General features: G+C 62.9%; 207 protein-coding genes, 1 tRNA gene and 1 pseudogene (1 of these 209 running past the window's edge). 132 read left to right on the forward strand and 77 right to left on the reverse strand.

Going from position 1 to position 228,506, the window contains the following annotated elements:
- The coding region (locus tag AC1RDJ_RS00005) for a hypothetical protein (protein WP_493026163.1) at window positions 1-192 on the reverse strand (192 nt) is incomplete at its 3' end.
- 12 nt (window positions 193-204) lie between these two features.
- Window positions 205-777, reverse strand: a complete 573-nt coding sequence (locus AC1RDJ_RS00010) for an acyloxyacyl hydrolase (protein ID WP_232251014.1) — start codon at window positions 775-777, stop codon at window positions 205-207.
- Between the two features lie 93 nt (window positions 778-870).
- On the opposite strand from AC1RDJ_RS00010, the gene AC1RDJ_RS00015 reads away from it, so the two are divergent.
- Entirely contained in the window at window positions 871-1,773 is a 903-nt protein-coding gene (locus AC1RDJ_RS00015; protein ID WP_493026164.1) for an NAD(P)-dependent oxidoreductase, read from the forward strand.
- A 1-nt stretch (window position 1,774) separates the two neighbouring features.
- Here the strand turns inward: AC1RDJ_RS00015 and AC1RDJ_RS00020 are convergent, their stop codons facing one another.
- On the reverse strand, window positions 1,775-2,968 hold the full coding sequence (locus AC1RDJ_RS00020) for a M20 aminoacylase family protein (RefSeq protein ID WP_071321659.1): 1,194 nt from the start codon (window positions 2,966-2,968) through the stop codon (window positions 1,775-1,777).
- Between the two features lie 206 nt (window positions 2,969-3,174).
- Between AC1RDJ_RS00020 and AC1RDJ_RS00025 the strand changes: the two genes are divergently transcribed.
- The 4 genes from AC1RDJ_RS00025 (at window position 3,175) to AC1RDJ_RS00040 (ending at window position 10,002) form a co-directional block, all read left to right on the forward strand.
- Complete coding sequence (locus AC1RDJ_RS00025) at window positions 3,175-5,250, forward strand: molybdopterin-containing oxidoreductase family protein (protein WP_493026165.1); 2,076 nt, start codon at window positions 3,175-3,177, stop codon at window positions 5,248-5,250.
- A 1-nt stretch (window position 5,251) separates the two neighbouring features.
- On the forward strand, window positions 5,252-6,301 hold the full coding sequence (locus AC1RDJ_RS00030; RefSeq protein ID WP_493026166.1) for an aminopeptidase: 1,050 nt from the start codon (window positions 5,252-5,254) through the stop codon (window positions 6,299-6,301).
- A 275-nt stretch (window positions 6,302-6,576) separates the two neighbouring features.
- Entirely contained in the window at window positions 6,577-8,259 is a 1,683-nt protein-coding gene (locus AC1RDJ_RS00035) for a long-chain fatty acid--CoA ligase (protein ID WP_071321661.1), read from the forward strand.
- A 60-nt stretch (window positions 8,260-8,319) separates the two neighbouring features.
- Entirely contained in the window at window positions 8,320-10,002 is a 1,683-nt protein-coding gene (locus AC1RDJ_RS00040) for a long-chain-fatty-acid--CoA ligase (protein ID WP_071321662.1), read from the forward strand.
- Here AC1RDJ_RS00040 and AC1RDJ_RS00045 read toward each other — a convergent pair.
- Complete coding sequence (locus AC1RDJ_RS00045) at window positions 9,999-11,171, reverse strand: acyltransferase family protein (RefSeq protein ID WP_493026167.1); 1,173 nt, start codon at window positions 11,169-11,171, stop codon at window positions 9,999-10,001. The two genes, AC1RDJ_RS00040 and AC1RDJ_RS00045, sit on opposite strands and share 4 nt — an antisense overlap.
- A 161-nt stretch (window positions 11,172-11,332) precedes the next feature.
- Between AC1RDJ_RS00045 and AC1RDJ_RS00050 the strand changes: the two genes are divergently transcribed.
- Window positions 11,333-12,205 carry a LytR/AlgR family response regulator transcription factor gene (locus AC1RDJ_RS00050; RefSeq protein ID WP_493026168.1) on the forward strand — a complete coding sequence of 291 codons (873 nt, stop codon included), beginning with the start codon at window positions 11,333-11,335 and terminating at the stop codon, window positions 12,203-12,205.
- A 1-nt stretch (window position 12,206) separates the two neighbouring features.
- Here AC1RDJ_RS00050 and AC1RDJ_RS00055 read toward each other — a convergent pair whose 3' ends face one another.
- Window positions 12,207-13,799, reverse strand: a complete 1,593-nt coding sequence (locus AC1RDJ_RS00055) for an alkaline phosphatase D family protein (protein ID WP_493026169.1) — start codon at window positions 13,797-13,799, stop codon at window positions 12,207-12,209.
- A 24-nt stretch (window positions 13,800-13,823) separates the two neighbouring features.
- Entirely contained in the window at window positions 13,824-14,264 is a 441-nt protein-coding gene (locus tag AC1RDJ_RS00060; RefSeq protein ID WP_071321665.1) for an acyl-CoA thioesterase, read from the reverse strand.
- Between the two features lie 61 nt (window positions 14,265-14,325).
- On the opposite strand from AC1RDJ_RS00060, the gene AC1RDJ_RS00065 reads away from it, so the two are divergent.
- The 12 genes from AC1RDJ_RS00065 (at window position 14,326) to AC1RDJ_RS00120 (ending at window position 26,352) form a co-directional block, all read left to right on the forward strand.
- Complete coding sequence (locus AC1RDJ_RS00065; RefSeq protein WP_289884388.1) at window positions 14,326-16,179, forward strand: ABCB family ABC transporter ATP-binding protein/permease; 1,854 nt, start codon at window positions 14,326-14,328, stop codon at window positions 16,177-16,179.
- Window positions 16,180-16,375: 196 nt separating this feature from the next.
- Window positions 16,376-17,332 (forward strand): amino acid ABC transporter substrate-binding protein, encoded by a 957-nt coding sequence (locus tag AC1RDJ_RS00070; RefSeq protein ID WP_071321666.1) that lies wholly within the window; start codon window positions 16,376-16,378, stop codon window positions 17,330-17,332.
- Window positions 17,333-17,431: 99 nt separating this feature from the next.
- Entirely contained in the window at window positions 17,432-18,181 is a 750-nt protein-coding gene (locus AC1RDJ_RS00075; protein WP_071326160.1) for an amino acid ABC transporter permease, read from the forward strand.
- A 1-nt stretch (window position 18,182) separates the two neighbouring features.
- Complete coding sequence (locus tag AC1RDJ_RS00080; RefSeq protein WP_071321667.1) at window positions 18,183-18,875, forward strand: amino acid ABC transporter permease; 693 nt, start codon at window positions 18,183-18,185, stop codon at window positions 18,873-18,875.
- A 41-nt stretch (window positions 18,876-18,916) separates the two neighbouring features.
- Entirely contained in the window at window positions 18,917-19,642 is a 726-nt protein-coding gene (locus AC1RDJ_RS00085; RefSeq protein ID WP_071321668.1) for an amino acid ABC transporter ATP-binding protein, read from the forward strand.
- A gap of 39 nt (window positions 19,643-19,681) precedes the next feature.
- Window positions 19,682-21,142, forward strand: a complete 1,461-nt coding sequence (locus AC1RDJ_RS00090) for an amidohydrolase family protein (RefSeq protein WP_493026170.1) — start codon at window positions 19,682-19,684, stop codon at window positions 21,140-21,142.
- 151 nt (window positions 21,143-21,293) lie between these two features.
- Complete coding sequence (gene pyrC, locus AC1RDJ_RS00095) at window positions 21,294-22,358, forward strand: dihydroorotase (RefSeq protein ID WP_071321670.1); 1,065 nt, start codon at window positions 21,294-21,296, stop codon at window positions 22,356-22,358.
- Window positions 22,359-22,365: 7 nt separating this feature from the next.
- Window positions 22,366-23,169: a DUF3025 domain-containing protein gene (locus AC1RDJ_RS00100; RefSeq protein WP_493026171.1), complete on the forward strand. Its 804-nt coding sequence runs from the start codon at window positions 22,366-22,368 to the stop codon at window positions 23,167-23,169.
- 34 nt (window positions 23,170-23,203) lie between these two features.
- Window positions 23,204-24,193, forward strand: coding sequence for a Gfo/Idh/MocA family protein (locus AC1RDJ_RS00105; protein WP_071321672.1), 990 nt, complete (start codon window positions 23,204-23,206; stop codon window positions 24,191-24,193).
- Between the two features lie 11 nt (window positions 24,194-24,204).
- A complete protein-coding gene (locus tag AC1RDJ_RS00110) occupies window positions 24,205-25,419 on the forward strand; it encodes an MFS transporter (RefSeq protein ID WP_083411566.1) in 1,215 nt (404 codons plus the stop codon).
- Entirely contained in the window at window positions 25,419-25,544 is a 126-nt protein-coding gene (locus tag AC1RDJ_RS00115) for a hypothetical protein (RefSeq protein WP_493026172.1), read from the forward strand. Before AC1RDJ_RS00110 ends, AC1RDJ_RS00115 begins: the two co-directional genes overlap by 1 nt.
- 316 nt (window positions 25,545-25,860) lie before the next feature.
- On the forward strand, window positions 25,861-26,352 hold the full coding sequence (locus tag AC1RDJ_RS00120; protein WP_493026173.1) for an REP-associated tyrosine transposase: 492 nt from the start codon (window positions 25,861-25,863) through the stop codon (window positions 26,350-26,352).
- Window positions 26,353-26,648: 296 nt separating this feature from the next.
- Here the strand turns inward: AC1RDJ_RS00120 and recG are convergent, their stop codons facing one another.
- Window positions 26,649-28,751 carry an ATP-dependent DNA helicase RecG gene (gene recG / locus AC1RDJ_RS00125; protein ID WP_493026174.1) on the reverse strand — a complete coding sequence of 701 codons (2,103 nt, stop codon included), beginning with the start codon at window positions 28,749-28,751 and terminating at the stop codon, window positions 26,649-26,651.
- 199 nt (window positions 28,752-28,950) lie between these two features.
- Here recG and queA point away from each other — a divergent pair, with 199 nt between their 5' ends.
- The 9 genes from queA to AC1RDJ_RS00170 all read left to right on the forward strand — a co-directional run bounded on the left by queA (window position 28,951) and on the right by AC1RDJ_RS00170 (window position 37,353).
- Complete coding sequence (gene queA, locus AC1RDJ_RS00130) at window positions 28,951-30,006, forward strand: tRNA preQ1(34) S-adenosylmethionine ribosyltransferase-isomerase QueA (RefSeq protein ID WP_493026175.1); 1,056 nt, start codon at window positions 28,951-28,953, stop codon at window positions 30,004-30,006.
- Between the two features lie 2 nt (window positions 30,007-30,008).
- Entirely contained in the window at window positions 30,009-31,148 is a 1,140-nt protein-coding gene (gene tgt, locus AC1RDJ_RS00135) for a tRNA guanosine(34) transglycosylase Tgt (RefSeq protein ID WP_493026176.1), read from the forward strand.
- A gap of 195 nt (window positions 31,149-31,343) precedes the next feature.
- Window positions 31,344-31,676 (forward strand): preprotein translocase subunit YajC, encoded by a 333-nt coding sequence (yajC, locus tag AC1RDJ_RS00140; protein WP_071321676.1) that lies wholly within the window; start codon window positions 31,344-31,346, stop codon window positions 31,674-31,676.
- Between the two features lie 96 nt (window positions 31,677-31,772).
- Window positions 31,773-33,638, forward strand: coding sequence for a protein translocase subunit SecD (gene secD / locus AC1RDJ_RS00145; RefSeq protein ID WP_071321677.1), 1,866 nt, complete (start codon window positions 31,773-31,775; stop codon window positions 33,636-33,638).
- Between the two features lie 90 nt (window positions 33,639-33,728).
- Complete coding sequence (secF, locus tag AC1RDJ_RS00150) at window positions 33,729-34,751, forward strand: protein translocase subunit SecF (protein WP_071321678.1); 1,023 nt, start codon at window positions 33,729-33,731, stop codon at window positions 34,749-34,751.
- A 73-nt stretch (window positions 34,752-34,824) separates the two neighbouring features.
- The gene (locus tag AC1RDJ_RS00155; protein ID WP_493026177.1) at window positions 34,825-35,574 is read left to right on the forward strand and encodes a hypothetical protein; all 750 of its coding nucleotides are present in this window, start codon (window positions 34,825-34,827) and stop codon (window positions 35,572-35,574) included.
- Window positions 35,571-36,272, forward strand: coding sequence for a helix-turn-helix transcriptional regulator (locus AC1RDJ_RS00160; protein WP_071321680.1), 702 nt, complete (start codon window positions 35,571-35,573; stop codon window positions 36,270-36,272). Before AC1RDJ_RS00155 ends, AC1RDJ_RS00160 begins: the two co-directional genes overlap by 4 nt.
- Window positions 36,273-36,346: 74 nt before the next feature.
- Window positions 36,347-36,973, forward strand: coding sequence for a glutathione S-transferase family protein (locus AC1RDJ_RS00165; protein ID WP_493026178.1), 627 nt, complete (start codon window positions 36,347-36,349; stop codon window positions 36,971-36,973).
- A gap of 203 nt (window positions 36,974-37,176) precedes the next feature.
- Entirely contained in the window at window positions 37,177-37,353 is a 177-nt protein-coding gene (locus AC1RDJ_RS00170; RefSeq protein ID WP_493026179.1) for a hypothetical protein, read from the forward strand.
- Here the strand turns inward: AC1RDJ_RS00170 and AC1RDJ_RS00175 are convergent.
- The 3 genes from AC1RDJ_RS00175 to AC1RDJ_RS00185 all read right to left on the reverse strand — a co-directional run bounded on the left by AC1RDJ_RS00175 (window position 37,350) and on the right by AC1RDJ_RS00185 (window position 39,194).
- Window positions 37,350-38,198 (reverse strand): HDOD domain-containing protein, encoded by an 849-nt coding sequence (locus AC1RDJ_RS00175; protein ID WP_493026180.1) that lies wholly within the window; start codon window positions 38,196-38,198, stop codon window positions 37,350-37,352. The genes AC1RDJ_RS00170 and AC1RDJ_RS00175 overlap by 4 nt on opposite strands.
- A gap of 232 nt (window positions 38,199-38,430) precedes the next feature.
- Window positions 38,431-38,715 carry a hypothetical protein gene (locus AC1RDJ_RS00180; protein WP_070290811.1) on the reverse strand — a complete coding sequence of 95 codons (285 nt, stop codon included), beginning with the start codon at window positions 38,713-38,715 and terminating at the stop codon, window positions 38,431-38,433.
- A gap of 44 nt (window positions 38,716-38,759) precedes the next feature.
- On the reverse strand, window positions 38,760-39,194 hold the full coding sequence (locus tag AC1RDJ_RS00185; RefSeq protein ID WP_071321683.1) for a MarR family winged helix-turn-helix transcriptional regulator: 435 nt from the start codon (window positions 39,192-39,194) through the stop codon (window positions 38,760-38,762).
- Between the two features lie 132 nt (window positions 39,195-39,326).
- Here AC1RDJ_RS00185 and AC1RDJ_RS00190 point away from each other — a divergent pair, with 132 nt between their 5' ends.
- The 10 genes from AC1RDJ_RS00190 (at window position 39,327) to AC1RDJ_RS00235 (ending at window position 54,316) form a co-directional block, all read left to right on the forward strand.
- Complete coding sequence (locus AC1RDJ_RS00190) at window positions 39,327-40,271, forward strand: GlxA family transcriptional regulator (RefSeq protein ID WP_493026181.1); 945 nt, start codon at window positions 39,327-39,329, stop codon at window positions 40,269-40,271.
- 140 nt (window positions 40,272-40,411) lie between these two features.
- Window positions 40,412-41,653: an acetylornithine/succinylornithine family transaminase gene (astC, locus tag AC1RDJ_RS00195; RefSeq protein ID WP_071321685.1), complete on the forward strand. Its 1,242-nt coding sequence runs from the start codon at window positions 40,412-40,414 to the stop codon at window positions 41,651-41,653.
- Window positions 41,654-41,747: 94 nt separating this feature from the next.
- The gene (locus AC1RDJ_RS00200; RefSeq protein WP_071321686.1) at window positions 41,748-42,779 is read left to right on the forward strand and encodes an arginine N-succinyltransferase; all 1,032 of its coding nucleotides are present in this window, start codon (window positions 41,748-41,750) and stop codon (window positions 42,777-42,779) included.
- A gap of 13 nt (window positions 42,780-42,792) precedes the next feature.
- On the forward strand, window positions 42,793-43,845 hold the full coding sequence (gene astA, locus AC1RDJ_RS00205; protein WP_071321687.1) for an arginine N-succinyltransferase: 1,053 nt from the start codon (window positions 42,793-42,795) through the stop codon (window positions 43,843-43,845).
- Window positions 43,838-45,319 (forward strand): succinylglutamate-semialdehyde dehydrogenase, encoded by a 1,482-nt coding sequence (gene astD, locus AC1RDJ_RS00210; RefSeq protein WP_289884414.1) that lies wholly within the window; start codon window positions 43,838-43,840, stop codon window positions 45,317-45,319. Before astA ends, astD begins: the two co-directional genes overlap by 8 nt.
- A gap of 24 nt (window positions 45,320-45,343) precedes the next feature.
- A complete protein-coding gene (astB, locus tag AC1RDJ_RS00215; RefSeq protein ID WP_493026182.1) occupies window positions 45,344-46,684 on the forward strand; it encodes an N-succinylarginine dihydrolase in 1,341 nt (446 codons plus the stop codon).
- A gap of 148 nt (window positions 46,685-46,832) precedes the next feature.
- Window positions 46,833-51,560, forward strand: a complete 4,728-nt coding sequence (locus AC1RDJ_RS00220; RefSeq protein WP_493026183.1) for an NAD-glutamate dehydrogenase domain-containing protein — start codon at window positions 46,833-46,835, stop codon at window positions 51,558-51,560.
- Window positions 51,560-52,585 (forward strand): succinylglutamate desuccinylase, encoded by a 1,026-nt coding sequence (locus AC1RDJ_RS00225; RefSeq protein ID WP_493026184.1) that lies wholly within the window; start codon window positions 51,560-51,562, stop codon window positions 52,583-52,585. Before AC1RDJ_RS00220 ends, AC1RDJ_RS00225 begins: the two co-directional genes overlap by 1 nt.
- 148 nt (window positions 52,586-52,733) lie before the next feature.
- Entirely contained in the window at window positions 52,734-53,705 is a 972-nt protein-coding gene (locus AC1RDJ_RS00230) for a DUF2167 domain-containing protein (protein ID WP_493026185.1), read from the forward strand.
- A gap of 101 nt (window positions 53,706-53,806) precedes the next feature.
- Window positions 53,807-54,316, forward strand: coding sequence for a DUF1993 domain-containing protein (locus tag AC1RDJ_RS00235; RefSeq protein ID WP_071321692.1), 510 nt, complete (start codon window positions 53,807-53,809; stop codon window positions 54,314-54,316).
- Here AC1RDJ_RS00235 and AC1RDJ_RS00240 read toward each other — a convergent pair.
- The gene (locus AC1RDJ_RS00240) at window positions 54,313-54,879 is read right to left on the reverse strand and encodes a glycine zipper 2TM domain-containing protein (protein ID WP_493026186.1); all 567 of its coding nucleotides are present in this window, start codon (window positions 54,877-54,879) and stop codon (window positions 54,313-54,315) included. The two genes, AC1RDJ_RS00235 and AC1RDJ_RS00240, sit on opposite strands and share 4 nt — an antisense overlap.
- Before the next feature lie 161 nt (window positions 54,880-55,040).
- On the opposite strand from AC1RDJ_RS00240, the gene AC1RDJ_RS00245 reads away from it, so the two are divergent.
- From AC1RDJ_RS00245 to AC1RDJ_RS00270, 6 genes are all read left to right on the forward strand, one after another.
- Window positions 55,041-56,153, forward strand: coding sequence for an NADH:flavin oxidoreductase/NADH oxidase (locus tag AC1RDJ_RS00245; protein WP_493026187.1), 1,113 nt, complete (start codon window positions 55,041-55,043; stop codon window positions 56,151-56,153).
- Between the two features lie 186 nt (window positions 56,154-56,339).
- Window positions 56,340-57,923, forward strand: a complete 1,584-nt coding sequence (locus tag AC1RDJ_RS00250; RefSeq protein WP_493026188.1) for an ATP-binding cassette domain-containing protein — start codon at window positions 56,340-56,342, stop codon at window positions 57,921-57,923.
- 255 nt (window positions 57,924-58,178) lie between these two features.
- A complete protein-coding gene (locus tag AC1RDJ_RS00255) occupies window positions 58,179-58,637 on the forward strand; it encodes a RidA family protein (RefSeq protein ID WP_071321696.1) in 459 nt (152 codons plus the stop codon).
- Window positions 58,638-58,753: 116 nt separating this feature from the next.
- The gene (locus AC1RDJ_RS00260) at window positions 58,754-60,184 is read left to right on the forward strand and encodes an amino acid permease (RefSeq protein WP_071321697.1); all 1,431 of its coding nucleotides are present in this window, start codon (window positions 58,754-58,756) and stop codon (window positions 60,182-60,184) included.
- A gap of 418 nt (window positions 60,185-60,602) precedes the next feature.
- Entirely contained in the window at window positions 60,603-62,075 is a 1,473-nt protein-coding gene (locus tag AC1RDJ_RS00265) for an amino acid permease (RefSeq protein ID WP_289884425.1), read from the forward strand.
- A 67-nt stretch (window positions 62,076-62,142) separates the two neighbouring features.
- Entirely contained in the window at window positions 62,143-64,104 is a 1,962-nt protein-coding gene (locus tag AC1RDJ_RS00270; protein ID WP_493026189.1) for a S9 family peptidase, read from the forward strand.
- A gap of 11 nt (window positions 64,105-64,115) precedes the next feature.
- On the opposite strand, the gene AC1RDJ_RS00275 is transcribed toward AC1RDJ_RS00270, so the two are convergent.
- The gene (locus AC1RDJ_RS00275) at window positions 64,116-66,266 is read right to left on the reverse strand and encodes an FUSC family protein (RefSeq protein WP_493026190.1); all 2,151 of its coding nucleotides are present in this window, start codon (window positions 66,264-66,266) and stop codon (window positions 64,116-64,118) included.
- Window positions 66,267-66,356: 90 nt separating this feature from the next.
- Window positions 66,357-68,045, reverse strand: a complete 1,689-nt coding sequence (locus tag AC1RDJ_RS00280; RefSeq protein ID WP_493026191.1) for a M14 family zinc carboxypeptidase — start codon at window positions 68,043-68,045, stop codon at window positions 66,357-66,359.
- Between the two features lie 154 nt (window positions 68,046-68,199).
- On the opposite strand from AC1RDJ_RS00280, the gene AC1RDJ_RS00285 reads away from it, so the two are divergent.
- Window positions 68,200-68,775, forward strand: a complete 576-nt coding sequence (locus AC1RDJ_RS00285; RefSeq protein WP_493026192.1) for a hypothetical protein — start codon at window positions 68,200-68,202, stop codon at window positions 68,773-68,775.
- A gap of 81 nt (window positions 68,776-68,856) precedes the next feature.
- Here AC1RDJ_RS00285 and AC1RDJ_RS00290 read toward each other — a convergent pair whose 3' ends face one another.
- From AC1RDJ_RS00290 to purB, 6 genes are all read right to left on the reverse strand, one after another.
- A complete protein-coding gene (locus AC1RDJ_RS00290; protein WP_493026193.1) occupies window positions 68,857-71,010 on the reverse strand; it encodes a S46 family peptidase in 2,154 nt (717 codons plus the stop codon).
- A gap of 306 nt (window positions 71,011-71,316) precedes the next feature.
- Window positions 71,317-71,586, reverse strand: a complete 270-nt coding sequence (locus AC1RDJ_RS00295) for a GlsB/YeaQ/YmgE family stress response membrane protein (protein ID WP_071321703.1) — start codon at window positions 71,584-71,586, stop codon at window positions 71,317-71,319.
- A 175-nt stretch (window positions 71,587-71,761) separates the two neighbouring features.
- On the reverse strand, window positions 71,762-72,337 hold the full coding sequence (locus tag AC1RDJ_RS00300) for a YceI family protein (protein ID WP_071321704.1): 576 nt from the start codon (window positions 72,335-72,337) through the stop codon (window positions 71,762-71,764).
- A gap of 135 nt (window positions 72,338-72,472) precedes the next feature.
- A complete protein-coding gene (locus AC1RDJ_RS00305; RefSeq protein WP_071321705.1) occupies window positions 72,473-73,027 on the reverse strand; it encodes a YceI family protein in 555 nt (184 codons plus the stop codon).
- A gap of 42 nt (window positions 73,028-73,069) precedes the next feature.
- Window positions 73,070-73,594: a cytochrome b gene (locus AC1RDJ_RS00310; RefSeq protein WP_493026194.1), complete on the reverse strand. Its 525-nt coding sequence runs from the start codon at window positions 73,592-73,594 to the stop codon at window positions 73,070-73,072.
- A gap of 184 nt (window positions 73,595-73,778) precedes the next feature.
- The gene (gene purB, locus AC1RDJ_RS00315; RefSeq protein ID WP_071321706.1) at window positions 73,779-75,158 is read right to left on the reverse strand and encodes an adenylosuccinate lyase; all 1,380 of its coding nucleotides are present in this window, start codon (window positions 75,156-75,158) and stop codon (window positions 73,779-73,781) included.
- 278 nt (window positions 75,159-75,436) lie between these two features.
- Here purB and AC1RDJ_RS00320 point away from each other — a divergent pair, with 278 nt between their 5' ends.
- Entirely contained in the window at window positions 75,437-76,051 is a 615-nt protein-coding gene (locus AC1RDJ_RS00320; RefSeq protein WP_071326164.1) for a glutathione S-transferase N-terminal domain-containing protein, read from the forward strand.
- Between the two features lie 180 nt (window positions 76,052-76,231).
- Here AC1RDJ_RS00320 and bfr read toward each other — a convergent pair whose 3' ends face one another.
- The gene (gene bfr / locus AC1RDJ_RS00325) at window positions 76,232-76,708 is read right to left on the reverse strand and encodes a bacterioferritin (RefSeq protein ID WP_071321707.1); all 477 of its coding nucleotides are present in this window, start codon (window positions 76,706-76,708) and stop codon (window positions 76,232-76,234) included.
- A 421-nt stretch (window positions 76,709-77,129) separates the two neighbouring features.
- Here bfr and AC1RDJ_RS00330 point away from each other — a divergent pair, with 421 nt between their 5' ends.
- Window positions 77,130-77,810: a Fe2+-dependent dioxygenase gene (locus AC1RDJ_RS00330; RefSeq protein ID WP_071321708.1), complete on the forward strand. Its 681-nt coding sequence runs from the start codon at window positions 77,130-77,132 to the stop codon at window positions 77,808-77,810.
- A gap of 202 nt (window positions 77,811-78,012) precedes the next feature.
- Here AC1RDJ_RS00330 and AC1RDJ_RS00335 read toward each other — a convergent pair whose 3' ends face one another.
- Window positions 78,013-78,714 carry an energy transducer TonB gene (locus tag AC1RDJ_RS00335; RefSeq protein ID WP_071321709.1) on the reverse strand — a complete coding sequence of 234 codons (702 nt, stop codon included), beginning with the start codon at window positions 78,712-78,714 and terminating at the stop codon, window positions 78,013-78,015.
- Window positions 78,715-78,730: 16 nt separating this feature from the next.
- The gene (locus tag AC1RDJ_RS00340; protein ID WP_071075208.1) at window positions 78,731-78,946 is read right to left on the reverse strand and encodes a (2Fe-2S)-binding protein; all 216 of its coding nucleotides are present in this window, start codon (window positions 78,944-78,946) and stop codon (window positions 78,731-78,733) included.
- Window positions 78,947-79,358: 412 nt separating this feature from the next.
- On the opposite strand from AC1RDJ_RS00340, the gene AC1RDJ_RS00345 reads away from it, so the two are divergent.
- From AC1RDJ_RS00345 to AC1RDJ_RS00360, 4 genes are all read left to right on the forward strand, one after another.
- Window positions 79,359-79,643 (forward strand): FeoA family protein, encoded by a 285-nt coding sequence (locus tag AC1RDJ_RS00345; protein WP_071321711.1) that lies wholly within the window; start codon window positions 79,359-79,361, stop codon window positions 79,641-79,643.
- Between the two features lie 2 nt (window positions 79,644-79,645).
- Window positions 79,646-81,547, forward strand: a complete 1,902-nt coding sequence (gene feoB / locus AC1RDJ_RS00350) for a ferrous iron transporter B (RefSeq protein WP_493026195.1) — start codon at window positions 79,646-79,648, stop codon at window positions 81,545-81,547.
- Window positions 81,548-81,556: 9 nt separating this feature from the next.
- Window positions 81,557-81,838, forward strand: coding sequence for a DUF6587 family protein (locus AC1RDJ_RS00355; RefSeq protein ID WP_493026196.1), 282 nt, complete (start codon window positions 81,557-81,559; stop codon window positions 81,836-81,838).
- A 64-nt stretch (window positions 81,839-81,902) separates the two neighbouring features.
- The gene (locus tag AC1RDJ_RS00360) at window positions 81,903-82,064 is read left to right on the forward strand and encodes a hypothetical protein (protein WP_161784184.1); all 162 of its coding nucleotides are present in this window, start codon (window positions 81,903-81,905) and stop codon (window positions 82,062-82,064) included.
- A 35-nt stretch (window positions 82,065-82,099) separates the two neighbouring features.
- Here AC1RDJ_RS00360 and AC1RDJ_RS00365 read toward each other — a convergent pair whose 3' ends face one another.
- Window positions 82,100-83,020, reverse strand: coding sequence for an AraC family transcriptional regulator (locus AC1RDJ_RS00365; RefSeq protein ID WP_493026197.1), 921 nt, complete (start codon window positions 83,018-83,020; stop codon window positions 82,100-82,102).
- Window positions 83,021-83,148: 128 nt separating this feature from the next.
- Here AC1RDJ_RS00365 and AC1RDJ_RS00370 point away from each other — a divergent pair, with 128 nt between their 5' ends.
- Complete coding sequence (locus tag AC1RDJ_RS00370; RefSeq protein ID WP_493026198.1) at window positions 83,149-84,138, forward strand: oxidoreductase; 990 nt, start codon at window positions 83,149-83,151, stop codon at window positions 84,136-84,138.
- Window positions 84,139-84,184: 46 nt separating this feature from the next.
- Here AC1RDJ_RS00370 and nagZ read toward each other — a convergent pair whose 3' ends face one another.
- The 4 genes from nagZ to AC1RDJ_RS00390 all read right to left on the reverse strand — a co-directional run bounded on the left by nagZ (window position 84,185) and on the right by AC1RDJ_RS00390 (window position 89,806).
- Window positions 84,185-85,726: a beta-N-acetylhexosaminidase gene (gene nagZ, locus AC1RDJ_RS00375; protein ID WP_493026199.1), complete on the reverse strand. Its 1,542-nt coding sequence runs from the start codon at window positions 85,724-85,726 to the stop codon at window positions 84,185-84,187.
- A gap of 181 nt (window positions 85,727-85,907) precedes the next feature.
- A complete protein-coding gene (locus tag AC1RDJ_RS00380; protein ID WP_071321717.1) occupies window positions 85,908-87,518 on the reverse strand; it encodes an FMN-binding glutamate synthase family protein in 1,611 nt (536 codons plus the stop codon).
- A gap of 223 nt (window positions 87,519-87,741) precedes the next feature.
- On the reverse strand, window positions 87,742-88,752 hold the full coding sequence (locus tag AC1RDJ_RS00385) for a M48 family metallopeptidase (RefSeq protein WP_493026200.1): 1,011 nt from the start codon (window positions 88,750-88,752) through the stop codon (window positions 87,742-87,744).
- Between the two features lies 1 nt (window position 88,753).
- Window positions 88,754-89,806 (reverse strand): YjgN family protein, encoded by a 1,053-nt coding sequence (locus tag AC1RDJ_RS00390; RefSeq protein WP_232251017.1) that lies wholly within the window; start codon window positions 89,804-89,806, stop codon window positions 88,754-88,756.
- Between the two features lie 164 nt (window positions 89,807-89,970).
- Between AC1RDJ_RS00390 and AC1RDJ_RS00395 the strand changes: the two genes are divergently transcribed.
- The 4 genes from AC1RDJ_RS00395 (at window position 89,971) to AC1RDJ_RS00410 (ending at window position 92,591) form a co-directional block, all read left to right on the forward strand.
- Window positions 89,971-90,642, forward strand: coding sequence for a glutathione S-transferase (locus tag AC1RDJ_RS00395; RefSeq protein ID WP_071321720.1), 672 nt, complete (start codon window positions 89,971-89,973; stop codon window positions 90,640-90,642).
- A gap of 118 nt (window positions 90,643-90,760) precedes the next feature.
- Window positions 90,761-91,195: an Sbal_3080 family lipoprotein gene (locus AC1RDJ_RS00400; protein WP_493026201.1), complete on the forward strand. Its 435-nt coding sequence runs from the start codon at window positions 90,761-90,763 to the stop codon at window positions 91,193-91,195.
- A gap of 69 nt (window positions 91,196-91,264) precedes the next feature.
- Window positions 91,265-92,038, forward strand: coding sequence for a 5'-3' exonuclease (locus tag AC1RDJ_RS00405; protein WP_071321722.1), 774 nt, complete (start codon window positions 91,265-91,267; stop codon window positions 92,036-92,038).
- Window positions 92,039-92,183: 145 nt separating this feature from the next.
- The gene (locus tag AC1RDJ_RS00410; protein WP_071326165.1) at window positions 92,184-92,591 is read left to right on the forward strand and encodes a response regulator; all 408 of its coding nucleotides are present in this window, start codon (window positions 92,184-92,186) and stop codon (window positions 92,589-92,591) included.
- 4 nt (window positions 92,592-92,595) lie between these two features.
- On the opposite strand, the gene mnmA is transcribed toward AC1RDJ_RS00410, so the two are convergent.
- Both mnmA and AC1RDJ_RS00420 read right to left on the reverse strand, forming a co-directional pair.
- Window positions 92,596-93,711, reverse strand: coding sequence for a tRNA 2-thiouridine(34) synthase MnmA (mnmA, locus tag AC1RDJ_RS00415; protein ID WP_493026202.1), 1,116 nt, complete (start codon window positions 93,709-93,711; stop codon window positions 92,596-92,598).
- A gap of 31 nt (window positions 93,712-93,742) precedes the next feature.
- Window positions 93,743-94,222 (reverse strand): NUDIX hydrolase, encoded by a 480-nt coding sequence (locus tag AC1RDJ_RS00420; RefSeq protein ID WP_071321724.1) that lies wholly within the window; start codon window positions 94,220-94,222, stop codon window positions 93,743-93,745.
- A gap of 413 nt (window positions 94,223-94,635) precedes the next feature.
- Between AC1RDJ_RS00420 and AC1RDJ_RS00425 the strand changes: the two genes are divergently transcribed.
- From AC1RDJ_RS00425 to AC1RDJ_RS00435, 3 genes are read left to right on the forward strand one after another with little or no spacing between them, the layout of a single operon-like run.
- A complete protein-coding gene (locus AC1RDJ_RS00425; protein ID WP_493026203.1) occupies window positions 94,636-95,748 on the forward strand; it encodes a Re/Si-specific NAD(P)(+) transhydrogenase subunit alpha in 1,113 nt (370 codons plus the stop codon).
- Between the two features lie 24 nt (window positions 95,749-95,772).
- Window positions 95,773-96,087: an NAD(P) transhydrogenase subunit alpha part 2 gene (locus AC1RDJ_RS00430; RefSeq protein ID WP_071321726.1), complete on the forward strand. Its 315-nt coding sequence runs from the start codon at window positions 95,773-95,775 to the stop codon at window positions 96,085-96,087.
- 8 nt (window positions 96,088-96,095) lie between these two features.
- Entirely contained in the window at window positions 96,096-97,550 is a 1,455-nt protein-coding gene (locus tag AC1RDJ_RS00435; RefSeq protein ID WP_071321727.1) for an NAD(P)(+) transhydrogenase (Re/Si-specific) subunit beta, read from the forward strand.
- Window positions 97,551-97,598: 48 nt separating this feature from the next.
- On the opposite strand, the gene AC1RDJ_RS00440 is transcribed toward AC1RDJ_RS00435, so the two are convergent.
- The 5 genes from AC1RDJ_RS00440 to AC1RDJ_RS00460 all read right to left on the reverse strand — a co-directional run bounded on the left by AC1RDJ_RS00440 (window position 97,599) and on the right by AC1RDJ_RS00460 (window position 103,139).
- On the reverse strand, window positions 97,599-98,543 hold the full coding sequence (locus AC1RDJ_RS00440; protein WP_071321728.1) for a GGDEF domain-containing protein: 945 nt from the start codon (window positions 98,541-98,543) through the stop codon (window positions 97,599-97,601).
- A gap of 115 nt (window positions 98,544-98,658) precedes the next feature.
- Window positions 98,659-99,801, reverse strand: a complete 1,143-nt coding sequence (locus tag AC1RDJ_RS00445) for a UbiH/UbiF/VisC/COQ6 family ubiquinone biosynthesis hydroxylase (protein WP_493026204.1) — start codon at window positions 99,799-99,801, stop codon at window positions 98,659-98,661.
- 9 nt (window positions 99,802-99,810) lie between these two features.
- Entirely contained in the window at window positions 99,811-101,133 is a 1,323-nt protein-coding gene (locus AC1RDJ_RS00450; RefSeq protein ID WP_493026552.1) for an aminopeptidase P N-terminal domain-containing protein, read from the reverse strand.
- Complete coding sequence (gene murU / locus AC1RDJ_RS00455) at window positions 101,133-101,861, reverse strand: N-acetylmuramate alpha-1-phosphate uridylyltransferase MurU (protein WP_493026205.1); 729 nt, start codon at window positions 101,859-101,861, stop codon at window positions 101,133-101,135. Before murU ends, AC1RDJ_RS00450 begins: the two co-directional genes overlap by 1 nt.
- 210 nt (window positions 101,862-102,071) lie before the next feature.
- Window positions 102,072-103,139, reverse strand: coding sequence for an aminoglycoside phosphotransferase family protein (locus AC1RDJ_RS00460; protein ID WP_493026206.1), 1,068 nt, complete (start codon window positions 103,137-103,139; stop codon window positions 102,072-102,074).
- Window positions 103,140-103,238: 99 nt separating this feature from the next.
- Between AC1RDJ_RS00460 and AC1RDJ_RS00465 the strand changes: the two genes are divergently transcribed.
- From AC1RDJ_RS00465 to rsmA, 4 genes are all read left to right on the forward strand, one after another.
- Window positions 103,239-105,491, forward strand: a complete 2,253-nt coding sequence (locus AC1RDJ_RS00465) for an LPS-assembly protein LptD (protein ID WP_071321732.1) — start codon at window positions 103,239-103,241, stop codon at window positions 105,489-105,491.
- An 88-nt stretch (window positions 105,492-105,579) separates the two neighbouring features.
- Window positions 105,580-106,983, forward strand: a complete 1,404-nt coding sequence (locus AC1RDJ_RS00470) for a peptidylprolyl isomerase (protein WP_493026207.1) — start codon at window positions 105,580-105,582, stop codon at window positions 106,981-106,983.
- A 16-nt stretch (window positions 106,984-106,999) separates the two neighbouring features.
- Window positions 107,000-108,049, forward strand: coding sequence for a 4-hydroxythreonine-4-phosphate dehydrogenase PdxA (gene pdxA / locus AC1RDJ_RS00475; protein WP_493026208.1), 1,050 nt, complete (start codon window positions 107,000-107,002; stop codon window positions 108,047-108,049).
- A gap of 51 nt (window positions 108,050-108,100) precedes the next feature.
- The gene (rsmA, locus tag AC1RDJ_RS00480) at window positions 108,101-108,880 is read left to right on the forward strand and encodes a 16S rRNA (adenine(1518)-N(6)/adenine(1519)-N(6))-dimethyltransferase RsmA (protein ID WP_493026209.1); all 780 of its coding nucleotides are present in this window, start codon (window positions 108,101-108,103) and stop codon (window positions 108,878-108,880) included.
- A gap of 14 nt (window positions 108,881-108,894) precedes the next feature.
- Here the strand turns inward: rsmA and AC1RDJ_RS00485 are convergent, their stop codons facing one another.
- Complete coding sequence (locus AC1RDJ_RS00485) at window positions 108,895-109,812, reverse strand: LysR family transcriptional regulator (RefSeq protein WP_071321736.1); 918 nt, start codon at window positions 109,810-109,812, stop codon at window positions 108,895-108,897.
- A 228-nt stretch (window positions 109,813-110,040) separates the two neighbouring features.
- On the opposite strand from AC1RDJ_RS00485, the gene AC1RDJ_RS00490 reads away from it, so the two are divergent.
- Genes AC1RDJ_RS00490 through AC1RDJ_RS00520 form a run of 7 tightly spaced genes read left to right on the forward strand, consistent with a single transcriptional unit; the run spans window position 110,041 to window position 116,987 of the window.
- Complete coding sequence (locus tag AC1RDJ_RS00490) at window positions 110,041-111,156, forward strand: porin (protein ID WP_232251018.1); 1,116 nt, start codon at window positions 110,041-110,043, stop codon at window positions 111,154-111,156.
- A gap of 58 nt (window positions 111,157-111,214) precedes the next feature.
- On the forward strand, window positions 111,215-112,237 hold the full coding sequence (locus AC1RDJ_RS00495; protein ID WP_289884469.1) for an ABC transporter substrate-binding protein: 1,023 nt from the start codon (window positions 111,215-111,217) through the stop codon (window positions 112,235-112,237).
- A 21-nt stretch (window positions 112,238-112,258) separates the two neighbouring features.
- A complete protein-coding gene (locus AC1RDJ_RS00500; protein WP_071321739.1) occupies window positions 112,259-113,098 on the forward strand; it encodes an ABC transporter permease in 840 nt (279 codons plus the stop codon).
- Window positions 113,095-113,874 carry an ABC transporter permease gene (locus tag AC1RDJ_RS00505; protein ID WP_070290842.1) on the forward strand — a complete coding sequence of 260 codons (780 nt, stop codon included), beginning with the start codon at window positions 113,095-113,097 and terminating at the stop codon, window positions 113,872-113,874. Before AC1RDJ_RS00500 ends, AC1RDJ_RS00505 begins: the two co-directional genes overlap by 4 nt.
- Window positions 113,875-113,887: 13 nt before the next feature.
- Entirely contained in the window at window positions 113,888-114,919 is a 1,032-nt protein-coding gene (locus AC1RDJ_RS00510; protein ID WP_493026210.1) for an ABC transporter ATP-binding protein, read from the forward strand.
- 17 nt (window positions 114,920-114,936) lie between these two features.
- On the forward strand, window positions 114,937-115,881 hold the full coding sequence (locus tag AC1RDJ_RS00515) for a nucleoside hydrolase (RefSeq protein WP_493026211.1): 945 nt from the start codon (window positions 114,937-114,939) through the stop codon (window positions 115,879-115,881).
- 35 nt (window positions 115,882-115,916) lie between these two features.
- On the forward strand, window positions 115,917-116,987 hold the full coding sequence (locus AC1RDJ_RS00520) for an adenosine deaminase family protein (RefSeq protein WP_493026212.1): 1,071 nt from the start codon (window positions 115,917-115,919) through the stop codon (window positions 116,985-116,987).
- Between the two features lies 1 nt (window position 116,988).
- Here the strand turns inward: AC1RDJ_RS00520 and AC1RDJ_RS00525 are convergent, their stop codons facing one another.
- Window positions 116,989-118,371, reverse strand: coding sequence for a short-chain fatty acyl-CoA regulator family protein (locus AC1RDJ_RS00525; protein WP_071321742.1), 1,383 nt, complete (start codon window positions 118,369-118,371; stop codon window positions 116,989-116,991).
- A gap of 157 nt (window positions 118,372-118,528) precedes the next feature.
- On the opposite strand from AC1RDJ_RS00525, the gene AC1RDJ_RS00530 reads away from it, so the two are divergent.
- From AC1RDJ_RS00530 to mmsB, 5 genes are read left to right on the forward strand one after another with little or no spacing between them, the layout of a single operon-like run.
- Window positions 118,529-120,037 carry a CoA-acylating methylmalonate-semialdehyde dehydrogenase gene (locus AC1RDJ_RS00530; protein WP_071321743.1) on the forward strand — a complete coding sequence of 503 codons (1,509 nt, stop codon included), beginning with the start codon at window positions 118,529-118,531 and terminating at the stop codon, window positions 120,035-120,037.
- Window positions 120,038-120,046: 9 nt separating this feature from the next.
- A complete protein-coding gene (locus AC1RDJ_RS00535) occupies window positions 120,047-121,207 on the forward strand; it encodes an acyl-CoA dehydrogenase family protein (RefSeq protein ID WP_493026213.1) in 1,161 nt (386 codons plus the stop codon).
- The gene (locus AC1RDJ_RS00540; RefSeq protein WP_493026215.1) at window positions 121,204-121,989 is read left to right on the forward strand and encodes an enoyl-CoA hydratase; all 786 of its coding nucleotides are present in this window, start codon (window positions 121,204-121,206) and stop codon (window positions 121,987-121,989) included. The genes AC1RDJ_RS00535 and AC1RDJ_RS00540 overlap by 4 nt, the downstream gene beginning before the upstream one ends.
- Window positions 121,982-123,115: an enoyl-CoA hydratase/isomerase family protein gene (locus tag AC1RDJ_RS00545; protein WP_493026216.1), complete on the forward strand. Its 1,134-nt coding sequence runs from the start codon at window positions 121,982-121,984 to the stop codon at window positions 123,113-123,115. The genes AC1RDJ_RS00540 and AC1RDJ_RS00545 overlap by 8 nt, the downstream gene beginning before the upstream one ends.
- Before the next feature lie 21 nt (window positions 123,116-123,136).
- A complete protein-coding gene (mmsB, locus tag AC1RDJ_RS00550) occupies window positions 123,137-124,141 on the forward strand; it encodes a 3-hydroxyisobutyrate dehydrogenase (protein ID WP_493026553.1) in 1,005 nt (334 codons plus the stop codon).
- A gap of 186 nt (window positions 124,142-124,327) precedes the next feature.
- Here the strand turns inward: mmsB and AC1RDJ_RS00555 are convergent, their stop codons facing one another.
- Together AC1RDJ_RS00555 and AC1RDJ_RS00560 are read right to left on the reverse strand one after the other, a co-directional pair.
- Entirely contained in the window at window positions 124,328-124,909 is a 582-nt protein-coding gene (locus tag AC1RDJ_RS00555) for a hypothetical protein (protein ID WP_071321748.1), read from the reverse strand.
- A gap of 36 nt (window positions 124,910-124,945) precedes the next feature.
- On the reverse strand, window positions 124,946-125,545 hold the full coding sequence (locus tag AC1RDJ_RS00560; RefSeq protein WP_071321749.1) for a hypothetical protein: 600 nt from the start codon (window positions 125,543-125,545) through the stop codon (window positions 124,946-124,948).
- 245 nt (window positions 125,546-125,790) lie between these two features.
- On the opposite strand from AC1RDJ_RS00560, the gene AC1RDJ_RS00565 reads away from it, so the two are divergent.
- Together AC1RDJ_RS00565 and hrcA are read left to right on the forward strand one after the other, a co-directional pair.
- Entirely contained in the window at window positions 125,791-126,516 is a 726-nt protein-coding gene (locus AC1RDJ_RS00565; RefSeq protein ID WP_071321750.1) for an HAD family hydrolase, read from the forward strand.
- 102 nt (window positions 126,517-126,618) lie between these two features.
- Entirely contained in the window at window positions 126,619-127,635 is a 1,017-nt protein-coding gene (hrcA, locus tag AC1RDJ_RS00570) for a heat-inducible transcriptional repressor HrcA (protein ID WP_071326168.1), read from the forward strand.
- A 94-nt stretch (window positions 127,636-127,729) separates the two neighbouring features.
- Here the strand turns inward: hrcA and fur are convergent, their stop codons facing one another.
- Window positions 127,730-128,161 (reverse strand): ferric iron uptake transcriptional regulator, encoded by a 432-nt coding sequence (fur, locus tag AC1RDJ_RS00575; RefSeq protein WP_071321751.1) that lies wholly within the window; start codon window positions 128,159-128,161, stop codon window positions 127,730-127,732.
- Window positions 128,162-129,256: 1,095 nt separating this feature from the next.
- On the opposite strand from fur, the gene ltrA reads away from it, so the two are divergent.
- From ltrA to AC1RDJ_RS00595, 4 genes are all read left to right on the forward strand, one after another.
- A complete protein-coding gene (gene ltrA, locus AC1RDJ_RS00580) occupies window positions 129,257-130,987 on the forward strand; it encodes a group II intron reverse transcriptase/maturase (RefSeq protein WP_493026218.1) in 1,731 nt (576 codons plus the stop codon).
- 242 nt (window positions 130,988-131,229) lie between these two features.
- Window positions 131,230-131,853: an outer membrane protein assembly factor BamE gene (locus AC1RDJ_RS00585; protein ID WP_493026554.1), complete on the forward strand. Its 624-nt coding sequence runs from the start codon at window positions 131,230-131,232 to the stop codon at window positions 131,851-131,853.
- Between the two features lie 19 nt (window positions 131,854-131,872).
- Window positions 131,873-132,682: a 4-hydroxy-tetrahydrodipicolinate reductase gene (dapB, locus tag AC1RDJ_RS00590; RefSeq protein WP_071321753.1), complete on the forward strand. Its 810-nt coding sequence runs from the start codon at window positions 131,873-131,875 to the stop codon at window positions 132,680-132,682.
- A gap of 8 nt (window positions 132,683-132,690) precedes the next feature.
- Complete coding sequence (locus AC1RDJ_RS00595; protein ID WP_071321754.1) at window positions 132,691-133,017, forward strand: barstar family protein; 327 nt, start codon at window positions 132,691-132,693, stop codon at window positions 133,015-133,017.
- 94 nt (window positions 133,018-133,111) lie between these two features.
- On the opposite strand, the gene AC1RDJ_RS00600 is transcribed toward AC1RDJ_RS00595, so the two are convergent.
- Window positions 133,112-134,359, reverse strand: coding sequence for a CaiB/BaiF CoA transferase family protein (locus tag AC1RDJ_RS00600; protein WP_493026219.1), 1,248 nt, complete (start codon window positions 134,357-134,359; stop codon window positions 133,112-133,114).
- On the reverse strand, window positions 134,359-135,537 hold the full coding sequence (locus AC1RDJ_RS00605; RefSeq protein WP_289884512.1) for an acyl-CoA dehydrogenase: 1,179 nt from the start codon (window positions 135,535-135,537) through the stop codon (window positions 134,359-134,361). The genes AC1RDJ_RS00600 and AC1RDJ_RS00605 overlap by 1 nt, the downstream gene beginning before the upstream one ends.
- Window positions 135,538-135,698: 161 nt before the next feature.
- Here AC1RDJ_RS00605 and AC1RDJ_RS00610 point away from each other — a divergent pair, with 161 nt between their 5' ends.
- Window positions 135,699-136,595 (forward strand): LysR substrate-binding domain-containing protein, encoded by an 897-nt coding sequence (locus tag AC1RDJ_RS00610; protein ID WP_493026220.1) that lies wholly within the window; start codon window positions 135,699-135,701, stop codon window positions 136,593-136,595.
- On the opposite strand, the gene AC1RDJ_RS00615 is transcribed toward AC1RDJ_RS00610, so the two are convergent.
- A complete protein-coding gene (locus AC1RDJ_RS00615; protein ID WP_071326169.1) occupies window positions 136,592-136,957 on the reverse strand; it encodes a VOC family protein in 366 nt (121 codons plus the stop codon). The genes AC1RDJ_RS00610 and AC1RDJ_RS00615 overlap by 4 nt on opposite strands.
- Before the next feature lie 76 nt (window positions 136,958-137,033).
- Window positions 137,034-137,798 carry an AraC family transcriptional regulator gene (locus tag AC1RDJ_RS00620; protein WP_493026221.1) on the reverse strand — a complete coding sequence of 255 codons (765 nt, stop codon included), beginning with the start codon at window positions 137,796-137,798 and terminating at the stop codon, window positions 137,034-137,036.
- Window positions 137,799-137,975: 177 nt separating this feature from the next.
- Here AC1RDJ_RS00620 and leuS point away from each other — a divergent pair, with 177 nt between their 5' ends.
- The 14 genes from leuS to AC1RDJ_RS00690 all read left to right on the forward strand — a co-directional run bounded on the left by leuS (window position 137,976) and on the right by AC1RDJ_RS00690 (window position 155,278).
- Window positions 137,976-140,615 (forward strand): leucine--tRNA ligase, encoded by a 2,640-nt coding sequence (leuS, locus tag AC1RDJ_RS00625; RefSeq protein ID WP_493026223.1) that lies wholly within the window; start codon window positions 137,976-137,978, stop codon window positions 140,613-140,615.
- Window positions 140,616-140,617: 2 nt separating this feature from the next.
- A complete protein-coding gene (locus AC1RDJ_RS00630; protein ID WP_493026225.1) occupies window positions 140,618-141,223 on the forward strand; it encodes an LPS-assembly lipoprotein LptE in 606 nt (201 codons plus the stop codon).
- 10 nt (window positions 141,224-141,233) lie between these two features.
- Complete coding sequence (gene holA, locus AC1RDJ_RS00635) at window positions 141,234-142,250, forward strand: DNA polymerase III subunit delta (protein WP_071321760.1); 1,017 nt, start codon at window positions 141,234-141,236, stop codon at window positions 142,248-142,250.
- 23 nt (window positions 142,251-142,273) lie between these two features.
- Entirely contained in the window at window positions 142,274-143,539 is a 1,266-nt protein-coding gene (locus AC1RDJ_RS00640; protein ID WP_493026227.1) for a glutamate-5-semialdehyde dehydrogenase, read from the forward strand.
- A 71-nt stretch (window positions 143,540-143,610) separates the two neighbouring features.
- The gene (locus AC1RDJ_RS00645) at window positions 143,611-144,048 is read left to right on the forward strand and encodes a CopD family protein (protein ID WP_034745744.1); all 438 of its coding nucleotides are present in this window, start codon (window positions 143,611-143,613) and stop codon (window positions 144,046-144,048) included.
- A gap of 10 nt (window positions 144,049-144,058) precedes the next feature.
- A complete protein-coding gene (locus AC1RDJ_RS00650) occupies window positions 144,059-144,676 on the forward strand; it encodes a 2-hydroxychromene-2-carboxylate isomerase (protein ID WP_493026228.1) in 618 nt (205 codons plus the stop codon).
- A 109-nt stretch (window positions 144,677-144,785) separates the two neighbouring features.
- Window positions 144,786-145,988, forward strand: a complete 1,203-nt coding sequence (locus tag AC1RDJ_RS00655; RefSeq protein WP_493026229.1) for a THUMP domain-containing class I SAM-dependent RNA methyltransferase — start codon at window positions 144,786-144,788, stop codon at window positions 145,986-145,988.
- A gap of 189 nt (window positions 145,989-146,177) precedes the next feature.
- Window positions 146,178-147,458, forward strand: a complete 1,281-nt coding sequence (locus AC1RDJ_RS00660; protein ID WP_198043851.1) for a multidrug effflux MFS transporter — start codon at window positions 146,178-146,180, stop codon at window positions 147,456-147,458.
- A gap of 259 nt (window positions 147,459-147,717) precedes the next feature.
- Window positions 147,718-149,823: an HDOD domain-containing protein gene (locus AC1RDJ_RS00665; RefSeq protein WP_232251022.1), complete on the forward strand. Its 2,106-nt coding sequence runs from the start codon at window positions 147,718-147,720 to the stop codon at window positions 149,821-149,823.
- A gap of 5 nt (window positions 149,824-149,828) precedes the next feature.
- A complete protein-coding gene (locus AC1RDJ_RS00670) occupies window positions 149,829-152,033 on the forward strand; it encodes an EAL domain-containing response regulator (protein WP_071321765.1) in 2,205 nt (734 codons plus the stop codon).
- 3 nt (window positions 152,034-152,036) lie between these two features.
- Complete coding sequence (locus AC1RDJ_RS00675; RefSeq protein WP_493026230.1) at window positions 152,037-153,596, forward strand: tetratricopeptide repeat protein; 1,560 nt, start codon at window positions 152,037-152,039, stop codon at window positions 153,594-153,596.
- Window positions 153,597-153,771: 175 nt separating this feature from the next.
- The gene (locus AC1RDJ_RS00680) at window positions 153,772-154,476 is read left to right on the forward strand and encodes a DUF4197 domain-containing protein (RefSeq protein ID WP_493026231.1); all 705 of its coding nucleotides are present in this window, start codon (window positions 153,772-153,774) and stop codon (window positions 154,474-154,476) included.
- Window positions 154,477-154,534: 58 nt separating this feature from the next.
- Window positions 154,535-154,608: transfer RNA gene (locus tag AC1RDJ_RS00685), tRNA-Gly, on the forward strand.
- A gap of 274 nt (window positions 154,609-154,882) precedes the next feature.
- On the forward strand, window positions 154,883-155,278 hold the full coding sequence (locus AC1RDJ_RS00690; protein ID WP_071321775.1) for a hypothetical protein: 396 nt from the start codon (window positions 154,883-154,885) through the stop codon (window positions 155,276-155,278).
- Window positions 155,279-155,593: 315 nt separating this feature from the next.
- Here the strand turns inward: AC1RDJ_RS00690 and AC1RDJ_RS00695 are convergent, their stop codons facing one another.
- From AC1RDJ_RS00695 to AC1RDJ_RS00705, 3 genes are all read right to left on the reverse strand, one after another.
- Window positions 155,594-156,187, reverse strand: a complete 594-nt coding sequence (locus tag AC1RDJ_RS00695) for a hypothetical protein (RefSeq protein WP_493026232.1) — start codon at window positions 156,185-156,187, stop codon at window positions 155,594-155,596.
- Between the two features lie 21 nt (window positions 156,188-156,208).
- Window positions 156,209-157,156, reverse strand: coding sequence for a hypothetical protein (locus AC1RDJ_RS00700; RefSeq protein ID WP_493026233.1), 948 nt, complete (start codon window positions 157,154-157,156; stop codon window positions 156,209-156,211).
- 282 nt (window positions 157,157-157,438) lie between these two features.
- Entirely contained in the window at window positions 157,439-157,747 is a 309-nt protein-coding gene (locus AC1RDJ_RS00705) for a hypothetical protein (RefSeq protein ID WP_493026234.1), read from the reverse strand.
- A gap of 71 nt (window positions 157,748-157,818) precedes the next feature.
- Between AC1RDJ_RS00705 and AC1RDJ_RS00710 the strand changes: the two are divergent.
- The 6 genes and pseudogenes from AC1RDJ_RS00710 to galE form a co-directional block, all read left to right on the forward strand.
- Window positions 157,819-158,082, forward strand: a pseudogene (locus AC1RDJ_RS00710) (phage terminase large subunit family protein); the annotation flags it as partial.
- A complete protein-coding gene (locus tag AC1RDJ_RS00715) occupies window positions 158,079-159,134 on the forward strand; it encodes a phage portal protein (RefSeq protein ID WP_493026235.1) in 1,056 nt (351 codons plus the stop codon). The pseudogene AC1RDJ_RS00710 and the gene AC1RDJ_RS00715, both read left to right, overlap by 4 nt.
- Window positions 159,131-159,346, forward strand: a complete 216-nt coding sequence (locus AC1RDJ_RS00720) for a hypothetical protein (RefSeq protein ID WP_493026236.1) — start codon at window positions 159,131-159,133, stop codon at window positions 159,344-159,346. The genes AC1RDJ_RS00715 and AC1RDJ_RS00720 overlap by 4 nt, the downstream gene beginning before the upstream one ends.
- A 589-nt stretch (window positions 159,347-159,935) precedes the next feature.
- Window positions 159,936-160,259, forward strand: coding sequence for a hypothetical protein (locus AC1RDJ_RS00725; protein ID WP_493026237.1), 324 nt, complete (start codon window positions 159,936-159,938; stop codon window positions 160,257-160,259).
- A 390-nt stretch (window positions 160,260-160,649) separates the two neighbouring features.
- Entirely contained in the window at window positions 160,650-161,330 is a 681-nt protein-coding gene (gene trmB / locus AC1RDJ_RS00730) for a tRNA (guanosine(46)-N7)-methyltransferase TrmB (RefSeq protein ID WP_493026238.1), read from the forward strand.
- 173 nt (window positions 161,331-161,503) lie between these two features.
- Entirely contained in the window at window positions 161,504-162,523 is a 1,020-nt protein-coding gene (gene galE, locus AC1RDJ_RS00735; protein ID WP_493026239.1) for a UDP-glucose 4-epimerase GalE, read from the forward strand.
- Between the two features lie 112 nt (window positions 162,524-162,635).
- Here the strand turns inward: galE and rfbD are convergent, their stop codons facing one another.
- From rfbD to AC1RDJ_RS00790, 11 genes are all read right to left on the reverse strand, one after another.
- On the reverse strand, window positions 162,636-163,520 hold the full coding sequence (gene rfbD, locus AC1RDJ_RS00740) for a dTDP-4-dehydrorhamnose reductase (protein ID WP_493026240.1): 885 nt from the start codon (window positions 163,518-163,520) through the stop codon (window positions 162,636-162,638).
- Window positions 163,521-163,573: 53 nt separating this feature from the next.
- The gene (rfbC, locus tag AC1RDJ_RS00745; protein ID WP_289884590.1) at window positions 163,574-164,119 is read right to left on the reverse strand and encodes a dTDP-4-dehydrorhamnose 3,5-epimerase; all 546 of its coding nucleotides are present in this window, start codon (window positions 164,117-164,119) and stop codon (window positions 163,574-163,576) included.
- A 37-nt stretch (window positions 164,120-164,156) separates the two neighbouring features.
- Window positions 164,157-165,050, reverse strand: coding sequence for a glucose-1-phosphate thymidylyltransferase RfbA (gene rfbA / locus AC1RDJ_RS00750; protein WP_289884591.1), 894 nt, complete (start codon window positions 165,048-165,050; stop codon window positions 164,157-164,159).
- On the reverse strand, window positions 165,047-166,129 hold the full coding sequence (gene rfbB / locus AC1RDJ_RS00755; RefSeq protein ID WP_493026241.1) for a dTDP-glucose 4,6-dehydratase: 1,083 nt from the start codon (window positions 166,127-166,129) through the stop codon (window positions 165,047-165,049). Before rfbB ends, rfbA begins: the two co-directional genes overlap by 4 nt.
- A 914-nt stretch (window positions 166,130-167,043) precedes the next feature.
- Window positions 167,044-168,330: a Glu/Leu/Phe/Val family dehydrogenase gene (locus AC1RDJ_RS00760; protein ID WP_034785857.1), complete on the reverse strand. Its 1,287-nt coding sequence runs from the start codon at window positions 168,328-168,330 to the stop codon at window positions 167,044-167,046.
- A 214-nt stretch (window positions 168,331-168,544) separates the two neighbouring features.
- Window positions 168,545-169,522 (reverse strand): LysR family transcriptional regulator, encoded by a 978-nt coding sequence (locus AC1RDJ_RS00765; RefSeq protein WP_493026242.1) that lies wholly within the window; start codon window positions 169,520-169,522, stop codon window positions 168,545-168,547.
- Between the two features lie 44 nt (window positions 169,523-169,566).
- A complete protein-coding gene (locus tag AC1RDJ_RS00770; protein WP_493026243.1) occupies window positions 169,567-170,061 on the reverse strand; it encodes a hypothetical protein in 495 nt (164 codons plus the stop codon).
- Window positions 170,061-171,884: a DNA helicase RecQ gene (gene recQ / locus AC1RDJ_RS00775; protein ID WP_493026244.1), complete on the reverse strand. Its 1,824-nt coding sequence runs from the start codon at window positions 171,882-171,884 to the stop codon at window positions 170,061-170,063. Before recQ ends, AC1RDJ_RS00770 begins: the two co-directional genes overlap by 1 nt.
- A 6-nt stretch (window positions 171,885-171,890) precedes the next feature.
- Window positions 171,891-172,736 (reverse strand): undecaprenyl-diphosphate phosphatase, encoded by an 846-nt coding sequence (locus AC1RDJ_RS00780; RefSeq protein ID WP_071321789.1) that lies wholly within the window; start codon window positions 172,734-172,736, stop codon window positions 171,891-171,893.
- Between the two features lie 155 nt (window positions 172,737-172,891).
- Window positions 172,892-174,040: an MFS transporter gene (locus AC1RDJ_RS00785; RefSeq protein WP_493026245.1), complete on the reverse strand. Its 1,149-nt coding sequence runs from the start codon at window positions 174,038-174,040 to the stop codon at window positions 172,892-172,894.
- Between the two features lie 33 nt (window positions 174,041-174,073).
- Window positions 174,074-174,844, reverse strand: coding sequence for a DeoR/GlpR family DNA-binding transcription regulator (locus AC1RDJ_RS00790; RefSeq protein ID WP_493026246.1), 771 nt, complete (start codon window positions 174,842-174,844; stop codon window positions 174,074-174,076).
- Between the two features lie 240 nt (window positions 174,845-175,084).
- Between AC1RDJ_RS00790 and AC1RDJ_RS00795 the strand changes: the two genes are divergently transcribed.
- Window positions 175,085-176,062 (forward strand): DUF5655 domain-containing protein, encoded by a 978-nt coding sequence (locus tag AC1RDJ_RS00795; protein ID WP_493026247.1) that lies wholly within the window; start codon window positions 175,085-175,087, stop codon window positions 176,060-176,062.
- Here AC1RDJ_RS00795 and AC1RDJ_RS00800 read toward each other — a convergent pair.
- Entirely contained in the window at window positions 176,059-176,340 is a 282-nt protein-coding gene (locus AC1RDJ_RS00800) for a YkgJ family cysteine cluster protein (protein ID WP_493026248.1), read from the reverse strand. The two genes, AC1RDJ_RS00795 and AC1RDJ_RS00800, sit on opposite strands and share 4 nt — an antisense overlap.
- Window positions 176,341-176,411: 71 nt before the next feature.
- Window positions 176,412-177,281, reverse strand: coding sequence for a head GIN domain-containing protein (locus tag AC1RDJ_RS00805; protein ID WP_493026249.1), 870 nt, complete (start codon window positions 177,279-177,281; stop codon window positions 176,412-176,414).
- A 347-nt stretch (window positions 177,282-177,628) separates the two neighbouring features.
- Here AC1RDJ_RS00805 and AC1RDJ_RS00810 point away from each other — a divergent pair, with 347 nt between their 5' ends.
- From AC1RDJ_RS00810 to AC1RDJ_RS00825, 4 genes are all read left to right on the forward strand, one after another.
- Window positions 177,629-178,279 carry a TetR/AcrR family transcriptional regulator gene (locus AC1RDJ_RS00810; protein WP_071321795.1) on the forward strand — a complete coding sequence of 217 codons (651 nt, stop codon included), beginning with the start codon at window positions 177,629-177,631 and terminating at the stop codon, window positions 178,277-178,279.
- A gap of 168 nt (window positions 178,280-178,447) precedes the next feature.
- Window positions 178,448-179,098, forward strand: a complete 651-nt coding sequence (locus tag AC1RDJ_RS00815; RefSeq protein WP_071321796.1) for a protein-L-isoaspartate O-methyltransferase family protein — start codon at window positions 178,448-178,450, stop codon at window positions 179,096-179,098.
- Window positions 179,099-179,113: 15 nt separating this feature from the next.
- Window positions 179,114-179,437 (forward strand): rhodanese-like domain-containing protein, encoded by a 324-nt coding sequence (locus tag AC1RDJ_RS00820; protein WP_071321797.1) that lies wholly within the window; start codon window positions 179,114-179,116, stop codon window positions 179,435-179,437.
- Between the two features lie 144 nt (window positions 179,438-179,581).
- Window positions 179,582-180,901 carry a TolC family outer membrane protein gene (locus AC1RDJ_RS00825; protein ID WP_071321798.1) on the forward strand — a complete coding sequence of 440 codons (1,320 nt, stop codon included), beginning with the start codon at window positions 179,582-179,584 and terminating at the stop codon, window positions 180,899-180,901.
- 73 nt (window positions 180,902-180,974) lie between these two features.
- Here AC1RDJ_RS00825 and AC1RDJ_RS00830 read toward each other — a convergent pair whose 3' ends face one another.
- Window positions 180,975-181,442: a DMT family transporter gene (locus AC1RDJ_RS00830; protein ID WP_493026250.1), complete on the reverse strand. Its 468-nt coding sequence runs from the start codon at window positions 181,440-181,442 to the stop codon at window positions 180,975-180,977.
- Window positions 181,443-181,535: 93 nt separating this feature from the next.
- On the opposite strand from AC1RDJ_RS00830, the gene AC1RDJ_RS00835 reads away from it, so the two are divergent.
- A complete protein-coding gene (locus AC1RDJ_RS00835) occupies window positions 181,536-182,435 on the forward strand; it encodes a LysR substrate-binding domain-containing protein (protein ID WP_493026251.1) in 900 nt (299 codons plus the stop codon).
- Between the two features lie 6 nt (window positions 182,436-182,441).
- Here AC1RDJ_RS00835 and gloA read toward each other — a convergent pair whose 3' ends face one another.
- The 4 genes from gloA to AC1RDJ_RS00855 form a co-directional block, all read right to left on the reverse strand.
- Complete coding sequence (gene gloA / locus AC1RDJ_RS00840) at window positions 182,442-182,849, reverse strand: lactoylglutathione lyase (RefSeq protein ID WP_493026252.1); 408 nt, start codon at window positions 182,847-182,849, stop codon at window positions 182,442-182,444.
- Between the two features lie 113 nt (window positions 182,850-182,962).
- Window positions 182,963-183,385 (reverse strand): OsmC family protein, encoded by a 423-nt coding sequence (locus tag AC1RDJ_RS00845; RefSeq protein ID WP_071321801.1) that lies wholly within the window; start codon window positions 183,383-183,385, stop codon window positions 182,963-182,965.
- A 102-nt stretch (window positions 183,386-183,487) separates the two neighbouring features.
- Window positions 183,488-184,798, reverse strand: a complete 1,311-nt coding sequence (locus AC1RDJ_RS00850; RefSeq protein ID WP_493026253.1) for a PQQ-dependent sugar dehydrogenase — start codon at window positions 184,796-184,798, stop codon at window positions 183,488-183,490.
- A gap of 39 nt (window positions 184,799-184,837) precedes the next feature.
- On the reverse strand, window positions 184,838-185,104 hold the full coding sequence (locus AC1RDJ_RS00855) for a hypothetical protein (RefSeq protein ID WP_493026254.1): 267 nt from the start codon (window positions 185,102-185,104) through the stop codon (window positions 184,838-184,840).
- Window positions 185,105-185,368: 264 nt separating this feature from the next.
- Between AC1RDJ_RS00855 and AC1RDJ_RS00860 the strand changes: the two genes are divergently transcribed.
- From AC1RDJ_RS00860 to can, 7 genes are all read left to right on the forward strand, one after another.
- Window positions 185,369-186,328 (forward strand): NAD kinase, encoded by a 960-nt coding sequence (locus AC1RDJ_RS00860; RefSeq protein ID WP_232251024.1) that lies wholly within the window; start codon window positions 185,369-185,371, stop codon window positions 186,326-186,328.
- A gap of 48 nt (window positions 186,329-186,376) precedes the next feature.
- Window positions 186,377-188,044 (forward strand): DNA repair protein RecN, encoded by a 1,668-nt coding sequence (recN, locus tag AC1RDJ_RS00865; RefSeq protein ID WP_071321804.1) that lies wholly within the window; start codon window positions 186,377-186,379, stop codon window positions 188,042-188,044.
- 270 nt (window positions 188,045-188,314) lie between these two features.
- Window positions 188,315-189,424, forward strand: coding sequence for a ferrochelatase (gene hemH, locus AC1RDJ_RS00870; RefSeq protein ID WP_493026255.1), 1,110 nt, complete (start codon window positions 188,315-188,317; stop codon window positions 189,422-189,424).
- A gap of 480 nt (window positions 189,425-189,904) precedes the next feature.
- Window positions 189,905-190,441, forward strand: coding sequence for a nucleotide exchange factor GrpE (gene grpE, locus AC1RDJ_RS00875; protein ID WP_071321806.1), 537 nt, complete (start codon window positions 189,905-189,907; stop codon window positions 190,439-190,441).
- A 91-nt stretch (window positions 190,442-190,532) separates the two neighbouring features.
- On the forward strand, window positions 190,533-192,476 hold the full coding sequence (dnaK, locus tag AC1RDJ_RS00880) for a molecular chaperone DnaK (RefSeq protein WP_071321807.1): 1,944 nt from the start codon (window positions 190,533-190,535) through the stop codon (window positions 192,474-192,476).
- Between the two features lie 161 nt (window positions 192,477-192,637).
- Window positions 192,638-193,771, forward strand: coding sequence for a molecular chaperone DnaJ (gene dnaJ / locus AC1RDJ_RS00885; RefSeq protein WP_034745985.1), 1,134 nt, complete (start codon window positions 192,638-192,640; stop codon window positions 193,769-193,771).
- A 138-nt stretch (window positions 193,772-193,909) separates the two neighbouring features.
- Window positions 193,910-194,581 (forward strand): carbonate dehydratase, encoded by a 672-nt coding sequence (can, locus tag AC1RDJ_RS00890; RefSeq protein ID WP_071321808.1) that lies wholly within the window; start codon window positions 193,910-193,912, stop codon window positions 194,579-194,581.
- 18 nt (window positions 194,582-194,599) lie between these two features.
- Here can and AC1RDJ_RS00895 read toward each other — a convergent pair whose 3' ends face one another.
- Window positions 194,600-195,085, reverse strand: a complete 486-nt coding sequence (locus AC1RDJ_RS00895; RefSeq protein ID WP_493026256.1) for a tetratricopeptide repeat protein — start codon at window positions 195,083-195,085, stop codon at window positions 194,600-194,602.
- A 224-nt stretch (window positions 195,086-195,309) separates the two neighbouring features.
- On the opposite strand from AC1RDJ_RS00895, the gene AC1RDJ_RS00900 reads away from it, so the two are divergent.
- From AC1RDJ_RS00900 to AC1RDJ_RS00915, 4 genes are read left to right on the forward strand one after another with little or no spacing between them, the layout of a single operon-like run.
- Window positions 195,310-196,194 carry a TauD/TfdA dioxygenase family protein gene (locus AC1RDJ_RS00900; RefSeq protein ID WP_071326177.1) on the forward strand — a complete coding sequence of 295 codons (885 nt, stop codon included), beginning with the start codon at window positions 195,310-195,312 and terminating at the stop codon, window positions 196,192-196,194.
- A 32-nt stretch (window positions 196,195-196,226) separates the two neighbouring features.
- Entirely contained in the window at window positions 196,227-197,255 is a 1,029-nt protein-coding gene (locus AC1RDJ_RS00905; RefSeq protein WP_493026257.1) for an ABC transporter substrate-binding protein, read from the forward strand.
- Between the two features lies 1 nt (window position 197,256).
- Entirely contained in the window at window positions 197,257-198,102 is an 846-nt protein-coding gene (locus tag AC1RDJ_RS00910; protein WP_493026258.1) for an ABC transporter ATP-binding protein, read from the forward strand.
- Window positions 198,099-198,971 carry an ABC transporter permease gene (locus tag AC1RDJ_RS00915; protein WP_493026259.1) on the forward strand — a complete coding sequence of 291 codons (873 nt, stop codon included), beginning with the start codon at window positions 198,099-198,101 and terminating at the stop codon, window positions 198,969-198,971. The genes AC1RDJ_RS00910 and AC1RDJ_RS00915 overlap by 4 nt, the downstream gene beginning before the upstream one ends.
- Here the strand turns inward: AC1RDJ_RS00915 and AC1RDJ_RS00920 are convergent, their stop codons facing one another.
- Window positions 198,972-199,859, reverse strand: coding sequence for an HTH-type transcriptional regulator ArgP (locus tag AC1RDJ_RS00920; RefSeq protein WP_071321812.1), 888 nt, complete (start codon window positions 199,857-199,859; stop codon window positions 198,972-198,974).
- Window positions 199,860-200,003: 144 nt separating this feature from the next.
- Here AC1RDJ_RS00920 and AC1RDJ_RS00925 point away from each other — a divergent pair, with 144 nt between their 5' ends.
- The 5 genes from AC1RDJ_RS00925 to AC1RDJ_RS00945 all read left to right on the forward strand — a co-directional run bounded on the left by AC1RDJ_RS00925 (window position 200,004) and on the right by AC1RDJ_RS00945 (window position 206,568).
- Window positions 200,004-202,475, forward strand: a complete 2,472-nt coding sequence (locus AC1RDJ_RS00925; RefSeq protein WP_493026260.1) for a penicillin-binding protein 1A — start codon at window positions 200,004-200,006, stop codon at window positions 202,473-202,475.
- A gap of 4 nt (window positions 202,476-202,479) precedes the next feature.
- Window positions 202,480-203,103, forward strand: a complete 624-nt coding sequence (locus AC1RDJ_RS00930; RefSeq protein ID WP_071321814.1) for a trimeric intracellular cation channel family protein — start codon at window positions 202,480-202,482, stop codon at window positions 203,101-203,103.
- A 96-nt stretch (window positions 203,104-203,199) separates the two neighbouring features.
- Window positions 203,200-205,077, forward strand: coding sequence for a beta-propeller domain-containing protein (locus AC1RDJ_RS00935; RefSeq protein ID WP_493026261.1), 1,878 nt, complete (start codon window positions 203,200-203,202; stop codon window positions 205,075-205,077).
- A 61-nt stretch (window positions 205,078-205,138) separates the two neighbouring features.
- Window positions 205,139-205,711: a sigma-70 family RNA polymerase sigma factor gene (locus tag AC1RDJ_RS00940; RefSeq protein WP_493026262.1), complete on the forward strand. Its 573-nt coding sequence runs from the start codon at window positions 205,139-205,141 to the stop codon at window positions 205,709-205,711.
- A complete protein-coding gene (locus tag AC1RDJ_RS00945; RefSeq protein ID WP_493026263.1) occupies window positions 205,708-206,568 on the forward strand; it encodes a hypothetical protein in 861 nt (286 codons plus the stop codon). The genes AC1RDJ_RS00940 and AC1RDJ_RS00945 overlap by 4 nt, the downstream gene beginning before the upstream one ends.
- Window positions 206,569-206,574: 6 nt before the next feature.
- Here AC1RDJ_RS00945 and AC1RDJ_RS00950 read toward each other — a convergent pair whose 3' ends face one another.
- Window positions 206,575-207,720 carry an MFS transporter gene (locus AC1RDJ_RS00950; protein ID WP_289884615.1) on the reverse strand — a complete coding sequence of 382 codons (1,146 nt, stop codon included), beginning with the start codon at window positions 207,718-207,720 and terminating at the stop codon, window positions 206,575-206,577.
- 283 nt (window positions 207,721-208,003) lie between these two features.
- On the opposite strand from AC1RDJ_RS00950, the gene AC1RDJ_RS00955 reads away from it, so the two are divergent.
- From AC1RDJ_RS00955 to AC1RDJ_RS00985, 7 genes are all read left to right on the forward strand, one after another.
- Complete coding sequence (locus AC1RDJ_RS00955; RefSeq protein ID WP_493026264.1) at window positions 208,004-208,780, forward strand: gamma-glutamyl-gamma-aminobutyrate hydrolase family protein; 777 nt, start codon at window positions 208,004-208,006, stop codon at window positions 208,778-208,780.
- Between the two features lie 58 nt (window positions 208,781-208,838).
- Window positions 208,839-210,209 carry a glutamine synthetase family protein gene (locus tag AC1RDJ_RS00960; protein WP_034788700.1) on the forward strand — a complete coding sequence of 457 codons (1,371 nt, stop codon included), beginning with the start codon at window positions 208,839-208,841 and terminating at the stop codon, window positions 210,207-210,209.
- Window positions 210,210-210,220: 11 nt separating this feature from the next.
- Window positions 210,221-211,681, forward strand: a complete 1,461-nt coding sequence (locus AC1RDJ_RS00965) for an aspartate aminotransferase family protein (RefSeq protein WP_493026265.1) — start codon at window positions 210,221-210,223, stop codon at window positions 211,679-211,681.
- Between the two features lie 137 nt (window positions 211,682-211,818).
- Window positions 211,819-212,967 (forward strand): ABC transporter ATP-binding protein, encoded by a 1,149-nt coding sequence (locus tag AC1RDJ_RS00970; RefSeq protein ID WP_071321821.1) that lies wholly within the window; start codon window positions 211,819-211,821, stop codon window positions 212,965-212,967.
- A 7-nt stretch (window positions 212,968-212,974) separates the two neighbouring features.
- Window positions 212,975-213,916 (forward strand): ABC transporter permease subunit, encoded by a 942-nt coding sequence (locus tag AC1RDJ_RS00975; protein ID WP_493026266.1) that lies wholly within the window; start codon window positions 212,975-212,977, stop codon window positions 213,914-213,916.
- Window positions 213,913-214,770, forward strand: a complete 858-nt coding sequence (locus AC1RDJ_RS00980; RefSeq protein ID WP_493026267.1) for an ABC transporter permease — start codon at window positions 213,913-213,915, stop codon at window positions 214,768-214,770. Before AC1RDJ_RS00975 ends, AC1RDJ_RS00980 begins: the two co-directional genes overlap by 4 nt.
- Window positions 214,771-214,806: 36 nt before the next feature.
- Window positions 214,807-216,297: an aldehyde dehydrogenase gene (locus AC1RDJ_RS00985; protein WP_493026268.1), complete on the forward strand. Its 1,491-nt coding sequence runs from the start codon at window positions 214,807-214,809 to the stop codon at window positions 216,295-216,297.
- A 116-nt stretch (window positions 216,298-216,413) separates the two neighbouring features.
- On the opposite strand, the gene panB is transcribed toward AC1RDJ_RS00985, so the two are convergent.
- From panB to AC1RDJ_RS01015, 6 genes are all read right to left on the reverse strand, one after another.
- Window positions 216,414-217,289, reverse strand: coding sequence for a 3-methyl-2-oxobutanoate hydroxymethyltransferase (gene panB, locus AC1RDJ_RS00990; protein ID WP_493026269.1), 876 nt, complete (start codon window positions 217,287-217,289; stop codon window positions 216,414-216,416).
- A gap of 98 nt (window positions 217,290-217,387) precedes the next feature.
- Window positions 217,388-217,867: a 2-amino-4-hydroxy-6-hydroxymethyldihydropteridine diphosphokinase gene (folK, locus tag AC1RDJ_RS00995; RefSeq protein WP_071321825.1), complete on the reverse strand. Its 480-nt coding sequence runs from the start codon at window positions 217,865-217,867 to the stop codon at window positions 217,388-217,390.
- Between the two features lie 8 nt (window positions 217,868-217,875).
- Window positions 217,876-219,249: a polynucleotide adenylyltransferase PcnB gene (pcnB, locus tag AC1RDJ_RS01000; protein WP_289884621.1), complete on the reverse strand. Its 1,374-nt coding sequence runs from the start codon at window positions 219,247-219,249 to the stop codon at window positions 217,876-217,878.
- Entirely contained in the window at window positions 219,242-219,913 is a 672-nt protein-coding gene (locus tag AC1RDJ_RS01005; protein ID WP_071326180.1) for a histidinol-phosphatase, read from the reverse strand. The genes pcnB and AC1RDJ_RS01005 overlap by 8 nt, the downstream gene beginning before the upstream one ends.
- Window positions 219,913-220,581 (reverse strand): DnaA regulatory inactivator Hda, encoded by a 669-nt coding sequence (gene hda / locus AC1RDJ_RS01010; protein WP_071321827.1) that lies wholly within the window; start codon window positions 220,579-220,581, stop codon window positions 219,913-219,915. Before hda ends, AC1RDJ_RS01005 begins: the two co-directional genes overlap by 1 nt.
- Before the next feature lie 76 nt (window positions 220,582-220,657).
- Entirely contained in the window at window positions 220,658-221,740 is a 1,083-nt protein-coding gene (locus AC1RDJ_RS01015; RefSeq protein WP_493026270.1) for an AI-2E family transporter, read from the reverse strand.
- Window positions 221,741-221,929: 189 nt separating this feature from the next.
- Between AC1RDJ_RS01015 and purM the strand changes: the two genes are divergently transcribed.
- On the forward strand, window positions 221,930-222,973 hold the full coding sequence (gene purM / locus AC1RDJ_RS01020) for a phosphoribosylformylglycinamidine cyclo-ligase (RefSeq protein ID WP_034788683.1): 1,044 nt from the start codon (window positions 221,930-221,932) through the stop codon (window positions 222,971-222,973).
- Window positions 222,974-223,038: 65 nt separating this feature from the next.
- Here purM and AC1RDJ_RS01025 read toward each other — a convergent pair whose 3' ends face one another.
- Together AC1RDJ_RS01025 and AC1RDJ_RS01030 are read right to left on the reverse strand one after the other, a co-directional pair.
- Window positions 223,039-224,361 carry an MFS transporter gene (locus tag AC1RDJ_RS01025; RefSeq protein WP_071321829.1) on the reverse strand — a complete coding sequence of 441 codons (1,323 nt, stop codon included), beginning with the start codon at window positions 224,359-224,361 and terminating at the stop codon, window positions 223,039-223,041.
- A 166-nt stretch (window positions 224,362-224,527) separates the two neighbouring features.
- Window positions 224,528-226,144 (reverse strand): GMC family oxidoreductase, encoded by a 1,617-nt coding sequence (locus AC1RDJ_RS01030; protein WP_071321830.1) that lies wholly within the window; start codon window positions 226,142-226,144, stop codon window positions 224,528-224,530.
- 163 nt (window positions 226,145-226,307) lie between these two features.
- Between AC1RDJ_RS01030 and AC1RDJ_RS01035 the strand changes: the two genes are divergently transcribed.
- On the forward strand, window positions 226,308-227,141 hold the full coding sequence (locus AC1RDJ_RS01035) for an IclR family transcriptional regulator (RefSeq protein WP_083411584.1): 834 nt from the start codon (window positions 226,308-226,310) through the stop codon (window positions 227,139-227,141).
- On the opposite strand, the gene AC1RDJ_RS01040 is transcribed toward AC1RDJ_RS01035, so the two are convergent.
- Window positions 227,138-228,364, reverse strand: a complete 1,227-nt coding sequence (locus AC1RDJ_RS01040) for a 6-phosphofructokinase (protein WP_071321831.1) — start codon at window positions 228,362-228,364, stop codon at window positions 227,138-227,140. The two genes, AC1RDJ_RS01035 and AC1RDJ_RS01040, sit on opposite strands and share 4 nt — an antisense overlap.
- 128 nt (window positions 228,365-228,492) lie before the next feature.
- On the reverse strand, window positions 228,493-228,506 hold the final stretch of the coding sequence (locus AC1RDJ_RS01045; RefSeq protein ID WP_071321832.1) for a sodium:solute symporter family protein. Its footprint extends 2,035 nt past the window's final position; the window shows 14 of its 2,049 coding nt (coding positions 2,036-2,049); the start codon falls outside the window, past its right edge; the stop codon is at window positions 228,493-228,495.

The following is a 228,506-nucleotide window of genomic DNA, read 5'->3' on the forward strand; positions in this document are numbered from 1 at the left end:
GGACCGTGAAACAACTTTGCGCCGATGATAGTGCTGCAACCAGTGTGAAAGTAGGTTATCGTCAGGCTTGTTATACGCAGTAGAAGAAAACCCCGCCAGTGATGGTGGGGTTTTTTTTCGTCTGGCGCTGTTGTTTGACGCCATCGAATGGCAGGCATAAAAAAAGGCACCGCTACGCGGTGCCTTTGTCATTTATCACGCCCATTAAAAATGGTAAGCGACTTTGATGTTCATGTAATTGACGCCGCTATTCGGTTTCTTGTAGCCGCCGTTCGAGAAATGCTGGATCTTTGCAGCGACTTCCCATTTGTTATTGAAGATATAGCCGACGCCGATATGGTCGCCGAACTGGAAGTGGGTCGACAGGCGGTTATCGTCGTTATCGTACAGCTTGGACAGCATATGCACGCCTATGCCGCCTTCAGCATAGAAGCCCAGTTTATTCGTGTTTTCAAAGCGGAACACGGGGGTAAAACCCAGATCCCACAGTTTTTGATGCTGGCCAGGGACATTGCGATAGCTCTTGCCATCCCAACCGCCGATGCTGGCATCCCAGTAGCCGCTCAATTGCGTGCCATTCGATACGAACCAGGCCTTATCCCAGTTCGAGGTCACGCCAGCGCGCACCATTTGCACCTTTACGCCCTTGGCGTATTCACCGTAGACGGAGTCGATCAGTTTGTCGTCGGCGGCAAAGCCGGCATTGGCCGCCATCAGCGCGGTAATGGCGGCGATGGATTTGAGGAGATTCTTCTTGAAGAACATAGAGGCTTTCATCGTAAAATTGGCCGATAGGCTGCTGTCTTGTTTGCGCAGGCGCAAGCTTGCTTTGCATGCCGCTTTCGCCACTTGTTGATCTCAGGGGTTCAATTGACATTCTCTACAAAAATCGCGTTTCTCGGTATCGGTCTGATGGGGGATCCGATGGTCCGGCGCCTGCTGCACGCTGGATATTTTGTCACAATTTGGAATCGCACGCACAGCAAGGCCCAAGTCCTGCGTGCGGCAGGGGCGCAGCCTGTCGTTTCCATCGCCGAGGCGGTCAATGGTGCGGACGTGATCATCTCGATGCTGGAGGCGGGTCCCATCGTGGCGCAGGTGTTGCAAGATGCGTTGCCGGCCCTGCCGGCTGGCGCGATCTGGATCGATATGAGTTCCACCAAGCAAGCCGAAGCCCAGCAATTTCATGCCACCTTGCAAGCAGCTGGCCATGCCTTTGTCGATGCACCCGTTTCGGGGGGCGTCGGCGGCGCCCAGGCTGGCAGCCTGGCCATCATGGCCGGCGCCAGCGCCAGCGATTATGCGCGCGTGGAGCATATTTTGACGGCAATGGGGCGGCCGACCCTGGTGGGGCCGGCCGGCAGCGGCCAAGTGGCCAAGTTATGCAATCAGCTGATCGTCGGCGCGACCCTGAATATCGTGGCAGAAGCGTTGCTGCTGGCCCAGGCGGCCGGCGCCGATGCGAGTGCCGTGCGGGCCGCGATCCGTGGCGGCTTCGCCGAAAGCAAGATTCTGGATGTGCATGGTCAACGCATGCTTGAACGTAATTTCGTTGCCGGTGGCCAGGTGAAAAGCCAGATCAAGGACATGCACAATATCCTTGCGGCGGCCGAGGCGGCCCATGTCACCTTGCCGGTGACGCAACTGGTGACGCAACGCTATGACAGCATCGCCGCCACCTATCCGACGGCGGACCATGCGGCCGCCTTGCTGGCCCTGGAAGCGCTGAATCCGGGCCAGCGCCTGGGCGGCGGTCCGGACAAGTTGAGCTGATTCAAGTGACGGGCAGGCTCGCTTCGGCCAGCTTGACCCAGAAACTGGCGCCGATCGGCAGCAGATGGTCGTTGAAGTCGTAGCTGCCATTGTGCAGGACGCACGGTCCCAGGCCGTGGCCGCCATCGCGGTGCTCGCCATCGCCATTGCCGATGAAAATGTAGCAGCCGGCTTTTTCCTGCAGGAAAAACGCAAAGTCCTCGGCACCCATGGTGGGTTCGACATTGGCGTTGACCTTGTCCGCTCCCACCACGCTCTGCATCACTTCGACGGCAAACGCCGTTTCTTTCGCATGGTTGACCAGCGGCGGGTAGTTGCGCTTGAAGTGGAAATCGACTTCGGCGCCAAAGGCGGCGGCCGTGTGCACGGCGATATCGCGCATGCGCTCTTCGATCAAGTCCAGCACGGGCGTGGTGAAGGTGCGTACCGTGCCGACCAGGCTGGCGTCATCGGGGATCACATTGGTGGCGCTGCCCGCATGGATTTGCGTGATCGACAGCACGGCCGTGTCGAGCGGGCTCTTGTTGCGGGTAATCACGGTTTGCCAGCTTTGCGCGATTTGCACGGCCACCATCACGGGATCGATGCCCTTGTGCGGCTGGGCCGCATGCGCTCCCTTGCCTTTCACGGTGACGTGGAATTCATTGCTGGAAGCCATCATCGGTCCTGGCACCACGCTCAGGGTGCCCGTTTCTGCGCCCGGCCAGTTGTGCATGCCGTAGATGGCATCCATGGGAAAGCGGGTAAACAAGCCGTCTTCGATCATTTCGCGCGCGCCGGCGCCGCCTTCTTCGGCCGGCTGGAAGACCAGGTATACGGTGCCGTCGAAATGGCGGTGCTGCGCCAGGTGATGGGCGGCGCCGAGCAGCATGGCCGTGTGGCCGTCATGGCCGCAGGCGTGCATCTTGCCCGGATGGCGCGAAGCATGCTCGAAGGTATTCATTTCCTGCATGGGAAGAGCATCCATGTCGGCACGCAAGCCGATGGCGCGCTTGGACGTGCCATTCTGGATGATGCCGACCACGCCCGTGCGGCCCAGGCCGCGTACCACGGGAATGCCCCATTCCGTCAGTTTGGCGGCGACGACGTCCGAGGTGCGCTGTTCTTCATAGCACAGCTCGGGATGGGCGTGCAGGTCGCGGCGGATAGCTTGCAGCTCGGATTGAAACGCCAAGATGGGATCAACTAGTTTCATGGGACTCTCCTGTGGATGCTGGCGCGCAGCCATGTAGGGCGCGCCGGACCGCGTTTGTCTGATCAAAAACAGGCGCGGCTAATAATGCATTGTAGCCCTTGTTTGCCGGGGAAATCCAGCGCACGGCCGAGCTTGCCATGGCGCCAACAGCAAGCGTGCGGAATGGTTTACAGTATCGCCTTCCGCCAACGTTTTTGGATTGCACCATGACCACGACCCAAGTGCGCGCCGCCTGCCCGCTCGACTGCCCCGATACCTGCGCCCTCCTGGTCACGGTGACCGACGGCATCGCCACGGCCGTCAAGGGCGATCCCGACCACCCGACCACGGCTGGCGTGCTGTGCACGAAGGTGTCGCGCTTCACGGAGCGCACCTACCATGCGGACCGCCTGTTGACGCCGCTGCGCCGCGTGGGCAAGAAAGGCGAGGGCAAGTTCGAGCCCATCAGCTGGGACGAGGCATTGCAGACCATCGCGGCCCGATTGAAACCGATCGCCGCGCGCGATCCGCAAGCGATCTTGCCGTATAGCTACTGCGGCACCATGGGCCTGGTGCAGGGCGAGTCGATGTCGTCGCGCTTTTTCAACCAGCTGGGCGCTTCCCTGCTGGACCGCACCATCTGCGCCTCGGCCGGCGCCACCGGATACCGCTATACGGTGGGCGCCAGCATCGGCACGGACCTGGAACAGTTTCAGAATGCCAAGCTGATCATCATCTGGGGCGGCAATCCGATCGCCTCGAACCTGCATTTCTGGATGCGCGCGCAGGAAGCCAAGCGCCATGGCGCCACCCTGATCGCCATCGACCCCTACCGTTCGCTGACGGCCGAGAAATGCCACCAGCATATCGCCCTGCTGCCCGGCACCGACGCGGCCCTGGCGCTGGGCTTGATGCATGTCTTGATCACGGAAGACTGGCTCGATCATGACTATATCGAACGCTACACTGTTGGCTATGACGCGTTGCAACAGCGCGCGTTGGAATGGCCGCCCGAGCGCGCGGCCGAGGTGTGCGGCATCACCGCCACGGAAGTGGTGGAACTGGCACGCCTGTACGGCCAGACTTGCCGTAACGGTGACGGTGCCGCCATCCGCGCCAACTACGGCGTGCAGCGCGTGCACGGGGGCGGCATGGCGGTGCGCAATATCGCCTGCCTGCCCGCGCTGACGGGTGCCTGGCGCCATGCTGCCGGCGGCATGCAGCTGTCGAGTTCGGGTTCCTTCCCCGTCAACCGCAAGGCCTTGCAGCGTCCCGATTTATTGAAGGGAAGCCCGCGCACCATCAACATGAGCACCATCGGCGACGATCTGTTGAAGGAAAGCTCGCCCGAATTCGGCCCGCAAGTCGAAGCCGTGATCGTCTACAACTCGAATCCGCTGGCCGTGGCGCCCGACTCCTCGAAAGTGGCGCAGGGTTTTGCCCGCGAGGATTTATTTACGGTCGTGCTCGAGCACTTCCAGACCGATACCGTCGACTACGCCGACATCGTGCTGCCCGCCACGACGCAGCTGGAACATGTCGACGCGCACGCCACGTATGGCCATTTGTACATGATGGCGAACAACGCGGCCGTGGCGCCGCTGGGCGAGGCGAAGGCGAATACGGAGATTTTCCGCCTGCTGGCGCAGCACATGGGCTTTGATGACCCGTGCTTCCAGGAAAGCGACGATGCGCTGGCCGCGCAGGCGTTTGACGCGACCCATGCGCGGGCCGTGCATTTCGATTGGGAATCGCTGAAACGCACGGGCTGGCAAAAACTGGCCATGCCCGAGGCGCCGTTCGCCGACGGCGACTTCCCCACGCCATCGGGCAAGTGCGAGTTCTACTCCGATGCCATGGCGCAAGCAGGACTCGATCCCTTGCCCACGTATATCGCGCCGTACGAATCGCTGGCCAGCAATCCCGCGCTGGCAGCCCGTTATCCGCTGGCGATGATTTCCCCGCCGGCCCGCAATTTTTTGAATTCCACTTTCGTCAACGTGACCAGCCTGCGCGCGGCCGAAGGCGAGCCGCACCTCGATATCCATCCCGAGGATGGCGCCGCGCGCGGCATCGCGGCCGGCGACATGGTGCGCATCTTCAATGACCGCGGCAGTTTTGTGGCCAAGGCCAGGGTGACGGACAAGGCAAGAAAAGGCCTGGTGGTGGGCCTGTCCGTGTGGTGGAAGAAACTGGCCAGCGATGGCAAGAACGCCAATGAAGTGACGAGCCAGCGCCTGACGGACATGGGCCGCGCTCCCACCTTCTACGACACGCTGGTCGAAGTGGAAAAGGCCGGCTGACATGGCGCGCTGGCCGGCCCGGCTGCTGGCAGGCATGCTGTGCCTGTCGCTGGGCGGCTGCACGCAGCTGCGCTATTACGCGCAGGCGGCGCAGGGACAGTATGCGTTGTGGTCCGGCGCGCGTCCCGTCGACGACTGGATGAACGACCCTGCCACCGAGCCGCGCCTGAAGGCCCGCCTGCTCAAGGCGCAGCAGATCCGTCGCTTTGCCGTCAGCGAACTGGACTTGCCGGACAATGGCAGCTACACGCAATACGCCGCCTTGTCGCGGCCGTTCGTGCTGTGGAATGTGGTGGCCACGCCGGAACTGTCGCTGCAGCCGCTGCAATGGTGTTTTCCCGTCGCCGGCTGCGTCAGCTACCGCGGCTATTACAGCAAGGACGAGGCCCTGGCCTACGCCGATGAACTGCGGGCCCAGCATTACGACGTGCAGGTGGGCGGCGTGCCCGCGTATTCCACGCTGGGCTGGTTCGACGACCCGCTGCTGTCGACCTTTATCCATTACAACGATGCGGAGCTGGCGCGTCTGGTCTTCCACGAACTGGCGCACCAGGTGGTGTACGTGCCCGGCGATTCCTCCTTCAACGAATCGTTTGCCGGCGCCGTGGAAGAAGCGGGCGTGCAGCGCTGGCTGGCGCGCGAGGGCAATGACGCCATGCGCGACGCCTATGCCCGGTATGCGGCGCGGCGCCAGGATTTCCTCGCCCTGCTGCTGCACTACCGGGGCGAACTGGAAGCCGTGTATGCGGGCGACGCCAGCGATGCGCAGAAGCGGGCGCGCAAGGCGCAGCTATTTGCCGAGTTGAAAGAGGCGTATCAGGTGCAGCGGCAAAACTGGGGCGGTTTTGCCGGTTATGACCGCTGGTTCGAGCAGCCATTGAGCAATGCGCACCTGGCTTCCGTGTCCACCTACAATGAATTTTTGCCTGCCTTCAAAAAATTGCTGGAAGAAAAAAAGAACTTTCGTGCTTTTTATGCTGCAGTGCACACAATGTCTCAGATCAAGAAGCCTGAGCGCAGGCGTGCGCTGGAACAATTGTCCAGCCCCTGACCCGTAAAGATTGCCCCGCACGCCGAGGCGAACGATCCTGCAACGGCGTATTTATCATGCTGCAATGCAGCACAAAACTGCCCTAGAGTTGCTGCTCGAATACTGTTGAAAGCGCTTGCATGGAAGCGCGGCGACCGATAGCATCGCGTTAGTAGCATAGAGCAATTGCTCGTCAGAATGCTCAAACTGACTGCAGGACGACAGAATCCGCAGCAATGATCCGCGCCGGCAAGGTGCGCCGGCTCCCCACGATTATTCGAGACAAGAGGCACAGGATGGAAAAAATTTGGCTGAAGTCGTACCCTCCCGGCGTACCTGCCGACATTAATCCTGATCAATATCGTTCGCTGGTGCATGTGCTGGAAGAAGCGTTTCAAAAATATGCGGACCGCAATGCCTATGTCTGCATGGACAAATTTCTCACCTATGCCGAACTCGATACCTATTCGCGCCAGCTGGGCGCCTGGCTGCAAAGCCGGGGCTTGAAAAAAGGGGCCAGAGTCGCCCTGATGATGCCGAACGTGCTCCAGTATCCGGTGGCGATTGCCGCCGTGCTGCGCGCCGGCTACACGGTGGTCAACGTCAATCCGCTGTACACGCCGCGCGAACTCGAGCACCAGCTCAACGATTCGGGCAGCGAAGCCATCATCGTGCTGGAAAACTTCGCCCATACGCTCGAACAGGTGTTGAGCAAGACAGCCGTCAAGCACATCATCGTTGCCAGCATGGGCGAGATGCTCGGCGGCTTGAAGGGCATGATCGTCAATTTTGTCGTGCGCAACGTCAAGAAGATGGTGCCCGCGTATTCCCTGCCGAACGCCATGCGTTTCAAGCAGGCGCTGGCGCTGGGCAGCCGCATGAAACTCACGCCGGTCGAGCTGAGCATCAACGACGCCGCCTTCCTGCAATACACCGGCGGCACGACGGGCGTGTCGAAAGGCGCGACCTTGAGCCACCGCAATGTGATCGCGAATGTGCTGCAGAGCGAAGCGTGGTCGGGCGCGGCGCTCGACCAGAACAGCAAGGAGCAGCTGATCATCGTCTGCGCCTTGCCGCTGTACCATATCTTCGCGCTGACGGCGTGCGCGATGTGGGGCACGCGCGTGGGCGCGCTGAATATCCTGATTCCGAATCCGCGCGATATCCCGGGCCTGATCAAGGAACTGGGCAAGTACAAATTCAACTTGTTGCCGGCAGTTAATACGCTGTACAACGCGCTGGTGAATCACCCCGACTTTGCCCGGCTCGACTTCTCGGGCTTGAAGATCGCCAATGGCGGCGGCATGGCGGTGCAGCAATCCGTCAACGACAAATGGCTGCAGGCGACGGGCGTCTCCATCATCGAAGGCTATGGTTTGTCGGAAACATCACCGGTTGCTACCTGTAACCGCGCCGACACCACGGTGTTTTCCGGCACCATCGGCTTGCCCGTGCCGTCGACCGACATCGCCATCCTCGACGATGACGGCAAGGAAGTGCCGCTGGGCCAGACGGGCGAGATCGCCATCCGCGGCCCGCAAGTGATGACGGGCTACTGGAACCGCCCCGACGAGACGGCCAAGGTGATGACACAAGACGGTTACTTCAAATCGGGCGACGTGGGCATCATGGACGAGCGCGGTTACGTGAAGATCGTGGATCGCAAGAAAGACATGATCCTCGTCTCCGGCTTCAATGTGTATCCGAACGAGGTCGAAGCCGTCATCGCGGCCCATCCGGGCGTGCTCGAGTGCGCCTGCGTGGGCGTGCCGGACGAACATTCTGGCGAGGCCGTGAAAGTGTTCGTCGTGCGCAAGGACCCGAACCTGACCCAGGAAGTGCTGGCCGCATATTGCAAGGAACAGTTCACGGGCTACAAGCGGCCGAAATACATCGAATTCCGCGATGAACTGCCGAAGACCAACGTTGGCAAGATTTTGCGTCGCGCCTTGCGCGACGAGAAGAAGATAGCAGCATAAACAGTGCCGGGGGCGCCCAAGGCTGCGCCCCCTTTAATACAGATAAAGATGAGGCAATTGATGGACAAGATTTGGTTGAAGTCGTACCCGGACAGCGTTCCCGCAGAGATCGACTGCACGCAGTATCGTTCCGTCACGCATTTGCTGGAAGAATCGTTCCAGAAATACGCGGACCGCAACGCTTTCGTGTGCATGGATAAATTCCTCACCTACCGCGAACTCGACAAGCTGTCGCTGCAGATGGGCGCCTGGCTGCAAAGCAAGGGCCTGAAGACGGGCGCGCGCGTGGCGATCATGTTGCCGAACGTGCTCCAGTATCCGGTGGCGATGGCGGCAATCTTGCGCGCCGGCTACACAGTCGTCAACGTCAATCCGCTGTACACGCCGCGCGAATTGCAGCACCAGCTGATCGATTCGGGCAGTGAAGCGATCATCGTGCTGGAAAACTTTGCCACCACGGTCGAGCAGGTATTGCCGCATACCCAGGTCAAGCATGTGATCGTTGCCACCATGGGCGACTTGCTGGGCGGACTGAAAGGCACAATTGTCAACTTCGTCGTGCGCAAGATCAAGAAAATGGTGCCCGCGTTTTCCTTGCCTGGCGCCATCAGCTTCAACAAGATGCTGGCCGAGGGAGCGCGCCTGACCTTGACGCCCGTGCAGCAGGGCCATGACGATATCGTCTTCCTGCAATACACGGGCGGCACGACGGGCGTGTCGAAGGGCGCCATGCTGCTGCACCGTAACGTGATCGCCAACGTGCTGCAAAACGAGGCGTGGATTTCGCCCGTGATGACCAAGGAAATGCGCGCCACCTCGATGGGCTTCATGTGCGCCTTGCCCCTGTATCACATCTATTCGCTGACGGTCAGCGCCCTGATGGGCATGCGCGTGGGTGGCTTGAACGTGCTGATCCCGAACCCGCGCGACATTCCCGGTTTCGTCAAGGAATTGTCCAAGCACAAGATCGTCGTCTTCCCGGCCGTCAATACGCTGTACAACGCGCTGCTGAACAATGCCGAGTTTGCCAAGCTCGATTTCTCCAGCTACAAGGTGTGCAATGGCGGCGGCATGGCCTTGCAGCGCAACGTGGCCGAGCGCTGGCTGAAACTGACGGGCTGCCCGCTGATCGAAGGCTATGGCATGTCGGAAACGTCGCCCGTGGTGACGGGCAACCGCGTCGACATCACGGAATTCACGGGCACCATCGGCTTGCCGTTCCCGTCGACGGAAGTGGCGATCCTGAACGACGATGGCGTGGAAGTACCGCTGGGCGAACCGGGCGAGATCGCCGTGCGCGGCCCGCAAGTGATGGCCGGCTACTGGCAGCGTCCGGACGAGACGGCCAAGTCGATGACGGCGGACGGCTATTTCAAGACGGGCGACGTGGGCGTCATGGACGAGCGCGGCTACGTGAAGATCGTGGATCGCAAGAAAGATATGATCATCGTCTCCGGCTTCAATGTGTATCCGAACGAGGTGGAAGACGTGGTCGCGTCGTGTCCGGGCGTGCTCGAATGCGCGTGCATCGGCGTGCCCGATGCGAACTCGGGCGAAGCCGTGAAAGTGTTTGTCGTGCGTAAGGATCCGAACCTGACGGTGGAACAGATCCGCGAGCATTGCAAGCATGAACTGACGGCCTACAAGAAGCCGAAATACATCGAATTCCGCGATGAATTGCCGAAAACCAACGTCGGCAAGATCTTGCGCCGGCAATTGCGTGACGAAAAGAAAGCTGCTTAATTTGCAGGCAAGGCTGTGTCCGCCGCTACGGCTCTTCGTGGCAGGGCGGGCAAGCCGAAGCAGGGACGCAGCCAGCTCACCTTGCTGATCAACAGCGACGTCCCCAGCCAGCAGAGCGCCACCGTGCCGGCCAGTATCAGCAATGGCTCGAGCACGGGACCCAGCCGCAGCGGCACCAGCCAGTACGCCAGCAGCACGATCGCGCTCTGGTGCAGTATGTACCAGGGAAAGACCGCCTGGCGCGCCCATGGCAGCCAGGAAAAGGGCCGGTTCAGCAAGGTGTACGACCAGCCCAGGATGGCGCAGATGGCCAGCCACATGTACAGGTTGCGCATGGGCCAGGAGCCGGCCGAAGCCCAGGTCAGCAGGTTTTCCGAATACACGAGGTCAAAGCCCAGATACACGGCAAACGCGCATGGCGCCAGCAACAGCGCATGCCAGCGCAGCCGGGCCAGTTCCTGCCACACTCCCTTGTCATTGCCCAGCCACCAGCCATACAGGTACATGGTGAAATAGATGGCGTGCGCGTACCAGTCCTTGAGCAGCGCGTGGTTTTCCGGATAGCGCAGTTTCAGGAAGACGGTTGCCGCCAGCGTTGGCAGGGCGGGCAGGATCAGCAGGCGCCAGCCGCGCAGTCTCGTGAACAGCGGCCTGGCCTGGGCCAGCAGCGGCTGCAGCGCCGCCAGCACGAGGGTGTACAGCAGCAGATACACGAGATACCACAGATGGTTCCAGGTAAAACTGGTTTTCCAGCCCGTAAATGCGCCGGCCGGCCAGGCGTAGCCGCCAAAATAATGCAGCAGGAATTGTCCATAGCCAGGCTCGACCAGGCCGTTGCTGACGCCTTCGCAATACGGCTGCACGGGCACCACCAGCAGCACGCCAAAGAGCAGGGGCAGCAGCAGGCGCGCGAGCCTGCGCCGCAGGAAAGCGCCACGGGACGCTTGCGTCATCATGGCGCACGACACGCCGGAAATGAGGAAGACGATTTCCATGCGCCAACGGTTGATAAAGACCATGGGGAAATTCAACGTTTCCGTCAAGTACGTGCTTTTCATATGGAAGGCGGCGCCGTCCAGATACAGCATGGCCGTGTGGTAGGCGATCAGCAGGCTGAAGACAAGAAAGCGCAAGGCGTCGATATCGTAACGGCGAGAATGGATGCTCATGATGGGCGATGGGGACGTTGGTGTGGGAATGCCCGAGCATAGGCAGGTCGCGGCGGCCGACCCAGTGAAAAGTGACCAATTGCGGGCAGTTTGTGACAAGCGGCGACGCCGGGACGGCGGTGGGACATTACAATCATGCAACTCATTCACCGTCCGCCACCATGCGCCTTTCTTCCACCGATTTGTTGCAACGATATCAACGCTGGCGCAAGCTCGCCGAGCCAGCTTTCTGGATCGTCCTGTATCTGCTGCAAACTTCGCTCAACTGCTGGATCAGCTGGGCCGACCGCGTGCGCGCCGGGCTCGCGACGCCATTCTGGGAAGTGGCCGTGTGGGAATGGAGCAGCAACCTGGTGTTGCTGGCGCTGGTACCGGTGGTGATCCTGGCCAACCAGCTGCGTCCCCTGCACCTGGTGTTCCAGCGCCGGAACCTGCGCTGGCACCTGGCCGCGTCGCTCGTCTACAGCCTGGTGCATGTGCTGGCCATGGTGGCCTTGCGCAAGCTCGCGTACTGGAGCCAGGGCAGCGATTACGATTTCGGCGACTGGTGGCGCGAATTGCCATACGAGTATGTCAAGGATGTGCGTACTTACTTCTCCATTTTATTGTTCACCGGTTTTTACCAGTTGCTGCTGATGCGCTGGCAAGGCGAGGCGACCTTGCTGGGCGAACCCGATGCAGGGGCGGCCGTGGAACCGGTGGAGCAGCCGGAACGCTTCCTGGTGCGCAAGCTGGGCAAGGATTTCCTGCTGCCCGCGGCCGACATCGAATGGATACAGGCCTGGGGCAATTATGTGAACCTGCATGTGCGCGGCCACGACTACCCGCTGCGCTCGACCATGGCGGCCATCGAGCGCCGCCTCGATGGCAAGCGCTTTGTGCGCGTGCATCGCAGCTATATCGTCAACCTCGATTTCGTGCAAACGATCACGCCGCTGGAGTCGGGCGAGGCACGCATCGGCCTGAGCACGGGCGGCGAGGTGCCCGTCAGCCGGCGCTACCGCGACGCCCTGAAACAGCTGTCGATGGCGTGATTCAGCTTTGCTGCAGGCCGGGGATACCGTCGCGCACGGTAAAACTGGCCAGCGGCGCGATGGCGGAGGCGCGGTCGCGCACATTTTCCAGGCCCTGGAACACGGTCGTGGTTTTCTCTGGCGTGATATCCATCCACATATAGCCGCGCTTGTCGCTGCGTCCGTAGCAGATGTGCGGATTCATCGCCACGTACTGGTCCGTGCGCGCCTGTGGGCGGGAACTCGAGGTGATGGAGGTGCCGCAAAACTCGGTGGCCAGCACGGGATTCGCCTTGCCAATGGAGCGCGTGGCGTTGCGGCTCAGCTCCGTCGCATAAAACGTGTGCACGTCGCCTGACAGCACCAGCGGGTTGCGGGCCTGGCTGTTGTGCAGGGCGTCGAGCAGGTGCTGGCGCGCCAGCGGATAGCCATCCCAGCCATCGGTCCAGATGCGTTCGTCGCCGGGACGCACGATCGGCACCTGGCTCGATTGCGCCATCAGTGTTTGCTGGGCCAGTATGTTCCAGTGCGCGGGAGAATTGTCGAGCCCGGCTTGCAGCCAGCGCTGCTGTTCTTCGCCCAGCATGGTGCGACCCGGTTTCAGCAAGTCGGGGCAGTTGCGCGTGGTGACGGAATTCGAGCCGCCGCGGCCCGGCCTGGCGCACGCGTGGTAGGCGCGGTACTGGCGGTCGTCCAGCACATGGAAGCGCGCCAGGCGGCCCCAGTCGTAGCGCTGGTAGATGCGCATGTCGACGAAGCCGCGCCGTCCCAGCGGCAGCAGACGCAGCGGCATATGCTCATAGAACGCCTGGTAGGCGGCCGCGCGGCGCGCAAGGAACGACGGCGTGAGCAATTCGTCGCGGTCATTGCCGTAATCGTTGGCCACCTCATGGTCATCCCAGGTGACGATCCACGGCGCGGCCAGGTGCGCGTCCTGCAGATCCTGGTCGCTCTTGTACTGCGCATAGCGGGTGCGGTAGTCGGCCAGGGTGAAGCTTTCATGCGTGCGCATGGCCCGGTCCGGGTGCTGCAGCTGGTACGGCCCCCATTCGTAGATATAGTCGCCGAGGAAGGCCACCAGGTCGGGCGCGGCCGCGGCGATATGCCGGTGCGCCGCGTAGGCGCCAAATTCCCAGTGCTGGCACGAGGCCACGGCCAGTTTCAGCGAGGCGGGCAGGGCATCGGCGGCCGGCGCCGTGCGCGTGCGGCCCACGGGGCTGACGGCGTCGCCCAGCATGAAGCGGTACCAGTACCAGCGTCCGGGCGCCAGGCCTGCCACGTCCACATGCACGCTGTGCGCGAGCGCCGGCGTGGCCGTCGCTTGCCCCTTGGCGACGATGCGCCGGAATGCTTCGTCCTCGGCCACTTCCCAGCGCACGGTGAGGGCGATGGCGCGCGTGGCGGCCGCGTGCAGCGGGTCGTAGCAGATGCGCGTCCACAGCACGACGGCATCGGGCAGGGGCGAGCCGGAAGCGACGCCGAGCGCGAATGGATAGCCGCCGCCATTCAGGCGCGTGGCGGCGCGTGCGCCGGAACCGGACAGCATGCCGCCGGCGGCGGCCAGGGCACCGATGCGCGCGGCGCTGTGCAGGAAGATGCGGCGCTGGCTATCCATGCCGGCGGAGCCCGCGGAGTGGAATTATTGCGACAACAAGGTTTCGATCGGCGGCACCTTGCGCGGCTTGCGGTCGGAATCGGTGGCGACATAGATCAGGGTGGCTTCCGTAACTTTCACGATGCACGCCTGCAGGCGGTTGCGCTCGGCATACACTTCGACATTGACGGTGATCGAGGTATTGCCGACCTTGACGATATCGGCGTAGAAGGACAGCAGATCGCCGACGAACACGGGATTTTTGAAGACGAAGGAGTTGACGGCGATGGTGGCGACGCGGCCGTTGGCGCGTCGCGTGGCCGGCAGGGAGCCGGCGATATCGACTTGCGACATGATCCAGCCGCCGAAGACGTCGCCGTATACATTGGCGTCCGACGGCGCGGGCATCATGCGCAGTTCGGGCATTTTTCCGGCGGGCAGGCCGGAGGCGAGGCAGTTATCGGGGCGGGCGGGGGAGGTGCTCATCTTTTATTCTCATGAAAGGCTACAATTGCCCCGATTGAACCATAAAAAGCCGACCTTCGCCATGCGCCGTTCCCAGACTCCCCCTCCGCCCCGCTCGCCAGCTTCCGCCAGCCACAGCGATTTCGCCACCATCAAGACCCTGCTGCCGTACTTATGGGTCTACAAATGGCGGGTGCTGCTGGCGCTGCTCTGCCTGGTGGGCGCCAAGCTGGCCAACGTGGGCGTGCCTCTGATCCTGAAAAAACTCGTCGACGCCATGACCATCACGGCGGCCCATCCGCAGGCGCTGCTGGTATTGCCGGTGGGCTTGCTGGTGGCCTACGGCTTGCTGCGCCTGTCGACCACCTTGTTTACGGAGCTGCGCGAATTCCTGTTCGCCCGGGTCACGCAGCGCGCCGTGCGCACCATCGCGCTGCAAGTGTTCCGCCACCTGCATGCGCTGTCCTTGCGCTTTCATTTGAACCGCCAGACGGGCGGCATGACGCGCGACATCGAACGGGGCACGCGCAGCGTCGGCTCGCTCATTTCCTATACCTTGTTCAACATCTTGCCGACCCTGGTGGAAATCACCCTCGTGCTCGGCTATCTGGTCTTGCATTACGACATCTGGTTCACCGTCATCACGGCGGTGGCGCTCGTGTCCTATATCGCGTTTACCGTGCTGGTGACGAACTGGCGCACGCACTTCCGCCGCACCATGAACGACCTCGATTCCAAGGCGAATACCAAGGCCATCGATTCGCTGATCAACTATGAAACCGTGAAATATTTCGGCAACGAGGATTACGAAGCGAAGCGCTATGACGAGGGCTTGCAGCGCTATGAAAGTGCGGCCGTGAAATCGCAGACTTCCTTGTCCCTGCTCAATACGGGCCAGTCGCTGATCATCGCCACGGCCGTCACATTGATCCTGTGGCGCGCCACGGTGGGCGTGATCGCCGGCACGATGACCCTGGGCGACCTGGTGCTGGTGAACGCCTTCATGATCCAGCTGTACATTCCCCTCAATTTCCTTGGCGTCATCTACCGCGAAATCAAGCAGAGCCTGGCCGACATGGAGCGCCTGTTCTCGCTGCTGAACGAAAACCGCGAAATCGCCGATACGCCGGAAGCCAGGCCGCTCGTCACGCGCGGCGCGGCCGTGCGTTTCGAGCATGTGGATTTCAGCTATGAAGCCAAGCGGCAAATCCTGTTCGACGTGGATTTCCAGATCGCCGCCGGCACCACGACGGCCGTGGTGGGCCACAGCGGTTCGGGCAAGTCGACCCTGTCGCGCCTGTTGTTCCGCTTCTATGAAGTCGATGGTGGCGGCATCACCATCGACGGCCAGGACTTGCGCAGCATCACGCAGGATTCCTTGCGCGCCGCCATCGGCATCGTGCCGCAAGACACGGTGTTGTTCAACGACACCATCGAATACAACATCGCCTATGGCAAGCCGGGCGCCAGCAAGGACGCCATCGTGGCGGCGGCGAAGGCGGCGTCGATCCATGATTTCATTGAAAGCTTGCCCGATGGCTACAACTCCATGGTGGGCGAGCGGGGCTTGAAGCTGTCGGGCGGCGAAAAGCAGCGCGTGGCCATCGCCCGCACCTTGCTGAAGGATCCGGCCATTTTGATCTTCGATGAAGCCACCTCGGCGCTCGATTCGAAGGCCGAACAGGCGATCCAGGCGCAGCTGAAGGACATCGCCAGGAACCGCACCACGCTGGTGATTGCGCACCGCCTGTCGACGGTGGCCGACGCCCAGCAAATCCTCGTGCTCGACCATGGCCGCATCGTCGAGCGCGGCACGCATCCGCAATTGCTGGCCGCAAATGGCCTGTATGCGCAGATGTGGCAACGCCAGCAGGCGAATATGGACGATGAGACGGAAGAGGATGACGCGCTGGCGGGCTTGGCGCCAGCAAAATAAATCGGGAATGGGAAATCAGTAGGAAAAATGCTACAGCCGCGCCCCTTCAGGCGCGCGTATAGCGCCTATTTGAGGGCAATCGCAGAAAACGGCTAGTCCGGCGCTGAAAATGAAATAAAATTAATTCCATTGGTGGCGTCTGCACCACAGTTGTTTCGTCCGGAGTCGCATCCGGTTTGTCCGCCCAGGAGAATTTATGAAATTGACCAGAATCGTCGCCACGCTGCTCAGCGTTGGCGTCCTTAGCAGCATGTCGCCAGCCCAGGCACAGGAATTGACCGGCACATTGGCCAAGATCAAGAAAGCCGGTTCCGTCACCCTCGGTGTGCGTGACGGCTCCGTGCCCTTCTCCTATCTCGATGACAAGCAGCAATACCAGGGCTATTCGATCGACCTGTGCATGAAGGTCGTCACGGCCCTGCAAAAGCACCTGGGCCTGAGCGAACTGAAAGTGGTGATGAGCCCCGTCACCTCGGCCAACCGCATCCCGCTGATGGCCAACGGCACCATCGACCTCGAATGCGGCTCGACGACGAACAACCTCGAGCGCCAGCAGCAGGTGGCATTCGCGCCCACCATGTTCGTCATCGGCAACCGCGTGCTGTCGAAAAAATCCTCGAACATCAAGACCCTGGAAGACTTGCGCGGCAAGACCCTGGTCGCCACGGCCGGCACGTCGACCATCAAGCAGATGACCATCCTCAACAAGGAAAAGAACCTGGGCATGAACATCGCCGTCGGCAAGGACCATCCCGAATCGTTCCTGATGCTGGAAACGGGCCGCGCGGTGGCCGAAGCCAACGACGATATCTTGCTCGCCTCGCAAGTGGCCAATTCGAAAAATCCGAACGACTACGAAATCACCAAGGAAGCGCTGTCCGTCGAGCCATACGGCATCATGCTGCGCAAGGGCGACCCGGCCTTCAAGAAGGTGGTCGACGACGCCCTGATCCGCCTGTACAAGAGCGACGACATCAACCGCATCTACGCCAAGTGGTTTACCTCGCCGATCCCGCCGAAAAACATCAACCTGAAATTCCCCATGCCGCCGCAATTGAAGGCGGTCTTCACGAATCCGACCGATTCGGGCGATCCGGCCGCGTATGCGGCCGTGCCGGAAGCGCAGAAGACGTCGGACAAACGGAAAAAGTAACAAGAGTGCGTAAAAACCGGGGGGCGCAAGCCTCCCGTTTCATTTGCGGGGCGGGCGGCGGGCAAGCCGCCGTCCTTGGGCCGCATGGGAAGGATGATCATGAATTACAACTGGAATTGGCGCATCTTCTGGGAGATATCTCCCGATGGCGTCGGCACGTATATGGACACCCTGTGGTCCGGCTTGATCTGGACCCTGGCCACGGCCGGCACGGCCTGGATCATGGCCCTGATCCTGGGCCTGGTGATCGGCACCATCCGCACCCTGCCGAATAAATGGATCGTTGGCGTGGCCAACGCGTATGTCGAATTGTTCCGCAACGTGCCGCTGCTGGTGCAGATGTTTCTCTGGTATTTCGTCATGCCGGAGCTGCTGCCCACGGACATGGGCAACTGGGTCAAGTCGCTGCCGAATGCGCCGTTCGTCACGGCGGTTCTGTGCCTGGGATTTTTCACTTCCTCGCGCGTCGCCGTGCAGGTGACGACGGGCATCGAGGCGCTGCCGCGCGGGCAGAAACTGGCCGGCACGGCGCTCGGCCTGACCCTGCCGCAAACCTACCGTTTCATCCTGCTGCCGATGGCCGCGCGCGTCATCATGCCACCGCTGACCAGCGAGTTCCTGAACATCATCAAGAACAGCTCCGTGGCGCTGACCATCGGCCTGATCGAACTGACGGCCAGCGCGCGCGCCATCCAGGAATTTTCGTTCCAGGTCTTCGAAGCGTTTTCGGCCGCCACCATCATCTACGTCGTCGTCAATCTGCTGGTGGTGGTGCTGATGCACCTGATCGAGAAAAAGGTCGCCATCCCGGGCTTCATCGTCGCCGGCGCCAAGACGGGAGGACACTGACATGTTCGGTAATTTCGACTTCGATGTCATCTCCCGCTCGTGGGTCTACCTGTTCCAGACCGGCATGGTGTTCACCCTGAAACTGACGGCGCTGTCCATGGTGGGCGGCATCGTGCTGGGCACCCTGCTGGCGCTGATGCGGCTGTCCAGCAACCGCATCCTGTCCGGCGTGGCGTCGAGCTATGTCAACCTGATACGCTCGATCCCGCTGGTGCTGGTGATCTTCTGGTTCTACTTCCTGGTGCCGTACATCGCCGCCTGGATCATCGGCGCCGCCGAGCCCGTGAAGGTGGGCGCGTTTTCCTCGGCGCTGATCACCTTCATCATGTTCGAGGCGGCCTACTATTGCGAGATCATGCGCAGCGGCATACAGTCGATCCCGCGTGGCCAGGTATGGGCGGGCCAGGCGCTGGGCATGAACTACCGGCAAACCATGGGCAGCATCGTGCTGCCGCAGGCGTTCCGCAACATGATCCCCGTGCTGCTGACGCAAACCATCGTGCTGTTCCAGGACGTCTCGCTCGTGTACGTGCTGTCGATTCCCGATTTTGTCGGCGCCGCCTCGAAAATCGCGCAGCGCGACGGCCGCCTGGTGGAGATGTACGTGTTCGTCGCCGTCGTGTATTTCGTGCTGTGCTATGCCTTGTCGTTCCTGGTGAAACGCCTGCAAAAGCGCGTCGCCATCATTCGCTAATCCATTCCAGCCTGATGCTCGGGAAAACAAGAAAGAAGACCATGATTGAACTGAACAAAGTAAGCAAATGGTATGGCCAGTTTCAGGTGCTGACCGACTGCACCACACAAGTGGCCAAGGGCGACGTGATGGTCATTTGCGGACCGTCCGGCTCCGGCAAGTCGACCCTGATCAAGACCGTCAACGGCCTCGAGCCGATCCAGCAGGGGCAGATCATCGTCGACGGCATCGCCGTCAACGATCCGAAAACGAATCTGTCGAAACTGCGCGCGCGCATCGGCATGGTGTTCCAGAATTTCGAGCTGTTCCCGCATTTGTCGATCCGCGAAAACCTCACCATCGGCCAGATCAAGGTGCTGGGCCGCAGCGCCGACGAAGCCAATGCCAAGGGCTTGAAATACCTGGACCGCGTGGGCCTGCTGTCACAGCAGGACAAATTCCCCGGCCAGCTTTCGGGCGGCCAGCAGCAGCGCGTGGCGATCGCCCGCGCGCTGTCGATGGATCCGATCGCCATGCTGTTCGACGAACCGACATCGGCGCTCGACCCCGAAATGATCAACGAAGTGCTCGACGTGATGGTGGGCCTGGCGCAGGAAGGCATGACGATGATGGTCGTCACGCATGAAATGGGTTTTGCCAAGCGCGTGGCCAACCGCATCGTCTTCATGGACCAGGGCAAGATCATCGAGGATTGCAGCAAGGACGATTTCTTCAACACGACGCGTTCGGACCGCGCGCGCGATTTTCTCGCCAAAATCATCCATTAATTTTTTATCTGTTGAACTGGAATGACATTGAAATTGGTAATGCTGCCTGTACTGAAAAAAATGGCCGGCGCGATGCTGGCGCTGGGCTTCCTGGCACAGGCCCACGCGGCCGACAGGATCGCCGTCGACATCGCCCTGCGCGACGCCACCGTGATCGACGTTGCCGCCGGCCGCGCCGTCACGGGACAATCCGTGCTGCTCAAGGGCGACAGCATCGTCGCCGTCGTCGATGACGCGCAGCTGCGCAGCTATGCGCCGAAGCGCACCATCCGCCTGCCCGGCAAATACGTGATGCCGGGCCTGTGGGACACGCATGTGCATTTCGGCGGCGGCCCCGAGCTGAACGACGAGAACAAGCAGCTGCTGCCGCTGTACCTGGCGCACGGCATCACCACGGTGCGCGACTGCTCGGGCGACTTGCCCGACACCGTGCTGGCCTGGCGCCAGCAGATCAACGCGGGCCAGCTGCAGGGGCCGACGATTTTTACCTCCGGCGCCAAGCTGGAGGGCATCAAGCCGCTGTGGAAGGGCACCATCGAAGTGGGCACGCCGCAGGAAGTCACGCGCGCGCTCGACGGCCTGCAGGCGCAGCACGTCGACTTCGTGAAGATCACGGAAAACACCCTGAAGCCGGAGCTGTACCTGGAAGCGCTGCGCCAGGCGCGCGAGCGCGGCATGCGCACCTCGGGGCATATCCCCGTGCAGCTGACATTGGGACAGATGGCCGACGCGGGCCTGGGCACGATCGAGCACCAGTCCTACCTGCTGCGCGCCACCACGCCGCGCGAACAGGAACTGACGGACCAGGTGGCCGCCGGCAAGCTGACGGGCAAGGAGGCGATGCGCGCAAGCGTGCAAAGCTACGACGAACCGACGGCGCGCAAGGCCTTCAGCTACCTGGCCGCGCGCGGCACGGCCATCGTGCCGACCCTGTGGGGTTCGCGCGTGACGGCTTACCTGGACCGCGAAGACCACACGCACGATCCGGCCCTGCAATACATCGGCAAGGGGCTGCGCGCCACTTACGACTGGCGCGTGCAGCGCGCCGCCAAGGATGGTCCGGAAGCCATCGCCCAGCGCCATGCGCAGTTCGAGCAATCGGCAAAGCTGCTGCCGATCTTGCAGCAGCAGGGCGTGAGCATCATCGCCGGCACCGATGCGGGCTTCCTCAATTCCTTCGACTATCCGGGACAGGCCCTGCACGATGAAATCGGCCTGTACGTGCAGTATGGGCTGACGCCGCAGCAAGCCTTGCAGTCGGCCGTCATCAACGGCCCCCGCTTCCTGGGCAAGCTGGCGCGCTACGGCAGCGTGGCGGCCGGCAAGGCGGCCGACCTGCTGGTGCTCGACGCCAATCCGCTGCAGGACATCGGCGCCACGCGCCAGATCCGCCTGGTGGTCAGCCGTGGCCATGTGTATGACCGCGCCGCGCTGGACCGGATGCTGGCCGATATCCGCGCCTGGGTGGCGAAGCAGGAGGCGCCGCCTGCCAAATCCTGATGCGCATGCGCTCCTGATATGCAAAACGGCCAGCGCACACTGGCCGTTTTACCGTCAGGGCGGCAGCGCATACGGGCTTTCCCGGCGGGCGAGGCGGCCCGGCGGCTGGTAAAATGGCGCTATTCGCAATGACCGCCTGAGAGCAGCCGCCATGTCCACACCCGATCACACCCCGACCGCCGTTCCTTCGTCCATCACCATCACCCGTCCAGACGACTGGCACCTGCACCTGCGCGACGGCGCCGTCATGGCCAGCGTGCTGCCGCACAGCGCGCGCCAGTTCGGCCGCGCCATCGTCATGCCGAACCTGAAACCGCCCGTCACCACCACCGCCGACGCAGCCGCCTACCGCGAACGCATCCTGGCGGCCGTGCCGGAAGGCGTGAACTTCGACCCGCTGATGGTGCTGTACCTGACGAACAACACCTCGCCCGATGAAATCCGCCGCGCGCAGGACAGCGGCATCGTGCAAGCCGTGAAACTGTATCCGGCCGGCGCCACCACCAATTCCGATGCGGGCGTGACGGACCTGAAAAACTGCTACAAGGTGCTGGAAGTGATGCAGGAAGTGGGCATGCCCTTCCTCGTGCACGGCGAAGTGACGGACCCGGAAATCGACATTTTCGACCGCGAAGCCGTCTTCATCGAACGCGTGATGCGTCCGCTGCGCAGCGCCTTCCCGGCCCTGTCCGTCGTATTCGAGCACATCACCACCAAGGACGCGGCGCAGTACGTGGCCGAAGCGGAAGGCCCGATCGCCGCCACCATCACGGCGCATCACCTGCTGTACAACCGCAACGAGATCTTCAAGGGCGGCATCCGCCCGCATTACTACTGCCTGCCGATTCTCAAGCGCGAAGAGCACCGCCTGGCGCTGATGACGGCGGCCGCCAGCGGCGACGAACGCTTCTTCCTCGGCACAGATTCGGCGCCGCACGCGCAAGGCGCCAAGGAAATGGCTTGCGGCTGCGCCGGCTGCTACACGGCCCTGCATGCGATGGAAATGTATGCCGAGGCGTTCGAGCGCGCCGGCGCGCTCGACAAGCTGGAAGCGTTTGCCAGCTTCCACGGCCCGGCCTTCTATGGCGTGGCGCGCAACACGGACACCATCACCCTGAAGCGTGAAAGCTGGACCCTGCCAGCCTCTCTGCCGCTGGGCGACAGCCATGTCATTCCGCTCAATGCCGGCGAGCAGATCAACTGGAAAATGGTGTAAGCGCTTCATGCTGCCATCGATAGACTGGACCCGCCCCTGGTATGCCACGGTGCTGCCGGCGCGACGGCAGCTGGACCTGCAGCGCGACACGGTCATCGCCGCGCTGAACGGGCAGGCGCGGGCGCTGGACTTGCGCAATCCATCGGGCTTGCCGCTGGCCTTCGTGCCGCAAAGCGAGCTGCCCGAAGGCGTCGCGTATGAAGAATTCATCGGCGCCACGGGCGGCGTGCCCACGCGCGACAATCTGCATGACTTTTTCAATGCGCTCGTATGGCTGACCTTCCCGCGCATCAAGCGGCAGCTGAATGCCTTGCAGGCGGCGCAGATCGCCCTGTCCGGCGTCGGCAAGTCGCGTGGCCCGGCACGCGACGGCGCCACCATTTTCGATGAAAATTCGGCCTTGCTGGTGCTGCGCGACAGCGATGCGGGGCGCGCGCTGGAAGCGACGTTGCGCGGACACGACTGGCGCGGCGCCTTCATCGCGCAGCGCGGCAAGTTTGGCGCCGGCGGCGACGCCGAAGTCTGCCTGTTCGGCCACGCGCTGATGGAAAAACTGGTGGCGCCGTACAAGGCCATCACGGCGCACGCGCGCGTGATCTTTGCCGGCGACGCCTACTTCGCGCTCGACGATGCGGCGCGGCGCGCCTGGCTCGACGAGCGCGTGGCGCAGGACCTGGTCAGCGGCGGCCTGACGACGGCCGATTTTACGCCGCTGCCCGTGCTGGGCCTGCCCGGCTGGAGCGAATGCCAGGACGACGATTTTTATAATGACGCTACGGTGTTTCGTCCGAAACGCAAGGCGTCAACTTAACGCATGCCGCCGCGGCGGCCAAAGGGATCGATGCATGGATAAGGTGATACGCTGGGGCATCCTCGGCACGGGCAAGATAGCGCGCGCAATGGCCATCGGCTTGCGCGATGCGCCGGGTGCGCAACTGGTGGCGGTGGCCTCGCGCAGCGATGCCGGCGCGCTGGCCTTCGGCGCCGAATTCGGCATCGAACGCTGCCACGGTTCGTACCAGGCGCTGGCCGACGACGCGGACGTGGACGTGATCTACATCGCCACGCCGCACACCCTGCATGCGGAAAATGCGCTGATGTGCCTGGCCGCCGGCAAGCACGTCGTGTGCGAAAAGCCGTTCACCATGAATGCGCGCGAAGCGCAGGCCGTGGTCGACATGGCGCGCGAGAAAAAGCTGTTCCTGATGGAAGCCATGTGGAGCCGCTTCCTGCCGGCCGTGCAGGAAGCCAAACGCATCATCGCCAGCGGCGAAATCGGCGTGCCGCAGCAGGTGCAGGCCGATATCGGCTTTGTCGCCAGCTTCCCGCCCGAGCACCGCATGTTCAATCCTGAATTGGGCGGCGGCGCGCTGCTCGACGTGGGCATCTATCCGCTGTCGATGGCGGCCTTCTTCCTCGGACCCGTGTCGGCCGTGCAGGCGCTGGCCGAGATGGGCGCCACCGGCGTCGACGAGCAAGTCGTCTTCTCGCTGCTGCATGCTGGCGGCGGCACCTCGTCCTGCGCCTGCAGCCTGCACGCGCTGACGCCGACGGAAATGACGATTTCCTGCAGCCTGGGGCGCATCCGCCTGCCCAACCGTTTTTACAAGCCCGACTCCTTGATCGTCGAAGCGATGGACGGCGAACGCCGCGTGGTCGCCGCGCCCTGCCTGGGCAATGGCTACACGCACGAAGCGCTGGAAGCGATGCGCTGCATCCGCGCCGGCCTGCTGGAAAGCCCCGTCATGCCGCACGCCGACAGCGTGGCGCTGATGCATAATCTGGACACCATGCGCGGCCAGATCGGCCTCGTTTACAGCGCCGACCAGGCGTAATCAGGAACCCCATGACATTGCCCTCATCCCGTCCCAGCCTGAAAACCGTCCTGATCGCCAGCGGCGTCGTCCTGACCCTGGCGATGGGCGTGCGCCATGGCCTGGGCTTCTGGATGCAGCCGATTTCGCAAGCCAATGGCTGGACGCGCGAAACGTATTCGCTGGCGCTGGCCATGCAAAACCTGATGTGGGGCGTCTTCGGCCCGTTCGCCGGCATGGCGGCCGACCGCTTCGGCACCATGCGCGTCGTCATCGTCGGCGCCATCAGCTACATGGCCGGCCTCGTGTGGATGGCGCTCGTCACGCAGCCCACGCTGTTCATTGTCGGCTCGGGCATCTTCATCGGCCTGGCGTTGGCCTGCACGGCGTTTGGCGCCATCAGCGGCATCATCGGTCGCAGCGCGCCGCCCGAGCAGCGTTCGTGGGCCTTCGGCATCTCGTCGGCGGCCGGCTCGTTTGGCCAGTTCCTGATGATGCCGGTCGAGCAGCAACTGATTTCCGCCGTGGGCTGGCAAAACGCCTTTTACGTGCTTGCCGCCCTGGTGCTGCTGGCCATGATCCCGATGGCCTTTTACCTGCGCGAGCCGCCCGTTACGCACGCCAGCGGTCCGCAGCAAAGCGTCGGCGCCGCCTTCAGCGAAGCCGTCGCCAGCCGCTCGTTCTGGCTGCTGCTGGCGGGGTATTTCGTGTGCGGCTTCCAGCTGGTGTTCATCGGCGTGCACTTGCCGGCCTACCTGAAGGACCAGGGCCTGATGAATCCGAATATCGCCGTCACGGCGCTGGCGCTGATCGGCCTGTTCAATATCGTCGGCTCCTACTACGCGGGCAAGCTGGGCGGAAAAATCGCCAAGCGCTATCTGCTGTCGGCCATCTACGTGGCGCGCGCGGTGGTCATCACGCTGTTCCTGCTGGCGCCCTTGTCGTCATGGTCGGTGTACCTGTTCGCCGCCGGCATGGGCGTGCTGTGGCTGTCGACCGTGCCGCTGACGAATGGCATCATCGCCGGCATCTTCGGCGTGAAGCACCTGTCGATGCTGGCCGGGATGGTGTTTTTCTCGCATCAGGTGGGCAGTTTTCTCGGTGCATGGCTGGGCGGCTACCTGTACGAGCACCAGGGCACGTACCACGCCGTATGGATGATCACCATCGGCCTGGGCTTGCTGGCCGCGCTGATCAACCTGCCGATCGACGAGCGCGCCGTCAAGCGCGCGGCGGTGGCGGCGTAGTGGGCAACTGGCGCGCGTGGCTGTGGCGCCTGCTGGGCGCCGCGCTGCTGGCCATCGTCTTCATGGCGTATCTGCGGCCCGATTTCATGCTCGACCTGGCGAATCGCTTCTGGATGTGCATGTAGGCTGCGCGGACGCAAGGTCGATTGCGAAAAGCCGGCTTACGCTGGAAGTCGGATTACGCCACGCTAATCCGACCTACCCGACCTGCCGCCGCATATGCGCGTAGGTCGGATTAGGCCGCAAGGCCGTAATCCGACAACACCGGGAACCAAGAAAAGCCGTAGCGATTAGGCCGCCAAGGCCGTAATCCGACAACACCGGGAACCAAGAAAAGCCATAGCGATTAGGCCGCAAGGCCGTAATCCGACAACACCGGGAACCAAGAAAAGCCATAGCGATTAGGCCGCAAGGCCGTAATCCGACAACACCCATGAAACTATGCGATACCGACGCGCATTCCAGCCAGGCGGCAGCTTTTTTTTCACGGTGGTGACGGCACACCGCCGGCCCGTTTTTGCTACTGCCACTGCCGTGGATTTGCTGCGGCACGCTTTCCGCACCGTACGCCATAAACGGCCATTCAATATCGACGCTATCGTTATCCTGCCCGATCACCTGCATTGCATCTGGACCCTGCCTGAAGGCGATGCCGATTTCATGACGCGCTGGAGGCTGATCAAGACATGGTTCAGCAAGCATGCAGGCATTAAAGATACTTGGCAGCACCGTTTCTGGGAGCATGTGCTCCGCGACGAACGCGACCTCGCCAATCATGTCGATTACATCCATTACAACCCGGTCAAGCATGGCTTGGTGGAGCAAGCCATCGATTGGCCGTATTCCAGTTTTCATCGGTATTTAAAGCAGGGATGGTGTGCCGCGGATTGGGGCGGGGAGGGCGTGGACGTGGCGGGTATTGGGCGGGAGTGAGCAGCGCCAACAATGTTGTCGGATTACGCTACGCTAATCCGACCTACCCGACCTAAGGTTGCGTATTTGCGTAGGTCGGATTAGGCCGTAGGCCGTAATCCGACAACACCCGGAAACAAGCAATGCCAATAGTGTGCAGGCCGTAGGCCGTAATCCGACAACACCCGGAAACAAGCAATGCCAATAGTGTGCAGGCCGTAGGCCGTAATCCGACAACACCCGGAAGCAAGCAATGCCAATAGTGTGCAGGCCGTAGGCCGTAATCCGACAACACCCGTCAATCGGCAATACCAGATCTACACCTTCAAAAATTCCTCTTTCCCGCCGAGCCAGCGCGCCAGGTGGGCTTCCACGGTGGTGGCGGCTGCCGCCGTGGTGGCGTGCAGCAGGTCGTGCGCCACGTCGCGCGCCTGGTCTACCAACCATTGGTCCGTTTCCAGGTCGGCGAAGCGCAGCATGGCCTGGCCGGACTGGCGCGCGCCGAGGAACTCGCCGGGGCCGCGGATTTCCAGGTCGCGGCGGGCGATCTCGAAGCCGTCCGTCGTTTCGCGCATCGTCATCAGGCGCTGGCGGGCCACGCCGCCCAGCGGGCCCTGGTACAGCAGCAGGCAGACGCTGGCCGCCGAGCCTCGGCCCACGCGGCCGCGCAGCTGGTGCAGCTGCGACAGGCCGAAACGCTCGGCGTGCTCGATCACCATCAGCGAGGCATTCGGCACGTCGACGCCTACCTCGATGACGGTGGTGGCGACCAGCACGTGCAGCTGGCCGGCGATGAAGGCGTCCATCACTTCCTGTTTTTCCGCCGGCTTCAGGCGCCCGTGCACGAGGCCCACCTGCAGCGCGGGCAGGGCTTCGGCCAGCATCATGTAGGTGTCGGTGGCCGTCTGCAGCTGAAGCGCCTCCGATTCCTCGATCAGCGGGCAGACCCAGTACACCTGCCGGCCTTCCAGCGCGGCCGCGTAGACGCGGGCGATGACTTCGTCGCGCCGGTTCTGGTCGATGGCGCGCGTGACGATGGGGCTGCGCCCGGGCGGCAGCTCGTCGATCACCGACACTTCCAGGTCGGCGTAATAGGTCATGGCCAGGGTGCGCGGGATCGGCGTGGCCGACATCATCAGCTGGTGCGGCACGGCCGCGCTGTCGCCCTTGTTGCGCAGGGTCAGGCGCTGGCCCACGCCGAAGCGGTGCTGTTCGTCGACGATCACCAGGCCCAGTTTGGCGAACTGCACGTTGTCCTGGATCAGCGCATGCGTGCCGATCACCAGCTGCGCTTCGCCCGATTCGATCAGGGCCAGCGCGGCCGTCTTTTCCTTTTTCTTCAGGCTGCCCGTCAGCCAGGCCACCTTCACGCCCAGCGGTTCCATCCAGGCGGCGATCTTGCGGAAGTGCTGTTCGGCCAAAATCTCCGTGGGCGCCATCAGCGCGGCCTGGTAGCCGCTGTCGATGGCCTGCGTGGCGGACAAGGCCGCCACCACCGTCTTGCCGCTGCCGACGTCGCCCTGCAACAGGCGCTGCATCGGATACGGCTGGCGCAGGTCGGCGCGGATTTCGTCGAGCACGCGCGCCTGCGCGCCCGTCAGCTTGAAGGGCAGGGCGGCGCCAAAGGCTTCCGACAACGTGCCGACGATGGGCAGCGAGGCGGCGCCTTTCGAGCGGCGCGCGCGCTGGGCGCGTTTCAGCGACAGCTGCTGCGCCAGCAGTTCATCGAATTTCATGCGCACCCAGGCCGGGTGCGAGCGGTCCATCAGCGCGCTTTCATCGATGTCCTGCGGCGGATAGTGCAGCAGGTGCACGGCGGCGCGGAATGGCGACAGCTGCATCTCGTGCAGCAGCGGCTCGGGCAGGGTGTCGTGCCAGTCGATGCGGCGCATGGCGTCGGCGATCTCGCGCCGCAGGACGTGCTGCGACAGGCCTTCGCCGGACGGGTAGACGGGCGTCAGGGCCGTGGGCAGCGGCGCGCCCTCGTTGACGACCTTGTAGGTCGGGTGCACCATCTCGGCGCCGAAAAAGCCGTGTTTGAGTTCGGCGCGTGCGCGTACCCGCGTGCCTTCGGCCAGTTGCTTGACCTGACTGCCGTAGAAATTCATGAAGCGCAGCAGCAGGTTGCCCGTTTCATCGGCGATCGTCACCAGCAATTGCTTGCGCGGCTTGAAACTGACTTCGCACTTGGTGACGACGCCCTCGACCTGCCACGACTCGCCGCCGCGCAGGCAGGCGTCGCGTATCGTGTAGACCTTGGTTTCATCTTCGTAGCGCATCGGCAGGTGCAGCACCAGGTCCATATCGGTACGCAAGCCCAGCTTGGCCAGGCGGCTTTCCGTGCTGACCACCTTTTTGGCCGCTTTCGGCTTGGCGGCGGGCTTGGCGGCGGGGAGAAGATCGGGCGTTGGATCGGGCATATGCAAGGTTTTGGTGCCGCTGGCGCAAGTTTCAGTGCCGCTAGCGTAAAATAGAGGGTTGTCCGGCACACCCTGTGCGTACCGCAGTCATCGTTTGTTGCGGCGGATTATTGTAATGCCTGTATAGGCGCACAGTATAGTGCCAGATCTTCCATTGCGCACTCCTAATCATTTTTGACGTATTTTTGAAGCAAAACGCATGTATTCGCTTTCCGATTTCGATTTTAATTTGCCGCAAGAAAACATTGCGCAAACTCCGCTGGCCGAGCGCAGCGCCTCGCGCCTGTTGCATCTGGACGGCGACGCCCTGGTCGACCGCCAGTTCGCCGACATCGTCGGACTGCTGCAAGCGGGCGACCTGCTGGTGATGAACGACACGCGCGTGCTGAAAGCGCGTTTCTTTGGCGTCAAGGAAAGCGGCGGCAAGATCGAGGCGCTGGTCGAGCGCGTGCTCGATGAGCGCACCGTGCTGGCCCAGGTGCGCGCCTCGAAGTCGCCGCCGCCCGGCTGCCGCATCCGCCTGGCCGACGCCTTCGACGTGACGGTGGGCCAGCGCGCCGGCGAATTCTTTACCCTGCATTTCGAGGCCGACGTGTTCGAGCTGATCGAGGCGCATGGCCGTTTGCCGCTGCCGCCGTATATCGAGCATGACGCGGATGCCTTCGACGAGACGCGCTACCAGACCGTGTTCAACAAGGTGCCGGGCGCCGTGGCCGCGCCGACGGCGGGCCTGCATTTCGACCAGGCCCTGCTCGACCAGCTGAAGGCCAAGGGCGTCAACTTCGCCTATGTGACCCTGCACGTGGGCGCCGGCACCTTCCAGCCCGTGCGCACGGAAGTGTTGTCCGAGCACAAGATGCATACCGAGTGGTACACCATGCCGCAGGACACCGTGGACGCCGTGCGCGCCACGCAACTGGCCGGACGCGACGTGGTGGCCGTCGGCACGACCAGCCTGCGCGCGCTGGAATCGGCCTCGCAAAGCGGACAATTGCTGGCGGGCAGCGCCGATACGGCCCTGTTCATCACGCCCGGCTATGCGTTCAAGACGGTGACGCGGCTCATCACCAACTTCCATTTGCCGAAATCGACCCTGCTGATGCTGGTGTCGGCCTTTGCCGGCTATGAGCCGATCCGCCATGCCTACGCGCATGCGATCGCGCAGAACTACCGTTTCTTCAGCTATGGCGACGCGATGCTGCTGACCACGCAATCGCGCGCTGCGCTGAACCTTGACACTCCCGTGAAAGACTGACCATGCTGGAATTTACATTACTCAAGACCGACACGAGCGGCCTGACCAAGGCACGCCGCGGCACCTTGAAACTCAACCATGGCGTCGTGCAGACGCCGATCTTCATGCCAGTGGGCACTTACGGCTCCGTGAAAGCCATGTCGCCGCTGGAACTCAACGAGATCGACGCGCAGATTATCCTGGGCAACACGTTTCACCTTTGGTTGCGTCCTGGCAACACCGTCATGGAGAAATTCGGCGGCTTGCACGGCTTCATGGGCTGGAACAAGCCCATCCTCACGGATTCCGGCGGTTTCCAGGTGTTTTCGCTGGGCGCCATGCGCAAGATCACGGAAGAGGGCGTGCATTTCAATTCGCCCATCAACGGCGATAAATTGTTCCTGTCGCCGGAAGTGTCGATGCAGGTGCAGCGCGTCTTGAATTCCGACATCGTCATGCAGTTCGACGAATGCACGCCGTACGAGATCCAGGGCCGCCCGGCCACCATCGAGGAAGCGGCCAAGTCCATGCGCATGTCCTTGCGCTGGGCGCAGCGCTCGAAGGACGAGTTCCACCGCGGCGAAAACCCGAATGCGCTGTTCGGCATCGTGCAGGGCGGCATGTTCGAAATGCTGCGCGACGAGTCCTTGGCCAAGCTGGAAGAGATCGACTTCCCCGGCATCGCCATCGGCGGCCTGTCCGTCGGCGAGCCGAAGGAAGACATGATGCGCATGCTGGCCCACGTGGGCCCGCGCCTGCCGGCCAACAAGCCGCATTACCTGATGGGCGTGGGCACGCCGGAAGACCTGGTGGCGGGCGTGTCGAACGGGATCGACATGTTCGATTGCGTCATGCCGACGCGTAACGCGCGCAATGGCTGGCTGTTTACCCGTTTCGGCGACATCAAGATCAAGAACGCCAAATACAAGGAAGACCAGACGCCGCTGGACGAGACGTGCAGCTGCTACGCCTGCCGCAATTTCTCGCGCGCGTATCTGCACCATCTGCACCGCTCCAAGGAAATCCTCGGTGCGCGCTTGAATACCATCCACAACCTGCATTACTACCTGGACTTGATGCGCCAGATGCGCGAAGCGCTCGACGAAGACCGTTTCCACGCGTTTACGCTGCAATTCCATGCGGAACGCGCACGGGGAACTTAAGAAATCCTTATGTCGATGGCCACTGGCGCCATGGCCTGATGTTTTATATATTGGTGCTTGGACTGGGGCTATAAAGCATTGCATAATGCCTTTTTAGCCCCATTTAAAGTTGCCATGCCTGCAATTAGGGTAATGGTCTATCGCCAATGCTAGAATACAGCGCTATTTTTCAAACTGATTAGAACTGGAGTCACCGTGTTTTTCATTTCCAACGCTTATGCGCAAGCCCCTGCCGATGCCCTGGGTTTCGGCGGCAACCTGACCAGCTTCCTGCCGCTGGTATTGATGTTCGTGGTCATGTACTTCCTGATGATCCGCCCACAGCAAAAACGCGCCAAAGAACAAAAGGCGATGATGGACGCGTTGACCAAGGGTGACGAAGTCGTCACCGCCGGCGGCATGCTGGGCCGTGTTGTCAAGGTAGTGGACGCTTACGTCACCATCGAAGTGGCGACCGGCACCGAAATCACGGTGCAAAAGAGCTCCATCACCACCTTGCTGCCTAAAGGCACCCTGAAGGCGCTGTAATTCCTCGCTGTCATTGCCACGGCAATGACTGACCGGGGCGGCTATCCGCCGCCCCCCGCGACGCCTCCGACGCTCAACACTGAACGCTGAATCAATATGAATCGCTACCCTGCCTGGAAATACATCATCATTGCCGTCGCCTTATTGCTGGGCGCACTCTATACGGCGCCCAATTATTTCGGTGAATCACCGGCGCTGCAAGTAACCAGCGGCAAGTCGACCGTCAAAGTGACGGGCGAGTTGATGACGCAAGTCGAGCAAATATTGACGAAAGAGAGCGTCAAGTCGGAAGGTATCACCATGGACGGCGTCGGCAACCTCGCTTCCGTGCGCGTGCGTTTCGCCGATCCGGATACCCAGTTCAAGGCCAAGCTGGTACTGGAAAAGGACCTGAACACGGATCCGAGCGACCCGACCTACGTGGTGACGGTCAATCTGCAAGCGAATACCCCGCAATGGATGCAAAAATTGCATGCCTTGCCCATGTTCCTGGGCCTGGACTTGCGCGGTGGCGTGCACTTCCTGATGCAGGTCGACGCGAAAGCCGTGCTGACCAAGAAAGTCCAGGGCATCCAGTCCGCCGCGCGCAGCGTGTTGCGCGACAAGAATATCCGCCACGCCGGCATCGAACGCGTGGGCGACAGCATCGACATCAACTTCCGCGACGCGGAAACGCGCCTGAAGGCAAAAAATGTGCTGTCCGACCAGATGTCGGAGCTGGCCTTTGCCGATGCGGGCAGCGGCAGCGATCTGAAACTCGTCATCACCCTCAAGCCGGCGGCCCTGAAAGCCACCATCGATGAAGGCGTAAAACAGAATATCTCGACGCTGTCCAAGCGCGTCAATGAACTGGGCGTGGCCGAGCCGCTGATCCAGCAGCAAGGTCCCGACCGCATCGTGGTGCAATTGCCCGGCGTGCAAGACGTGGCCCGCGCCAAGGCCATCATCGGCCGCACGGCCACCCTGGAAGTGCGCCTCGTCGACGAAAGCATCGTGCCTGGCACGGAGCTGTCGAGCGCCATCCCGTTCAATTCCGAACTGTTCACCGTCGGCAAGGGCGTGCCTGTCGTGCTGTCGAAAGACGTGATCCTGACGGGCGACTATATCTCCAGCGCCACGGCCAGCTTCGACCAGAACCAGCAAGCGGCCGTGTCCATCGACCTGAACGGCGACGGCGGCCGCAAGATGCGCGAAGCGACCCGCGAACGCGTGGGCAAGCGCATGGCCATCGTGCTGTTTGAAAAAGGCAAGCCGGAAGTGCTGTCGGTCGCCACCATCCAGCAGGAACTCGGTTCGCGCTTCCAGATCACCGGCATGGGCGGCGCGGAAAACGCCAACGAACTGGCGCTGCTGCTGCGCTCGGGCGCCTTGTCGGCACCGATGACGGTCATCGAGGAACGCACGATCGGACCGCAGCTGGGCGCGGAAAACATCGCCAAGGGCTTGCATTCGACGATGTACGGCTTCCTTGCCATCGCCGTCTTCATGATCGCCTATTACATGATGTTCGGCGCCTTCAGCGTGCTGGCCCTGGCCTGCAACCTGTTGCTGCTGATCGCCCTGCTGTCGATGATCCAGGTCACGCTGACACTGCCAGGTATCGCCGCTATCGCGCTGGCGCTGGGTATGGCGATTGACGCCAACGTGCTGATTAACGAACGTATCCGTGAAGAGCTGCGCGCCGGCAGCACGCCGCAGGCGGCGATCGCCGCCGGCTTCGACCGCGCCTGGGCGACGATTCTGGACTCGAACGTGACCACCCTGATCGTCGGTATCGCCCTGCTGGCCTTCGGCAGCGGTCCGGTGCGCGGTTTCGCGGTGGTGCACTGCCTGGGTATCCTGACCTCGATGTTCTCCGCCGTCTTCGTTTCGCGCGGCGTGGTCAACCTCTGGTATGGCCGCAAGAAAAAGCTGACCACGCTGTCGATCGGCACGGTCTGGGTGCCAGGCACGAGCAAATAAGCCAGCGCCCCGTCCTACTCAATAGCGTCAACAGCGATAGCGTCCGGTGGCCCAGCCGCCGGACGCACAGAACAGAACTCAGAGGATTTCATGGAATTTTTCCGGATCAAAAAAGATATTCCCTTCATGCGCCATGCGTTGATTTTCAACGTGATTTCGGCGCTTACCTTCGTGGCGGCCGTGTTCTTCCTGCTGCACAAGGGCTTGCACCTGTCCGTGGAATTCAAGGGCGGCACCGTGATGGAGGTGAAATACCCCAAGGCGGCCAATCTCGAAGGCATACGCGGCACCCTGATCGGCATGGGCTATGAAGAGCCGGGCGTGACCAGCTTCGACACGGCGCGCGACGTGATGATCCGCCTGCCGGTGGAAAAGGGCGTCACCGCCGCGAATACCTCGCTGCGCGTGTTCGAGGCGCTGTGCAAGGCCGAGCAAGGCACGACCAAGGGCATCGACACGGTCACCGAAAAGGGCGAGCACGTGCTCAAGAGCGCCTGCCTGGATGCGGCCGGCAACGAGGCGCTGGTCTTGCAGAAAGTCGAATTCGTCGGCCCGCAAGTGGGCGAGGAACTGGCGCAGAACGGCTTGAACGCGCTGGTGATGGTGATCATCGGCGTGATGATCTACCTGGCCATCCGCTTCGAATGGAAATACGCGGTGTCGGCCATCGTCGCCAACTTGCATGACGTGGTGATCATCCTGGGCTTCTTCGCCTACTTCCAGTGGGAATTCTCGCTGACGGTGCTGGCGGCGATCCTGGCGGTGCTCGGCTACTCCGTCAACGAATCGGTGGTGATCTTTGACCGTATCCGCGAAAACTTCCGCAAGCACCGCAAGGCCAGCGTGCATGAAGTGATCGACAATGCGATCACCAGCACCATCTCGCGTACCATCATCACCCACGGCTGTACCCAGATGATGGTGCTGTCGATGCTGTTCTTCGGCGGCCAGACCTTGCACCATTTCGCCATCGCGCTGACCATCGGTATCTGCTTCGGTATTTACTCGTCCGTGTTCGTCGCCGCGGCCATCGCCATGTGGCTGGGCGTGAAACGCGAAGACTTGATCAAGCCAGTCAAGGAAAAAGACGAGACCGACGGCGCCGTGGTGTAAGCGCGGGTCGTTGCATGTCGATTCAAAGACGATCACCGTTCGCGGTGGTCGTTTTTTTTTGTAACGGATGACGATGAAGCGTTTTTTATGCATGGGCATCATGGCCGGCGCGACCGCGCTGGCCGGCGCCGCCGATTTCAGCCGCATGGCCGATGGCAGCATCGCCATGCGCGGCGCGATCGCCGAGGGCGACGTGGACAGGCTGCGCCAGCTGGCCCCGCGCGAAGCGACCCTGTTGCGCGTGAATAGCGACGGCGGCGACGCGCAGGCCGCCATGCTGCTGGCGCGCCTGGTCCGCCAGCAGGGGTTCGACATCGCCATCGACACCGTCTGCACGGGCAGCTGCGCCAGCTATGTCTTCCCGGCCGCGCGGCGCAAGCGCATCCCGGCCGACGGCGTGCTGGCACTGCAGGAATCGGCCTTCCTGCGCGCGCAGGCGAGCCCGGCGCAGTTGCGGCGCACGTTGGTCGAGGCGGGCGTGGCGGCCGAGGACCTGGAAACGGAAACCGATGCGCTGGCCGCGCAGCTGGCGGACGTGGCGGCGCTGGAAGCGGCATTTGCCCGCGACCTGGGCGTCGCGCCCGCCTTTTACCGCGACTTCCGCCAGGTCGCGGCGCAGGCCGAGGTCACGCGCCAGCGCTTTCCCGACCAGGATGCCGCCGTCTTCTGGTGGCCGGCGGCCAAACGCCTCGAACGCTGCTACGGCATCGCGGCTGTCGACGAGGGCGCCCGTGCGGCGCGCCTGGCACCGGGCGGCTACCTGTATGTGCCGGCCCTGTCCGCGCTCGTCATGGGCGACCAGGGCTTGCAGGCCTGCCCATGAGCCGCAGCGGCCGTTTGTTCCTGCTGATGGACGCCATGCGCGCGAAACGGGTGCCGGTGACGGCCGCCCAGCTGGCGCAGCAGCTCGGCGTTTCCGAGCGCACGATTTACCGCGATATCCAGACCCTGGCCGAACTCGGTGCGCCGCTGCAGGGCGAAGCCGGCATCGGCTATGTGCTGCGCCGTGGCGTTTTTTTGCCGCCGCTGATGTTCGGTCCCGACGAACTGGAGGCGCTGGTGCTGGGCGCGCGCTGGGTGCGCCGCCAGGGCGATGCGGGCCTGGCGCAGGCAGCGTCCGCCGCGCTGGCGAAGATCGCCGCCGCCTCGCCGCGCGACCTGCGCGACAACATGGCCGAGACCAGCCTGTGGGTGCCGCTGGGCCGCCCCGCCGATGGCACGGAACCGGCCGACCGGTATGTGCAGCCGGTGCGCGAAGCCATCCGCTACGAGCAGAAACTCACGCTGGGCTACCAGGATGAGCGTGGCAGCGCCACGCAGCGCACGGTCTGGCCGTTTGCGCTGGCCTTTTTTGAGGGCAAGCGCCTGCTGGCCGCCTGGTGCGAGCTGCGCGGCGACTACCGCCATTTCCGCATCGACCGCATCGCCAGCGTGGACAACTGCGGCGAGCGCTATCCCACGCGTCGCCACGTCTTGCTGGAAACCTGGCGCAAGGCGCACGATATCGACCCGGAAACATAGAATACGCTCCTGACAAAAACTGTCAGTGACGGCTCGTACGATGGTGGCTTTCTCACTCACCGGAGCTATCCATCATGCGCCTCTACCACCACCCCATGTCCTCGAATGCCCGCCGCGCCCTGATGACGGCGATCCACCTTGAACTGCCTCTGGAGCTGGCCGAAGTCGACCTGATGAATGCGGATGACCGCCGCCGCCTGGCCGAACTGAACCCGAACGGCAAGGTGCCCGTGCTGGCCGATGGCGATTTCCTGCTGTGGGAGTCCTGCGCCATCATGCAATACCTGGCCGAGCAGGTGCCGGGCCAGACGATTTATCCGTCGGCGCCGCAGGCGCGTGCCGATGTCAACCGCTGGCTGTTCTGGGCCGCGCAGCATTTCGCGCCCGCCATCGGCGTGCTGGCGTGGGAGCGCGCGTGGAAAGGCATGACGGGCGGCGGCCCCGCGGACCCGCTGGAAGAGGCGCGCGGCGAGCGCGAACTGCATGCGTGCGCCGTGGTGCTCGACGCGCACTTGGCAAGGCGCAATTGGCTCAGCGGCGAAGACGTGACCCTGGCCGATTTTGCCGTGGCCGCGCCGCTGATGTACAGCGAGGCGGTGCGCCTGCCGCTGGGACAGTATGCGCAGATCCAGGCCTGGTTCGGGCGCGTGCGGCAGCTGCGCGCCTGGCAGGCAACGCAAGTCGATCTGAGCGTCGGATAAATGTGCGCGCTAAGTGTGCCAGCGCACGGAGCCGTTGCCACGCACCGCATAAGATAGGGCTGTCTCTTTCAGGACATCCCTAGCTTTGGACTTTACCCGCTTTCGAGCGGGTTTTTTTTGTCCTGTTTTTTTGTACCGTTGGAACTTGAAAAGTTGATAAGTGCTCCGCATGTGGGCCGTACTCTCTCTCAAGAAGGCCCGCCATGTTCATGCCCCGCCATCCGAAGCCGCTGCTGAGTACCAAGGCCGTCGCCACGCTGGTCGTCCAGCATCGGCAGCAACGCCAGGCGGTGGACAAGCATGTGCTGATCGTCGAGACCGCCAAGGCCGCGCTTATCGCACCCGCACCCGCGCCCGCGCCGAAGGCGGGCAGCGATTAATGCACGAGCACCTTCAGCAGCGACTGCACTTCATCGTCCGATTCTTCCATGATGCGCGACAGGGTCAAGTCATCGCCGATGACGCAGTCGATGCTGCGCGCGGCGCGGGCGGCCCGCACGGCGATGGCGGCCGGGCTTTCGTTGAGCGGCGACGCCACCGGCGCCAGGTCGTTGGCCAGCAGCAAGGTGTCGCCCAGCGATTCGGGCGGAATGGCGCGCAAGCCTTCCCACAGGGAGCCAATGGCTTGCATCACGGCTTCCGGCACCTTGAGCTTGGTCAAGACGCCGTGGCCGATGGCTTGCTCGCCGTGTTCGACCCAGTCCTGCGGCTCGCCTTCCAGGATGCCGGGAAACTCGGCCGCGCGCGACAGCATGTAGAAACCGCCCACTTCATGCATGATGCCGGCAAACAGCGCGGTATCGGGATCGACCTTGGTGACGCGGCGCGCGAGCACCTGCGACAGTGCCGCCACGTGGGCCGTATGTTCCCACAGCTGGTTGGCCTTCGCTTGCAGCACGGGATCGGTGATGGTGCTGCCCAGCTGGCGCACGATCAGTGACGCCACCACCGATTGCAGGGTGCGCACGCCGAGCCGTTGCACGGCATTGCGCACGCTGGTGATTTCGTTGCCGGAGCGGTTGAAGGCCACGGAATTGGCGATGGCCACCGTGCGCGCGGCCAGCAGCGGATCGGCCTGCACCAGCTTGGCCGCCGCCTCGATATGGCAGTCGGGATCGGCCAGCGCCTGCTGCAGCTTGAGCGAAGCGTCCACATTGGCGGGAAAGGTCAGCTCGCCGCGACCGGCAAGTGCGGCGATAATTTTAAAGGCGTCGAGTCTGTTCATTGAAAAAATTATACTCGCAATATTTCCGTACGGAACTTTTTAAGCGTGATCTTTTCGCAAACAGCCTGGCAAAAGGCAAGCAAAGCCTCGTAAACGCAAAAAGGGCACGCCACTGTATCAGCGACATGCCCTTTTTTAATGACAGCGATCGTTAAAGCGCTGGACAGGACCATCGCGAGCGGATCATCGCAGGCCGCAAAGCCCACCGCGCAGCAGGTCCCGTCAAGCGCTACTACAGAGATTCGCTGAAGATGGCATCGCAGCCTTCGACCAGCTCGTCGCTGTCTTCCAGTTCATCCGTCAAGCCCAGGTCGAACAATTCCTCGACGGCGTTCATGAAGCTGTTGTGCTTGGTTGCGCCGATCAGGCGGTAGATTTCGCCATCTTCGTTGCGCACGCCGATGATCAGTTTTTCCTGGCGCACCAGTTCAGGCGTGCTGGCGTTGAGCAAGAGGTTGCCGATGATGTGTTTGTCGAAATGAGCGGGCTTTTTGCCTTCGAGCAGTGTGGTTTTCAACTTGTTTCCTTTGTCTTGTTTGAATGTCTGTGCTTGATGAAATGTCAGCTGTGACCGTTGGCGATGGCATGTTTCAAGCCCGTCAGGGTCGTTTCCAGGCGACTGAAATCGTCGTCCGTATAGTGCGCAAACAGGCGCTGGCCCTGCGTGGTCAGCTTGGGGAACACGTCATGGAACACGTGCTCGCCCTCGCAGCTCAGGCGCACGAAATAGGAGCGCTTGTCGCGTGGACAACGCTCCCGTATCACCAGCCCCTTCTGTTCCAGCCGGTCCACCACACCCGTCAAGGTCCCCTTGGTGATCAGGGTTTTCTGGCCCAGTTCCTTGTAGGACATGCCGCAGGTGTTGCCGAGCGTGGCAATGATGTCGAATTGCGCATGCGTCAAGCCGTACTGGCGCACGAAGTCGCCTGAAAACCGCTCGAAGCCTTGCATGCACTCGGCCAGCAGCCGGATACTTTTTAAATATCGTTCACCCATAGGGCGTGATTATATCCTTCTGTCCCGCTTTTTTCCGCCGCGTCAGGATGCGCTGTTGCATGAGGGTCTGGATGGGGCTGAAGTCCGGTATCATGTGTGCAACTCAGCCCTTGCCCCTATCCCGCCTCGCCGATGTCTTTCGCTAATCTTTCCCGTATCGGCCTCGACAAACCGCTGCGTTTGCTGCTGGTCCATGCCGGCGATGCCGAGTCGATCACCTGGGCCGGCCTGGTGCAGCCGCTGCGCCTGTGCGCGCGGGCGCTGGGCCCCGAGGCGCTGCAGCTCGAGGTGCGCACGCCCGAACAGGTGGCCGCGCAGGGCGGCAACTGGCATATCGCGCTGCTGGTGGCCGACGAGACGGAAGCGCCGCTGCGCGCCGAACTGTGCCGGGTCGTGATCGAGCGCTGCCGCTCGGCGCCGTTCTGGGGCGGCGTGGGCGCCGCCGTGCTGTGGCTGGCCGACGCGGGCGTCATGGATGGCGTGCGCATCGCCTTGCCGTGGGCCCTGTATGCGGACGCGGAAGCGAAGGCCGAGCGGGCCATCCTGACGCCGCACCTGTTCGACATCGACGGCTCGCACATCACCTGCTGCGGCGGCGCGGCCAGCATCGACTTTTCCCTGACCCTGATCGAGACCGTGTTTGGCGCCGACGTGCAGGCGCTCGTCAAGGAAGCGCTGTGCGTGGACAAGGTGCGCGGCAAGGAAGAGCGCCAGCGCGTGGCCCTGCAGGCGCGTTTCGGCGTATTGCAGCCGAAACTGTCGGAAGCCGTCACCTTGATGGAGGCCAATATCGAGGAGCCGCTGTCGACGGACGACATCGCCAGCCTGGTGGGCCTGTCGCGGCGCCAGCTGGAGCGGCTGTTCAAGCAATACCTGGGCAGCCTGCCGTCGCGCTATTACCTGGAGCTGCGGCTGCAACGCTCGCGGCAACTATTGCTTGATACACATTATTCCATCGTGCAAGTGGGCCTGATGTGCGGTTTTTCTTCCGGTTCGCACTTTTCCACAGCGTTTGGCACCCTGTTTGGCAATACGCCGCGCGAGGAGCGGCAAAGAAAGCTCATGCCCCCACCTTAATTGAGGCAAGCCCGGCTGTGATGAATTGTGAAAATCCTTGTCGCAGATTCAAAAGAGTTTTAGCATCCCGCTTTTTATAATGCTGTACACACGTGGCTGTCGTAGCTGCGGGAGTACCTAACATATTGATGGGGAATGCTATGAATGCCAAGCTTGATTCGACCGTAACGGCTCGTCCAGTCACCCGGGAAACCTTTGACCAGGTCCTGGTTCCTACCTACGCTCCCGCTGCCATGGTTCCCGTGCGCGGTACCGGACTGGATCTGTGGGACCAGTCTGGCAAGCATTACCTCGATTTCACCTCCGGCATCGCCGTCAACAGCCTGGGCCACTGCCATCCGGCCCTGGTCGACGTGCTGACCAAGCAAATCAACAACCTGTGGCATTTGGGCAACGGCTACACCAACGAGCCCGTGCTGCGCCTGGCGCTGGCCCTGACGGAAGCGACCTTCGCCGACCGCGCCTTCTTCTGCAACTCGGGCGCGGAAGCCAATGAAGCGGCCCTGAAACTGGCGCGCAAGTATGCGCACACCAAGTTTGGCGCGCACAAGTCGCGCATCATCTCGTGCTTCAGCTCCTTCCACGGCCGCACCTTGTTTACGGTCTCCGTCGGCGGCCAGGCCAAGTACACGGAAGGCTTCGAGCCGCTGCCGCAAGAAATCAACCACATCGCCTACAACGACATCGAAGCGGCACGCGCCGCCATCGGTGACGACGTATGCGCGGTGATCGTCGAGCCGGTGCAAGGCGAAGGCGGCGTGGTGCCAGGCAATCCGGAATTCCTCAAGGAACTGCGCGCCCTGTGCGACAAGACCGGCGCCCTCCTGATTTTCGACGAAGTCCAGTGCGGCATGGGCCGCACTGGCGCGTTGTTCGCATACATGGGCTATGGCGTCACGCCGGACATCCTGACGGCCGCCAAGGCGCTCGGCAACGGCTACCCGATCGGCGCCATGCTGACCACCGACGCGCTGGCGCAGACGCTGGCCGTCGGCACCCACGGCACCACCTACGGCGGCAACCCGCTGGCCGCCACCGTGGCCCTGAAAGTGCTGGAAACGATCAACACGCCGGCGTTCCTGGCGCGCGTCAAGGACGCCAGTGTCAACACCATCGCCATGCTGCAAGGCTTGATCAGCGACTACCCGCAAGTGTTCTCCGTGGTGCGCGGCAGCGGTTTGCTGCTGGGCCTGGTAGTCACCGATGCCTACAAAGGCCGCGCGAAAGACATCCAGAAAGCGGCCGAAGCGCAAGGCTTGATGGTGCTGATCGCCGGCATGGACGTGGTGCGCCTGGCGCCGGCCCTGATCGTCTCGGATGAGCAGATCGCCGAGGCGGGCCGCTTGCTGCGCGTGGCCATCGACGGCTTGCTGAAAGCCTGACGCTGGCTTCGCTCCCTGTTTGATCACCGGCCCGCCGCTTTGCTGCGGGCCGGCTTGGTTCTACCCTAGGATTGTCCGCATTGAAGGAGTACCCATGTATGTTGTCCGTCCGGTAGAAATTGCGGATATTGCAGCCCTCGAAGCGCTGGCCGCGGTAACCATGCCGGGTGTCCATACCCTGCCGAAGACGCGCGAGAAAATCGCCGCCTCCGTCGAGCGCTCCATCGCCTCGTTTGCCGCCCATGTCGACATCCCCAGCGAAGAGTCGTATCTCTTCGTGCTTGAATCCCTGCTCGACAAGAGCATCGCCGGCACGGCCGCCATCTTTGCCTCGGCCGGCTCGAACGGCACCTATTTTTCCTTCCGTAACGACGTCATCCAGCAAGTCTCGCGCGACCTGAACATCAGCCACAGCGTGCATGCGCTGACCCTGTGTTCCGAGCTGACGGCGTACTCGCAGCTGTCCGGTTTCTATGTGCGCAATATGGACCAGGCGGGCCTGGAAGCGGCCCTGCTGTCGCGCGCGCGGCTGCTGTTCGCCGTGCTGGCGCCGCACCGTTTCGGCGACCGCTTCTTCGTCCCGCTGGCCGGCATCACGGATGCCGACGGCCAGTCGCCGTTCTGGGATGCGCTGGGCCGCAAGTTCTTCCAGATGGATTTCCTCGATGCCGAAAAGGTCATCGGCGGCGCGCGCAACCGCACCCTGATCGTCGAGCTGATGCCGCATTACCCCGTGTACGTGCCGCTGCTGCCCGGCGACGCGCAGGCGGCCATGGGCCAGATCCACCCGAGCGGCGAACTGGCGTTCAACCTGCTGACGGAAGAAGGCTTCGAGGCCGACGACTACATCGACATCTTCGACGGCGGCCCGATCCTGCAGGCGCACAAGAATTCGCTGCGCTCGTTTACGGGCTCGCTCACGCGCCGCGTCGTCGCGGGCGTCACGCCCAGCCGCACGGGCCTGAAAGTCAATTACGCGATCGCCTCGGGTGCCGAGCGCAACTTCCGCGCCGTTACCTTCACCTGCGATGCGCTCGAAGCGCAGGACACCATCGGCTTGCCGGCCGAACTGCTCGAAGCGCTGGCCGTGGCCGAAGGCGACAGCGTCATTTGCGTGCGTATCTAAGGGAGTCAATTTTATGTTAGTAGTACGCGCCATCAACGCCAACGACCTCGATGCCCTGTATGGCCTGGCCAGCCAGGTCGGCACCGGCATGACCACCCTCAAGCCGGACATGAAAATGCTGGGCGACCGCCTGGCCATCGCCTGCGCCTCGTTCGCCGAAACCATCCCGCCCGAAAAGCGCGACTACATGTTCGTCATGGAGGACACCGACACGGGCCGCCTGGCCGGCGTGTGCGCGATCAAGGGCGCCGTGGGCCTGGAAGAACCGTTTTATAACTATCGCATCGGCACCCTCGTGCATTCGAGCCGCGAGCTCGACGTGTTTACGCGGATGGAAACGCTGTACCTGTCGAACGACCTGACGGGCAGCACGGAACTGTGCTCGCTGTTCCTGCACCCCGATTACCGCAGCGGCAACAACGGCAAGCTGCTGTCGAAAAGCCGCTTTCTCTTCATCGCCCAGTTCCCGCACCTGTTCACGGAAAAGCTGATCGCCGAAATGCGCGGCTACCAGGCGCCGGACGGCAGCTCGCCATTTTATGAGGGCCTGGGACGCCACTTCTTCAAGATGGATTTCCACCACGTCGACGATTTGACGAGCCTGGGAAAAAAATCGTTCATCGCCGAGCTGATGCCGCGCCAGCCCATGTACGTGGCCTACCTGCCCGACGAAGCGCAGGAAGTCATCGGCAAGGTGCATCTGAGCACGGCGCCCGCGCGCCGCCTGCTGGAGCAGGAAGGCTTGCACTTCGAAGGTTATGTCGACATTTTCGACGCCGGTCCCGTGCTGCAGGCGCGCGTCTCCGAGCTGCGCGCCATGCGCGACAGCATGCTGGCCGTTCTCGATGCCGGGGCGGCGCCTGAAGCCTGTGGCGACCTTGCCCAGGCCGAGCCATACCTGGTGTCGAACACCGACCTGAAAGATTTCCGCATGATCGTCACCGGCGCCAATCCGCATAGCGGCAAGATCGCGCTGGACGACGCCGAACTGCACCTGCTGCGTAGCCACAACGGCGACACCGTGCGCACGCTGTCACTCAACCCGAGGAAGCATCCCCATGTCTAATGTGAATACCACGCAATCGAACTTCATCAACGGCGCCTGGCTGCCAGGCACGGGCCGCGAACTGCTCACCATCGATCCGTCGAATGGCAAGCAGACCTGGGCCAGCCTGGAAGCGACGCCAACGCAGGTCGAACAGGCTTGCCAGGCGGCCCGCGCCGCCTTTGAAGCATGGGCCGACACGCCCGTCGAAGAGCGCATCGCCATCTGCGTGCGCTTTCGCGAACTGCTGAAGGAACATGCGGAAGCGCTGGCGCTCCTGATCTCGGAAGAAGTGGGCAAGCCTTTGTGGGAATCGCGCACGGAAGTGGCCACCATGGCCAACAAGATCGATATCTCGGTGCAGTCGTATCACGCGCGCACCGGTATCACGCAAAGCAAGATCGCCGATGGCGATGCCGTGCTGCGTCACCGCCCGCATGGCGTGTTCGGCGTCTTTGGTCCGTACAACTTCCCCGGCCACCTGCCGAACGGCCATATCGTGCCAGCCCTGATCGCCGGTAACACCATCGTCTTCAAGCCCAGCGAATACGCACCGCGCAGTGCCATTAAAACCGTGCAGCTGTGGCAGCAGGCGGGCTTGCCGAACGGCGTCGTCAACCTCGTCAACGGCGGGCGCGACACGGGCGTGGCCCTGGGCGCGAATGCGCACCTCGACGGCGTGCTGTTTACGGGTTCCTGCCAGACGGGCATCAGCCTGCACCGCCAGTTCGGCGGCCAGCCGGGCAAGATGCTGGCGCTGGAAATGGGCGGCAATAACGCTTTGGTGGTGTGGGACGTGAAGGACGTGGACGCCGCCGTGCACCACGCGATCTTCTCCGCCTTCGTTTCTGCCGGCCAGCGCTGCACGTGCGCGCGCCGCCTGGTGGTGCAGGACAATGCCGCCGGCGCCGCCTTTGTCGCGCGCCTGGTGGAAGTGGCGGCAAAACTGGGCATCGGCGCTTCCGACGCCCAGCCGCAGCCGTTCATGGGCCCTGTCGTATCGAGCGCCGTGGCCGCGCGCCTGGTGCAGGCGCAGGCGGACATGGTGGCCAAGGGCGGCACCACCCTGCTGCAGATGCGCCAGCTGAATCCCGAGGCCGGGTTTGTGACGGCCGGTATCGTCGACGTCACCAACGCCAGCGGTATTCCCGACGAGGAGTGGTTCGGCCCCTTGCTGCAGGTGATACGCGTGGCTGATTTCAACGCCGCCCTGAAGGTCGCCAACGCCACCGAATTCGGCCTGGCCGCCGCGCTGCTGTCCGATGATCCGGCCCTGTGGCAAACCTTCCAGGTACGCGCGCGCGCCGGCATCGTCAACTGGAACCGTCCGACCACGGGCGCGGCCAGCACGGCGCCGTTCGGCGGTATCGGCAAGTCGGGCAACCACCGTCCGAGCGCGTACTACGCGGCCGATTACTGCGCCTATCCGGTCGCCTCGATCGAGAACGGCGCCCTGGAAATGCCGGCCAAGCTGTCGCCCGGCCTGAATTTTTAAGTTTAAGGTTTATAAGGAATACCCATGCACAGCACGCGCGAATACAACTTTGACGGCCTGGTGGGCCCATCGCATAACTATGCGGGGCTCTCGTTCGGCAACGTGGCCTCGTTCAGCAATGTGAAAAGCGCTTCGAATCCGAAGCAGGCCGCCTTGCAGGGCCTGGCCAAGATGCGCGCGCTGGCCGCGCGCGGCTTTGCACAGGCCTTGCTGCCGCCGCAGGACCGTCCGAATTTCCGCCTGCTGCGCTCAATCGGCTTTACCGGCAGCGATGCGGAGGTATTGGCGCGCGCGTACAAGGAATCGCCCGTCATCCTCGCGTGCGCGTATTCCGCTTCGCCCATGTGGACGGCGAACGCCGCCACGGTCAGCCCGTCGGCCGACACGCAGGATGGGCGCGTGCATTTCACGGCCGCCAACCTGAATAACAAGCTGCACCGCGCCTTCGAGCATGCGCAGTCGGCGCGCAGCCTGCGCGCCATTTTCAAGGACGACAAGCACTTCGCCGTGCACGATGCGCTGCCGTCGACGCCCGCCTTTGGCGACGAGGGCGCGGCCAACCACACGCGCCTGGGCGCGGGCCATGGCGCGCCATCGGTTGAATTGTTCGTGTATGGTCGCGTGGAGTTCGACCCGTCGGCCCCGAGTCCGAAGCGCTACCCGGCGCGGCAGACCCTGGAAGCGTCGCAAGCCGTGGCGCGCCTGCATGGCCTGGACGCGAAGCGCACCGTGTACGTGCAGCAGAACCCGGACGTGATCGACCAGGGTGTGTTCCACAACGACGTCATCGCCGTCGGCAACGGCAATGTGCTGTTTTATCACGAGCAGGCGTTTGCCGATGAAGAGGCGAGCCTGTCGCAGCTGCACCGCGCCGTCGCCGGCACGGGAGCAGACCTGCAGGCGCTGCGCGTGGACACGGGCCAGGTGCCGATCGCGGACGCCGTCAGCAGCTACCTGTTCAACAGCCAGCTGCTGACGAAGGAAGACGGCAGGATGGCGCTGGTGATTCCGCAGGAGTGCCAGGAAAACCGCGCCGTGTCGCGCTACCTGGCAAGCCTGGTGGCCAGCGGCGGCCCCGTCGATGAACTGATTCATTTCGACCTGCGCCAGAGCATGCGCAACGGCGGCGGGCCCGCCTGCCTGCGCTTGCGCGTGGCGTTGACGGAAAACGAAGCGCGCGCCATGCACCAGGGCGTGATCATGACGGAAGCGCTGTACCATCGGCTGGTGCAATGGGTGGAGAAGCACTACCGCGACCACCTGGAACCGAGCGACCTGGCCGACCCGCAGCTGGCGCTGGAAGTGCATGCGGCGCTTGAAGAATTGACGATCATCCTCAACTTACCTGGATTGTACGACTTGTAGGCGATAGAAAAACACACAGAAAATCCGAGACAGACCATCCGTAGCACAGAATTGGACGGGCGACCCCCGTCTCTTGACACCGCTGCCGCGCAGCCACAAGCCCGAACGACAGCGTTGGACATTCACATTACCGTAATGGAGATGCAAGATGAATCACACGCCACAAGATTTGCGTACACAAACGCTGGAGCTGGTCAACGCAGTGAGCAATGCAGGCAAGGCGGCAGCGCCGGTCGTGCAGCTGGTGCAGGCATGGCTCGACTCGCTCGACGCCGAAGACCTGGCCGACATCGCGCCCGGCAGCCTGGCGCCGGTACTGGTGGACGGTTTTACGCAAGCGGCCAAGCGCACCGGCAGCGGTTGCCAGATCGCCACCCTGCGTTATGCGGATGGCCGTGGCGGCATGGCGAGCGCCTTGCTGATCCTGAACGAAGACATGCCTTACCTGGTCGACTCCATCGTCATGGCCATGCGCCGCCAGCACCTGGCCGTGCGCGGCGTGATGAACACCGTGCTGCCCGTGTGCCGCGCCGCTGACGGCAGCGTGGAAGCCGTGCGCCAATCCGGCGACCCGCTCGAATCGTATGTGCTGGTGCTGCTCGACGAAGAACTGGCGCCCGACGCGCTGGCCGCGCTGGTCGCCGCCATCGACATGGTGGCGCGCGACGCCTTTGTGGTGCGCCGCGACAGTGCCGTCATGGGCGAGCGCCTGGCGGCTGTCGCCACGGCCGCATCGCAGCATGGCGAAGAGGGCGCGGAAGTTGCCGCCTTCCTGGAATGGGCCCGCAGCGGCGGCTTTGAAGTCTTCGGCTACGCCTACTACCGCGTCAAGCCGGGCGTGCGCGAACTGGAACGCGATATCCCGAGCCGCGTCGGCGTGCTGCAGGATACGGCGCACCCTGTGTACGGCACCTGCCTGGCGAATATCCCGGGCGACTTCGACACCCTGGCCAAGCGCGAATCGGCGCTGTCCATCGTCAAGGCCGACGTGGCGGGCACTCTGCACCGCGACCAGCAGCTCGACTTCATCGGCGTGCGCGACACGGACGCGCAAGGCGCGATCCTGGGCGAGCATTGCTTCGTCGGCCTGTTCACCCGCGCCGGCAATTCCACCCCGCTGGCGGCGCTGCCTTTCGCGCGCGGCCGCGTGGCCAAGGTACTGAGCCTGGCCGGCGTGCGCCAGCAGGGCTTCCGCGCCGAGAAATTCCGTGAAATCCTCGAATCGCTGCCGCGCACCGAAGCGCTGGAAGCGGACCTCGACTGGCTGGCGCAGGTATGCGGCGCCGTCGTCTCGCTGTACAAGCAGCCGCGCACCAAGGTCTTCGCGCGCCGCGACGTATATGCGCGCCACCTGAACGTGCTGGTGTACCTGCCGCGCGAGCGCTACAGCGCCAGCGTGGCATCGAGCCTGGCGAAGGCCCTGCAAGCCAGCTCCGGCGCCACGCATGTGAGCACGCAGACCCTGGTGGCCGACGGCCCCCTGGCGCGCGTCTACCTGATCGCCCACGCCGCGCGCTACCCGCTGGACCTGGAAACGGATATCGAGCAGCCGCTGCTGGGCGTGCTCGATGGCTGGCATAACGGCTTCGCCGCCGTGGCCGACGCCGTGCCCGACGTGGCCCTGCGCACCAGCCTGCGCAAACTCTGCGCCACCCTGCCGCTCGATTACGTGGCCGCCACGGCGCCGGCCGTCGCCTTCCGCGATCTCGACACCATCCTGCGCAACACCGACCCATCGCACGTGGCCGTGCGCATCGAGACGGGCGCCGTCACCACCATCCGCCTGTACTCGGCCAACCGCGTGCCATCGCTGTCGACCATCCTGCCGGCCCTGCATAACGCGGGCGTGGCGATCGACCGCGAACAGGCGTATTCGATTTCGCCGGCCGAAGGCACGCGCTATTTCGTCACCAGCCTGACGGTCGATGCCGCCAGCGCGGCGAAACTGGCGCAGCCATCCGTCGTCGCCGTGGCGCAGGAACTGTTTGCCGCGCTGTTCAACGATGACGCCGAAGACGGCCGCCTGAATGGCCTGGTCATCGAAGGCGGCCTGTCGACGCGCGAAGTGCAGCTGGTGCGCGCCTACACCAGCTACTGGCGCCAGACGGGCAGCCGCTTCTCGGTGCGCTACATCGCCGAAAGCCTGCGCAAGCAGCCGGCCCACGTGAAAGCCCTGGTCGAAGCCTTCCTGCAGCGCTTCGATCCATCGCTGTCCGACGCGCAGCATGCGGCGGCCCTGGAAAGCATCGCCGCCATCAAGGCCGGCCTGCCGTCCGTGAACCACGCCGATACCGAGGAAATCCTCGGCGCGCTGGCCGATTTGATCAGCGCCACGCTGCGCACCAGCTACTTCCAGAACAAGCAGCAGGGCGACAAGATCATCTTCAAGTTCGACACCAGCAGCCTGGCGCTGGTGCCGGAACCGCGTCCTTACCGCGAGATTTTCGTGTTCTCGCGCCGCTTCGAAGGCGTGCACCTGCGCGGCGGCCCTGTCGCCCGCGGCGGCTTGCGCTGGTCGGACCGCATGGAAGACTACCGCACGGAGGTGCTGGGCCTCGTCAAGGCGCAGATGGTGAAGAATGCCGTCATCGTGCCGGCCGGCGCGAAGGGCGGTTTTGTCTGCAAGATGATGCCGAAGGACGCCGTGCGCGAAACCATCGCGGCAGAAGGCGAAGCCGTCTACCGCCTGTTCATTTCCAGCCTGCTGGAAGTGACGGACAACCGTTCGCTGGGCAATATCGTTCCGCCAGTCGACACCGTGTGCTTCGACGACGCCGATCCTTACCTTGTGGTGGCTGCCGACAAGGGCACGGCCACGTTCTCCGACATCGCCAACGGCATCGCCGTGCAGCGCGGTTTCTGGCTCGGTGACGCGTTCGCCTCGGGCGGCTCGAACGGCTACGACCACAAGAAGCTGGGCATCACGGCCAAGGGAGCGTTCGAAGCCGTGAAACGCCATTTCTATGAAATGGACCACGACCTGAACACGACGCCGATCACCATGGTCGGCGTGGGCGACATGTCGGGCGACGTGTTCGGCAATGGCGTGCTGCTGTCGCGCCAGCTGAAACTGGTGGCCGCGTTTGACCACCGCCACATCTTCCTCGACCCGACACCGGACGTCGCCGTCTCGTTCGAGGAGCGCGCGCGCCTGTTCGCCTTGCCGCGTTCGTCGTGGGACGACTACAACAAGGACTTGATTTCGGCAGGCGGCGGCGTGTATCCGCGCTCCGCACGCACGATCGAGCTGTCGCCGCAGATCCGCGCCGCGCTCGATATTGCAGAGACCTCGCTGGCGCCGGAAGAACTGATGCACCGCATCCTGAAGTCGCCCGTGGACCTGTTCTACAACGGCGGCATCGGCACCTACATCAAGGCGTCGACGGAAACCCATGCGCAGGTGAAGGACCGCGCGAATGACCATATCCGCGTCAACGGCAATGAGCTGCGCGTGAAGGTCGTGGCCGAAGGCGGCAACCTCGGCGCGACGCAGGCGGGCCGCATCGAGTTCGCGCTGACGGGCGGTCGCATCTTCACCGATGCGATCGACAACTCGGCCGGCGTGGATTGCTCGGACCATGAAGTCAACGTGAAAATCTGGCTGGACGTGGAAGTCAACGCCGGCAAGCTGACAGAGGAAGAACGCAACCGCGAGCTGTATGCGATGACGGACGACGTCGAGCGCCTGGTCTTGCGCGACAACACGCAGCAGACGCATTTGCTGGTGCGCGAATTGCAGGCGCAGGGCGAGAGCGCCGTGCAGGATGGCTACGCCGCCCTGATCGCCAGCCTGGAAGAAGAGGGCGCCCTGTCGCGCGAACTGGAACAGCTGCCGTCGGTGGCCGAACTGGCGCGCCGCAAGCTGGATAACCGTGGCCTGACCACGCCGGAGCTGGCGGTGGTGATCGCCAACGTGAAGAACCGCTTCAAGCGCATCCTGTCCGCGCTGCCGCTGACGGATGCAACGTGGGCCGAGCCGGTGCTGAAACCCTACTTCCCGTCCTTGCTGGTGGAAACCCGTTCTGCGCTCGACCACCCGCTGGCCAACGCCATCCTGGCGACCGTACTGGCCAATGAAGTGATCAACCGCTGCGGCCCGCTGATGATCCGCAACCTGGCGGCGGAACATGGCGTCGACGAGTCGGCCGTGATCCTGGCCTGGGGCCAGGCCTGGGTGGCGCTGAACCTGGCGCCCGTGTTCGACGCGCTCGATGCCGATGCCCTGACGATTCCACGCGAAGTATCGATCAAGGTCGATGCGCAGACGCGCGTGCTGCAGCAAACCATGATCGCCGGCGTGCTGTCAGTGCCGGCCGAGCAGCTGCGCGGCGCCGGCCTGGCCGAGCTGACCCGCCTGTTTGGCGCGGAATCGAAGCGCGAACTGCTGCAAGCCGTCGGCATCAAGTCCGAAGCGGCGCTGGTGCCGGGCCTGAAGCCGGCATTCGTGCAGGCGTGGGATGCGGTCGATGCGCTGGAAGTCGTCGCCGGCTTCCTGTTCCCGGCCTTGTCCGTGCCACGTCCTGCCTCGATGGACCTGGCGGCCTTCCTGCAACTGGGCCTGGCCCTGCGCAGCCAGGCCGGCATCGACACCTTGGAACGCGGCCTGAAGCTGGCGGCGCAAGGCAAGTCGCAGGAACAGCTGCGCAACTACGCGCAGCAAGCCCTGCGCCGCACGCAACAGCGCCTGCTGACGCAAGTGCTGGCGCGCGCCGAGCAAGGCAATGCGGGCCAGGCCGTCGACGCGGTGACGGGCGCGCTGGGCCTGTCGGCCTATGTGGCGGCGACGGAACTGGAGCAAGCCATGCTGGACGTATGGACGCTCTCGGAAGCCGTGAATAAAATCACGGCGAAAGCCCCAGCGGAAGTGGCGGTGTAATGACGCAAGCAGCAACACAAGGAGCAGCGCAGGCCGTACCGGGCGCCGGCGGCTTGCCGCCGGCCGTGCAGGCGCTGGCGCAAGCCGATTTCAGCGCCGTGGCGCAGCTGTTCGCCAACGCCGGTTTCACGGTGGCCTTGCCGGCGCCCGGCATGCTGCAGGTGCGCAAGCCGGGCGAAGGCCGCGCCAGCGTGGCCGTCTCGGTGGGCGTGCATGGCGACGAGACGGGGCCGATCGAAGTGCTGGCGCATCTGCTCGACGCCCTGTCGCGCGATGCGTCGGCACTGGCCGTCGACCTGCTCGTCTGCGTGGGCAACGTCGATGCGATCCGGGCCGGCAAGCGTTTCATCGACGCCGACCTCAATCGCATGTTCCGCCCCGTGCGGGGGAGCCTGGCGCAAGCGGCGGAAAGCGCGCGCGCCGATGAAATGATCGCCGCCACGGCAGCGTTCTTCGGCGCGGCCGGCCCCGTGCGCTGGCACCTGGATTTGCACACGGCCATCCGTCCTTCCGTGTATCCGACGTTCGCCATCGTGCCGGACCTGGTGGCCGACGACGCCAAGGCGCAGCTGATAGCCTGGCTGGGCCAGGCGGCCATCGGCGCCATCATCATGAACCCGCAGTCGGCCGGCACCTACAGCTATTATTCGGCCGAGCATTTCGGCGCGGCCGCCAGCACGGTGGAGCTGGGCCGCGTGGGCACCCTGGGGCAGAACGACTTGTCCCTGTTCGACGACGTGTCGCGCGCGCTGGACGGCTTGCTGCGCGGCCTGCCGGCGCAGCCTGTCAAGGCGGCGCCGCACGTGTTCAAGGTGGCGCAGGAAATCATCAAGCACAGCGATGAATTCCGCATGGCCTTCGACCGCAGCACGCAAAACTTCACGTCGCTGCCGCAGCATGCCGTGATCGCCAGCGATGGCGAGCATGTCTACACGGTGCAGCATGCGGAAGAGCTGGTGGTGTTTCCGAATCCCGACGTGCGCGTGGGCTTGCGCGCGGGATTGATGGTGGTACGTACCTCCTGAGTGTCCGGCCAAGACACTGCATCAGGCGCCAGCCGGGGAAACCCGCCTGGCGCTTTTTTCATGAAAAAAATGCCGCACAGAAATAATTATCCATTAGGCAATCATCTGGGCTAAAATATTTGCCCTTTTGCAATTTTTTGGATCGATCATGTTGAAACGCCTGCTGGCAGCCCTGCTGTGCCTGACCCTCTCCGGCCTGATGGTCGCCGCCCATGCCGAAGAGAAGGCATCCGCAACGGAAATGACGGCCGAGCAATTCCTTGACCAGTTGCACCTGCAGCGCGGCAAGATCACCTTGCCAGGCGGCATCGCCACCCTGGACTTGCCAGCCAACTTCCGCTACCTGTCGCCTGCCGATGCCGAGCGCGTGCTGGTCGACGCCTGGGGCAATCCACCGGGCATGGAATCGCTGGGCATGATCGTGCCCGCCAAGATCAGCGTGCTCGAGCGCGATAGCTGGGGCGTGGTGGTGACGTATGAAAAGGAAGGGCACATCAAGGACGACGACGCGGACAGCATCAAGTACGACGAGTTGTTGAAGGATATGCATGCCTCGGTGCTGGAAAACAACGCGGAGCGCAAGAAGCAGGGCTATCCCGGCATCCATTTGATGGGCTGGGCGGAAAAACCCAGCTATGCCAAGGAGACGCACAAGCTGTACTGGGCCAAGGATCTGATGGTCGATGGCGGCGAGCACTCGCTGAACTACAACGTGCGCGTGCTGGGCCGCGAAGGCGTGCTGAACCTGAATGCCATCGCCAGCATGCAGCAGATCGCGACGATCAAGCAGGAAATGCGGCAAGTGACGGCATTCACGGAATTTACCGAGGGTAACCGCTACGCGGACTTCGACAGCAAGACGGACAAGGTGGCCGAGTATGGCCTGGCGGCGCTGGTGGCTGGCGGCGTGGCCAGCAAGATGGGCCTGTTTGGGAAATTGCTGGCGCTGCTGCTGGCCTTCAAGAAAGTGCTGATCCTGGCCGTGGTGGGCGCCGGTGCCGCCATCGTCAAGTTCTTTGGCGGCAAGCGCAAGGAAACGCAGCCGCAGCCAGCGCCGCAGCCGGACGCGGACGAACAGTCCGGCCATGCGCCGGATGGCAAGGTGAATCTGGATAAATAGGACGAACTGGGCCGATCCGTGTGCTGGCGCACATGCGTGCGCAGCCACAGGATGGCGCCTCGGGTACACTGGCTCATCGTTCAATTTACCAGGAGTCCGCCATGTCCGTGTCCATGTATCAGGCAACCATTCCCGTCTTCATCCGCGGCTTGCGCGTCGTTTCGGCCTTGCTGGAAAAGGGCCAGGCGCACGTGGAGGAAGACGGCATCGTGCCCGAGATTTTACTGGGCGCGCAGCTGGCGCCTGACATGCTGGACTTGACGGCGCAGGTGCAGCGCGTCAGCGATACGTCGAAGATGTCGGTCGAGCGCCTGAGCGGCGTGCCGGCGCCGAAGTTCGAGGATAACGAGGCATCGTTCGAGCAATTGCAGGAACGCATTGCCAACACCATCGCCTATATCGACAGCGTGAATGCGGGCCAGATGGCGGGCAGCGCGCAGAAGGAAGTCGTGCTGAACTGGACTGACGAGGGGACGACCTTCTCGGGCGACGATTACCTGCTCAGCTTTGCCTTGCCGAACTTCTATTTCCACGTTTCCATGGTCCACGCCATTTTGCGGAACAATGGCGTGGCCGTGGGCAAGCTCGATTATCTGGGACCATACGATTAACGTTGCGGCTGCTGTACCTGGTTCTGTACTGCATTGCCCAGCATGCCGCCGCCGATGACGCCGGCCACGGTCGCCAGCGCCTTGCCGCGGCCGCCACCTACCTGATTGCCGATCAAGCCGCCGATGACGGCGCCCGTGCCGATGCCCACGTAGTTGGGCTGGGCCGGGGCCGGCGCCGCTTGTTGCTGGCGTACCGGTTCGCGATAGGCCGTCTCGCGGTAGCCATCGTTGCTGTCATTGTAGGCGGGGCGCGCCTGCGCCACTTGCGTGTGGTGCACGACGCGCTTGTGCACGACGGGTGCCGGGGCAGGTGCCGGGGCGGCTTGCGCGACGACAGGCGCGGCGAGCGGTGCCGGCACGGGAGCCGTCGCGGGAGCGGCCAGGGCGGCGGCGCTGGCCGGCGTCATGGCGGCCATGTCGGCAGGAACGGCTGGCGCATTCGCGCGCGAATTGGGCAGGATGCCGGCGATGGACGCCGCGCCCACCAGGCACAGGACCGTGACGGAAATGGCGGCGCCGGCCATCAAGGGGTGGATGCGGTTGGCGGTGGTCGTCGTGTTCATGTGTTCTCCTGGGTGTGGCACTGCGGGTGTTGTTGATGTGTCCAGATTAACGGCACGCCGGTCGCAAGGCTAGACGCTGCGCTGTATCAAACGTAAGCAGGTGTAAGGCCCCGATTGCCAAACGCAGTAGAATCGGTGCTTCCCCTTTTCCGGAGTGCGCCATGAGTCAGCTCTTCACGCCATTCGCGCTGGGCCCCCTGCAGGTGGCCAACCGCATCGCCATCGCGCCCATGTGCCAGTACTCGGCCGACAACGGCAACGCCACCGACTGGCACATGATCCACCTGGGCCACCTGGCCCTGTCCGGCGCGGGCGTGCTGATGACGGAGGCGACGGCCGTCTCGCCCGAGGGACGCATCTCGGCCGAGGACCTGGGCCTGTGGTCGGACGCCAACCAGGCGGCGCTGGAAAAAGTGGTGCAGGCGATCCGCCGCCACGCGCCTATTCCGCTGGTGGTGCAGCTGGGCCATGCGGGACGCAAGGCGTCGAGCCGCGCGCCATGGGAGGGGGGCGCCTGCGTGCGCCTGGCCGATGGCGGCTGGCAAACGGTGGCGCCGTCCGCCATCGCCCACGCGCCGGGCGAGACGGTGCCGCTCGCCCTCGACGAGATGGGCTTGTTGCAGATCAAGGGCGCCTTTGTCGCCGCCGCCCAGCGCGTGCATGCGCTCGGCATCGAAGGCATCGAACTGCACGCGGCGCATGGTTACCTGCTGCACCAGTTCCTCTCGCCCCTGTCGAATCACCGCACTGATGCGTATGGCGGCAGCCTGGACAATCGCATGCGTTTTCCGCTGGAAGTCTTCGACGCCGTACGCGCCGCCGTGCCCGCCAGCGTGGCCGTGGGCGTGCGCCTTTCCGCCACCGATTGGGTCGACGGCGGCTGGGAGATCGAGCAAAGCGTGCGCTTCGCGCAGGAGCTCAAGCAGCTGGGCGCCGATTTCATTCACGTCTCCAGCGGTGGCATTTCTCCGCAGCAGCAAATTCCCGTCGGCCCCGGCTACCAGGTGGCGTTTGCCGAGCGCATCAAGCGCGACAGCGGCTTGCCCACCATCAGCGTGGGCTTGATCACGGAGGCGCAGCAGGCGGAAGACATCATCGCGCAGGGCCAGTCCGACATGGTGGCGCTGGCCCGGGCCATCCTGTTCGACCCGCGCTGGCCCTGGCATGCGGCGGCCCAGCTGGGTGCGCAAGTGCAGGCGCCACCGCAGTACTGGCGTTCGCAGCCGCGCGAATTGAAGCAGCTGTTCGGCGACACGACCCTGGGCCAGCGCTGACAGGCCGATGCTGGCGTGCCGCGTCGGCAACGCGCGCCATCTTCTGCTAGACTCACGGCTCCTTTCCCCATTCCTCCAGGACGCTTCGACATGCGCCATTGATACTGCCGTGCTGTGCACGGCCTCGCCCTTCCCGCCAGCGCGCTGTGTGCCGCGCGGGTTCGCCAGCCTGCCCAAGGAGTATCCATGCCCGCTTTGCTACAACTCGACCGTCTTTCCTTCGCGCTGCCCGATGGCCGCGCCCTGTTTTCCGATCTGCAATTTACTTTTGCCCCGCAGCGTATCGGCCTCGTCGGCGATAACGGCGTGGGCAAGAGCGTGCTGGCGCGCCTGCTGGCCGGCCTCGAACAGCCCACCAGCGGCGCCGTGCGTGGCGACGGCACGCTCCATTGCGTGGCGCAGGAGCTCGACCCGCAGCGCTATCCCACCGTGGCCGCGCTTGCCGGCATGGATGGCTTGCTGGCCGCGCTCGAACGTATTGCCGCCGGTTCCGTCGATGCCGACGATTACGCGCTGGTGGGCGAGCGCTGGGATGCGCCGGCCAAGCTGCGCCAGGCGCTCGACGAGATCGACTTGCCGCATGTGGAAGCCGGCACGCCGACGGCCAGCCTGAGCGGCGGCGAACGCCAGCGCATCGCCCTGCAGGGGGCCTGGCTGTCGCAGGCGGACTGGTTGCTGCTCGATGAGCCGAGCAACCATCTCGATGCGCGCCAGCGTGCCCGTCTGGTGGCGCAGATCGCGCGCTGGCCGCGCGCCTTGCTGCTGGTCAGCCATGACCGCGGCTTGCTGCAGCACGTCGATGCCATCGTCGAATTGTCGAGTCTGGGCTTGCGCAGCTATGGCGGCAACTATGCGTTTTACGCGCAGCAGCGCGCGCAGGAGCAAGCCGGTTTTGTTGCCGCCCTGCAGGCGGAGAAGGCGGGCGCCAGGCGCGGGCAGCGCGAGGCGCAGCAGCAGGCGGAGCGCCAGCAGCGCAGAGTCGGGCGCGGCGAGAGGGAAGGGCGCGAAGGCAATCAAAGCAAGCTGCTGCTCGATGCGAACAAGGAAAAGAGCCAGGATAGCCAGGGCAAGCTGCGCCTGCGCGCGCAGGAGGCGCAGCAGGCGCGCCTGCAGCGGGTGCTTGAAGCCCGCGCCCGTTGCGCGCCCGACGCCGAACGCCTGCTGCTGGCGCCGGACAGCGTCGTCCCCAACGGCAAGTTGCTCCTTGAGCTGCGCGCGCTGGTCTTGCCGTATGGCCAGGCGCAGCCGCTGGACTTGCAGCTCAGCGGCCCGCGCCGCCTGGCCGTGACGGGAAACAACGGCAGCGGCAAGTCGACCCTGCTGCGCGTGATCGCGGGGCAACTGGCGCCCGCCGGCGGCGAGTTGCGTTGCCATGCGCGGATGGCCTGGCTGGACCAGCACGCGGGCGCCCACGCCGGTGGCTTGAGCGCCGTGCAGCGTTTGCAGGAGCGCAACAGCACCCTGGCGGAAGGGGAGTTGCGCACGCGGCTGGCGCTGCTGGGCATCGCCGGCGCGCGCGCCACCATGCCCAGCCACCTGCTCAGCGGAGGCGAGTGCATGAAGCTGGCGCTGGCGGCCGAACTGTACGCGCAGGCGCCGCCCCAGTTGCTGCTGCTCGACGAACCCGACAATCACCTGGACCTGGCCAGCCTGCAGGCGCTGGAACAGATGCTGCTGCAATATCAGGGTGCGTTACTTGTGGTATCGCACGACCAGGCGTTTCTGGATGCGATAAACCTTGATCCTGCGGGCTTGACATTGCTTAAGTGATAATTGAATGAAAAAATACACGCTCGATGCCTGTAGAGCATGCTTCATGAAACGATGCTGAATTTTGTTTGATTGTCGGTATAATCCACTGAATAACCGGGCCTATTTGTGAACTAAAACTGCTGGTTCACCAATATGATGACGTTTAATCTGGCACTGTTGACGGTCTATGGCCGCGCGGCCAGGGCAGCGTTATCCCAGCCCAGCCGTTCATGAATTTCGGTTTCGTTTATATTGTTTTCTTGGAGAAATAGCATGTCGTTTTACGAAAAACTCAAAGCCCTCAACATCGAATTGCCAGTCGTTGCCGCGCCAGCCGCCGCCTATGTGATGCATGCCCGCACCGGCAATACCGTGTTCCTGTCCGGCCACCTGGCCAAGAAGGATGGCAAGGTCTGGGTCGGTCAACTGGGCAAGGATGTCAGCACGGAAGAAGGCAAAGTGGCCGCGCGCGGCATCGCCATCGAACTGATCGCCACCCTGCAAGACGCTTGCGGCGGCGACCTGAACAAAGTCAAACGCATCGTCAAGGTCATGAGCCTGGTCAATTCCACCTCCGAGTTCACGGAACAGCACCTGGTCACCAACGGCGCCTCGGAACTGTTCGTCGAAGTCTTCGGCGACAGCGGCAAGCATGCGCGTTCCGCCTTCGGCGTGGCGCAAATCCCGCTGGGCGCTTGCGTCGAGATCGAACTGATCGCCGAACTGGCCTGATCATCTGAGCATGCCGGCGATTGCCGCCGGCTCGCCCTTTCCTCCTTTCCAGCAAGAGCGGAACCGCCATTGGGGTGGAGGGATCGGTGTATTCAAGAAAAAAACGGAGACACGTAATGAAAACGAGTGAACAAGGCTTGCACCGCGGCCTGGGCGAGCGGCAGATACGCCTGATGGCGCTGGGTGCGGCGATTGGCGTGGGCCTGTTTCTGGGTTCCGGCAACGCCATCAAGATGGCCGGTCCCGGCATCATGCTGTCGTATATTATCGGTGGCGCGGTCATCTTCATGATCATGCGCGCGCTGGGCGAAATGGCCGTGCACAATCCGGTGGCCGGCTCGTTCAGCCGCTATGCCCAGGATTACCTGGGCCCGCTGCAAGGCTACCTGACGGGCTGGAACTACTGGTTCCTGTGGCTGGTCACTTGCGTGGCGGAAATTACCGCAGTCGCCATCTACATGGGCATCTGGTTCCCCGACACGCCGCGCTGGATCTGGGCCCTGGCGGCGCTGGGTTCCATGGGCGCGATCAACCTGCTGGCCGTGAAAGCCTACGGCGAATTCGAATTCTGGTTCGCCCTGATCAAGGTGGTCACCATCATCATGATGATCATCGGCGGCGCCGGCATGATCATCTTCGGTTTCGGCAACGACGGCGTGGCCATCGGCATTTCCAACCTGTGGACGCATGGCGGCTTCTTCCCGAATGGCGCGCAAGGCGTGCTGATGTCATTGCAGATGGTGATGTTTGCCTACCTGGGCGTGGAAATGATCGGCCTGACGGCCGGCGAAGCGGCCAACCCGAAGAAATCGATCCCGGACGCCATCAATTCGGTGTTCTGGCGCATCCTGATTTTCTATGTCGGCGCGCTGTTCGTCATCCTGTCGATCTATCCATGGAATGAAATCGGCACCACGGGCAGCCCGTTCGTGATGACGTTCGAACGCCTGGGTATCAAGACGGCGGCCGGCATCATCAACTTCGTCGTGCTGACGGCAGCCTTATCGTCGTGCAATGGCGGTATCTTCAGCACGGGCCGCATGCTGTACAACCTGGCGCTGCAAGGCCAGGCGCCGAAAGCGTTTGCGGAAACCACCTCGAGCGGCGTGCCGCGCCGCGCCATCCTGGTGTCCGTCTTCGCGCTGCTGCTGGGCGTGCTGCTGAACTACCTGGTGCCGGAAAAAGTGTTTATCTGGGTCACCTCGATCTCCACCTTCGGCGCCGTCTGGACCTGGGGCGTGATCCTGGTCACGCAGATTCAGTTCCGCAAGACCTTGACGCCGCTGGAAATCAAGAACCTGGCCTTCCGCATGCCGTTCGCGCCATACGGTTCCTGGATTTCGCTGGCCTTCCTGGCGCTGGTGATCGGTTTGATGGCGTATTTCCCCGATACGCGCATCGCCCTGATGGTCGGACCGGCCTGGCTGATCCTGCTGACGGTGCTGTACTACGTGCTGGGCCTGGCGCCGAAAGACCGCCGCGACGACGTGCCGCAAGGCTACGAAGCGGGCTGGCCACCGGCCGATGCGCCGCAGGGCAAGAAATAATCCGGCTCGGCTGAGCTGAACCGACAGCGCGCCCCTGCTCCTGCAGCGGCGCGCTTTTTCTTTCATATTGGCAACTCCCTGCTCTCCTAGCGCCAGCGCGCGTTTTGCGGCGCACGCCTGGCGTTGTTTCCTTGCATCAAACTTCTGTTTAGCTGAGCCGATGAAAGCCCTATAATCGCTTAGTTTTGAAAATGGACGCGATCTTTCCGGTTTTTTGCCAGGTAGGGCCGGAGCGCCGTTTTTAAGTGTTTTTACCCGTCATGTTCCTAACAACATCTAGCAAAACCGTAGCGAGCGGGATGAGTTGTGGCCAAGAAGCGTAGCTGTGCGAATGCACGGCGAGCATCGCCGGCCGCGAATCACGACGCGCAGCAGGTTTTGCTCGGTGTGTAAGTGCATGCCTCATAAAGGAATGCTAGTGAGCCAAACCCTGGTCCAGAAACTTTGCCGCACCAAGCCGATCGATACCACGGTCGAGTATGGTGAGGGCCTCAGCAGCAGCGGCTTGAGCCGATCCATCGGCCTGTTTTCCCTCACCATGATCGGCGTCGGCGCCACCATCGGCACGGGCATTTTCTTTACCATGGTCGAGGCCGTCCCTAAGGCGGGCCCGTCAGTCATCCTGTCGTTCCTGATCGCCGCCATCACGGCCGGCCTGACGGCCCTGTGCTATGCGGAGCTGTCGTTCCGCATTCCTGCCTCCGGTTCCTCGTATTCGTTCGCCTATGCCACCGTGGGCGAGTTTCTTGCCTTCATCATGGCCGCCTGCCTGTTGCTCGAATACGGGTTGGCGGGCAGCGCCGTAGCCATCGGCTGGTCGTCCTATCTGAATAACTTCCTGGAAAATGCCTTCGGCTGGCATATTCCGGAAATGCTGCGCACGCCGATGATTGTTTCCGGCCCGCATGGCATGGAATTTCATGCCGGCCACATCAACCTGCCGCCCATCTTCCTGATCTGCATGTGCGGCTTCCTGCTGCTGCGCGGCGCCAAGGAATCGGCCCTGATGAATGCCATCATGGTCATCATCAAGCTGGCGATCCTCGTGTTCTTCATCGTCATCGCGTTTTCCGGTTTTAATGCCGACAACTTCTTCCCCTTCTTCAATTCCGACAACAGCAAGGGCTTTGCCGGCATGACGGGCGTGACGGCCGCCGCCGGCACCGTCTTCTTCTCGTTCATCGGCCTCGATACGGTGGCGACGGCGGGCGACGAGGTAAAAAATCCCACGCGCAATGTGCCGCGCGGCATCCTTGGCGCCCTGCTGATCGTCACCGTGTTTTATCTGCTGGTGGCCGTGGCCGCCCTTGGTGCGCAGCAGGCGAAACTGTTCGAAGGCCAGGAAGCGGGCCTGGCGGTGATTCTGCAAAACGTCACGGGCAAGACCTGGCCGGCGCTGGTGCTGTCGGCCGGCGCCGTCATTTCTGTCTTCAGCGTGACCCTGGTGACCATCTATGGCCAGACGCGCATCCTGTTTGCCGTCAGCCGCGATGGCCTGATTCCGAAATCGTTTCAGAAAATCCACCCGCGTACCCTGGTGCCGGTCAGCAATACCATCATCGTCTGCCTGGTGGTGGCCGTGGTGGCCGGCACGGTGGACGCGACCTATCTGTGGGACATGGTCAGCATCGGCACCCTGACGGCCTTCATGGTGGTGTCGATCGCTGTGCCCGTGCTGCGCCACAAGCAGGGCGCGAACCGCATCGAAGGTTTCAGCGTGCCGTTCGGTCCGTATGTGATTCCCGGCTTGAGCGTGATGGCTTGCCTGTACATCATGCGGGACTTGCCGCATACGACGTTTGTCGTGTTCAGCGTGTGGATGGCCGTCACGGTGGCTATTTATTTCCTGTACAGCGTGCGGCATTCGCACCTGGGAAAGCAGGCCAAATGATGCTGTGTTGTTGACTCGAAACCGCCGCGCTTGCCGGCGGTTTTTTTTATTTCTAACCGGAAATTACATGATGAAAATAACTGATCTGGCCAGCTATGGCCTGCTGGCAAGCATGTTCCTTGGCGTGACGGTACAAGCAGCCCCCGCGGTGAAATCGGGCGCGGCCCCGGCCTTGCGCGACTATCGCGCCGTGGCCCTGTCGGGCAATGGCCAGCGCATCGTCGCCATCGAATCGAGCAAGGCTGGCGCCCAGCCGCAGCGCCCGCATGCGGCCATCGTCGTGCGCGACGCCGCCAACGGCGCCATCGTGCAAGAGTTCGACCCCTGCGCCGTGTGTTCTTACGACAAGCCCAGCTGGTCGCCCGATGGCCGTCAGCTGGCGTTCGTCGGTTATGACGCCAAAGCGGGCATGGCGCATCTGTACCTGGCCACGATGACACAGGCGCAAGCCAAGGTATTGACGAGCATCAAAGGCGTGGCCAGCACGGCGCGCTGGTCGCCCGATGGCAAGCAGGTGGCCTTGCTGGCCACAGTGGGCGCGCGCAAGCTGGCCGGCGCCGTGGAAGCGGGCGCGCGCCAGGTGGGCGAAGTGGGCAGCGAAGACGATGCCCAGCGCATCGCCGTGGTGGCGGCCAGCGGCGGCGAGCTGCGGTTGCTGTCGCCGGCCGACACCTATGTGTATGAATACAACTGGACGCCCGATGGCCGCGGCTTCGTTGCCAGCAGCGCGCAAGGCAATGGCGACAGCAACTGGTGGGTCGCCAAACTCAGCCATATTGATGCGGGCACGGGCGCCTTGCGCGTGATCGCCGCGCCGGCCATGCAGCTGAACCTGCCTTCGGTCTCGCCGGACGGCAAGACGGTGGTCTTCATCGGCGGCCTGATGAGCGATTTCGGCTCCATCGGCGGCGATCTCTACACCGTGCCGCTGGCCGGCGGCACGCCGCGCAACCTCACGCCTGATTACCGCGGCACCTTCAACGGCGTCGTCTGGCGCGGCGCGGGCTTGCTGGCGACGGCCCTGATCGACTCGCAGCTGGCACTGGTGCCTGTCGATGCGCAAAATGGCCCCGCCCAGCCTGTGTTGCTCGGCGAACTCAGCAGCAGCGCGGCCGATGGCCGTTTGTCGTTCAGCGCCGACGGCCAGCAGGCCGCCGCCGCACAGGAAGACTTTACGCACGCCAGCCACCTGGTGGCCGGGCCGGTCGGGCAGCTGAAAAAGATTACACAAGCCAATGACCAGTTTGCGCCGCAGGTGAGCGTGCAAAACGTGGGCTGGACGAATGAGCAATACCAGGTGCAAGGTTGGCTGCTGGGGCCGTTGAAGACGGAAGCGGGCAAGCAGTATCCAATGATCGTCAATGTGCATGGCGGACCCGGCGCGGCCGCCTCGCCCCGCTACGTGGAAGCGGCCACCGTGATTCAGGAATTGACGCAGAAAGGCTACTTTGTCTTCCTGCCCAACCCGCGCGGCAGCTTTGGCCAGGGCCAGGCCTTTACGCGCGCCAACATGGCGGACTTTGGCGGCGGCGACTGGCGCGACATCCTGGCCGGCATCGATGCGGTGCAAAAAGTGGCGCCCGTCGATGGCCAGCGCCTGGGCCTGATAGGCCATTCGTATGGCGGCTTCATGACCATGTGGGGCGTCACGCACAGCGACCGTTTCAAGGCGGCCGTGGCCGGCGCGGGCGTGTCGAACTGGATCAGCTATTACGGCCAGAACGGCATCAATCAGTGGATGATCCCGTTTTTCGGCGCTTCCGCGTATGACAAGCCGGACGTCTACCGCCGTGCCTCGCCCATCGAATCGATCAAGGCGGCGAAGACGCCGACCCTGATCTATGTGGGCGAGCGCGACGTGGAAACGCCGGCCGCCCAGTCGCTGGAATTCTGGCACGGCCTGCGCGCCATGGGCGTGCCGTCCAGCCTGTTCATCTACGATGGCGAAGGCCATTCCTTCCGCAAGCCGGAAAACCAGCGCGACTTGCAGAAGCGCACCATCGGCTGGTTCGAGCGGTATCTGAAGTAAATTCCCGCGGCCTAGCGCGGCGCCACGATATGCACGATCGCCGCGCTATGTATCACGATCTTGTCCGCATCGGCCTGCAACAGGCGGATGCGGCGCTGCACCAGCGGCCAGCCCGACCAGGCCACGTCGCTGACGGGCGGCGCGGGCGGCGCGGCCAGCGGCGCGCTGATGGCGGCCTTGTCGTCGAGCTGGTCGAGCGCGCGCGACAGGGTCAGACACACTTGCGTATGGCTGTGGCTGAGCAAGGCGTTGACGGGCGCGACAGGCAGCTGGCTGGCATGGCGTCCCAGGATGGAGCGCAGCGCCGCCACGTGGGCGACCAGCAGGTAGTTTTGCACGATGAACAGGTTGATGTCTTCCACGGCCCGCTGCTTGCTGGCTGGTTCGTCGAGCATGCGCACCAGCGCCGAGCTGAGCGCGGCCAGGCTGTCCATCAGGCGCTTGCGCTCGATGCGGTAGGCGAAGTCATCGAAACATTTGCCTTGCAGGAGCTCGAAGCTGGTTTGCATATAGCTCAGGTTAACGTTGAGCACCTGGCGCACCAGCCTTGGCAGGCTCTGGTATTCCCAGTTGGCCAGCACGAAGCTGAACACGGTGGCCACCGCCGCGCCGATCAGGGTGTCGATCAGGCGCTCGCTGACGAGGTTCGGGTTGCTGGGCGCCACCAGATGCATTTGCAGCAAGATCATCAGGCTGACGGCGATGGCCGTGTAGCGGTAGCGCAAGTAAATGAAGGTGGGCGTGGCCACGATGGACAGGAACAGGATGGCCATCAGCACGATATTGCTGTGCACGAAGCGGATCACGATGGCGGTGATCACGCAGCCGATGATGGTGCCGATGATGCGGTCGGCGCGGCGCTGGCGCGTCATGCTGAAGGTAGGCCGCAGGATGATGACGATGGTGAGCACGATCCAGTAACTGTGCGCCGCGTACGGCAGCCAGTGGCCGATCAGCAATCCCACGGAAATGGCCATCGACACGCGCAGGGCGAAGCGGAAGACGGGCGAGTCCAGGCGCAGGTTGGCCAGCAGGGTCTTCAGTTCGTATTTTTGCTGCGACAAAAACGGCGCCATGTCCGCGCCGCTCCAGAACGGCACGTCGGCATAGACCTTTTGCGTGGCCAGGTGCAGCTCGCCGATCATCTTCAGGATGGCGCGAATCTTGTTGCGCTGTGCGCGCAGGGTCGCCAGCGCTTCCTGGGCGTTTTCTCCCTTCGCTTGCAGGCGGGCAATCTCGGCCTCGATGTCGGCCCATTCCTTGTCGTAGCTGATCTGCGCATACGAGGCGCGCTTGCGCGTGACGGCATACGCGACGGACTCGATGTCGCGCGCCGCCTTGTAGGCCAGGTCGCGCAAGGATTTCAAGACGTCGGAGTCGGCCAGGTGATGGCGCAGCAGCGCGTAATCGGTGTGCGTGGACAGGATCAGCTCATATAGATCGAGCATGCACACGTGCACCTGCACGACGATCGCATCCTTGCTGTTTTTGTGGCTGCGGAGAATCAAGTCGCGCGACGCTTGCTGGCGGTCGGCCAGGATGCTTTGATGGCGCACCAGCTTGTTGAACTGCTCCGTCAGGTTGAAGCGCGTGTCGTAGAAATCGGCCTTGATGTCGATATAGGCGGCCAGTTCGAACAGGGCTTCGGCCAGCACTTGCTGCTTGATGCGGTGGCGCAGAACCCAGGCGATGGCCATGGCGTAGGCCAGATAGATCAATCCCCCCAGCATGAACAGGCCCGCATGGTGGAACGATTGCTGCCATGTCATCTGATGCTCCATCGACATGGTCATGATGAACAGGGCCGCCAGCTGCAAGGGCATGGATTTCTTGCCGTACACCACCATCATGCTGGCAAGGAAACTGACCAGTACCAGCACCGTCATCAACAGCCACTGCACGGGGCCGCACAAGCTGATCAACAGGGTGACGGCGCTGCACAGCAGGACCGAGGCCAGCATCTCGTTGAACTTGTGGCGCAGCGGACTGGGCATGTCCATCAAGGTCGTGCACAGGGCGCCGATGCACACTGTCATGGCGGTCGTGCTGTCGCTGATTTCCAGGGTCAGCAAGGTCAGGCCGACCAGGCCGATGGCCACGCGCAAGCCCAGGTAAAAATAATGACTGTAAATAAAGGTGCGCAGGTTCAATGCGTAGTGCATGGGTGTACCTTGTGGGTAGAGCACAGAAAGAGGCGCCGCACCGGGGTCTCCGATGCGGCGCCAGGATATTGCATTCGCTACAGCCCGGATTTACATCAGGGCGATCACTGGATAGCGTCGCCATTCCGGCTCGGCGAAGCGCTGGCAGTTGGCGAAGATGAAATCGAGCACGGCTTCCTGATCGCTCAGCAAGGCCGGGTTGGCTGCTTTCCAGTCGGCAAACTTGGCGGCCAGCACCGGCTCGTCGCGCAGCAGCTCGGATGCCATGTCTTCGAACACATAATTGGAAAACGCTTCTTTTTTCTCCAGCACGCTGTTGAAGAAACCCCAGCGGAAGAAGCTGTCGTGCGCCTGCGGCTCCAGGGTTTCCACGGCGTAGCGGGCATTGTCCTGGTCCAGGGTCACCACGTAGTCGCCCGCTTGCAGCGTGAACTGACCCGTGCGCGCTTCGACTTCGACCGTGTCGTGGAACATATGCCCCTCATAGGCCGTGGCGCGCGTGCCGACGGAGGCGATGTGGTAATAGCGCGCCGTTACCGTCTGTTCGGTGGTGATGCGTGACATTTCGACGCCATTCCAGCGCAGGCGTTCGATGACTTCGCGCCAGGCTTGCGGCACCACATAGGCTTTCAGCGCGGCGATGGTCACATCCGCATCGAAACGGTTGTAATAGGCGATATCGCGTTCCCACGGCTGCGAGCGGTCATACGACAGGCGCTGGTAGTCGCCCAGCACGCTCGCCGTGTACTTGGCCGCGTAGCCCTTGAAGGGGAAGGTCGACGGCTGCTCTTCGTTCATCTTCCAGCTGACGGGCCAGGCGGCCTGCGTGCGGCCGGCCGCCTTGGCCTGGGCGCGCAGTTGTTTGATCTGTTCGCCGTGTTTGACCGTAAATGCCATGGTGATGTCGAGCAGGGCGCGCATGGAGGCGTAGCGGTCGGCAAAGGGCTTGAGCATATGCGTTTCCGGCATGAAACCGATGACATGATGCAGGGCCGCAAAACCCGTCGAAAAACGCGGTACTTCGAGGAATTCGGCGATGCCGTGGTCCGGGCTGTCCTTGACGGGATTCACGTAAGGACAGGTGGGCCAGCCGGCGCCTTCCATCTGCGCAAAGATGTGCGGCAGCATGGTGTCTTGCAGGAAGGGGCCCAGGCCATTGCCCAGCTTATCCGTCTGCGTGTGGATCAGGGTCATCGTGTACGGATAGTCGGCGCCGTTCGACGTGTGCGTGTCGACCATCACGTCCGGGTCCCAGCTTGTCAGCAGGCGGTTGAACACTTGCGCGTTCAGGCTGTCGCACTTGATGAAATCGCGGTTCAAGTCCAGGTGGCGGCTATTGCCGCGGAAACCGAATTGCTCCGGGCCATCCTGGTTCACGCGCGAGGTGTTGGCACGGTTCAGGCTGCCATCGACGTTGTAGATCGGAATGAACAGCAAGACCGTCCTGCCCAGCGCCGCCAGGCGTTCCGGTTGCGTGCACAGGTCGCGCACGATGGCCATGCAGGCGTCGATGCCTTCCGGTTCGCCCGGGTGGATGCCGTTGTTGTTGAAAAAGACGGTGCGGCCTTCGCGCTTGATTTGCTCGCGGTCAAAGACGCCATCGGCGCTGACGACGCCAGCGTGGATGGGCACGCCCGAATCGGACAAGCCGATCTGTTCGAAGCGCAGCACGTGCGGATAGCGTGCGGCGAGATCTTTGTAGAAAGTGATGCATTCCAGCCAGGTCGTGGTCTGGTTGTGGTTACCGAGTTCGTAGGTCGTGCGCAAGTCTGATGGCATAGCGGTCTGAGTCTGGGAGGGGCAGGAAAAGCGCGCTGGGTAAGCACGCCGCCGGGTTGTCAATTGTAGCACCGGCGCTCCGGCCTTGATGCGCCGCAGCGGCCCTGGGCCCAACTTGTGTTATGAATAGCGCATACACGCAAGCGGAGGCGGCATGTGCAAGAGGCTGGCAGCGGCGATGGTGTTGTGCATCAGCCTGGCTACGCAGGCGGCGCCGCTGCGTTTGCCGGCCGCATCCGTGCCGGTGCCCGACGGCGGTTCCGTCACGGCGCTGGGGCAGGGCGCGCTGATACGTTACCGTGGCTGGCTGCTGGCCGTCGATGACGCCGCAGCCGATGCGCGGGCCGACGTGCGCCTGGCGTCGGCCAGCGGACAGCGGGCGCCGCGCGCGCAGGCCGGGCGTGTGGCGCGCGACTTGCCCGTGTGGACGGCGTTCGAGCTCGTCAAGGGGGCTACGCGCTTGCGCATCACGGCGCTGCCGGGGCCAGGGTCGGATGAGGCGCCGGCCCTGCTGCTCGACTTCGGCGACGGCGATTACCGCATCGTCATTCCCGCCCATGCGCTCGCCCCGCCAGAGCATGCGCAACTGGCGCAGCGCTTTCCCGGCGCCGACCTGGCCTTGCTGCTGCAGGAGGGCCGGCGCGTGATGTTGCCATTGGGAAGTAGTCGCGTGCAGGTGTTTGGCGCGGAGCAAGCCGTGCCCTACCGGTTTTCCAAGGTAAAACGCTAGGCGAAAAAAAGCCACTCCCGGGGGAGTGGCTCAGGTGAAACGCGCCCGTTGCCGGGCTTGTTAGTTTTTGTTGTCAGGCAATTACTCGGCGCCCATTTCTTTCAGCAGGTTGTCTGCGTGGTCGATGTGTTTCATGTTCCACAGCATGTAGCGCAGGTCGACCTGGATCGAACGGGTGTTGGCCTTGTTGTAGTCCCAATCGGAGATGATCGAGTCCAGCGTGCCGTCGAATGCCAGGCCGATGAATTCGCCTTTCGAGTTCAGGGCTGCCGAACCGGAGTTGCCGCCGGTGATGTCCAGGGTCGCCAGGTAGTCGACCGGCACGGTTTTCAGCTTCGGATCGACGAATTTACCGAAGTCCTTGGCTTTGATCGCGGCCAGTTGTTTCGCTGGTGCATTGAACTCGCCTTCGCCCGTGGCTTTGGCGACGACGCCATTGACGGTGGTGAATGCGGTCCAGGTGGTGCCATCGGCGCCATGGTCGCGGCCAGCCACTTTGCCGAAGGTCACGCGCAGGGTGCTGTTGGCGTCAGGATAGACGGCTTGGCCCTTGCTCTTCATGAAGGCGATCTTGGCTTTCATGTAGTTGGCGTACGCCTGCTGGATCTTGCCTGCCAGTTCTTCTTCTTCCGCTTCATTTTTCAGCGAATCCGGATACATGGCGACGGCGGCCTGGATGAAGCTGTCCTTGCTGGCCTGGAATTCAGCCGGCGTGCGTTTCAGCCATGCTGCGCGCTCTTCCTTGTCGGCCAGCTTGCTGCCGGCATACAGTTTGTCCAGGGCGGCGGCCAGGTCGGCTTGCGACATGCCATCCTTGATGCCGATGGCGGCGTCGAAGCTGGCGCGGCGCTGTGCTGCCGGTTGCGCGGCGTACTTGGTCAGGCTGTTCAGTACCAGCGCCTTGTCGACTTTTTCATCGTAGGTGCGCTCGACCGACGTGATGCCCGACGACAGGCGCGGCAAGTCGCGCGTCTGGTAGCCGGACTTGCGTTCCGTATCGGCCTTGGTGCTTTCGTTCGACAGGCGGTACAGGCTGCGTGCCGTGTTCAGCAGGCGTGGCTGTGCGTAACCGAGGAAGAAATCGCGCTTGGTATCGGCATCGCGCTCGGCGATCAGCTTTTCCACTTGCTCGATGTCACCGGCAAATTCCGCCTTGCGGGCAGGATTGGCGTTGACCCAGGTTTTCAGGGCTTCGTGTTCCGTCGTCTTGCGCGCCAGGAAGTCGCTGCCGGCGTACGAGTCCAGCATGCCTTGGCGGTTCTTGTAGTAATTGTTCACGCCAGCGACCTGACCCGCGTATTTCAGGGCCACATCCTTGTTGTCCTTGGTTTCGCGCGCGATGATGGCCAGGGTTTCGCCCGACGCTTTCACGAAGGCCGGGTAATTCCAGTCAAACGTGAACGCCACTTCCGATGGCAGGCGGTGACGGTTGGTGCGGCCAGGGTAGCCCAGCGCCATCACGAAATCGCCTTCTTTCAAGCCATCCTTGGCCAGTTTCAGCACGTGTTTTGGCTGGTACGGCACGTTGTCCTTGCTGAAGTCGGCAGCTTTGCCGTCCTTGCTGACGTAGGCGCGGTAGAAACCGTAGTCGCCCGTGTGGCGCGGCCACATCCAGTTGTCGGTGTCGCCGCCGAACTTGCCCACGCCGGCTGGCGGCGCGTGCACCAGGCGCACGTCGCGGATTTCCAGTTGCTTGATCAGGTAGAACTCCAGGCCGCCGTAGTAGCTCGACACGGTGCAGCGGAAGCCCGCTTCTTTTTCGCATTCGGCCACCAGTTTTTTCTGGTTTTTCTCGATGGCGTCGATGCGTGCCTTGCCTTGCAGCTTGGCCACGTCCGCCGTGATGATCTTGTCGCTGACGTTGGTCACGGCCGAGGTGACGAAGATGCGGCTGCCTGGGGCGGCCGGCAATTCTTCAGCGAAGGTCTTGGCCAGGAAACCGTTGGCCAGCAAATCGCGCTCTTTGGTCGAATTGACCGCCACGCTGTTGTAGACGCAATGGTGGTTGGTGGCAACCAGGCCTTGCGGCGAAACAAACGAGGCCGAGCAACCGCCCAGGCTGACGATGGCGCCCATCGGGAATTCGGTCAGCTTGGTCAGGGTGGTCGGATCGAGTTTCAATCCGGCCGCTTTCAATTCCTTGGCTACTTGTGGCAGCTGTTGGGGCATCCACATGCCTTCATCGGCGTGTGCGAAGTTGCTCAGGATGGCGAGCGCGATTAGAGATTTTTTCATTCGAGTTCTTGTCTTTTACATGGTGGGAAGTCGGAATCAGCGTGCGTACCCAGTGTTTTTCTCAGCGGGCGATATAGAGTATCCGTATCGAACTCGCACTAGTCAATCACATTTTCCGCAAGGCATGGTCGACATATATGGCAGAGTTACCACAGTTTCCAGTGCGCCATGGGTGAAAACGGGCCGCCAGCGCGCATTTTCTCGTGCCGCGACTGTGGTATTGTCCATACAATTGTCCTGGCAGCAATAAAAATGGCCGGGCGCTTGCGCGGCCCGGCCATCCCGAGAAGAACGGCGAGTCAGGACTCAGCGGATTTTTCCACGACGTAAAAGATTGACGATGCCCAGCAGGATCACGGCGCCCAGGAACGAGACGAGCAGCGCAGACAGGCTGAAATTGTCGCTATTGATGGTACCCGTGCCAAACAGCGGCGCCAGCAGCCAGCCGCCGAGGAAGGCGCCGACGATGCCGACCACGATATTGAGGAAGATGCCCTGTTGCGCATCGGTTTTCATGACCATGCTGGCCAGCCAGCCGATGACGCCGCCAATAACGATCCAGATAATGAAATTCATGTAATCCTCCGCGCGATGGATGAGTGGTTTGCCATATCAGAAAAACATCATGACAGCTGATACTGATGCCGCACGATAGAAAAGTCCAGCGGATTCGCGCTGCGCATGCAAAAGCCCGCCTGGCTGCGGGCAGCGAGGCGGGCTTGTCATGCGGCAAGGCGAGTGGAGCGGACCGTTAGTCGGCCTTGATGGCTTCCACCTGAATCGCCAGTTTGACTTCCGGCGAGAACGCCGGCATGCCGTAGTTCAGGCCAAAGTCGCTGCGCTTGAATTCCGCGCTGGCATCGGCGCCGCACACTTCACGCTTGTAGCGCGGGTGCATGATGCACTTGAACTTGCTCACGTTCAGCTTGACGGGCTTGGTCACGCCCAGCAGGGTCAGCTCGCCGTCGACTTCCACCAGCTGTTCGCCATTGAACTTGAACGATTTGCTCTTGTAGCTGATTTCCGGGAATTTTTCGACGTTGAACATGTCCGCTTTTTTCGCGTGCGTGTTCATGGCGTCGAGGCCGAAGTCGATCGAATCGGCGTCGATCACCAGGTCCAGGCTGCCCGTCTTGGCGGCGCGGTCCAGGGTGACGCTACCCTTGGTCTTGTTGAACTTGCCACGCCAGACGGACATGCCCATGTGATCGGCTTCAAAGCTGGGGAAGGTATGCGTCGGGTCGAGGTTGTAGGTGTCGGTGGCGGCCATGGCCGAACCGGCGCCGGCGGCTGCCAGCACGGCGATCATCAAGTGCGAAAATTTCATGCAGATCCTATAGTTGAACAGGTGGTAGGGGTGTGCTTGGTAAGGCCTGAAAAACGTTCAGGACCAGGCGCCTTGCCGCAGGCCGCATGAACGGACGGCCAGGCAAGAGCAACGCCATGGACGTTTTCCCGGGCCTTACTGTGCCGCGACGTGGAATTTGATGGTGACCTCGTCGGCAACCATGCTCGTGTCTTTCCACTCGCCTTCGCCGATGTTGTAGGTCAGGCGCTTGATCGGCAGGGCGCCGTCGAACGTGTACTTGCCGCCGTCGGCTTTCACCGTCAGGGGGAAGGTCACGTCGGTGGCCTTGCCCTTGATGTTCAGCTTGCCGGTAACCGTCAGCTTGCCCGCGCCGGCCGCCTTGATGCTGCTCGAGACAAACGTGGCTTTCGGGAACTGGGCCGAGTTGAACCATTCTTTCTTGGCCACTTCCTTGTTGTATTCCGGATCGCCGATATCGATGCTGGCCGTGTCGATTTCCACCGACGCTTTCGAGGCGTCCGGCGTCGCCGGGTTGTAATCGATGGCGATATTGAATTTCTTGAATTTCGCTTCCACTGGCACATTCATTTGCTTGAAGACGGCCGATACGCTGGTCTTGGCGGGATCGACTTTCAGCAGGGTGGCGGCGGTGGCGGCCACGGACAGGCCCAGCAGTGAAGCGAGGACGATGCGTTGGGTGTTTTTCATCTTATTTTTCCTGGAGTTTCAGTGAGCAAGGGGAAGTGGACGTCAAGGCAGCATGCGTTTAAGCACGCCGTCGCGGTCGATGAACTGGTGCTTGAGCGCCGCCAGCACATGGGCGGCCACGGCGGCGGCCATGGTCATGTTCAGAACATAATGAATCTCTTTTAAAAGCGGCTTAAGTTCGAGGTTCGGCGCCATGATGACGGGCAGCTGGAACAGGCCCAGGTAGACTACCGGCACGCCGGCGGCCAAGGTGTACAGGTAGCCGGAAACGGGCACGGCGAAGATCAGGATGTACAGCAGCACGTGCATGGCGTCGGCCGCCTTCTTTTGCCAGGCGACCATGCTGGCCGGGTGCGGCGGCGGCACATTGGCCTTGCGCCACAGCAAGCGAATGGCGGCGATGGCCAGCACGGTCACGCCCAGCCACTTATGCCACGAGAAATATTTGAGCTTGGTGGGCGTCAGGCCGGGAATGTCGACCATGACCAGGCCCATGACAAAGGCGCTGATGATCAGCAGGGCGGTCAGCCAGTGCAGGATGATGGCGGTGGTGGTGTAGCGTTGCATCGACGGCTTTCTTGAAAGTAGTACGTGTTAGGACTAATTCGGCCTAATATACCAAAGAAAAGCAAATTGCGCTGCGTGCTGGAGATTCTACAAGAAAGACTGCCGGAAAAACCGCGGGGCGGCCAGCATTTTGTGCTGGCCGCCCCGCAGGAGGGGATCTGCCTGATCCCGATGTGGAAACTGCTTAGATGGCCTTGGCCAGCTGCGCGGCGATACCGATGTAGTTCGCCGGCGTCATGGTCAGCAGCACGTCCTTGGCATCTTGCGGGATGGCCAGGCCGTTGACGAAGGTTTGCAGCGCTTCTTTCGAGATGCCTTTGCCGCGCGTCAATTCTTTCAATTGCTCGTACGGATTTTCGATGCCGTAGCGGCGCATCACGGTTTGTACGGGCTCGGCCAGCACTTCCCACGTCGCGTCCAGGTCTTGTGCCAGGCGCGCATGGTTCACTTCCAGCTTGTTCAGGCCGCGCAGGCAGCTGTCATACGCGAGCAAGGTGTAACCGAGGCCCACGCCGATGTTGCGCAGCACGGTCGAATCGGTCAGGTCGCGCTGCATGCGCGAGACGGGCAATTTTTCCGACAGGTGCTTCAGGACGGCGTTGGCCAGGCCCAGGTTGCCTTCCGAGTTTTCGAAGTCGATCGGGTTGACCTTGTGCGGCATGGTCGACGAGCCGATTTCGCCCGCTTTCAGTTTCTGCTTGAAGTAGCCCAGCGAGACGTACGTCCAGATGTCGCGGTTCAAGTCGAGCAGGATGGTGTTGGCGCGCGCGAAGGCGTCGAACAGTTCGGCCATGTAGTCGTGCGGCTCGATCTGGATGGTGTACGGGTTGAATACCAGGCCCAGGCGCTGTTCGATGACGGCTTGCGAGAACGCCGGCCAGTCGAAGTTCGGATAGGCCGACAGGTGGGCGTTGTAGTTGCCGACGGCGCCATTCATCTTGCCGAGGATTTCCACTTGCGCGATGCGCTTGACGGCGCGCTGCAGACGGGCCACGACGTTGGCGAATTCCTTGCCCAGGGTGGTCGGGCTGGCCGTCTGGCCGTGCGTGCGCGACAGCATCGGCACGTCGGCATTGTCGTGCGCGATCTGCGTCAGCTTGGCTACCAGGCCGTTCAGTGCCGGCAGCATCACGCCGTCGCGGGCCGCTTTCAGCATCATGCCGTGCGAGGTGTTGTTGATGTCTTCCGAGGTGCAGGCGAAATGGATGAATTCCGACGCCGCCACCAGTTCCGGCACGTCCGCGACCTGTTCCTTCAGCCAGTATTCGACGGCCTTGACGTCATGGTTGGTGACCGCTTCGATGGCCTTGATGCGGGCTGCGTCGGCTTCCGAGAACTCGGTGGCCATCTTCTCGAGCAGGGCGTTGGCCGCTGGCGAGAACGGTTGGATCTCGGCGAAACCGGCTTGCGACAGCGCTTGCAGCCAGGAGATTTCCACTTTCACGCGGTGGTGCATGAAACCGGCTTCGGACAGGATCGGGCGCAGCAGATCGGTCTTGCTGGCGTAGCGGCCGTCGAGCGGAGACAGGGCCGACAGCGTGGAATACGGAGTAGTAGAAGTCATGAGAGCGGACGCAAGTTAAAAGAAACGGTTGGCGTGTGGCGCGCGGGGAGGGCAGGGCTATTTCAATACAGCAACACTGACGGCGCCACAGTAAAGGGCGATTTTACCACCGCTGGCGCGTTGCCAGCCGTCCGTCGGCCGCTGGCGGCCCCCATTTCCGCAGAATCGGGCGCCGATGCGGCGTGCCTGCCACACCGTGGAGCGCGCGGGGCGCGCGCTGCCAAATGCCGCTGCCGCCGATGCTATACTGGCTGCTGCTCCTTTACCATAAAGTGTCTATGAAACTCATCGGTTCCCTCGCCAGCCCGTATGTCCGCAAAGCCCGTATCGTGCTGGCGGAAAAAAAGCTCGACTATGTCTTCGAGCTGGAGAACGTCTGGGTGCCGGAAACGCGCATCGCCCAGGCCAATCCGCTGGGCAAGGTGCCTTGCCTGGTGATGGAAGACGGCAGCGCGCTGATCGATTCGCGCGTCATCGTCGAATACCTCGATACGCTCACGCCCGTGTGCAAGCTGCTGCCTGCCGGCGGCAATGGCCGCGAGCGGGCCGACATCAAGAATTGGGAAGCGCTGGCTGACGGCATCCTCGACGCGGGCGTGCTGGTGCGCCTGGAGCGCACGCAGCGCCCGCCCGAACAGCAAAGCGCGGCCTGGATCGAACGCCAGCTTGCCAAGATCACCCTGGGCCTGGCGGCGCTGGAGGCGCGCCTGGGCGAGAGCGCCTATTGCGCCGGCCGCAACTACACGCTGGCCGACGTGGCCGTGGGCTGCGCGCTGGGCTGGCTCAGCTTCCGTTTCCCGGAAATCGACTGGCGTACGGATCACCCCGCGCTGGCGCGCCTGTTCGACAAATTGTCCGAGCGGCAATCGTTCAAGGACACCGTGCCGCAGTAAAGGCTCGGACGTAAAAAAACCGGCAATTGCCGGTTTTTTTATTTCACCACAGAGATTGCGACGCCTGGCAAAACCGTAGCGAGCGGAAGGAAGAGGTGGCCGAGAAGCGCAACCGTACTTTCGTACGGTGAGCATCGCAGGCCGCCTATGCCGACGCGCAGTAGGTTTTGCCAGGTGTTATCACTCTTCGGTGGCCATCTGGCTCTGCAGGTAGTTCTGGATGCCGACCTTGGCGATCAGGTCGATCTGCGTTTCCAGCCAGTCGATATGCTCTTCCGTGTCTTCCAGGATCATCAGGAACAGGTCGCGCGAGACGTAGTCGCCGGCTTTTTCGCAGGTGGCGATGCCTTCCTTGACGGTGGCGTGCGCGGCGCGCTCCAGTTTCAAGTCGCATTCCAGCATTTCCGGCGTGTTCTCGCCGATCAGCAGCTTGTGCAGCGCTTGCAGGTTAGGCAGGCCGTCGAGCATCAGGATGCGGTCGATCAGCTTGTCGGCGTGTTTCATTTCGCCGATCGATTCTTCGTATTCCTTCTTGCCCAGCTTTTCCAGGCCCCAGTGCTTGTACATGCGCGCATGCAGGAAGTACTGGTTGATGGCGGACAGTTCGTTGGTGAGCTGTGCGTTGAGCAAGCGGATGACTTCTTTATCGCCCTTCATGGGATTTCCTTTGTTCTGTGTTGCGTTCGATGATGAAACCGGAGGCTGCTGGCGGCCACTGCCGGGTGGCGCAGGGCTGCCTGGTGGCGCGCATGTTGCCGGTCTCGCTATGCCCGCATGATAGCGCAAAATGTCAGCGATTTCTGCTGCAAAACGGCGTTTTTCCGTCTTTTTAACGTAAATATCGTGCGAATAAAACCCATTCTCAAGTGGATTGCCACACTTTTCCGTTTTTTATTTGCTAAGGCAAATGAAGGCCATTCTCATTCGCGTTCATGCTGTCTTTTTTGCATGTTCGGCGATCCGCTGCGCCCACGTGACAAGATGGGAAAATGTTTGCGCGCTTCTTGCCTTTCGCTGTTCTGGGGCCGCGCTGGCGGTGCGATAATCAGGCAGCGATTTTTTCGAAAGGGATAGCACGATGATGTTGCATATACCCGGCGTGCTGACGCCGGAACAGGTGACGCAGTTTCGCCAGCGCCTGGCGCAGACGGACTGGGTCGACGGGCGCGCCAGCGTCGGCGCGCAAGGGGCGCAGGTCAAGCGCAACCGCCAGCTGGCCGAAGGCTCGCCGCTGGCGCTGGAACTGGGCGAGATCGTCAGCCGCGCCCTGATGGCCAACCCGCTGTTCTTTGCGGCCGTGCTGCCGCTGCGCATCCTGCCGCCGTTTTTCAACAGCTATGCGGGCGGCGAACACTATGGCCTGCATATCGACGGCGCCATCCGCACGCCGAAAAACGGCATGCAGTCGATGCGCGCCGACGTCTCGTCGACCGTGTTCCTGAGCGAGCCGGACGAATACGAAGGCGGCGAGCTGGTGGTGGTCGATGCCTATGGCACGCATGAAGTGAAACTGCCGGCCGGCGACGTGATCGTGTATCCGTCGAGCAGCGTGCATCAAGTGCTGCCCGTCACCAGCGGCGAGCGCATCTGTTCGTTCCTGTGGACGCAAAGCATGGTGCGCGAGGACTGGAAGCGCAGCATGCTGTTCGAGCTCGACCAGAATATCCAGAGCGTGCGGGGAGAACACGGCGATTCGCCGGCGACGGTGGGGCTGACGGGCCACTATCACAACCTGCTGCGGATGTGGGCGGAAATGTAGCGCGAGCGCGCATGGCGGCGTTGCCTGGGCGCGCCGTCCTTGCATGGGCAAAAAAAAGTCTGCCTGGCCCGGGGATGTAGGCTGGCAGACTGAAACAAGCAAATCGCTTGACTAAAAACGGTATAAAAAGCAGGGCGCAAAAAAGCAAGCAGGCACTCGGTGCGATGCTTGCGGGCTGGCAGCGGCGCGGGGCCGCCGTGGGCTAGCTCAGCTGGAAGGTCAGCGGTACGAGGACGTACACGGGTACGGCTTTGCCGTTTTCGATCATCGGCTTGAACAGCGCGCGCTGCGCGGCCTGGCGGCCCGCTTCATCGAGGTTGCTGTAGCCGGTCGATTTGTGGATCAGGATTTGCTCGGGCAAGCCCTTTTCATTGATCAGGATGCGCAGCACGACGGTGCCGCTTTCGCCCAGGCGGCGCGACAGGTTCGGGTAGATCAGTTGCGGCGCCTTGATGTATTCCACGCTGCTGACGGTACGCGGCGCGGAAGGGGCCGGTGGCGAAGGCGCCGGTGTCGATGGCGCCGTCGGCGCGGCGGTGGCCACGGGCGCCGCTTCGGCGCGCGTTGGCTGCGGCGGCGTGATCGTCGGTTCGGTGGGCGCCACGGCAACCAGCGGCAGCGGCGGGATGATGGCGCGCGGCACGGGGGCGCTCAGTTCCACGGTCTTCGGTACGGAGGGTGCCGGCGGCTTCGGCGGCGCCGGCGGGGCGATGATGCTGATGGTGGTGATGGTTGGCATGGCTGCCGTGACGACGCGGCTCAGCAGGCCGCTCTGGATCGCGTAGAAACCGGCGACATGCAGGACGACGATGGCCATCAGCGGCGCGAATTTGCTGCGTTTCTTGTCGAAATCGGCAAATTGTTCCACGGCCTGCACCGTTATGGGCGGGGGCATCATCGTCATGGCATTCATCACTTTCTTAGTTTGTCAGTACAGCTCGCATCAATACGGTTTCTTGCAGCACTACGGTGGCGCTCAGGTGATCGTTCAGCACTTCGCGGGCACAGGTATGGCATTTGCCGCAGCACGTGGCCACGCCGAGGTCGCGGCGCAGTTCGGCCATGCTGGACAGGCCAAGATCGACGGCTTGACGGATTTCACGATCAGATATGTTGTTGCAGACACATACAATCATTGATACACCTTCTGGCTGGATGATGAACAGACACTAGTGCTGTGAAGCATTATTGCTAGTGATTTAATGAGAATCATTATCATTACGTTTCATTGTCGCGCAAAGCGCAGGACAATGCAAGCGATTTTGATCAAGCGTGCGGCGTTTGGCGACTTGGCGCGGCGCCTTGATTGGCTGTCTGCGCGAATGACGCAGCCCTTGGCAGGGGCGGCTCTCCGGGCCAAATAAAAACAATTCGCATTCATGTTTATAATGCTGGTATTGTCTCGGACGGTCGCCGTCTGAACATACGGAAAGGCCGCTTGTCGGTAATGCGCAACAGCTTGCGCCTTGCCTTACAAACCTGAGCCAGTGCAGGGCGCTACGCGCGGCAGCTGGTATCAGGTGTTCTTAATCTGAACGGAATTTGCTCATGACTCTAGTTCCACCCTTGATGACGCTCGACGCGCTGGCCGTCGGCCAGAGCGGCACCGTGTTGAAGATCACGCCCCACGCGGCAGGACAGACGGAGGACGGCGTCGACCTTGCCCGTCGCTTGATGGAGCTGGGATTCGTTCCCGGCGAACGTATCCGCATGCTCAAGCGCGGCATTCCCGGTGGCGACCCGCTCGCCATCAAGGTCGGCAATGCCACGTTCGCCCTGCGCCGCTTCGAGGCGGCGCTGATTACGATTCAACCGCTGATTCAACCGGAATAATTATGGGTGCTGTAGAAACTATCGCCGATGCGGGCCTGCACAAGCCGCCGCATCAGCCACAAATCGCCTTGCTGGGCAATCCGAACTGCGGCAAGACCGCCTTGTTCAACCGCCTGACGGGCGCGCGCCAGAAAGTGGCGAACTACGCCGGCGTGACCATCGAGCGCAAGGAAGGCCATTTCACGTCGCCCGCCGGCAAACCCGTGCGCCTGCTCGATCTGCCGGGCGCCTACAGCCTGTCGGCCACCACGCCCGATGAAGCGATCACGCGCGACGTCGTGGGCGGCTTGCGCCAAGGCGATCCGCGTCCGGACGCCATCATCTGCGTCGTCGACGCCACCAATCTGCGCCTGAACCTGCGCCTGGTGCTGGAAGTCAAGCGCCTGGGCCTGCCGATGCTGCTGGCGCTGAACATGACGGACGTGGCGCGCAAGCGCGGCATGCTGATCGACACGGCCAGGCTGTCGGCCGAACTGGGCATGCCCGTGGTCGAGACGGTCGCCGTGCAGCACGATGGCGAAAAAGCCCTGCTCAATGCCATCGACGCCATGCTGCCGCTGCCCGTCGTGGAAGCCAAGCCGCTGGCCGCCATCGACGCCGTCAGCGTGGAAGAAACGCAGCGCGAAGTGCGCCGCATCCTGGCCGCCGTCAGCAATGACGCGAGCGACAAGGGCAACCTGACGGAAAAAATCGACGACGTGGTGCTGCACCCCGTCTTCGGCCCCATCATCCTGGCCGTGCTGATGTTCCTGATCTTCCAGGCCGTGTTTGCCTGGGCCGCGACGCCGATGGAGATGATCACGGATGGCGTGGGCCACCTGGGCGCCTTGCTGACGGCGAACATGCCCGACGGCCACCTGAAAAGCCTGCTGGTGGAAGGCATCATCGGCGGCGTCGGCAGCGTGCTGGTGTTCCTGCCGCAGATCCTGATCCTGTTTTTCTTCATCCTCAGCCTGGAAGACTGCGGCTACCTGCCGCGCGCCGCCTTCCTGCTGGACCGCATGATGGGCGGCGTGGGCCTGTCGGGCCGCGCCTTCATCCCGCTGCTGTCGAGCTTTGCCTGCGCCATCCCCGGCGTGATGGCGGCGCGCACCATCCAGAACCCGCGCGACCGCCTGGTGACCATCATGATCGCGCCGCTGATGACGTGCTCGGCGCGCCTGCCCGTGTATGCGCTGATCATCGCCGCCTTCATCCCCGAACGCCAGGTGTGGGGCTACCTGAGCCTGCAAGGCCTGGTGCTGTTCGCCCTGTATTTCGCCGGCATCATTTCGGCCATGGCCGTGGCCTGGGTCATGAAGCGCGGCATGGGCGTGCGCGGCAACCAGCCGCTGCTGCTGGAACTGCCGGCCTATCACTGGCCGCATTTGCGCAACCTGGCCGTCAGCCTGTGGGAGCGCGCGAAGATCTTCCTGACGCGCGTCGGTACCATCATCCTGAGCCTGATGATCATCCTGTGGTTCCTCAGCACCTTCCCCGGCGCGCCGGACAACGCGATCCACCCGCCGATCTACTACAGCCTGGCCGGCATCCTGGGCCGCGGCCTGGAAGTGATCTTCGCGCCGATCGGCTTCAACTGGCAGATCTGCATCGCGCTGGTGCCGGGCATGGCCGCGCGCGAAGTGGCCGTCGGCGCCCTGGGCACCGTGTACGCGCTGTCGCAAACGGGCGATGCGCTCGCCTCCACGCTGGAGCCGCTGATCGCCCACTCGTGGTCGATGGCCACCGCGCTGTCGCTGCTGGCCTGGTATGTCTTCGCGCCGCAGTGCCTGTCGACCCTCTCCGTGGTGAAACGCGAGACGGGCGGCTGGCGCTATCCGCTGCTGATGGCCGGCTACATGTTCGCGCTGGCGTATGCCGCCTCGTTCATCACTTACCGTCTCGCCCTGTTGCTGGGCGCCTAGGAGAAAGCCATGTGGCAAACCCTGATTGTCGCCCTGATCGTCGCCGCCGCGCTGCTGCATTTTTCGACCAAGTACCTGCCGGCCGGCGTGCGCCGTGCCATCGTGCGTGGCCTGGTGCGCTGCGGCCTCGATGAGGCGAAGATGTCGACCCTGTTCAAGGTGGCGCCGGGTTGCGGCAGCGGCTGCGGTTCCTGCGGCTCCTGCGACAGCCCGCCACCGCCGTCCGCCACGCCGCCGTCCGACGGCAGCAGCAAGCGCGTGATCCTGATGCAGGGGCAGCGCCAGGATTGATGTAGATCTGGCCACGGGCGCGCCCGTGGGCTACACTTGGCTTTCCGCATGGCAAGGAGTGGCAATGGCGATACTGTTGATCTTCATGTTTTTGTTTGCGGTCGCCACCTGGCTGCTGGCCAGCCGGCGCGGCCGCCACGGCGGCCTGTGGTTCGGCATTGGCCTGTTCCTCGGACCGTTTGCCTTGCTGGCGGTGGCGGCCTTGCCGCCCGTGCCGGCGCGCTGACCCTGTATTGCCACAACCCGCCAGCGCGGGTTTTTTTACGCCTGCGCGTCCGCGTGGCGCAGCCGGTACTGGCGCGGCGAGCACGCCATGACGCGCTTGAATGCATGGCTGAAGGCGCTGTCCGAATCGTAGCCCAGCGCCTGCGCGATCGACGTCACTGTCGCGGCACTGTCCTTCAGGCGCCGCGTGGCCAGGCGCATGCGCCAGCGCAGCAGGTAATCGAGCGGGGTCACGCCCACCCGGTTCCTGAAGTGCAGGGCAAAGGCGGAGCGCGACTGTCCCGCGACGGCGGCCAGCTGCAGCAAGGTCCAGCGCTGCGCCGGCTGCGCATGCATGGCCTCGATGGCGGCGCGCAGCCGGGGATCGGCCAGCGCGAACAGCCAGCCCACGGGATGCGACGCCTGCGCTTGAAGATACTGGCGCAGCATCTGCAGCAGCATCATGTGGCCCAGGTGGCGCGTCATCAGCGTCGCACCGGGCGCCGTCGCCTGCAGTTCCTGCGCCAGGCGCTGCAAGGCCCAGTGCAGCACGCTGGCCTGGTCCGTATCGCCGCGCACGTGCAACAGGGGCGGCAGGCAGTCGAGCAGGATGGCCGCCTCGTCGCCAAAGCTGAAACGTCCACCGATGAGGAAGAAATCGTGTTCCTGCCCGCCGTGGCGGGCCACGCCCTGCTGCGCGTGCCGGTACACTTCCAGCGCCGGCGTGGCCGGCAAGCCGGGCGTGCTGGCCAGCGTGAACGCGCGTCCGGGCGCCAGCAGGAAGCAGTCGCCCGTGCGCAGCTGCACGGGAGCGTCGATGCCCGCGACCATCAGCCAGCAAGTACCTTCGATCACGGCGTTGAACTTGATGCCGTCCGGCGGCGGAAAGTCGATGGCCCATGCGCCGCCCGCCTTCAGGCCGGCAAAATAGGAGCTGCGCGTGTCAAACAGCGACAGTACATCGGAAAGCAGATCCATGGCGGGTTCCAGTTCTGGACGATGGCGACAGTATCAAGGATTTTACGCCATTCACAGTCCAGAACGGCCCGCGCAAAATATGCATGTCGCCAGCCATCCCGCGCTGGCCCCCACATGCAGAGGCAGACATGACATACGGCGATCACAGGCAGACTCCCCTTCACACCGGCTTCGGCGCGGCCACCACCGCCACCGAGGCGCTGGCCGGGCGCACCCTGTCCGGCATGCAGGCCATCGTCACGGGCGGTGCTTCAGGGCTAGGCCTGGAAACGGTGCGCGTGCTGGCCGGCGCGGGCGCCCGCGTGGTGGTGCCGGCGCGCGACCCGCGCCAGGCGCAAGCTGCATTGGCCGGTCTGGCCGGCGTGGAAGTCGCCGCGCTCGACCTGCTCGATCCGCAAGCCATCGACTCTTTTGCCGCCGCCTTCCTCGCCACTGGCCGCGCCCTGCACCTGCTGGTCAACGGCGCCGGCATCATGGCCACGCCCTTGCTACGCGATGCGCGTGGCTACGAGGCGCAGTTCGCGACGAATCACCTGGGGCATTTCCAGTTGACGGCGCGCCTGTGGCCGGCCTTGCGGCAGGCGCAGGGCGCGCGCGTGGTGTGCGTGTCGTCGCTGGGCCACCGGCAGGCGGGCGTCGACCTGGACGACCCGCATTTCCTGCGCCAGCCGTACGACAAATGGCGCGCGTATGCGCAGTCGAAAAGCGCCAACGCCCTGTTTTCCGTGGAGCTGGACCGGCGCGGTGCGGCGCACGAGGTGCGCGCCTTTTCGCTGCACCCGGGCGCCATCCTGACGCCGCTGGTGCGCCACCTGGACCAGGATGATTTGCGCAGGGTGGGCGCGCTTGACGATGCGGGCCAGGTGAATCCGCCGCCGCAATCGGGTTTCAAGAACGTGGCGCAGGGCGCCGCCACGGCCGTCTGGTGTGCCACCAGCACGCAGCTGGACGGTCTTGGCGGCGTGTATTGCGAGGATTGCGATATTGCCGCCCTGGTGGCGGACGACAGCACGGGGGCGGGCGTGCGGCGCTGGGCGGCCGACCCTGCGCAGGCGCGCCAGCTGTGGGCGCTGAGCGAACAGATGACGGGCGTGCGTTTCGATCCCGGCGCTGCATGAAAAATGCCGGGCAAGGCCCGGCATGTGCAGGAAGGGCGGCGTGGATTTACGCCTTGCCCGCCAGTTTTTCCACCACGGGCACCAGCGCGGCCGGGCGGCAGCCGAAGGCGGCCAGGCGGCCTTGCGCATTCGGCGCCAGGTCGAGGTCATACGGCAAACGGCCCGCCACCAGCCACAGTTTATCGTGCGGCAGGGCGTCGACCAGGCGGCGCTGGCCATCGACGAACATGGCGTTATACGTCTGCAGCACGATTTGCTGCGCGCCTTGCGCAAAGGCGATGGCGGCGTCCACTTCCTCGTCCAGCGCCTCGGCCGACAGGGCGTATTCGCGCACGTCCAGCCCCGCCTCGAGCAGCGCCGGCAGCATCGAGCTGCGCGCTTCCTTGTTGCGGCCCAGCGCCACTTCGTCGATTTCGCTGCGCGAGCGCACTTCCACCGTCAGCAGGGTCACGGGCAGGCCTGCGTCGAGCGCGCGGTAATCGCCCTGCACGCGCAAGGCCGCCTTTTGCAGCAGCTGCGACAGGGCCATGGCGGCCGGCTGCATCAGCGCCGGCGGGGCGACAGGGCGCGCGCGCCAGTCGCGCACGGCGCGGTTGCGCTTGAGTTCAGCCACGCGGGCACAAGCCGCGTCGATGCGGGAGAGCGCAATGTCACCGCGTTCCACGGCGGCGATGACGGCGTCGATGGCCGCCGTCTGCTGCGCTTCGCGGTGCGAGATGAGGACGATGTCGGCGCCCGCCTGCAAGGTGGCGATGGCGCCCTGGGCGATGCCGATGCCGTCGGCGATGGCCGCCATTTCCAGGCAATCGGTAATGACGACGCCCTTGTATTGCAACTCGCCGCGCAGCAGGTCCGTCAGCACGCCTTTCGACAGGGTGGCCGGCACGCTGGTGTCGGCTTCGAACGCGGGGAAGACCACGTGCGCCGTCATGATGGCGTCGACGCCGCCGGCAATCGCCGCGCGGAACGGCGCCAGTTCCACGGCGCGCAGGCGTTCCTTGTCGTGCGGTACCAGGGCCATGGCGTAGTGCGTGTCGATGGCCGTGTCGCCGTGGCCGGGAAAATGCTTGGCCGTGACGGCCACGCCGCTGGCGCGCTGGCCGCGCATGGCGGCCATGCCGTATTCGATGACGGTGGCGGCATCCTCGCCATACGCGCGCACGCCGATGACGGGATTGTTGCGGTTGTTGTTCACATCCAGCACGGGGGCCAGCAGCATGTTGATGCCCACCTGGCGCATCTCGTCGCCGCTGATCTGGTTCATGCGCTCGCAGTCTTCAGGCGAGCCGGCGGCCTGGAAGGCCATCGCGGCGGGAACGGGCGTGACGCCCTGTTCGATGCGCATCACCATGCCGCCTTCCTGGTCGATGGAGATGAGCAGCGGCGTGTCGGACACTTCCGCGTTGATTTCCTGCAGTTCGCGGCACAGGGCCGACACTTGCGCGGGCGTGTGCACATTGCGGCGGAACAGGATCACGCCGCCCACCTTCTTGTCGCGTATCAAGGTCTTGATATGCTCGTCCGCCTGCAGGGCGTCGAAGCCCACCATGAACAACTGTCCTACTTTCTCGCGCAAACCCTGCTCCATGCTGCAACTCCTCCGGTCTTCATTGTGATGATGGCATACGTATTGTGGCACCGTGGTGGCGCGCCTTGGCGATCACCGGAAAAGCTGCCTGCGTTTTGTACTTGTTTTGGTATTGTATTGGATTTGGATATTTGCGCAAGTGGTTATTAAGTGGTATTAGTCCACTTGCGCCATGCAGGGCTTAGTCCAGGCGCTGGAACGATGCGGCCTGCGCCTTCGGCCAGTACAGGCCGAACACGGGCGGCAGTTGCGGCAGCTGGCTCGGGTCGAGCAATTGCCCCGCTTCCAGGAAGGGCAGCAGGGCCGAGGCCAGTTTCACCTGGTTGGGCGAGATGCGCCGCACCAGGTGGTGCGGGCGCAGGTCCTGCGGGTGCGCCAGGCCGGCGGCGGCGATCAGTTCGGCCAGCGCCTTCATGGTGTTCTGGTGGAAGTGCGCCACGCGGGAAATCTTGTCGGACACCACCAGCGCGCGCTGGCGCTGCGGGTCCTGCGTGGCCACGCCCGTCGGGCAGCGGTCCGTGTGGCAGCTTTGCGACTGGATGCAGCCCAGCGCGAACATGAAGCCGCGCGCCGAATTGCACCAGTCGGCGCCCAGCGCCAGCAGGCGGGCGATGTCGAAGGCCGTGATGATCTTGCCCGAGCAGCCGATCTTGATCTTCGCGCGCAGGTTGGCGCCCACCAGGGTGTTATGCACGAGCACCAGCGCTTCCTGCAGCGGCGTGCCCACGTGGTCGGTGAATTCCACTGGCGCGGCGCCCGTGCCGCCTTCGCTGCCGTCGACGACGATGAAGTCGGGCGTGATGCCCGTTTCCAGCATGGCTTTGACGATGGCGAAAAACTCCCATGGGTGGCCGATGGCCAGCTTGAATCCCGTCGGCTTGCCGCCCGACAGGGTGCGCAGGCGGTCGATGAAGTGCAGCATTTCCAGCGGCGTGGAAAAGGCGCTGTGCGCGGCCGGCGAGATGCAATCCTCGCCCACCATCACGCCGCGCGTGGTGGCGATCTCGATGGTCACCTTGGGACCGGGCAGCACGCCGCCGTGGCCCGGCTTGGCGCCCTGCGACATTTTCAGCTCGATCATTTTCACTTGCTCCGAGCTGGCGTTGGCGACGAAGCGCTCCTCGGAGAAGGTGCCGTCCGGGTTGCGGCAACCGAAGTAGCCGGAACCGATTTCCCAGACCAGGTCGCCGCCGTTTTCGCGGTGGTAGGGACTGATGCTGCCTTCGCCCGTGTCGTGCATGAAGCCGCCGCTGCGCGCGCCGCCGTTCAGGGCCAGGATGGCGTTGGCCGACAGGGCGCCAAAGCTCATCGCCGAGATATTGAAGACGCTGGCCGAATACGGTTTCTCGCGCGGGCAGTCCGGGTGGTTGCCGATGTCGATGCGGAAGTCGTGTCCCGTCACCTTGGCGGGGGCGATGGAATGGTTGATCCATTCGTAGCCGGCCTGGTACATGTCGAGCTGGGTGCCGAACGGGCGCTTGTCCGTCTGCTCCTTGGCGCGCTGGTAGACGATGCTGCGCTGGCTGCGCGAGAAAGGCGTCGCTTCCGTGTCGCTTTCCAGGAAGTACTGACGGATTTCGGGGCGGATGCTCTCGAAGAAAAAGCGGAAATGCGCGAGGATGGGGTAGTTGCGGCGCAGCGCGCGCTTGGTTTGCAGCAGGTCGCTGATGCCCAGCAGGGTCAGCGCACCGGCCAGCACGGGCAGCCAGTAATGGTCGTAGTAAAACAGGGACAGGACAAAGATGGCGGCCGTCGCAATGAAGGTCAGGTAGCGAAATGGTACTAGGTGCATGGGCACTCCGGTGAAGTCAGACTGATACTGCTGAGTGTACCGGTGATTTGTAGATCTTGCTGACTGGGAAAGTGTACTGTCAGAGCGGCGCTATCCATACGCGCGACACCTGACAAAACCGTAGCGGGCGGCAGCGATTTGCGGCCGAGAAGCGCAACCGTACTTTAGTACGGTGAGCATCGCCGGCCGCAAAGCGCGACGCGCAGCAGGTTTGGTCAGGTGTTCACCGTTGTGCCGCGCGGATGCGGGCCACCCGTTCGGCGCTGGCGGGATGGCTCGACAGATACGGCGTGGCGTCGCCGAGCTTGTCGAGGGCGACAAACACCTGTGCCAGGTGCTCCAGCGCAATGCCGTTCTGGCGCAGCATGGCGATCGCATAGTCGTCCGCCTCGCGCTCGACGTCGCGCGAGTACTTCAAGTCCAGCAGCAGCGGCGGCAGCGTGGCCACCACCGTCGACACGTCGCCGAACAGCAGCGCCGCGCCGGCGCCCACGGCCGAAGTCTGGATCAGGCGCCGCGTCAGGTGGCGCTGCTGCAGGTGCCCCAGTTCATGCGCAAGCACGCCCATGATGGCCAGGTCGTCCGGCATCAGTGCCACCATTTCATCGGTGAGCACGATGTCGCCCGAAGGCAGGGCGAAGGCGTTCGGGCCGATCTTGCTCTTGCGAAAGACGATGCGGTGCTCGGGCGTGCTGTCGCCGGGCGTGGCCAGGCGCGCGAACTGGGCGCGCAAGGCTTGCTGGCGCGCGCCATCGAGCTTGCTCGCCTCAAACACGTGCTTGTCGAGGAAATCGAGCACGCCCTGCCCCAGCTGGCGCTCGACGGACTGGGGAATCGCGTACGCGATGCCTTGCGCCGCCACCGGCAGCAGGTACTGATAGCTGAGCCACAGGGCCAGCACGGTGGCCACCGTGGCCAGCAGGGCGCCGCGCCAGCTTTGCTGCAGGCGCACCACCCAGCCGTCGCGGTGGCCCGTGTCGTGCAGCAGGCGGTTGAAGGCGGCCTGGTTGGCGATTTCCAGGTAGGCGCCGTCGGGGAAGCTGACCTTGCGCGCGGCGTGGCTGCTACGCTCGGACACGTGCAGCTCGTCCAGCGGGCAGCTGCGCTCGATGTCGCCGGCCAGCACGGCCATGCCATCGTGCACGGCCAGCGTCACGTGGTACAGGCGCGAGCTGTGGCCGTCGAAATAGCGGGCAGCCAGCGGCGCCTGCGCGGTCGGGCTGTCGTTGTGCATGTTACAGCGACAGGTCGAAGTCCAGCAGGTCGACCACGCCTTCGCCGGTGGCCGACACTTGCTGGCCCGTGGCGGCGACAAACTCGTCCAGGCTGCCGTGCACGAGCATCGAGGTCGCTTCCAGCCGGTATTTCAGCCAGCGCACGTGGGCGAACGGCGAAAACAGGCCCAGGGTGACGACGATGCCGATCAGGTTGGTCAGCATGATGAAGGTGGTGCGGCCCCACGTCAGCTGCGACTGGAACTGGTGCTGCTGCAGGCGCGTGTGGTTCCAGATCAGGTTCTGGATCATGGTGAGGAACAGCGGCAGCACGATGAAGGCCCACGCATACAGGGCGGCGACGGCGCCGAAGATGCTGCCGGCCTTGGTGGCGTCGTTGGCATGCGTGGCGAACGTGGCGAAGACGCTGGCGAAGACGACAAAGATCAGCACCAGGAAGCCGGCCAGCAGCAGGGCGAAGAACAGCAGATAGGTCTTGTAGAAGCTGCCGACGCTGGCGTCGAAGCTGAAGTTGCTGGTGCCGAAGCGGCTGTGCGTGTGCTGGAAGCGTTTCAGGCGCTGGTGCAGGAACGGCGTCATCAGGCCGCCCGTGAAGGTGTTCAGGATCGGCAGCCACAGGAAGTATTTGTAGGCTTCCTTGGCGCTGCCGCCAAAGCCGAAGCGGATGCCGCGATAGCTGGTGTTGTACAGCTTGAACTGCAGGCTTTTCCATACGAGCCAGGGCAGCACGGCGAGCATCAGCACGAGCATGATCAGGCCGACGACGGGCGAGACCTGGAAGGCGATGTTGTAGCCGCCGATCAGCACCACGGCCGCGATACGGCCCTTCAGGATGGCGACGGCGTTGCCATGGTATTCGAAGCTGCTGCCGGCCAGGTGGGTGCTGGAATAGAAATAGCGGTTGCGGCGCACCTTGGCCCAGGCCGAGTAAATGCCGAGGGTGACAATGCTCAGCAGCAGGTTGACGATCCAGATACGGAAGTATTCGCTGCCGGTGGCGCTGAAGGTGATCGCTTCGCGCTGGGGATTGGTGTTGTTGACATCGACGTGCACGGGAAGAATCCTTACTTATTGGAAACAAAACAAGATAAGGGAATACTGAAAAGTTATCAATTGAAACTACTGTTTTTCGCAATTTTTTCGTCGATACGCTTGCGCCGCCGCAATCTGGCCGTCCCGGCTATACTGGAACTCAACCATCGCCTACCGGGAAAACCATGATCGTCGTCCACCATCTGAACAATTCGCGCTCGCAGCGCGTGCTCTGGCTGCTCGAGGAACTGGGGCTCGATTACGAGGTCAAGCGCTACCAGCGCGACCCGAAAACCATGCTGGCGCCCGCCGCGCTGAAGGCCGTGCATCCGCTGGGCAAGTCGCCCGTGATCACGGACGGCGCCAACACCATCGCCGAATCGGGCGCCATCATCGACTACCTGCTCGAGCGCTACGGCAATGGCCGCCTGGTGCCGGCGGCGGGCACGCCGGAAAAGCTGCGCTGGACCTACTGGCTGCATTTCGCGGAAGGCTCGGCCATGCCGCCGCTGCTGATGAAGCTGGTGTTCGACAAGGTCGAATCGTCGCCCATGCCCTTCTTCGTGAAACCGATCGCGCGCGGCATCGCCAGCAAGGTCAGGGACAGTTTCATCATGCCGAACATCAACAGCCAGCTCGCCTACATGGAAGCGGAGCTGGAGAAAACCAAATGGTTTGCCGGCAATGAATTCACGGCCGCCGACATCCAGATGAGTTTTCCCCTGGAAGCGGCCGCCTCGCGCGGTGGCCTCGATGCGCGCCTGCCGAAGCTGACGGCCTTCCTGCAGCGCATCCATGCGCGGCCCGCCTTCCAGCGCGCGCTGGAAAAAGGCGGGCCTTACGACTTTGCAAAGTGAACAGATTGCTCGCGGCATAGGTCATACAAAGAAAGTAATATTACTTTTTTACATGGTTTTGCTATAAAATATTTTCCTTTATGCAACCATATGCCAGCGCCGCGACGCGCTCTTTTCCATGATCAAAAAAATAGTGCTCTTTGCCGCCGTGATGTTTCTCTTTACCGGCTGCGCGATTCAGCAGACCGTCAAACCGGTTGGGAACTTTGCCACCAAAGAAGTTTGTATCCTGAATAACCCGGATGTGCGCGTCGGCTTCATGGCCGCGTACAAGCGCGCGCTGGAAGGCAAGGGCTATGTCGCACGCCAATTGCCTGTCACGGCATCGATCATCGAATGTCCGCTGACGTCCACCTACACGGCGAACTGGCGCTGGGATCTGGCGATGTATATGCACTACGCCAATATCAAGGTGTACAACAACGGCAAGGTGGTCGGTGAAGCCGTGTACGACGCCAAGCGCGCGGGTCTGAACACGGGGAAGTTCATTGATGCGGATCAAAAAATTGGCGAGTTGGTCAACCAGCTTTTCCCGGGCGGCGCCGGTAGCTGAAACTGCCGATGGCCATGGCCATGCGGTAGAATGCGGGCTTGAACAAGCCTCAAAAGTCATCATAACCGCATGGCCAGACTCCTCGCTATCGACGGCTTGAATATCGTACGCCGCGTCTACGAAGCCAGTCCTGAACCCGATTCCGACCTGAAGGCGGAGATCGCGCTGCGCCATGCGCTGTCGTCGTTCCGCACCCTCATCAACGACCACGAGCCGACGCACATCCTGCCGGCCTTCGATTTTGGTGGCCCCACCTGGCGCCACGCCCTGTATGCGGGCTACCGCGAGGGGCGCCAGCCCATGCCGCAGGTGCTGCGCGACGCCTTGCCCGGCTTTTACGCCACCCTGGCCAGCTTCGGCATGCACGTGGTCAGCATTCCCGACGTCGAGGCCGATGACGTGATCGGCACGGCCGTCATGCGCTGGCTGCACGAGGGGCGCGGCGCGGCCGTCATCGCCACCACCGACAAGGATTTGCACGGCCTGATCGCGCACGGCGCCCTGGTCTGGGACCATTTCAAGGGCATCTGGCACGACCATGCCTGGGTCGAGAAAAAGTTCGGCGTGCCGCCGGAACTGCTGCCCGACCTGCTGGCGCTGATGGGCGACGTCACCGACAGCATCCCGGGCGTGTCGAAGATCGGCCTGAAAACGGGCGCGAAACTGTTGCGCGCCTACGGCAATATCGACGCCGTGATGGCTGGCGCCGGCATTTTGCCCGGCGCGCTCGGTGAAAGCCTGCGAAAAGAGCGGGAAATACTGTATCTTTCAAGAAAGTTGGTGGAACTCAAGACGGATGTCACGCTGGGTGTCACCTGGAACAAACTCGTGTGGGAAAAGTAGAGCGCCAAACAAAAAGCCCACGGCGTCGTTGCCTTGCCTCGTCGTACATTTGTACTGCCTTCGGCAACGCGCCTGGCCCTGGATGTTTTCCTGGACGCTCTGTTGGCCAGAACACGGAATCAATCAAGCAAGGAAGTAAATCATGATGTTAAAGGCAGTCCTGATCGATAGCAGCGCGGTGGCGCGCGGCCTGCTGAACACGGTCCTGATCGATGGCGGCTACGACGTCTGCGGCCAGACGCATACCAGCGCGCTGGGACTGGCGCTGCTGGTCAAGCATCGGCCGCATTTCGTGTGCATCGCGCGCGAGCAGGTGGAAGATGGCAGCAACGTGGTGCAGACCATCCGCGAGCAGTATCCGAAGACGCTCATTTTCATGATTTCGGGCGGCATCGACGCCGCGTCGCTGCAGGCGGCGCACGCGATGGGCGTGTCGGGCTTCATCGTGAAACCCTTCATGGCCGACACGGTGCTGAAGACCGTGCGCAATACCGTCATCGCCATGGTGCGCAAGCAGCAGGCCCTGGCCGCCGCCGCGCAGGGCAACGCCTAGGACATTACGCCAGTCCCGTCGAACCGGCGATGATGCCGCCGCCGAGGCACACGTCGCCGTCGTACAGCACGGCCGACTGGCCCGGCGTGACGGCCCATTGCGCCTGGTCAAACGCCAGGCTGAAGTGTTCATTCCCGTCCGGTAGCAGCTGGCAGGCGACGTCGGCCTGGCGGTAGCGCGTCTTGGCGCTCAAGGCGCCCGCCTGCGGCGCCGTGCCGGCGATCCAGCTGGCCTGGTCGGCCGTCAGGGATGGCGAGAGCAGCCACGGATGGTCGTGGCCCTGCACCACCCACAGGGTGTTGTTGGCGATATCCTTGCGCGCCACATACCAGGCGTCGCTGCTGCCGTCCGCATTCTGGTACGACTTCACGCCGCCGATGCCGATGCCCTTGCGCTGGCCCAGCGTGTAAAAACTCAGCCCCACGTGCTCGCCCACGGTCTTGCCGTCCGGCGTTTTCATCGGCCCCGGCTTGTACGACAGGTAGCGGTTCAAAAATTCGCGGAACGGGCGCTCGCCGATGAAGCAGATGCCCGTCGAATCCTTCTTTTGCGCATTCGGCAGGGCCAGCTTTTCGGCGATCTGGCGCACTTGCGTCTTCGGGATTTCGCCGAGCGGGAACAGGGTCTTGGACAATTGCGCCTGGTTCAGGCGGTGCAGGAAGTAGCTCTGGTCCTTGCTGGCATCGACGGCTTTGAGCAGCTCGAAGCGGCCCGCCTCCGTCGGCGCCTGGCGCACGCGCGCGTAATGGCCGGTGGCGATCAGGTCGGCGCCCAGGGTCATGGCGTGGTCGAGGAAGGCCTTGAACTTGATTTCGGCGTTGCACAGCACGTCCGGGTTCGGCGTGCGGCCGGCCTGGTATTCGCGCAGGAAGTCGGCGAACACGCGGTCCTTGTATTCGGAGGCGAAATTGACGGCCTCGATATCGACGCCGATGACGTCGGCCACGCTGGCCGCGTCGATCCAGTCCTGGCGCGTCGAGCAGTATTCCGAATCGTCGTCGTCTTCCCAGTTTTTCATGAACAGGCCGATGACTTCATAGCCTTGTTCCTTCAGCATCCATGCCGCGACCGAGGAATCGACCCCGCCCGACATGCCGATAACGACTTTCTTCTTGCTCATCTTGCTTTCCAGTTACTTTTAGATAATATTGCTATGCGCTATTGAAAACGGACGCATGCGTGTGCAGCAGGGCCAGCGGCGCGCGCCGGCCGGCCAGGTATTCATCGACGCATTGCAGCACCAGCGGGCTGCGGTGGCGCTCCTGGCAGGCCGCCAGTTCGTCGCGCGTCATCCACAGCGTGCGCAGGATGCCTTCATCGAGCGGGCGGTCATGCTCGGCGCCGGCCGTGCCGCAAAAGGTGAAGCGCAAATAAGTCACGTCCTCGCCCGTGCGCTGCGACTGGTAGCGCGACATGTACATGCCGACCAGCGCCGTGGGGATGAAATCATAGGCAGCTTCTTCCAGCGTTTCGCGGATCACGGCCTGCTCCAGCGACTCGAACGGGTCGAGGTGGCCGGCCGGTTGATTCAGCTTGATGCCTTCGCTGGTCTCTTCTTCAATCAGTAAAAACAGGCCGTCGCGCTCGACGATGGCGGCAACGGTGACAGAGGGTTTCCAGATTCTCGGCATGATTCCATCCTTGAAAGAGCCGACATTTTATCTTGTTCTGCGCGCGCGGTTTGAAGCCGGCCTTTTGTTGCGAGGACATATTGATAAATGACAACGTTTTAGCAAATAGCGGTGGGAGGTACTTACGTCTTTCCCCGCGAGCGCACTAGCATGGGGGCTTTGGCGGCAAGGTGGCAGGAAGCGCCCGTCAATATAGGCTTTCCCTGTGGTCAAAACAAGCGCGCACGCCGATTGGACTGTGGTGAGATTGACACACCTTTCCCACAATACGGGTGCCGTACCGCATGGCGGAACGGTGGATGCGATTACGGGGCAATTAGTGTCCAGCGCCTAAAAGTTGCTGGTTCACAAACGTTTAACGCGAAGGTTTCCGTGTTAGATTCTAGTCAGTTTATTAATTTGCGGAGGCATTCATGAGGATAGGCATACCGGCCGAATCACGGCCCGGTGAGACCCGGGTGGCAGCGACGCCCGAGACAGTCAAGAAGCTGGCAGCCAAGCATCAGGTCGTCGTGCAGGCGGGAGCGGGCTTGCACGCCTCGATTCCCGACGACGCGTATGCCGCCGCCGGCGCCGAGATCGGCAGCGCCCAGGAAGCGTATGGCTGCGCCATCGTGCTCAAGGTGCGCGCCCCCGATGCCGATGAACGGGCCCTGATGGCCAGCGGCACCGTGCTGATCGGCATGTTGAATCCCTTTGACGCCGACAATATCGCCGCCATGGCCGCGGCCGGGCTGTCCGCCTTCGCCCTGGAAGCCGTGCCGCGCATCACGCGCGCGCAGTCGATGGACGTGCTGTCCTCGCAGGCGAACATCGCCGGCTACAAGGCGGTGCTGGTGGCGGCGAATACCTATCAGCGCTTCATGCCGATGCTGATGACGGCGGCCGGCACCGTGAAGGCGGCCCGCGTGCTGATCATGGGCGTGGGCGTGGCGGGCTTGCAGGCGATCGCCACGGCCAAGCGCCTGGGCGCCGTCATCGAGGCGTCCGACGTGCGCCCGCCCGTCAAGGAGCAGGTCGAGTCGCTGGGTGCCAAATTCCTCGACGTGCCTTTTCTCACCGATGAAGAGCGGGAAATCGCCAAGGGGTCGGGCGGTTACGCGCGCGCCATGCCGGCCGACTGGATGCGGCGCCAGGCCGAGCTGGTGCATGAACGGGCAAAACAGGCCGACATCATCATCACCACGGCCCTGATTCCCGGCCGCGCCGCGCCCGTGCTGATTTCCGAGGAGACGGTGAAGGCCATGAAGCCGGGTTCCGTCATCGTCGACCTGGCCGTCGAGCAGGGCGGCAACTGCCCGCTGTCGGAGCTGGGCAAGACGGTGCTCAAGCACGGCGTCTACATCGTGGGCGAGCCGAACCTGGCGACCCTGGTGGCGGCCGACGCGTCGGCCCTGTATGCGCGCAACGTGCTGGACTTCCTCAAGCTCATCATCGACAAGGACGACCAGCTGCTGATCGACCGCGAGGATGAAATCATCAAGGCCAGCCTGGTTTGCGCGGGCAGCGACATCTTACGTAAATAATACGGCGCCGGAGAGAACAACATCATGGAAATCAGTCACACCATCACCAACCTGATCATCTTCGTGCTGGCCATTTATGTCGGCTACCACGTGGTCTGGACCGTCACGCCGGCGCTGCACACGCCGCTGATGGCCGTCACCAACGCCATTTCCGCCATCATCATCGTCGGTGCCATGCTGGCCGCCGGCCTGACGGATGGACCGCTGGCGCAGGCCGCCGGCACCCTGGCCGTGGCGCTGGCCGCCGTCAACGTGTTTGGCGGCTTCCTCGTCACGCAGCGCATGCTCGAGATGTTCCGTAAAAAAGAACCGAAGGCCAAGCAAGGAGCGAAAGAATGAGTCACGCCATGAGCTTCGTCACCATGAACCTGGTGACGATGATGTACCTGATCGCCTCGGTGTGCTTCATCCAGGCCCTGAAGGGCCTGTCGTCGCCATCGACGGCACGCCGCGGCAACGCCTTCGGCATGAGCGGCATGGCCATTGCCGCCGTCACCACCGTGGCGCTGATCCTGAAACTGAAGGAACAGCAAACGGGCGGCATGGGCCTGACCCTGGTCATCATCGGCATCGTCACGGGCGGCGTCATCGGCGCCTACCTGGCGAAAACCGTGGAAATGACGAAGATGCCGGAACTGGTGGCGGCCATGCACTCGCTGATCGGCCTGGCGGCCGTCTGCATCGCCGTGGCGGCCGTGTCGGAGCCATGGGCCTTCAATATCGCCAAGCATGGCGAGGCGCTGCCCATCGGTAACCGCTTCGAGCTGTTCATCGGCACCTTTGTCGGCGCCATCACGTTTTCCGGTTCGGTGATCGCCTTCGGCAAGCTGTCGGGCAAATACAAGTTCCGCCTGTTCCAGGGCGCGCCCGTCAGCTTCAAGGGCCAGCACATGCTCAACCTGGTGCTGGCGCTGGTGATGGTCGGCCTGGGCCTGGCCTTCTGCTTCGCCGACGGCGTGGAACCGGCGTGGACGCCGTTCGTCATCATGGCCCTGATCGCCTTTGCCCTGGGCGTGCTGATCATCATTCCCATCGGCGGCGCCGACATGCCGGTGGTGGTCTCGATGCTGAACAGCTACTCGGGCTGGGCCGCGGCCGGCATCGGTTTTTCGCTGAATAACTCGATGCTGATCATCGCCGGCTCGCTCGTGGGGTCTTCCGGCGCGATCCTGTCGTACATCATGTGCAAGGCCATGAATCGCTCGTTCTTCAACGTCATCCTCGGCGGCTTCGGCGGCGCCGCGCCGGCCGCCGGCGTGGCCGGCGCACAGGAACAGCGTCCCGTGAAATCGGGTTCGGCCGACGATGCCGCCTTCATCATGAGCAATGCGGAAACCGTCATCATCGTGCCCGGCTACGGCCTGGCCGTGGCGCGCGCGCAGCACTCGCTGAAGGAACTGGTGGAAAAGCTCACGCACAAGGGCGTCACCGTCAAGTACGCGATCCACCCGGTGGCGGGGCGCATGCCGGGCCACATGAACGTGCTGCTGGCCGAAGCCGAGGTGCCGTACGACCAGGTCTTCGAGATGGAGGACATCAACGGCGAATTCGGCCAGACCGACGTGGTGCTGGTGCTGGGCGCCAACGACGTGGTGAACCCGGCGGCGAAGGACCCGGCATCGCCGATCGCCGGCATGCCTATCCTGGAAGCGTACAAAGCCAAGAGCATCATCGTCAACAAGCGCTCGATGGCTTCCGGCTATGCGGGCCTGGACAATGAACTGTTCTACCAGCCGAACACGATGATGGTGTTTGGCGACGCCAAGAAGGTCATCGAGGACATGCTGAAGGCAGTCGAGTAAGGCAATGCCTTGCGCCATTGAAGACGGCCCGCCTTGCGCGGGCCGTTTTCATTCTGCCGCCACCACCTTGTTGCGGCCCTGGTGCTTGGCCGCGTACAGCGCCTTGTCCGCTTCCGACATGGCCGCGTCCATGCTGGCGCCCTGCGTCAACGGCGCCAGGCCGATGCTGATGGTGACGTGCAGCGCGCCGCCGTCGGGCAGCACGGTGACGGCGGCCGCCACGGCCGCGCGGATGCGTTCGGCCACCTGGCAAGCTTGCGTCAAGGTCGCGTCGGGAAACAGCAGGCCGAATTCCTCGCCGCCCATGCGCGCCGCCACGTCGGTGACGCGGCCCGTGTCGCGCAGCACCTGCGCCACCGTGCGCAGCACGGCGTCGCCCACGGCATGGCCATAGCGGTCGTTGATTTTCTTGAAATGATCGAGGTCGGCCACGCCCACCGTCAGCGCGGCGCCGCTGCGCGCCGTGCGCGCCATCGCTTGCTCGGCCTGGGCTTCATAGGCGCGCCGGTTCGGCAGCGACGTCAGCGCATCGTGCAGCGCCTGCTGCTCCAGCTGCGCCAGCAGGCTGGCATTCTTGGCCGCCAGTTCGCGCCGCTCGCGCACGTCGAGCAGGAAGGCGCCGAAATAGCGCATGCCATCGACGACGCCCAGGTCGAGCGCCTTCATCTCGATGGGGATCATTTGCGCATCGCGGTGGCGGATGGCGAATTCGCGGATCTTTCCCAGCACGCTGGACGGGCGCGAGCTGCGGATGTAGTTGATGACGTGGTTGTCGTGCTGGGTGGCGACGGCGTCGGGCAGCAGGCCGTTCAGGGTCTGGCCCAGCAGTTCTCCACTGGCATAACCGGACAGCGCCTGCATGGCGCCGTTGATGTAGCGGATGCGGCACTGTTCGTCGATGATGATGACGGCGTCGAGGGCGTCTTCCAGCAAGCGGGAAAAGAGTACTTCGGGAAGTGCGGCAGGCGGTGCTGCGGGCAATGCGTCTGTCATGGGACTGTCGCCAAAATCCAGGTGATACCCATTGTCGCATCCGCGGGCCGTTTATTCCATGCCGGATAGCCCGCCTGTTTCTTTTTCGCCCGCGCTCTTTCTTTATTGCTAAGGCTTAGCGGCGGCCGTACATCATCAGTTCAGCCAGGCTCTTGCGCGCCGGGCTGAAGACGTCGAGCAAGCCCAGCGACAGGCCCAGCACGCCTTGCGTGGGCGCCGTGCCCGTGAAGATGCGCGCCATGGTGTCGGTGACGCGCACCGTCAGGCCGCGGTCGGCCTGGCGCAGACTGGCATAGCGTTCCAGGCTTGCCGGGCTGCCGTCCTGCGCCAGCACGCGGGCCAGCACGGCGGCGTCGCGCAAGCCCAGGTTCAGGCCTTGCCCCGCCACCGGATGCAGGGTTTGCGCCGCATTGCCGATGGCGACCGTGCGCGCCGTGCCGCCCGCCTGCGCGTTCAGGCCCAGCGGATAGGCCAGGCGCGGCGTCGTATGGTTGAAACGTCCCAGGCGGCTGCCGAAGGCCGCGCCCAGGCGCGCCAGAAAGGCCGCATCGTCGAGGGCCAGCAACTGTTCGGCGCGCGTGGGCGGCACGCACCAGACCAGCGCGTAGCCGTCGTCCTGCGGCAGCAGGGCCAGCGGACCTTCGTCGGTGAAGCGTTCATACGCGCGGTGGGCGATGGGAGCACTGGTGCGCACGTGGGCAATGATGGCGCTTTGGCCATAGTCGCGGCTGACGGCGCGTTCCTGCTGCTGGCCGAACAGGCCGCCCTCGGCCTGCACCAGCAGGCTGGCGCGCAGGCTGGCGGCGGCGCCGTCCTGTTCGATCTGCACGGTGACGCCATCGGCGTCTTCGGCGCTGGCCGTCACCAGCGCCGGGCGCAGGCTGGCCACGCCGAGGCGCTCGCACACGTTGGCCAGCGCGCTGACCACGGCGCCGTAGCGCGCCACATAGCCGAGGGCATCGACGCCATGTTCAGCGCGGTCCATCAGGCTGCGCCCGAAATGGCCGCGGCGCGAGACGTGAATTTCGTGGATCGTCGTCGCTGCGACGGGCCAGGCGCCCGCTTCCTCGAGGATCTGGCGGCTGCCGTGCGACAGGGCGATGGTGCGCGGATCGCGCCTGGCCTGCTCGATGGACTTGGCGTCGAGCAGGGCGATGCCGGCGGCGCGTGCGCCCCGTTGCACCAGCAGGGCGGCCAGCGCCATGCCGACGGGGCCGGCGCCGCAGATGGCGAGATCGAAGGGGGGCGGTGTATGCATGCTGCTGCGTTAATCCTGTGACATCAGTTGTTCGATTTCAGCCACGCTTCTGGGCGCCGTGCTGAACACTTCATGGCCTTGCGGCGTGACCAGCACATCGTCCTCGATGCGGATGCCGGTGTGCCAGAAATGCTCGGGCACGCCCGCGCCGGGGCGCACGTAGATGCCCGGTTCCACCGTCAGCACCATGCCAGGCTCCAGCGCGCGCCATGGCTTGCCGGGTGCGGCCGTGTCGCGGTAGGCGCCCACGTCGTGCACGTCCATGCCCAGCCAGTGGCTGGTGCCGTGCATGTAGAACGGGGTATAGCTCTTGTCGGCGATGACGTCCTGCACGCTGCCGCTTTTTTGCCGGTCCAGCAATTTCAAATCCAGCATGCCCTGCGCCAGCACCTGCACGGCCGCCTCGTGGATGGCGCTGTGCGGCAAGCCGGGGCGCACCATGTCCAGCGACGCCTGCTGGGCCGCCAGCACCAGTTCATACAGCGCCCGCTGCGGGTCGCTGAAGCGGCCGTTGACGGGCCAGGTGCGGGTGATGTCGGAGGCGTAGCCATCGAGTTCGCAGCCGGCGTCGATCAGCACCAGATCGCCGTCCTGCAGCTGCGCGTCGTTGGCGTTGTAGTGCAGGATGCAGGCGTTGGCGCCGCCGGCCACGATGGACGAGTAGGCGGGAAACTGCGCGCCGCTGCGGCGAAATTCGTACAGCAGCTCCGCTTCAAGCGCATATTCCGGCATGCCGGGCCGCGTGGCGCGCATGGCGCGCACGTGGGCGGCGCTGGAAATGGCGGCCGCGCGGCGCATCAGCGTCTGTTCCTCGCTGTCCTTCAGCAGGCGCATGGCGTCGAGCATGCCGTTGATCTCAATGGCCATGGCGGGGGCGGTGATGCCGCTGCGGGCCTTTTGCCGCACGCTGTGCAGCCAGACCTTGACCTGGGCATCGAGGTTGCCGCCCAGCGCGTAATACAGGGCCGGCGCATCGGCCAGCAGGCGCGCCATTTCCACGTCGCGTTCCTCGATGGGGAAGGCGCCGTCGAAGCCGAAGGTGGCGCGCGCCGCCTCGGGGCCGTGACGGAAGCCATCCCAGATTTCGCGCTCGGTATTCTTGGCGCGGCAAAACAGGATGGCGCGCGCGGGCGCCGTGGCGCTGGCGGCCACCAGGGCCATGGCGCTGTCGGGCTCCGCAAAGCCGCTCAGGTAGTAGAAATAGCTGTCGTGGCGATACGGATAGTCGCAATCGCTGTTGCGCGCCACTTCGGGCGCCGTGGCGAGGAAGGCCACGCTGCCTGGCAGCATCTGCGCCAGCAGCGCCGCGCGCCGTGCCGCGTAGTTGGCCATCATGCCGCAGGCGCCTTCGGGCCTGTGCCGGCGACGCCGTTGAGCACGTCGAGCTGCGCCGGCGTGCCCACATTCGTCCACTCGCCCGGATAGATTTCGCCGCCCACGCGGCCCTGGTCCGCATACTGGCGCAGCAGGTCGCCCAGTTTGGCGTGGCTGCCTGGCGTAATGCCGTCGAACATTTCAGGACGGTACACGCCGATGTTGGCGAAGGTCCATTTGGTGTCGTCCGTATTGTTGATCGAGAACAAGGTCAGGCCGAAGTCGCCGTGCGGGTGGAAGTCGGGATTGGGCACCAGGTAGGTCCAGGCGATGTCGCGCTGCTCGGGCGGATACGGCGTGCCCAGCACATCCTTGTCGGCCAGCACGTCGAGCACTTGCTTGAAATCAAAGTACGGACAATAAATGTCGCCGGAGATGGCCAGGAACGGTTCCTCGCCCAGCAGGTGGCGCGCCTGGGCGATGCCGCCCGCCGTTTCCAGCGGCGTGCTCTCCGGCGAATACGCGATGCGCGCGCCGTACGCGCTGCCATCGCCCAGGGTTGCCTCGATCAGATGGCCCAGGTGCGCATGGTTGATGACGATGTCCGTGATGCCGGCGCGCACCAGATTCAGCACATGCCAGACGATCAGCGGACGGCCGCGCACTTTCAGCAGCGGTTTGGGGCAGGTGTCGGTGAGCGGACGCATCCGTTCACCGCGGCCTGCGGCGAAGATCATGGCTTTCATGGTGGGACTCGTTTTCTGTTTTGTTCGGTAAATGTTGCGCGGCGTGAGCCGCACAATAGCGTAATTCTGCAGTCGCGACACCTGACAAAACCGTAGCGAGCGGCAGTGAGGCCCGGCGCCCCCTTGTGGCCAAGAAGCGCAACCGTACCCTGGTACGGTGAGCATCGCCAGCCGCAAAGCGCGACGCGCATCAGGTTTTGGCGCGTGTCGTCAGAAGGTGTAGCCGACTTGCGGCGTCTTATTTTCCAGCGCGTCGAGCAAACGCACCAGCGGCTTGAGTTCCGTATAGCGGTTGGCTGTCTTGCGCACATAGTCGAGTACGGTCGGCAGGTCGCCCATGTACAGGTCCTTGCCATCGCGGTAATTCAGGCGCGCGAACAGGCCAAGGATTTTCAGGTGGCGCTGCAGGGCCGTGAATTCGAAATCGCGGTAGAAGGCGTCGATGTCGGGATTCACTGGCAAGCCCAGTTGCTTGGCGCGCTGCCAGTAGCGGATCACCCAGTCGAGCACCAGTTCTTCATCCCACTGCTGGTAGGCGTCGCGCAGCAGCGAGGCGATATCGTAGGTGACGGGACCAAACACGGCGTCCTGGAAGTCGAGGATGCCCGGATTGGGCATCGAGCCATCATTGATGTGCATCAAATTGCGCGAATGGTAGTCGCGGTGCATGAAAACTTGTTGCTGCGACAAGATATTCGCCGTGATGGCTTCGAACACCTTGTCCAGCTGGGTTTGTTGTACATCCGTCAAGGTGGCGCCCAGATGCTTGCCGATGAACCATTCCGGGAACAGATTCATTTCGCGCAGGATGAAGGCGCGGTCGAACTCGGGCAGCACGTCGGGTTGGCTGGCCAGCTGGATTTTCATCAGCGATTCGAGCGCTTCGGCGTACAGCACGCTGGCATTGTCGTGGTTCAGGGCGTCCAGGTAGGTGGTCGTGCCCAGGTCGGAGAGCAGCAGGAAGCCTTGCTCCAGGTCTTGCGCGATGATGTCCGGCACGGACACGCCGGCCGCCTTCAGCAAGCCGGCCACCTTGATAAAGGCGGGCACGTTTTCGCGCTCGGGGGGCGCATCCATGGCGATCAGTGTGCTTCCTGGCAATGTTGTATTGCCGGGCAAGACATCGAGGCGGTAGTAGCGGCGGAAGCTGGCATCGCTGGACGCGGGGCGCGCGGAATCGGGCGAAACGAGGTTCAACGGGGCCAACCAGGCTTTCAACAGGGTCAGGCGAGCGTCGGCGGAGGCCGGCGCGGCAGGGGAATTGGGGGAGAATGACATTAAGCGGCCTGTGGAATCGGGTTGATGGTGCAGATTCCCATATAATAAGGGATTCAAATCAAAAAATCGCCTGTCAATGGTGCTTGCCCCTTCCAATTCATGAGCTGGTTTTCGGCCTCCCCCCCTTCGCAGCGCTGGGCTTTCGCCATCAGCGCGCTCGTCGCCGCCACGACGGTGCCCGTTCACGCCCAGAAAGCACCACGTCCGGTTCATGTGGAAGATCCGGATGCGCCCACCGTCATGACGGCGGAAAGTATGCGTGGCCGGCCGGAACGGGAGCTCAATCTGGACAAAAATGTCGTTATTGAGCGTGGAAAAACCACAAAAATGACGTCCGATACAGCTTGTTACAAACAAGTTGACGATGAGTTCGACGCCGAGGGCCATATCAAGATGTGGCGTTTCGGCGATTACTACACGGGCGACGTGCTGAAACTGAACATGGAGACGGGCAAGGGCTTCCTGCTCAATCCCACCTACCGCTTTGAAGTGGGCGGGGGGCAGGGCAAGGCCGAGCGTGTCGACTTCATCAATCCCGACGAAGCCAATGTCATCGACGGTACCTACAGTACCTGCGAAGGCCCGAATCCGGACTGGTACCTGAAATCGAGCACCCTGAACCTGGACACGGGGCGCGACGTGGGCACGGGCAGCAAGACCATCATCTATTTCAAGGACGTGCCCATTCTCGGCACGCCCGGCATCTCGTTTTCGCTGTCCGGTGCGCGCCGTTCAGGCTGGCTGGCGCCGACGCCGGGTTTTGCCTCGAAGAATGGCTTTGAGCTGACGGTACCGTACTACGTGAATATCGCGCCGAACCGCGACCTGACCCTGTTCCCGAAATACATACAGCGGCGCGGCATCCAGCTGGGCGCCGTGGGGCGTTATCTGGGCGAGACCGATGGCGGCCTCCTGTATCAGGGCGAGACGTCGTTCGAATTTTTGCCGAACGACAAGCAAACCAAGACCAACCGCTACATGATCAAGTCCAAGCACGAGCAGGCGCTGGGCCTGGGCTGGGTCTACGGCTGGGACCTGCGCGATGCGTCCGACAATAACTATCCGAGCGATTTCTCGAAGACGGTGGCCACGGCCACCGAGCGCCAGTTGCTGCGCGAATTGCGTACCGAGTATCGTACCGAGGACTGGAGCCTGACGGCGCGCGTGCAGAATTACCAGGTGCTGCAAGATCCCGATGCGGTGACCGATCCCAGCCTGTTCGTCACGCGTCCGTATGACCGTTTGCCGTCGGTTAACTTTCACGCTGGCAAATACGACGTATGGGGCGGTCTCGACTGGACCTTCGACGCGGAAGCGACGCGCTTCGTGCACCCGACCCTGGTGCAGGGTTCGCGCCTGGTGGCGGTGCCGCAGGTGAGTCTCCCCATCGTGCGCCCCGGCTACTTCATCACGCCCAAGCTGATGCTCAATGCCAGTGCATATCAGCTTGATAACGATAGCCGGACCAAGGCGCAGTTCCCGAATACCTCGTTTACGCGCGCCGTGCCGACGTTTTCGGTCGACGGCGGTCTGGTGTTCGAGCGCGACACGAACCTGTTTGGCGCCAAGGGCGGCACGCAAACGCTGGAGCCGCGCCTGTTCTACGTCTACACGCCGTACCGCGACCAGTCGCAGTTTCCGAATTTTGATACGGCTGACGGCACGTTCAGCCTGACGCAGATCTTTACGGAAAACCGCTTCGTCGGCAGCGATCGCATCAGCGATGCCAACCAGGTCACGGCGGCCGTCGTCTCGCGCTTCCTGCGGCCCGATGGCGCCGAGCTCATGCGCCTGACCTTCGGCCAGCGCTTCTATTTTGCCGACCAGCGCGTGCAGCTCAATTCGTCCACGCCGGTCAACCAGTCGCGTTCGGACATCCTGCTGGCGGCGACGGGCCGCGTATCGGAGACTTGGACCGTCGATAGCCTGGTGCAGTACAATCCCAGCGACCGTCAACTGATAAGCTCCACGTACTCCCTGCAATATCAGCCTGGTCCGAAGAAGGTATTGAACTTCAGTAACCGTTTCCAGCGCAATAGCCTGCGCAATGCGGAAATATCGACGCAATGGCCGCTGACGGACCGTCTGTATGGCGTGGGCCGCATCAGTTATTCCTTGCTGGACCGCCGCATGCTGGAAAGCCTCGTCGGCCTGGAATACAAGGGCGACTGCTGGGTGTTCCGCATGGGCGCGCAGCGTTTCGTAACGTCGGCCAAGAATGCCTCGACGCCGATCTTCTTCCAGCTGGAATTGACGGGCCTGTCAAACGGCCTGGGTCTGGGGGCGAATGGCCTCGAGACATTTACCAAAACGATCCCTGGCTACCAGGCACTGAGCCAGCCACTCCGTTAAGATGGTCACCGTTGCCGCCGCCGGTGTCCCCGGCGCTGGCACAAACCGGTTTTTTTATTCACCTGAACTCATGAGCGCTCTACACATTATGCGTAATGCCAGTATGCACCAACTCAAAATTGCAACGGTTTTGTTGTGCGCCATTTCCGGCGCCGCGACCAGTAGTGTCTGGGCGCAACAGGCCGCTCCCGCTCCTGCCGCCGCCGTGCCTGCCGCCGCAGCGGTCAAGGGTTTCACGCCGCCCGCCTCGAGCAGCGGCCAGACCATCGATTCCATCGCCGTCGTCGTCAATGACGATGTGATTACGCGCAATGAAGTGGCGACCCGCATCAAGAGCGTGGAGCAGCGCATGAAGGCGCAGAATATCCCGCTGCCCGATCCGGCCGACCTGCGTCGTCAATTGCTCGAGCGCATGATTGTCGAACGTGCACAAATGCAGCTGGCCAAGGAAATGGGTGTCCGCGTGGATGACCTGACCCTGGACCGCGCGATTGGTCGTATTGCGGAACAGCAAAAGATGACGGTGCAAGAGTTGCGCAACCAGATGGAAAAGGAAGGCACGCCGTTTACGACCTTCCGCGAAGAAATCCGCGATGAAATCATCATGCAGCGCCTGCGCGAACATGAAGTCGACGCCAAGATCCAGATCTCGGATTCGGAAGTGGACAATTTCCTGGACGCGGAAAAAGCGGCGGCCAGCGAACAGGTCGAAATGAACCTGGCGCAGATTCTCGTGCGCATCCCGGAAAACTCCAGTCCGGAACAGATCGCCGCACGCCGCGCGCGCGCCGAAGAAGTCAGCCGCCAGCTGCGCACGGGCGCCGATTTCGCCAAGATGGCCGCCAGCTATTCCGATGCCAGCGATGCACTGAGCGGCGGCGATATCGGCTGGCGCAATAGCGACCGTCTGCCGCCCCTGTTCACGGAGCAATTGCTGAAATTGAAACCGAGCCAGATCACGCCTATCATCAAGAGCAACACGGGCTTCCATATCCTGAAGCTGGTGGACCGCCGCAGCGCGGCCGAGGCGCAAGCCGTGGCCGCCGTGCAGCAGACGCATGCCCGCCACATCCTGCTGAAAGTGACGCCGACCATGTCGGCCGCGGAAGCCAAGCGCAAGCTGGCCGAATTGAAGGAACGCCTCGACAACAAGGCGGCCAAGTTCGAAGACCTGGCCCGTTTGTTCTCGAATGATGGATCGGCTGCCAAGGGCGGCGACCTGGGCTGGCTGTATCCGGGCGACACCGTGCCGGAATTTGAAACGGCGATGAATGCGCTGAAACCGGGTGAAGTGAGCGAGCCGATCGAGTCGAGTTTTGGTTTCCACCTGATCGAAGTGCTGGAACGCAAGAGCGACGACGTCTCGAAAGAGAAGCAGCGCAGCGCCGCACGCAATGCCTTGCGCGAACGCAAGCTGGAAGAAGCGACGGAAAGCTGGGCGCGTGAAGTGCGCGACCGCGCCTATGTCGAATTCCGTTCGGACGACCAGTGATCGTGACTGTTTGCGCATGAGTACCCAGCCAGCCACGCGTCGTCCAGCCATCGCCATTACCTGTGGCGAACCGGCTGGTGTCGGCCCGGAAATTTCCATCCGCGTGGCCTGGGCCATGCGCCATGAAGTCAACTGCATCCTGCTGGGCGACGCCGCCTTCCTGGCGTTGACGGCCAGCCTGATCGACCCCGACATCCGCCTGGCGGCCCTGTCGCTGCAAGCCGTGCGCAACAGCGGCCTGCCGCAGTTCGGTCCCGGCCGCCTGGCCGTGATCGACATTCCCACCGTCAACAATGTCATCCCAGGCGTGCTCGACAAGGATAACGGGCGCGCCGTGCTCGATACCCTCGATGCGGCCGTGGAAGGTATCGCGGCCGGCTGGTTTGGCGCCATGGTCACGGCGCCCTTGCAAAAGAGCACGATCAACGATGCTGGCGTGGCGTTTTCCGGCCATACGGAATACCTGGCGGAAAAAACCGGCACGCCGCACGTGGTCATGATGCTGGCCGGTGAGCCGGGACATGGCGAACCGACCCTGCGCGTGGCCCTGGCCACCACGCACCTGCCCCTGAAAGACGTGTCGGCCGCCATCACGCTGGACAGCCTGGCCGTCACCCTCGATATCATGCAGGCAGACCTGCAACAGAAATTCGGCATCGCCGCGCCGCGCATCCTCGTTACCGGCCTGAACCCGCATGCGGGCGAGGGCGGCTACCTGGGACGCGAAGAAATCGACGTCATCGCGCCAGCGATCGCCGCGGCGCAGGCGCGCGGCATCGATGCGCGCGGGCCATATCCGGCCGACACCCTGTTCCAGCACAAATACCTGGCCGACGCCGACTGCGTGCTGGCCATGTACCACGACCAGGGCTTGCCCGTGCTGAAATACGCGACCTTCGGGCGCGGCATCAATGTCACGCTGGGCTTGCCGCTGATCCGCACCTCGGTCGACCATGGCACGGCGCTGGACCTGGCCGCGCAAGGGCTGGGACTGGCCGATTGCCACAGCATGCAGCACGCGCTGCAAACGGCGCTCGACATGCTGCGCGCCAGCCGCGCGGCCTGAACATTTCATCCGCATCACCGCGCCTTACCCGCATTTATAGAAGAACAGAATATGAAACACGTTGCCCGCAAACGCTTTGGCCAGAACTTCCTGCATGACCGCTTCGTCCTCGACGACATCACGGCCGCCATCGCGCCGCAGCCGGACGATGCCATGGTCGAGATCGGCCCCGGCCTGGGTGCCATGACGGAGCAGTTGCTGCGCCACTTGAAGCAGATGCACGTGGTGGAACTGGACCGCGACCTGATCGTGCGGCTGGAAAAGACGTTCAATCCGGCCAAGCTGACGATCCATTCTGGCGATGCGCTGAAGTTTGACTTTGCGCAAATCCCCGTGCCGGCCGGCCAGAAACTGCGCATCGTGGGCAACTTGCCATACAACATCTCCAGCCCGCTGCTGTTCCACCTGGCGGATTTCGCGCCGCTGGTGCTGGACCAGCATTTCATGCTGCAAAAGGAAGTGGTCGAGCGCATGGTTGCCGAACCGGGCAGCAAGGCGTATGGCCGCCTGTCCGTGATGCTGCAATGGCGCTATGACATGTCGCTGCTGTTCATCGTGCCGCCGACGGCCTTCGACCCGCCGCCGAAGGTGGAATCGGCCATCGTGCGCATGATTCCCGTGGCCGAACGCCTGCCATGCGACCAGGAAACCCTGGAAGCGGTCGTCATGAAGGCCTTCTCGCAGCGCCGCAAGGTGATCCGCAACTGCCTGGCCGACATGTTTACGGAAGAGCAGATCAAGGCGGCCGGCATCGACCCGACCCTGCGTCCGGAAACCGTGGGCCTGGAACAGTATGTTGCCCTGGCCAATCTATTGAAAGCGCCTGTTTAAGCCCGTGGCTTAACTTAAAACCACTGGTCGACCTGTTGCAAGTCTTGTCGCAACGCTGAAAAGCAGTCGTCGACGTGGTGGTTGCGGCTGATTTCATTGCGCCGCATCAGGGCGATCTTGCGCTTGCAGGTGGGCTGGCGCAGCGGCGCCACATGCAGCTCCTCGTCGTTGAGGAAGGTCGTGTACAGGCTGGGCATGATGCCCACGGCGATGCCGGCGCGCACCACGCCATACAGCGATTCGCTGTGGATCATCTGGTACAGGCTCGACGGGCTCAAGCCATGCTGGCGCAGCGCGCTCGAGGCGAATTCCCAGATGCTGCCCTTGGTAAACACGACGATTTCCTGGCCCGCCAGCTGTTCCCAGCGCACTTCCTTCAGCGGCGCCAGCGCATGGCGCCGCGCCGTCACCAGCACCAGTTCGTCTTCGAACAGTCCCACGCTCTCGAGCGAGACGGAGCCGGGCACTTCGATGCCCACGCAAAAGTCCAGCTGGCCCGAGTGCAGCGCATGCAGCAAGCCATCGTTGGGCATGTCCGACAGGACGATTTCCACCTCATCGCCATGCTGCTCGCTGTAGCGCGCCACCACGGCCGCCGTCATCGCCATCGCCGATGGGATCGCGCCGATGCGGATACGGTGCCGCCCGCTGCCGATGGCGCGCTGGATATCGGCGAAGGTATTGCTCGCCGTATTCAATAAATGCGTGGCGTAGTCGAGCGCCAGCCTGCCTTCGCGCGTCAGTTCCAGCTGGTGGGTTGTGCGGTTAAACAACTTTTTTCCCAGCTGATTTTCCAGCAGTTTGATCGACGCGCTGAGGGCCGGCTGGGTCACGCACAATTCCTGTGCAGCCTTGCTGAAGCTGTTTACCCGGGCTAAGGTGGCAAACGCTTGTAAATGTCGTAAGGAAATTTTCTTGCTCAGTTCATGCATGCGCGTTGCTTATTAGAAAAAGTAATGGATTTATAAAAATAAACAAATTTTCTTATCCCGCAATTTACCATATTCTGGACTGGTCTTTACTTATCTTGAAAGCAACAATTTTCAGAGAAGCGCTTGCCATGCGGCACCGACACTCGCGGCAGCCACCATGCAAGGGACGCATCAATCAAAATAATTCCAAAAAATACTCAGGGTTTACTCTTTTTTAGGGCGGCGGCGATGAATAAATGGATGACGGGAACGATGGTAGTGGGTGGCTTGCTGGCGGCGCAGGGGGCGGCGCAGGCGCAAAGCAGCGTGCAAGTGTATGGTTTGCTGTCGGCCGGCATCGGCTATGTGTCGGATGAAGGCAAGGGCAGCCGCACGCATGCGCTGAGCGGCACCAACCAGAATCCCCGCATCGGCTTTCGCGGCCAGGAAGACCTGGGCGACGGCACCAAGGCCATCTTCGTGCTGGAAAACGGCTTTAACGTCATGACGGGCACGGCGGCGCAAAGCGGCCGCCTGTTCGGCCGCCAGTCCTACGTGGGCCTGTCGAGCAACGACAAGGGCACCCTGACTCTGGGGCGCCAGTATGAAGCCGTGAAGGACTTGCTGGGCCCGGTGGTGATCGCCAGTAACGGCGTGCACATCGGCGACAACGACAACGGCTACAACAACTTGCGCGTGCAAAACGCCGTCAAGTATGTCAGCCCGAACCTCAGCAACCTGTCGTTCACGGGCTTGTACGGTTTCAGCGAGAATCCGGAAGATGCCAACCGCAACCGCGTCTACAGCATGGGCGCCGGCTACAAAGTCGATGCCTTCAGCTGGGCCGTGGCCTACACCAAGATGGACCACCCGAACAGCCCCGATGCGCCGAATGGCGCCATCGGCAACGACTATGGCAGCTCCTTGTTGATCTTCAACAAAAGCGCCGTCAGCGGCGCCGGCGTGAACAGCCAGGCCATCGCCGGCACGGGAGGCTTTTATAATGTCGGCAAGACCAAGTTTGGCGCGCTGTACACCAACGTGCGTTACCACTACCTGGACCAGAGCAATCTGACCTTGCAAAACGTGGATCTGAACATGAACCACAAGCTGACGGAAGCGCTGAACCTGGGCGCATCGTATTTCTTTACCACTGGTAAATATGATGTGATCAACAAGACGCCGAAATGGCATCAGGTCAACTTCCAGGCCGATTACTTCCTGTCCAAGCGCACCGATGTCGCCATCACCTGGAGCTACCAGAAAGCGGCCGGCGATGCGACGTTCGCCCGCGTGTTCGGTTTCGGCGCCTCGGCCGGCAAGACGCAAAGCGTCTTGATTGTTGGCATGCGACATTATTTCTGACGACTGATTCATCTTTACAGGCGCTGTCCCGCAGCGCCGCCCCCTGAAAGGAAGCATCTTGAAAAAGCACCTCATGCTGGCTTTGAGCCTAGGCTTGCTGGCAAACGCCGCCCACGCGGAAAAACGCGAGCTGGTCATTTCGGCTTATCCGATTGCCCAACCCTTGTTCATGAAATATGTGTACGAGCCGTTCAAGGCCAAATGCGGTTGCGATATCAAGGTGGAAACGGGAAATAACGCGGACCGCATCGCCAAGCTGGTGGTGCACAGCAAGAATCCGGTGATCGACCTGGTGCTGCTGTCCGACTCCGGCATGCTGGAAGCGGCGCAGAAGGGCGTCATCCAGCCCATGGATTATTCCAAGCTGAGCAATTACAAAGCCTTGTACGACGTGGCGAAAAACCCTGTCGGCGGCAATTTCGCCGTCGGCTACACCCTGTATTCGGTGGGCCTGGTGTACCGCAGCGACAAGATTGCCCCGCTGACGTCCTGGAAGGACCTGTGGCGCCCCGAACTGAAGGGCCGCGTGGCCTTCCCCGACGTGAGCACCACGCAGGGCCCGCTGATGCTGCGCATGGCCGATGCGGCCTGGGGCGGCAAGACGGACGATTACGCCACCGGTTTTGCCAAGATCGTCGGCATGAAGGGCAACGTCGTCACGTTCTCGAAAAACAGCGCGCAGCTGGCTGCCCTGTTCGCCCAGGATGAAATCTGGGCCGCCCCCGTGGCGCGCTTTACCTGGTCGCAGATGCTCAAGACGGGCCTGCCCCTGAAGTGGAGCATCCCGGCCGAAGGCCAGGCAGCCGGCATGAACGTGATGGGCATCGTCGCCGGTTCGAAGAACGCGGACCTGGCTTACCAGCTGATGGATTTCTGGCTGTCCAAGGAAGTGCAGACGCAGCTGGCGACCAACCTGGTCGACTCGCCCGTCAACAAGGACGTGCGCCTGTCGGTGGCGGCCGCGCAATTCAATACCTATGGCGCCGACCAGATCAATTCGCTGAAATTCGTCAAGCCGGAAACCATCCTCAAGCAGCGCACCAACTGGATGACGCAGTGGAACAAGGCCATGAGCAAATAGTGGTGACGAGGAGAGAACACCATGTTTGCTGATCCAAAAAAGCGCCTGGGCCTGCTGCTCGTCCTGCCTGCGCTGATCTTTATCGTCGTCTGCTTCCTGCTGCCCGTGCTGGCCCTGCTGGTCGATGCCTTCCGCGTCGGCGACGGCATGCAATGGGGCGTGGACCGCTTCATCGACTTCTTTTCGCAGGAATTCAACCGCACCATCTTCTGGCGCACCCTGCGCATCGCCGCGCTGGTGACCCTGGCCTCCGTCATCCTCGGCTATCCGGCCGCGCAAGCCGTGGCGCGCGTGTCGCCGAAGTGGCGCGGCCTGGTGGTCGGCATGATGATCCTGCCGCTGATGGTGTCGCCGATCGCGCGTACCTACGCCTGGATCGTGCTGCTGGGCCGTAACGGCGCCGTCAATGCGGCGCTCGTCAACATGGGCTTCACGGAAGAGCCGCTGCGCCTGCTGTTCAGCGAATTCGCCGTCTTTGTCGGCCTGCTGCAACTGCTGCTGCCGCTGATGCTGATGTCGCTGGCGGGCGCGCTGGAAAACCTGCCGCGCGACGTGGAACCGGCCGCCGCCACCCTGGGCGCCAATCCATGGCAAGTGTTTTGCAAGGTCACCCTGCCGCTGACGCAGGAAGGCCTGGTGGTCGGCGGCACGCTGGTGTTTACGGGCTGCGTGACGGCCTATGTGACGCCGGCCCTGCTGGGCGGCACCAAGGTGCTGATGCTGGAAACTCTGCTGTACCAGAAGGTCAGCGTGGAGAGCGATTTCGGCGCGGCCAATGTCATTGCCGTCATCCTCGTCTGCATGACCCTGCTGGTGAATGCCGGCCTTAAACGTATTTCCTCGAGCCGGAGTTCCGTATGAAAGAAAGCTTATTCTCGCGCGCCGTCCTGTGGTTGGTGTTCCTGTTCCTGCTGGGGCCATTCGCCATCGTCGTGCTGGCCGGCTTTTCCGGCGGCGAAACGCTGGCCTTCCCGCCCGAATCGTACTCGCTGCGCTGGATCCTCGAAGTGTGGGCTGCGCCCGAGTTCCGCCGCGCCTTCCAGACCAGCCTGGAGATCGGCCTGATCGCCACCGTCATCGCGCTGCTGCTGGGCATACCCGTCGCGTATGCGTTTTCGCGCATGCCGCCACCCGGCATCGGCGCCATCCGGCAAATCCTGACGTCGCCGCTGATCATTCCCGCCATCCTGGTGGGCCTGGGCTTGCTGCACCACCTGGTGCTGACCATCAATGCGCCCGTGTATGTGGGCCTGCTGATCGGCCATATCGCGCTGCTGATTCCGTATTCGGTGCGCGTCGTGTACGCCAGCCTGGTGAACCTGCGCGTCGATATCGAGGATGCCGCCATCACCCTGGGCGCGTCGCGCCTGCGCGCCTTCTTCATGATCGTGCTGCCGAATATCCGCAACGCCGTGATCGCCGCCTTCTTCCTCGCCTTCGTTACCTCGTTCAACCAGGTGCCCGTCTCGCTGTTCCTGACGGGGCCGGGCATCAGCACCTTGCCGATCGAGATGCTGGGGCATATGGAAAACAGCTTCGACCCGTCGATCGCTGCCCTGTCGACCTTGCTGGTCTTGTTCACCATGGCGTTCGTGATGGTGACCGAGAAGGTGCTGGGCATTTCTAAATACATGTAAGAGGCAACACACGATGAGTTATCTGGAACTGCACAAGCTGAACCTCGGCTACGCCAAGAACACGACGTCCGTGAAAGACCTGGACCTGCACGTCGAGCAGGGCGAGCTGATTTCCCTGCTGGGCCCCAGCGGCTGCGGCAAGACCACCACCATGCGCGCGATCGCCGGCCTGATGCCGCTGCAGTCGGGCCGCATCGTGCTCGATGGCCGCGAGATCGGCAAGCTGGCGCCGAACAAGCGCAATATCGGCATGGTCTTCCAGTCGTACGCGCTGTTCCCGCACCTGAATGTCTACGACAACATCGCCTTCGGCTTGCGCCTGCGCAAGGTCGCGCCGGCTTTGCTGAAAACGAAAGTGGAAGCCGTGATCGCCGCCGTCGGCCTGACGGGTTTCGAGACGCGCCTGCCGGCGCAGATGTCCGGCGGCCAGCAGCAGCGCGTGGCGCTGGCGCGCGCCATCGTCGTCGAGCCGGCCCTGCTGCTGCTCGACGAGCCGCTGTCGAACCTGGACGCCAAGCTGCGCGTGCAGATGCGCGCCGAGCTGCGCCGCATCCAGCGCGAACTGGGCATCACCATGCTGTACGTGACGCATGACCAGGAAGAAGCGCTGGCCCTGTCCGACCGCATCGTCGTCATGAACAGCGGCCGCATCGAGCAGCTGGCCGCGCCGGAAGCCGTCTTCAACACGCCGTCGACGCGCTTCGTCGCCAACTTCATGGGCTTTGAAAACCTGTTCGACTACCGCGACGGCGCGCTGCACCACGCGGGCGCCAGCCTGCCGTACACGGCGCCGGTGACATCGGGCACGACGGTGCTGGGCTGGCGTCCGGACAAGGTGCGCGTCTGCGCGCCCGACGCTGCAAGCGCCCAGTATCCGGGCACCGTGCTGGCGCGCGGCTTCCTCGGCGACACCGTCGAATACCTGCTGCAAACCCCGCTGGGGCAGGTCAAGGGCATCTGCGCGGCCGGCGGCGCCACGTGGCGCGAAGGCACGGCCGTCTCGTTCGTGCTGCCGGCCGACAGCGCCCTGTGTCTGGCTGCGTAACTTCTAATGGAACCATCATGGACAACCGCTTGAAAAAAATCTGGCTCGACACCGATCCCGGTTTCGACGACTGGCTGACGATGCTGCTGCTGGGCAGCAATCCCGGCATCGAGTGGCTGGGCGTGAGCGTGGTGGCGGGCAATGCGCCCGTCGACATCACCTACGACAACGCCTTGCGCATCAAGGCCCATGACGGCTTGACGGTGCCGATCTACCGCGGCTGCGAACAGCCGCTGGCCGGCGTCATCGAGACGGCGCAGCGCATCCTCGGCGACAGCGGCATGCCGACGACGGGCGAGATCCTGCCGCCGGGCGCGGCCAGCGACGCCGCCGGCCACGCCGTCGACGCGCTGATCGCGGCCGTGCGCACGCATCCGGGCCAGATCACCATCATGGCAATTGCGCCGATGACGAACCTGGCCACGGCCTTGGCCCGCGCGCCCGACATCGCCGGAAAGATCGTCGAAATCATCCTGATGGGCGGCTCGACCGACCAGGGCAACCATACGGCGGCGGCCGAATTCAATATCTACGCCGACCCGGAAGCGGCCGACCAGGTGTTCAAGGCCGGCATCCCGCTGCGCATGTTCGGCCTGAACCTGTGCCGCCAGCTGCTGGTGACGAATGCGGAAGTGGAACGACTGCGCGCCATCGGCACGCCGCGCGCGCAACGCCTGGCCGGCTACCTGGAAGCGTATGTGCGCATCCGCAGTAGCGACGGTTCCGTGCCCATGCCGATGTACGACCCCGTGGTGGCGCTGTACCTGGAAGCACCGCAGCTGTTCCAGTTCCAGCCGGCCCACGTGGCCATCGAATTGACGGGCGAACTGACGCGCGGCATGACGGTGTGCGAATTCCGCGTGCCGCGCCGCGCCGCCATCAACACGCAGGTGGCGATGCTGGCCGACGGCCCGGCCGCCATCGAACTGCTGATGCGCCGCCTGACGGCCATCCTGATGTGATCTTGTAGTCTTTATCCACTAGCGAAGCGAGCTTCATGAGTAACCCTGCCGACACCCTGCCAGCCTTGACCATCGAACAGTTTTTACGCGCCATGCCCAAGGTGGAGCTGCATTGCCACCTGTTCGGCACGGTACGCCAGGCCACTTTCCGTGCGCTGGCCGCGAAGACGGGCAATGTCGTCACGCCTGAAGAAATCGACGCCTTTTATACGCGCGGCGACAAGCCCGTCGGCGTGCTGCGCGTGCTGCGCGCGCTCGACGCGCACCTGATCGTCTCGCCGACGGACCTGTATTGCCTGACGTATGAATACCTGGAAGACGTGCATGGCCACGGCGTGCGCTATGCGGAGTTCTTCTGGAACCCGACCGGCACCGTGCGCGTGTCGGGCATCCGCTATGACGCGGCGCAGGACGCCATCGTGGCGGCCATCCGCGACGCGCAGCGCGATTTCGGCGTGATCGGCCGCCTGATCCCCAGCATCGACCGCGAAGCGGCGCCGGCCGAAGCCGTGCAGATGGTGGAATGGATGAAGGCGCACCGCGCTCCGGAAGCGATCGGCATCGGCATCGACTACCGCGAAAACGACCGTCCGCCGGAACTGTTCATCGACGCTTACCGCGCCGCGCGCGCGGCCGGCTTCAAGTGCACGGCCCACGCCGGCGAATTCGGCATGCCGTGGATGAACGTGGCAACTGCCGTCGACGAGTTGCAGGTGGACCGGGTCGACCATGGCTACACCATCGTCGACAATCCTGAACTGGCGCAGCGCTGCGTGGAACGCGGCCTCGTGTTTACCGTGGTGCCGACCAATTCATATTATCTGCGCACCCTGGCGCCCGAGCGCTGGGCCCTCGACCATCCGATCCGCGCCATGGCCAAGCTGGGCCTGAAACTGCATCCGAACACGGATGACCCCACCCTGCACCATGTGACGCCGACGGGCGCCTGGATGATGATGCGCGAATTCGGCTTCGGCCTCGATGACATGCGCGGCTTCATGTTGAATGGCCTGGACGCGGCCTGGATAGCCGAGTCCACGCGGCGCGACTGGCGCGCCGAGTTCTGCGCCGCATTCGACGCGCTGCGCGCAAGAGTCGCCGAGTAAATCAGGCGGACGCCGGTGGCGGCGCCAGCAGCGAGGGAAACGCCCGCTGCGGGCACGCCTGCCGCTCGCACACCTTGCAGCCCGTGCCGATCGGCGTGGCGCTCGTGGGGTCGTGCAAATCGAGTCCCTTCGAGTAAATCAAGCGGTGCGCCTGCGAGATGTCGCAGCCCAGCGCCACGGCAAAGGTCTTGCCGGGCGCGCGGAAACCCGGCGACGCCGTGCTGACCTGGCGCGCGATCCACAGATAGGTGCAGCCGTCCGGCATGCTGGCTACCTGCGTGAGCACCTGGCCCGGATGGCTGAAGGCGTCGTAGACGATCCACAGGGGGCAGGTGCCGCCCACCCGCGAAAAGTGGAAGTCCGTGGCCGACTGGCGCTTCGACACATTGCCCGCGCGGTCCACGCGCACGAAGAAGAACGGCAGTCCGGCCGCATCGGGGCGCTGCATGGTGCTCAGGCGGTGGCACACGGCCTCGAAGCCCACGCCGAACTGGTGCGCCAGGCGCTCGATATCGTAGGCGCGGGTTTCCGCCGCCTGCAAAAAGCGCTGGTAGGGCATCAACAGGGCGCCGGCGAAATAATTGGAAAACGCCAGGCGCGCGCCCGTTTGCGCGGCCGCGCCGGACAAGCCCGCCGCCAGCACGAGGGCGTCGATCAGCTCGCTGTGTTCGAGCAGGCTGATTTGCGCCGCCATCTGGAACGCGCGCTGGCCGCCCGTCAGGGTGTCGGGCAGCCACAGGATGCGCTGCTGGGCATCGTAGCGGTGCTTGCGCACCATGCCCGCGTCGCCATCGGACAATTGCATCCTGACGCCGTGGCGCTCCAGCAGGCGCGCCTGCAGCGCATCGAGCGTGCGCAGGGCGGGATCGAGTTCGCCGGCCACGCTTTCCGCCGCCCGGTCCAGCTCGTCGATGTAGTTTTGCCGCCGGTTCAGGTATTCGCGCACTTCCTCGTCCGTGGACGGCGCCGCCGAGCTGGCGCCGCGGCTGCCGTCATCGAGGCGCGCGGCCAGGGTATCGGCCCGTTCCGCCATGACCCGGTAGCGCCGCTGCAAGAGCAGGATCGAGCGCGCCAGTTCCGGCATATTCTCCACCAGCATTTTGAGCTCGGCCATCGAGGTGGGCGGCGCGTCCGGCAATTCGCCAAAGACGTCGCGCACGTCGGCCACCAGGCTGGCGCTGTCGTGTTCGGAAAAGATTTGCGGGTCGACCCCCAGCACGCTGCCGATGCGCAATAAAATTGGCACCGTCAGCGGGCGCTGGTTGCGTTCCATCTGGTTCAGGTAGCTGGGAGAAATGCCCAGGGCCTTGGCCAGCGCCACCTGCGTCATGCGCCGTTCCTCGCGCAGCCGCTGCAGGCGCACTCCCATGAAAACCTTCGCCATCGCGCTTCCCCTTCCCCGGTTTGTGGAATCTGCAAATTTACAAACTTTGCAGATTAACAGATTCGTCTTTGCATTATCTCGCATTTTCACGCCTTGTTTGCGCCCGGTATTGTGCGAATAATGCAAACAGACCTATACCCCAACGAGGAGACACCGAGTGACCACGCAAACTGCCATCCCTACCGTTCCACTGCTGATCAACGGCGAGTGGGTCGAATCGACCACCACCGTGTGGCGCGACGTCGTCAACCCCGCTACGCAGGAAGTGCTGGCCAAGGTGCCGTTCGCCACGCCGGACGAAGTGAACGCCGCCATCGCCGCGGCCCAGCGCGCTTTCAAGACCTGGCGCAAGACGCCGATCGGCGCCCGCGCCCGCATCTTCCTGAAACTCCAGCAGTTGATCCGCGAAAACATGGCCGACCTGGCCGCGACACTCACGATGGAACAGGGCAAGACCCTGCTCGACGCGGAAGGCGACGTGTTCCGCGGCCTGGAAGTGGTCGAGCATGCGGCCAATATCGGTACCCTGCAAATGGGCGAATATGCGCAAAACGTGGCCGGCGGCGTCGATACCTACAGCGTGATGCAGCCGCTGGGCGTGTGCGCGGGCATCACCCCGTTCAACTTCCCCGCCATGATCCCGCTGTGGATGTTCCCGATGGCGATTGCCTGCGGCAATACGTTTGTCTTGAAGCCGTCGGAGCAGGATCCGCTGGTGACGGAAAAACTCGTGCGCCTGGCCCTGCAGGCAGGCATCCCCGCCGGCGTGCTGAACGTCATTCACGGCGGCGAAGACGTGGTCAACGCCCTGTGCGACCATCCGGACATCAAGGCCATCTCGTTCGTGGGATCGAGCAAGGTGGGCACGCATGTGTACCAGCGCGCCAGCCTGAACGGCAAGCGCGCGCAATGCATGATGGGCGCCAAGAACCACGCCGTCGTGCTGCCCGATGCGAATAAAGAGCAGACCCTGAACCAGTTGCTGGGCGCGGGCTTCGGCGCGGCCGGCCAGCGCTGCATGGCCGCTTCCGTTGCCGTGCTGGTGGGCGAAGCGCGCGAATGGCTGCCGGAACTGTCCGCCAAGGCGCAGACCCTGACGGTCGGCGCGGGCAAGGACAATCCGGACCTGGGCCCCGTGATCTCGTGCGCGGCCAAGGAGCGCGTCTTCAGCCTGGTCGCCAAGGGCATCGAGCAGGGCGCCGTGCTGACCCTCGATGGCCGCGACGTCAAGGTCGATGGCTATCCGAACGGCAATTTCGTCGGACCGACGATTTTGTCCGGCGTCAAACCCGGCATGGTCGTGTATGACCAGGAAATCTTTGGTCCCGTGCTGATCGTCGTCGAAGTCGACACGCTGGACGAAGCCATCGCCCTCGTCAACGCGAATCCGAACGGCAACGGCACGGCCCTGTTTACGCAAAGCGGCGCGGCCGCGCGTTACTTCCAGGAAGAAATCGACGTGGGCCAGGTGGGCATCAACGTGCCCATTCCCGTGCCCGTTCCCCTGTTCAGCTTTACGGGTTCGCGCGGCTCCAAGCTGGGCGACCTGGGGCCGTTCGGCAAGCAGGTCGTGCTGTTCTACACGCAGACGCAGACCATCACCCAGCGCTGGTTCACGGACGCGGCATCGGTGGGCAAGGTCAATACCACCATCAGCCTGAAATAAGGAGCGGCCATGGACTTTGAATTGAGCGACGAGCAGCGCGAGTTCCAGCAGGCCGCGCGCGCGTTTGCGGAAGGCGAACTGGCGCCGCATGCGGCGCATTGGGATGCGGAATCGATCTTCCCCGTGGACATCATCGCCAAGGCGGGCGAGATGGGCTTTTGCGGCCTGTACACGCCGCAGCGCTGGGGCGGCCTGGGCTTGACGCGCCAGGACGCGGCCATCGTGTTTGAAGAGCTGGCGGGCGGCTGTACCTCGACGACGGCCTACATCACCATCCACAACATGGCGACGTGGATGCTGTCGCGCTGGGGGCAGGAAGCCCTGTGCGACGAGTGGGTGCCGGCCATGGCGGCCGGCCAGAAGCTGGCCAGTTATTGCTTGACGGAGCCACAGTCGGGCTCGGATGCGGCGTCCTTGCGCACCAAGGCCGTCAGGGATGGCGACTTCTATGTTCTCGACGGCACGAAAGCGTTCATTTCCGGCGCGGGCCAGACGGACATGCTGATCGTCATGGCGCGCACGGGCGGCGAGGGCGCGGCGGGGATTTCCGCGTTTGCCGTGCCGGCCAACCTGCCCGGCATCGCGTATGGCAAGAAAGAAGAAAAGATGGGCTGGAACAGCCAGCCCACGCGCATCATCAGTTTCGACCAGGTGAAAGTGCCTGTTGGTAATTTGCTGGGCGCGGAAGGCGAAGGCTTCACGATCGCCATGAAGGGCATCGATGGCGGGCGCATCAACATCGCCGTGTGCTCGGTGGGCACGGCGCAGGCGGCGCTCACGCGGGCGCAGACCTATATGAAGGAGCGCACGCAGTTTGGCCGCGAGCTGGCCCAGTTCCAGGCCCTGCAATTCAAGCTGGCCGACATGCTGACGGAACTGGTGGCGGCGCGCCAGATGGTGCGCCTGGCGGCCTGGAAACTCGACCAGGAAAGCCCGGACGCCACGGCGTATTGCGCCATGGCCAAACGTTTCGCCACGGATGTGGGCTTCAATGTGGCCAACGATGCGCTGCAATTGCACGGCGGCTACGGCTACATCCGCGAGTATCCGCTCGAGCGCCATGTGCGCGACACGCGGGTGCATCAGATCCTGGAAGGGACGAATGAAATCATGCGCCTGATCGTCGCGCGAGCGATTTTGAAAGACGGCGCCACGGAGACCTTACGATGACCAAAGTGTATACCAACCTGCTGCTCGAACGCCGTGGCCATACGGCCCTGGTGACCCTCGACAACCCGCCTGCCCATACGTGGACCCAGGCCAGCCTGAACGCGTTGACGCAACTGGTGGCCGACCTGAATGCCGACCCGGACATCTACGCGCTCGTAATCACGGGCGGCGGCGCCAAGTTCTTCTCGGCCGGCGCCGACTTGAACGTGTTTGCCGATGGCAACAAGGACACGGCCTTCGCCATGGCGGCCGCGTTTGGCGAGGCGTTCGAGGCGCTGTCCGCGTTTCGCGGCGTCAGCATCGCCGCCATCAACGGCTATGCCATGGGCGGCGGGCTCGAATGCGCGCTGGCCTGCGATATCCGCATTGCCGAGGAGCATGCGCAAATGGCCTTGCCGGAAGCATCCGTCGGCTTGCTACCGTGCGCGGGCGGCACGCAGCACTTGCCGTGGCTGGTGGGCGAAGGCTGGGCCAAGCGCATGATCTTATGCGGCGAGCGCGTCGATGCGGCCAAGGCCCTGGCCATCGGTCTCGTCGAGGAAGTCGTGCCGACCGGCAAGGCTGCCGCCACGGCGCTTGCCCTGGCGGCCAAGGTGGCGCGCCAGAGCCCCAGCAGCGTGACGGCATGCAAGACCCTGATCCAGGGCGCGCGCAGCCGTCCGCTGGTCGAGTACCTGCCCGACGAACGCACCTTGTTCCTCGGCCTGTTCGATACGCAAGACCAGAAAGAGGGCGTGCAAGCATTCCTCGAAAAACGCGCGGCGGAGTGGAAGAATGGCTGAAAGCACCCTGATTGATACGGTGAAGCTCGAGGAGCGCGACTGTCCCGGCGGCATGAAGCTGGGCGTCATCACCCTCGATGCGCCGAAATCGCTGCATGCGCTGACCCTGGATATGATCCGCGTGCTCGATGCTGCCCTCGTGCGCTGGGCCGACGATGATGCCATCGCCTGCGTGGTGCTGCAATCGTCGACGGACAAGGCCTTTTGCGCCGGCGGCGACGTGCGCAGCCTGCGCTCGGCCGTCGCCGAGCAGCCCGGTGTCGTACCGAACCCGCAGGCGCTGGCCTTCTTTGCCGAGGAATACCGGCTCGACCACCGCATCCATACCTATGCGAAACCGCTGCTGGTGTGGGGCGGCGGCATCGTCATGGGCGGCGGCCTGGGTCTGATGGCGGGCGCCAGCCACCGCGTGGTGACGGAAAGCACGCGCATCGCCATGCCGGAAATCACCATCGGCCTGTTCCCCGACGTGGGCGGCAGCTGGTTCCTGGGCCGCATGCCGGGACGCAGCGGCCTGTTCCTAGGCTTGACGGGCGCGCCGCTGAACGCGGCCGACGCGCTGTTTGCGGGCCTGGGCGACCATTTCCTGCGCCAGGAAGAGCGCGCCATGGTGCTCGACGCGCTGGCGCTGGCGCAATGGCAAGCGAGTCCGCAGGCCAATCACCAGCAGCTGAGCCGTTTGCTGCGCGGTTTTTCGGCGCCGGCGTCGCTGTTGCCCGTGTCCGAAGTGCGGGCCAATTTCGACGCCATCGCCGCGCTGACGCAAGCGCCTACTCTGCCCGAGGTGGTGGCCGCCATTGCCGCGTATGACGGCGATTCGGCCTGGCTGCAAAAGGCCGCGCATTCGCTGGACAAGGGCGCGCCCAGCTCGGCCGCCCTGGTGTGGGCCATGCGCGAGCGCACGCGGCATCTGAGCCTGGCGCAAGTGTTTCAGCTGGAATTGATTGTCGCTGTGCAATGTTGTGCCCATGGCGACTTCAGCGAAGGCGTGCGCGCCTTGCTGATCGACAAGGATAACGCGCCGCAGTGGCAGCCGGCCAGCATGGCTGACGTCAGCGCAGCGTATCTGGACGGGTATTTTGCGGCGCCGTGGACGCAGCATCCCTTGGCTGATTTATCCATTTAAACATTTAAGTAGTGCATGAAAATGCTCAGGGTTGGGCGCCTTGCCGACGGCAGTACGACGAGTACGACTCGGCAAGGCAACAACGCCAGGGGCTTTTTAGGCGCGACAGGAGACATACACATGCAACATATCGCTTTCATCGGCCTGGGCAACATGGGCGCGCCGATGGCCCGCAACCTGGTCGCCGCCGGCTTCCATGTATCCGTCTTCGACCTGGCGCCGGCCGCCGTGGCCTCGCTGGTCGAGGCGGGCGCTACGGCGGCCGCGTCCGCCAGCGCGGCCGTGCAGACGGCCGACGCCGTCATTACCATGTTGCCGGCCAACAAACATGTGCAGGAACTGTACCTGGCCGAAGGCGGCGTGCTCGATTCGGCCAAGGCTGGCGCCCTGTTCATCGATTGCAGCACCATCGCCGCCGATGTGGCGCGGCAAGTGGCGCAGGCGGCCACGGCACGCGGCTTTGCCATGATCGATGCGCCCGTCTCGGGCGGCACGGCCGGCGCGGCGGCCGGCACCCTGACCTTCATCGTCGGGGGACCGGACGCGGCCTTGCAGCAGGCGCGGCCTTTGCTGGAAAAGATGGGCAAGAACATTTTCCATGCGGGCGAGGCCGGTGCGGGCCAGGTGGCGAAGATTTGCAATAACATGCTGCTGGGTATCTTGATGGCCGGTACGGCCGAGGCATTGAACCTGGGCGTGGCGCATGGGCTGGACCCGAAAGTCTTGTCCGACATCATGGCCAAGAGCTCGGGCCGCAACTGGACCCTGGAAGTGTACAACCCGTGGCCAGGCGTCATGGAAGGCACGCCCGCTTCGCGCAATTACAGCGGCGGCTTCGGCACGGCGCTGATGCTGAAGGATCTGGGCCTGGCGCAGCAGGCCAGCCTGTCGTCGAATGCCGCCACGCCATTGGGCGGCCTGGTGCGCCAGCTGTACCAGGTGCATGCCCAAGCCGGTTATGCGCAGCAGGATTTTTCCAGCATCGTGCAGCTGCTGCGGCCTGGCTTGCCACAAGTTGCTGAGTGAAAATTTTTGGACAAAAAAAAGCCCGCTGGTGAAAGCGGGCTAAATCCAATTCTTGGAAGAGTTGGAGGAGACAGATGCATTATGCTGCATCGCCACATATAACTCCAATTTATCTTTAGAATATCAAATATTCATTTTGGTGATATCTCTTCCTGGCAGCCGCCAAGCGGCTGCCAGCCACGCTACTTAGCCCGGATTGCAGGCGATTTGCACGGTGGTGACTTTGGCTTCGCCCATGGTGCCCACGCCGGTGCCCGGCGCCACGGCGCACTTCAGGCCAGTTGGCTGGGTAAACACGCTGATGCCATAGTTGTCGCCATCGGCGACAGGCAGCCCCAGGGTAAAGGTCGTGCTGTCCTTCGCCACCGTGGTTTGCGCATTACCGTTGATCAAAACCAGTCCATCCGCCGTCAGGCCCGTAATCGTGCCGCCCACCGTGTAGGTGTTTTGCGAACACAGGACCGATGCTTCGATGCTGACGTAGTGACCGGCCGAACCGGTGCCGCCACTGACGCTGCAATTCATGTGGGCAGGGTTTTGCTTGACCGTGATGTCGTAGCTGGTGCCGTAATCGATGCTCTTGCCAAATTTGAACTTGGTGGCGCCGGCGGCAGGCGTGACGCTGTCGCCGCCGTTGACCAGGATCAGGCCATTGGTGTTCAAATTGCTGATGGTGCCGGTGACCTCATACGAGGCCTTGCCACCGCAAGCAGCCAGTCCCAGGGTCAGCAGCAGCGCGGCGAGTGGGCGCAGGCAGGATAACTTCATGTATTTCTCCAATAATGTGGTGACGAATCGCGTGGCTTACCGCGGTGTGCAGGTCAGTGTGGCGCTGGTCGTGGCGGCGGAACCCATGGTGCCGACGGTATCGCGGCCATCGGCGCTGGCGGAGCCCTGGAAACGGCACGTCAGGCCCGTTGGATAGGTCGTTATGGAAATATTGTAGGGAATGCCATCAGCGATGGTCGGGAACGTGTAGGCGGTGCTGCCTGCCAGCGGGCTGATGCTGTTGACGCCCATTGCCAGGGTCAGGCCGTTCGCGGTCAGGCCCGTGATCGTGCCGCTCAGCGGATAGGTGTTGGTCTGGCAAACAACCACGGCCGGCGATATGGAGTAGCTCGATGCCTTGCCGCTGCCATTGACCATTTTGCAGACGGCGCCTTTCGGCTGCTGCTTGATGGTAATGTCATAGCGATCATCATTGTTGAGCAGCTTGGTGAAAGTAAAGCCGGAGGCACCCGCCGTGATGGGCAAGCTTTCGTCGCCGTTCTGGAGGATCAAGCCATCTTTTGCCAGGTTCTGGACTTGGCCTTGCAGATACAGATTACCGCCGCTGCCGCCGCAGGCTGCCAGTGTGGCGGCGCAAGCCGCCGCCAGCATCGAGCGCAGGTACAAATTTTTCATACATTCTCCAAAACGAATTAGGTAGGGTAGCGCAACGCGGACGCTGGCGCCGCATTGGAATGGCGCCTATTTTAGTCTATCTGGCAAGCCGATTGATCTTGCCTTGTATCTCCGTGTAACAATTTTTCTGCGCGAAGCGCCCGCCAGGCCCCATTTGTCGACCGGGCGCCCATGCCGCCAGCGGCGATCGGTGCGACAATACAGGCAGGCCGCGCATCGTGGCGCGGCACCCATTTGCGAGTCCCATGTCACCTACCTCTGTAAAAACGGCCGTGCCGCCCAAGGCCATCCTGTTCGACCTCGACGATACCTTGTGGCCCATCGCCCCCGTGATTGCCGCGGCAGAAACCCTGTTGCACGACTGGCTGGCCACGCATGCGCCGAAGGTGGCGCAGCAGTTTTCCATCGAGCTGTTGCGCCAGCACCGCCTGGCCATGCTCAATGAACAACCGCATTTTCATGGCAACCTGATTGAACTGCGCCGCGCCGGCCTGCTGACCGCCTTCGAGGCCGCCGGCGAGGATCCCGCCCTCGTCGACGGCGCCATCGCCCAGTTCCTGGCCGCGCGCCACCGCGTCCAGCCGTATGGCGACGTCCTGCCCGGCCTGGCCTGGCTGGGGCAGCGCATGCTGGTCGGTTCCATTTCGAATGGCAATGCGGACCTTGAAATTATCGGCCTGGCGCAGCATTTCAAGGTATCGATCGCCGCCAGCGACTTTGGCGTGGCCAAGCCCGATGCGAGCATTTTCCTGGCCGGCTGCGCCGCGCTGGGCGTGGCGCCGCGCGACGCCGTGTATGTCGGCGACGATTTATATTTCGATGTGACGGGGGCGCAAGGGGCGGGCATGCGTGCCGTGTGGATGAACCGCAAGGGCAGCGATGCGCACCTGGCGGCCGGCGTGCAGCCCGACGCCATCTGCGCCAACTTTGATGAATTGCTGCTGTGGCTGCAGGGGCAACTGGAAGATTGATCGCCGCTGGCCGGGCGAACGTGCATAATAGCTGCTATTGACGCACGTTTGGCCGCCTTCGCTGCCGTTTGCGTCGCAGAATACTTGCTTAACTACAACATCATGCAACTCGATACACGTGCCCAAACCCTGCTGAAAGCCCTGGTCGAGCGCTATATCGCCGACGGCCTGCCGGTCGGTTCGCGCGCCCTGTCGAAGATTTCCGGCCTCGACCTGTCGCCGGCCACGATCCGCAACATCATGGCCGACCTGGAAGAACTCGGTTATGTGTCCAGTCCGCATACCTCGGCCGGACGCATACCCACGCCGCGCGGTTACCGTATCTTTGTCGACACCTTGTTGACCGTCAAGCATCTGGACGAGCATCTGGTGGAGTCGCGCATGCGCCTGCAGACGCCGCAGCCGCAGCGCACCATCGCCAACGCGGCGCAGATGCTGTCGTCGCTGTCGCAATTCGCCGGCGTGGTGCTCAGTCCGCGCCGCGAATCCGTGTTCCAGCAAATCGAATTCCTGCGCCTGTCGGAAAAACGCATCCTGCTCGTCATCGTCGCTCCCGGCGGCGACGTGCAGAACCGCCTGCTGTTGACGGAAGCCGACTACACGCCGGCGCAACTGGTGCAGTCGGCCAACTACATCAACCAGAATTACGGCGGCCTGTCGTTCGACGCCGTGCGCGTGCGCCTGCAGGGCGAGCTGCGCCAGTTGCGCGACGACATGGGCAGCCTGATGCAGGCGGCCGTGGAAGCGGGCAGCGAAGCGATGGCCGACCATAGCGACGATATGGTGATTTCAGGCGAGCGCAACTTGCTCAGCGTGAGCGATCTGTCATCGAATATGAGCTCGCTGCGCCAGATGTTCGACATGTTCGAGCAAAAGACGGGCTTGATGCAGCTGCTCGACGTATCGAGCAAGGCGACGGGCGTGCAGATTTTCATCGGCGGCGAATCGAACCTGGTGCCGATGGATGAAATGAGCGTGGTGACGGCGCCGTATGAAGTCAACGGCAAGATCGTGGGAACGCTGGGAGTGATCGGGCCGACCCGCATGGCGTACGAGCGCGTCATCCCGATTGTCGATATCACGGCCAAGCTGCTGTCAAGCGCACTGAGCCATCACTAGGGACAGCTGACCATACCTGCTGCGCGTCGGTTTTGCCAGGCGTTGTATCGCAGGGTATTACGCGAGCCGCTCCCGTGGGAGCGGCAAGCTTGCGTCAGGCTGATTTGTGCGGGCAAGCGACCTTGATGCAGTTGCCGTAGATGGCCAAGGCGTGTTCGGCGATCTTGAAGCCGCGTTCTTCGGCCACTTTTTGCTGGCGGACTTCGATGTCTTCGTCGAAGAATTCCTCGACCCGGCCACAGTCGAGGCACACCAGGTGGTCGTGGTGGGAGCCTTCGTTGAGCTCGAAAATCGCCTTGCCGGTTTCAAAATGGTTGCGGTTAAGCAAGCCGGCTTGTTCGAATTGCGTCAGGACACGGTAGACAGTTGCCAAACCGACATCCATATTGTCGGCCAGCAGAATCTTGTAGACGTCTTCCGCTGTCAGGTGGCGTACCGGGCTACTCTGGAAGATATCGAGTATCTTCAGCCGTGGCAGGGTCGCTTTCAGGCCGCTTGCCTTGAGATCACTAGGATTGTTACTCATGTTTGTTGCTCGTATGTGGGTCAGGTGCTTTATCATATAGCGTTTTGTGCGACATCGTGTCGCGTTTTAGAGCAGCTGGGACTCTCAAGTAGCATTCCTAGCCCTTGAAGAATCACGTTAAGTCGTGATATATCCTTGATTTATAATGGATTTTCTAGCGAAATTGCCTGTCACAATCAGGTTTTCTTCGCCGGCTATGACACCTTCAAATTGGTGGAGGTGTTTCCTGGTTACAGCTTCTATAGGTAGCCATGGAGAATTTTTGTCTTCAAAAGACGAGAAGTCATGCTTCATGGAATGATAATGCAGGTGGCGTTACATCTGCTTACAATTTTCTTTTTGTTAACATTCCATCTTCAAGGTGAAATGTCAGCACCTTATCGCTGTCATTTCCTATGCAGAACGCAAAGTTCTGTGATGCCTTGTCGTGCTCTCCTTTGTCCAGTTTTTGGGCGAGGTGTCGCCACGACCGGATGTACGACCATTCGTAGCCTACCTAGGCATGCGACGCCGGTAACGGCGTGGTGTGAAGCCCCGGGAACAATGTACCCCCATGTCTTTGGTGCCGCATATGCGCAAGCAATTCGGCAGAGACTGCCAGCAGCGAGGCGGTTGAGGGGCTAGGCTAATACCGCATGGGTAACATATGTGAACTGTCGAATGAACCCTCGTAAATATGGATGGGCCCAAGCTGCTGTTGGCCCTGACCAAACGGTGCGTGATTGGTTATCTTCGTAGAACGTGAGGATACGTCGTCGTGGGATCACCGGGGGATAGACAGACCCTAAACGGTTAGTGGCAACGAAGCCGTTGCCTCGGTATCACGGAGAACGTGGTAAGCCCGACTCTCCGCCGCCAGTTGTGTTGGTTGCGGCAGGCAATCCGCAAGGAGCGCTGTTGGAGGAGCGGGTAGGGGATGATGGAAAAAGCGAATGCCGGACTGTAATGGCCCGGACAGGGATTCAAGATTTGTCCCAGCCTGAAAGGGCGCCCACTTCCATCTGGTGTAGTAGTCGTTTAACGGCTGTATCGACTTGCGTAGTTATTGTTAACTGCCCAAAAGACAAAGTCCTCCCCGGGGAGGCATGCGTATGAATGGGCATCAACTATCCGAGGTTCAGCATGAGAGTAACTGATGGCTGTGTCATTGGTTCTGCGGCCTCGCATGTTCCTGACGAGTGGGCCTCCATTGATTGGCGGCGCGCTCAAAAGAATGTGAGGGCCATGCAGATTCGCTTAACGAAGGCAACATTTGAAGGCGACTGGCGCAGGGTGAAAGCCCTGCAACGGTGGCTGACTCGCTCGTTTTGCGCGAAAGCGTTGGCAGTCAAACGAGTGACAGAAAACCAGGGCAAACGGACGGCAGGTGTCGACCGTGAACTTTGGGATACTCCGCAGCAGAAACACGCTGCTATTGCGCAGTTGAAGACGCGTGGCTATCGACCCTTGCCGTTACGGAGAGTCCATATTCCAAAATCAAATGGGAAGATGCGCCCGTTGGGCATCCCCTGCATGATGGATCGTGCCCAGCAGGCATTGCATTTGCTGGCACTCGATCCTGTACTGGAATCGGTGAGCGATCCAAATTCATATGGATTCAGGAAAAACCGCTCAACGGCCGACGCGATGTCTCAGATGTTCTTGCGCCTGTCCCGCCGGGCCTCGGCTCAGTGGGTGCTGGATGCGGATATTGAAGGATTCTTTGACAACATTAACCATGACTGGCTGCTCGACCATGTTGCTATGGACAGGGCAGTGCTCCGTAAATGGTTGACGTGCGGGGTGATTGACCGTGCGCATTTGCTTGCAACGACGGCAGGAACGCCACAGGGAGGAATCATCTCTCCAGCGCTGGCGAATTGGACGCTGAATGGACTGGAAGCGGACCTTCAGAAACATCTTGAACTGAGATGGGGATCGGCCAAAGCTATCAAGCTACAGGTCGGTGTCGTACGATACGCAGATGATTTCGTAGTAACAGGCGCTTCAAAAGAGCTGCTAGAACACGAAATACGACCCTGGATAGCCACATTTCTCGCACAACGGGGATTGCGACTGTCCGAAACCAAAACCAGGATCGTGCATATTAACGAGGGCTTCGACTTCCTTGGGTGGAATTTCCGTAAGTATTCGGAAACGCTGCTCATCAAGCCGAGTAAGAAGAATGTGAAAGCATTCTATGAAAAGCTAAGGACGTCCATCAGTGACAGTCTCGGACTCAAGCAGGAGGATTTGATTCGCCTGCTCAATCCGATGCTACGGGGCTGGGCGCAGTACCACAGTCCTGTAGTGGCCAAAGAGACGTTCACGCGTATGGAGTTGCTATTGTTCTGGCGACTCATGCGCTGGGCCAAACGCAGGCACCCGACAAAAAGCGTTGACTGGTTGCGCCAGAAATACTGGCGACAGATCGGCGACAGAAATTGGGTGTTTGCGGTCGATGCAAACAGGAGAGATGGCACCAGAGGTGTGATGGAGTTGTATTCACTGGCGAATACCCCCATAGAACGGCATCGGAAAATCAAAGGGGCTTTTCATCCCTATGACCCTGAGTGGGAGATGTACGGAGAGACGCTACGACAGGAGCGCATGCTGAAAAATATGCGCTACCGCAAGGAGTGGATTCGTCTGTATGTTGACCAAGAGGGCCGGTGCGTACGCTGTGGATATGCGATGGATTTTGATACAGGATGGCACGACCATCACATCGTGCATCGGTCAGATGGAGGCACCGATGCACTTGGAAATCGCGTATTATTGCACCCTGATTGCCATGCCCAAATACATAGTCTGGGTTTGACTGTAGTGAAACCGGTTCCTGTATAGGGACTTTTATTATGCTTGAGCCGTGTGCGATGAAAGTCGCAAGCACGGTTCTTAGGGGGGAGAGGCACCAGTAATGGGTCTCTCCTACCCTCCAGCGGGGAGTGCCAAAATATGCATTTTTTGGCTGGCCGGTCACTCCTGGCGTTTTGTTCATCAAATTGAGGTCATTTATGCGCGTAACACCGGCTGTATTGCCATCTCTCTGGCACCGTATTTCATTTCGAGCTCCAGTCGTGGCGGGCATGGTCTGTGTCGCGCTGACGCTGTCTGGCTGTGCCAGCCGCGGCATCCTCGGCGAAAAGCCCGCCGTCACGCTGAAAGAGGGCAAGGAAGTCTTGCCCGAGCAAGGCGCGCAGACGACGACCGTCACGCCGCTGCAGAAATTCATGTGGTTTTTCTCGCCCTATCGTCCTGACATTCAACAAGGCAACTTTATCTCCGAAGAGATGCTGGCCCAGTTGAAAGTGGGCATGACGCGCGACCAGGTGCGTTTCGTCCTCGGCACCTCCCTGCTGACCGATATCTTCCATGCGGACCGCTGGGATTACCCATTCCGCCTGGCCCGTGGCAATGGCGAAACCACCAGCAGCCGCGTAGTCGTGTTCTTCGACAAGGAAGGCAAAGTGGCGCGCTTCGAAGGCGGCAACCTGCCGACCGAGAAAGAATACATCGACCGCATCGCCGGACCATCGCCATTCGCCAAGGTGGCCAAGGCCGATGTGCCAGCCGCTGTCGTGCCGTCGCCCGTGGCGCCGAGCGCCGTGCCGGTGCCGGCCGATGCCACGCCCGCCATTCCTGTGAGCAAGCCTGACGTGGCACCGGCGCCTGCCGCCGAGCCTGTACCTACTGCCGAGCCCACCAAATAAGTTGCTGTAAGAGAATAAAATGACTGAACTGAAAATCGCCATCGCTGGCGCCAGCGGCCGCATGGGCCATATCCTGATCGAAGCGGTCAGCAATGCGCCCGACGCCGTCCTGGCCGGCGCGCTCGACCGCGCCGGATCGCCCTCGCTCGGCCAGGATGCGGCCGCCTTCCTTGGCAAGCCTGCCGGCGTGCCGATCGAGTCCGACCTGGCCGCAGGCCTGGCCGGCGCCGATTACCTGATCGACTTCACGCGCCCCGAAGGCACCTTGCAGCATCTGGCGTATTGCGCCGAGCACGGTATCAAGATGATCATCGGCACCACCGGTTTCGATGACGCGGGCAAGGCGGCGATTGCCGCCGCCGCCGAAAAGACGGCCATCATGTTCGCGCCGAACATGAGCGTGGGCGTGAATGTCACCATGAAATTGCTGGAACTGGCCGCGAAAAGCCTGTCCGAAGGCTACGACATTGAAATCATCGAGGCGCATCACCGCTTCAAGGTCGATGCGCCGTCGGGCACGGCCCTGCAAATGGGCGAAGTGGTGGCGGGCGCGCTGGGTCGCGACCTGAAGGAGTGCGCCGTGTACGGCCGCGAAGGCGTGACGGGCGAACGCGACCCGTCGACCATCGGCTTTGCCACCATCCGCGGCGGCGATATCGTCGGCGACCATACGGTGCTGTTTGCCGGCATCGGCGAGCGCATCGAGATCAGCCACAAGTCGAGCAGCCGCGTCACCTACGCCCACGGCGCCCTGCGCGCCGCGCGTTTCCTGGCCGACAAGCCGACCGGCCTGTTCGACATGCAGGATGTGCTGTCGCTGAAGAACTGAGGAAGACCATGGCCACTGCCATCCTGAATGGAAAAGACATCACCGACGAAGCGAGCTTCCACGCGCAATGCGCGCAAGCGTTCGGTTTCCCCGAGTTTTACGGCAACAACATGGATGCCTGGGTCGATTGCCTCAGCTACCTGCGCGACGACGAGAACATGACGCAATTCCGCCTGAAGCCGAATGAGCTGCTCGAGATCGTCGTGCAAGACGCGGCGGCAATGAAGGCGCAAGTGCCTGATTTACTGGAAGAAATCACGTTCTGTATCGCCGGCATCAATGAGCGCTATGACGATTATGGCGAAAAGCCGGCGCTGAAGCTGGTCTTGAAGTAGGTCGGATTAGCGCGCAGGCGCGTAATCCGACGTTACCAGCGCCAACAATGTGTCGGATTACGGCCCGCAGGGCCTAATCTGACCTACCCAGCATTTACACGACCTTGCGTTCGCGCAAGCCGTCGATCTGGCCGCTGTCGAGGCCCAGCCACTGCTGCAGCACTTCCTGCGTATGCTGCCCCAGCAGCGGCGGCGGCAAGCGGTACTGCACCGGCGAGCCCGACAGGCGCACGGGATTGGCCACCAGCGCCACCGTGCCCGCCGTCGGATGCGGCATCTCCACTTTCAAGCCACGCGCGATCACTTGCGGGTCGGCAAACACCTGGTCGATGCGGTTGACGGGGCCGCACGGCACGGCCTGCGCCTCGAAGGCGCTGATCCACTCTGCCGTGGTGCGCATGACGGTGGCCTGGCGCAGCAGGGGAATCAGGATGGCCCGGTGCGCCACGCGCTGCGGGTTGGTGGCGAAACGCGCATCCTGTGCCCATTCCGGATGGCCGACGATGGCGCAGAAGCGGGAAAACTGCCCGTCGTTGCCGATCGCCAGGATCATGTCGCCATCGGCCGTGGGAAAGTCCTGGTAGGGCACGATGTTCGGGTGCGAATTGCCCATGCGCTGGGGCACTTTTCCCCCGCACAGGTAGTTGGCCGCCTGGTTGCCCAGCGCCGCCACCTGCACGTCGAGCAGGGCCAGGTCGATATGCTGGCCCAGGCCGGAACGCTCGCGCTCGGCCAGCGCGGCCTGCACGGCGATGGTGGCATACAGGCCCGTCATGATGTCGGTCTGCGCCACGCCCACTTTTTGCGGCCCGGCGCCCGGTTCGCCATCGGGCACGCCCGTGATGCTCATCAAGCCGCCCATGCCCTGGATCAGGAAGTCGTAGCCGGCGCGCGCCGCGTACGGTCCATCCTGGCCAAAGCCCGTGATCGAGCAGTAGACGAGGCGCGGATTGAGGGCCAGGAGGCTGGCCGCGTCCAGGCCGTACTGCTTCAAGCCGTCCAATTTGAAATTTTCCAGCAGCACGTCGGCTTCTTGCGCCAGCCGGCGCACCAGGGCTTGCCCTTCAGGGGCCGCCAGGTCGATGCACAAGGAGCGCTTGTTGCGGTTGGCGCACTGGAAGTAGGCGGCCTCGGTGGTGTCGCGGCCGTCCGCGTCCTTTACATACGGCGGACCCCACGAGCGCGTGTCGTCGCCGCGGCCCGGCTGCTCGACCTTGACGACGTCGGCGCCGAGGTCGGCCAGCAGTTGCCCGGCCCACGGACCGGCCAGCACGCGCGACAGATCCAGCACGCGCAAACCGGTCAGCGGCGCGGGCCGCAGGGTGGAAGCGAGGCCTTCCATTAATTGAAGGCGGCGATGCCGGTGATGGCGCGGCCGATGATCAGCGCGTGCACGTCGTGCGTGCCTTCGTAGGTGTTGACCACTTCCAGGTTGACCAGGTGGCGGATGACGCCGAACTCGTCGGAAATGCCGTTGCCACCCATCATGTCGCGTGCCACGCGGGCGATGTCGAGCGCCTTGCCGCAGCTGTTGCGTTTCATGATCGAGGTGATTTCCACGGCAGGCGAACCTTCATCCTTCATGCGGCCCAGGCGCAGGCAGCCTTGCAAGCCCATGGTGATCTCCGTCAACATGTCGGCCAGTTTCTTTTGCACCAGCTGGTTGGCGGCCAGCGGACGGCCGAATTGCTGGCGGTCCATCGTGTACTGGCGTGCCTTCAGGTAGCAGTCTTCGGCCGCGCCCAGCGCGCCCCAGGCGATGCCGTAGCGGGCGCTGTTCAGGCATGTGAACGGGCCTTTCAAGCCGCGCACGTCGGGGAAGGCGTTTTCTTCAGGGCAAAATACTTCATCCATGACGATTTCGCCGGTGATGCTGGTGCGCAAGCCCACCTTGCCGTGGATCTCGGGCGCCGACAGGCCTTTCCAGCCCTTTTCCAGCACGAAGCCGCGGATCGCGCCTTCATCGTCCTTGGCCCAGACGACGAAGACGTCGGCGATGGGACTGTTGGTGATCCACATCTTGGCGCCGGACAGGCTGTAGCCGCCCGCTACCTTGCGCGCGCGGGTGACCATGCTGCCCGGATCGGAGCCGTGGTTCGGCTCCGTTAGGCCGAAGCAGCCGATGTATTCGCCCGTCGCCAGCTTCGGCAGGTATTTCTGTTTTGTTTCCTCGTTGCCGAAGGCATTGATCGGCACCATCACCAGCGACGATTGCACGCTCATCATCGAGCGGTAGCCCGAATCGACGCGCTCGACTTCGCGCGCGGCCAGGCCGTAGCATACGTAGTTCAGGCCGGCGCCGCCGTATTCCTCGGGAATGGTGGTGCCCAGCAAGCCCAGTTCGCCCATTTCGCGGAAGATGGCGGCGTCCGTGCGGCCATGGCGGAACGATTCGAGCACGCGTGGCACCAGGCTGCCCTGGCAATAGTCGCGGGCCGCTTCCAGCACGGCGCGTTCGTCGCCCGTCAGTTGTTCTTCCAGCAGCAGGGGGGAATTCCAGTCGAATACGGTTTTGCTCATCACAGGCCTCGCAGGTGAGCGCCGGTGATCGGCGCAAGATTGAATATGGCTCATGGTAGATTTTCAGCCAGCCTTGCGCAAACGATTTTTTCGCACCCAGACATGCGTGCTACGCATATCTTGCGGCATACTTGAGGCTTCTTTCCAGCCCGCCTCCCCCCATGTCCAGAAAAATTCCCATGCTGCAAGCTTTAAACTGCTTCGAGGCCGCCGCGCGCCACCAGAGCTACACGCATGCGGCGCGCGAACTGTCGCTGACGCAAAGCGCCGTCTCGCGCCAGATTGCATCCCTGGAGAGTTTTCTCGGCGTGCAACTGTTCCAGCGCACGCGCCACGGCGTACTGCTGACTACGGCCGGCGCCTCGTATGCGCGGCAGATCGCCGCCCGCCTGGACGGCCTCGAGCGCGATACGCTCGATACCATGGCGCGCCAGGGCGGCGGCAGTACCTTGCAGCTGGCCTCGGTGCCCACGTTTGCCACGCGCTGGCTGATGCCGCGCCTGGGCAGTCTGGCCACCCGGCATCCCGATATCGTAGTGCATATCGATGCCTATACGAAACCGTTCATGTTTGCCGATACGGAATACGACGCCGCCCTGTATGCGGGCACGCCCGAGCAGCTGGCGCGCTGGCCCGGCACGCGCGCCACCTTGCTGATGCATGAGGAGATCGTGCCCGTCGCCAGTCCACGCCTGCTGTCGGCGCGCAGCCATTGGCAGCCGCAGGATATCCTGGCATTGACGCTATTGCAGCAAAGCACGCGGCCTGGCGCCTGGCGCCAGTGGTTTGACGCCATGCAGGTCGATGGGGAACTGGCGCGCTACGGGGCGCGCTATGAACTGTTTTCCATGCTGGCGATGGCGGCCGTGCAAGGGCAGGGCGTGGTCTTACTGCCGCGCATGCTGGTCGAGGCGGAGCTGGCGCGCGGCGAGCTGCGCATCGTGTGCGAGCGCCCACTGCGCGGCCAGCGCGCGTATTACCTGATCACGCCCGAGGCCGCACATGAAAAAACGGCAATGCAGCAATTGCGGCTGTGGTTGCAGGACGAGGCGGCCTAGACGACCTTGGCGGTCTCGAAATGGGGATTGTCGATGAAGCCGATCTGGTTGCCGAACGGGTCGAGCAATTCCACCGTGCGGATGCCGTCGCCCACGTCCGTGATCGGATGGTGCAAGGTGGCGCCCAGTGCGATGACGCGGTCGACTTCCTGCTCGATGCCTTCCACGCCCCAGTACGTCACGCTGCCCTGCGTGCCCGGTTCGCCGCCCGGCAGCAAGCCCAGCTCGAAGCCGCCGATGGCAAAACCCACATAAAACGGCTGGTCGAAGTACGGTGCGGTGCCGAAAACCTGGCTGTACCAGGCCTTGGCCTTGTCCAGGTCCGGGACGGGATAGGTGACGGTGCGTAAGCCCTTGATCATGTTCTGCTCCTGGTGAATAAAGAATGACGTCATCATGCCACCGGCGTGCGCGCGGCGATTGTAAAAATGGAAGGTCTCAATGCCGGCGGTGCATGAACCATGCCTCGGGCGAACTGTGGGCGAAATCCTGGAAGTCGTGGATCAGGTGCGATTGGTCGAAATAGCCATATTCCAGGGCAATTTGCGCCCAATCCGGCTGCCCGTGCAGATGTTTCAAGCCATGGCTGGCGGCACGGAAACGGCAGATGCGGGCAAACAATTTCGGGCTGATGCCGACCTGCTGGCGAAATTGCAGCGCCAGGTGCTGGCGCGACACGTCCAGCTGCGCGGCCAGGCCATCCACGCGCACCCTGCCTTGCGCGCCCTGGATGGCGGCCAGCGCATGCTCCGTCACGCCGGCCGGGCGCAGGCGCGCTCCCTGGCGCAGGCGCAGCAGCAGAAAATCTTGCAAAATAGCGACTCGCTGCGCATCGGACAATGGCTCGCTCCACAGCGCGTCGCCCAGGCGCGCCGCCAGGTCGCGGCCCCACAGCTGCTGTAGATCCGTGCGGCCATCGTTGAGTTCGCACAAGGGCAGCTGGAAGAAGTGCGCCGCCGCGCCCGGCTTGAAACGGGCCGCCACCGTCTGCACCAGGCCATGGCTGACGACGTGTATCGGCGCCGTCATCATGCCGACGGCAAAGCTGGCGTCTTGCTGGTCCTGGCACAGAATATCGATGCAATTGTCCGGCAAGACCTGGTGCGTCAGGGGCGTGGCGCCCGCCTGCGCGCGGCAGGTCCAGACGCAGTCCAGCCAGGGCCGCAGGGCGGGGACGGGGGCAACTTCCTGATAGACGATCATGGCCGGCTTTGATGCAAAGAACAAGATTGCACATATATTACACAGCAATTACGCGGCGGTCCGCCGCATATTTGTGCGCTGGCAAAAATATGCGGAAGCGGGCGGGCGCCGTGCCGCGCTATCGGGCGGCGACAACCAGTATAATGCTCGGTTCATATCCACTATTGGCCGCACATCATGCAAGATAAATATAGTCCCGCCGACGTCGAACAAGCCGCCCAATCGCACTGGAAGGCGATCGACGCCTATAAAGCCGTCGAACACGACCCGCGTTTCCCAAAAGGCAAGTATTTCGCTTGCTCGATGCTACCTTACCCTTCGGGCAAGCTGCACATGGGTCACGTGCGCAACTATACGATCAATGATGTGATGTACCGCTACCTGCGCATGAACGGCTATAACGTGCTCATGCCGATGGGCTGGGATGCGTTCGGCATGCCGGCGGAAAACGCGGCCATGGCCAACAACGTGCCGCCCGCGCAATGGACGTATTCGAACATCGCCCACATGAAGCAGCAGATGGAATCGATGGGCCTGGCCATCGACTGGTCGCGCGAGATGACCGCCTGCAAGCCCGAATACTACAAGTGGAACCAGTGGATGTTCCTGAAAATGCTGGAAAAAGGCATCATCTACAAGAAGACCGGTACCGTGAACTGGGACCCGATCGACCAGACCGTGCTGGCCAATGAACAAGTGGTCGACGGCAAGGGCTGGCGTTCGGGCGCGCTGATCGAAAAGCGCGAAATTCCGATGTACTACGCGCGCATCACCGATTACGCGGAAGAACTGCTGGCCTACGTGGATGACAAGCTGCCGGGCTGGCCCGAGCGCGTGCGCACCATGCAGACCAACTGGATCGGCAAGTCGACGGGCGTGCGCTTCGCCTTCCCGCATGCAATCAAGGATGCCGAAGGCGCCCTGATCGGCGACGGCAAGCTGTATGTATTTACCACGCGTCCGGACACCGTCATGGGCGTGACTTTCTGCGCCGTGGCCGCCGAACATCCGCTGGCCATCCACGCCGCGCAAAGCAATCCTGCGCTGGCCGCCTTCAACGCCGAGTGCAAGCTCGGTTCCGTCATCGAGGCGGACATGGCGACGATGGAGAAGAAGGGCATGCCGACCGGCCTGTTCGTCACCCATCCGCTGACGGGCGCGCAAGTGGAAGTGTGGGTCGGCAACTACGTGCTGATCACCTACGGCGACGGCGCCGTGATGGGCGTGCCGGCGCACGACGAACGCGATTTCGGCTTTGCCAAGAAATACGACCTGCCGATCAAGCAAGTGATCGAAGTCAAGGGCCAGGAATTCTCGACCGATGCATGGCAGGAATCGTATGGCAGCAAGGAGGGCGTCTGCATCGCCTCCGGCAAATACGACGGCCTGCATTTCGCCTCCGCCGTCGACGCGGTGGCCGCCGACCTGGCCGAACTGGGCCTGGGCGAGAAGAAAACAACGTTCCGCCTGCGCGACTGGGGCATTTCGCGCCAGCGCTACTGGGGCACGCCGATCCCGATGATCCATTGCGCCGACTGCGGCGTGGTGCCGGTGCCGGAAAAAGACTTGCCGGTGGTGCTGCCGGAAGACTGCGTGCCGGACGGCACGGGCAACCCGCTGAACAAGTACGAAGCCTTCCTCAAGTGCGACTGCCCGCAGTGCGGCAAGCCGGCGCGCCGCGAGACGGACACCATGGATACCTTCGTCGATTCGTCGTGGTACTACATGCGCTATACCTCGCCTGGCTCGAACGACGCCATGGTCGACGCGCGCAACGATTACTGGATGCCGATGGACCAGTACATCGGCGGCATCGAACACGCCGTCATGCACTTGCTGTACGCGCGCTTCTGGACCAAGATCATGCGCGACTTCGGCCTGGTCAAGTTCGACGAGCCGTTCGTCAACCTGCTGACGCAAGGCATGGTGCTGAACGAAACCTACTTCCGCAAGGATGCGGCGGGCAAGACCACCTGGTTCAACCCGGACGACGTGCGCCTGTCGCTCGATGACAAGGGCCGTCCGCAAAGCGCCATCCTGGTGGCCGATGGCGCGCCGGTGGAAATCGGCGGCACGGAAAAAATGTCGAAGTCGAAGAACAACGGCATCGACCCGCAAGCGCAGATCGAGCAGTATGGCGCCGACACGGCCCGTCTGTTTACCATGTTCGCTTCGCCGCCGGAACAGACGCTGGAATGGTCGGGCAGCGGCGTCGAAGGCGCGAACCGCTTCCTGCGTCGCGTGTGGAACTTCGGCTACGCCCAGTCGGCAGCCATTCAGGCCGCGCTGGCCGCGGCGCCTGCGCCAGCGACGGGCGACGCGCAGAAAAACCTGCGCCGCGAACTGCACAAGCTGCTGCAGCAAGCCGATTACGACTTGAAGCGCATCCAGTACAACACCGTGGTGTCGGCCTGCATGAAGATGCTCAACACGCTGGAATCGGCCAAGCTCGATGACAGCGCGCAGTCGAAGGCCCTGATCACCGAAGGTTTTTCCATCTTCCTGCGCCTGCTCAATCCTGTCGCGCCGCACATCACCCACGTGCTGTGGCAGGAACTGGGTTACGCCGGCGCGCATGGCGACCTGCTCAACGCGGCCTGGCCGCAGGTCGATCCGGCCGCGCTGGAACAGTCCGAGATCGAGATGATGATCCAGGTGAATGGCAAGCTGCGCGGCTCGATCACGGTGGCCAAGGATGCGGACAAGGCCAGCATCGAAGCGGCCGCGCTGGCGTGCGAGAGTGTGCAGAAGTACGTCGAGACCACGCCGAAGAAGATCATCGTCGTGCCAGGCAAGTTAATCAGCATCGTGGTGTAACTATGACAACCTCCTCTTCCGTATCGCTGTTCGGCGGGTGCGCCTGGCGCGCCATGCTGGCCATCGCCCTGACCATGCTGTTGTCGGCCTGCGGCTTTCACTTGCGTGGCTCGAACGGCAGTTTCATGCTGCCGTTCGCGACGATGAATATCGGCCTGCCCGAGACGTCGCCGCTGGCGATTGACCTGAAGCGCTACATCCGCGCCATCGGCAGTACGGAAGTGGTCGACACCAGGGATGGTGCCGACGCTTTCCTGGAAGTCCTCAGCGATCCGGAGAGGAACCGTACCAAGACTATTCTGTCCCTGAACAGCAATGGCCGCGTGCGCGAGTACCAGCTCGGGTATGCCATCAATTTCCGTGTGCTGGACAAGGCGGGCAACCAGTTGCTGGGACCGACGGTCATCAGCCTGGTGCGTCCTATCACCTTCAACGAATCCCAGGTGCTGGCCAAGGAAACAGAGGCTGCGCAGCTGTACCGCGACATGCGCAACGACATGGTGCAGCAGATCATGCGCCGCCTGGCCGCCATCAAGCCGGTGCTGCCGGCCATGTCGGTGGCGCCAGTGGCGCCCGTGACGCCGGCCGTACCAGCCCCGCAGCAGTAACGGGGACGCCATGCAATTGCGGATAGACGCGCTCGACGGACATGTGGCCAAGCCGCTGGCGCAACTGTATGTGATCACCAGCGACGAGCATCTGCTGGCGCTGGAAGCGGCCGACAAAATACGCCGCGCGGCACGCGCGCAGGGCTATTCCGAACGCGATGTGCTGACGGTGGAGCGCAGCTTCAAGTGGGGCGAGCTGCTGGCCGCCAATCAGGAGCTGTCGCTGTTCGGCGACAAGAAGCTGATCGAACTGCGCATCCCTACCGGCAAGCCGGGCAAGGATGGCGGCGCGGCGCTGCAAAGCTACGCCAAGAACCTCAGTCCCGACAACCTGACCCTGATCACCCTGCCCAAGCTGGACTGGGCCACGCAAAAGGCGGCGTGGGTCGCCAGCCTGCAGCAGGCGGCCGTCTACATCGAGATTCCGAATGTGGAACGGGCGCAGTTGCCGGCGTGGATAGGCCAGCGCCTGGCCGCGCAGGGGCAGAGCGCCGAGCGCGCCAGCATCGACTTCATCGCCGAACGGGTGGAAGGCAATCTGCTGGCGGCGCACCAGGAAATCCAGAAACTGGGCCTGCTGCATGAAGCGGGCAAGCTGACGTATGAACAGGTGCAGGACGCGGTGCTGAACGTGGCCCGCTACGATGTCTTCAAGCTGTCCGAGGCCATGCTGGCCGGCGACCCGGCGCGCCTGGTGCGCATGCTCGAAGGCTTGAAGGGCGAGGGCGAGGCGCTGCCGCTGGTCTTGTGGGCCGTCTCCGAGGAAATCCGCACGCTGTTAAAATTGAAGGCCGGGATGGCGCAGGGACGTCCGCTGGGCGCGCTGCTCAAGGAATACCGCATCTGGGGCCCGCGCGAGCGGATGATGGAACCGGCCCTGCGGCGCATTTCGCTGCCCGTGCTGGAAGCGGCGCTGCAGCAGGCGGCGCAGGTGGACAAGATGATCAAGGGCCTGCGCGCCAAGGGCTACGCGGGCGACGCCTGGGACGCCATGCTGCAACTGGGCCTGAAAATCGCCCGAGGCTAGGTTTTTACTATATGGATACGAGCATGGATATCACTGAATATATGCAGGACGTGGGCACGCGCGCGCGCATCGCTTCGCGCGCCATGGCGCGTGCCGACAGCGCCACGCGCAACTGCGCCCTGACGTTGATCGCAAAGGCCATCGTGCGCGATGCCGATCTGCTGCGTGCTGCCAACCAGCGCGACCTCGACGCGGCCGCTGCCGCCGGCCTGGCGCCGGCCATGCTCGATCGCCTGACCCTGTCCGACGCGGCCATTGCCACCATGGTAGAAGGCCTGACGCAGATCGTGTCGCTGGCCGATCCGATCGGTGAAATCTCGAACATGAAATTCCGTCCGACGGGCATCCAGGTGGGACAGATGCGCGTGCCGCTGGGCGTCATCGGCATCATCTATGAAGCGCGTCCGAACGTGACGGTGGATGCGGCCGGCCTGTGCATCAAGAGCGGCAACGCGACGATTTTGCGCGGCGGCTCGGAAGCCATACATTGCAACCGCGCCCTGGCCAAGCTGGTACAGGAAGGCCTGGCGGGCGCCGGCCTGCCTGCCGACGCGGTACAGGTGGTCGACACCACCGACCGCGCCGCCGTCGGCGCCCTCATCACCATGCCGCAATACGTGGACGTTATCGTGCCGCGCGGTGGCAAGGGCCTGATCGCGCGCCTGATGGAGGAAGCCACGGTGCCGATGATCAAGCACCTCGATGGCATTTGCCACGTCTACATCGACGCCAAGGCCGATATGCAGAAGGCGCTCGACATCGGTTTCAACGCGAAATGCCACCGCTACGGCACCTGCAACACCATGGAAACCCTGCTGGTGGCGCGCGCCATCGCACCTGCCGTGCTGCCGCAGCTGGCCGAGCTGTACCTGACCAAGCAGGTCGAATTGCGCGCCGATCCGGAGGCGCATGCCATCCTGGCCGGCTACCCGCACCTGGTCGCGGCCACCGAGGAAGACTGGCGCACCGAGTACCTGGCGGCGATCCTGGCGGTGAAGGTGGTCGACGGCATCGACGAGGCGATGGACCACATCAGCCAGTATTCGTCGAAGCACACGGAAGCCATCATCACGGAAGACTACAGCGATGCGCTGCGCTTCCTGCGCGAGGTCGATTCCGCCTCCGTGATGGTGAACGCCTCCACGCGTTTCGCCGACGGTTTCGAATATGGCCTGGGTGCCGAGATCGGCATCTCGAACGACAAGCTGCATGCGCGTGGCCCGGTGGGACTGGAAGGTCTGACCTCGCTCAAATACGTGGTCTTCGGCCACGGCGAAGTACGTCAATAATGCTTCTTCGCGGGCCGCCCACGAGGCGGTCCGTTCTCTCACCCTTCGATATCTCTGACACTGGGAACCCCATGCTCTTTCTCTGGACCAAAGCATTCCACATCATCTTCGTCATGTCCTGGTTTGCCGGCCTGTTTTACCTGCCGCGCATTTTCGTCAACCTGGCGATGGAGACGGAAACGGTCGCCACCGAGCGCCTGCTGCTGATGGCGCGCAAGCTGTACCGCTTCATGTCCCTGCTGGCGCTGCCGGCCATGGTGCTGGGGCTGGCGTTGATGTGGATGCTGTACGGCGGGGGCGAAGGCCGCATGAAGATGCCGGGCTGGATGCATGCCAAGCTGACGTTCGTGGTGCTGCTGCTCGGCTATCACCACGCCTGCGGTTCCATTCTGCGCAAGTTCGAAAAAGGCCTCAACAAGCGCAGCCACACCTGGTTCCGCTGGTTTAATGAAGTGCCGGTGGTGATGCTGCTGGCCGTCGTCGTGCTGGTCGTGGTCAAGCCTTTCTAAGGGAGTCGAGATGAGTGCAAGCCAGAACAAGGTTGTCCAGTATTTCTTTGCTCCCCATTCGCCATGGACCTACCTGGGCCATGCGCGCCTGATGGCCATCGCCGCGAAGACCGGCGCGCAGATCGACGTGCGCCCCTTCGACCTGGGCAAGGTCTTCAGCGTCTCGGGTGGCTTGCCGCTGGCCAAGCGCGCGCCCCAGCGCCAGGCGTATCGCCTGAACGAACTGGCGCGCTGGTCGGCTTTCCTGCAAGTGCCGCTGACCTTGCAGCCGAAGTTTTTCCCCGTCTCGCCGGAAGCGGCGGCCAAGCTGATCATCGCCACGCGCCTGGCGCATGGCGTGGAAGCGTCGCTGAAGCTGGCGCATGCCATCATGCGCGGCCTGTGGGCCGAGGAGCGCAATATCGGCGATGAAGATACCCTGGCGCAGATCGCCCTGGATGAGGGATTCGACGGCCGCCAGCTGCTGAAAACGGCGGAAACGGCCAGCGTGCAGGCGGAATATGACGCCAACACGGAAGCGGCCACCGCCGCCAGCGTCTTCGGCTCGCCGTGGTACATCGTCGATGGCGAAGGCTATTGGGGGCAGGACCGCCTTGATTTTGTCGAGCGGGCGCTGGAAGGACAGTAAGCTGGAAGAACAGTAAAGTAGCAGTAGTTTTTTTACATAGTATTAACGTAGCAAACAGCGTCTGTAATCTAGCGGGCGTTCAACACAATGGAATAAGGGTACACCAACCATGGCTTCATATTTTTGCCCATGCCCGCGCGGCATGGAAGCGGCGCTGGCCGAGGAACTGGGCGAGATCGCCCAGGATAGTTCGACCATGAAGGTCCACAACCAGGTGCCGGGCGGCGTACACTGCTCGGGCGACCTGCTCGATGCCTACCGCATCAACCTGCATTCGCGCATCGCTTCGCGCGTGCTGATGCGCATGGCGCATTCCGGTTACAAGACGGAAAACGACATCTATGACCTGACCCTGGCGCAAGCCTGGGAAGACTGGTTCGGCGTGCACCACACGATCCGCGTCGACGTCACGGCCGTCAAATCGCCGCTGCGCAGCCTGGAATTCACCACGCTGAAGATCAAGGATGCGATCTGCGACCGTTTCCGCGACCAGTTCAACGAGCGTCCATCGGTCAACACCAAGACGCCGGACATGCGCATCGTCGGCTTCCTCGACGCGCATACCTTCACCGTCTATCTCGACACGTCGGGCGAAGCGCTGTTCAAGCGCGGCTGGCGCGAAGAGACGGGCGACGCGCCGCTGCGCGAAAACCTGGCCGCCGGCCTGCTGCGCGTGTCGGGCTGGAAGCCTGGCATGGTGCTGTTCGATCCGATGTGCGGTTCCGGCACCATCCTGGCCGAAGCGGCGCAGATGCTGCAGGGGATTCCGCCGGGCGCCTCGCGCCAGTTCGCGTTTGAAAATTTCCACGACTTCGATCCGGCGCCGTGGAATGCCATGAAAAATGCCATCAAGGTCAATCCGCTGCCGGCGGAGCCGACGATTTTCGGCAGCGATATTTCGGGCGACATGGTGGCCATGACGCGCCACAACCTGCGTTGCGCCGGCGTGCGCTTCGAGGTGCCGCTGAAACAGATCGAGGCGCAGGAAGTCAAGCCGCCAAGCGACGTGCCGGGCATCATGCTGACCAATCCGCCGTACGGCGAACGTATCGGCGTGCGCGGCGACAGCACCATTCCGGAAGACGAACTGTCGACCTCCTTCTATTCGGCCATGGGCACCACCTTGAAGCAGCGCTTTGCCGGCTGGACCGTGTTCCTCTTCACGGCCGACCTGGGCTTGCCCAAGCTGCTGCGCCTGAAGGAAGCGCGCAAGACGCCATTCTTCAACGGCGCGCTGGAATGCCGTTTGTTCCGCTTCGATATGGTCGCGGGTTACAACCGCCGCGAAGAAGCCAAACCAAAAAATAACTGATCAAACCTGCTGCGCATCGGGATAGGCAGCCTGTGATGCTCGCCGTACTAGTGTATGGCTGCGCTTCTCGGCCACCTCTCCCTTCCGCTCGCGACGGTTTTATCAGCTATTTGGCAGTCTGTAGACGTTTGTAGTAACGCAGTACCTCGCGCTGTCCGACGCCGGTCCGCGCACCACTTTGGATCCGCCATGTTTCCCACCCCTCCGGCCAATGTGCCGCCCGATCCGGTCACGCCCGTACCGCCTCCCACACCGAGCCACATGGCGCCTTTGAGCCGCGGCGCGCTGGCCATGATGCTGGCCGGCCTGTCGATGCTGGGACCACTATCGATCGACACCTATCTGCCCGCGTTCGGCGCGATCCAGGGCTCGCTGCAAGCTTCGCCGCTGGAAGTGCAGCAGTCGCTGACGTTCTACATGCTGGCCTTTGCCGGCATGGTGCTGTGGCATGGCGCGATATCGGATACCTTCGGGCGGCGCAACGTCATCCTCGTGTCGCTGCTGATGTTTGCCATCGGCTCGCTCGGCTGCGCCTCGGCGCACACGGTCCACTATCTGTGGTTCTTCCGCATCATGCAGGGCGTGTCGGCCGGCGCCGGCGTGGTGATCAGCCGCGCCATCATCCGCGACCTGTACGCCGATGCGGCGGCCGCGCGCCTGCTGTCGCTGGTGACGATGATCTTTTCCATCGCCCCGGCCGTGGCGCCCATTTTGGGCGGCTGGATCGTCATCTGGTTCGACTGGCGCTCGATCTTCCTGTTCCTCGCTTTCTACACGGTGATCCTGCTGGCGTTCTGCTACTGGCGCCTGCCCGAAACCCTGCCGGTGGAAAAGCGCCAGCCGTTCAATCCCCGCTTCCTGGCGTCGAGCTACGGCCAGATCCTGCGCTCGCCCCTGTTCCACATCAAGGCCGGCATCGTCGCCCTCAATTTCGCAGGCCTGTTCCTGTTCATCACGGCCGCGCCGGAAATGCTGCCCAAGCAGCTGGGCCTGGGGCCGTCGCAATTCGGCTGGCTGTTCATTCCCTGCGTGAGCGGCATTTTCATGGGCGCCGCGGCGGCCAACCGCATCGCCGGCAAGGTGACGTTCGCGCGCCAGATCGGCATCGGCTTTGCCTTCCTGCTGTGCGCGGCCAGCGTCAATGTCGTGTACCACCTGTTCCTGCCGCCCTCGCTGCCATGGTCGGTGCTGCCGCTGTTTTTCTACACCTTCGGCATGTCGCTGGTGGGGCCGGGCGCGACCTTGCTGGCGCTGGACCTGTTCCCGCATATCCGCGGCACGGTCGCCTCGTGCCAGTCGTTCGCCAGCACCATGCTCGGCGCGGTGGTGGCCGGCGTGATCTCGCCCTTGTTGTCCGGCTCCGTGTTGTGGCTGGCCTCCGGGCAGCTGGCGTTTACGGCGCTGGCCCTGGCCCTGTGGCTGATTTCGCGGCGCTTCCGCCACCGTTTGCTAGGTTCCTTCAAGGCATAAGTTTCCACTGCAGAACGCTGGATTTATTTCAACTTAATTTTCTATATTGCAAGTAATATCCGGCGCTTATGATAAGATGACTTTTTTTCCCGGCATCCTCTCAGGCGACATTTTTTGGGTTACAGGAGTGGAGGATTCCTCTGACGTGGCCGCGCTTTGCTGCTGAGCGCGCTTCCTTTTCGAACCGGCAATGCCTGATACGATGCATCAATCTGATCAAGATATACGCAATCGCCTGCTGATTGCCCGTCTGCCGGCCATGCCGCAGATTCTCATCAAGCTGATCGCCCACCTGCAGGCCGACGACGCCGGCATGCCGGAACTGGCCGCCCTGATCGCCAAGGATGCGGGCATGACCAGCAAGATCCTCGGCGTGGCCAACAGCTCGGCGTATCACCGCCAGGGCCGGGTCGTCAGCCTGGAACAGTCGCTCGTCTCGCTGGGCACGGACATGATCAAGACCCTGGTCATCAGCGAATCCGTGTTCCAGACCTTCAGCAGCTTCCCCCATTCCGGCAGCACCGATTTGCGCGCATTCTGGAAAAGTTCGCTGTCGGCCGCCGTCATGGCGCGTGCGCTGGCCAAGGCCATGGCCTATCCGCATGTCGAGGAAGCGTACCTGGCGGGCCTGCTGCACAATGTGGGCCGCCTGGCCCTGCTGGCCACGGCGCCGAAGGAATACGCGTTCAATTTCACGGCCCGCGACGATGCCGCCCTGTGCGCGGTGGAGCAGCGCACCCTGCAGATCACGCATGCCGAAGCGGGGGCCTGGCTGATCGAGCGCTGGCACCTCGATTCCTTCCTGGCCGACAGCGTGCTGTATCACCATGAACCGCTGGCGCGCCTGGAGGCGAGCCATCCCCTGATCCGCATCGTGCGCCTAGCGCACCTGCTGTGCTGCCACGCCGGCGATGCGGAGTCGATCGCGCAGGCGGCGCGCCTGTGCGCGCTGGACGTCGAGGTGCTGGAGACCCTGGCCGGCAGCGTCGCGCGCCAGGTGGAACAGGCCGCGCAGCACCTGGGCATCGACCTGGCCGGCGCCGACGATATCGCCACGCCGCCGGCATTCGCGCCGCCTGCCGTCGATCCGGTGCAGCAGCGCCTGTCCGACGAAGTGCGCAATATGGTGCTGGTGTCCGAAGTGGGCCAGACTTTCGCGCGCCAGCAGGGCGAGACCAGCCTGCTGGAAGCCATCACGCGTTCGGCGCGCATCCTGTTCGACTTCGAGACTACCGTCATCCTGCTGCAAAACCCCACCGGCCATGCGCTGGTGGGCGTGGCGGCGGGAGAACAGCAGCACCGCCTGGCCGGTTTTTCCGTGCCGCTGGCGAAGGGCGGGCCGTTGGCTGCCTCGGCGCTCGAATGCAGCCTGGCCTTTCTGAAAGGCGACATGCCGGGCCTGGGCATCGTCGAGGAGCAGCTGTTCCGCATCCTCGGCACCGACAGCCTGGTCTGCCTGCCGCTGGTGGCGGGCCAGCGCAGCCTGGGCGTGCTGATTGGCGGCGTGGCGGCGTGGCAGATTCCCGCCTGCCAGAAGCGCGAGGGCTTCCTGCGCGCTTTCGGCAACCAGGCCGCCAGCGCGCTGGAAACGGCGATCAGCGCGCGTGGTTTAGCGCGGCGCCAGCTCGATCACGTGGCCGAGGAATACCGCGAAGCGTCCCGCCGCGTGGTGCATGAGGTGAACAACCCGCTGTCGATTATCAAGAACTACCTGAGCGTGCTCGATCACAAGCTCGAGAAGCAGGAGCCGGTGACGGGCGAGATGTCGATCCTGAACGAAGAGATCGACCGCGTCGGGCAGTTGATCAATGGCCTGGCTGACCTGCAGCCGGCGGTAGCCAGCGGCGTCACCGATTGCGCGCGCGTCGTCGACGATGTGCTGCGCCTGTTCCGCGCCACCGATTTCCTGCCGTCGAAAATCGAGGTGGTCACGCGCATGCAGGATGCGCCATGCGAGGTGGAGGCCGATGCCGACATGCTCAAGCAGATCCTGCTCAACCTGCTGAAAAATGCCGTCGAGGCCTTGCCGGACGGCGGCCGCATCGAAGTGGCGAACCGGGGCCATGTCAACCGCGACCGACGCCTGTACCTGGAACTGTGCGTCAGCGACAATGGCGCCGGCCTGGCGCCTGAGGTGCTGGCCAACCTGTTCTCGCCCGTGCGCAGCAGCAAGCCGGGCGCGCATCATGGCCTGGGCTTGTCCATCGTGCACGACCTGGTAACGCGCCTGCATGGCGTGATCGGCTGCCGCAGCGGCAAGGGCGGCACCTCGTTTGAAATCCTGTTGCCCCTGCCGCAGGCCGCCGCCGCTGCCACCGTTTCCGATGCCGTGCCCGCGCTCGGCAATACCGCTCTATCTTCGTAACGCCCATGAATTCCTCCGCCACTCCGCTTGACCTGGAAAATAGCCCGCGCATCCTGTTGGTCGACGACGAGCCCCGGCTGCTCGCCTCCCTGCATGAATTGCTGAAGGACCGTGGCTATCAGCTGTACACGGCCACCTGCGGCAGCGAGGCGCTGGCGCAATTGGCGAAACTGCGCTTCGACCTGATCCTGCTGGACCTGCGCCTGCCCGACATGAGCGGCCATGAAATCATGGACCACATCAACCGGCGCGGCATCGAGGGCGACGTCATCGTCATGAGCGGCGATGTCGGCATCGAGGCGGCCATCGGCGCCCTGAAGCGTGGCGCCTACGATTACCTGCGCAAGCCGTACAGCCGCGAGGAACTGCTCAAGACGGTGGAAAACGCGCTGCAAAAGCGCCGGCTGGCGCTGGAGAACGAACGTATCGCGCTGCAGCTGGAAAACTCGGAAAAGATGTACCGCTACCTGGTCGACAGCTCGCCCGACATCATCTATACGCTGAACCACGAAGGCCGCATCACCTTCATCAACGACCGCGTGCACCAGTTGCTGGGCTTTAGCCGCGAAGAGCTGATCGGCAGCCATTATTCCATCCTCGTGCACGACGAAGACCAGGAGCGGGCGCGCTATGCCTTCAACGAACGTCGCCTCGACGAGCGCGCCTCGCGCAATGTGGAACTGCGCCTGAAGTGCCACAGCGGCAGCGGCAACGACCGCACCTTCAACAATACCCTGATGACGATCCCGCTCAATTCGATCGGCGTGCACAGCCTCGATCACGAAGCGAAAAAGCAGGAATACTTCGGCACCTACGGCGTGGCGCGCGACATCACCGACCGCAAGCGCGCCGAGGAGGTGATCTCCTACCAGGCTTACCACGATATCCTGACGGATTTGCCGAACCGCATGCTGTTCAAGGACCGCCTGGGGCTGGCCGTGATCCAGGCGCGCCGCAAGCTGACGGAGCTGGCCGTGATGTTCATCGACCTGGATCGCTTCAAGCTGGTCAACGATACCCTGGGCCACGTGAAGGGTGACGAATTGCTGCAGCAAGTGGCGCTGCGCCTGAAGGATTGCCTGCGCCGCGGCGATACGCTGGCGCGCCAGGGCGGCGACGAATTCACGATCGTGCTGCCGGAATTGCGCGACCGCCAGGATGCGCGCCTGATCGCCGACAAATTCCTCGAATGCCTGCACCAGCCGTTCGACCTTGACGGCAACCAGGTGCATATCTCGGCCTCGATCGGCATCGCCATCTATCCGGGTGACGGCGAGACCATCGACGAACTGCTGCGCCATGCCGACATCGCCATGTACCAGGTCAAGGCGCTGGGTAAGAACGGCCACAGTTTTTATCACGAGTCGATGCTCGACGTGTCGCACCAGAAGATCGCGCTCGAGCAAAGCCTGCGCAAGGCGCTGGAGCTGAACCAGCTGGAAATGTATTACCAGCCGCAGGTGGACGTGACGACGGGCCGCATCGTCGGCGCGGAGGGGTTGATGCGCTGGAACCACCCGCAGCGCGGGCTGCTGACGGCTGGCGAATTCCTGCCGTTCGCGGAAGAAAACGGCCTGATGCTGCCGATCTCGGACTGGATGCTGGGCGCGCTGTGCCGCGACCTGCTGCAATGGAATGCGGCCGGCGGCGAAGCCGTGCGCCTGTCGCTGAACCTGTCGCCGCAATACCTGGACCGGGGCGACTTTTTCGAGAAGATGCGCGGCGCGCTGACGCGCTACGGCATCGCGCCGGAAAAGATCGAAGTGGAAATCACGGAAAACATCTGCATCCGCAATCCGCAGTATGCGATCGAGCAATTGAACAAGCTGTGCCAGCTGGGCGTGTCGGTGGCCATCGACGATTTCGGCACCGGCTATTCGTCGCTGTCGTACCTGCACCGCTTCCCTATCCACACGATCAAGATCGACCAGTCGTTTGTGAAGGAAATTCACGACGAGCACGGGCATTATCCCGTCATCCTGGCCATCATCTCGATCGCGCGCGGCCTGGGCCTGCACCTGATCGCCGAGGGCGTGGAAACGGAAGGGCAGGCGCGCTACCTGCAAGACAAGGGCTGCACCACGATGCAGGGCTATCTGTACCACCGGCCCATTTCGTTGGGCAGCTTCATCGCCGTGCTGCAGGAGCAGAACCGCCTGATCGCCGATGGCGTGCCGGCGGTGCCGCAGACGCTTGCCGTCGAGGCCTGATCCATGCCGGTCGCCGACGCCCGTTACACGGCCGATTACCTGCGTTTGAAAGGACTGGCCGAGAAGGGCAATGCGAATGCCCAGCACAGCCTGGGCTTCATGCATTTCAATGGCCAGGGCATCGAGCAAAGCTATGCGCTGGCGCTGCACTGGTATGGCCTGGCCGCCGCGCAGGGACTCGAACACGCGCAATACAACCTGGGCGTGATGTGCCAGAAAGGCCAGGGCGTGGCGCAGGATTTTGCGCAGGCCGCGCAGTGGTACCTGAAGGCGGCCGAACAGGGCTACGCGGCGGCGCAGTACAACCTGGGCTGGCTGTATGCCAAGGGCCAGGGCATCGCGCAGGACAGCGGCCAGGCCATGCTGTGGTTCAGCCGCGCGGCCGAACAGGGCGACGCGGGCGCGCAAAACAATCTGGGCATGATGTACGACAACGGCAAGGGCGTGCCGCAGGACTTCGCGCAGGCGATCGCCTGGTACCGCAAGGCGGCCGAGCAGGGGTATGCGCGCGCGCAGTTCAACCTCGGCCTGCGTTATGACAATGGGCAGGGCGTGCGGCAGGACCGCCAGCAAGCGACGGCCTGGCTGCGCAAGGCGGCCGAGCAGGGCTATGCGCCGGCCCAGTTCAACCTGGCGCTGCGCTATGAAAATGGCGACGTGCTGCCGCAGGACAGCGGGCAGGCGATCGCCTGGTACCGGCGCGCGGCGCAGCAGGGGCACGCCAGCTCGCAGTTCAACCTGGGCCTGATCTACGACAATGGCCAGGGCGTGCCGTGCGATAAACAGGCGGCGCTCGGCTGGTACATCAAGGCGGCGGACCTGGGCCACGCGGCGGCCCAGCATAACCTGGGCCTGCACCACGAACATGGCGCGCACGACTACACCCAGGCGCAGCGGTTTTACCGCCAGGCCGCCGAACAGGGTTTTCCTGCCGCCCAGTATCAGCTGGCGCTGCTGTACGAGCATGGGCAGGGCATGCCGGCCGATGCGCGGGAAGCCGTATTCTGGTACCGCAAGGCGGCCGACCAGGGGCATGTGCGGGCCCAGTTCGGCCTGGGCCTGCGCTATGAGCATGGCCAGGGCGTGCCGCAGGATTTATCGTTGGCGCTGGAATGGTACGCTCGCGCCGCCGAGCAGGATTACGCGCCGGCGCAATACCTGCAGGGCGTGCTGCACGACCGCGACGACGGCCCGGCGCCCGACAGCCAGCGGGCCTGTGCCTGTTATTGCCGCGCCGCCGCGCAGGGCCACAGCCTGGCGCAGTTCGCGCTGGGCCTGCGCCATGACAATGGCCAGGACGTGCCGCAGGATTACGCCGCCGCGCGGGAGTGGTATGCACTGGCTGCGCACCAGGGCCACGCGCGGGCGCAGATGAACCTGGGCCTGATGGCGGCCAGCGGCCAGGGTGGTCCGGTCGATGTGCAGCAGGCGTATATCTGGCTGTCGATGGCTGCCGCTGCCGGCGTGGCCGGCGCGGAAAAGTCCCTGCGCCAGACGGCGTCGCGCATGCGCGAGACGGACTTGCTCCAGGTACGCCAGCGTATGGCGGCGCTGGCCGACTGATTCAGTTTCCCCCTGCACTGCCCGCTCGAATGCGCGCGGAGGCCACAGGGGGCTGTGCCGTGCCAGCCGCGCCGGCATGCCTGGCTGTTCCTGTTGCGACAAAAAATGCTGGCATCGCTGCGATTTTGCTATGCTAAGGGTTCAAGAACCATTGGCTTTCAAACAAAGGATGAATATGCGCCCGACCTCTTTTCCCGTCCGCCCCGCCGCCATGGTGTGCGCGCTGGCGCTGTGCTCGTCCATGGCAGGCGCCGCCAGCCCGCTCGCCGCCCTCAGCAACCAGGACGCCAGCAATGGCTTGAAGGCGGCGCTGGAAGCCGGATCGGCCGCCGCCGTCGCCAAGCTGGGCATCGAAAATGGCTTTCTCAACAATGACAAGGTGAAGATCAAGCTTCCGGGCATCCTGGAGCAGGCCAAGCCCTTGCTGAAAATGACGGGCCGCGGCCAGCAGCTGGACGACCTGGTGGTGTCGATGAACCGGGCCGCCGAGTCGGCCGTACCCATGGCCAAGCCCTTGCTGCTCGATGCGGTGAAGTCGATGAGCGTCACCGATGCGAAGAATATCCTGTCCGGCGGCGACACCTCGGTCACGGACTTCTTCCGCCAGAAGACTTCTGCGCCGCTGGCCGTCAAATTCCTGCCCATCGTCAAGTCCGTCACGGACCGCTCCGGCCTGGCCAGCAAGTACAACAGCACCATGAGCCAGATCGGCAAGACGGGCCTGGTGCCGCAGCAGCAATCGACGGTGGAAGGCTACGTCACCGACCGCGCCCTCGACGGCCTGTACCTGATGATCGGCGAAGAAGAAAAAGCCATCCGCAGCAATCCGCTCGGGTATGGCAGCAAGATTATCGGCAAGGTCTTCGGCAGCCTGAAATAAGCAGCACCACCGCGAAGATTTGCTCGCCGCATTCCATTCGGCGTAAAATGCAGGCTTCGCGGGTGTAGCTCAATGGTAGAGCAGAAGCTTCCCAAGCTTACGACGAGGGTTCGATTCCCTTCACCCGCTCCAGTCAAAAACGGCGAGAAAGCTGTTTTTGCTGCTCCACAGATGTGCTCCCGCTCCATAAAATTAATTCGCTCTAGTCTATTTTGATAGGCTGTTGCAGGGGTGAAACTCTACAAATCTACCCCACCCAGATCAGAGATATGCTTTATGGTGACAATATGTGAATATTTCCACATGGAAACTTGCTATCCTCCGTGGTCATCTTAATTCGATAGTTGTTTTTTATATTGAAAAAAGATCGTTATGTAGGTTTCAGTGCAAGAAAAGGAAAATAGCTATGTCAGAAGCAATGAATGAAATAAGTTTGGATGTACGGAAGGCTCTGCGGGCGGAAAAAGCTGGGTATTTATCGGAAGTTACCAAGGCGCTAGTTGCTGTAAATAGCGGCGGTGCCATTGCAATTTTGGCATTCATTGGGACTTTGGCCAAAGAGCCAGCCTTGCTCCAAAATTTCAAGGTTTTTGGATTTTACGCGTTTGTGTGCTTTGCTCTTGGCATTGTGGCAGCATTGTTTGCTCCAATCTCGCTCGTGGAACATGTGGAAGCTGTAAGACTAAAAAGTGACAAGGCGCGGCTCTGGTTTAGGGTTTGTGCTGCTTTCTTTGGCGTTTCGTTTGGAGGTGTTGCTTTGGGCCTCATAACAGTGGCTTTTGGCGTTTCGTCCGCCTTCTAAAGGGAAAATAATTTTGTGATGCGCGAGAATTACATTTAAGGCGAAATATGTCGCTCATCCAACGGGTTTAACCACGCTAAGTTTGAGCGACAACACATTGCAACTATCTTGTGGGAGTTGCAATTTTTCCTCGGCGCAGGTAGTGTCGCTGGGTTGTCTTCACACTGTCGTGCCCCAAAAGATCGCTGGCCGCCTGGTCGCCGCGATCATCCGAAGTATCATCGGCCGCCTTCGCTCGCAGGTCGTAAAACCAAAATGCCATGATGTCCTGTGCCAGTTCCGGAACATGTTTCGCCGCCCGCTTTTTTTGCCGCGTCAAAGTGGGTGCGAAGTGCTGGTGCGGTCAGGCGCTTGCCGTGGACATTGGTCAGTAGCGCACCTGTCACGATCTTGTGTTGCCTTGCGCGCTCGGATACGGTCCATCAGCTTGGCCAGCTCCCCAGTGATGGTGATGCGCAGCGGCTGCTTGGTTTTTTCCTGCGTAATGATCAGGTGCCCATCAATGATGTCTTGTTCAGTCATGCGCAGCGCATCCGCCGGACGCTGACTGCTCAGGTAGGCCAGGTCCATCGCGTCCCGTAGCGGCACGCTGCCGTGTAGGCGTACAGCGGAGAACACGGCATCCGTAATGTAGACGGTTCGCTTCGCCAGTGAATGTCCCTGGATGCCCTCGCAGGGGTTCTGCCGGTTCGTGTAGCGCCAGCCGCGTACGTGGTTCCACATGGTAGAAAATACTCGTTTGCAGCGGTTGGCGGTGGTCGGCTTGTCGGCGTGGTCATCTAAGAACTGCCGAATGTGCATCGGCTTGATCTGTTCGAGCGGGGCCTCGGAAAAGGCTGCCAGCCGGAAATCACATTTATTTACCGGCGGATACTTAGCTTGACTGTGTCCATTTAACCCACGTAGCACACAGTGCAGCCACTGAGCTATTTAATCCGAAATCAACACTGGTTCGGTACCTGAGCGGTCATCATATGTCCACGTCGGTAGTCTGATATTTGTGTGAAGAAAAACCGCTTCCGTAATGGAAGATATTTCATCTTTGAGTTTTTTGCGCAGTTTGTCAGAACTCGGTGCTTTCCCGATGGAAGCAAGGTACGCAATATTCACGCATATTCCAATAAGATGCTCTGTTTTTAGATTGGCTACAATTTCATTATTCATTGTTACCCGTTCCATTGTCGAGCTCGAGGCCGCGCGCGCGCTAGCCTTCACGCGCGCTTTCAAGGCCAAACGCGCTTCGGCAAATTCATTATAGGCTCCGACAACGTGGTTTTCATGGGTACGCTTCAGATGCTCCTGAAGTTCTCTCTTAACCGTTGCGTGGTCTAATCCTCTGTTGGCATGACTCTTTCTGAAACTATTCGACCCGAGGTCGCTTATCCCGATGGCCAAGAGTTCTTCCTCTGGCACTACAGCAAATAAGCCATAGGCTGTGCTGTAAAGCGAATCGCCTTTGTGTATCAACGACAGGCTGCATACTTCGTACCCAGTCTTACTGGCGATCAAATTAAGGTCATACTTCCATGCATCTTTTTTATCTCCTGGCAAACGCGGAATCATGTGCACCAATAGTTTGCCGCTTTTAAACGCATTGGAAACTGAAATACGGCCAGGGAGCGTTACCACAATTGTCGGCGCGGGTGGCGGACGCATGCGGCGCCGTATTTCATCCGCAGCCAACCGCGCAAAAAGGTACTTGTGCTCGACCGGACCTTCAACCATGTCCATGAAATGCTCAAAAGCGGTCACAATCGCCGGGCTGGATATGTCGCGCAACTCGTTGCGTACTAAGTGCCAAGCATCGAGATGGTCGATCTCTCCGATCCGCAGTACGCGTGCTACGACTACGTTCCTTGTGACTAAATTTACCGTCATGTACTTCCCCAAATATTGAGAACGATGTATGTGCGACCATACCGCTTTCGTATACGGGTCACGGGTTTCGTCTAAAGCAAGTTGTCCGACCAACTGCAATAACGGTTTTGTATTACGATACTGAATCGCTCTTGAGTAACACAAGTAACAATTATCGTAGCCGCGCTACCTTGGGTGAGAGATTGGTGCAATCAGTTAAGGCTGGCACTACCGAGACACTCAAGGTTGTTGCAAATGAAGTATTGAGTGCCCTGGTAAAGTCTGTCACCCTCCTGTAATTCGTCACTCCGAAGCTAGGGAAGTCGTCTCCGCCGGTTTCCAAGGTTCTTCGCTGTTCTCCCGAATGATCTCGCGCACTTCCTTTATGTGATCCGACGCCAGTTTCGCGGCCCGCTTGGTTCCGCTCTTGCTTTTGTAAAGATGCCCCAGCGTCTTGAGCGTACCCGTGGCACCTGCCTGCTCCTGATCTGCCTTTTTCTTCTTCGCCGCCACGTCCTTCCACTTGGCCACTACGCCCGTGATGCCTTCGTCCGGGTCTTTCTCGTCCTCGCGCTCCGCCTCCACTGCTTCCGTTTTCGTTTCAAACTCCACCCGCGTGGTAAAGCTGTTGCGGCCCAGGCTGTGCGTGACCTTGACGGATAGCCACTCGGTGGCGTTGATTCAAGACGTGCATGGTCTTGAAGGCCAACAACATCATCCGCAAGGGCAGGCTGGAATTTGACGCCGGCTGGACGAACATCGCGCAATCGTTCATGGCCATACGCAAGACCTTCACCCCCAGCGGGCGCAATGTCACTTACGTGGCAGGGCGCAGCGATGAAACCGGCCACGCCGATCTGGCGTGGGCCTGCATGCACGCCCTCGACCACGAGCCATTCGAGGGCACCACCGAAAACAACCAGTCCTTCATGGAGATTTGTTCTTGAGTAAAGCACGACACTTGCGGGGCCGCCAGGCCCAGCACGCCCCACCAGCGGCCACGGCGCCGGCCGCCGCCGGCATCGAGGCGTTTTCCTTCGGCGACCCGACGCCCGTGCTGGAGCACGCCGACATTCTCGACTGCTTCGAATGCTGGAAGAACGGCCACTGGTATGAGCCGCCCGTCAACTTGGCTGGCCTGGCCAAGTCCTTCAATGTCGGCGTGCATCACAGCAGCGCCATTCACTTCAAGGCCAACGTGCTGACGTCGACCTTGATGCCGACGAAGTACCTGTCGCGCGATGGCTTTAAGCGCATGGCCCTGGACTATTTGACCTTTGGCAATGCCTACCTGGAAGACCGGCCCAGCCGCAGCGGCAAGGCGCTGGCGTACCAGCACGCCCTGGCCAAGTACATGCGGCGTGGCGTCGATCTGGACACGTATTTCTTCGTCAACGGCTACCAGGCCGTGCACCAGTTTGACAAGGGCCGGGTGTTTCACTTGATGGAGCCGGACGTGAACCAGGAGCTGTATGGCGTGCCGCAGTACCTGAGTGCGCTGCAATCGGCCTGGCTCAACGAGGCGGCCACCCTGTTTCGCCGCAAGTATTACAAGAACGGCTCGCACGCCGGCTTTGTGTTCTACATGACGGACGCCGCCGCCAACACCCAAGACGTGGACAACCTGCGCCAGGCCATGCGCGATAGCAAGGGGCCGGGCAACTTCCGCAACCTGTTCATGTACGCGCCGAACGGCAAGAAGGACGGCATCCAGATTCTGCCCGTGTCCGACGTGGCCGCCAAGGACGAGTTTTTCAACATCAAGAGCGTGACGCGCGACGACCAACTGGCCGCACACCGTGTACCGCCACAGCTCATGGGCATCCTGCCCAACAATGCCGGCGGCTTTGGCGCCGTCGAGCCAGCCGCGCGCGTCTTCGCCCGTAACGAGCTGGTGTCGCTGCAGGCGCAATTTGAAGCGATCAACGAGTGGGCCGGTGTGGAAGTGGTGCGCTTCGCGCCGTATGACCTGGCCACGGGCGGGGAGGGCGCAGCATGAGCGACCATATCGACAACACGGACAAGATCATCTTTGCCGAGGTGGCGCGCGGCCTGGCCGCCGTGCGCGGCCGGCCCGCCCTGGTGGCGCACGGCGCCTGCCACTACTGCGACGAGCCGCTGGCGCCCGCGCTGCTGTTCTGCGATGTGGGCTGCCGCGACGACTACGACAAGGAGCAGGCGGCCAAGGCGCGCGCCGGCCGTCCAGGATGACCGCCACGCCGCGATAGCCGGCAGGGCTGGGCCGCGATAGGCCAGCCGCGCCAGAGCGCCCCAGCCACCGCACAGGCCGCCCATGAGGCGGCTTTTTCACGTCCCGACGATTGATGTTGCTGTAGATGCAAGAAAAAGTCCATTTCGGCCCGGCGCGCGCAGTTGTCCCCCCTCCACACCTGTCCGCTATATAGGGTTCTTTTGACTCAAATGTGCGCCATGGCCGAAGGCGCATGAGGACTGGCGCCGCGGGGCGAAGAAGGGGCATGCGATTTGACGCATTTTGACGCACTTTGAGCGGTTTAACTCTAGTTGCTATTCGTTGTGGGGCTTTGGTGTTTTCGAGCTCCGGTGGCTCTATTTCGTGTCTATCTGCCCAACACGAGAGAGTTTGGCTATACCGGGATGAGCGGTGGGCAAAGCACACGAGCGTAAAGAGCTAATCAACTACAGCAAGGACAAGCAAGTAGAGCCTCGAGCATTGTCGCAATCCCTCGGAAATACAGACGTTTGTACAGATCGTACCCGTTGCAATATTATTCAAAATAATATTTCTTCGTGGAAACTTTAACTTTTATGAAAGATATACATGGATTTTCTTACATTGAGTAGCGTTGTCTTCACTTTTGGCGCTCCGGCATTCGCGCTTGGCTGTGTTATGTACTTTGCTGTGCTGTTGGTGTGTCGCCAGGGTGACCTTGCTTTTCTGCCGCGTCTTGCGTTGACGGCGCTTACTGTTTGCGGTTTCATGGTGCCGGAAATTTACCATCTGGTCTTCCAGTCCGACCCTGGTCTTTATATCGTTGACGAGGCGATGGAACCGGCCGCCCTTTGGGTTGCGATAAAAGTGAAATTCTGGGCCGGTGTTTGTGGTCACATCGCTGGCTGGATTATCGGAAATTGGTTCGATTAGACTTGCAGATAGCTAACGGCGTCCCGTCCCGCATGGGGCGCTGTTTTTTTATGGTTATGGCGGGTACTCTGGAATGCCCTCTATCCGTTAAATCAGCGATGCAGTCTGTGGATCGCTATCCTTTGCCTGAATAGTTCACTCCACAATCGCAAAATACACCGCATGGATGGCCGCTTGTGCGGCTGCTATAATGTTACATTAGCGGAGCAGAAACGGGCCGCAAGCCCGCATGGTTGTTGAGTTCCTTGTCGAGCTTTCTAAGCTTACGACGAGGGTTCGATTCCCTTCACCCGCTCCATTTTCCTCTGGCGCCTGGCTTTGTATGGCGCGGCTATTTATTTCTTCACTTCCATGTCCTCTGATACCCCAGCAAACGGCCCGGCGCGGCCGATGATGTACGATCCGACCGAACACCGCATCCGCAGTTTCGTGACCCGCGCGGGACGGTTGTCCGTGGCGCAGGCGCGCGCGCTTGAGACGCTGGGGCCGCAATTCCTGTTGCCTTTCGCCAAAGAATCCATGGATTTCGAGCAGGTCTTCGGCCGCAAGGCGCCTGTCATCCTGGAAATCGGCTTTGGCATGGGCGCGACCACGGCGCATATCGCCAAGGCCATGCCGGAGAAGGATTTCATCGGCGTCGAGGTGCATACGCCCGGCGTGGGCAGTTTGCTCAAGCTGATCGGCGAAGAGTCGCTGACGAACCTGCGCTTGCTGCAGCACGATGCCGTGGAAGTGCTCACGCACATGATTCCCGCCAATTCGCTGGCTGGTATCCACGTCTTCTTCCCCGATCCATGGCACAAGGCGCGTCACAACAAGCGCCGGCTGATCCAGTCGCCATTCGTCAAGCAATTGACCGATCGCCTGGCGCCGGGCGGCTACCTGCATTGCGCGACCGACTGGGAAGACTACGCGGTGCAGATGCTGGAAGTGCTGGGTGCCGAGCCGCAATTGCAGAACAGCGCGGAAGGCTATGCACCGCAGCCCGCGTATCGTCCGCTGACCAAGTTCGAGAACCGCGGCTTGAAGCTGGGCCATGGCGTGTGGGATCTGGTGTTCATCAAGAAATAGTCCTCCCACCGCCGACCCGGTTACCCGCGCCGTTTGTCCGGGAATCAGCCTGCTGCGGTGACGTTGCAGGCTGTTTTCATTCCTGCGGCGTATATTTCCTGTGCCAACCCTGTGCCGGCTTGGCAAGGCAGGCGAATTCGGGTAGTCTTGTATTTTTTGCATTGATTGACATTATGACCAAGAAAATACTCGTGACGGGGGCGTCCGGCTTCATCGGTTCGCATACCTGTGTCGAATTGCTGGCCGCGGGCTTTGACGTGGTCGCAGTGGACAATCTGTGCAACAGCGCGCGCGAAGCGATGACGCGGGTCGAGCGCATTTCCGGCAAGAGCATTCCATTTTATGAAGCAGACGTGCGCGACCGTGCCGCCCTGGCCGCCGTCCTGCGCGAGCATGCGATCGATGCCGTGATCCATTTCGCGGGGCTGAAGGCGGTAGGTGAATCGGTCGCCCAGCCATTGATGTACATGGACAACAATGTGACGGGCACAGTGGCCCTGCTCGAAGTGCTGGCGGCCGCGAATGTGAAGCGTTTTGTCTTCAGCTCGTCGGCCACCGTGTATGGCGATCCGGAAGCCTTGCCTATCCTGGAAACGTCGCGCCTGTCCGTGACCAACCCGTATGGACGCTCGAAGCTGATGGTCGAGCAGATCCTGGCCGACCTCGTGCATGCCGATGCGCAGTGGCAGGTGGGCGTGCTGCGCTATTTCAACCCGGTGGGGGCGCATGCCAGCGGCCTGATCGGCGAGGATCCTGCCGGCATTCCGAACAACCTGATGCCGTTCATCGCGCAGGTGGCCGTCGGCCGCCGCGAGCGCCTGGCCGTCTTCGGCAACGACTACCCGACGCCGGACGGCACGGGCGTGCGCGATTACATCCACGTGGTCGACCTGGCGCTGGGCCATGTGGCCGCGCTGAACCGCCTGTTTTCCACCGAGGGCGGCTTCACCGTCAACCTGGGCACGGGCCACGGCTACAGTGTGCTCGATACCGTGCGCGCCTTCGAGGCCGCCAGCGGCCGCGCGGTGCCGTACGACATCGTGCCGCGCCGCCCTGGCGACATCGCCAGCTGCTACGCTTCGGCCGACAAGGCGCGCGAGCTGCTGGGTTGGCAAGCGCAAAAGAACATCGACGACATGTGCGCCGACCACTGGCGCTGGCAACACCAGAATCCGCAGGGCTATGGGGCTTGAGGATGACTGGGCGGCGCGAGCTGGCCGCCTGCGGTTTGTCGACGAAGTGACGGGATGGGACGATGCTGGCACCGCCGTTCAAATGGAATGGCGGGCAGTCATGCCTGCATTGTCAATCCAATATGGAGTCCTGGCACAACCATAGCGCATCTTGCCATTGCGGCAAGCCACAGAAGGTGTCGAGCAGGCGTTGCGATGACAGCTGCGAATTGGCAGGACGTTTCGCCGGCGCGGCGTAGTCTTGCGCCAGTATCGCCCGTAAACGGGGCTTTTTTATGACCGACGGGTGCGCCATGATCGCTTCGGCAAAGCCGAACCATGTGGTTGTCCCCTGTGCCGTCAAATGATACAGGCCCGAGCGGGCGTCCCACCAGCTGCGCTGGTCGGCAGCGGCCAGCGACTGGGCCACGATGTGGGCCGTGGTATCGGCGATCGTGCGGCTCCAGGTCGGCGCGCCATGCTGGTCCGAGACGATGGCCAGTTCTTCGCGCTCCTGTGCCAGGCGGCACATGGTCAACAGGAAGTTTTTGCCATGCGTGCCGTAGACCCAGCTGGTGCGCAGGATCAGATGGGGAATGCCCGCTGCCTGGATGGCTATTTCCCCCGCCAATTTGCTGCTGCCGTAGACATTGATCGGGCACGCCGGATCGGTTTCTGTGTAGGGTCCTGCTTTTGAGCCATCGAAGACATAGTCGGTGCTGTAATGTATCAATGCGGCGCCCAGCCTTCCGGCTTCTGCCGCCATCACGCCAGGTGCTTCGCCATTGATGCGCAGTGCAAGGGCCGGCTCGCTTTCGGCCTGGTCGACCGCGGTGTATGCCGCGGCGTTGACGATCAGGGTCGGCTGGATGCGCCGGATCGCATCGCGCACCTGGTCGAGGTCGGCCAGATCCATCTGCTGGCGGTCGAGGGCGATGACTTCTCCCAGGCCTTGCAAGCTACGCTCAAGTTCGTAGCCGACCTGGCCGGTTTTTCCGGATATGAGAATGCGGCTCATGCAATGTTTTCATTCATGTTGAAACAGCCAGTGGTGCACCGGTGTGCCTGGCGTCAGGCGAATACATCGGCGTCGGCCAGCAAGGTTCCCAGCTTGTCTTTGTTCGACAGCAAGGGCTCGCCATCGAGCGGCCAGTCTATGCCGATTTGCGGATCGTTCCACAGGATGCTGCGCTCAAATTCCGGTGCCCAATAGTCCGCCGTCTTGTACTGGAATTCGGCGCTGTCGCTGGTGACAAGATAGCCGTGGGCGAAGCCTTCCGGTATCCATAACTGGCGCTTGTTGGCAGCGGACAATTCAACACCGACCCATTGACCGAAGCTGGGCGAGCTTTTGCGCAAGTCGACGCTGACGTCGAATACGGCACCGACAGTGCAATGCACGAGCTTGCCCTGCGCCTGCTGGATCTGGTAATGCATGCCGCGCAACACGCCCTTACTGGACCTGGAATGGTTGTCCTGGACGAATGTACGGTCAATTCCGGTGAGTTCCGTAAAGCGTTTCTGGTTGTAGCTTTCATAGAAAAAGCCACGTTCATCACCGAACACCGTTGGTTCGATGATCAGGACGTCCGGTATGGCGGTGGAGTGGATTTTCATGGCATTGTTTCAGCTAAGTAATGAACAGATTGGCATGCTAGAAAACGGTGTCATCGAGCAAGCGCAGCAAGTATTGTCCATAGGTGTTTTTTTTCAAGGGCTGCGCCAGGCTTTCCAGTTTTGCCGCGTCAATATAGCCTTTGCGATAGGCGATCTCTTCCGGACAAGCGATTTTCAAGCCCTGGCGTTTTTCGATGGTGGAGATGAATTGTCCCGCCTCCAGCAAGGATTCATGCGTGCCGGTATCGAGCCAGGCCATGCCGCGGCACATGATCTCGACGTTTAACTGATTGCGCTCAAGATAAGTGCGATTGACGTCGGTAATTTCCAGTTCGCCGCGCGCGGAGGGCACGATGCCGGCGGCGATATCGCACACCTGATTATCGTAGAAATACAGGCCGGTCACGGCATAGTTGGATTTTGGGCTGAGGGGTTTTTCCTCGATGCTGACGGCGCGTCGCTGGGCATCGAATTCGACCACGCCGTAGCGTTCCGGCGATTGCACATGGTAGGCGAAAACGGTCGAGCCGCTGGTGCGCGTCGAGGCGAGGCGCAACTGCGCTTCGAAGTTGTTGCCGTAATAGATGTTATCGCCGAGGATCAGTGCCGATGGCGCATCGCCAAGAAAGGCGCGGCCGATGATGAACGCCTGTGCCAGGCCCTCCGGCGCCGCTTGCACGGCATAGCTCAATTTGATGCCCCATTGGCTGCCATCGCCGAGCAGTTCCTCGAAACGCGGCGTATCTTGCGGCGTTGAAATGATCAGGATGTCGCGTATCCCTGCCAGCATCAAGGTGGTCAGCGGATAGTAAATCATCGGCTTGTCATATACCGGCAACAATTGTTTCGATATCGACATGGTCACGGGATACAGGCGGGTACCCGAGCCACCGGCCAGGATGATGCCTTTGCGTTCAATCGGAAAGTTCATGCTGTCGTTCCCTTGGTGTCGTTGCGTTCTGCATAGTTTTTCTGTACCCAGCTCAGGTAGTCACCGGACTGAACGTCGCGGACCCATGCTTGATTGTCCAGGTACCATTGAATCGTCTTGCGTATCCCCGTCTCGAATGTTTCGGCCGGTTTCCAGCCCAGTTCGCGTTCGATCTTGCGCGCATCGATGGCATAGCGGCGGTCGTGGCCGGGGCGATCCTGCACGTGGATGATTTGCTCCCGGTAGCTGCCGGACGCCTTCGGATCGAGGGTGTCGAGGATATCGCATAAGGTGTATACGACATCGAGGTTGGTCATTTCGTTCCAGCCCCCCACGTTATAAACCTCGCCTGGACAGCCCGCTTCGAGTACGCGGCGGATCGCCGAGCAATGGTCGCCCACATACAGCCAGTCGCGTACCTGCAGGCCATCGCCATACACCGGCAGCGCCTTGCCGGCGCGCGCATTGCTGATGATGAGCGGAATCAGCTTTTCCGGGAAATGGAAGGGGCCATAGTTGTTCGAGCAATTTGTCGTCAGCACGGGCATGGCATAGGTATGGAAATAGGCGCGGACCAGGTGGTCGGAGGCCGCTTTCGAGGCCGAGTACGGGCTATTTGGCGCATATGGCGTCATTTCGTGAAAGGGGGGATCCTGTGGCCCCAGGGTGCCATATACCTCATCGGTTGAGATGTGCAGGAAACGAAAATCGGCCTTGCGTTCGCCGCTCAGGCCGGACCAGTAGGCGCGTGCCGCTTCCAGCAGGCTGAAGGTGCCATTGACGTTGGTCGCAATGAATTCACCCGGGCTGTGGATGGAGCGGTCGACATGGCTTTCCGCCGCAAAATGCACGATGGCCCGCGGCTTGTATTCTGCCAGCAGGCGGGAGAGATGGTCGGTATCGCAAATGTCGCCACGCACAAAGATATGCCGCGGGTCGTGTTCCAGACTGGCCAGATTACTGAGATTGCCCGCATACGTCAGTTTGTCAAAGTTAATGACGGACTCATCGTTGAGCGCCAGCCAATCCCTTACAAAGTTGGAGCCGATGAACCCAGCTCCGCCAGTCACTACAATCATATCGCCATCCTATCGTTTGTTTCTTGGGCAGTGCTGAACTCGCTATTGCGCCTGGAGGAGCTCTGCAGGGGCATGGTGGATTTTTAGATATACCATTATTGTTCTTTTTTTTCGCTACGCAAGTAGTGCTTATGCGGCTTTGACCTGCCGCGTCATGCTGCCGGCAGGCGCCAGATTCAAGGACGACATCAGGTGGATGAATAATGCCGAACCCTGTTCAACGTGACGCGAGATGCTGAGTATAAACGACGGCTGGCATGCCGATAGGCTACTTGTGGGGATGGCCTTGCTGAGGCTTGCGCCCGCTGCACGGTCTCGCGTCGATGAAGGGAGGCGGGGAGAGCAGGTGGCGGGAGAAAGTGCCTAGTGGCGAGCTTGGCAAGCGCCCCTTGAAAAGGGCAATGCGGAGCAGACAAAAAAATCCCGCTCACACGCAGTGTGGCGGGATTTTTTAAAGCGCCAGCAACCCAATGGCGCCTGAAAAATGCCCAGGGCCAGGCGCCGCCCCGACGACAGTACGCGAGTACGGCGAGACGAAGCAACAACGCTCGGGACAATTTTTTAGGCAGCCATCGGGCATAGACAAAAAAATCCCGTTCACACGCAGTGTGACGGGATTTTTTCAAGTGCCAGCAACCCAATGGCGCCTGAAAAATGCCCAGGGCCAGGCGCCGCCCCGAAGACAGTACGCGAGTACGGCGAGACGAAGCAACAACGCCCGGGACAATTTTTCAGGTAGCCATCGGGCGCAGACAAAAAAAAACCCGCTCACACGAAATGTGGCGGGATTTTTTAAAGCGCCAGCAACCCAATGGCGCCTGAAAAATGCTCAGGGCTAGGCGCCGCCCCGACGACAGTACGCGAGTACGGCGAGGGGCAGGCAACAACGCCCTGGGCTTTTTCTCAGGCAGCCATTATGGGTACAGGCCGCGCACTTCGCGGGCTTGCAGCACGCGCGTGCACGCCAGGATGAAGGTGGCGGTACGCATCGACACTTTCTTCTCTTGCGACACTTGCCATACCGCGTCGAAGGCTTCGCGCATGATGCGGGTCAGGCGGCTGTTGATTTCCTCTTCCGTCCAGAAGAAGCTCGAGAAGTTCTGCGCCCATTCGAAGTAGCTGACGGTCACGCCGCCGGCGTTGGCCAGCACGTCCGGCACGATCAATACGCCGCGGTCGGTCAGGATATCGTCCGCTGCCGGCAGGGTCGGGCCGTTGGCGCCTTCCAGGATGATCTTGGCGCGGATGACTTGTGCGCGCTCGGCCGTGATCTGCTGTTCCAGCGCGGCCGGGATCAGGATGTCGCAATCGATGCCCCAGAAATCTTCGCGTGGCACGAATGCCTCGGCGCCCGGGAAGCCTTCGACGCTGCCCACTTCGGCCACGTGTGCCAGCAGTTGCGGGATGTTCAGGCCGCCGGCGTGCACGACGGTGGTCTTGTGGTCCTGTACCGCGACGACTTTCGAGCCGGCTTCAGCGAACATGCGGGCAGCGACGCCGCCCACGTTGCCGAAACCTTGCACGATGACTTTCGCGCCTTCGAGCGACATGCCGACCTTGGCGGCCGCATCGCAACCGACGACGAACACGCCGCGGCCCGTCGCATCGCGGCGACCCAGGCTGCCGCCCAGCGAAATTGGTTTACCCGTCACCACGCCGGTCGACATATTGCCACCGATCATGGCATAGCTGTCCATCATCCACGCCATGACTTGTTCATTCGTGTTGACGTCCGGTGCCGGAATATCCTTGTTCGGTCCGATGATCATGCTGATCTCGCTCGTGTAGCGGCGCGTCAGGCGCTGCAGCTCGTTGCGCGACAGGGTCTTCGGATCGACACGGATACCACCCTTGGCGCCGCCGTATGGCACGTTGACCGCCGCGTTCTTGACCGTCATCCAGGCCGACAGGGCCATCACTTCCGACAGGGTCACGTCCTGGTGGAAGCGCACGCCGCCCTTGCCCGGGCCGCGCGACAGGTTGTGCTGCACGCGGTAGCCTTCGTAGTGGGCAATGGTGCCGTCGTCGCGCTCGATAGGCACGTCGACCGTCAGGATGCGCTTTGGACGCTTCAGCGTTTCCACCCAGCGCGACAGGTTGCCCAGGTACGGCGTAACGCGGTCGATCTGCTCGAGGTAGACGCCCCATGGGCCAAGGTCTTCAGGATTCAGGTAGGAAGGAAGTGCGTGCTTGCTGGTCATGCTTGATAAGCTCCTGGACAAAACGGTGATGTAACACCAAAAAATCTGCAGAGCATCGCGATGATTTTTTGGCGTTCAAAAATGCTGTGGTAGGCGCACCTTGAGGTTGCGCGCAGCGGAACCGCATCGTAGGCGATAGCCTCATGCCCCGGCCAATGCTTTGTGCGCATCCGGTTATGCATTTATTGCATAGTTGTATTGTCAGGATTGCCAGTCAGGATTTGACGGCTTCGATGGCGCGCTTGCGGCGCTTGCCGGTGCGGGCCTTGCCTTCCTGCGACTGCACCAGGTATTGCCACAGGCTTTCGACGATCTGCTTGCCGGGACGCAGGCTGGACGGACGCTCGCGGTACAAACGGATTTCCAGCTCGATTTCCCAGCCTGGCGCACCGCCGTCGGCGCGCGCCAGGTGCTTGTACTTGACGTCGCGCATGACGGCCGATTCCGGTAGGAAGGCGATGCCGCGCCCTTCCAGTGCCATCATTTTCAGCCCTTCGGCCATGTCCGTCTCGTAGCAGGTGTCGAGGAACAGGGGAGCCTTGGCATCGGCCACCAGCAATTCCACCATGCGTCCCAGGTAGGCATTGTTGGTATAGGAGAGGAAGGGCAGCGGCTCCTTGGCGCTGCCGGGCAGGACGAAATCCGGCACCCGGTCCTGGCCGCAGCGCGCATATGCGCGCAGGGTTTCGCGGCCCATCACCAGCATGTCGTAGCGGCCCGGGTCCAGCTGCACCGGCTGGCGCGGATGGTGGTAGCACAGCAGCAGGTCGCAGCCGCCGTCGACCAGTTGCAGCACGGCGTCGTGCACGTTCAGCGCCATCAGGCGGCTGTTGATCGGCGCAAAGCCCTCTTCCAGCGCCGTCAGCCATTTCGGCATGAAGGTCAGCGACAGGGTGTGGGGCACGGCGAAATCGACGCTCGTCTGCGTGGCCGCCCGCTTACCGCGCAACAGGGCGCGCACGCCGTTGATCTGCCCCAGCATTTCCAGCGCCTGTTCGTAGAACACGGCGCCGGCCGGCGTCAGCCGCGTGGGATACGAGGTGCGGTCGACCAGGTCGATGCCGAGCCAGTTTTCCAGCGACTGGATGCGCCGCGAAAAGGCGGGCTGGGTGACGTGGCGCAGGGCCGCGGAACGGCTGAAATTATGCGTTTCAGCAAGCGAGATGAAGTCTTCCAGCCATTTGGTTTCCATCGCGGCAGCATTCCGTTATCAAGGGCAGAGGCAAGGTGAAGTGGTCAGGGCGTATCGGGCGATGCCGCCGGCTGGTACAGGGCGGCGGGCAGGCCAAAGAAGGATGGCGGGCCCAGAGTCGTCCCCTTGAGCGAGCCGCCCGCATTCAAGCCCTTGTTGATGGCCGACAGCAGGGAGCTGCGGTCGGCCAGGTTTTGCATCAGCGCGCGCGGGCCGTTGTGGAAGGTGTGCTGGGCGATGTCCACGGCGACGACAAAGATCGGTTCGCGGCGCATGGGGAACTCCACCCACTCGCCGTCCTCGTCCTGGGCGCAGAAGGTATCGGGCAGGGTCATGGTATCGGCGTCGGGCAGGTGCGACGCCAGCACCAGGCCGAAGGCTTCCGGCACCACGTCGGCCAGGCGGCGCACGGTGAGGTCGTCCTGCACCAGTAACCGTACTTGCGCTTCCACCGCGTCTTCGGCGTCGGGCTGGGCGCCGAGGATTTTCACGGCCTGGTAAATCAGGTCGGACGAGAGTGCTTCCATCAAATCTTGCATCAAATCATCTCCAGGATCATGGCGACGATTTCGTCGCCGTACGAGGCCAGTTTTTTCTCGCCCACGCCGCTCACGCCGCGCATCTGCTCGAGCGAAGTGGGCTTGGCCTTGGCGATTTCGCGCAGGGTGGCGTCGACGAAAATCACGTAGGCCGGCACGTTGTGCGTGCGCGCCGTCTCCACGCGCCACCAGCGCAGCTTGTCGAAGATCGCTTGCTCGCTGGTCGACAGGTCAGTCTCGACATAGCCTTTCGCCATGCTGGTGCTGCGCTTGCTGGTTTTCACCGGTTTCTGGTACTGGCGCAGCTGCACTTTCTGGCCGCCCTTGAGCACGGGGCGCGAGGCGTCCGTCAGTTTCAGCGAGCTGTATTGTTCATGGTCGACCGAGACGAGGCCCAGCGCGATGGCCTGGCGCAGGATCGACTTCCACTCCGCTTCGCCCAGGTCCGAGCCGATGCCGAACACGGACAGCGTATCGTGGTGCCAGGTCTTGATGCGTTCGGACTCCACGCCGCGCAGCACGTCGATCACGTGGCCGCCGGCGAAGCGCTGGTCGACGCGGTAGATGGCCGACAGCAGTTTTTGCACGGGCACCGTGCCGTCGAACGACACGGGCGGCACCAGGCAGGTGTCGCAATTGCCGCAGGGCGAAGCCGGTTCGCCGAAGTATTCGAGCAGGCGCATGCGGCGGCAGCTCAGCGTTTCGCACAGGCCCAGCATGGCATCGAGCTTGACGCCGAGCACGCGCTTGAAGGTGTCGTCCGCTTCCGATTCGTCGATCATGCGCCGCTGCAGCACCACGTCCTGCAAACCATACGCCATCCAGGCGTTGGCGGCCATGCCGTCGCGTCCCGCGCGTCCCGTTTCCTGATAATAGCCCTCGATGCTTTTCGGCAGATCCAGATGCGCGACGAAGCGCACGTCGGGCTTGTCGATGCCCATGCCGAAGGCGATGGTGGCGACCATGACGATGTTTTCCTCGCGCAGAAAGCGTGCCTGGTTGGCGCTGCGCTTGGCGTACTCCATGCCGGCGTGATAGGGCAGGGCGCGGATGCCGCTCTGGTTCAGGAATTCCGCCGTTTCCTCGACTTTTTTGCGCGACAGGCAGTAGACGATGCCGCAGTCGCCCGTGTGTTCCGTGTTGATGAAGTCGAGCAGCTGCTTGCGGCCGTTGGCCTTTTCCACGATCTGGTAGCGGATGTTCGGACGGTCGAACGACGAGACGAACTGGCGCGCATCGTCGAGCTGCAGGCGCAGGGCGATTTCGGCGCGCGTCTGCGGGTCGGCGGTGGCCGTCAGGGCGATGCGCGGCACGTCGGGGAACTGCTCGTGCAGCACCGACAGCTTGATGTATTCGGGACGGAAGTCGTGGCCCCACTGGGCCACGCAATGGGCTTCGTCGATGGCGAACAGGGCGATCTTGGAGGCCTGGAACAGGTCCAGGCAGCGCTGCGTCATCAGCCGCTCCGGCGCCACGTAGACCAGGTCGATCTGGCCCGTGCGTACCAGGCGCTCGATGCGGCTGGCCTCTTCGTAGGTCTGGGTGGAATTGAGGAAGGCGGCGCGCACGCCGACTTCGGCCAGCGCGTCGACCTGGTCCTGCATCAGCGCGATCAGCGGCGAGATGACGACGCCGACGCCATCGCGCAGCAGCGCGGGTATCTGATAGCACAGCGACTTGCCGCCGCCGGTGGGCATCAGTACCAGCGCGTCGCCGCCGTGGCTGACGTGGTCGACGATGTCGGCTTGCTGGCCACGGAAGGCCGGGTAGCCGAAAACGGTCTGCAGCAGGTCGAGCGCGCGCTGGTTAAGATCTTGATTCATAGTGCCTTATTCTGCCCAAACAACCCAGCCGTAGTGGGCGCTGGCCAACACCAGCAGGCCAAACACGATGCGGTACCAGGCAAAAAACGTGAAGTCGTGCGAGCTGATGTAGCGCAACAGCCAGCGCACGCACAGGAAGGCGGAGACAAAGGCGGCCACGGTGCCCAGGCCAAACAGGGGCACGTCGGTGGCCGACAGGATGTCGCGCGCTTTGTATAGCGAATAGAAGGTGGCGGCCAGCAGGGTGGGGATCGCCAGGAAGAACGAGAATTCGGTGGCCGTCTTGCGCGACAGGCCCAGCAGCATGCCGCCGATGATGGTCGAACCGGAGCGGCTGGTGCCGGGTATCAGCGCGAACGCCTGCGCGCAGCCCACTTTCAGGGCGTCGAACGGCGTCATTTCATCGACCGAGTTGACGCGCACGGTGACCGGGTTGGTGCGCGCGCGGCGTTCCACCAGCAAAATCACGATGCCGCCGATGATGAAGGCCATGGCGACGGGCACGGGCTTGAACAGCGCGTGCTTGATCATCTTGCCGATGGCCAGGCCGATGATGGCCAGCGGAAGGAAGGCGATGGCGACGTTCAGCACGAACTTGCGCGATTTTGCCTCGCTGCCGAAGGTGGTCAGCACGCTGCCGATGCGCTGGCGGTATTCCCAGCAGACGGCCAGGATGGCGCCGGCCTGGATGGCGATCTCGAAGACATCCATGACCTCTTTCGATACGTCCTTGGTAAAGTCGAGCAGGCTGCCGGCCAGGATCAGATGTCCGGTCGAAGAAATCGGCAAGAATTCGGTAAAGCCTTCGACCAGCCCCATGATGATGGCTTTTAACGCAAGAATGAGATCCATAGATGTATAAATGGGTATAAGTGACAGGATGGGGTGACCGCGTGACGCCAGCAATGCGCGCGGGGTCGAAGCTTACCACGAGAGAGGCCCGTGCTCCGGGTTTGGCTGCTGGCGGGCGGCGGTTTTTTAGCGTCGCCGCCAGGCGAGGGGAGGGGTCAGGCGCTCTGTTTGGCAGGCGCGGCCAGGCGCGCGCTGGCGGCCACCAGCAGCAGGGCGGCGCCCAGCATGCTGAAGGCGATATTCAGGCTGGTGGCATGGGCGACGAAGCCGATCACGGCCGGACCGGCCAGGATGCCCGCATAGCCGATGGTGGTGATGGCCGCCACGGCCAGGCTGGCCGGCATGGCGCTCTGGTTGCCGGCCGCCGTAAACAGGATGGGCACGATGTTCGCCGCGCCCAGGCCGATCAGCACGAAGCCGGCCATGGCCAGGCTGGCATGCGGCGCCAGCACGGCCAGGAAGAAGCCGCTGGCCGCGCACAGGCCACCGAAAGTAAGCACACGCTTGCCGCCAAAGCGGCTGACTACCTTGTCGCCCGTGAAGCGGCCCACCGTCATGGCGATGGCGAAGGCGGCGTAGCCGAGACCGCCCTTGGCTTCTTCCACGCCGCGCGTGGTGGTGAGGAACAGGGCGCTCCAGTCGAGGATGGCGCCTTCGGCCAGGAAGACGATAAAGCACAGCAGGCCGATGAAGATGACGGCGCCGTGCGGCATGACGAACAGCGGCGTCTTTTCGCCCGTGGCCGAGGCGGTCGGCAGCAAGTGGCCCTGGGCCGCGCCCAGCACGCCGCACAGCAGCAGCAGCATCACCACGCACGACCAGGCGGGCGTCAGGCCCAGCCACAGCAGCAGGGCCATGCAGGCGGCGCCGGCGAAGCCGCCCACGCTGAACAGCGCATGAAAGCCCGACATCATGGCGCCGCCATTGGCTTTTTCGATGATCACGGCCTGGATATTGATGGCCACGTCGAAGGTGCCCATGGCCGCGCCGAAGACCAGCAGTACCAGGCCCAGTTGCAGCGGGCTGGCGGCCAGCGCCAGGCCGGGCAGGATGGCGGTCAGGAGCAGGCCGGCGCTGACGATGACCTTGCGGCAGCCGAAGCGCGCCGACAGCATGCCCGTAAACGGCATCGCGCACAGCGAGCCGGCGCCCAGGCACAGCAGCAAGATGCCCAAGGTGGCTTCATCGAGACCCAGGCGCGACTTGGCGTAGGGCACCAGCGGCGCCCAGGCGGCCATGCCGAGGCCGGCGGCGAAGAAGACCAGGCGCGTGGCGCGTTGTTGCAGGGTGCCGGTAAGGTGCATGGGAGTGTTTCCAGAGTCAGGTGTGAATAAATGTCAGGCGCGGGAGCGCAGTACCTGCACGCCCAGCCGCTCAAAGGCGGCCGCGTGGGCCGCGTCGGCATCCGCTTCCAGCACCAGGTGCTGCAGCAAGCCCGTGGCCAGCACGCCGAATGGCGCGGCCGTGCCCAGCTTGTCGCTGGTGACGGCCACGACGACGGCCTTGCTGGCGCCGGCGATGCTGCGCTTGAATTCGGCCTCGTCGTAATTGAACGCCGTCACGCCCGCGCCCGCATCGGCGCCGCAAGCACCGAGGAAGCACAGGTCGGGATGCATGCGCTCCACGGTGCGCAGTGCCTGCGGGCCCAGGCTGGCGCCGGCGCGGCGGTCGACGCGGCCGCCAGCCATGATCAGCTCGATCTCGGGGCGCTCCATCAGCAGCATGGCGATGGCCGGAGCGTTGGTGACGACAGTGAGCGCCAGCTCTGGCAAGGCGCCGGCGATGGCCAGGTTGGTCGACCCCGCATCCAGGAACAGCACCTGGCCGGCGCGCACGAGGGACACGGCGGCCTGCGCCAGCCGTTCCTTGCGCTCGGGCGCTGCCTGCTTGCGCTGCGTCAGGCTGCCGCCGTCGGGCGCCAGCGGCAGGGCGCCGCCATACACGCGCTGGCACAGGCCGGCCGCCGCCATGTCGCGCAAGTCGCGCCGTATCGTGTCTTCGGACACGTCGAGCTGGCGCGCCAGGTCCAGCGCCAGCACGCGCCCATCGGCCTGCAATTGTTGCTGGATCAGCGCATGGCGTTGTTTGAGGAGCAGGGTGGTGGACATGGGTTTGGTTTAAAACGTGCAGGAATGTGCATAAATATACTCAAACGTGCAAAATTCGTCAATGTTTACCTGATCCAACAAGCGCAGGATTGCGACCATGCTGTGGATCTGACGTGATCGAGTCTGCGACATGCCCAGCCAAATGAATTTGCAAAAGAGACAAATTTACGTTTATGCTCATCGCCGATATCTATGATGCACCGCGGTGTTGACTCACCCGGGGAATAACGGAAAAAACTGATGAGCGACATTAAACTTTTTAAATTGGCGCATGGCCAAGCTTCGGAACTTCAAGGTAGCGCATCGGACTTGGAAAAACCATTGCAAACCTTGATTGAGGAAAACCTCGAAACATTGCTGAATATCCGTTTCTTGGCTAGCGAGTATTCGACGGGAAAAACACATGGCGGCCGCATTGATTCACTTGGATTAGATGAAAACAATTGTCCAGTCATTCTTGAATATAAACGGTCGGTTGGTGAAAATGTCATCAATCAAGGGTTGTACTACTTGGATTGGTTGATGGACCATCAAGCCGAGTTTAAATTTCTGGCACTCGATAAGCTTGGCAAGGTCGCGTCTGATGTAATTGATTGGAGCGCGCCACGGGTGATTTGCATTGCGGCTGATTTTACAAAGTTCGATAGCCATGCCGTCCAGCAGATAGGCCAGACGATTGAACTTATCCGCTACCGCCGATTTGACGAGGATCTGCTTCTCCTTGAATCTGTAACCGCCGGCATAGATCAATCAACAAAAAAAGTCCCGGCCAAACAGCATAAATCAACGCCAGCCAGGTTGGAGCCAATTGCTGCTGGATCTGCAGTCCTAAGTACGAGCCGGCCGACGGGATCAGACAAGGCATTTGTGGAAGTACTGGCAGATCTGTCGCAGCCAATGCGTCAGTTATTGACTTCGCTGGAGGATTACACGATGTCGTTGGGCGATGATGTGGAACGTAAAGAGCTGCGCCTGTATTTGGCTTTCAAACGGCTGAAGAATTTTGCGACAGTGGTAATCCATAAGAAGAATTGTCTTGTGCTGTACTTGCACATCGATCCAGCACCCGTATTGCAGGTGCTGCCAAAAGAGCGTGACGTGACCTCCATTGGGCATTGGGGCACTGGTAACCTGGAAGTAAGCATTAGTACGATCGCGGAACTTGATGCAGCAAAGCCTTTCATTTTTGCCGCGTACGCGGGCCTGCGCGAGTACTAATTGTCCGGCGTTGTTGCTTTTTCAAGCTGGTGTAGCCAACGCATTGCATATTCGCGATCAGTCCCGCACATGTCCTCGGACGGCTGCAAGCCGCCGCAAAACGCGGGCCGTTCCGGCTGGCCGAAGATGCGGCAGCGGTTGTCGTCGGCCAGTTGCACGCAGCGCACGCCCGCCGGCTTTCCATTCGGCATGCCGGGAATCGGGCTGGTGATGGACGGTGCGGTGCAGCAGGCGCCGCAGGACGGGCGGCATGCCAGGGAGACGGCGGGGGACGGCATGGCGGTGGGCTGAGTAGGGATAGAGGCCGACAGTATAGCAAGCCGGCCCCGGTGCGCCGCCGGGAACGCCTTTAGCGCACGATGCTGACGCGCTTGCCCGACAGGGTGCGGCGGGCCGGATCGCCATGCACGGTGATGCGGCCGGAACCGCTGGCGCGGGCATTGACTTCATTCTGGACGGTGACATCGATGTCGCCGGAACCGTTGCTCGCCAGATAGGCAATGTCGCTGCGCAGGGCGGCCAGGTTGATGTCACCGGAGCCATTCACGTTGGCGTCGAGGCGCTGCACGGCGCCGCTGGCGCTGATGCTGCCCGAGCCGTTGACGGCCACGTTGATGCGTTCGCCGCGCATGTTGCCCAACTGGATGCTGCCCGAACCGTTCTGGACCGCGTCCGTGTTGCCGCTGGCGAGGGCCGCCGCATTGATGCTGCCTGAGCCATTATTGGCCACGTCGAAGCGCCCCACCGTGCCCGACAATTCGCTCTTCATCGAACCGCGCTGCTCCAGGCTGAAGTCTTCTCCATTGAAACCGCTGGCCACCAGACGGCCAGAGCCGGAGATGCTGATCTTCTTCAATTGCGGCGTCGTGTAAATGACGTGGATGCCATTGCTACTGCGAATGTTCGTGTCGCTCCAGATGCGCAGGGTATTGCCGCTCACTTCGCTATGGATGCGTGGCTGCAGATTGCTGTCCGCCTCGATCACCAGCGACGTTGCCGGCCCGACGCGCACGTCGATCTTGAGATCGATGCGCTTCATGCTGTCGATGTCGAGCGTGTTGATGTTGCTGACCTGGCGCACGTCGCGGCTTACTTGTTCGTTGCCCTGGATGGCATTGCCACCGGAATCGGCATAGCGTACTTCGCCGTCGTTCGGGTTGATGACGATGGCGCAGCCGCCAAGGGCAACGGCACAGCACAGGGCCAGCAAAGTACGCATGGTGTTTCCTTTATGATTGTTTTAACCGCGGAATAAGAAAAAGCCGGCTGCCGCGCCGCGGCTGCCGTGCTGTCGATGAGAAGATAGCAAAGCCGATATGTTTGCTAAGGGGAAATGCGATGAACTGCGCAAAACGCGGGTTGAACTGCATGCAGGCCTGTCCGAAGCCGTGTCTGTCCTTGCCTGGTGTGGCCGGTGGACGCGGCCGGTGGCGGCCCGGAGGGTACAATGCAGTCACTTCGATGCCAGGCGAGGTGTCCCGTGCGGCCTTTGCAGGCCGGCGCTTGACCTTCCCTGTAGACAAGTCTAATATTAATGACTCAAAAGTAAGTTACCCGGAATGACACATGCACGCCCCGATTGATACCAAGCCCCGCTGGGAGCGGCGCAAGGATGCCCGCCCACAGGAGTTGCTCGCCGCCGCCCTCGACCTGTTCGTCGAACGCGGCTTCGCGTCGACGCGTCTGGAGGATGTGGCCAAGCGGGCCGGCGTGTCGAAGGGGACCTTGTATCTGTACTTTGAGAATAAACAAGAGCTGTTCAAGGCCGTGGTGCGCGACAATATCGTGCATTCCATCGGCGAGGCGGAAGACAGCCTGGCCGCCTCCGACAGCAGCAGTGCCGAGTTGTTGCGCAGCATGATGATGCAGTGGTGGGAAGAGTTTGGCGCCACCAAGCTGGCCGGCTTGACCAAGCTGATGCTGGCCGAAGCGAACAATTTCCCGGAACTGGCGCAGTTTTACAACGAAGAAGTGGTCGCGCGCGGCAATGCGCTGATCACCACCCTGCTGGAACGGGGCATGCGCCGCGGCGAATTCCGCCAGGTCGATCCCGTGCTGGTCAGCGCCATCCTGAGCGCGCCCGTCACCATGCTGATGATGTGGACGCATTCCTTCCTGCCGTGCGAGGTCAAGAATATTGATCCTGTCGCGTACATGGATGCCTTTCTCGACATGAGCTTGCGCAGCCTGCAGGTGGAGGCGCCCGGGAAAAGCTGATGCGCGGGGCCGGCCGCTACCGTTCAGTTGCCCCTTTCCAAGGTTCGCCCCCCCAAATCTGCAGATCGTCGCAAATTTCCTCCATCCCCCGTCTTTATGGTTAACATGTGCTTTCAGCCAGTTCAACGATAAAATGGCGGATTATTACTTCACTTACCGAGTCCAAAGATGAATATCGAACAAGCCCGCTTCAATATGATCGAACAGCAAATCCGTCCATGGGACGTACTGGATCTCGACGTGCTGGAGCTGTTGAACGTGGTCAAGCGTGAAGATTTCGTGCCGGCCGCCTATAAAAACCTGGCCTTCGTCGATACTGAAATCCCACTGGGCGGCGGCGAAAGCATGTTCACGCCGAAGCTGGAAGCGCGTATTTTGCAGGACGTTGCCGTCAAAAAGCACGAAAATGTGCTGGAAATCGGCACTGGCAGCGGCTACATGGCGGCGTTGCTGGCGCACAAGGCGCGTCACGTGACGAGCGTGGAAATCGTGCCCCAGTTGAAAACCCTGGCCGAGCAGAACCTGGCCGCCAACGGCGTCACGAATGTCACCGTGGAACTGGGCGATGGCGCCCAGGGCTGGAGCAAGGGCGCGCCCTACGATGTAATCGTCGTTTCCGGCGCCCTGTCCGTGTTGCCGGAAGCACTGTTGCAACAAGTAAAAGTGGGCGGCCGCATCCTGGCCATCATCGGCGAAGCACCGATCATGTCGGCACACCTGATCACCCGCAGCTCGGACAAGGCCTACGATACGCGCAAGCTGTTCGAGACCAATGTGACGCCGCTGCAAGCCGTCGCGCCGTCGCACTTCCAGTTCTGAGACGACGGAGATTCGATGGAGCATTTGAGCGCACCGCAGCTGGCCGCCTGGCTGGCTGATACCACCCGCCCGCGTCCCTTCCTGCTGGATGTGCGCGAGCAGTGGGAGTTTGAGTTGTGCCACCTCGACGGCGCGACCCTGATGCAGATGAATTCGATTCCGGCGCGCATCGACGACCTCGATGAAGATGCCGAGATCGTCTGCATCTGCCACCACGGCGCGCGCAGCATGCAAGTGGCCGCCTTCCTGGAACGCAATGGTTTTGGCAAGATCAGTAATTTGACGGGCGGCGTTCATGCCTGGGCTGTGCAAGTCGACAGCGCAATGCCTAAATACTAAGTTATTTTGCAGTAGATGCACCCAGGCATGCTTTCCCGCATGCCTGCGGATGCCTGTACCCCGCTCCTACCCGGACGGGCGCAAGGCAAGCTGTAGCAGATTTTTGATTCCATCAACTTTTGACGACTCCAACGGAGAAATGCAATGCGGAAACCCCTTATCGCCGTGCTGATGACCAGCGCTTTTTTCTCGCTCAACACACAGGCGGCCGATCTCATCCAGGTGTACCAGCAGGCGCTGGCCAACGACGCGCAGTATGCCAGCGCGCGCGCGGCCCTGTCGGCCGGGATGGAGCGGGTACCGCAGGGGCTGTCAGGCTTGCTGCCGCAAATCTCCGCATCGGGCACGAATACGCGCGGCAACCAGGAACCCATTGCCCTGATCAATGGCAACAAGATCACCATGCCGACCGTCAGCGTGCACACGAATACCTACAACCTGACCCTGGCGCAACCGCTGTTCCGCTGGGATCGCTGGGAAACCTATCAGCAAAGCAAGCTGGCGCAGGCCATCGCCGAAGCGCAATTTGCACAAGTGCAGCAAGACCTGATCACGCGCGTGGCGCAAGCGTATTTCGACGTGCTCAGCGCGCAAGACAACCTGGGCGCGACGCAGGCGCAAAAGGTGGCCACGACGGAGCAGCTGGCATCGGCCAAGCGCAACTTCGAAGTCGGCACGCAAACGATTACCGACACGCATGAAGCGCAAGCGGCCTACGACCTGGTGGTGGCGCAGGAATTTGCCGCCATCAATGACCTGGCCAACAAGCGCAGCGCCCTGCAAACCATCATCGGCGAAGCGCCGACCGCGCTGGCGCCGATGCGCACGGGCGTGGTCATCAGCGCGCCGGAACCGGCCGCCATCGAGCCGTGGGTATCGTCCGCCGAAGAGCAGAACTATGGCGTCGTCACGGCCCAGTTCAACGTGGAATCGGCCAAGCGCGATATCGGCCGCAACCGTGCCGGCCACTATCCGACCCTGGACCTGATCGCCAACACGGGCCACACCTACACCACGGGCGGCGGCGGCGGCGCCAACAACAACGCCATCGGCGTGCAGTGGAGCATCCCGATCTTCAGCGGCTTCGCCGTCACCAGCAAGGTGCGCGAATCGATCGCGCTGGAAAACAAGGCCCGCAACGACCTGGAAACGGCACGCCGCACGGCATCGCAGGGCGCGCGCCAGGCTTTCCTCGGCGTCAACAGCGGCCTGGCCCAGGTGAAGGCGCTGGAAGCGGCGGAAGTGTCGAGCAAATCGGCGCTGGAATCGAACCAGCTTGGCTATCAAGTGGGCGTGCGCATCAATATCGACGTCTTGAATGCGCAGAAACAACTGTTTTCGACGCAAAAAGACCTGTCGAAAGCCCGCTACGACACCATCATGAACGGCTTGCGCCTGAAGTCGGCGGCCGGCACCCTGAAGGAAACGGATCTGTTGCCAGTGAACGCCTTGCTGGACAAGTAATCTTTTTCTCCAGAGTCAGATCAAAACCAGCCCCGGCAACGGCGCTGGTTTTTTTTCGTCCAATCAGGCGTATTCAGGCCGCGCGGCTGTTGGCCACTTGCGTGAGGATCACGCCCGCCACCACGAGGCCCGCGCCCGTCCAGTGCAGCGGCGAAATGTGCTTGACGGCAAAACCCAGCAAGCCGTAGCGGTCGATGGCCAGCGCGGCCAGCATCTGTCCGCCGATGACGGCCGCCATGAAGGGGCCGGAGCCCATGCGCGGCGCCAGCATCAGCGCGGCCGTAATATAAAACACGCCGGCTGCGCCACCCAGCCAGGACCAGCCAGGGCCGCGCACGGCCAGCGCGACATCGGGCGCCGGTACGCGCCAGAACAGCATCAGCAGCGAAGCGAGCACGGCGCTGACGCCCAGCGAGGCGACAGTGGCCCACAGCGGGTGTCCCAGGTTGCGGCCCAGCGCGGCATTCGCGCCCGCCTGGAAAGGGACGACGGCGCCGGCCAGCATGGCCAGCGGGGCAAACAAGGTGATCCATCCATGCATAGGCGACTCCATCTTTGTTGAGTTGATGGCCTCATCGTATTATGCTGTGATGACTAAATCCAATTCGTAGTTTGTCATTAAACTATGCACGAAATGAATAATCTGCGCGCCGTCGATTTGAACTTGCTGGTGATCCTGGAGGCGTTGCTCAGCGAGCGCCATTTGTCGCGCGCGGCCGAACGCCTGCATATGAGCCAGCCTGCCGTCAGCCATGCGCTGGCGCGCCTGCGCCACCTGCTCGATGATCCATTGCTGTTGCGTGGCAAGGGTGGCTTCCAGCCGACGGCGCGCGCGCTGGCCCTCGCGCGGCCGCTGGCCGAGGCCTTGCAAAGCGTGCGTTCCGTGCTCGGTGGCGCCATCTTCGAGGCGGCCACGGCGCAGCGCACGTTTCGCCTGGCGATGTCCGACTATGGCGCGGCCCTGATCCTGCCGCGCTTGCTGCGCCGCTTGCGCGTGGAAGCGCCCGGCATCGACCTGGCCGTCAGTTATGCCAGCCGGCCGGCCGTCGTGGCCGGCGTGCAGGATGGCGAGATCGACTTGGCGCTGGGCGTGTTCCCGCAACTGCCCGAGCAGTTACATCGAGAAACCTTATTCGAGGAAACCTTCATATGCGCGCTGGACCCGGCTAGCCTGGCCGACGGCGAAACATTGAACCTGGAAACGTATCTGGCGCGGCCGCATGTGCTGGTGGCGTCCAGCGAGGGCGGCATGGCGGCCGAAGTCGATGCGGCGCTGGCCCGGCTGGGCCAGGCGCGCCGCATCGCCGTGCGCTTGCCGCACTGGACGGTTACGCCCGATATCGTGCTGGGGACGGATTTGATACTGACGGTGGCGCGGCGCGCCGTGCAGGGAAGCGCAGCGCAGGGGCTGGCGCTGCATGCGCCGCCATTTGCCATCGCGCCGTTTGCATTTGAAGCGATACGCCACCACCGCACGGATGGCGATGCGGGCATCGCCTGGCTGCGCGCGGCCATTGCCGCGGCAACCATCTGAATCACCTTACAGGCCGCCGCCCTGGCCGTCGAACTTGCGTTCGATCAATTCGATCTTGTAGCCGTCCGGATCGGTGATGAAGGCGATGACGGTATTGCCGCCCTTGACCGGGCCCGGTTCGCGCGTGACGTTGCCGCCATTCGCCCGCGCCGCATCGCAGGCGGCGGCGATGTCGTCGGCCGAGATGGCGATGTGGCCATAGGCCGTGCCCAGCTCGTAGCTGGTGGTGCCATAGTTATACGTCAGTTCCAGTTCCGCGTGGTCGGGATTCGCGCCGTAGCCGACGAAGGCCAGCGTGTATTGGTATTCCGGGTTGTCGCTGGTGCGCAGCAGCTTCATGCCCAGGACGTTGGTGTAAAAATCGATGGAGCGCTGCAGGTCGCCGACCCGCAACATGGTGTGCAAAATACGCATCGTAAATCCTTGATGGTGATAGGGGAATGGCAGGATTTTATGCGCTTTACGGCTTTTGTGCCGAGACCGCCCCTGCCGCCCGCTTGCACAGGGGGCGGCGGACGGTGGCGTGCTTACTCCAGATGGGCGTCCAGCGTGATGTCCGTGGCCAGCAATTTGGACACGGGGCAACCGAGCTTGGCGCGCAGGGCCGCATCCTGGAAGGCTTCCTCGGTGGCGCCAGGTATGGTCGCCACGAGGGTCAGGTGGACGGCCGTGATGGCATAGCTGCCATCGATCTTTTCCAGGGTGACATCGGCCGTGGTTTTCAGGGCCGTGGCGCGCATGCCCGCCTCGCCCAGCTGGCCGGACAGGGCCATGGTGAAGCAGGCCGCATGGGCGGCGCCGATCAGCTCTTCCGGATTGCTGCCGGGGCCATCCTCGAAGCGCGTGTTGAAGCCGTAAGCCACATTGTCGAGCGCGCCGCTTTGGGTGGAAATAAATCCTTTGCCATCTTTGAGGCCGCCACTCCAGACGGCCGATCCTGTTTTTTTCATGATGTACTCCTTGCGTGGTTCGAGCGTCCATCATGCGCGCCAGCGCTTGCCGCTTCCGTTCGTTGCGCCACACAGGGGGCGCATGCAGGGGCGCAAATAGGTTCAGGGCGCCGGTGCCACGCGCCAGATGACGTTGCCCACGTCGTCCGCCACCAGCAGCGCGCCCGCCTTGTCGATGGCCACGCCGACGGGACGCCCCTGCGCCTTGCCGTTCCTGTCGAGGAAGCCGGCGACGACATCCTGCGGCGGGCCATTGGGCACGCCATTGGCAAACGGCACGAAGATGACCTTGTAGCCGCTGAACGGCTTGCGGTTCCACGAGCCGTGCTGGCCGATGAAGGCGCCGCCGCGGTAGCGCGCGGGCAGCAAGGTGCCGTCATAGAACGCCAGTCCCAGCGAGGCCGTGTGCGCGCCGAGCGCGTAGTCGGGCGAGACGGCCGTGGCGACCAGTTCGGGACGCGGCGGCTTGACGCGCGCATCGACATGCTGGCCGAAATAACTGTAGGGCCAGCCATAGAAGCCGCCGTCCTTGACCGAGGTCATATAGTCCGGCACGAGGTCGTTGCCCAGTTCGTCGCGTTCATTGACGGCCGTCCAGAGCGCCCCCGTCTGCGGCTGCCAGGCCATGCCGTTCGGGTTGCGCAAGCCCGTCGCGTACACGCGCGCCTTGCCCGTGGCCCGCGTGAATTGCCAGATGGCGGCGCGGCCGTCTTCGGCCGACGTGCCGTTCTCGCCCACATTGCTGTTCGAGCCGACGGAGACGTATAAAAACTTGCCGTCGGGGCTGGCGATGACGTTCTTGGTCCAGTGGTGATTGATGGGGCCGCCAGGCAAGTCCATCACCTTGACCCCCGGGGCTGCGATGCTGGTCTGCCCCGTTGCATAGGGAAAGCGCACGAGGGCGTCGGCATTGGCGATATACAGTTCGTTGCCTACCAGGGCCATGCCGAATGGCGAGTTCAAGCCTTGCAGGAAGACGCTGCGGGTCTGCGCCACGCCGTTCGCATCGATGCCACGCAGCAAGGTGATGCGGTTGGCGCTGGGCGTGGCGGCGCCCGCCTTTTTCATCTGCATCTGCATGATGGCGCCCTTGATGCCCTGGCTGTCTTCGGGTTTCGGCGGCGCATTCGTTTCCGCCACGAGCACGTCGCCATTCGGCAAGACATACAGCCAGCGCGGATGGTCGAGGTCGCGTGCATACGCGCGGATGGCCAGGCCGGCCGCCACCGCGGGGCGTTGCCCGGCCGTCCACCTTTGCACGGGCGCAACATTGACGGTGGGAATCCATTGCTTGTCGGGCGCGGGCAACGCGGGCTGGGGGCCGAAGCCGACGGGCATGGCTGGCGCCTGCGCCTGGGCGAGGCCGGCGCAGCAGCTGGCAAGCAACAGGATGGAGCGAACAGAGGTGTGCATGGCGTACTCCTGTAACGCAGCGGTGCAGTGGAGTTGGACTCAGCGCGCCTTCTTCGGTTCCGCTTGCGCATCGGGGCGGGCCTGCCGCGGGGCGGCCGGCTTGACCTTTTCCACGCCCGGCTGGGCGCGCCGGTCCGTGTCGACCAGACCTTGCTCGAGGTCGCTGGCCGCCTGCTGCATGACCTTGCGCGGGCGTATGTTTTGCGCGTCTGGCGATTCGTCGCGTTCGTGCGGCAAGCGGTCGACGCCGTCGTTGCTGACCTTGGCATCGGTATTGATCTTGCGCTCGCTATGTGGGGTAACCATATGGCCTCCTGGGGCGAAAAGAATGACTGATGCCAGTGTCCCGTTGCCACAGGCCGCATGCAAGCGGATTTGTTCGTGCTGGGAGCGCTGGCGCACGCATGGCGAATTCTTTTTCTGCGCTACACTGCGGCAACACTTATAAACGCCCCTTGCCGGCACACGGCAGCCGCACTATACTGTGCATATATACAGTATCATGCGATGCCGGCGTGCAGTGCGACAGCCAGGGGCAACTTGCCACCGAATTTATTTGCCGAGATTTTTATGCCCGCCGAAAAACACGCCGAAGCGCCAGCAGCCAGTTCGCCAGCCCCGGGACATCCGTTCAACCTGGGGGCCAAGACCATTGCCCTGGTCGTGCGCCAGAATACGGATGGCATTGCCGAGCCCGTGAAAAGCATCGTCGATTTCTTGCAGGTGCTGGGTCATACCGTTGTCTTTGAAGCGGAAACGGCCGCGCACCTGAACCTGGCATTTCCCGGCGTGCGCGCCATGTCGCCCGCCGAGATCGGCGCCGCCGCCGATTGCGCCATCGTCATGGGCGGCGACGGCACCATGCTGGGTATTGCGCGTCAGCTGGCGCCATTCGACGTTCCTTTGATCGGTATCAATCAAGGGCGATTGGGCTTCATGACCGATATTCCGCTCGAGCGTATGCTGCCCGTACTGGCGCAAATTCTCGGCGGCCGTTTCAAGGCCGAGCGCCGCACCTTGCTCGAAGGCAGCGTGCTGCGTGACGGCCAGTCGATCCACGTGGGCATGGCCGTCAATGACGTCGTCGTCTCGCGCGGCGCTGGCGCCGGCATGGCGGAATTGCGCGTCGAGGTTGACGGGCACTTCATGTACAACCAGCGTTCGGATGGCTTGATTATTTCCACGCCCACGGGCTCGACCGCGTATTCGCTGTCGGCCGGCGGCCCGCTGCTGCACCCGACCCTGGGCGGCATCGTGCTCGTGCCGATCGCCCCGCATGCGCTGTCGAATCGCCCTATCGTCTTGCCCGATTCCAGCCAGATCGTCGTGGAAATCGTGCGCGGGCGCGATATCAGCGTCAATTTCGACATGCAGACGTTTGCCAGCCTGATCCAGCAAGACCGCATCATCATTCGCCGTTCGCCGCACACGATTACCTTCCTGCATCCGGAGGGGTGGAGTTACTACAACACCCTGCGTGAAAAACTGCACTGGAACGAATATCCGTCGGGCGAGGGCAAGCTCAGCTAACCAGTTTCTTCACGCTAACCCGCGGTGCGCCGCCTAACTACAGAAGCCATGCTCCATACACTGTCCATCCGCGATTTTGTCATTGTCGATACCATTGAACTGGAATTTTCCGCTGGCTTCAGCGTGCTGACGGGCGAGACGGGCGCCGGCAAGTCCATCCTCATCGATGCGCTGACGCTGGCGCTGGGCGGCCGCGGCGACGCCAGCGTGGTGCGCGAGGGGGCGGCCAAGGCCGACATCACGGCCGACTTTTCCGTCAGCGAGGTGGCGCAGGCGTGGCTGGCGGCCAATGAATTTGCCAACGACGAGGGCGGCGCCCTGCTGCGCCGCGTGATCGACAATGCGGGCCGCTCGAAAGCCTACATCAACGGCATCCCCGCCACGGCCGCGCAGCTGCGCGAGCTTGGCGACATGCTGGTCGACATCCACGGCCAGCACGCGCACCAGTCCTTGCTGAAAAGCGAGGCGCAGCGCGCCCTGCTCGACGGCCAGGCGACGGCGCGCGAGGCGGGCGCGGAACAGGATGCGCGGCAAGTGGCGGCGCTGCACAAGCGCTGGCGCGCGCTGGTGCGTCAGCGCGAGGAATTCGAAACGAATGCCGCCAACGTGCTGTACGAGCGCGAACGCCTCGAATGGCAAGTGGGCGAACTGGAAAAACTGGCGGCCAAGCCAGGCGAATGGACGGAGATCACGAACGAGCACAGCCGCCTGTCGCACGCGGCCAGCCTGCTGGAAGGGGCGCAGGAAGCGCTGGCGATTATTTCCGAGCAGGAAGACCACCCGATCGTCTCGCAACTGTCGGCCCTGAACCAGAAACTGGGCAAGCTGGTGTCCGTCGATGCGGAACTGCAGCCTATCGTCGACCTGATCGAATCGTCGCGCATCCAGCTGCAGGAATCCGTGTATGCGCTGAACAATTACCTGGACCGCGTGGAACTGGACCCGGACCGCCTGCACCAGCTCGATGCGCGCATGGAAGCGATGCACAGCACGGCGCGCAAGTTCCGCGTCACGCCCGAGGAATTGCCCGACGAACACGCCAAGCTGTCGGAAAAGCTCCAGCACCTGGCCGACGCTTCCGATATCGAAGGCTTGCTGCGCCAGGAAGCGAAGATCGAGGCCGAGTACCGCAGCGTGGCCGAACGGTTGTCAGGCACGCGCCGCGCCGCTGCCCTGGAGCTGGGGCACGCCGTCACGCGCGCCATGCAGGAGCTGAGCATGACGGGTGGCAGCTTCGAGATTGCCTTGAACCCGTGCGAGCCGGCCGCCCACGGCCTGGAACAAGTCGAGTTTCTCGTCGCCGGCCATGCGGGCACGGCGCCCCGTTCGCTGGCCAAGGTGGCGTCCGGCGGCGAGCTGGCGCGCATCGCGCTGGCCATCTCCGTCATCACCTCGCATGCCACCACCACGCCGACCCTGATCTTCGACGAAGTCGACAGCGGCATCGGCGGCGCCGTCGCCGAAGTGGTGGGGCGTCTGTTGAAACGCCTGGGGCAAGGGCGACAAGTGCTGTGCGTGACCCATTTGCCGCAAGTGGCCAGCCAGGCCAACCAGCATTTCCAGGTGGCAAAAAGCACCCTGGACAATGGCAAGACGGCGTCGCGCATCGACATGCTCGATGCCAAGGCCAGGGTGGAAGAGGTAGCGCGCATGCTGGGCGGCCTGGAAATCACGGCCACCACGCGCAAGCATGCACGCGAATTGCTGGCCATCTAGTACACCCAAGCCAAGCTGCTGCGCGTCGCGATTGCGGCCTGCGAGGCCCACTGCCTCGGCGGCCCCGTGCTTCGCACAGCTGCGCTGCTCGGGTCAACGGGGGCGCCGAGCCTCGCTGCCGCTCGCGACGGTTTTATGAGGTGTTGTGAGCATAAACCGGTCTGGCGAAAATGGCAGTTGGCCTGATGCCGTTCCTTTCCAGCTTTCCGATGTTGATGCAATGTAACTATAATGGTTGGCTAATCCGTCCAACGTCTTCGAAGAGCCTTCATGTCATTTCAAGCAGAACCTCCGTACACGCATGGCAGCATCGACCGCAGCGCCGTGGTGCTGGTCAACCTGGGCACGCCCGATGCGCCGACCTCGTCGGCAGTGCGACGCTATCTGAAGCAATTCCTGTCCGACCCGCGCGTGGTGGAGATTCCCCGCATCGTCTGGTGGTTCATCCTGCATCTGATCATCCTGCCGTTTCGTTCTGGCCAGTCGGCCAAGAAATACGCGTCGATCTGGACGCGCGACGGCTCGCCCCTGAAGGTGCACACGCAAAAGCAGGCGAAATTGCTGGCCGGCGCCCTGGCCGAGCGCGGCCATGATGGCGTCACCGTCGCCATGGCCATGCGCTACGGTTCGCCATCGTTGCCCGAGGTGCTGGCGCAACTGAAAAGCGCGGGCTGCGAGCGCATCGCCATCCTGCCGGCCTATCCGCAATACTCGGGCACGACGACGGGCTCCATCTATGACGCCGTGTTTGCCCACTACGCCACGGTGCGTAATGTGCCGGAATTGCGCTTCATCAAGCAATACCACGAGCACGACACGTATATCGACGCCCTGCGCGACTCCGTGCTGAACCACTGGGAAGCGCATGGCCGGCCGGAAAAGCTGGTGATGAGCTTTCATGGCGTGCCGAAGCGCACCTTGCTGCTGGGCGACCCCTATCACTGCCAATGCCTGAAAACGGCGCGCCTGCTGGCGGAGAAGTTGAAACTGACCAAAGAGCAATATGTGGTGACCTTCCAGTCGCGCTTTGGCAAGGCCGAATGGCTGCAGCCATACACGGCGCCCACCCTGGTGGCGCTGGCGCAGCAGGGCGTCAAGCGCGTCGATTTGCTGTGTCCGGGTTTTACCAGCGATTGCCTGGAGACGCTGGAAGAGATCGCCATGGAAGCCAAGCATGATTTCGAGGCGGCCGGCGGCCAGCACTTCCATTACATCGCGTGCTTGAATGAAACGCCTGTCTGGATCGCCGGGCTGGCGGAAATTGCCGAACAGCATATGATCGGCTGGCCGACGATGAAGACGGCGGCGCAGCGCGAAGCGGACAAGAAGCATGGCGAGCAGGCGCGCACGGCGGCCCTGGCCCTGGGCGCCGCCAACTAGAAATAGTTGCTTTTATTGAATGTAAAGCCGCGCTTGCGCGGCTTTGTCATCTCTGGCGCAAGCATGAGGTTTTCCAAATAGCAACACCAGCAGTGGTAATGGCCTTGGGCGGGCTGGTAGAATGCCGGCTTTGCTGGGGGGAACCAGGCTGTATCAGAGGGAGCGCACGGCTTGTTGCCCGAAATGGGAAGCGATTTGTAATAAGCTGTAACATTAGCCGACGTAAAGCTTGGCGTTGACGCCAATACCCCTTGAAACAGTAGGATATAGCCCCATCTGCCGGTTAGTGTTGTAAAGATGTATAGCCTAACCCATTTAACGACGCCAAACAAAACCGTAGCGCGGATGTGATTCGTCGCTGAAAGGCGTAGCTGTGCGAATGCACGGAGACGCCGAGTCAGTGAAGCTCGGAAGCCGCGTATCGCGACGCGCAACAGGTTTTGGCAGGCGTTACAAGCCATTGATTGTAGGAGCTTTTAGATGCAAGATCAGGAAAACCAAGCTGTACCTAATCCGCAAGCGGACGCCGCGGCGACTGCCCCATCGACTCCCGCAGAGCCAACTTTGGAAGAGCAGCTGGCGAGTACCGAAGCGCGTCTTGCAGAGATGCACGATGCCTTCATGCGTGCCAAGGCCGATGGCGAAAATATCCGCCGCCGCGCGCAGGAAGATGTTGCTAAAGCGCATAAATTTGCAGTGGAAAGCTTTGCCGAAGCCATGGTGCCAGTGAAAGACAGCCTGGAAACGGCGCTGACGGTGGAAGCACCGACGATCGAGTCCTTGAAAGAGGGCGTCGAGCTGACCTTGAAGCAATTGAATGCCGCGTTCGAGCGCAACCGCCTGGTGGAAGTCTTGCCAGTGCAGGGCGAAAAGCTCGATCCGATGAAACACCAGGCTGTTGCCGTGGTGCCAGCGGAGCAGGAAGCCAATACCATCGTGTCCGTCCTGCAAAAGGGCTATATGATTGCGGACCGCCTGCTGCGTCCAGCCATTGTAACGACCGCGCAAGCAAAATAATCAGAGGGCGGCATCAAGCAAGCCTTGAAACCATGCCGCTTTGCCACATATAAGAACCATCTGAAATCTAGCAAATAAAAGGAAAAAAATCATGGGTAGAATTATCGGTATCGATCTGGGAACCACGAATTCCTGCGTTTCCATCATGGAAAACGGTCAACCAAAGGTAATCGAAAACGCTGAAGGCGCACGCACGACGCCGTCGATTATTGCTTATCAAGAAGATGGCGAAATTCTCGTCGGCGCGCCAGCGAAACGCCAGGCCGTGACCAATCCGAAAAACACGCTGTACGCAGTGAAGCGTTTGATCGGTCGCAAGTTCGACGAAAAAGAAGTACAAAAAGACATCGCGCTGATGCCGTACCAAATCATGAAAGCCGACAACGGCGATGCATGGATCGGCGTACGCGACAAAAAACTGGCGCCGCCGCAAATTTCGGCTGAAGTGCTGCGCAAGATGAAGAAAACGGCAGAAGACTACCTCGGTGAAGAAGTCACCGAAGCCGTCATCACCGTGCCTGCGTACTTCAACGACTCGCAGCGTCAGGCGACCAAGGATGCCGGCCGTATCGCCGGTCTGGACGTCAAGCGCATCATCAACGAGCCAACCGCGGCAGCGCTGGCGTTCGGCCTGGACAAGGCTGAAAAAGGCGACCGTAAAATCGCCGTGTATGACTTGGGTGGCGGTACGTTCGACGTGTCGATCATCGAAATCGCGGATGTTGATGGCGAGAAACAATTTGAAGTGCTGTCGACCAACGGCGACACCTTCCTGGGCGGCGAAGATTTCGACCAACGCGTCATCGATTACATCATCGACGAGTTCAAGAAGATCAACGGCATCGACCTGAAAAAAGATCCGATCGCCCTGCAGCGCATCAAGGCTTCGGCCGAGCGCGCGAAGATCGAATTGTCGTCGTCGCAACAAACCGAGATCAACGAGCCATACATCGCCATGGCGAATGGCGCACCGGTCCACTTGAACCTGAAGATGACCCGCGCCAAGCTGGAATCGCTGGTGGAAGAGCTGATCACGGCCACGATGGAACCTTGCCGCACCGCTATCAAAGATGCAGGCGTGAAAGTGTCCGACATCGACGACATCATCCTGGTCGGCGGTATGACCCGCATGCCGAAGGTGCAGGAAAAAGTGAAGGAATTCTTTGGCAAGGATCCACGCAAGGACGTGAATCCGGACGAAGCCGTCGCCGTGGGCGCAGCAATTCAAGGTTCGGTCCTGTCGGGCGAACGCAAGGACTTGCTGTTGCTGGACGTCACTCCTCTGTCCCTGGGTATCGAAACCCTGGGCGGCGTGATGACCAAGATGATCCACAAAAACACGACGATTCCGACCAAGTTCAGCCAGGTGTTCTCGACGGCCGACGACAACCAGCCTGCGGTGACCATCAAGGTCTTCCAGGGTGAGCGCGAAATCGCCGCCGGCAACAAGGGCCTGGGCGAGTTCAATCTGGAAGGCATCCCGCCAGCATCGCGTGGTACGCCACAGATCGAAGTGACCTTCGACATCGACGCCAACGGCATCTTGCATGTCGGCGCGAAAGACAAGGCCACCGGCAAGGAAAACAAGATCACGATCAAGGCCAATTCCGGCTTGACCGAGGCTGAAATCCAGAAGATGGTGAAAGACGCCGAGTTGAACGCGGAAGAAGACAAGAAGGTCAAAGAATTGGCCGAGTCGCGCAACCAGGCCGATGCTCTGGTACACTCGACCCGGAAATCCTTGACCGAATACGGCGACAAGCTGGAAGCGGGCGAGAAAGAGAAGATCGAAGCGGCAATCACCGACCTGGAAGCAAGCATCAAGGCCGGCGACAAGGCTGAGATCGACGCCAAGGTGGAAGCACTGTCGAGCGCATCGCAGAAAATGGGCGAAAAAATGTATGCCGACATGCAAGCTCAGCAAGCTGCCGGCGGCGCGGAAGGTGCACAGCAAGCTGCTGGCGCATCCGATGCAGGCGCCAAGCAAGACGACGTCGTTGACGCTGACTTCAAAGAAGTCAAAGACAGCAAGTAATTGTCTTGCGCTCCCATAAGCTGGGGGCAGCCGGGCTGAACGCTACATCGCGGGATTAGCCGCGAAGACCGGCCGAGCCGAGTCGTTGCCCAGTGCAGCACTCGACTCGGCTTTTTCGTGTAATTTTTACATCAGTAGATAGACTGCAAGGTGCCGACAACATGGCAAAGCGTGATTTTTACGAGACACTCGGTGTCGCAAAAAATGCTTCGGAAGAAGAGATCAAAAAGTCTTACCGTAAACTGGCGATGAAATACCATCCGGACCGCAATCCGGATAGCAAGGAATCGGAAGAAAAGTTTAAGGAAGTCAAAGAAGCCTACGAGATGCTGACCAATCCGGAAAAGCGCGATGCGTATGACCGTTACGGTCACGCCGGCGTGGACCCGAACATGGGCGGCGGTGGCGGCTTCGGCGGCGGTGCTGGCGGCTTTGCCGACAGCTTCGGCGATATCTTCGGCGACATCTTTGGCGGTGGCGGTGGACGCAGCCGCAATGCGGGTCCACAAGTGTACCGTGGCGCCGATTTGCGCTATAACCTGGAAATTACACTGGAGCAAGCTGCTCACGGCTTCGACACGACCATTCGCGTGCCGAGCTGGGACAAGTGCGACACTTGCCACGGCAGCGGCGCCAAGCCAGGCACGTCGCCGACCACCTGCGGTACCTGCGGTGGCCACGGCCAGGTGCGCATGCAGCAAGGTTTCTTCAGCATCCAGCAAACCTGCCCGAAATGCCATGGCAGCGGCAAGGTCATCACCGACCCCTGCACGCCATGCGGCGGCGCGGGCCGTATCAAGCGCAACAAGACCCTGGAAGTCAAAATTCCAGTCGGTATCGACAACGGCATGCGTATCCGTTCGTCCGGCAACGGCGAACCGGGCACGAATGGCGGTCCGTCGGGCGACCTGTATGTGGAAATCCACATCAAGCCGCACGCCGTGTTCCAGCGCGAAGGCGACGATCTGCATTGCGAAATGCCGATTTCCTTCACCAAGGCGGCCCTGGGCGGTGAAATCGAAGTGCCGACCCTGAACGGCAAAGTGTCGTTCACGATCCCGGAAGGCACCCAGTCGGGCAAGACCTTCCGCCTGAAAGGCAAGGGCATCAAGGGCGTGCGTTCCGGTTACGCGGGCGACCTGTTCTGCCACGTGGCCATCGAAACGCCGGTGAAACTGACGGAAAAACAGAAAGACCTGTTGCGCGACTTTGAAAAATCGACGACCGAGGGCGGCGCCAAGCACAGCCCTCAAAGCAAGACCTGGAAAGACAAGGTCAAGGATTTTTTTGAGTAAGCACACGTAACACCATGCGCCGGGATGCTCACACATCCCGGCGTTTTTTTACCCAGGTTGACGCAGCATCTGCGCGCATCGCACGCCAACGCAGGCGATCGGCGCGCTGCTCAACCGAACTTACAGAATGGGAGCGATATGACCGAACAGAAAAGCGGCCTGGCCCTGGCGGAACTGCTGCAGCGTAACCGCCGCTGGGCCGACTCGATGGTGGCGAAAGACCCGAACTTCTTCAAGAACCTGGAAGCGCAGACCTCGCCCGAATACCTGTGGATCGGCTGTTCCGACAGCCGCGTTCCCGCCAACGAACTGCTGGGCATGGCGCCTGGCGACGTGTTTGTGCACCGTAATATTGCCAATGTGGTCGTGCATTCCGACCTCAATTGCCTGTCCGTCCTGCAATTTGCCGTGGACGTGCTGAAAGTCAAACATATCATCATCGTCGGCCACTACGGCTGCAAGGGCGTGCATGCGGCCATGACGGGCACGCGCATCGGCCTCGTCGACAACTGGCTGCGCCACGTGCAGGACGTGGGCCAGAAGCACGAGCGCTACCTGGGCGACGTGCTGACCAGCCGCCAGCGCGGCGACCGCCTGTGCGAACTGAACGTGGTCGAGCAAGTGCTGAACGTGTGCCAGACCACCATCGTGCAAGATGCGTGGGAACGGGGCCAGGAACTCAGCGTCCATGGCTGGGTCTATGGTTTGAAAGACGGCTTGCTGAACGACCTGGAAGTGACGGTCACGGCCGGTCACGAGCTGGCGCCGCGCATGGCGGCCCGCCTGGCCCGCTACGAAGCAATAGCGTAAGCGATGCCGGCGCCGTGCCTACGGTGCCGCATGCTCCAGGCGGACGAGATACTCGGCCGCCTCGCGCACGCCCTCCTGCGCGGCCTGGCGCAGCCAGGTTCGGGCCTGGGGAATATCCTGCGGCGTGCCGCGGCCTTCGGCCAGCGCCACGCCGTAGTGATAGCGGGCCAGCCGCGCATAGGCGGCGTCATCGTTCGTGTGCGCGCCGCGCCGCATCAGCGCCGTCGCCTGCGCCTCATCCTTCGTCACGCCGACGCCCGTTTCATACAGCTGGGCCAGCCAAATCATCGAGTACACATCGTTCCAGCGCCGGATGCAATCTTCAAAGATGGCGACGGCCGCCGCATGGTCGCCCGTCTTGTCCGCCGCATAGCCGTACAGACACTTGATGCGCTTGTCGCTGTGCACATAGGCTTTGTAGCTGAGGTCGCTTTCGCCCTGGCTGTCCTGCGCGTAGACGGGGGTGGCGAACAGCAGGGCGAGCAGCAGGGGAACGATGGGCATGGCGGTCCTGTCGGCAGAGGGGGAATTGGTCAATAAGCAAGTTGCGTGCTAGCACCATTCAAGGGCGCAACCGCTCGTGGCGGCGCCGCCCCTGTGCCATGGCGTGACAGGCGCTGTTGCAACATGGCGCAACGGGCCGCGCATATCCATATAGTAAATGCTTCGTTTGCAAGGCGCGCCGGCCGGCATACAGTGGACTTCCCTTGTTCACTGATGAAGCCATCATGTCGGCCGTCCTCAAATCGTCGCTACCCGCCAGCCCGTTCCGTATCGAGACTTTCGATGCGCCGCTCGGCGCGCAGGTGCTGGGGCTGGACCTGGCGCAGCCGCTGTCGCTGGGCGACTTCCAGCGCCTGCACCACGCCCACCTCGACCATCACGTGCTGGTGTTCCGCGAGCAGCACATCACGCCGCAGCAGCAGGTCGATTTCAGCCGCCGCTTCGGCCCCCTGCAAATCCACGTCCTGCGCCAGTTCCAGCTGCCATCGCAGCCGGAAGTACTGATCATTTCGAACATCGTCGAGGATGGCCAGCCTATCGGCCTGGGCGATGCGGGACACTTTTGGCATTCCGATCTGTCGTACAAGGAAGTGCCCAGCCTTGGTTCCATGTTGCACGCGCAGGAATTGCCGGACGAGGGCGGCGACACCGTGTTTGCCAACATGCACCTGGCCTGGGAAAGCCTGCCGGCCGCGCTGCGCCACGCCGTGCGCGGCGCCCGTGCCGAGCACAGTTACCTGAGCCAGTACGAGGAATTGCGCCGTCGTAATCCCTGGCGCCCCGCGTTGACGCAGGCGCAGGTCGATGAAGTCAAGCCCGTCACCCATCCCGTCGTGCGCGTGCATCCGGAAACGGGACGGCGCGCCCTGTTCGTCAGCGAGCATTTCACCACGCGCATCGTCGGCCTGCCCGACGATGAAAGCCGCGCCCTGCTCGATGAACTGTTCGCGCACAGCGTGCGCCCGGAGCACCTGTATGTGCACCGCTGGCAGCCGCACGACCTCGTGTTCTGGGACAACCGTTCCCTGATGCACCTGGCCACCGGTTGTCCGCCCGGGCAGCGCCGCAAACTCTACCGCACCACCATCGAAGGCGATGCGCCGTACTGACTTTGACTGTTGACCTGACCCAAGGAGTGTCCATGCTGCCGTTCTTTTCCCTCGCCCGCCACCGCCGTGTTATCGCCGCCATTGCCCTGCTGGGCGCCGCATGCCTGGCGATGCCCATGGCCCGGGCTGAAGGACAGATCCGCATCGCGGGCCAGCATGGCATCACCTTTTTGCTGCTCAACATTGCGCAGGAACACAAGCTGATTGAAAAGCATGGCAAGCAGCAGGGCGTGGACGTCAAAGTCGAGTGGATCACCCTGTCCGGCGGTCCCGCCATCAACGACGCTTTGTTGTCCGGCAATATCGATATCGCGGGGGCCGGGCTGGGTCCGCTGTTGACGATCTGGGACCGCACGAAAGGCCGGCAGAATGTGCGCGGCGTGGCGTCCTTGGGCAATTTTCCTTACTATTTGATCAGCATCAATCCCAAGGTGAAAACCCTGGCGGACTTGACGGACAAGGACCGCATCGCCTTGCCGGCCGTCTCCGTTTCCGTGCAGGCGCGGATATTGCAGATGGCGGTGGCGAAGCAGTGGGGCGACAAGGAATTCGCCCGCCTCGATAAAATCACGCAAACCTTGCCGCACCCGGATGCGGCGGCCGCCATCATCGCCGGCGGCACGGAGCTCAGCGGTCACTTCGGCAATTCGCCTTTCCAGGAGCAGGAACTGGCGCAGAACCCGAACGCCCGCATCGTCCTGAACTCGTATGACGTGCAGGGCGGGCCCAGCTCGTCGACCTTGCTGTATGCGACGGAAAAGTACCGCAAGGATAATCCCAAGACTTACCGCGCCTTCATCGCGGCGCTGGCGGAAGCGGCGCAGTATGCGAGCAGCAACCCGCAGGGTGCGGCCGACATCTATATCAAGGTCAACAAGAGCAAGGTGGACCGCAATCTGTTGCTGAAAATCTTTGCCAATCCGCAAGTGCAATTCAAGATCGCGCCGCAGAATACCTATGGCCTGGCGCAATTCCTGCACCGCGTCAACGCCATCCGCAACTTGCCCGACAGCTGGCGCGATTATTTCTTCGACGATCCAGCCATCGCGCAAGGAGGCTGACATGAACGCGCCCGCTTTCCACCTCGTGCGCCCGCCTGTGGCGGTGCTGCCCTTGCTCAGCGTCCAGCATGTCAGCCTGGAATACCAGACGGAACGGCGCAGCGTGCGCGCCACGCATGACGTCAGTTTCGACGTGTTTCGCGGCGACCGCTTCGTGCTGCTGGGGCCGTCCGGCTGCGGCAAGTCGTCGCTGCTGAAGGCCGTGGCTGGCTTCATCGCGCCGCGCGCGGGCAGCATCGCCATGCACGGTCAAGCGATTCACAAACCGGGGCCGGACCGTGTCGTCGTGTTCCAGGAATTCGACCAGTTGCCGCCGTGGAAAACAGTGCTGGAAAACGTGATGTTTCCCTTGCTGGCCAGCAAGCGGCTGGACAAGGCGGCGGCCCGCGAGCGCGCCCATCACTGGATCGCCAAGGTGGGGCTGGCCGGCTTCGAGGACGCCCACCCGCACACCTTGTCGGGCGGCATGAAGCAGCGCGTGGCCATCGCGCGGGCGCTGGCCATGCAGCCGGAAGTGCTGCTGATGGACGAACCGTTTGCCGCCCTCGACGCCTTGACGCGGCGCAAGATGCAGGAAGAGTTGAGCCGCTTGTGGGAAGAGCTGCGCTTCACGCTCGTGTTCGTCACGCACTCGATCGAGGAAGCGCTGGTGGTGGGCAACCGCATCCTGTTGCTGTCGCCCCATCCGGGCAGGGTGCGCGCCGAACTGAACAGTCATCAATTCGGCTTGCACAGCGCCGGCAGCGCGGAATTCCAGGCCGCCAGCAGCCGCATCCACGGCCTGCTGTTCGACGAGGAAACTGCTGCCGCTGCGCCAAGCGGGACCGCGCACAGGGAGGCCGTATGAGCGCGCTGCTGGAGCCGCCGATCCGCCAGGAGTTCGTGTATGCGGCGCCGCCGCCGGCCGGCGTGGCCGTCGAGCGGCCGTTGTCGCGCTGGCAGCGCCTGAGCCAGCAGGCGCTGTGGCGCAAGGTCTTGATTCTGCTCAGCCTGGCCCTGCTGTGGGAAGGCGCGGCGCGCTGGACGCACAACGATTTACTCTTGCCCGGCTTTCTGCAGACGGCGCAGGCGTTTATCGGCGGTATCGCCAGTGGGGAATTGCTCACGCGCACGGCCGCCTCGCTCGTCGTCTTGCTGCAGGGCTATGCCGTGGGCGTGCTGGCCGCCTTCGTGCTGACTTTGCTGGCCGTCTCCAGCCGCATCGGGCGCGACGTGCTGGAAACCCTGACGGCCATGCTCAATCCCTTGCCGGCCATCGCCCTGCTGCCATTGGCCCTGCTGTGGTTTGGCCTGGGCCGCGCCAGCTTGATCTTCGTCATTGTCCACTCCGTGATGTGGCCGCTGGCCTTGAATACGTATGCGGGTTTCCAGGGCGTGCCCGAGACCCTGCGCATGGCGGGCCGCAATTACGGGCTGAGCGGCCTGCGCCTGGTGTTGCATATCCTCGTGCCGGGCGCCCTGCCATCGATCGTTTCGGGCTTGAAGATCGGCTGGGCGTTTGCCTGGCGCACCCTGATCGCGGCCGAACTGGTATTTGGCACCACGTCGGGGCAGGGCGGCCTGGGCTGGTACATCTTCCAGAACCGCAACGAGCTGTACACGGACAAGGTCTTCGCGGGCCTGGCGGCCGTCATCGTTATCGGCTTGCTGGTAGAAAACATCGGCTTTCGCAGCCTGGAGCGCGTGACTCTGAAGCGCTGGGGCATGCAGCGATAGCTACTTGAGGATCTTGCGCGCCGCCGCGATGATCTGCCGCGACAGCTGCTCCATGCGCGGCGACTGCACCTTCCACGTGTGCCAGTACAGGGCCACGTCGGCGGGGGTCTTGGGGGTGAGCATTTCCACCAGTTCGCCGTCCGCGTTCGCCTTCAGCAGCAGTTCTGGCACCATGCCGTAGCCGAGGCCATAGCGGATGGCGTTGAAGTGCGAGGTGGCACCCGGCACGTAATGGCAGGGGTAGGCGCCTTCGGGCAAGCCCAGCGCCTCTTGCAGGTACGACGACTGCAAGGTGTCCTTGCGCGTGTAGGCGACCACGGGCGCCGTGCGCGCCGCCTTGCGCGTCAGGCCGTGGGCGAACCATTGCTGGCGAAACGCCGGCGTGGCCACCAGCCAGTAGCGCATCACGCCCAGCGGCTCGGCCGTGCAGCCGCGCATGGCTTTTGCCTCCGTGCTGATGCAGCCGATCGCCATGCCCGTTTCCAGCAAGGTGTACGTGTGGTCCTGGTCTTCCACGGTCAGGTCCAGCAGCACGCGCTCGCGTATCAGCACCTCGGACAGGGCAGGGAAGAACCAGGTGCCCATCGAATCGGCGTTCAGCGCCAGCACCAGCGTCAGCGGCGCATCCTGCTGCACCGCCAGCTCCGCCTGCAGGTCCGCTTCCAGCAGCTTGGCGCGTTTCAGGTACTGCATCAGGCGTTGCCCCATGCGCGTGGCGCGCGCGGGGCGGCTGCGCACGATCAGTGCATTGCCCAGCTGGCTTTCCAGCGCCCGCACGCGCTGCGAAATGGCCGGTGACGTCAGGTGCAGCCGCAGCGCCGCCTGTTCGAAGCTGCCCGTTTCGACGACGGCGCGGAACGCTTCCGTATGTTTGGGATTGAGATCCATGGATACCGCCTAACATAAGAAAAATTTACCAATACTAAATAATACTTACTTTTTATAAGGATTGGTGTGTTGCAGTGCACAATGGCTCTTTGATGGAGTGCTGCGCGCCTGCGCGCGGTCTCCTGGCAGCAAAGGAATGACCATATGGAAACGCAAGATACGGCGCAAGATAGTGAAAAAGACGGCGCGAAAGCCAGCACCACCACGACCACCACCCGCAAGCCGCCCTCGAAGCTGGCGCGCAATCTGAAATTCGGCCTGGGATTGACCCTGGGCCTGGGCCTGTCCGCGGCCCTGGCGGGCGGCTACTGGCTGCGCCAGGCGTGGCAGGATTTGCCGGCCGTCGAACACCTGGCGCAATACAAGCCCGCGCTGCCGCTGCGCATCTTTTCCAGCGAAGGCGAGCTGCTGGCCGAATACGGCGAAGAGCGCCGCGAATTCCTGCCATTGAAAGAGATCCCGCTGCGCATGCGCCAGGCCTTGCTGGCCATCGAGGATGCGCGTTTCTATGAGCACGGCGCCGTCGATTTCTATGGCTTGACGCGCGCGACGCTCGCCAACGTCGTCACGGGCCACCACGCGCAGGGCGCCAGCACCATCACCATGCAGGTGGCGCGCGACTTTTTCCTGTCGCGCGAAAAGACCGTGCAGCGCAAGCTGACGGAGATGCTGCTCGCCTACAAGCTGGAGCAGCACTACGGCAAGGACAAGCTGCTGGAACTGTATATGAACCAGATTTACCTGGGCGAGCGTTCCTACGGCTTTTCCGCCGCCTCGAACATCTATTTCGACAAGCCGCTGGCCGACGTCAGCATCGCCGAAGCGGCCATGCTGGCCGGCTTGCCGAAGGCGCCATCGGCCTACAACCCCGTCGCCAATCCGCAGCGCGCCACCGTGCGCCAGCACTACATCCTGCAGCGCATGCGCGAACTCGGTTACATCACCGAGGCCGAATACGCCGCCGCCGTGGCGGAAAAGCTGGCCCTGAACAAGGACCGCAACAGCTCCGTGCATGCGGCCGCGTATGCGGTCGAGGAAGCGCGCCAGCTGATCCTGCAAAGCTATCCCGAGGGCGCCTACAGCATGGGCCTGGACGTGACGACGACCATCCGTATGGCGCCGCAGCTCGCGGCCGACAAGTCGCTGCGCGACGGCTTGCTGAACGCGCAGGCGCGCCGCGGCTACCGTGGTCCCGAAGCGCGCCTGACCGCCTCCGCGGACAGCGCGGCGCGCCAGCTGGCCGCCTATCCGGACAGCGGCGAACTGCGCGCAGCGCTCGTGCGCAAGGTCGAGACCGCCGGCAAGCGCCAGGTGACGGCGCAGCTGCGCAATGGCGAGGAAGTCGTGCTGGCCGCGTCGGATGCGCGCCTGGGCGGCAAGCTGCCGCTCGAGGGCAAGCGCGCCATTGCGGAAAACAGCGTGATCCGCGTGGTGCACGACGCGGCAAGGAACCGCTGGCTGGTGAGCCAGCTGCCCGAGATGGAAGGCGCGCTCATTTCCGTCGATGCGCACAGCGGCGAAATCGTCGCCATGGCGGGCGGCTTCGATTTCTATCGCAACCACTACAACCACGCCACGCAGGCCTACCGCCAGCCCGGTTCCAGCTTCAAGCCCTTCGTGTATTCGGCGGCGCTGGAAAAGGGCTACTTCCCCGGCACGGCCGTGGACGACACGCAGCGCTTGCTGCTGCCGCAGGAAACGGGCGCGCAGCCATGGCGTCCGCGCAATTACGGCAACAACTATGAAGGCTTCATCAGCGTGCGGCGCGGCCTGGTGCGCTCGAAAAACCTGGTGGCCGTCAGCCTGATGCAGGCGGCCGGCCCCGGCTACGTGCAGCACTACGCCACGCGCTTCGGTTTCGAAGGCGCGCGCAACCCCGTTTCGCTGCCGCTGGCCTTGGGCGCGGGCGCCGTCACGCCGCTGCAGCTGGCGCAATCGTATGCCGTGTTCGCCAACGGCGGCGTGCAGATGCCGCCAAGGCTGATCAAGGAAGTGCGCGGCCGCAGCGGCGCGGTGCTGTACAGCGATGCGGCGCCCCGTGCCAAGGGCGAGCCGGCACCCGGCACGCAGGTCATCTCCACGCGCAATGCCTACGTCATGGACAGCATGCTGCGCGACGTCGTCAAGAGCGGCACGGGGCGCGGCGCGCTGGCGCTGGGACGCGGCGACGCGGCCGGCAAGACGGGCACCTCGAACAATGCCTATGACGCCTGGTTCGCCGGCTATTCCTCGGGCCTCGTTTCCGTCGTCTGGCTCGGCTACGACCAGCCCAAGAGCCTGGGCAACGCCACGGGCGGGACGCTGGCGCTGCCCGTCTGGCGCGACTACATGCAGGTGGCCGTGCAGGGCCGCCGCGAACAGGTGCTGGCCGAGCCGCAAGGCCTGGCCCTGCTCGACGGCGATTACGTGTATGCGGAATACCTGGCCGGCGACTGCCTGCGCGACAGCCACGCCTTCATCCACAGCAGCGTCAGCTGCGGCAGTGGCGGCCATAACGCCGATACGCGCCTGGCCAACGGCGAAGAGCGCGGCAGCAGCGGCGCCGGCCATGAGGCGCGCACCCTGAGCGAAGCGCGCGAACGCGAACAGATTCTCAAATCATTTTCGGAAGAGTAAGACCATGTTGTTATATACGATATACCTGGTGGCGATTGTCGCCGAAGCGATGTCCGGCGCCATCATGGGCATGCGGCGCGGCATGGATCTGTTCGGCATCTGCATGATCGGCACCGTCACGGCGCTCGGCGGCGGCACCATCCGCGACGTGCTGCTGGGACACTATCCGCTGGGCTGGATCGCGCACCCCGAGTATCTGCTGTTTACGGTGGGCGCGGCCGTCGTCACGGCCGTCGTGGCGCGCTACCTGCACCACTTGCGCACGGTATTCCTGCTGGTCGACGGACTGGGGCTGGTGGCGTTTTGCGTGATCGGCTGCGACATCGCCATGTCGGCCAAGATGCATCCGGCCATCGTCGTGCTGGCGGGGATGATCACGGGTGTCTTCGGCGGCCTGCTGCGCGATATCCTGTGCAACCAGATTCCGCTGGTGCTGCAGCGCGAAGTGTATGCCACCGTGGCCCTGTTTACGGGCAGCCTGTACGTGGGCCTGCTGTACTTCAAGGTCGACAGCGCGGTGGCGCAGCTGGCGTCCATCGGCGCCGGCTTCCTGTTCCGTTTCCTGGCCCTGCATTTCGAGTGGCGCCTGCCGAACTTCAATGGCGACCGCATACGCGGTTTCGAGTAGGGCGGCGGCCAGGTGAATATTTTCACGCGCATGTAACCCCTTTTTCTGCGCCGCTGCGTTTCATGGTTGACACCCCAGCCAACCGGAGAAGAAGCGATGCCCAGCGCCCTCAAGATCACATTGATACTGTCCCTGCTGCTGTCGGCAGGCAGCCATGCCGCCGACACGGCGCCGCGCAAGACCCTGGCGCCGTTTGCCAGCGAGCAGGCGCTGGGCGCCTACCTGCAACAGCTGCAGGCGCGCCAGGCGGCGCTGGTGCTGAAACAGCAGAAACTGCAGCGCGCCACGGCGCAATACACGGCCGCGCCCCCGGCACCGCCGGCCGCGCCGATGGCGGCGGAGGCGGCGGCAAAATCGGCGGATGCGGCCGAATCGGTCACCAACGTGCAGACGGCGGGCGTGGACGAAGGCGGCATCGTCAAGCTGCACGGCAAGCACCTGGTGATGCTCCGGCGCGGCAAGCTGTTCACGGTGCAGGTGGGGGGCAATGCGCTGCAGCCCGTCGCCTCGCTCGATGCGTTCGCGCCTGGCAGCGACCCGTCGGGCAGCTGGTATGACGAGATGCTGATCGATGGCGACACGCTGGTGGTGATCGGCTACAGCTACAGCCGGGGCGGCACGGAGATCGGCCTGTTCGATATCGGGGCCGACGGCAAGCTGGCCTACCGTTCCACCTACCATTTGCGCTCCAACGACTATTATTCGTCGCGCAATTACGCCAGCCGCCTGGTCGGCAGCAAGCTGGTGTTCTACTCGCCCTTGTCGCTGGACTTGCGCCGTGGCGATCCGTTCGGCGGCTTTCCCGCGCTGCGCCGCTGGCGTCCCGACGCCGTGCCGTCCGACTTCAAGCGCATCGCGCCCGCCACGCGCATCTACCGCACCGATGAAGAGCCCGAACCCGGCGCCGGCCTGACCCTGCACACGGTCACCGTGTGCGACCTGGCCCGGCGCGACATGCGCTGCGAAGCGACCGCCGTCATGGGGCCGCAGGGCCGCGTGTTTTATGTCTCGGGCGAGTCCGTTTTCGTGTGGACGACGCGCCGTGGCAGCGATTCGGGCGTGTTCCGCATTCCGCTCGACGGCAGCGCGCCTAGCGCCCTGAAGGTGGCTGGCGCGCCCGTCGACCAGTTCTCGTTCCTGGAAAGCCTTGACGGCCACCTGAACGTCCTGCTGCGCGCCGAAGGGCAGGGTGACGCCATGTGGGATGGCGCGCGCGGCCGGGGCGACATGGCCTTGCTGCGCGTGCCGCTGGCATCGTTTTCCGATGGCCGCGACAGCGCGCCGGCCGGCAGCTACAAGCCCTTGCCCGGTGGCGGCGGCTATGGTTTGCAGAACCGCTATGTGGGACCGTATCTGCTGTATGGGAACGCAGGCAATGGCGGACGCCGACAGGCGGACCAGGCCTGGCCGCGCCAGCCCCTGTATGCCGTGCGCTGGGCCGACGCGGGCAGCGTGCAGGCGCTGTCCCTGCCGCACGGCGTGGAGCGCATCGAGGCGCTGGGCAATGACGCCGTGGCGATCGGCGCGCAGGGCAGGGACCTGCATTTCAGCAGCATCCGCCTGGGGGCGCAGGCGGCGATTGCCACGCGCTACATCCGCGCCGACGCGGCGCAGGGCGAGTCGCGCAGCCACGGCTTTTTCTACAAGCCGCAAACGGCCAGCGAGGGCGTCATCGGCCTGCCCATCCTGGGCGCGGACGAGCGGCCGGGCTTGAACAGGCCTTCTGCATCCGTCCTGTACCTGCGCAACAGCGGTTTGCAACTGACGGAACTGGGCGCGCTGGCGGCGCGGCCCGGCCCGGCGCCGGACGATGGTTGCCGCGCATCGTGCGTGGACTGGTACGGCAATGCGCGGCCCCTGTTCCTGCAGGGCCGGGTCTTCGCCCTGCTGGGCTATGAATTGGTGGAAGGGGTGCTCAAGGAGGGGCAGGTCCGTGAAGTGCGCCGCGTCAGCTATGCGCCCGCCGCCCGCTGACGCGATGGTGAGCGACGCGCGGCATTTGTCGCTGCCGCGTAGTTCGGCTACACTGGTCCGCATGCCCGATACCTTGATCAACGCGACGGATGAAGAGCTGATGCTGCGCTACAGTGCCGGCGACCTGCCGTCGTTCCGCGAGCTGTACCGGCGCCATAGCCAGGGGCTGTACCGCTTCGTGGCCTGGCGTGCGCCGCGCCGCGCCTGGGTCGACGAGATCGTGCAGGACGCCTGGGCCAGCCTGCACGCGGCGCGCGCCGGCTACCGGCCGCAGGCGGCGTTTCGCACCTATCTGTACCAGATCGCGCGCAACCGCCTGATCGACATCCTGCGCCAGCGGGAAGGCCAGGCGCAGGATGGCGAAGCACCGGGCGAGCTGGCGTCCGAGGGCACCTCGCCGCAGCAGTCGCTGGAACAGAAGCAGCAGCACGCGCTGCTGCATGCGGCCATCGCCGCCCTGCCGGCCGAGCAAAAAGAGGCGCTGGTGCTGCAGCAGTTCAGCGGCATGAGCATCCTGGACATCGCCGTGGTGACGGGGGCGGAAGCGGAAACCGTCAAGAGCCGGCTGCGCTACGCCATGCAGAAATTGCGCGCGGGGCTCGATAGCGCCGCGGGCGCGGGAGGACAGGCATGACTACGCACAGGACAGACCAAGATCAAGACCACGAAGCCGGCGACGATGCATTGCATGCGCTGCTGGCCAGCTTGCCGCAGCCCGCGCCTTCCAGCGCGCTCGATGCGGCCATCCTGGCAGACGCTGAAAAGGCGTTGGCAGCACCCGTGGCCGCCAACGACAGCGCCGATGGCGTGCTGCGCACCCTGCCGGCAAAAAAGGCGCCCGATTATCTGCAGCGCTGGCGCGTTCCGCTGGGGCTGGCCGCGGCCGTGCTGCTGACGGTGAACCTGATCGGCGTGGACTGGTTCGGCTCGAAGCCGGCGCAATTTCCCGTCGTCGGGGAGCCGCTCACGCAGGAGGTGATGCCGGTGCCTGATGCCGCACCGGCGCCGCTTGCCGATGCGGCATCGCAGCCAGCGCCAAGCCCGCCGCCGGCGGTGCCGGCCCCGCGCGCGCAAGCCAAGATGGCGGCCAGGCCGGCGCCGCAGGCCGAGCCGGCGTCTGTGCCTGCCGTGCGGCCAGCGCCCCAGCTGACGGCGACGCTACCCCTGGCGCCGCCGGCGCCACCGCCCCCACCGCCGCCGCCGCCAGCCACGCCAATGCGCGAGGCGATGGAGCAGCAAGCGGCCATGCGGGCCGAATCGGGCCTGCAGCGCCAGGCGCTGGCGATGCCCGCTCCCGTTGCTGCGCGCTCCGCACCGTTGCCGCCGCCGGCCAGGCTCGACGCGTCCGTGTGGCTGGTGAAGATCGACGCCCTGCTCAAGGCGGGCGAAGGTGCGCTGGCGCAGGAGGAGTGGGCCGCGTTCAGGCAGGCCTATCCCGATTATCCGGTGGCCGAAGAGCTGCGGCAGCGGCTGGAAAAGCTGAAACAGTAGCGCAGGCTACACGATCCCCTTCTTGCGCTCCCACACGGCGCTGCCGACGAAAATGGCGGCGCAGACCCACATCACGGCCGGCAGCGCGTTGACGCCCGCCGATTGCATCAAGACGCCCGTCAGCAGGGGGCCGCCGCCGCTGGTGACACCCCAGGTGGCGTTGACGATGGCGCTGGCGCTGGTCAGCGACAGGCCCGTGAAACGCTCGCCGCACGCCACCAGCGCCAGCATGTAGATGCCGCCCGCCGCGGCGCCCAGCAGCAACAGCAAGGTCCACCACAGCCACGGCGTGCCGACGGCGAACGGCAGCAGCGGCAACAGCAGGCAGACGGCCACGCCGCAGCCCGCATGGACTTTGGCGCGGCCGAAGCGGTCGGCCATCCATCCCAAGGCGAATTGCAGGCCCGTGTCGCCCACCAGTACCACGGTGGCCGATAGCAGGGCCAGGTCCGTGCCGATGCCGTGTTCCATCGCATACAGGGGCAGCAGGCTCAATGCCAGCGTGTCGAACAGGGCGAAGAAGGCCGCGCCCAGCACGATCATCGGCATGCGCGGCAGGATCAGGGTCCATTTCACGCCATGCTCTTCCTGCTCCTTTTCCGGGCCGCTGTTCGAGATCAGCATCAGGCCCGGCACGGCGAGCAGGAACAGCAGGCCGCAGGCGGCGAAGCTCCACGTAATCCTGTCGTTGAACAGCGCCACCAGGGCGGGACCGATCAGCTGGAAGAAGGTAAAACTGGTGGTGTACATGGCCACCACCCTGCCCCGCGAATTGTCGGGCGCGAGCCGGTTCACCCACGCTTCGCCGATGGTAAACAACACGCCCATGGCGCCGCCAAACAAAAAGCGCAGCACGCTCCACGCCAGCAGGTGATCGGTGAACTGCATGGCGATCGTTGCCAGTGAGGCCACCCAGACGGCGCCCAGCATGGTGGCGCGCGCGCCAAAGCGCCCCACCCAGCCAGAGACGAACGGCGAAGCGGCCAGGATGCCGAGGGCGCTGACGGCCGTGATCATGCCGATGATGTCCGTACCCACGCCGCGCTGGTGCAATGTCAATGCGGTGAGCGGCATGGTCGCGCCCAGTCCCAGGCCGACCACGCCGATACTGACCACGAGGGCGAAGAAATCGCGCCACGGCATGTGCTTCATGGCAGCCTCCGCGCGGGGGAAAACAAGGTCGGGATGGCGTGAAAGTGGTGTGGATGCATGGGAAAGAGGGGGACTTTGCCGGTGGCGCTGGCATTTGGCGCCGGACGGGCATATGATGATTTTACGAAAGACAATATGGCAAAGCCGTAGTGTAGCCGCAGGACGGTCCCGTTGGCCACGCCCATGGGTGTGGCCGCTGCCGCCGGCTCTGCTGTACAGTGAAGCGAGCGGCAGCGCTGTTTGGCGCTGTCATTGGATCGTCACGCCAGCGAGGTAGCACTCTATGCGCCGTCCCATTGTTCTCGTTCCCGCCTGCCAGCGCCAGCTTGGCAACCACGCCTGGCATATGGCGCAGGACAAGTACCTGCACGCCGTGCTGCGCGGTGCAGACTGCATGCCGCTGCTGCTGCCCGCCCTGGCCGCTGACGCCGACCTGGAAGCGGCGCTGCGGATTGCCGACGGCGTCATGCTGACCGGTTCGGCCTCGAATGTCGATGCGCGCTTGTATGGCGAAGACATCCTGCACCCCGAACTGCCGCAAGACCCGGCGCGCGACGCCACCACCTTGCCCCTGATCCGCGCCACGCTGGCGCGCCAGTTGCCCTTGCTGGCCATCTGCCGCGGCTACCAGGAAGTCAATGTGGCCCTGGGCGGCAGCCTGCACCAGGCCGTGCATGCGGTGCCGGGCATGCTCGATCATCGCGAGAACGTGCTCGATCCCCTCGAGCGCCAGTACGCGCCCGCGCACCGCGTCAAGCTGGCGCCCGAGGGCCTTTTGTCTCGCCTGCTCGGTGGCGAGGGCGAAATGATGGTCAACTCCCTGCATGGCCAGGGCATCGCCCGCCTGGCCGACGGCTTGCTGGTGGAAGCCCTGGCCGACGACGGACTGGTGGAAGCCTATACGGTGGCCAGCGCCGCCGGTTTCACGCTGGCGGTGCAGTGGCACCCGGAATGGCGGGTGGAAGACAACCCGCACGCCATGCGCCTGTTCGGCGGCTTTGGCCAGGCGTGCCGCGATTACCAGGAACAGCAGCGCAACAGAAAGGATGACGGCAACTAGCACGGGCGCGCCGCACCAGCACCATGCGGCGCCTGATCAAGACCAGAGAGAGGGAAACATGGCAATACGCGAAAATTTCACCTATACGGATATGGATTTGTGGCTCAATGAAAAGCGGGTCACGGAAATCGAATGCCTGGTCCCCGACTTGACGGGCGTGGCGCGCGGGAAGATCCTGCCGCGCGGGAAATTCACCCAGGAGCGCGGCATGCGCATCCCGGAAGCGGTACTGGGCATGACGGTGACGGGCAATTATCCCGTCGACGATGGCGGCTATGACCGCGCCATTTCCAGCACCGACCGCGACATGATTTTAAAGGCCGACCCCACCACCATCACCATGGTGCCGTGGGCCACCGATCCCACGGCGCAAGTCATCCATGACTGCTATTTCGCCGACGGCATGCTGGTCGATTTCGCCCCAAGATCCGTGCTGCGCCGCGTGCTGAAACTGTATGCGGACAAGGGCTGGAAACCGGTGGTGGCGCCGGAACTGGAGTTCTACCTGACGGCGAAAAACACGGACCCGGACCTGCCGTTGAAGCCGCCCATCGGCCGCAGCGGCCGGGCCGAGACCAGCCGCCAGGTGTACAGCATCGACGCCGTCAACGAATTCGATCCGCTGTTCGAGGATATCTACGATTACTGCGAACTGATGAACCTTGACGTCGACACCCTGATCCACGAGATCGGCGCGGGGCAGATGGAAATCAACTTCCTGCACGGCGATCCGCTGGGTTTGGCCGACAAGGTGTTTTTCTTCAAGCGCACCCTGCGCGAAGCGGCGCTGAAACACGATATGTACGCCACCTTCATGGCCAAGCCGATGGCCGGCGAGCCGGGGTCCGCCATGCACGTGCACCAGAGCGTCGTCGATGCGAAGACGGGCCTGAACATTTTCAGCAACGAGGACGGCTCGGCGGCGCCCATCTTCAAGCACTACATCGCCGGCCTGCAGCGCTACATGCCGTCGGCCATGGCCATCGTCGCACCGTATGTGAATTCCTACCGCCGCATCGTGCGTCACACGGCCGCGCCGATCAACATCCAGTGGGGCCTGGACAACCGCACGGTGGGTTTTCGCGTGCCCGAATCGGGCGTGCAGGACCGGCGCGTGGAGAACCGCATCATCGGCGCCGACGCCAATCCCTACCTGGCGCTGGCCGTGACTCTGGCATGCGGCTACCTGGGCATGACGGAGCAGCTGGAAGCGACGCCGATGATGGTGGGCAGCGCCTATGACATGAAGTTCGAACTGCCGCAAGGCTTGCCGGAAGCGTTGCAGCTGCTGCGCGCGGAAGACAAGCTGCGCACGGTGCTGGGCGAGCGTTTCATCGACGTGTATGCGGCCATCAAGGACCTCGAGCACCAGGAATTCATGACGGTGATCAGCCCCTGGGAACGCGAACATTTGTTATTGCACGTTTAAAAGGAGCACGCATGAGCACAACAAACAATCCGCTGGCGCCCGGCGCCGCGCTGGTCGCCTCCGTGGCGCAAAAGAATGCGGCGCCGCAGGTGTACGACACGGCCGCCATCCAGAAGATGGACTCGGCCCACTACCTGCACCCGTTCACCGATTTCCAGGACCTGGCGTCGAAAGGCGCGCGCGTGATGGTGCGCGGCGACGGCGTCTACCTGTGGGATAGCCAGGGCAAGAAAATCGTCGACGGCATGTCGGGCCTGTGGTGCGTCAACGTCGGCTATGGCCGCACGTCGATCTCGCAAGCCGTGTACCGGCAGATGGAAACGCTGCCGTTCTATAACAGCTTCTTTGGCACGACGAACGTGCCGGCCGCGCAATTGGCCGCCAAGCTGGCGCAGATCTCGCCGCCGCAGTTCCAGCACGTGTTTTTCACCAGCTCCGGTTCCGAAGGCAACGACACGAATTTGCGCATGGTGCGCCGCTACTGGGACATTCTCGGCTACAAGGAGCGCCATACCGTCATCAGCCGCCACAACGCCTATCACGGCAGCACGGTGGCGGGGGCATCCCTGGGCGGCATGGATGGCATGCATGCGCAGGGCGGCTTGCCCATCCCCGGCATCGCGCACATCGGCCAGCCGAATTATCTGGAAGCGGGCCATGGACTGAGTCCGGAAGCATTCGGCCTGAAGGCGGCGTCCTGGCTGGAAGACAAGATCCTGGAAATCGGCGCCGACAAGGTGGCCGCCTTTATCGGCGAGCCGGTGCAGGGCGCCGGCGGCGTCATCATCCCCCCAGGCACCTACTGGCCGGAAATCCAGCGCATCTGCGACAAGTACGGCATCCTTTTGATCGCCGATGAAGTCATCTGCGGCTTTGGCCGGCTGGGACGCTGGTTCGGCTCCGAGCTGTTCGGCATCAGGCCGGACCTGATCACGTTTGCCAAGGGCGTCACCTCGGGCTACGTGCCGCTGGGCGGCGTGCTGGTGGGTGACAGGGTGGCCAAGGTGCTCATCGAGCAGGGCGGCGAATTCACGCACGGGTTCACGTATTCGGGCCATCCCGTCGCCTGCGCGGCCGCGCTGGAAAACATCCGCATCATCGAGGAAGAGCAGCTGGTGGCGAAGGTGGCCGAGGATACGGGGCCGTACCTGAAGCAGTGCTTTGCCAGCCTGGGCCAGCATCCGCTCGTGGGCTATGCGGACAGCTGCGGCCTGGTCGCGGGCCTGAACCTGGTGCGCAGGAAGGGCGCCACCGTGCACGAGAACGAGCTGTTCGACGAGGAGCAGGGCGTGGGCATGATCTGCCGCGGCCACATGTTCGACAATGGCGTCATCATGCGCGCCGTGGGCGAGCGCATGATCGTCGCCCCGCCGCTGGTCATGACGCGGGCGCAGATCGACGAGATGGTGGGCTTGATACGCCTGTGCCTGGACAAGACGCATGCGGACGTGAAGGCAAAGGGCTGGGTGTAGTTTTTGCCCCATTTTGCCGCCATCTGCGCAATTTTTGGACCGCAATGGCGGCAGTTCCGCTAAACTTCCATCCTGGTCGCTCTTTGTAGCGGCCAGTTTTTCATTTTGACACCCATTTACCCAGAAGCCACCCACACATGACGATAGCAACACCCGCCGCGTCGGCCAGCGACGCCCCAGCGCCTTTCTTGCTGATTGATCAACTGGTCAAGGAATTCGATGGCGTGCGCGCCGTCAATGATATTTCCGTGACGATCAACAAGGGCGAGATCTTCGCCCTGCTGGGCAGTTCAGGTTGCGGCAAGTCGACCCTGCTGCGCATGCTGGCGGGTTTCGAGACGCCGACCTCGGGGCGCATCACCCTGGCCGGCAACAGCATCGTCGATGTGCCGCCGCACCAGCGCCCCATCAACATGATGTTCCAGTCGTATGCGCTGTTCCCCCACCTGTCTGTGTGGGACAACATCGCCTTCGGCCTGCGCCGCGACGGCTTGCCGAAAGCGGAGATCGCCGCGAGGGTCGAGCAGATGCTGGCGCTGGTGCAGCTGGGGCAGTATGCGAAGCGCAAGCCGCACCAGCTGTCGGGCGGCCAGCAGCAGCGCGTGGCGCTGGCGCGCAGCCTGGCCAAGCGTCCGCAATTGCTGCTGCTCGACGAGCCGCTCGGCGCGCTGGACAAGAAACTGCGCGAACGCACGCAGATGGAGCTGGTGAACATCATCGAGCAGGTGGGCGTCACCTGCGTGATGGTCACGCACGACCAGGATGAAGCGATGAGCATGGCCACGCGCATCGCCGTCATGAGCGAGGGGCGCATCCTGCAGGTGGGCGCGCCGGGCGAAATCTACGAGACGCCGAATTGCCGCTTCGTCGCCGATTTCATCGGCAGCGTCAACCTGTTCGACGGCCGCATCGCGCAGGACGAACCCGACCACGTGGTGATCGCCACGCCCGATGGCGAACACTATGTCTCGCACGGCATCACGGGCAACCTGGGCATGGATGTCTCGGTGGCCGTGCGCCCCGAAAAAATCGGCATCCAGATCGAGCCGCCCACGTTGGACGAGCGGGCGTCGCCGGCGGAACATGGCTACAACTGCGCCCAGGGCGTGATCGTCGCCATGGCGTATTTTGGCAATGAAACCAGCTACCACGTGCGTCTCGACAGCGGCAATGTGGTGAAAGTCTCGCGCACCAACGCGGCCCGCCACGACGTCTCGCGCCTCGAGCGCGAGCAGCGCGTGTGGGTCTGGTGGGATGGCGCCGACATCGTCGTGCTCACTAGCTGAGGCCATCATGACGCCTATTCTGCAATTGCTGCGCAATCTCGTCACCCTGCGCTGGATAACGGGAAAAAATGCGGGCCGCAACGTCGTCATCGCCGTGCCGTCGCTGTTCCTGGCGGCCGCCTTCCTCGTGCCTTTCCTGATCGTGCTGCGCATCAGCCTGTCGGACATGGAAACGGCGGGCAGCCCGTTCGGCGGCCTGCTGTCGTACGTCGACGGCATCGTCGTGCTGAAGGTCAAAATCGCCAACTACCTGTTCATCGCCGCCGACGAACTGTATCTGCTGACCTACCTCAGCTCCCTCAAATACGCGGCGATCACCACCGCCATCTGCCTCGTCATCGGCTACCCGTTCGCCTACTTCATGGCGCGCGCCAGGCCGTCGATACGCCCCGTGCTGATGATGCTGGTGATGCTGCCGTTCTGGACCTCGTTCCTGCTGCGCGTGTATGCGTGGAAGGGCATCCTGGCCAACCACGGCCTGCTCAACGACCTGCTGATCGCGATGGGCGTGGTGAACGAACCGCTGCACATGATGAACACCTCGTTCTCGCTCGTCGTCGGCATGGTGTACGCCTATCTGCCCTTCATGATTTTGCCGCTGTACGCCAACCTGGTCAAAATGGACATGCGTTACCTGGAAGCGGCGGCCGACCTGGGCGCCACGCCCCTGCAGGCGTTCTGGCGCATCACCGTGCCGCTGTCGAAGTCGGGCATCATCGCCGGCGCCATGCTGGTGTTCATCCCGTCCGTCGGCGAGTATGTGATTCCCGAGCTGCTGGGCGGCCCGGAAACCCTGATGATAGGCCGCGTGCTGTGGGATGAATATTTCACCAATAACGACTGGGCCATGGCCTCGTCGGTGACGGTGCTGGTGATCCTGCTGATCCTCGTGCCGATGGCGATTTTTAACAAGTACAAGATGGACCAGGACGCGGGGAAACAAGCATGAGTACAGGTAACAATGCGCACTCTTTCCTGCAGCGCTGGTTCGGCCGCGGCTGGCTCTCGCTGGGCTACCTGTTCCTCTACCTGCCCATCATCGTGCTGATCGTCTTCTCGTTCAACAGCTCGCGCCAGGACATGGTGTGGAGCGGTTTCTCGCTGCGCTGGTACAGTGAGCTGATGAGCGATACGGAGATCATCTCGGGTTTCGGCCTGTCCCTGAAGATCGCCTTCATGTCGGCCACGTCCTCCGTCATCCTGGGCACGTTTGCCGCCTTCGCCCTGACCAGCTACCAGCGCTTCCGCGGCCGCACCGTGTTTTCGGCCATGGTCAGCGCGCCGCTCGTGATGCCGGAAGTGATCATCGGCCTGTCCCTGCTGCTGATGCTGGTGTCCATGCAAAAGGTCTTCGGTTTTCCCGAGCGGGGCGTGCTGACCATCTGGCTCGGCCATACCTTGCTGGGCATGGCGTACGCGGCCGTGGTGGTGCAGTCGCGCCTGCAGGAGATGAGCAAGTCGCTGGCCGAGGCGGCGATGGACCTGGGCTGCCGCGCGCACCAGGTCTTCTTCCTCGTGACCCTGCCGAACATCACGCAGGCGCTGGCCTCGGCCTGGCTGCTGACATTTACCCTGTCGCTCGACGACGTCGTGCTGTCCGCCTTTTTGTCCGGCCCCGGTTCGACGACCATGCCGCTGGTGATTTTCTCGCGCGCGCGGCTGGGCCTCGACCCACGCGTGAATGCGGTTGCCGCGCTGACCATCCTGGTCGTGTCGATCGCCGTGATCGTGTATGCCGTGATGCTGGCGCGCGCCGACCGCAGACGCCGCAAGCAACTGTCCGCGGCCTATACGCCAGACTAGGAGTAAGCTGGCGTTTTCACCTTGCAGGAGACGACCATGACGGAAAACACCAGCTGGCATGCACGGGCAGCAGCGCTCACGATCGATGGCCGCGCCATCATCAACGGCGAACGGGCCTGGGCCAGATCCGGCCAGACCTTCGACAATCTGTCGCCCATCGACGGGCGCCTGCTGGGGCAGGTGGCCCGCTGCGATGGCGCGGACGTGGACGCGGCCGTGCTGGCCGCCCGCGCCGCCTTCGATGACCGCCGCTGGGCGGGAAAATCGCCGGCGCAGCGCAAGCGCGTATTGATCAAGTTCGCCGACCTGGTGCAGCAGCACGGTCCCGAACTGGCCCTGCTGGAAACCCTGGACATGGGCAAGCCGATCAAGTACAGCCAGAGCGTGGACGTGGGCGCCACGGCCAACTGCCTGCGCTGGTATGGCGAGGCGATCGACAAGGTCTACGATGAAATCGCGCCCACGCCGGCCAACAGCCTGGCCCTGATCACGCGCGAGCCGGTGGGCGTCGTCGCCGCCATCGTGCCGTGGAATTACCCGATGATCATGGCCGCCTGGAAGATCGCGCCCGCGCTGGCGGCAGGCAACAGCGTCATCCTGAAGCCGTCGGAAAAATCGCCGCTGACGGCCCTGCGCCTGGCCGACCTCGCGTTGCTGGCGGGGCTCCCGCCGGGCGTGTTCAACGTGCTGCCCGGCTACGGCAACGAGGCCGGCGCCGCGCTGGCGCTGCATATGGATGTCGATTGCATCGGCTTTACGGGCTCCACGCGCACGGGCAAGCTGATCGTGCAGATGGCGGGCCAGTCGAACCTGAAACGGGCCTGGACGGAACTGGGCGGCAAGTCCGCCAACATCGTCTGCGCCGATTGCCCGGATCTGGACAAGGCTGTGGCGGCCGCCGTCGGTTCCATCTTTTTCAACCAGGGCGAAAGCTGCAACGCGCCCTCGCGATTGTTCGTGGAAGAGTCGATCAAGGACGAATTCCTGGCCAAGGCGCTGGCCATGCTGCCGCGCTTCCAGCCGGGCGATCCGCTCGACGAAGCCACGGTCATGGGCGCCATCGTCGACGCCACGCAGATGCACACCGTCATGGGCTATATCGCGGCGGGCAAGAGCGAGGGCGCGACACTGCTCGGCGGCGGCGCCGCCGTGCGCGCGGAGACGGGCGGCTACTACGTGCAGCCGACCGTGTTCGGCGACGTGGATGCCGGCATGACGATCGCGCGCGAAGAGATCTTCGGCCCCGTGCTGTCCGTGCTGGGCTTTACGGATATCGCCGAAGCGGTGAAGCAGGCGAATGCCACGCCGTATGGCTTGCAGGCGGCCGTGTGGACGTCGGACATCAGCAAGGCCATCCAGACGGCACGCGCCCTGCGCGCCGGCACCGTGCACGTCAACCAGTACGATGGCGACGACATCACCGTGCCGTTCGGCGGCTACAAGCAGTCGGGCAATGGGCGCGACAAGTCGCTGCACGCGCTGGACAAGTACACGGAACTGAAGACGACGTGGATACAGGTGGGGTAGTGGCGAGAGTTTGAGCTGGTGGCGGTGCCGGGTTACGCTGCGCTAACCCGACCTACGATGCCGACAGGTCGTAGGCCGGCCTGGCGCGCAGCGCGCAAGCCGACAACCACACTACATCAGAAGCAGTGTTCCAGCGCCGGGAAGCTGCCATCCTTGACGGCCTTGACGTAGGCGGTGACGGCGTCGTCGATGCTGGCAGCGCCTTCCATGAAGTTGCGCACGAAGCGCGCCTTGCGGCCTGGGAACACGCCCAGCATGTCGTGCATGACGAGTACCTGGCCCGAACAGTCGGGACCTGCGCCGATGCCGATGGTCGGTATCGTCAGCATGTCGGTGACTTCCTTGCCCAGCTGCGACGGCATCGCTTCCATCAGCACGATGGCGGCGCCCGCGTTTTGCAGCACCAGCGCGTCGTTCTTCAGTTCTGCCGCGCTTTCCGTGCTCTTGCCCTGCACTTTATAACCACCGAGCTGGTGCACCGATTGCGGCGTCAGGCCGATGTGCGCGCAGATGGGGATGCCGCGTTCGGTGAGGAACTTCACGATCTCGGCCAGCCAGGCGCCGCCTTCGATCTTGATCATGTGCGCGCCAGCCTGCATCAGGATGACGGCGTTGGCGTAGGCCGTTTCGGGCGTGCCGTAGGCGCCGAATGGCAGGTCGGACATGATCATGGCCGACTTGCTGCCGCGCGCCACGGAAGCCGTGTGGTAGGCCAGTTCGGCCACGGTGACGGGCAGGGTGGAGTTGTGGCCGTTGCAGACCATGCCGAGCGAATCGCCGATCAGCAGGATCTCCACGCCGCAGCGGTCCATCAGGGACGCGAAGCTGGCGTCATAGCAGGTCAGCATGGTGATCTTTTCGCCGGCGGCGCGCAGCGTGGCCAGGGTGTGGATGGTCACGGCCTTGTTGGCGACAGGCTTGGATGGCGCCGGCGCTGGTGTGGCGGCCTTGTCTTTTGCGGCCAGATCTGTTCCTTGCAAATAAGCGGACATAGGTATTCTCTAGAGTGAAAGGGGTACGACGCCGCTAGTGTAGTACTTTATGCGGGGCGCTGCAGGAGCGGCATTGTAGAGGATGGAGACGGCTCTGGTCAGAGCTGGCTGATGGCCTGGTCGGCCACAGCCACCAGGTAGTCCTGGGCCGGCCCCAGGCCAGGCACGACGATGGCGGGCGCCAGGGCCAGCAGCGGCACCAGCACGAAGGCGCGTTCCGTCAGGCGTGGATGCGGCACTGTCAGCGTGGCGCTGGCGATCCGTTCGTCGCCGTACAGCAGCAAGTCCAGGTCCAGGGTGCGCGGGGCGTTGCGGTAGGGGCGCTCGCGCCCGTGCGCCGCCTCGATGGCGTGCAGGGCCTGCAGCAGCGCTTCGGCCGGCAGGGTGGTCGCGATGCGCGCCACGGCATTGATGTAGTCATCGCCGCTCGAGTCGATGGGCGCCGTGCGGTAGCTGGCCGAGGCGTCGAGCAGGCTGGCGCCGGACAGGCGCGCCAGGCGCGCAAGCGCGTCCTGCACGTTGGCGCGCGCGTCGCCGAGGTTGGCGCCGATGCCGATGTAAGCGGTTACTGTCTGCATGACCGCGTTTACTCGCCGCTGGTGCTGCCGGTGGTCGAGCCGCCTGTGCCCGTCTTGCTGCGCGTGCTGCGGCGTGGCGGGCGCTTCTTCTTGACGGCGCCCGGCGCCGCATTCGCGCTGACGAGCAGCGCTTCGCGCGTTTCCTCGTCGCCTTCGTAGAATGCGGTCCACCATTCGCCGATGTCCATGTCGATCTCGCCCGAGGCGCAGCGCAGCAGCAGGAAGTCGTAGCCGGCGCGGAAGCGCAGGTGCTCGAGCAGCTTGTACGGCGCCTTGCCGACGCGGCGCTCGAAGCGCGGCTGCATCGACCAGATGTCGCGCATGTCCGAGCCGATCTTGCGCTGCAGGGCCAGTTTTTCCGTCTGCGAATCGAGCACGTCGTCGGCCGCCAGGTGCAGCGCGGGAATGGTCGATTCGCCGGCGGCGCGGTAGGCCGTCCATTTTTCCAGCACCTGGTGCCACAGCAGCGAGGCAAACAGGAAGCCTGGCGAGACGGTCTTGCCGGCGGCGATGCGGGCGTCGGTGGCGTCCAGCGCCAGGGTGACGAATTTCGCGCCCAGCGGCTGCTCCAGCACCACGTCGAGCAGCGGCAGCAGGCCGTGATGCAAGCCTTCCTTGCGCAGCTGCTGCAAACAGGCCAGCGCGTGGCCGCTCATCAGCAGTTTCAGCATCTCGTCGAACACGCGCGGCGCGGGCACGTTGTTGATCAGCGGGGCCATGACGGGAATCGGCGCTGCGGTGGCCGGCTCGATGGTGAATTTCAGCTTGGCGGCGAAGCGCACCACGCGCAGCATGCGCACCGGGTCTTCGCGGTAGCGCTCTTCCGGCTTGCCGATCATGCGCAGGGTCTTGGCGCGGATGTCTTCCACGCCGCCATGGTAGTCCAGCACTTCCTGCGTGGCCGGGTTGTAGTACATGGCGTTGATGGTGAAGTCGCGGCGCAGCGCATCTTCGTGCTGCAGGCCGAAGGTGTTGTCGCGCAGGACGCGGCCATGTTCATCCTTGGGCGCGGAATCGGCGCCGGCGCCGCGGAAGGTCGTCACTTCCAGCAAATCCTGGCCGAACATCACGTGCACGATCTGGAAGCGCTTGCCGATGATGAAGGCGCGGCGGAACAATCGCTTGACCTGTTCCGGCGTGGCGTTGGTGGCGATGTCGAAGTCTTTCGGTTTGACGCCCAGCAGCAGGTCGCGCACGGCGCCGCCGACGACGAAGGCTTCGAAGCCCGCTTCCTGCAGGCTGCTGGTGACGCGGATGGCATTCGACGACACCAGTTTCGGGTCGATTCCGTGTTGCGCGGGACCGAGCACGATGGGTGCCGTGGTGTCGCGCGCTGCCTCTTTTTTAACGCCGAGGATCTTGCGGATGAATTTTTTAATCATTGAATAAGTGGAGTGATGGCCAGCCGTGGAGGGATGCGTGTGCGCTCAAGGCAGCATTGGGATTGGTGGCGACAGGGTGGGTAACGACCGACAGCAAGGGAATGTCGTTGTGCGAATCGCTGTAGAAATAGCTGCGCTCGAACTGTCCCAGTTCCTTGCCCATCTTTTCCAGCCAGGCGTGGGTGTGGGTCAGCTTGCCGGCGCCCAGGGTGGGCGTGCCCAGCAGCTTGCCCGTGACATTGCCCTCGGCGTCATATTCGGGCATGGCGGCCAGCAGGTGCTCGACGCCCAGCGCTTCGGCGATGGGTTTGGTGATGAAATGGTTGGTGGCCGTGACGATGGCCAGCAGGTCGCCCGCGTCCTGGTGCTGCTTGAGCAGGGCCACGACTTCCGGACGGATGGCCGGCATGACCACTTCAGCCATGAATTGCCGGTGCAGCGCCTCGAGGCGATCGCGCGGGAATTGCGCCAGGGTGCCCAGGGAAAATTCCAGGTATTCCACCGGGTCGAGGGTGCCGGCCTGGTATTGCGCGAAGAATTCGTCGTTGCGTCGGGTGAATTCGGCGGCGTCCACGGCACCGATGCGTACCAGGAACTCGCCCCACTCGTGATCCGAGTCGATGGGCAGCAGGGTGTGGTCGAGGTCAAACAGGGCCAGATTCATCATTCTTTCGCTTCCGCCTGCAACAACTCGCGCAACAATGGCAAGGTGATCGGACGTTGGGTTTCAAGGGAGTATAGGTCGAGAGAGTCCAGCATCGTCGACAGCGAACGCATGTCGCGCCGGAAATGGGACAGCAGGTAGGGTAACACGCCCGGCGACAAGGTCAAGCCGCGGGTGCTGGCCGCCTGGGTCAGGGCGGCGATTTTCTCATCGTCCGTCAAGCCGTGGATCTGATAGATCAGGCCCCAGCCCATGCGCGTGCGCAAGTCTTCGCGCACGGGCAGCACGGCGGGCGGCACGGCGCCGCTGCACACCATATAGGCCTTGTTGGCGCGGATTTCATTGAACAGGGCAAAGGCGTCGATCTGCGCCAGCGGCGAGAGTTTTTCGCAGTCGTCGAGCAGGTACAAATCCACGTCAGGCGAATACACGAATTCGGACTCGATCGAGAACGGCGAAATATAGCGCGCGCGCTCGGTGCTGGCCAGGGCCTTGAGCAGATGGCTCTTGCCGGCGGCCAGTTCGCCCCACAGGTAGGCAAAATGTTCGCGCGACGTGCGCGCGGCGAACTGGCGCATCAGCTGCGCCACTTCGGCATTCTGTCCCACCTCGAAGGTATCGAGGCTGTGCGCCTGGTCTGTGCCTAAATCGAGCACCAGTTGTTTCATGGCGTACGCCTTGTCCTGTTTTTCATTACTGCATGTGCATCGTGGTATTGCTAGGTTGATATGATATCCGCTTTTATTATGTATTATAGAAGCTGCTGGACAGGTAGTGGCGCCGAAGATGCTTAAAAGCGACCATCAGCACGGCAGAAGCGGGTAAAGCGAGCAAAACGCCGACGAAACCAAATAATTGTCCAAACGCCAACAGGGCGAAAATCACGGCCAGCGGATTCAAGCCGATGCGCTCGCCCACCAGGCGCGGCGTGAGGAAAAAGCCTTCGATGACCTGGCCGCAGCCGTAGATGACGGCCACGGCGATCACGCCGCTCCAGTCGGCAAACTGCAGCAGGGCGGCGATCAGCGCCAGCGCCAGCCCCAGGCCGAAGCCCAGATAGGGGATGAAGACCAGCAAGCCCGTGATGATGCCTACAGGCAATGCGACCTCGAAGCCGGCGATGGCCAGCGCGGCCGAGTAATACGTGGCCAGCACCAGCATCACCAGCAGCTGGCCGCGCAGGTATTGCGCCAGCAGGGTGTCGACTTCCTGCGCCATGCTCACCGTGCGGCCGACCCAGCGGCGCGGCACGGCGCCGGCGATGCGCGCCAGCATCGGATGCCAGTCCAGCAACAGGTAGAACAAGACCACGGGGATCAGCACGACGGTGGCCAGCCAGCCCAGCACGGCCGTGCCGCCGATGCGCGCCGACGCCAGTACGGTGCTCCAGATTTCATCGCCGCTGGTGGCCATCTGCTGGCTCAGCATGCGCTTGATGCCCGTGCCGTCCAGGCGCACGCGGATGCCCAGGTCGCGCAGCTTCGGCGCGAGGAACTCGTTGGCCTTGCTGAGAAACTGCGGTATCTGCGCCTGCAGCAACGGGATTTCCTTTTGCAGCACGGGCACGACGATCAGCACCAGCGCCGTGATCGCGAGGAAAAACAACACTACGACGACCAGCACGGCCAGCGGCCGGGGCAGGTAAAAACGCTTGTAATGCAGGCGCTGCAGGCGGTCCACGCCCGGATTGAGCACGTAGGCGAGGATGGCGGCGGCCAGGAAGGGCGTCAGGATGGGGCCCAGGCTGACCAGCAACAGCAGAAATGCCAGCCAGACCGCGATCCAAAATGCTGTTTGCTTCTGTTCTGCGGTGATGGGAAATGGCATGTGGTTTGTGCTGTTGCGTTAAAAAAAGGCAGTTAATTACGAAATTGCGGGGGCAGTTTGATAAAATAGCGTATTGATCGACCGAATTCACCGGCTGGCCGCCTGCCGCACGATGTTGAAAAACATGCTTGCGCGCGCGTGCCGGCGGGTATCCGCCTTCTATTTTACCGCCTCCGCTGCCACCACACCATGAACCAGACTTCTAATGTTTCCCTTTCCTACCGTGACGCTGGCGTCGATATCGACGCAGGCGACGCTTTAGTCGAAGCAATCAAGCCGTTTGCCAAGCGCACCCTGCGCGAAGGCGTGATGGGCGGCCTGGGCGGTTTTGGCGCCATGTTTGAAATCAGCAAGAAGTACAAGGAACCGGTCCTGGTCTCGGGCACCGACGGCGTCGGCACTAAATTGCGCCTGGCGTTCGAACTGAACCGCCACGACACGGTCGGCATCGACCTGGTCGCCATGAGCGTCAACGATATCCTGGTGCAAGGCGCCGAGCCGCTGTTCTTCCTCGACTACTTCGCTTGCGGCAAGCTGGACGTGGCCATTGCCACCGACGTCATCAAGGGTATCGCCCAGGGTTGCGAACAAGCGGGCTGCGCGCTGATCGGCGGCGAAACGGCGGAAATGCCGAGCATGTACCCGGCCGGCGAATACGATCTGGCAGGTTTCGCCGTCGGCGCCGTGGAAAAATCGAAAATCATCGACGGCACCAAGATCGCCCCGGGCGACGTGGTGCTGGGCCTGGCGTCGTCGGGCGTGCACTCGAACGGTTACTCGCTGGTGCGCAAGATCATCGAAGTGGCGAAACCGGACCTGGAAGGCGATTTCCACGGCCGCAAGCTGGCCGACGTGCTGATGCAGCCGACGCGCATCTACGTCAAGCCGCTGCTGGCCCTGATGGATGCCATGGAAGTCAAAGGCATGGTGCACATCACCGGTGGCGGCCTGGTGGAAAACATCCCGCGCGTGCTGCAGCCTGGCCTGGTCGCCGAACTCGATTCGAAGGCATGGACCATGCCGCCGCTGTTCACGTGGCTGCAACAGCATGGCGGCGTGGCTGACGCCGAGATGCACCGCGTCTTCAACTGCGGCATCGGCATGACCGTCATCGTCTCGCAGGAAAACGCGGACGCCGCCATCGCGCAATTGCAGGCGGCCGGCGAAACCGTCTCGCGCATCGGCACCATCCGTGCCCGCGTGGGTGACGAGCACCAGACGATCGTCATCTAAGTCTTCGCTTGGATAAAAAAGCAGGCCTCTTTCGAGAGCCTGCTTTTTTTACGCCTGTCGCCAGCTTACCGTGCGTGCGCCGGCTTCATGCCCCCTTCCGGCTGCGCGCCGCCCTTGCCGATCATGGCCACGCTGACGGCCGAGACGAGGGAGGCGAACAGGATGTAGCCGACGATGTGCCACGGCTCGCCATTGCCCGTTTTCAGCAGGTAGGTGGCGATGATGGGCGTCAGGCCGCTGGCGAAGATGCCGGAGAACTGGTAGACGAAGGAGATGCCCGTGTAGCGCACCCTGGCGTCGAACAGGTCGCAGAACAGCGCCGCTTCCGGGCCATACACGGCTGAATACAGCACGCCGAGCGGGATGATCACGGAACACCACAGCAGCAGCGGATTGTCGGCGTGGTTAAGCATGATCCAGAAGGCGGGAATCGACGACACGCCCGTGATCAATGAACCCCAGAAAAACACCTTGCTGCGGCCGATGCGGTCCGACAGCCGGCCGAAGAAGGGGATGCAGAAGCACATCACGACGGCCGACGCCATCACGCCCATCAGTGCCTCCGTGCGGGCGATCTTGATGGTGTTGGTGAGATACGTGATGGAAAACACGCCGAAGATATTGAAGAAGACGCCGTCGATATAGCGCGCGCCCATGCCCTTCAAGACGTTGCCCGGATAGCGTTTCAGCAGGTCGAAAAACGGAATCTGCGTTTCCGCGTTCTTCTCCTTGACGGCCTGGAATTCCGGCGTTTCCATCACGTTCAGGCGTATCCACATGCCGATGAAGACGAGGGCGGCCGACAGGATGAAGGCGACGCGCCAGCCCCAGGACAAAAATTGCGCATCCGTCAAGCTGTACGACAGGATCGCCACCACGCCGGAAGCGAGGCACAGGCCGATGGCCAGGCCGATCTGCGGCAGGCTGGCATAGAAGCCGCGCTCCTTCGGCGGCGCATATTCATACGCCATCAGCACGGCGCCGCCCCATTCGCCACCGAGGCCGATGCCCTGCAGCACGCGCAGGAACAGCAGCAGGGCGGGCGCCCAGTAACCGATGTGGTCATAGGTCGGCAGCACGCCGATCAGGAAGGTGGAGATACCCATGATCATCAGGGTCATCACCAGCATGCTCTTGCGGCCGATCTTGTCGCCGAAGTGGCCGAAGATCACGCCGCCGATGGGGCGCGACAGGAAGCCCACGGCGAAGGTGCCGTAGGCCAGCATGGTCGAGACGAGCGGATCGCCGCCGGGGAAATACAGCTTGCTGAACACGATGCCGGCGACGACGCCGTACAGGAAGAAGTCATACCATTCGATGGTGGCGCCGATCACGCTGGCCATCACGACTTTCCGTAGCTCTTTGGCCTTTTTCGGATTGTTGTCCATATATCTAGTCTCCAATCGATATCGATTATGTGTTTTTTTGGATGGTTGGGGTGCAGCCGCCGCGCTGCTGGCGCGGCGGCTGGTCAAACAGGGGCGGGCCGGTCTGCCCGCCGCTGGCATCCTCCTCGGGTAGGGGGGAATCGGGTGCGAGTGGATCGGGCGTCCGCTATGCCGCCTGCGGCAGGCGCACGGCGTCCGCCAGGATCATGTCGGCGGCTTTTTCGGCGATCATGATGGTGGGCGCATTCGTATTGCCCGAGACGATTTCCGGCATGATCGAGGCGTCGACCACGCGCAAGCCCTGCATGCCGTGCACGCGCAGGCGGTCATCGACGACCGCCATGGCGTCGTGCCCCATCTTGCAGGTGCCGCTCGGGTGGTAGATCGACTGGCTGAAGCGGCGCGCCGCATCCAGCAGCTGCGCGTCCGTCTCGAATTGCGGGCCGGGCACGAACTCGGAAATGATGTGCGGCGCCAGCGACGGCGCCGCGGCGATGCGGCGCGCCACGCGCAGGGCGGCAATCGCCGTCTGCTGGTCGCGCGGGTCGGACAGGTAATTCGGGTAGATGCCCGGATAGGCGAGGGGATCGGCGGACTTGATCGACACGTGGCCGCGGCTGTGCGGGCGCAGCTGGCACACGGACGAGGTGAACGCGGAAAACGGATGCGCGCCTTCGCCCGGCTTGTCGGCGCTCAGCGGCTGCATGTGGAACTGGATGTCGGGCCGCTCCACCTCGGGCGAGGACTTGGTAAACACCGTCACCTGGCTGGCCGCCAGGGTCAGTGGCCCCGAGCGGGAAAACACATATTGCATGCCCACCCACAGCTTGCCCCACAGGCTGTTGACCTCATCGTTCAGGGTTTTCAGCCGGGTCTTGAAGACGAGGCGGATTTGCAGGTGGTCTTGCAGGTTCTGTCCCACGCCGGGCAGATCGTGCACGAGCGGCACGCCGACTTCTTCCAGCAGGGCGCGGGGACCGACGCCCGAGCATTGCAGGATTTGCGGCGAGCCGATGGCGCCTGCGCATAAAATCACTTCGCCGCTGGCGCGCGCCTGGCGCAGCTGGCCATCCTGCCGGTATTCGATGCCGACGGCGCGCCTGCCTTCGAACAGCACGCGCGTGATTTGCGCGCGCACTTCCACGCGCAGGTTGGCGCGCTTGCGGGCCGGCCGTAAAAAGGCTTTCGCCGTGCTCCAGCGCAGTCCATTGCTGGCCGTCTGCTGGAAGTAGCCGACGCCTTCCTGCGTGGCGCCGTTGTAATCGGCATTGAAGGGGATGCCGCTTTCCGTGGCGCCGGCGATGAAGTGTTCGGCGATGGGACGGCGCAGGCGCAGGTCCGACACTTTCAAGGGGCCGCCGACGCCGTGGTAGTCGCTGGCGCCGCGTTCCTGGTCTTCCGATTTCTTAAAGTAGGGCAGCACCTCGGCATAGCTCCAGCCGGCGTTGCCCAGTTCGGCCCAGCGGTCGTAGTCTTCCTTCTGGCCCCGTACATACAGCAAGCCGTTGAGCGAGCTGGAGCCGCCCAGTACCTTGCCGCGCGGCCATTGCAACTGGCGCCCGGCGATGCCGGCGTCCGCTTCCGTGCGGTAGCACCAGTCCAGCCTGGGATCGTGCATGGTCTTGAAATAGCCGACCGGCACGTGTATCCAGGGATTGTTGTCCTTGCCGCCCGCTTCCAGCAGCAATACCTGGTTGCCGCTGTCGTGCGACAGGCGGTTGGCCAGCACGCAGCCGGCCGAACCGGCGCCGACGACGATGTAATCGTAGTGTGTTTGCGACATGGTGCTTGTCTCCTGCGTTGCGGTATCGGCTTGCCTCGGCGGGCGTTTTTTGCGATACACTGGTCTTTATTGATTATTTCTGGAACATCTGGTTCCATTTATAAAAGACGCGCAACACCGAGACAAGCGGAAACACCCGCATACGCGAGAGGTGAAACAGAACATGCATGATGCGTTTCAAAAACGGTCGGCCGAGACCGAAGACGCTGGCCAGGCGGGCGCTGCGGCGGCCAGCCATGGCGACGAGGCGCGCGGCTTGCGCGTGCTGCGCCTGATCGAGCACCTGGCCAGCGCCAGCCAGCCACTGACCCTGTCGCAGCTGGCCACGCGCATGCAGGTGCCCAAGGCCAGCATGATGCGCCTGCTCGATACGCTGGAACAGCACGGCTACGTGCTGCGCACGCCCGTGGGACGCGGCTATGTGCCGGGCGCCGCCTCGACCAACCTGGCGCTGGCCACCCTGCGCAACAATGCCCTGATCCGTGTCAGCCGCAGCATCCTGGGCAGCCTGGTGGCGGCCACGGGCGAGACGTGCAATCTCGCCATTCCAGAAGGCAATGCCATCGTGTATGTGGATAGGGTGGAAACGCAGGAACCGCTGCGCCTGCACCTGGTGCTCGGTACGCGCGCGCCCATGCATTGCACGGCCAGCGGCAAGCTGTTCCTGGCGCACATGTCCTTGCTGGAGCGGCGCGAGCTGTTGGCCATGCTGCGGCTGGAAGCGCGCACGCCAAAGAGCATCACGGATCCCGCGCTGCTCGAGCGCGAGATCGTGCGCATCGCCCGCCTGGGCATCGGCATCGACGACGAGGAATTCGTGCACGGCATGGTGGCCGTGGCCGTGCCCATCTGCGCGGCCGACGGGCGCATCGTGGCGGCCGTCGCCTGCCACGCGCCCGTGGCGAGAAAATCCGTGGAACAGCTGATGCAGCACGTGCCGCAGCTCAAGGAGGCGGCCGTCAAGCTGCGGCCGCTATTGCTGGCGGAAAGCCACTAAGGCTTCAAGACTTTCGCTACTTTGGCGGCGCGCAGGCGGAAGGCGTCCGGCATGCCGGAACCGAGCAGCGGACGCAGATACAGGCGGAAGGCATCGGTCACGTCCGTGCCGCTGGCGCTGATGAACTCGTCTTCCATGGTGCGTGTCTTGCCCGCCACGTCTGACAGGGGCAGCAATGCATAGTCGACGGAATAAAAGCCCGTGCGCTTGATGGCGACGGAACCGTCGCGCTCGCCCCACATGGCGAACTGCACGGCCTTTTCGCCCACTTCGCGCGCCTCGCGCTGGTCGACGTCGGAAACGCAGCCGATGAAGGAGCGCTGCAAATAGCCGAAGGTGTCGCCGCGCACGCGCTTGATGCCGAGCTTGGACTTGATCTCGTCGCACAGCAGGTCGGCCAGCGCGCCCGTGCCCGACAATTGCACATTGCCGTGCGCATCGCGCTCGACCTCGTTGCCCACCTGTTTGGCCAGCAGGCTGGCGATCGGCTCGCCCGAGGCATCGTGGATGCCTTCGGAGACGGCGATCACGCAGCGCCCGTACTTGGCATACGCGGCCTTCACGTCGGCGAGGAAGTTTTCCAGCACGAAGACGCGCTCGGGCAGGTAGATCAGGTGCGGGCCGTCGTCGGGGAACTTCTTGCCCAGCGCCGAGGCGGCTGTCAGGAAGCCCGCGTGGCGGCCCATCACCACGCCCACGTAGACGCCAGGCAGGGCGGCGTTGTCGAGGTTGGCGCCGGCGAACGCTTGCGCGACGAAGCGCGCGGCCGAGGGAAAGCCGGGCGTGTGGTCGCTGCCCACCAGGTCGTTGTCGATGGTCTTGGGAATGTGGATGCAGCGCAGCGGGTAGCCGGCCTTGTGCGCTTCCTCGCTGACGATGCGCACCGTGTCGGATGAGTCGTTGCCGCCGATGTAAAAGAAGTGTTCGATCTCGTGCGCGCGCAGCACTTCGAAGATTTGCTGGCAGTAGGCGATGTCGGGCTTGTCGCGCGTGGAGCCGAGGGCGGACGAGGGCGTGGCGGCCACCAGTTCCAGGTTATGGCTGGTTTCCTGCGTCAGATCAACAAACTCTTCATTGACGATGCCGCGCACCCCGTGCAGCGCCCCATACACGCGCGTGACGTGCTGGAAGCGCCGCGATTCGAGCACCACGCCTACCAGCGACTGGTTGATGACGGCGGTGGGACCGCCCCCTTGGGCGACAAGAATTTTTCCAGACGGCATGGGATTTCCTCGTAAGTGGAACGGCCCTCCAGCCTACTCCTTTTTTGCGGCTGTGCCGTCTTTTCCGATAAGTCTGTCGAGACATTGTTTTGCATCCCCCAGCCCTTGATGCATTGTTATTCGCATTGTTATTCCGGTGCGC

This window comes from Janthinobacterium sp. GW822-FHT07H10, from assembly GCF_058798675.1.

Coding starts and splice junctions, on each gene's coding strand:
- AC1RDJ_RS00010 (WP_232251014.1), bottom strand. CDS start 777: ATGAAAGCCTCTATGTTCTTCAAGAAGAATCTCCTCAAATCCATCGCC.
- AC1RDJ_RS00020 (WP_071321659.1), bottom strand. CDS start 2,968: ATGAAACTAGTTGATCCCATCTTGGCGTTTCAATCCGAGCTGCAAGCT.
- AC1RDJ_RS00025 (WP_493026165.1), top strand. CDS start 3,175: ATGACCACGACCCAAGTGCGCGCCGCCTGCCCGCTCGACTGCCCCGAT.
- AC1RDJ_RS00030 (WP_493026166.1), top strand. CDS start 5,252: ATGGCGCGCTGGCCGGCCCGGCTGCTGGCAGGCATGCTGTGCCTGTCG.
- AC1RDJ_RS00035 (WP_071321661.1), top strand. CDS start 6,577: ATGGAAAAAATTTGGCTGAAGTCGTACCCTCCCGGCGTACCTGCCGAC.
- AC1RDJ_RS00040 (WP_071321662.1), top strand. CDS start 8,320: ATGGACAAGATTTGGTTGAAGTCGTACCCGGACAGCGTTCCCGCAGAG.
- AC1RDJ_RS00045 (WP_493026167.1), bottom strand. CDS start 11,171: ATGAGCATCCATTCTCGCCGTTACGATATCGACGCCTTGCGCTTTCTT.
- AC1RDJ_RS00050 (WP_493026168.1), top strand. CDS start 11,333: ATGCGCCTTTCTTCCACCGATTTGTTGCAACGATATCAACGCTGGCGC.
- AC1RDJ_RS00055 (WP_493026169.1), bottom strand. CDS start 13,799: ATGGATAGCCAGCGCCGCATCTTCCTGCACAGCGCCGCGCGCATCGGT.
- AC1RDJ_RS00060 (WP_071321665.1), bottom strand. CDS start 14,264: ATGAGCACCTCCCCCGCCCGCCCCGATAACTGCCTCGCCTCCGGCCTG.
- AC1RDJ_RS00065 (WP_289884388.1), top strand. CDS start 14,326: ATGCGCCGTTCCCAGACTCCCCCTCCGCCCCGCTCGCCAGCTTCCGCC.
- AC1RDJ_RS00070 (WP_071321666.1), top strand. CDS start 16,376: ATGAAATTGACCAGAATCGTCGCCACGCTGCTCAGCGTTGGCGTCCTT.
- AC1RDJ_RS00075 (WP_071326160.1), top strand. CDS start 17,432: ATGAATTACAACTGGAATTGGCGCATCTTCTGGGAGATATCTCCCGAT.
- AC1RDJ_RS00080 (WP_071321667.1), top strand. CDS start 18,183: ATGTTCGGTAATTTCGACTTCGATGTCATCTCCCGCTCGTGGGTCTAC.
- AC1RDJ_RS00085 (WP_071321668.1), top strand. CDS start 18,917: ATGATTGAACTGAACAAAGTAAGCAAATGGTATGGCCAGTTTCAGGTG.
- AC1RDJ_RS00090 (WP_493026170.1), top strand. CDS start 19,682: ATGCTGCCTGTACTGAAAAAAATGGCCGGCGCGATGCTGGCGCTGGGC.
- pyrC (WP_071321670.1), top strand. CDS start 21,294: ATGTCCACACCCGATCACACCCCGACCGCCGTTCCTTCGTCCATCACC.
- AC1RDJ_RS00100 (WP_493026171.1), top strand. CDS start 22,366: ATGCTGCCATCGATAGACTGGACCCGCCCCTGGTATGCCACGGTGCTG.
- AC1RDJ_RS00105 (WP_071321672.1), top strand. CDS start 23,204: ATGGATAAGGTGATACGCTGGGGCATCCTCGGCACGGGCAAGATAGCG.
- AC1RDJ_RS00110 (WP_083411566.1), top strand. CDS start 24,205: ATGACATTGCCCTCATCCCGTCCCAGCCTGAAAACCGTCCTGATCGCC.
- AC1RDJ_RS00120 (WP_493026173.1), top strand. CDS start 25,861: ATGCGATACCGACGCGCATTCCAGCCAGGCGGCAGCTTTTTTTTCACG.
- recG (WP_493026174.1), bottom strand. CDS start 28,751: ATGCCCGATCCAACGCCCGATCTTCTCCCCGCCGCCAAGCCCGCCGCC.
- queA (WP_493026175.1), top strand. CDS start 28,951: ATGTATTCGCTTTCCGATTTCGATTTTAATTTGCCGCAAGAAAACATT.
- tgt (WP_493026176.1), top strand. CDS start 30,009: ATGCTGGAATTTACATTACTCAAGACCGACACGAGCGGCCTGACCAAG.
- secD (WP_071321677.1), top strand. CDS start 31,773: ATGAATCGCTACCCTGCCTGGAAATACATCATCATTGCCGTCGCCTTA.
- secF (WP_071321678.1), top strand. CDS start 33,729: ATGGAATTTTTCCGGATCAAAAAAGATATTCCCTTCATGCGCCATGCG.
- AC1RDJ_RS00155 (WP_493026177.1), top strand. CDS start 34,825: ATGAAGCGTTTTTTATGCATGGGCATCATGGCCGGCGCGACCGCGCTG.
- AC1RDJ_RS00160 (WP_071321680.1), top strand. CDS start 35,571: ATGAGCCGCAGCGGCCGTTTGTTCCTGCTGATGGACGCCATGCGCGCG.
- AC1RDJ_RS00165 (WP_493026178.1), top strand. CDS start 36,347: ATGCGCCTCTACCACCACCCCATGTCCTCGAATGCCCGCCGCGCCCTG.
- AC1RDJ_RS00170 (WP_493026179.1), top strand. CDS start 37,177: ATGTTCATGCCCCGCCATCCGAAGCCGCTGCTGAGTACCAAGGCCGTC.
- AC1RDJ_RS00175 (WP_493026180.1), bottom strand. CDS start 38,198: ATGAACAGACTCGACGCCTTTAAAATTATCGCCGCACTTGCCGGTCGC.
- AC1RDJ_RS00185 (WP_071321683.1), bottom strand. CDS start 39,194: ATGGGTGAACGATATTTAAAAAGTATCCGGCTGCTGGCCGAGTGCATG.
- AC1RDJ_RS00190 (WP_493026181.1), top strand. CDS start 39,327: ATGTCTTTCGCTAATCTTTCCCGTATCGGCCTCGACAAACCGCTGCGT.
- astC (WP_071321685.1), top strand. CDS start 40,412: ATGAATGCCAAGCTTGATTCGACCGTAACGGCTCGTCCAGTCACCCGG.
- AC1RDJ_RS00200 (WP_071321686.1), top strand. CDS start 41,748: ATGTATGTTGTCCGTCCGGTAGAAATTGCGGATATTGCAGCCCTCGAA.
- astA (WP_071321687.1), top strand. CDS start 42,793: ATGTTAGTAGTACGCGCCATCAACGCCAACGACCTCGATGCCCTGTAT.
- astD (WP_289884414.1), top strand. CDS start 43,838: ATGTCTAATGTGAATACCACGCAATCGAACTTCATCAACGGCGCCTGG.
- astB (WP_493026182.1), top strand. CDS start 45,344: ATGCACAGCACGCGCGAATACAACTTTGACGGCCTGGTGGGCCCATCG.
- AC1RDJ_RS00220 (WP_493026183.1), top strand. CDS start 46,833: ATGAATCACACGCCACAAGATTTGCGTACACAAACGCTGGAGCTGGTC.
- AC1RDJ_RS00225 (WP_493026184.1), top strand. CDS start 51,560: ATGACGCAAGCAGCAACACAAGGAGCAGCGCAGGCCGTACCGGGCGCC.
- AC1RDJ_RS00230 (WP_493026185.1), top strand. CDS start 52,734: ATGTTGAAACGCCTGCTGGCAGCCCTGCTGTGCCTGACCCTCTCCGGC.
- AC1RDJ_RS00235 (WP_071321692.1), top strand. CDS start 53,807: ATGTCCGTGTCCATGTATCAGGCAACCATTCCCGTCTTCATCCGCGGC.
- AC1RDJ_RS00240 (WP_493026186.1), bottom strand. CDS start 54,879: ATGAACACGACGACCACCGCCAACCGCATCCACCCCTTGATGGCCGGC.
- AC1RDJ_RS00245 (WP_493026187.1), top strand. CDS start 55,041: ATGAGTCAGCTCTTCACGCCATTCGCGCTGGGCCCCCTGCAGGTGGCC.
- AC1RDJ_RS00250 (WP_493026188.1), top strand. CDS start 56,340: ATGCCCGCTTTGCTACAACTCGACCGTCTTTCCTTCGCGCTGCCCGAT.
- AC1RDJ_RS00255 (WP_071321696.1), top strand. CDS start 58,179: ATGTCGTTTTACGAAAAACTCAAAGCCCTCAACATCGAATTGCCAGTC.
- AC1RDJ_RS00260 (WP_071321697.1), top strand. CDS start 58,754: ATGAAAACGAGTGAACAAGGCTTGCACCGCGGCCTGGGCGAGCGGCAG.
- AC1RDJ_RS00270 (WP_493026189.1), top strand. CDS start 62,143: ATGATGAAAATAACTGATCTGGCCAGCTATGGCCTGCTGGCAAGCATG.
- AC1RDJ_RS00275 (WP_493026190.1), bottom strand. CDS start 66,266: ATGCACTACGCATTGAACCTGCGCACCTTTATTTACAGTCATTATTTT.
- AC1RDJ_RS00280 (WP_493026191.1), bottom strand. CDS start 68,045: ATGCCATCAGACTTGCGCACGACCTACGAACTCGGTAACCACAACCAG.
- AC1RDJ_RS00285 (WP_493026192.1), top strand. CDS start 68,200: ATGTGCAAGAGGCTGGCAGCGGCGATGGTGTTGTGCATCAGCCTGGCT.
- AC1RDJ_RS00290 (WP_493026193.1), bottom strand. CDS start 71,010: ATGAAAAAATCTCTAATCGCGCTCGCCATCCTGAGCAACTTCGCACAC.
- AC1RDJ_RS00295 (WP_071321703.1), bottom strand. CDS start 71,586: ATGAATTTCATTATCTGGATCGTTATTGGCGGCGTCATCGGCTGGCTG.
- AC1RDJ_RS00300 (WP_071321704.1), bottom strand. CDS start 72,337: ATGAAATTTTCGCACTTGATGATCGCCGTGCTGGCAGCCGCCGGCGCC.
- AC1RDJ_RS00305 (WP_071321705.1), bottom strand. CDS start 73,027: ATGAAAAACACCCAACGCATCGTCCTCGCTTCACTGCTGGGCCTGTCC.
- AC1RDJ_RS00310 (WP_493026194.1), bottom strand. CDS start 73,594: ATGCAACGCTACACCACCACCGCCATCATCCTGCACTGGCTGACCGCC.
- purB (WP_071321706.1), bottom strand. CDS start 75,158: ATGACTTCTACTACTCCGTATTCCACGCTGTCGGCCCTGTCTCCGCTC.
- AC1RDJ_RS00320 (WP_071326164.1), top strand. CDS start 75,437: ATGAAACTCATCGGTTCCCTCGCCAGCCCGTATGTCCGCAAAGCCCGT.
- bfr (WP_071321707.1), bottom strand. CDS start 76,708: ATGAAGGGCGATAAAGAAGTCATCCGCTTGCTCAACGCACAGCTCACC.
- AC1RDJ_RS00330 (WP_071321708.1), top strand. CDS start 77,130: ATGATGTTGCATATACCCGGCGTGCTGACGCCGGAACAGGTGACGCAG.
- AC1RDJ_RS00335 (WP_071321709.1), bottom strand. CDS start 78,714: ATGACGATGATGCCCCCGCCCATAACGGTGCAGGCCGTGGAACAATTT.
- AC1RDJ_RS00340 (WP_071075208.1), bottom strand. CDS start 78,946: ATGATTGTATGTGTCTGCAACAACATATCTGATCGTGAAATCCGTCAA.
- AC1RDJ_RS00345 (WP_071321711.1), top strand. CDS start 79,359: ATGACTCTAGTTCCACCCTTGATGACGCTCGACGCGCTGGCCGTCGGC.
- feoB (WP_493026195.1), top strand. CDS start 79,646: ATGGGTGCTGTAGAAACTATCGCCGATGCGGGCCTGCACAAGCCGCCG.
- AC1RDJ_RS00355 (WP_493026196.1), top strand. CDS start 81,557: ATGTGGCAAACCCTGATTGTCGCCCTGATCGTCGCCGCCGCGCTGCTG.
- AC1RDJ_RS00360 (WP_161784184.1), top strand. CDS start 81,903: ATGGCGATACTGTTGATCTTCATGTTTTTGTTTGCGGTCGCCACCTGG.
- AC1RDJ_RS00365 (WP_493026197.1), bottom strand. CDS start 83,020: ATGGATCTGCTTTCCGATGTACTGTCGCTGTTTGACACGCGCAGCTCC.
- AC1RDJ_RS00370 (WP_493026198.1), top strand. CDS start 83,149: ATGACATACGGCGATCACAGGCAGACTCCCCTTCACACCGGCTTCGGC.
- nagZ (WP_493026199.1), bottom strand. CDS start 85,726: ATGGAGCAGGGTTTGCGCGAGAAAGTAGGACAGTTGTTCATGGTGGGC.
- AC1RDJ_RS00380 (WP_071321717.1), bottom strand. CDS start 87,518: ATGCACCTAGTACCATTTCGCTACCTGACCTTCATTGCGACGGCCGCC.
- AC1RDJ_RS00385 (WP_493026200.1), bottom strand. CDS start 88,752: ATGCACAACGACAGCCCGACCGCGCAGGCGCCGCTGGCTGCCCGCTAT.
- AC1RDJ_RS00395 (WP_071321720.1), top strand. CDS start 89,971: ATGATCGTCGTCCACCATCTGAACAATTCGCGCTCGCAGCGCGTGCTC.
- AC1RDJ_RS00400 (WP_493026201.1), top strand. CDS start 90,761: ATGATCAAAAAAATAGTGCTCTTTGCCGCCGTGATGTTTCTCTTTACC.
- AC1RDJ_RS00405 (WP_071321722.1), top strand. CDS start 91,265: ATGGCCAGACTCCTCGCTATCGACGGCTTGAATATCGTACGCCGCGTC.
- AC1RDJ_RS00410 (WP_071326165.1), top strand. CDS start 92,184: ATGTTAAAGGCAGTCCTGATCGATAGCAGCGCGGTGGCGCGCGGCCTG.
- mnmA (WP_493026202.1), bottom strand. CDS start 93,711: ATGAGCAAGAAGAAAGTCGTTATCGGCATGTCGGGCGGGGTCGATTCC.
- AC1RDJ_RS00420 (WP_071321724.1), bottom strand. CDS start 94,222: ATGCCGAGAATCTGGAAACCCTCTGTCACCGTTGCCGCCATCGTCGAG.
- AC1RDJ_RS00425 (WP_493026203.1), top strand. CDS start 94,636: ATGAGGATAGGCATACCGGCCGAATCACGGCCCGGTGAGACCCGGGTG.
- AC1RDJ_RS00430 (WP_071321726.1), top strand. CDS start 95,773: ATGGAAATCAGTCACACCATCACCAACCTGATCATCTTCGTGCTGGCC.
- AC1RDJ_RS00435 (WP_071321727.1), top strand. CDS start 96,096: ATGAGCTTCGTCACCATGAACCTGGTGACGATGATGTACCTGATCGCC.
- AC1RDJ_RS00440 (WP_071321728.1), bottom strand. CDS start 98,543: ATGACAGACGCATTGCCCGCAGCACCGCCTGCCGCACTTCCCGAAGTA.
- AC1RDJ_RS00445 (WP_493026204.1), bottom strand. CDS start 99,801: ATGCATACACCGCCCCCCTTCGATCTCGCCATCTGCGGCGCCGGCCCC.
- AC1RDJ_RS00450 (WP_493026552.1), bottom strand. CDS start 101,133: ATGGCCAACTACGCGGCACGGCGCGCGGCGCTGCTGGCGCAGATGCTG.
- murU (WP_493026205.1), bottom strand. CDS start 101,861: ATGAAAGCCATGATCTTCGCCGCAGGCCGCGGTGAACGGATGCGTCCG.
- AC1RDJ_RS00460 (WP_493026206.1), bottom strand. CDS start 103,139: ATGTCATTCTCCCCCAATTCCCCTGCCGCGCCGGCCTCCGCCGACGCT.
- AC1RDJ_RS00465 (WP_071321732.1), top strand. CDS start 103,239: ATGAGCTGGTTTTCGGCCTCCCCCCCTTCGCAGCGCTGGGCTTTCGCC.
- AC1RDJ_RS00470 (WP_493026207.1), top strand. CDS start 105,580: ATGCGTAATGCCAGTATGCACCAACTCAAAATTGCAACGGTTTTGTTG.
- pdxA (WP_493026208.1), top strand. CDS start 107,000: ATGAGTACCCAGCCAGCCACGCGTCGTCCAGCCATCGCCATTACCTGT.
- rsmA (WP_493026209.1), top strand. CDS start 108,101: ATGAAACACGTTGCCCGCAAACGCTTTGGCCAGAACTTCCTGCATGAC.
- AC1RDJ_RS00485 (WP_071321736.1), bottom strand. CDS start 109,812: ATGCATGAACTGAGCAAGAAAATTTCCTTACGACATTTACAAGCGTTT.
- AC1RDJ_RS00490 (WP_232251018.1), top strand. CDS start 110,041: ATGAATAAATGGATGACGGGAACGATGGTAGTGGGTGGCTTGCTGGCG.
- AC1RDJ_RS00500 (WP_071321739.1), top strand. CDS start 112,259: ATGTTTGCTGATCCAAAAAAGCGCCTGGGCCTGCTGCTCGTCCTGCCT.
- AC1RDJ_RS00505 (WP_070290842.1), top strand. CDS start 113,095: ATGAAAGAAAGCTTATTCTCGCGCGCCGTCCTGTGGTTGGTGTTCCTG.
- AC1RDJ_RS00510 (WP_493026210.1), top strand. CDS start 113,888: ATGAGTTATCTGGAACTGCACAAGCTGAACCTCGGCTACGCCAAGAAC.
- AC1RDJ_RS00515 (WP_493026211.1), top strand. CDS start 114,937: ATGGACAACCGCTTGAAAAAAATCTGGCTCGACACCGATCCCGGTTTC.
- AC1RDJ_RS00520 (WP_493026212.1), top strand. CDS start 115,917: ATGAGTAACCCTGCCGACACCCTGCCAGCCTTGACCATCGAACAGTTT.
- AC1RDJ_RS00525 (WP_071321742.1), bottom strand. CDS start 118,371: ATGGCGAAGGTTTTCATGGGAGTGCGCCTGCAGCGGCTGCGCGAGGAA.
- AC1RDJ_RS00535 (WP_493026213.1), top strand. CDS start 120,047: ATGGACTTTGAATTGAGCGACGAGCAGCGCGAGTTCCAGCAGGCCGCG.
- AC1RDJ_RS00540 (WP_493026215.1), top strand. CDS start 121,204: ATGACCAAAGTGTATACCAACCTGCTGCTCGAACGCCGTGGCCATACG.
- AC1RDJ_RS00545 (WP_493026216.1), top strand. CDS start 121,982: ATGGCTGAAAGCACCCTGATTGATACGGTGAAGCTCGAGGAGCGCGAC.
- mmsB (WP_493026553.1), top strand. CDS start 123,137: ATGCTCAGGGTTGGGCGCCTTGCCGACGGCAGTACGACGAGTACGACT.
- AC1RDJ_RS00555 (WP_071321748.1), bottom strand. CDS start 124,909: ATGAAGTTATCCTGCCTGCGCCCACTCGCCGCGCTGCTGCTGACCCTG.
- AC1RDJ_RS00560 (WP_071321749.1), bottom strand. CDS start 125,545: ATGAAAAATTTGTACCTGCGCTCGATGCTGGCGGCGGCTTGCGCCGCC.
- AC1RDJ_RS00565 (WP_071321750.1), top strand. CDS start 125,791: ATGTCACCTACCTCTGTAAAAACGGCCGTGCCGCCCAAGGCCATCCTG.
- hrcA (WP_071326168.1), top strand. CDS start 126,619: ATGCAACTCGATACACGTGCCCAAACCCTGCTGAAAGCCCTGGTCGAG.
- fur (WP_071321751.1), bottom strand. CDS start 128,161: ATGAGTAACAATCCTAGTGATCTCAAGGCAAGCGGCCTGAAAGCGACC.
- ltrA (WP_493026218.1), top strand. CDS start 129,257: ATGGGCATCAACTATCCGAGGTTCAGCATGAGAGTAACTGATGGCTGT.
- AC1RDJ_RS00585 (WP_493026554.1), top strand. CDS start 131,230: ATGGTCTGTGTCGCGCTGACGCTGTCTGGCTGTGCCAGCCGCGGCATC.
- dapB (WP_071321753.1), top strand. CDS start 131,873: ATGACTGAACTGAAAATCGCCATCGCTGGCGCCAGCGGCCGCATGGGC.
- AC1RDJ_RS00595 (WP_071321754.1), top strand. CDS start 132,691: ATGGCCACTGCCATCCTGAATGGAAAAGACATCACCGACGAAGCGAGC.
- AC1RDJ_RS00600 (WP_493026219.1), bottom strand. CDS start 134,359: ATGGAAGGCCTCGCTTCCACCCTGCGGCCCGCGCCGCTGACCGGTTTG.
- AC1RDJ_RS00605 (WP_289884512.1), bottom strand. CDS start 135,537: ATGAGCAAAACCGTATTCGACTGGAATTCCCCCCTGCTGCTGGAAGAA.
- AC1RDJ_RS00610 (WP_493026220.1), top strand. CDS start 135,699: ATGTCCAGAAAAATTCCCATGCTGCAAGCTTTAAACTGCTTCGAGGCC.
- AC1RDJ_RS00615 (WP_071326169.1), bottom strand. CDS start 136,957: ATGATCAAGGGCTTACGCACCGTCACCTATCCCGTCCCGGACCTGGAC.
- AC1RDJ_RS00620 (WP_493026221.1), bottom strand. CDS start 137,798: ATGATCGTCTATCAGGAAGTTGCCCCCGTCCCCGCCCTGCGGCCCTGG.
- leuS (WP_493026223.1), top strand. CDS start 137,976: ATGCAAGATAAATATAGTCCCGCCGACGTCGAACAAGCCGCCCAATCG.
- AC1RDJ_RS00630 (WP_493026225.1), top strand. CDS start 140,618: ATGACAACCTCCTCTTCCGTATCGCTGTTCGGCGGGTGCGCCTGGCGC.
- holA (WP_071321760.1), top strand. CDS start 141,234: ATGCAATTGCGGATAGACGCGCTCGACGGACATGTGGCCAAGCCGCTG.
- AC1RDJ_RS00640 (WP_493026227.1), top strand. CDS start 142,274: ATGGATATCACTGAATATATGCAGGACGTGGGCACGCGCGCGCGCATC.
- AC1RDJ_RS00645 (WP_034745744.1), top strand. CDS start 143,611: ATGCTCTTTCTCTGGACCAAAGCATTCCACATCATCTTCGTCATGTCC.
- AC1RDJ_RS00650 (WP_493026228.1), top strand. CDS start 144,059: ATGAGTGCAAGCCAGAACAAGGTTGTCCAGTATTTCTTTGCTCCCCAT.
- AC1RDJ_RS00655 (WP_493026229.1), top strand. CDS start 144,786: ATGGCTTCATATTTTTGCCCATGCCCGCGCGGCATGGAAGCGGCGCTG.
- AC1RDJ_RS00660 (WP_198043851.1), top strand. CDS start 146,178: ATGTTTCCCACCCCTCCGGCCAATGTGCCGCCCGATCCGGTCACGCCC.
- AC1RDJ_RS00665 (WP_232251022.1), top strand. CDS start 147,718: ATGCCGCAGATTCTCATCAAGCTGATCGCCCACCTGCAGGCCGACGAC.
- AC1RDJ_RS00670 (WP_071321765.1), top strand. CDS start 149,829: ATGAATTCCTCCGCCACTCCGCTTGACCTGGAAAATAGCCCGCGCATC.
- AC1RDJ_RS00675 (WP_493026230.1), top strand. CDS start 152,037: ATGCCGGTCGCCGACGCCCGTTACACGGCCGATTACCTGCGTTTGAAA.
- AC1RDJ_RS00680 (WP_493026231.1), top strand. CDS start 153,772: ATGCGCCCGACCTCTTTTCCCGTCCGCCCCGCCGCCATGGTGTGCGCG.
- AC1RDJ_RS00690 (WP_071321775.1), top strand. CDS start 154,883: ATGTCAGAAGCAATGAATGAAATAAGTTTGGATGTACGGAAGGCTCTG.
- AC1RDJ_RS00700 (WP_493026233.1), bottom strand. CDS start 157,156: ATGACGGTAAATTTAGTCACAAGGAACGTAGTCGTAGCACGCGTACTG.
- AC1RDJ_RS00720 (WP_493026236.1), top strand. CDS start 159,131: ATGAGCGACCATATCGACAACACGGACAAGATCATCTTTGCCGAGGTG.
- AC1RDJ_RS00725 (WP_493026237.1), top strand. CDS start 159,936: ATGGATTTTCTTACATTGAGTAGCGTTGTCTTCACTTTTGGCGCTCCG.
- trmB (WP_493026238.1), top strand. CDS start 160,650: ATGATGTACGATCCGACCGAACACCGCATCCGCAGTTTCGTGACCCGC.
- galE (WP_493026239.1), top strand. CDS start 161,504: ATGACCAAGAAAATACTCGTGACGGGGGCGTCCGGCTTCATCGGTTCG.
- rfbD (WP_493026240.1), bottom strand. CDS start 163,520: ATGAGCCGCATTCTCATATCCGGAAAAACCGGCCAGGTCGGCTACGAA.
- rfbC (WP_289884590.1), bottom strand. CDS start 164,119: ATGAAAATCCACTCCACCGCCATACCGGACGTCCTGATCATCGAACCA.
- rfbA (WP_289884591.1), bottom strand. CDS start 165,050: ATGAACTTTCCGATTGAACGCAAAGGCATCATCCTGGCCGGTGGCTCG.
- rfbB (WP_493026241.1), bottom strand. CDS start 166,129: ATGATTGTAGTGACTGGCGGAGCTGGGTTCATCGGCTCCAACTTTGTA.
- AC1RDJ_RS00760 (WP_034785857.1), bottom strand. CDS start 168,330: ATGACCAGCAAGCACGCACTTCCTTCCTACCTGAATCCTGAAGACCTT.
- AC1RDJ_RS00765 (WP_493026242.1), bottom strand. CDS start 169,522: ATGGAAACCAAATGGCTGGAAGACTTCATCTCGCTTGCTGAAACGCAT.
- AC1RDJ_RS00770 (WP_493026243.1), bottom strand. CDS start 170,061: ATGCAAGATTTGATGGAAGCACTCTCGTCCGACCTGATTTACCAGGCC.
- recQ (WP_493026244.1), bottom strand. CDS start 171,884: ATGAATCAAGATCTTAACCAGCGCGCGCTCGACCTGCTGCAGACCGTT.
- AC1RDJ_RS00780 (WP_071321789.1), bottom strand. CDS start 172,736: ATGGATCTCATTCTTGCGTTAAAAGCCATCATCATGGGGCTGGTCGAA.
- AC1RDJ_RS00785 (WP_493026245.1), bottom strand. CDS start 174,040: ATGCACCTTACCGGCACCCTGCAACAACGCGCCACGCGCCTGGTCTTC.
- AC1RDJ_RS00790 (WP_493026246.1), bottom strand. CDS start 174,844: ATGTCCACCACCCTGCTCCTCAAACAACGCCATGCGCTGATCCAGCAA.
- AC1RDJ_RS00795 (WP_493026247.1), top strand. CDS start 175,085: ATGAGCGACATTAAACTTTTTAAATTGGCGCATGGCCAAGCTTCGGAA.
- AC1RDJ_RS00800 (WP_493026248.1), bottom strand. CDS start 176,340: ATGCCGTCCCCCGCCGTCTCCCTGGCATGCCGCCCGTCCTGCGGCGCC.
- AC1RDJ_RS00805 (WP_493026249.1), bottom strand. CDS start 177,281: ATGCGTACTTTGCTGGCCCTGTGCTGTGCCGTTGCCCTTGGCGGCTGC.
- AC1RDJ_RS00810 (WP_071321795.1), top strand. CDS start 177,629: ATGCACGCCCCGATTGATACCAAGCCCCGCTGGGAGCGGCGCAAGGAT.
- AC1RDJ_RS00815 (WP_071321796.1), top strand. CDS start 178,448: ATGAATATCGAACAAGCCCGCTTCAATATGATCGAACAGCAAATCCGT.
- AC1RDJ_RS00820 (WP_071321797.1), top strand. CDS start 179,114: ATGGAGCATTTGAGCGCACCGCAGCTGGCCGCCTGGCTGGCTGATACC.
- AC1RDJ_RS00825 (WP_071321798.1), top strand. CDS start 179,582: ATGCGGAAACCCCTTATCGCCGTGCTGATGACCAGCGCTTTTTTCTCG.
- AC1RDJ_RS00830 (WP_493026250.1), bottom strand. CDS start 181,442: ATGCATGGATGGATCACCTTGTTTGCCCCGCTGGCCATGCTGGCCGGC.
- AC1RDJ_RS00835 (WP_493026251.1), top strand. CDS start 181,536: ATGAATAATCTGCGCGCCGTCGATTTGAACTTGCTGGTGATCCTGGAG.
- gloA (WP_493026252.1), bottom strand. CDS start 182,849: ATGCGTATTTTGCACACCATGTTGCGGGTCGGCGACCTGCAGCGCTCC.
- AC1RDJ_RS00845 (WP_071321801.1), bottom strand. CDS start 183,385: ATGAAAAAAACAGGATCGGCCGTCTGGAGTGGCGGCCTCAAAGATGGC.
- AC1RDJ_RS00850 (WP_493026253.1), bottom strand. CDS start 184,798: ATGCACACCTCTGTTCGCTCCATCCTGTTGCTTGCCAGCTGCTGCGCC.
- AC1RDJ_RS00855 (WP_493026254.1), bottom strand. CDS start 185,104: ATGGTTACCCCACATAGCGAGCGCAAGATCAATACCGATGCCAAGGTC.
- AC1RDJ_RS00860 (WP_232251024.1), top strand. CDS start 185,369: ATGCCCGCCGAAAAACACGCCGAAGCGCCAGCAGCCAGTTCGCCAGCC.
- recN (WP_071321804.1), top strand. CDS start 186,377: ATGCTCCATACACTGTCCATCCGCGATTTTGTCATTGTCGATACCATT.
- hemH (WP_493026255.1), top strand. CDS start 188,315: ATGTCATTTCAAGCAGAACCTCCGTACACGCATGGCAGCATCGACCGC.
- grpE (WP_071321806.1), top strand. CDS start 189,905: ATGCAAGATCAGGAAAACCAAGCTGTACCTAATCCGCAAGCGGACGCC.
- dnaK (WP_071321807.1), top strand. CDS start 190,533: ATGGGTAGAATTATCGGTATCGATCTGGGAACCACGAATTCCTGCGTT.
- dnaJ (WP_034745985.1), top strand. CDS start 192,638: ATGGCAAAGCGTGATTTTTACGAGACACTCGGTGTCGCAAAAAATGCT.
- can (WP_071321808.1), top strand. CDS start 193,910: ATGACCGAACAGAAAAGCGGCCTGGCCCTGGCGGAACTGCTGCAGCGT.
- AC1RDJ_RS00895 (WP_493026256.1), bottom strand. CDS start 195,085: ATGCCCATCGTTCCCCTGCTGCTCGCCCTGCTGTTCGCCACCCCCGTC.
- AC1RDJ_RS00900 (WP_071326177.1), top strand. CDS start 195,310: ATGTCGGCCGTCCTCAAATCGTCGCTACCCGCCAGCCCGTTCCGTATC.
- AC1RDJ_RS00905 (WP_493026257.1), top strand. CDS start 196,227: ATGCTGCCGTTCTTTTCCCTCGCCCGCCACCGCCGTGTTATCGCCGCC.
- AC1RDJ_RS00910 (WP_493026258.1), top strand. CDS start 197,257: ATGAACGCGCCCGCTTTCCACCTCGTGCGCCCGCCTGTGGCGGTGCTG.
- AC1RDJ_RS00915 (WP_493026259.1), top strand. CDS start 198,099: ATGAGCGCGCTGCTGGAGCCGCCGATCCGCCAGGAGTTCGTGTATGCG.
- AC1RDJ_RS00920 (WP_071321812.1), bottom strand. CDS start 199,859: ATGGATCTCAATCCCAAACATACGGAAGCGTTCCGCGCCGTCGTCGAA.
- AC1RDJ_RS00925 (WP_493026260.1), top strand. CDS start 200,004: ATGGAAACGCAAGATACGGCGCAAGATAGTGAAAAAGACGGCGCGAAA.
- AC1RDJ_RS00930 (WP_071321814.1), top strand. CDS start 202,480: ATGTTGTTATATACGATATACCTGGTGGCGATTGTCGCCGAAGCGATG.
- AC1RDJ_RS00935 (WP_493026261.1), top strand. CDS start 203,200: ATGCCCAGCGCCCTCAAGATCACATTGATACTGTCCCTGCTGCTGTCG.
- AC1RDJ_RS00940 (WP_493026262.1), top strand. CDS start 205,139: ATGCCCGATACCTTGATCAACGCGACGGATGAAGAGCTGATGCTGCGC.
- AC1RDJ_RS00945 (WP_493026263.1), top strand. CDS start 205,708: ATGACTACGCACAGGACAGACCAAGATCAAGACCACGAAGCCGGCGAC.
- AC1RDJ_RS00950 (WP_289884615.1), bottom strand. CDS start 207,720: ATGAAGCACATGCCGTGGCGCGATTTCTTCGCCCTCGTGGTCAGTATC.
- AC1RDJ_RS00955 (WP_493026264.1), top strand. CDS start 208,004: ATGCGCCGTCCCATTGTTCTCGTTCCCGCCTGCCAGCGCCAGCTTGGC.
- AC1RDJ_RS00960 (WP_034788700.1), top strand. CDS start 208,839: ATGGCAATACGCGAAAATTTCACCTATACGGATATGGATTTGTGGCTC.
- AC1RDJ_RS00965 (WP_493026265.1), top strand. CDS start 210,221: ATGAGCACAACAAACAATCCGCTGGCGCCCGGCGCCGCGCTGGTCGCC.
- AC1RDJ_RS00970 (WP_071321821.1), top strand. CDS start 211,819: ATGACGATAGCAACACCCGCCGCGTCGGCCAGCGACGCCCCAGCGCCT.
- AC1RDJ_RS00975 (WP_493026266.1), top strand. CDS start 212,975: ATGACGCCTATTCTGCAATTGCTGCGCAATCTCGTCACCCTGCGCTGG.
- AC1RDJ_RS00980 (WP_493026267.1), top strand. CDS start 213,913: ATGAGTACAGGTAACAATGCGCACTCTTTCCTGCAGCGCTGGTTCGGC.
- AC1RDJ_RS00985 (WP_493026268.1), top strand. CDS start 214,807: ATGACGGAAAACACCAGCTGGCATGCACGGGCAGCAGCGCTCACGATC.
- panB (WP_493026269.1), bottom strand. CDS start 217,289: ATGTCCGCTTATTTGCAAGGAACAGATCTGGCCGCAAAAGACAAGGCC.
- folK (WP_071321825.1), bottom strand. CDS start 217,867: ATGCAGACAGTAACCGCTTACATCGGCATCGGCGCCAACCTCGGCGAC.
- pcnB (WP_289884621.1), bottom strand. CDS start 219,249: ATGATTAAAAAATTCATCCGCAAGATCCTCGGCGTTAAAAAAGAGGCA.
- AC1RDJ_RS01005 (WP_071326180.1), bottom strand. CDS start 219,913: ATGAATCTGGCCCTGTTTGACCTCGACCACACCCTGCTGCCCATCGAC.
- hda (WP_071321827.1), bottom strand. CDS start 220,581: ATGAAACAACTGGTGCTCGATTTAGGCACAGACCAGGCGCACAGCCTC.
- AC1RDJ_RS01015 (WP_493026270.1), bottom strand. CDS start 221,740: ATGCCATTTCCCATCACCGCAGAACAGAAGCAAACAGCATTTTGGATC.
- purM (WP_034788683.1), top strand. CDS start 221,930: ATGAACCAGACTTCTAATGTTTCCCTTTCCTACCGTGACGCTGGCGTC.
- AC1RDJ_RS01025 (WP_071321829.1), bottom strand. CDS start 224,361: ATGGACAACAATCCGAAAAAGGCCAAAGAGCTACGGAAAGTCGTGATG.
- AC1RDJ_RS01030 (WP_071321830.1), bottom strand. CDS start 226,144: ATGTCGCAAACACACTACGATTACATCGTCGTCGGCGCCGGTTCGGCC.
- AC1RDJ_RS01035 (WP_083411584.1), top strand. CDS start 226,308: ATGCATGATGCGTTTCAAAAACGGTCGGCCGAGACCGAAGACGCTGGC.
- AC1RDJ_RS01040 (WP_071321831.1), bottom strand. CDS start 228,364: ATGCCGTCTGGAAAAATTCTTGTCGCCCAAGGGGGCGGTCCCACCGCC.